Source organism: Pantoea sp. Fr-CA_6 (genome assembly GCF_024520895.1).
GTDB classification, from domain to species: Bacteria; Pseudomonadota; Gammaproteobacteria; order Enterobacterales; family Enterobacteriaceae; genus Pantoea; species Pantoea agglomerans.
The window spans coordinates 230,685-458,468 of the sequence record NZ_JALNPO010000004.1 but is presented as its reverse complement, the minus strand read 5'-3'; the positions used below and the strand labels follow the sequence as shown (position 1 = coordinate 458,468).

The window sequence follows — 227,784 nt, the reverse complement described above, 5'->3', positions numbered from 1 at the left end:
GGTTCGTCGGCACGACGTCAAAGCCGAAGGTACCGCGTGAGCGGCGCGAGGACGGCCCGGCAGCAGCAGAGGTGCGCAGGCACGCGCTGCGGCTTGCTCGCCCGGAAAAAAAGCTGCCACGTCTGACCGTGACAGCCTTTATAAATCTAATCTTAACTGACCAGCATTATGCCACTGGCAGCCTTTTTTCTGTTCCGATTGATAGCGCGGCACTCAGCCGTTGCGATCGGGGCGATCAATGATGTGATCTTCCCAGTCCCGCACTTCACTCTCACGCACCGCAATATACCGCACCGAAATACGCTGCGCATGCATCGCTGTTTTCGAACCGGCCCGCAGCGGATGCCATACGGGTAAATCTTTGCCCTCACCCAGCAGCCGGTAGGCGCAGGTGCGCGGCAGCCAGTTGAAGGTCGTCAGATTTTCGCGCGTTAACTTGATGCAATCCTCTTCAAGCTCGAAGCGGCGCTCATAGTTGCGGCACTGGCAGGTTTTAATATTGAGCTGATCACAGGCGACATTGGTGAAGTAGATCTCATCGGTGTCGGCGTCCTGCAATTTGTTCAGGCAACACTGTCCACAACCATCACACAAGGATTCCCATTCCTCATCGCTCATTTGTGCCAGGCGTTTTTGTTGCCAGAAAGGGGTGTCAGTCATGATGATTTGTCCGGATTGTGCCTAAACCGCACCTTATAAAGCCTATGCGGCGGTGATGCAAGTTTTTAGAGTACGCGCGTGCTGATGCCGTGACCCGCCAGTGAAACTTCCAGCTGGTCACCCGAGCGCATCGGGCCTACCCCTTCTGGCGTACCGGTCAGAATCACATCGCCTGCACGCAGGGTAAAGTAGTGGCTCATATGGGCAATCAGCGGCAGGATTTTATGAATCATGTCTTCGGTGTTGCCGTGCTGACGCACTTCACCGTTCACCAGCAATTTAAGCTCGACGTTCTGCGGATCGCCACTGAATTCCGTCACCGGGATAAAACCAGAGACAGGACAGGCGTTATCAAAGCCTTTGGATTTTTCCCACGGCTGGCCCGCTTTTTTCAGCCCGGCCTGCAGGTCACGCAGTGTCAGATCCAGCGCCACGCCATAACCTGCAATCGCCTTAGCCACATGCGCATCAGTCGCCTGCTTCAGTGTCGCGCCGATCAGCACCGCCAGTTCAACTTCATGATGGACCTCGCCGAACGCGTCGGGAATAGAGAGCGGCTGACGTAAATCACACAGCGCCGTTTCCGGCTTGATAAAGATCACCGGCTCGGTAGGGGTTGCGCTGCCCATCTCTTTAATGTGCTTTGCATAATTACTCCCGACGCAAACCACTTTGCTGACCGGAAAATCTAACAGAGCGCCTTGCCAGTTACGATGCTGATACATGCTCATCCCCTGTTCAGGTTAGGTGTGATGCCAGCGCTGCTGGCGGGTTGATGTTTGCTCATGCGTTGATCGAAATGCCAACCTCATAGCGTGATAATAAGATCCTTTTAACGGTCCGGGGTGCGTAATTTGTCAGAAAGCGTAAATGCAGGCGTTGAAGTGCTGAATAATCGTACAAATCAGGAGAAAAAATTGAGCAGGGAATTTAAAAAGGGGTGAAACAGATAAGCTGCACCGTTAATTTTGCGCAGCTTCAGGGCAATATTATCCTGCCAGGATCGCACCGACAGGATTTATATTTACAGAAGAATCCGAGTTAAAGTTTTTTATCGGCCTGTAAATGAATGTTGAGGAGACTTTCAATCGGCGGAGGGAGCTGTAAATAATAGCCCTGCTCGCTCAATCCCTGCTTAACTTTATTGATATCCGCATTAGCCAGCCTGTCCCGCCCCGCCAGCTTAAGCACCATCGCCAGCTGCGGCTTGCCAAAGCCTTTCAGCAATTCTTCCGGAACGCGCGAGAAATCGTCCTTTTTTTCAACATAGAGATAAGTCTGGTCACGTAACGGGCTTCTGTAGATCACACAAAACATATTTTTTACTCGAATTAACCGGCGTTGAGGCTTGTCTGAATATAGCTGTAACTATAACATGCTTGCAGAACTTCGAATATTCACCGTTAGCGCTTCAACGATGATTTTATCATCGCCAGGCTTTCGGTAGTGAAAACAGGACTGAGTCGGGACAGATGTCGCAAACGCCAATCGAATTCAAAGGTAGCAGTTTCACCCTGTCTGTCGTCCATTTGCATCACCATGACCCTGCGGTGATTCGCAAGGCACTCCAGGACAAGATTGACCAGGCTCCAGATTTCCTGAAAAACGCGCCGGTGGTACTTAACGTCTCGACATTAAGTGCCGATGTTAACTGGAAACTGTTGCAACAGGCGGTTCTCGCCACCGGTTTACGCATTGTCGGCGTAAGCGGCTGCAAAGACGAAGCGCTGAAACGTATGATCGCCCGTGCCGGCCTGCCCGTGCTGGCAGAAGGTAAAGAGGCCAGACCGCAAGCCGCCGCGCCGCAGCCAATACCAGAACCACTGCCGGCTGTAACCGAAACGGTAGCAACGAAAACCCGCATCGTGAACACCCCGGTGCGCTCGGGCCAGCAGATTTATGCGCGTGACGCCGATTTGATCATCACCAGCAGCGTCAGCGCCGGCGCCGAACTGGTCGCCGATGGCAATATTCACATTTACGGCATGATGCGCGGTCGCGCCCTGGCGGGTGCCAGCGGTGACCGCAACTGCCAGATTTTTTGTACCAACCTGGCTGCCGAGCTGGTCTCGATTGCCGGAGAGTACTGGATCATGGATCAGATCCCGCAAGAATTTTTTGGTAAAGCTGCGCGCCTGTGCCTGCAGGATGGCGCGCTGACTATCCAGACACTTAATTAGGCCCCTTTTCTTTTGTTAAGGAAATCAACATTTATGGCACGCATTATTGTAGTTACATCCGGTAAAGGGGGCGTTGGTAAGACCACGTCAAGCGCGGCCATCGCCACCGGTTTAGCGCAGAAAGGCAAAAAGACAGTTGTGATCGATTTTGATATCGGTCTGCGTAACCTGGATTTGATCATGGGCTGTGAGCGCCGTGTGGTCTACGACTTCGTTAATGTAATCCAGGGCGATGCCACACTGAACCAGGCGCTGATTCGCGACAAACGCACGGAGCAGCTCTACATTCTGCCTGCGTCGCAGACCCGTGATAAAGATGCGCTGACCCGTGAGGGTGTTGAAAAAGTTCTGAACGATTTGGCTAAGATGGAGTTCGATTTCATCGTCTGTGACTCACCGGCAGGGATTGAAACGGGCGCACTGATGGCGCTCTACTTTGCCGATGAAGCCATTATTACCACCAACCCGGAAGTCTCTTCTGTCCGCGACTCCGACCGCATTCTCGGCATCATCTCATCGAAATCCCGTCGCGCTGAAAACAGTCAGGACCCGGTGAAGGAGCATTTGCTGCTGACCCGCTATAACCCTGGCCGGGTGAACCGTGGCGATATGCTGAGCATGGAAGATGTGCTGGAGATCCTGCGCATTCCTCTGGTCGGCGTGATCCCTGAAGATCAATCGGTGTTACGTGCCTCTAACCAGGGCGAACCGGTGATTCTTGACGGCGAATCTGATGCTGGCAAAGCCTATGCCGATACCGTTGAACGGTTGCTCGGTGAAGTACGCCCCTTCCGCTTTATCGAAGAAGAGAAGAAGGGTTTCCTGAAACGCCTGTTCGGGGGATAAACCATGGCATTACTTGATTTCTTTTTATCCCGGAAGAAGAACACTGCCAACATAGCCAAGGAAAGGCTGCAGATTATCGTGGCAGAACGGAGAAGGGGCGACAGTGAGCCCCACTATCTTCCGCAACTTAAGCGCGACATTCTGGAAGTGATTTGCAGATATGTGAAGATCGATCCAGAAATGGTAACGGTGCAGCTCGACCAGAAAGGTGATGATATCTCGATTCTGGAGCTGAACGTGACGCTGCCGGAAACGGATGAAGTGACTAAATGACGCTGACCGTTTGCTGAATTTCCCCTGCGCTCTGGCAGGGGAAATTTAACCGGTTAACAACCCGCCAGAATCTCCTCAATGCCGGGTTTCAGCAGTTCGCCCCGCCATCCGGTGAGTAACTCCGGCTGACGCCCCTGTGGCTTCAGGCCCCAGTGCTGACTTAATACCTGATTAATCTGACGTCGTGACGCCAGCAGCTCCTGACTGAATCCACTCTGCTCACTCACCTGCTGCACCAGCGCTTTCATCGCTTTAAACACTGCCTTGTAGTGCGGATGGTCAATCAGATTGCCCAGCGGAGCCGGCAGTTCGCTCTCATCCAGCGCCTCAGCTTCTGCCACCAGCGCCACCAGCGCTTTGCCGTGGAAACGAATTTCGTGGCCTGACAGCCCCAGATGATCCAGCTCGCCCAGCGAGCCGGGCATAAAGCGCGCCACTTTCCACAGGTGCTCTTCGCGTACCACAAAGTTAACGGCCATATCTTTTTCACGCGCCAGCTTCAGACGCCAGGCCGCCAGTCGCTGTAACGCCGCCAGCTGACGCGGGCGCAACTGCCAGGCATTGGTAATATCCCGCCAGGCTTCATCCGGCGACAGGCTATCCAGACGACGCTGACACAGGTTATCGCACTCACTGAGTGCCGCCGACATATTGCCGGCCTCTTCCGTATTGATCATCAGCTGACGCGCAATTGGCAACAGATAGTGAACGTCCGCCGCCGCATACTCGCACTGACGCTGGGTCAGAGGGCGCGCCAGCCAGTCCGTGCGTGATTCACTTTTATCGAGTTCGACCTGAGTGAAATGTGCCACCATTGATGCAAAACCCCAGGAGAGCGGCTGGCCAGAAAAGGCCGCCAGAATCTGGGTATCGATCATGGGCGTCGGCAGCACGCCGAAACGGTGCAGGAAGACTTCCAGATCTTCACCCCCGGCATGCAGGAATTTGGTGACGCTGGTGTCGGTCAGCAAGGCAATAAAGGGTGACCAGTCACGGATATTCAGCGGGTCAATCAGCACCAGTTGCTGATCGTCGAACAGCTGGATCAGGCCAAGCTGAGGGTAGTAAGTGCGGGTGCGGACAAATTCGGTATCCAGGGCCACCGCCGCGTGCTGGCGCGCTTTCTGACACACGTCTGCCAGTTGATCATCCTGGTCGATAAGGGAATAGTTCACGTCTGATTTCCACCGCAGCCAACAACGCGCGGCGCTCCATGTTAAAAACAATAAAAACGCCGGACATGCCGGCGTTCAACCTCAATTTCTGCCCGGATTCAGCTCGCGCCGGGTTTCGCCTCGTCGCGCAGCTCACGCCGCAGAATCTTGCCGACGTTGGTTTTAGGCAACTCATCACGAAACTCAATGATTTTCGGCACCTTGTAACCGGTCAGCTGACGGCGACAGTGATCGAGCACCTCTTCTTTGGTGAGCGATGCATCTTTTTTCACGATGCAGACTTTTACCGCTTCGCCAGAAAGATCGCTGGGCACACCGATAGCCGCGGCTTCACGCACTTTAGGATGCTGCATCAGCACGTCTTCGATTTCATTCGGATAGACATTAAAACCTGATACCAGAATCATATCTTTTTTGCGGTCAACGATGCGAATAAAGCCTTCCTGGTCAACGGTAACAATATCACCGCTGTGGAGCCAGCCATTTTTCAGCACTTCCGCTGTCGCTTCCGGATGCTGCCAGTAGCCCAGCATCACCTGCGGGCCGCTGATGCAAAGTTCGCCCGGTTCACCCGGAGGAACTTCATTGCCGTCGTCATCCAGAATCAGCACATCGGTCGAGGGCACCGGCAGACCGATACTGCCGGTATGACAGCTGATGTCATAGGGATTGACCGACACCAGCGGAGAACACTCTGTCAGGCCATAGCCTTCCAGCAGATAGTGTCCGGTCAGTTTTTCCCAGCGCTCGGCCACCACTTTCTGCACCGCCATTCCGCCACCGGCGGAAAGACGCAGCGTTGAAAAATCGAGTTTATTAAACTGCTCATCGTTGAGTAGCGCGTTAAACAGCGTATTCACGCCAGTAATGGCGGTAAACGGAAATTTCCCCAGCTCTTTAACAAAGCCGGGAATATCGCGCGGATTGGTGATCAACAGATTCTGACCGCCCAGCTCCAGGAACAGCAGGCCATTCACCGTTAAGGCGAAGATGTGATAAAGCGGCAGCGCGGTGACGACACACTCTTTACCGTCACGCAGCACCTTGCCGTAGGTCGCGCGGGTCTGCTCAAGATTCGCCTGCATGTTGCGATGGGTCAGCATCGCCCCTTTGGCCACGCCAGTGGTGCCACCGGTGTATTGCAGGAAGGCGAGATCGTCATTGGAGACCGTCGGGCGTTGATAATTGAGCGTTTCGCCGACTTCCAGTACGTGGCGAAATGAGATTGCCCCCGGCAGATGGTATTTGGGCACCAGCTTCTTCACATACTTAACGACAAAGTTAACCAGCGTCGCTTTTATTGGCGCCAGCTGATCGCCCATCCGGGTCAGGATGACGTGCCGCACAGCGGTTTTCGCCACCACTTTTTCCAGCGTGTGCGCAAAATTCGAGACAATGACAATCGCACTGGCCCCACTGTCATTGAGCTGATGCTGCAGTTCGCGCGGCGTATAGAGCGGATTCACATTGACCACCACCATACCCGCACGCAGCACACCAAACAGGGCCACCGGATACTGCAGTAAATTCGGCATCATCAGCGCCACACGGTCACCCGCTTTCAGGCCCAGCTGTTGCTGAAGATAGGCGGCAAAAGCGCGGCTCTTCTCTTCCAGCTGACGATAACTCATCTTCTGACCCATGTTCAGGAACGCGGGTTGATCGGCGTAGCGTTTTGCGGCCTGCTCAAACAGATCCACCAGCGAGGTGTAACGATCTGCACTTATTTCGGCAGGCACATCTGCCGGGTAGCGTTTCAGCCAAACCTTATTCAAGGATCCACCCCGATAATTATGTTGTATTTCCATCGCTGCCTCAGCCAATCTGGTTTGTTAACAATATTTTAACTGATTGTACCAGTTTGCCTGTTTTGGCATGTTGAGGTTGCGAAGTGCATCACTAAATTTCGTGCTGATAAAACAGGCAAATAAAAAGCCCGGCAGCGAGCACCGCGACCGGGCTGATACTTAAATGTTTTTTGCACTTACTCAGTCAGAATGGTCTGCACCTCTGCCGGCCCACTGTTCATCATTCCCCAGTAGGGATTCGGGCCCCAGTATCCACCGCGATGGCGGGTCGGACCATACCAGATCCAGGGATCCATCGGCTGAGGTGGAGCTGTCACCTGCTGGGTAAGTCGCCAGCGCTGATAACCGCGCACATCGATGACCGCAAATTTGTAATCTGCCTCGCCAATTTTGCCCTGCTCTGTCCCCTTAAGGGTACCCAGCACCGTCACATACTGGTTTCTTACATCCACCGGATCAACAAAACCGCGGATATCGGCATAAATCCGACCGACCGAGGCCGCACCCAGACGCGGTCTGGCGCTATCATCCAGCGGCTGCGCAGCAATCTCAAGCCGGGTTTTGCCGTTCAGGTTAGTGACATTCACTACCTTGCCGCCAAAGCGCGATTCCTGCCCGACAAAGAGCGAAGGATTGCTCATGACCCGCAACAGATCCTGCTGCGGCTGAGGTGAGCTGCCCTGCAGCGTGTCAGGAATTGAGACACAACCGGTTAACGCCAGTACACAGGTCAGCAGCAGACCTGAAAGCCCTTTACCACACATTGACGACATAGACGTTCTCCCGTTAGGTAAAGAGTTAGACTGGACGCATAACAATAAGTTGCGTGCATTTTACCGGCCAGGTAATTTTTTCCAGGCGACTTCATTACGCAGATAAGTGGGCTCCGCTATTTCCGGCAGCAGCGTCTTCCCCTGCGCCAGCGCAAGGGTCGCCAGCGGCAGCATATCTTCTGCAGCGGGCAGCGTAACGTCACTGGCGTTCAGGGTAAGTTCGTGTCCCTGCTGCAGGGCAGGATAAGCCTGCCATCCGGTGCCTGCGGTCATCCATTCGCCAGAGAGCGCCTGCATCCGGGCCAGTGCCGCTTCGGGCGACAGCACGCTTTCGCTGGCCTCACCCTGCCAGGCACCCTGTTCATCACGCTGATATTCGGCCCAGTAGACCTCGCCCATCCGCGCATCAATAGCGGTTAATACCCGGGTAGCACCGTGCAGACGCCATGTGCCTTCCGCCAGCGTTGCCAGCGTGGAAACCGCGATCATTGGCAGAGAAGCGCCCAGTGCCAGTCCCTGCGCAATACCAATGCCAATCCGCACGCCGGTAAAACTGCCAGGGCCGCGACCAAAGGCGAGCGCGTCCAGGTCGGTCAGTTCCAGCTGCTGTGCCAGCAGTAGCTCTTCGATCAGCGGTAAAATACGCTGGGTGTGATCGCGCGGGGCAATTTCGAATCGGGCATCAATCTGTTGCTGATTCAGCAAGGCGGCTGAACAGGCTTCTGTCGCCGTATCCAGCGCTAAAATTCGGGCTGACATGACTACCTCAGAAGAAAGAAAACGGCGCGCATCTTAGCATAAAATTACGCGTCTGGTTCGGGTTGCTGGCGGATAAAGGCGATGGCGCGGGCAATGTCCCGGGTGCGCGGCGTCGGTGGCAGGCTATTGAGAAACAGCGCGCCATAAGGACGAGAAACCAGACGCTGATCGCAAATCACCAGTACGCCACGATCGTCGGTATCGCGGATTAAACGTCCCACGCCCTGCTTCAGGGTGATCACCGCATCCGGCAGCTGCACATCCGTAAAGGGATCGCCGCCACGAATCCGGCAATCTTCCATTCTGGCTTTCAACAGCGGATCTTCCGGTGAGGTGAACGGCAGTTTATCGATGATCACCAGCGACAGCGCATCACCCCGCACATCCACGCCTTCCCAGAAACTGCTGGTCGCCACCAGCAGGGCATTGCCCTTATCGATGAACTGTTTCAGCAACTGACCCTTGCTGGTTTCACCCTGCACCAGCACGGGCAGCGTCATTGAGGCGCGAAATTCTGCGGCCAGCTCACGCATCATCAGGTGCGACGTGCAGAGAAAGAAACAGCGGCCTTTATTGGCATCAATCAGCGGCTTCATCATTGCGGCCAGCTGGCGTGCACCACCCGGACGGTTAGGCTCCGGCAGATTGCGCGGAACGCAGAGCAGCGCCTGCTTCGCAAAATCGAACGGGCTGTTCAGAATCAGGCTTTTTGCTGCATTCACACCCAGCCGTTCGGCGAAGTGTGCCATTTTCTCATCCACCGCCAGGGTGGCTGAGGTGAAGATCCAGGCAGCCTTACGATTATCCATTACTTCACGGAAGCGTTCTGCCACCGAGAGCGGCGTCAGCGCCAGGATAAAGTGACGTGAGGTACATTCATACCAGTAGCTGTAGCCCGGCTCGTTAATCGCCCGCAGCCGTTTTAACCGGCCACGGTAGAGCGCGGCTCGCTCGAAGGCGGCATCCAGCAGGGCTGAACGGCCCAGTGAGAGTTTGATAACGTCGTAACAGAGCTCAAGCGCATCATCCAGCAGCGTAAACATCCGCAGGATGTTGTTATCGCTCAGCAGTTCACGCAGGTTACCGCGATAGCCGGGATCGCCTAATGACAGGCGAAAATCCTGCGCGCACTGCGCCAGGCGGTCAGCGGATTTCTGCAGCTGCTGAGCATCACGCACCTCGGTGCGGTAGGCGGTAATAATATCTTTGGCGAGATCGAGTAACTGGCGGCTGGAGAGCTGCTGACCAAAATACTGACTGGCGATATCGGGCAGCTGATGGGCTTCATCGAAGATCATCACATCAGCTTCGGGAATAAGTTCGCCAAAGCCGCCCTCTTTCACCACCAGATCGGCAAGAAAGAGATGGTGGTTCACGACCACCACATCGGCGTCCATCGCGCGCTTACGCGCTTTGACCACAAAGCACTCTTTATAGCGCGGGCAGTCAGTGCCGAGGCAGTTATCGTTGGTGCTGGTGACCAGCGGCCAGACCGGGCTGTCTTCGGTCACGCCCGCACAGCTGCTGATGTCGCCATCTTCCGTCTGCGATGACCAGCTGCGCAGCGTCACCAGATCGGTCAGCCCCTGCGCGGTGAGATCGCCGCCCGCCATCGATTGCTGTTCCATGCGTTCCAGGCAAAGGTAGTTGGAGCGTCCTTTCAGCAAAGCCGTTTTACCTTTGAAATCCAGCGCCTTGATCATCGTAGGCAGATCGCGGCCATAGAGCTGATCCTGCAGCGCCTTGGATCCGGTGGAGACAATTACTTTTTTACCGGCCCGCAGAGCGGGAGCCAGGTAGGCATAGGTTTTTCCGGTGCCGGTACCGGCCTCGACCACCAGTTCACCCTGCTGTTTTACGGCTTCAGATACCGCCTGCGCCATCTCACGCTGTGCTTCACGCGGCTTAAAGCCTGCGATCGCCAGCGCCAGCGCGCCATCCACTGCAAAATCGTCTGCCACATACCCTCACTAAGAACGGCAAAAACACTGTAATTATGTCAGTATTGGATCAACAAAGCAAAATTGATAATTATCAATAGCTTATCTATTTCCAACCGTTGGGGGCGTGGCAGCTAAAGACTCTGGATCGCGTCTGAAAGATGGGGAAAAAGGCGGCAGGTGGCCGCCTGAAGAGAAGCGCTCGCAGCACCGGGATGCCTGATGGAAAAGTTGCACCGCGAAAGGCAGCAGAAATCGCTGTGACTACTCTACAATCATGCGCCCATTGAGATGCTGCAACGGACGATTATTGGTGGTTTTCAGCGCCTGTTTAAAGGCGTCGAGCTGCGCCTGAGAGAGCGAAACCGGCTGTTTCAGCACCAGCCAGCGAATCCCTTCGCTGCAGGGCGGCGTCGTCAGGGAGCCACTGAAACGATAATAGTGCAGATCTTCCGGGAAGAGATCGCGTAAGTTTACCTGGCGATTAATGGTTACCTGCTGGTTTTCCTGTTTCGGCATAGCGTCGATCAACGGTGCCAGCGCCGAATTCTCTTTACCGACCTTAAACATCACCGCGACCACGGCCAGATCGCCATCCTCTTTGCTGTGTACAAAGTGGGCTTCAAGGGGAAAGGTGTGCCCATTGATCTGGTTCTCACTCGGCGTATGGAAGTGATACTGACGCAGTGTGAACTTTTCCCGATCCAGTACAAAATCATCTTCTTCATCAACGGTCACCTGAATCGTGTGGCCATTGTTGATCACCTTCTCAGCCGACGTATGGTAGGCCAGATCGAGTGCCTGTAAATGTCCCTCAATCGGATCTTTAATATTGATAGGCGACTGGGACTTACCTTCGTGGCAGATGTGGAAGTCGCTGGTCAGTTCGCTCCAGTGTTCCGGGCCAGCTTTGCCTTCGTACGTCCAGTGCGGTTCCGCCGCACCGGCTACGTTGAGGGTAGAAAGCGCCACAACCAGACTTAACATTTTTGGTAATTTCATTTTTATCCCTGCTTTATAAACTTATTTGCGGCAGGGATACTATTCCGCTCACTGCGGAGTCAGCAAGGTGACAAAATGCGTTAAATCAAAATCAGAACGAATAGAGAGTTTATAATTACAATCAATGTTAATTTAATTAACAAATATCACGATGTGACGTTTTTAAGCACTTCAGGAAAGGGTTGATATCAATCTCTCTGAATAAAAGAGTTTCATTTTCCTGTATTTATCATTTTGATAGTCGAAACGAGCCGGGAGGGAAATTTTGCACTAAATTCAGGCGACGTAAGAAACCGCAAAACTGCACGCAGGCGGTTTTGCGGTGCAACGCGATAACGCGTCATAAAAGATTATGCAGGTGACGCTAGACATCCTTTTCTAATGGCTCCTCTTCTTCATCTTCTTCCTCATCTTCAGGATAAATCTCAGCGTCATCGGGCAGCGGTTCATCGTAATCAGGGCGTTCAGACATAATTTCCTCCGGTGTCAGATAGCAATTTTGCTATGCCCTTTGAGTGTAGCTTACTCCTGCCATCTGTTTTGCAAGGCTCGCAAAAGATATCAGAAATGCGGGCGCTGCCGCAGACTCTGCTTCGCCACTGCGTGATACAGCCTTGCGTCACAGCCGGTGCTGATAACGTACCGGTTAATCGGATGCCCATTCGCCTCCCCCAGCCGCGTTATCATTGACGTCAGTCTGATAGCGGGTTTAATAATTCGCCGCTGAAAAATCTGTGATTTCAAAAAACCTCTTACTTGTTTAATGAATAAAAGGCGGAACTTAACTGCCTATAATATAGGGACACGAAAAATTAATGATGCGATTCAAAGCACAATTATGCACAAAGAAAGGTAACATTAAATAAAAACTCAACAGGAATAGCATTAAACATCGCTCTGTTGTTATAAGAGAAAAACCCTGATATAAAAGAGACAGAATTTAAACGTAATCTGTGAGCATTAGCGGATTGAATATTTCCTCTGATGCAGCCACGCTGACTTAACAGATGGTAGCGAGGTAATTAAAATTCAGGAATTCTGTTATCTCTCACAGGCAATAAAAACTTGTCGCCGGATGAGTCACATCACAATAGAAACCATGCCTCACGGCATCCGTCCTCTTTAAAAGGCCGTTTAAGACTATCTCGCTAAAGATATCCGTTAATGTAAATGAAGTGGGGTTTTATATTATAAGTTAAGTGGGATGTAATCTGGCTGTTGCTGCCCTGTTGCATCTATCCGTCAAAATGGACACCATTATCTCAACAAGGAGAAATATCATTGTTCCCAAAATTACCCCGGTATAGCTTAGTGATTCTGACGCTGAGCGGTTGCGTTACCAACGATGAGGTCAAACTCAACCCAGTTGGTCAACATAGTGAACCTGTCATGCCGCATATAAACCAGGGGATCAGCCCTGCACAGCGGCGCGCGATTATGTCCGGCGAACAACCAGACTGGTCTGACGTTTATCCTCAGCGAATCAATAAAAACTCGTCAGCAGTCAGGAAATGATCTGCACGTCGTAGCAGTTAACGTCGTTACTCCACCACTCACATAGCGTAAAAAACACTGTGGAAAATAATCAACACGTCGATGATGTCTCCCTATGGGATTGGATTGTCACATTAATTTTAACCGGCATACCCGTATTAAATCTTTTCATGCTGCTTTACTGGTCCTTAAACCGAAGGACTAAACGTTCAAAGAAAAACTACGCCAGAGCGAGTTTATTATTGATATTCATCGTACTTATCTTCTATATCATCACCCTGGAAGTTACAACGGGCTATTTTCTTTTTAAACATTACTGATCCTTAAACTGACAGCGTTACACCCTTAAATGGAGTTTTTATGGTGCGTTATTTCACTTTTCTATTATTGGGCGTCACTTCCGCTTGCTGCATAGCAAAAACGTCAGTGGTGATAAATAACACCCTGAAAGCGCAAGAGATAAAATCGGCAAAAATCGTTTACATTGGCGAGGTTAATGGCACTAAAGTGGCAGAATTGATGGCAGGCATCGATGATATTAATGCAAGTTACCCCGCTGTAAAAGAAATATCGCTTTATATAAACAGCTTTGGCGGTGATATGGAAGCTGGCTATATGGGCGGCCAGGCCGTCAGGGGGTCAAGGATTCCGATAAAAACCATCAATGTCGCAATGACAGGTTCGGCGGCTACCCTGATTTATTGCTCAGGGGCGCAAAGGGAAACATTACCCAGCGCAACGTTTTTAATCCACCCTGCAGCGAGTCAAAACATTCAGAGCAACTATCTGAAAAAAAATGAAGTCATTTTACTCAGCAGAGATATCGACAATGTCAGTAAAATATTCAGGGACACCTATGCATCCTGTTTCAAAGATGACGGGAAAGAGATAGATAAGGCCTTATTCAGTGAAGACAACCGTATTTACCTGCGTTTTCCAGAATCTGTAAAACAGGGTATTGCACAAAAACGTATTGAAGGAATCGCCCCCGCTGATGTCGCTTATTACATTTTCACTTCAGAGGCCAGCGGCTAGCAAAAATAACGTTATTTATGCCTGCAGGACGAATACTTTTTATCAGATATGCGCCGCCTGGACAGATGGGCGTGCTGGCGGGGAGACATATCGAGCCGTTAGCGGGTAATCCAGAGAAGAACATAACGCAGACGACGTTCAGATGGGGCGTCGCAGGATCTCACCATCAATATCACTGTGAATTTTCGCAGTAAGCGCTACCCTTGTATGGTGAGTTTTTTGAGCAGCTATAGCAGGGTTGATTCAACACTGGCCAGATAAAAAGCGGCAAATAAAGCAGGCCGCTCAGCCAGATACGGCTTATTCTGGTACAGGGCGTTTATCTGTTTCTGGCTGGTGACCTGATATCACGATTATTGGCGACGCTGCTCTTGCGACCTGCTTATAAGCGGACGTACAACGCGCCCGCCAGCATAACGATGAACAGAATAGCGAAGGTAATAAAGCCCTGCTTAGTGCCACGGGACAATCCAACAAACGCCGAAACCACAATAAACAGCAGCGTCAGTGCGCCGACCATCACCCAAAAAAGATACTGCGTATTCGCCATGCCTGAATCCTCATCCGTAGCGCGATTTATCTGCTGTTTTATAACATTTTTATGCCGCGCGTGCCCTCACTTCTCCCGCTCTTTCGACGCTTTATGCTGCTTTAGTGCAGCAGGGCTGCAACAGTGACAACGTCCGCGGCTCATGATCATGATGCAGACAGTGTGATGCAGTTAGCAAATGCAGAGGAACGCAGCGAGTAAACAAACGCGCGGATTATAATGATTAAATCAGCTTACCGTTGGGATGTGGCACCCGTAGGCTGACGTGCTGAGACTGGTTTAACATTGCCGTTCAGGCGGTGTAAAACAGATGGCCTTAACCCGACTGCCTGACTCAGGCGGAGGAATGTATGAACTGTTTCCGCATCGGCTCTCTGGCTGGCGTGCTGCTGCTCTGCGGCTGCCAGGCACCCACGCCTGATCAGGCTCGTCTGCAGCAGCCTGTTTTTCAGGGTCAAAGCACCCGCACCGTCCCTCAGCTCAGCGACTGTATTTATCGCGGCTGGTCCACCACCAGCGTCATTGCCAGAGATAACACCACTCACACCCAGCCCAACGGCAGCGAGATCAGCGTTTTTACCTGGGAAGATTCGATTTTTGCGGATGTGTCGCCCCGCCGAAAAGGGGCTGAGGTGAAATATTTCACGACTTTCCGGATGGCGCCTCAGGTGATGGCGGACAGACAGGCGATTGTTGAGCGCTGCCTGTAAGGCGTAAGGGGTGACAGCGATGTCGGGAGTGTGCCAGGCTAATGCGCAATTAACCAGGGAGAAACCGATGAGTATTACCCGCATTGACCCGGAACACCGTATGTCCGAAGCCGTGATCCACAACGACACGATCTATTACACCAGTGTGCCTGAGAATCTGGATGCCGACGCAGAAGCGCAGACAGCCAATGCGCTGGCAGTGATTGATGCGATTCTGACACGGCTCGGTAGCGATAAAAGCAAAATCCTTGATGCGACGCTGTTTCTGGTGGATAAGGCCGATTTCCCTGCGATGAACCGCGCATGGGACGCATGGGTCTCTCCAGGTAATGCGCCGGTGCGCTGCACGGTACAGGCCGGGCTGTTGAATCCGAAGTACAAAATCGAAATTAAAATTATCGCTGCACGTTAAAACGCCGGGCGTTATTCCTCTTCGTTTTCTTCATCTTCGTCTTCGAATAGCGCCCGAATCCGTTCGCCCTTGAAATTTTGTCGGATCTCCTGCGCCACCTGGGTGATCGCTTCGCCGCTCGACAAACCTCCCGCCATCAATTCCTGAATACGTTCGACGGCCTGCTGCTGCTGCTCATGAGAGAGAGCCGGTATTCCTATAAACATGTTTCACTCCTGCGTTGGGGCAGACAGTATCCCACGCGGAACTAACAGGTGCCAGTCAGGAAAAAATATGGCAGTCTGACCGCCTCTTTGCTCTCTGATTTCTCTGCCCGATGATTGTTGAAACCCTCAGTCTTGATTATACCCCGGATGCGCTGACTCAGCGTTTTGCCCCGATTGCCCATCTGCCCTGGGCGATGCTGCTCTCCTCCGCGCAGGCGAACCACAGTGACAACCGCTTTGATATTCTGACCGCCGATCCCCGCGCCACCCTGGTGACCCGCGGTGCGATGACTACGCTCAGCGACCCGACCGGCACGACCGAATCAACCGCCGATCCCCTGCTGCTGGTGCAGCAGCAGTGTGATGCGCTGGGCGTGACGCCGGCTGCCAGCGATGCCCTGCCGTTTCAGGGCGGTGCGCTGGGCCTGTTTGGTTATGATCTGGGCCGCCGGTTTGAGTCCCTGCCTCAGCAGGCCGCAGCCGATCTCACCACGCCTGACATGGCGGTGGGTATCTATGACTGGGCATTGATTGCCGATCATCATCAGCAGATCCTGACGCTGGTGGCGTTAAAGAACGCGGAAGAACGCGCCGCCTGGCTGGCGCAATGGCCGGCGCGCGAGGCCGTGCCCTTTTCACTGACCAGCCGCTGGCGCTCCAACCTGAGCTATGCAGATTACGCTGCGCGTTTTGCGGCGGTTCAGGCCTATATTCAGGCGGGTGACTGTTATCAGGTTAATCTGGCGCAGCGCTTTCAGGCCGGTTATCAGGGTGATGAGTGGCAGGCGTTCAGTATACTCAATGCGGCTAACCGCGCGCCGTTCAGCGCTTTTCTGCGTCTGCCGGAGAGCGCGATCCTCAGCCTGTCGCCGGAGCGCTTTCTGTCGCTGAATAATAAGCAGATCGAAACACGACCGATCAAAGGTACCCGGCCACGCTGTGACGATCCGATTGCTGATGCGCAACAGGCTGAGTCGCTGCGCCATGCGGAAAAAGATCGGGCCGAAAACCTGATGATTGTCGATTTGCTGCGCAACGATATTGGCCGCGTGGCGCTACCCGGTTCGGTCACGGTGCCTGAACTGTTTGTGGTTGAACCCTTCCCCGCCGTACACCACCTGGTGAGCACGGTGCGGGCGCAACTGCCTGATACCCTGCAGGCCACCGATCTGCTGCGCGCCTGTTTTCCGGGCGGCTCGATTACCGGTGCGCCCAAGATTCGGGCGATGGAGATTATTGATGAACTGGAGCCGCAGCGGCGCAATGCCTGGTGCGGCAGCATTGGTTATCTCAGCCTGTGTGGCCGGATGGATACCAGCATCACCATTCGCACGCTGATCGCTGAAGGTCAGCAGCTCTACTGTGCGGCGGGCGGCGGGCTTGTTGCAGACAGCGATCCCGAAGCGGAGTATCAGGAAACACTCGACAAAGTCAGCCGGATCTTACCGGCACTGGAACAAACCGGAGGTTCAGTTGGCCCTGACGCTTGATGATTTCCGCAGCCGTTTTCTGTTGCAGCAGCCAGCCCGCAGCACACAATTGCTATCCGGGCGCCATGCGGCGGTGCTGGTGCCGATTGTGGCACGTCCTGAACCCGGTCTGTTGCTGACGCAGCGCTCACACGCCCTGCGCAAACATGCCGGACAGGTCGCCTTTCCCGGCGGGATGCAGGATGACACTGACGCATCGCTCATCGCCACAGCACTGCGTGAAGCACAGGAAGAGGTTGGCATTGAGCCGCATCAGGTCGAGGTATTAGGCGCACTGCCCGCCGTGACCAGCAGCACCGGCTTTCAGGTGACGCCGGTACTGGGGATCATTCCGGCCGATCTGCGGTTAACGATTAATCCGGATGAGGTGAGCAGCGCCTTTGAGATGCCGCTGGCCGAGGCTTTGCAGCTCAGCCGCTACAGCGCGCTGGAAGTGCATCGGGCTGGTGTTCGCCACCCGGTCTGGCTGTCGCGCTATCAGGATTATCTGGTGTGGGGCATGACCGCGGGTATTATCCGCTCACTGAGTACTCAGATCGCATTCTGAAACCTTTCTCGTTTTTCTCTCTCCGGCCCGTCAGGTTACTGGCGCGCTGCACTATAATTTTTTCTATGAGTTTTGATAAGTTTATTTCATGCGAAAAGCTGCTCTTTCCTGGTGCATGACCATTACTATGGGCGCCATAAACTGCCCCGGCAGACTGAGAATAATTGTGAGGAGTGTCACCTGTGATTAGTGTTTTTGACATGTTCAAAGTGGGCATCGGCCCCTCAAGTTCGCATACTGTCGGCCCGATGAAAGCAGGTAAACAGTTTGTGGATTTGCTGTGCGAACAGGAAAAGCTGCAGGAGGTCACCCGGATCGCCGTGGATGTTTACGGTTCTCTCTCTCTGACCGGCAAAGGCCATCACACTGATATCGCCATCATTATGGGTCTGGCGGGTGAATCGCCGGATACGGTGGATATTGATGCGATCCCCGCCTTTATTAAAGATGTTGAGCAGCGTGAGCGACTGCTGCTGGCGAAAGGCGCACATGAAGTGGATTTCCCGCGTGAAGGCGGCATGGTATTTCGCAGTGAAAACCTCTCCCTGCATGAAAATGGCCTGCGCCTGCTCGCGTTTGCGGGCGACCTGCTGATCCTGTCAAAAACCTATTACTCCGTTGGCGGCGGTTTCATTGTTGATGAAGAGCACTTCGGGCAGTCGGCACTGGATGAAGTCTCTGTGCCCTGGCCGTTCCACTCCGCCAAAGATCTGCTGGCTCACTGTCGTGAAACCGGCCTGTCACTCTCAGGTCTGGTGATGAAAAATGAGCTGGCGCTGCACAGCCGCGATGAGATCCATGCCTATTTCACAAACATCTGGCAGACGATGCAGGCCTGTATCGATCGCGGTCTGAATACCGAAGGCGTGTTGCCAGGGCCACTGCGCGTGCCGCGTCGCGCCGCCTCCCTGCGTCGTCTGCTGACCTCCTCTGACAAGCACTCCAGCGATCCGATGATTGTTATCGACTGGATCAATATGTATGCGCTGGCCGTTAACGAAGAGAACGCCGCGGGAGGCCGCGTGGTGACCGCGCCAACTAACGGTGCCTGCGGTATCGTGCCTGCGGTGCTGGCTTACTACGATCACTTCATTGAACCAGTGACACCTGACATTTTCCTGCGCTATTTCCTCGCCTCTGGCGCCATCGGCGTGCTGTACAAAATGAACGCCTCTATTTCAGGCGCGGAAGTGGGCTGTCAGGGTGAAGTGGGTGTCGCCTGTTCTATGGCGGCGGCCGGTCTGGCTGAACTGCTGGGCGGCAGTCCGGAGCAGGTCTGCGTGGCGGCTGAAATCGGCATGGAACATAACCTTGGTCTGACCTGTGACCCGGTAGCCGGTCAGGTTCAGGTGCCCTGCATTGAGCGTAATGCTATCGCCTCGGTTAAAGCGATTAATGCGGCGCGCATGGCACTTAGGCGCACCAGCGAACCCCGCGTCTCGCTGGATAAGGTTATCGAGACAATGTATGAAACCGGCAAAGATATGAACGCCAAATACCGTGAAACTTCGCGTGGCGGTCTGGCGATTAAAGTTCAGTGTGATTAAGCGAAACGATTAACTGACTAAAAAACGTGCAAACGTAATAAAATCCGCATCCTGCGCTATCTCAGCGCAGGTTTAACCGGTAGAGTGATTTCCGCGCAGCCGTCCGGCTTACGCAACTTTCCAGACCTGCTTTTCTGCATTCCGGCCTCAATGTTGATCTGACCGTGCCGATACTCACCCCGTTGTGTTTTGCTTTTTACTGGCTTTTTGGGAAGGTGAATACAGATGTTTATGGCCCAGCAATCTGTTGGACAATTCAGACGCAAGCGTGTGCTGATAGCGCTGTCGATCGCCACCGTGGTGCTGATATTAACCCTGGCCTTTCGCTATATCGAAGAGAAGTCACGTATCGAGCAGCAGGCGATGGATTTCGCCGATAAAGCGATTATGCGGTTTGACCGGATGTTTTCACCGCTGGAGGTTTCAGCCAATAATACGCTGGGTCTGGTCGGCGTTCCCTGTCAGGATGTTCGCTTTCCACTCATCGAAAAAATCTCTTCCCTGCAGACGGTCCGGGCGATTCTGCTGGTGGATAACGACGTGCTCTACTGCTCCAGTATCTACGGGCCGCGCACCATTCCCTTTAGTCAGACCTACCCTGACTTAGCCTTTAACAGTCAGCGTATGACGCTGGCAACCGATGAGTATCTGCTGAAAGGCTCGCCCATTTTACTGCTGTGGACGCCAAAGAGTCTGGATAACCGCTCCGGGATTTTGCAGGTGATCAACATCGAAATGATGAGCAATTATCTGCTGGAGCCGCAGTTGCCCTGGGTGGAACGCGCTGTCTTTAACGTCAATGGAGAGAGCCTGGAGTATGGCAATCCGCTGATCGAGCCCACGGTGCCGTCAGAAGACGAAGTGAGCTATGAGCAGGGCTCGCTGCGCTATCCGTTTACGCTTACTCTCTATGGCCCCTCTCCGACCCGCCTGGCGCTGGCGACGCTTCCCTCACAGCTCCCGCTGGCGCTGCTGCTGAGCCTGCTTATGGGTTACATCGTCTGGCTGGCGACCGCAAATCGTATGAGCCTGAGCTGGCAAATCAGTTATGGCATTACGGCCCGTGAGTTTATGGTTTATTGCCAGCCGCTGATCAACACCAAAAGTGGTGAGTGCGACGGTATTGAGTTACTGCTGCGCTGGCATAATCCCCGTCAGGGCTGGATTGCACCGGATGTCTTTATTCCCCTGGCCGAGCGACAGAACCTGATCAAACCGCTGACGCGCTTTGTACTGAATGAGGTGGTGAGACAGTTACCGCAGTTGCCCGACGATCCCGCGTTCCATATCGCCATTAACGTTGCCGCCAGCCACTTCCGCGACCACGCCATTCTGGAAGATCTGCACAACCTGTGGTGGCCTGCCAATCCGGTGCCGAAACTGGTGGTGGAGCTCACCGAGCGCGATGCCCTGCCGGTCGTGGACCAGTCGGTGATTGCGCAACTGCACGACATCGGTGTCCGGCTGGCGATTGATGATTTTGGTACCGGTCACAGCTCACTCTCCTACCTGAAAGATCTGCAGCCAGATGTGCTGAAAATCGACAAGATTTTCACCGCAGCCATCGGCACTGACGCGATTAATGCCACGGTGACGGATATGGTGATTTCGCTGGCCCAGCGCCTGAATATCAGTCTGGTGGCCGAAGGCGTGGAAACAGCTGAGCAGGCGGCCTATCTGCGCGAACGCGGCGTGGATCATCTGCAGGGCTACTATTTTGCCCGCCCGATGCCGCTGCAGGACTTCCCGGCGTGGCTGGCGCAGCATCAGGCTGATGCCCGCAGGTGACAATCGCCTGAGCCCCGTTTCGCCCTGCCTGATGACCTTACGCCACAGACAAAAAAACAGCCGCGGCAATGAGCCAGCGGCTGTCGGAGAATTCAGCGCGGCCGGTAAGCCCGGCAGCGCCTCTGCATCAACGAGAACGATTAGCCCTCTTCATCCTCATCATGCGGTTTATCTTTAGTGACACGCACCAGATCGATACGGTAGTCGGTCGCTTCGATAATCTGGAAGTGCAGCGGAGTGATATCAATCACATCGCCAGGAAGCGGTAACTGCCCTTTCTGCTCAATCAGCAGGCCCGCCAGCGAGGCGTGGTCTTCTGTCGGGTCGACCAGCTCATGGAAGTCGAGCAACTGCTGCAGCGAGTGCAGATCGGTCCCCCCTTTCACTAACCAGCCATCACCATCCGCAATAATATCGGGCGTTTCATCTTCATCCGGGAATTCACCCGCAATTGCTTCCAGCACGTCCAGCGGCGTAATCAGACCCTGAACCACACCAAACTCATTGGTGACAATCACGAAGCTGCCCTTGGCACGACGCAGCACGCCAAGCAGGTTGATCGGATCCAGCGTCTCCGGCACCACGATAGTCGGTGTATTGGCCGCAAAGGTCGCCACATCCACACCGTGCTCCAGCGCCACCAGCAGCTCTTTGGCTCGCACTACGCCGACAATTTCATCCAGTTCACCCCGACAGACCGGGAACAGGCTGTGAGGCGTATCAAGCAGCTGACCGCGAATCTCATCTACCGGCCGATTCGCATCGACCCAGGAGATTTCACCGCGCGGCGTCATGATGCTACGAATCGAGCGGGAAGCCAGCGTCAGCACGCCATTAATCATATAGCGCTCTTCATCTTTAAACGCTTCCTGCGGCATCGCTTCCGCCAGCGCAGCCTCTTCGCTGCTGCTGGTGTTGCCATTGCTGGCGGTCTGGGCACGGTTGCGGCCCCCCATCAGGCGTAAAATCGCTTCGGCGGTGCGTTCACGCATCGGGCGATTTGACTGATGGCGGATAAAGTTACGACGTGCAACCTGGTTGAACAGCTCAATCAGAATCGAGAAGCCAATCGCCGCATAGAGGTAGCCTTTAGGAATATGGAAACCAAAGCCTTCTGCCACCAGCGACAGACCGATCATCAGCAGGAAGCTCAGACAGAGCACCACTACAGTCGGATGCGCGTTAACAAAGTTGGTTAACGGCTTAGATGCCAGCAGCATCACACCCATCGCAATCACCACGGCGGTCATCATCACCGGCAGGTGGTTCACCATACCCACGGCGGTAATCACAGCATCCAGCGAGAAGACGGCGTCCAGTACCACAATCTGCGTCACGACAGCCCAGAAACTGGCATATCCCCGATTACCGGATCCGTCGAGCTGCCGGTTCTCCAGCCGCTCGTGCAGCTCCATGGTCGCCTTAAACAACAGGAACAGACCACCCGCCAGCAGAATTAAATCACGACCGGCAAAGCTGAAACCGCCTACGCTAAAGAGAGGCGTCGTCAGCGTCACCATCCAGGAGATCAGCGACAGCAGACCCAGACGCATGACCAGCGCCAGTGACAGGCCAATCAGGCGTGCTTTATCACGCTGCTTCGGCGGCAGTTTGTCGGCCAGGATGGCAATAAACACCAGGTTATCAATGCCGAGTACGATTTCCAGCACCACGAGCGTCAGTAAACCCGCCCAGATTGAGGGGTCGAATAAAAATTCCATTATTTATGACTCCAGAACAGGGAACAGATCGCGGTGCTGCTTATCAGCGCAGCAATGCGTGACATGCAGGTAGTCGGGAAAGCGGTGAAAACGCCGTGAGGCGAAGGGTGACGCGCCAGCAGGCGCAAAGAACAGATTAAGCGACGTCGGTGACGATCCATAAAGGTGGGCTGAAGCCCGTTACTCCTGAGTAGTAAACAGAACGTTAATGTATCAGGTCGGCGAATTGCGTCAAAAAATTTTCTTATTTTTACAATCTGCCTGACGGATGATCAGGCGCATAAAAAGGGTTACTGGCCGCTTCACACGATGAATAGCTGACAGACATCACATAATTTATTTTTTCGATCACTAAAATAAATCGCGACTTAATCGCCTTGACGTAGTTAACCCATGTTTTTTCGACGCTATAACGATAATTCGAATCATCCGGTTAAACAGATCATCAAAGCAATTCAATACAGTTCATTGACTCAGATGAGCATCTCTAGCGAACGGAGGTAGCACGTGACCATTGCGATAGTAATTGGTACACACGGCTGGGCAGCGGAACAACTGCTGAAAACAGCAGAAATGCTGTTGGGCGAGCAGGACAATGTCGGCTGGATAGATTTTGTCCCCGGTGAAAATGCAGAAACGCTGATTGAAAAATATCAGGCACGACTGGCAGAACTTGATACGACGCAGGGAGTCCTGTTTTTAGTTGATACCTGGGGTGGCAGTCCGTTTAATGCGGCCAGTCGCATCGTGGTCGACAAACCGCAGTATGAGGTCATCGCCGGGGTCAATATCCCGATGCTGGTCGAAACCCTGATGGCGCGCGATGACAATCCCGGTTTTGACGAGCTGGTCGCCGTGGCGGTGGAGACCGGCCGTGAAGGCGTCAAAGCCCTGAAAGCCAAAGAAGAAGCGCCGGCGCCAGCGGCGGTGAAACCGGCCGCTGCGGTGCAACCGGCTAAGCCGATGGCGCCTGGTGACCACATGAAAATCGGGCTGACACGCATTGATGACCGTCTGATTCATGGACAGGTAGCAACGCGCTGGACCAAAGAGACCAACGTTCAGCGCATTATCGTAGTCAGCGATGAAGTGGCCAACGATCATGTGCGCAAGACTCTGCTGACGCAGGTCGCTCCGCCCGGCGTCACGGCCCATGTGGTGGATGTTGATAAGATGGTGCGGGTGTGGAACAACCCGAAGTATGGTCAGGATCGCGTGATGCTGCTGTTTACCAACCCCACCGATGTACTGCGCGTGGTGGAACAGGGTGTCGATATTAAAACCGTCAACATCGGCGGTATGGCGTTCCGCCAGGGGAAAACCCAGGTCAATAATGCGGTCTCGGTCGATGAAAAAGATATTGCCGCGTTCCGCAAACTCAATGAACGCAATATTGAACTGGAAGTGCGTAAAGTTTCCAGTGACCAGAAACTGAAAATGATGGATCTGATCGCGAAAGTTAACGCGTAACAGAAGCACTTATGCGCCTGCGTTTCCGGGCTCCTGGTTATCCTGCTGAGGACAAGAAGTATGATGGAAATAACCTCGCTACAAATTGTTTTGATTTTTATTGTCGCCTGTATTGCCGGTATGGGGTCGATTCTGGATGAGTTCCAGTTTCACCGTCCCCTGGTGGCCTGTACCCTGATTGGTATGGTGCTGGGTGATATGAAAACCGGCATTATTATCGGCGGTACGCTGGAGATGATTGCGCTGGGCTGGATGAACATCGGTGCCGCCGTTGCGCCTGATGCCGCCCTCGCCTCCATTATCTCGACCATCCTGGTTATCGCTGGCGGTCAAAGTGTGGGTGCCGGTATTGCGCTGGCGATTCCGCTGGCCGCCGCCGGACAGGTACTGACCATTATCGTGCGTACGCTGACCGTCGCCTTCCAGCATGCGGCTGACAAAGCCGCAGAGAAAGGCAACCTTACGGCCATCTCCTGGATCCACGTCTCTGCCCTGCTGTTACAGGCGATGCGTATCGCCATCCCGGCGCTGATTGTGGCGATTTCGGTCGGCACCAGTGCGGTTCACGCCTTACTCAGCTCTATTCCGGACGTGGTGACCAACGGCCTGAATATCGCCGGTGGCATGATTGTGGTGGTCGGTTATGCGATGGTCATCAACATGATGCGCGCAGGCTACCTGATGCCGTTCTTTTACCTGGGCTTCGTCACCGCCGCCTTCACCAACTTTAACCTGGTGGCGCTGGGCGTCATTGGCGTGGTCATGGCGGTGCTCTACATTCAGCTCAGCCCGAAATACAACCGTGTGGCGGGAGCACCAACAGGTGCTGCGACCGCAAACGATCTTGATAACGAACTCGATTAAGGAACAGGTGAGCACATGGTTGATATTACGAAAGTCGAAAAGAAACTGACACCCGGTGATGTTCGCGCCGTCTTTCTGCGCTCTAATCTGTTCCAGGGTTCATGGAACTTTGAACGCATGCAGGCGCTGGGCTTCTGCTTCTCAATGGTGCCGGTGATCCGCCGTCTCTATCCTGAGAACAATGATGAGCGTAAGCAGGCGATCAAGCGTCATCTGGAGTTCTTTAATACCCATCCTTATGTGGCCGCGCCGGTTCTGGGCGTGACTATGGCGATGGAAGAGCAGCGTGCTAACGGCGCACCGATCGACGATGGCGCGATTAACGGCCTTAAAGTCGGCCTGATGGGACCGCTGGCCGGTGTTGGCGACCCGATCTTCTGGGGTACGGTGCGCCCGGTGTTTGCCGCGCTGGGAGCCGGTATCGCCATGAGTGGCAGTCTGCTGGGTCCGCTGCTCTTCTTTGTGCTGTTTAACCTGGCACGTCTGCTGACCCGCTACTACGGCGTGGCCTATGGCTATCGCAAAGGGATAGATATCGTCAGTGATATGGGCGGCGGTTTCCTGCAGAAACTCACGGAGGGCGCGTCGATACTCGGCCTGTTTGTCATGGGGGCGCTGGTCAACAAGTGGACACACGTTAACATCCCGCTGGTGGTGTCACGTATTACCGACTCGACCGGTAAAACCACCGTCACCACCGTACAGTCGATCCTCGATCAGCTGATGCCGGGCGTGGTGCCGCTGCTGCTGACCTTTGGCTGTATGTGGCTGTTACGCCGTAAAGTGAACGCGCTGTGGATTATCGTTGGCTTCTTTGCTATCGGTATCTTTGGTTACTGGATCGGCCTGCTCGGTCTGTAATTTCACCCGGCCGGGAGCCTGTGCTCCCGGCTTTTAAGCGTGGTGAGCTGAGCCACAACCGGCTGAGCTCACCCTGTTTGAGGTAGATGTGATGTCATTAACCGACGCGCTGATTGCGTGTTGTATTGCCGCCCTGATGGGGTTTGCCATTTATCATGAGGCGATTCTGCCGCGTCGCCACGGCCCGACCCGCTTACGGGTTGCGCTGCGCAGGCAGCATAAGCTGGATAGCCTGATTTTCATCGGCCTGCTGCTGATCCTGCTGTGGAACAACGTCAGCCATCACGGCCCGCAGCTCACCACCTCACTGCTGATGGTGCTGAGTTTTCTGGCGTTCTGGCTATTCTGGCTGCGAAAGCCAACGCTGCTGATGAAAAGTGAGGGGTTGTTTTACGCCGGTGTCTGGATCGATTACCGGCGAATTCAGGGTATGAATCTCTCTGAGGATGGCATTCTGGTGATTCAGCTGGAACAGCGTCGGCTGCTGATCGCGGTACAGCAACTCGACGATCTGGAGCGCATCTATAACACCCTGGTCGAGGCGCGCTAGTCGCGCTGCCACACAGTCAGGGTAAAGTCGGCGTCGCAGCTGAACTGCTCGCTCTGCTGCAGGGTCTGCCAGACCTCTTCACGCGCCCGCCAGGCGAACGGCGTCATCTGAAGCAGGGTCGTCGCGGCTGCGCCGGTTAATGCCATCGGGTAACGCAGCGCATGCTGCGCCACCTGGCGGAATCCGGGATACGCTTTCTGCTCCGGCACATGCAACTGCACTTCGCGGTAAATCAGCGCCTTGAACTGCTGCAGATGATGCGGGCCCGGAGTCACGGTCAGTACCAGGCCACCCGGCTTCAGCACGCGCGTCAGTTCCGCTTCATTGCAGGGTGCGTAGATTCGGACAACCGCATCCAGGGCGTGATCGGCAAAGGGTAAGCGCTGGCTGGAAGCGACGCAGAAGCGCACCGCCGGATAGCGCTTTGCTGCCAGCCGGATCGCCATTCTGGCGACATCCAGTCCATAGACCTGCCCGGCCTCGCCTGCTGCGTCAGCCAGTGCGGCGGTGTAGTAACCTTCGCCACAGCCGATATCCAGGATTTTGCACTCCGGCTGGCTCAGCGCGGGCGCAAGCAGGCTGACGACCCGATCACGCAGCGGCTGGTAGTAGCCTGCCTCAAGAAATTCGCGTCGTGCCTGCATCATCTCTGCACTGTCACCCGGTTCACGTGACCGTTTATGCTGAACGGGCAGCAGATTGACATACCCTTCTTTCGCCTGGTCAAACTGATGGCGATTCTCGCAGCACCAGCTGCGCGCAGTAAAGGCGAGAGGAGAGTGACAAAGAGGGCAAATCAGGGACATAGGGTGCTCCGGCATCAGATAACGCGGCGCAGTGTAACCTTAACGTTTACGCATCGGAAGCATAAAGAAAGCCCCGGCTGAGAAGCCAGGGCTTTGAGATTTCATGTCAGGGTGCAATGCACCGAGGCGGAGTTGAATCAGATAGCCGTAACGTTAACGGCTGCCGGGCCTTTCTGGCCGTCCTGAATTTCGAACTCAACGCTCTGGCCTTCAGCCAGGGTTTTGAAACCATTGCCCTGAATAGCGGAGAAGTGTACGAACACATCTTTGCTACCGTCAGCAGGGGTGATAAAACCAAAACCTTTAGACTCGTTGAACCACTTAACCTGACCTTTAATCTTTGCCATTTTGCAAATTCCTTTAGATGTTTATTTAGCCCGAAGGCTGTCGTACAGAAAAACCAGAGACATTACTGCATGAGGCACTAATTAAGGTTCGGCAAGGAAGCGGTATTCAACGTCAACGTCTTTACTCGTTCTTCTTTACAGACTTCTTTACAGAAGATGCCATGCATAAACAGAACTGTACCTCGTTTAACTCAGGATTTGTTATCACATATCCTAAAAACAATGGCAAGCCATTTTTAAGGGCCTCAGCCAGCCTGCGCACATAATTGCCAGAAGGCTCACATTGCCTGTTCTGTGGCGCTTACAAATGCCGATGCAAATTAAGCACGCTCTCCGGCCAGACCCCTCTCCGGCCTCTGTTGCCGGGTCTAACCCAATGGATACCATAAGAAATTAATATTTCACAAATATGGCAATAACAGAATGAATAAGCGAAGCGCGAAAAGTTGAAAATATCAATAATCCGGCTTCAATCCTGTACAGCGCCTTTTATTTCGTACAGATAACACTTTTTTTGCACCAAAAGCAGGAGCCAGACAGTCGTCCTGCTCCAAATAAAAGCATTGAGCCCGATTTTACTTATTAAGAATTTAACTTTTGATTTGAAAAATTGATATCAGATAATAAAAACGGGCTTTTGTTTTAACTCTGATGTTTTAGGATAATTCCTGGGTATCCTTATTCAGCCCGCGGCTTTCGCCTATTCGCCACGGTGCGAAACCGCCCTTTTGCTCGTTTGCCCGCAGCAGCGCATCCGCCAGTTCTTTGGGTGGTGCATCAAGCGACTCATCGGCCAGTTCGAACACGCCCCAGTGGATGGGCAGCGTCAGTGGCCTGCCTGCTGCCTGCCACAGCGCCACCGCCTGATCGGGATTCATATGTTGGCCCGCCATGAACCATTCAGGTGCATAAGCGCCAATCGGCAAAGCCGCCAGGCTGAACGGGCCGAGTCGGGCCGCAATCTCCGGCAGGCTATCGCTGTAGCCGCTGTCGCCCGAGAACCAGAAGCGCATGGAGGCAGAACGCACGACCCAGCCGCACCAGAGCGAACGGTTTCGATCGCGCGGCGTTCGCATACTCCAGTGACGTGCCGGCACCGCATCAAAACAGAGGTCGCCGACAGTAAACTGTTGCCACCAGTCGAGCTGATGGACCTGTTTCACGCCCCGCGCCCTGCACCATTTTTCCAGGCCCAGCGGCACAATGAAGGTCGCCTGCGGAAAACGCCGGACGATCGCTTTAACCGTCGGCCGATCAAGATGATCGTAATGGTTATGTGAAATAAGCACGACATCCAGACGCGGCAGATCAGCGATGCTAAGCGGTGCTGGCGTTTTTCGCTGCGGCCCGGCAAAAGAGAGTGGCGAGGCGCGTGACGAGAGTGCGGGATCGATCAGGATATATTGCTGGTTCAGTCGCAGCAGCACGGCGGCATGTCCCAGCCACCAGATGCGATCGTCACTGCCGCTGATATCAGCGTGCTGCCACCACTGTTCGGTGAAAGCCCTGTAGCCCTGCTGCGGTGGCAGCGGCAGCCCCTGTGATTTGCGCTCCCTGCGCCAGCGCTGCAGATCGCCCGGCTTGCGCCGTTCCGGTTCAGGATTGCAGAATCCCTCGGGCGTGTGATGCGCTTTGCTGCTGTCATACCAAGGATTTTTCCAGACCATCCCGCCTCTCTGCTGTGATTATCGTTCCGGAATCAACCGGATAAAGTCGCGTTTCTCGCGATCGTCATCGGTTTTTTTACTCTCTGCCCCTGGCTGCATTTCAATCAGACGGCGCAGCAGCTGATTCTGTTTCTTCTGCTCTTCCAGCAAAGATTCCAGTAAGCGGATTTGCTCACCGGCGCGCACGCTGGCGCGGTTGACAAAGAACCAGGCGATAAACGCCACAATCAAAATAATGACCAGCAAGCCATAGCTGACCAGTGGGCCCGAATTTGCGGCTAACTCATTCATAACTGCCTCGTAAAACTCAGTGGAAACGCCAGAACATGGCAACCGCCCATTCTACCTGTCGCCATCGCAAAAGATAATGGGGTTAACATCAATGCAGAATTTGCCGTTTCAGTTATCTCTGATCGATCCCACCAGAAAAGCGAGGCATGCTGATATCATCATAACCGGCGGCACCAGGTGGAGCGCTGAGTTATCTTTCACAAGGAGACATAATGAAACTGTTTATTCGTACGGTAGGCTTGCTGGCGGTGATCTGGCTGGCGATGCTGTTTACCGGCTATGGCGTATTAACCGGCAGTACTAAAAATGCAGCCGGCCTTGGCCTGCAGTGCAGCTATCTGACCGCTCGCGGTGTGATCAGTGCGCAGTATCTGCATACTGACAGTGGCGTGGTGGGCGTGACTGATTGTCCGTTGCTGAAGAAAAGCGGAGAAGTGATCGATAATTAACAAAACAGCGGGCCACATGGCCCGCTGTTTTCAGAACGGATAGTCGTGATAGCCCATCTCTGAGGAGAGCGTGCGCGCCGCCCGATGCAGCATGGCCACGTAATCCTGGCGGGCATCTTCTGAAAAGCGAATGGTAGGAAAAGAGATGCTCAGTCCCGCAATCACCACGCCAAAACGGTCAAATACCGGCACAGCGAGGCAGCGTAAACCCTCTTCCTGCTCTTCGTTATCTTCACCATAGCCCTGCGTTCTTACCTGATCCAGCGCCGTAATCAACGCCTCCGCGCTTAACAGCGTATTGGCCGTGCTCCGTTTGAATTCGACATCCCGCAGGATCTCCTCAACCTCGCTGCGATCGCGCCAGGCGAGCAGAACTTTCCCAATCGCGGTGGTATGCAGCGGATTACGACGGCCAATGCGCGAATACATACGCAGGTTGTAGAGGGAGTCGATTTTGTGGATGTAGACAATACTGTCCTCTTCCAGCGCCCCCAGGTGAATGGTCTCTTTGGTCAGACGCGAAAGCTCACGCATCTGCACATCCGCACTGCGGATTAAATCGACGTTCTGCAGCGCTTTTGCGCCCAGTTCAAACAGCTTCAGTGTCAGTGAGTACTTCTCGCTCTCACCTTCCTGCGTGACATAACCCAGCGACTTCATGGTCTGCAGGAAACGGTAAACGGTGCTTTTTGACATCATCACGCGCTGCGCGAGCTCAGTAATACCGTGATCGCGCTCTTCACCCAGCGCCTGCAGAATGCCGAACACTTTAAGTACCGAAGAGACGGAATCGGGCTGTTTATCATTTTCAGCAGAGGACATCGCGCACCTTGTTAAACCTGTTTCAAAAAAAATGGAACGGACTGTCAGTATAGAGTGAGGCATACGAAGGCAGCAATGCTTTAACCATTACGTCATATTTAAAGACAGTTTTTTCTCCGTCCGATCGCTGTATTTCAGCGTTAATTTCATTAGCATGATGATATTCACCCTCTTTAGTAATTAACTTATGACACTCTCTCCTCCTCAGGATGGATTACCCGCGCGTCAGCGCTATATGGCAATCGTCACCATCGCGCTGGGTCTGACCATGGCAGTGCTGGATGGCGCGATAGCCAATGTCGCCCTGCCCACTATCTCGCGCGAACTGAATGCCAGCCCGGCGCAGTCGATCTGGATAGTGAACGCCTATCAGATTGCGATTATCGTCTCGCTGCTGTCGCTCTCCTTTCTGGGCGACATGCTGGGTTATCGTCGCGTCTATCAGGCGGGCCTGGCGCTGTTTATTGCCACTTCGCTGTTCTGCGCCTTCTCCACCACCCTGACCATGCTGACTTTCGCCCGCGTGCTGCAGGGATTAGGAGGTGCAGCACTGATGAGTGTGAATACCGCGCTGATACGCATTATCTATCCGCAGCGTCATCTGGGACGCGGCATGGCGATCAACTCGCTGGTCGTGGCGGTTTCAACCGCGGCAGGCCCGACGGTCGCCGCAGCGATTCTTTCGGTGGCAAGCTGGAAGTGGCTGTTTCTGATTAACGTCCCGCTGGGTGCCATTGCGCTCTGGCTGGCGCTGCGCACGCTGCCTGATAATCCGCAGAAAGCGACGGCGCAGAAATTTGATGTTCCCAGCGCGATCATGAACGCCCTGTTCTTTGGTCTGATCATCTCTGCGCTGAGCGGGTTTGCACAGGGACAGAGTCATCTGCTGGTGCTGTCGGAGGTCATTGCTCTGCTGGTTGTGGGCTGGTTCTTTATTCGTCGTCAGTTAAACATGGCGGTGCCGCTGCTGCCGGTTGATCTGCTGCGTATCCCGATTTTCAGCCTGTCGATGGGAACGTCGGTCTGTTCGTTCTGCGCGCAGATGCTGGCGATGGTGTCGCTGCCCTTCTTTCTGCAAAACGTCCTGCAGCGTGATGAGGTGGCAACCGGTTTACTGCTGACGCCCTGGCCGCTGGCAACCATGGTGTTTGCGCCGATTGCCGGCCGGCTGATTGAACGGGTGCATGCCGGGCTGCTGGGCGGCATCGGGCTGGCCATATTCGCACTGGGGCTGTTTCTGCTCGCCTGGCTTCCGGCTAACCCGGGTGATGGCGATATAATCTGGCGCATGATGCTCTGCGGTGCCGGTTTTGGGCTGTTTCAGTCACCCAACAACCACACTATTGTCACTTCCGCTCCGCGTCATCGCAGCGGCGGCGCCAGCGGCATGCTGGGCACCGCGCGCCTGCTGGGCCAGAGTATGGGTGCCGCGCTGGTCGCGCTGATGTTTAATCTGTTTGATGAACGCGGGACGCACGCTTCGCTGCTGCTGGCGGGCAGCTTTGCCGCCGTGGCCGCGCTGGTCAGTGTGTCACGGATGACGCAGACCCGCGCCTGATGGCAGAAACAGAAAAGGCGACACAGGGTTAATGCCAGTCAGTTAAGCGACAGGTGATAACGCAGTCTGGCACCGTGCAGGGGCTGGCGGTCCTCGCGCCGCTGCGCAGTTCCTTCACGTCATTCCTCTGCCTGACGGACCGCCGGGGATGGCACATCCTGTGCCGCCCCGCCTTTCGCCCGCATCCTGCGGGCTCTCCTGGCAGACTCATTCTGTTCAGCGCTGCGGATTGCCTGCCCCTGCCCGGCCCCAGCCTGCTCTGAAACTTCAGTGTGTATTGTCAGAAAGGGCACGAAAGTGGAAGCCTGAGCGCCGCTGCTGCTAAAAGGGCTATCCGCAGCACTGAGGCGTGACGGTAGGCCAGGGAGGGCCGATTCCCGAACGGTTCGTCGGCACGACGTCTAAAGCCGAAGGTACCGCGTGAGCGGCGCGAGGACGGCCCGGCAGCAGCAGAGGTGCGCTGGCCCGCACTGAGGCTCGTTCGCCCATAAAAAAAGCTGCCACGTTTGACCGTGACAGCCTTTACAAATCTAATCTTAACTGACCAGCATTAGACCCAGGGTCGCCTTTTTTGCTCTGCTTAACGCTACTTCAGATACTGACCGCTGCGCAGTGCTTCAATACGCTTATCTAACGGCGGATGCGACATAAACAGCTCGCTAAACGATTTGCCTTTACCGTTGATACAGAACGCCATCATGCTGCTCGGCTCCTGCGGTTCGTAGCTGGTTTTCAGGCGCTGTAACGCCGCAATCATCTTCTCACGACCTACCAGCTTCGCTGAACCGGCATCGGCATGGAACTCACGGTGACGCGAGAACCACATGGTGATGATGCTGGCGAGAATACCAAACACCAGTTCCAGCACCATCGACACCGCAAAGTAGACCAGCGGGTTGCCGTTGCTGCTCTCCTCACCATCGCGGTTGCCGGACATAAAGCCCGCCGCGATCTGCGCCAGAATACGTGAAACGAAAATCACAAAGGTGTTCACCACACCCTGGATCAGCGTCATGGTGATCATGTCGCCGTTGGCGATGTGTGACACTTCGTGTGCCAGCACCGCTTCCGCTTCATCACGGCTCATGTTCTGCAGCAGACCGGTTGAGACAGCAACCAGTGAGGCGTTACGCCGTGCGCCAGTCGCAAAGGCGTTGATGTCAGGTGCGTGATAGATCGCCACCTGTGGCATCGCAATACCCGCCTGCTGTGCCTGACGGCCAATTGTATCCACCAGCCAGCGCTCGGTTTCGTTGCGTGGCTGTTCAATCACTTCACCGCCAACCGATCGCAGTGCCATCCACTTCGACATCAGCAGTGAAACAAACGCACCGCCGAAGCCAAACAGGCCTGCCATGATCATCAGGCCCTGAACACTGCTTGACTGGATCCCTGTCAGGCTGAGAATCAGCCCGAATACCAACATCACAGCCAGGTTGGTCATCAGGAAAAGAGCAATACGCATCATTTTTGTTAATCTTCCTCAGTAGTTCACGCGCCTATACGCGGATCCATATCCTATGGGCATTGGGCTGCTTTTCAAGCAACCTTAACGTTTAAGTGCCTAAAAAGACATAACTTTACATTCTGACACGCCTGATGAGGAGCCCAGCCTTCAGGCACCTTCACCAGCACTAATCATTGCTTACTGGAAACTTTTCTGAGTACAAAAAAAAGCACCGCTGAGCGGTGCTTGTTCTGGCAACAGCGGATTATTTAGCCGCTGGCGCCTCTGGCTGGGATTTCTCCAGCTGCGCAAGATCGTTAGCGATCTTCACCGTCTCATCAAGATACGGATCCGGCTCTTTATAATCTTTCGGCAACTCATCCAGGTTTTTCAGCGGTTTTTTGCCTTCGGCCTGATAGCGCGCGTTGATCCGCTCCAGACGAGACGCATCATCTTCGTGGTTCTCTTTCTCGCGCTGAGCGAGATTAAGCGACACGATGTTGCGCTTATCTTTCAGGGCATTGTAACGGGCAATGTCCTTCATGATGTACTGGAACTCGCGATCCTGAGCAATGCGGTCAGCATGCTGCTTAGTCAGCTGCACTACCAGCGGTTTCACATCACCGGTTTTGACATAGGTCGCCGCTTTGATGCTGTCCCACGGCAGTGCGTTATCTTCAAATTTCTCACCGGTTTCAGCCGCTTCAACGCCGGTTGGCATCAGCAGATCCGGCGTGACGCCTTTACGCTGAGTACTGCCGCCGTTAATGCGATAGAACTTCTGAATGGTGTAAGAAACGGAGCCTAACGCAGGCCACTCCGGACGCAGCATCTGATCGTAGATGCGGTTCAGAGAGCGATACTGCTGAACGGTGCCTTTACCAAAGGTTGGCTCGCCAACAATCACCGCGCGACCGTAATCCTGCATCGCGGCAGCAAAGATCTCAGAAGCTGAGGCGCTGAAGCGATCGACCAGCACCACCAGCGGTCCTTTGTAGTAGACAACGCCGTCGTTATCGCTGTCTTCACGAACCCGACCATTGTTGTCGCGTACCTGAACCACCGGACCACTCGGAATAAACAGACCGGAAAGCGAGACTGCTTCGGTCAGCGCGCCGCCGCCGTTAGTACGCAGATCGATTACCACACTGTCGACGTTCTGTTTCTGCAGTTTCTGCAGCTGTACTTTGACGTCGTCGGTGAGGCCGACATAGAAACCAGGAATATCGAGCACGCCCACTTTCTGCTTGCCGACATTTTTGATGGTCAATTTAACCGCGCGATCTTCCAGACGGATTTTCTCACGCGTCAGCGTCACAGTACGGGTTTTAGTACCCTTACCGGCTGGCAGAACTTCCAGGCGCACTTTGCTGCCCTTAGGTCCTTTAATTTTTGCCACGACATCATCCAGACGCCAGCCGATCACATCTTCCATCGGCTTGCCTGGCTGACCCACACCGACGATGCGATCGCCAACGGTAATGGCTTTGCTTTTCGCGGCCGGGCCGCCTGCAACCATCGAGTTAATCACCGTATAGTCGTCATCCATCTGCAGAACCGCACCGATGCCTTCCAGTGACAGGCTCATCTCGGTGTTGAACTGCTCGGTGTTACGCGGCGACAGATAGCTGGTGTGCGGATCGATTTCGCGGGCAAAAGCGTTCATCACCAGCTGGAAAACATCTTCACCGTTGCTCTGGGCCAGACGACGGATAGCGAAGTTGTAACGCTTGGTCAGAACGTCGCGGATCTCGTTATCATCTTTACCCGCCAGCTTCAGACTCAGCTGATCGTATTTGACCTTGGCATCCCACAGCGCATTCAGTTCAGACTGATCTTTCGGCCAGGGTGCTTTCGCGCGGTCAATGTCGATAGTGTCATTGCCGCTGAAATTCATCGGACGAGCCAGCACCGTCAGCGCATATTGATAGCGCTCAAAACGGCGTTTCTGCGCCAGATTATAAATATCGTAAAAGAGATCCAGCTTGCCACTGCGCAGCTCATCGCCGACGGTGGTTTTTTTGCTGGCAAACTGCGCCACATCTGACGCCAGCAGCACATTGTGGCTGTAGTCGAGCATGTTCAGATAGCGATCAAAAATTTTCGCTGAAAAGTTCTGATCCAGGTCGAACTGGCGATAGTGGGAACGGGTAAAGCGCGAGGTTACGCGCTCACTGACCGTCGGATCCTGCGGATCTTCGTGAAGCTGGGGAATCTGATCGGCACGGGTAATGTTCTCCGCGCCGAAGGTTGGGCCTGCTAATAGCAGGCCCGCAATAAGTCCAACTTTAAAAAGGGTGTTCATGCCGGGGTTAGCCTCCGTTTCAGAACTGCAAGTGTTCTGCGCGCACAATCATTGCCATGCCGGAAGCGAGCTGGACCCGAACGCCGTCTTTTGATACTTCCAGAACGGTAGCGTCCATCGCACTTTTGCCTGCTTTAACTTTAATACTCTGGCCGGGTTGCAAAGTTGAGGTATCAGTGATGGGTCGGGCTTCCTGCTCCGGACGTGGGGCTGGCTTGCGATGCTGTGAGGCGGTCGCACGCGGTGCAGTGGTCTGCGGACGCGGTTTACGCGCGGCTTCGCCTTCTGCAGGCTTACGTGCCGCGGGCTTGCGGGGACGACGCGGTGCCGCGCCCTCTTCGCTTTCGCCTGCTTCACGACGCGCGGCGCGCTGCTGGTCACGCTGCGCCTGGACGCGTGCTTTCGCTTCTTCCAGTTGCTTGCGTGCATGCTCAACGTGTTGCTCATCCAGCACGCCACAGGCGTTACCGTCGAGATCGACACGGATAGCACCGGCTTTGATGCCGTACAGATAACGCCAGCTTGACGTATAGAGACGCAGCGCGGAACGCAGCTGTGTTTTGCTCAGACCCATTTCGCCCTGAACACGCTCGACCAGATCCTGAAAGATACCGATTTTGAGCGGACGCGCTTCACCTTCAGCGCTAAAGCAGTGCGGAAAGCGCTCCGCCAGAAAAGTGATGACTTCTTTACTGCTATTCAACTTAGGTTGATTTTCCATGAAATTTCCTGATTACAACGGGTTTGCCGACCAGCGCAGGCATGAACAGGCGACATTATAATGACAACATCGCTAAATGCCATGTGATCCAGTCGATTAGCTGCGCGTCAGCTGCAGATATTTTTCTAAGTCGCTGTTCGCAAGCACTTCACAAAGCCCATCAGTCAGTGTGACCAGCCCCGATTCGTCGTCGCTGTCAAAGCGATTGTACGCCACGCTGTCGATGTCCAGCACCCCAACCACAGTGCCATTCACTTTCAGAGGAATCACAATCTCAGCATTGCTGGCAGCGTCACAGGCGATGTGGCCCGGGAAGGCATGCACATCATCTACGCGTTGCACTTTTTCTTCTGCCAGCGCCGTGCCACACACACCTTTACCGACCGGAATGCGCACACAGGCGATTTTGCCCTGGAACGGGCCCAGCACCAGCGTATCCGCTTCCGTCAGCAGGTAGAAACCAGCCCAGTTCACGCCATCGAGACGTTCGTACAGCAGCGCGCTAAAGTTTCCCATCGCGGCGAGGAACGCCGTTTCTCCCGCCAGTAAGGCGCGCATATCGCGATTCAAATCGGCGTAAAAGGCAGTTTTGTTCATTATTTAACCGTTACCAATGACATCTGAACGGGGCATTGAAGACCGTTCGTTAAAAATAAGTTTTAAATATCCAGAGCCACAAGGTGAATCATAGCGTTAGTTGCTATACCCTTAGCATTCTGTGGATCGAAGCGTGATGCCCGAGACAGGCACACAGACAATGTCTTTATGACCGATATCTGTTACTTCTGAAGAGCGAAGATTGCATCACCCTATGAAAATTCACGCTATCAGCCAGACATTGCCTCACGCACGTTATCAGCGTTGCCCGCAATGCGATACCCTTTTTTCCTTACCGGATGTGAAATCTCATCAGTCGGCACATTGCCCACGCTGTAACGCCGAAATTCTCAGTGGTCGCGACTGGCCGATGACCCGTCTTATGGCGATGGCCGCCACCATGATTGTGTTAATGCCCTTTGCTTTCTCCCTGCCGCTGGTAGATATCCGGCTGCTTGGCATGCGCATCAATGCCAGCGTACTGGAAGGCATCATCCAGATGACCCAGCAGGGTGATGTACTGACGGCCTCAATGGTGGCGTTCTGCACCATCGGCGCGCCGGTGACGCTGGTGGCGGGTATCTGTTATCTCGGTATCGGCCACCGGCTGGGCATGAACCTGCGTCCCGTGCTGCTGATGCTGGAGAAGCTGAAAGAGTGGGTGATGCTCGATATCTATCTGATCGGCATCGCCGTGGCGTCGATTAAAGTGCAGGACTATGCTTCGCTTGAGATTGGCTACGGGCTGGCGGCTTACATCGCCCTGACGGTGCTGAGCGTGCTGACACTGATCCATCTGAATATGGAGCAGCTGTGGGAGCATTTCTACCCACAGACGCCAGGCAATATGGCCCGTGACGATATGCAGGTCTGCCTGAACTGTCACAACACCAGCATACCCGATGAACGGGGCCGCTGCCCGCGCTGTCACACGCCGCTCGACTTCCGACGCCGCCACAGCCTGCAGAAATCCTGGGCCGCGCTCATCGCATCGATTGTGCTGTTGATCCCCGCAAATCTGATGCCGATCTCCGTGGTCTACCTTAATGGCTCACGGCGTGAGGACACCATCTTCTCCGGCATCCTGGGGCTGGGCGAAGGCAATATTCCGGTGGCGGCAATTGTTTTTATCGCCAGTATTCTGGTGCCGTTTATCAAGGTGCTGGTGATGCTGACGCTGCTGCTCAGCATTCATTTTCGCTGTGAACAGGGGCTGAGAACCCGCATCCGCTTGCTGCGGTTTGTCACCTGGGTTGGCCGCTGGTCAATGCTCGATCTGTTTGTCATTTCGTTAACCATGTCGCTGGTCAACCGTGATCAGCTGCTGGCTTTTACCATGGGACCGGCGGCGCTGTTTTTTGGCGCGGCCGTCATCCTGACCATTATGTCTGTTGAGTGGCTGGACAGCCGCCTGCTCTGGGATGCACATGCAACAGGAAACGCCGACTACACCGACTAACGCAACGCTGCGCAATAAGCGCAAAATTTCGCCCTTCTGGCTGCTGCCGATTATTGCGATGCTGATCGCCTGCTGGCTGCTCTGGACCAATTATCAGGAGCGCGGCACCACCATCACCATCAATTTCCAGACGGCGGATGGTATCGTGCCGGGTCGCACCCCGATCCGCTATCAGGGCGTGGAAGTGGGCACCGTGCAGGGCATTAATCTCAGTGATGATTATCGCAGCATTCAGATTAAAGCCAGCATAAAGAGCGACATGCGCGATGCGCTGCGTGAAGATACGCAGTTCTGGCTGGTGACGCCTAAAGCCTCCCTGGCGGGTGTGTCGGGGCTGGATGCGCTGGTCGGCGGTAACTACATCGGGATGATGCCGGGTAAAGGTAAACCCAGCGAGTCGTTCACCGCGCTGGATACGCAGCCCAAGTATCGGGTGAATACCGGCGAATTGATGATCCATCTGCATGCGCCCGATCTCGGCTCGCTCAACACCGGCTCGCTGGTCTATTACCGCAAAATTCCGGTTGGCCGGGTCTATGACTACAGCATTAACAGCAAATCCGATGGCGTGTCGATTGATGTGCTGATTGACCGTCGCTTTATCAATCTGGTGAAAACCAACAGCCGTTTCTGGAATGTGTCAGGCATGAATGCTGACGTCAGCCTGAGCGGGGCTAAAGTGCAGCTGGAGAGTCTGGCGGCGCTGGTCAATGGCGCGATCGCGTTTGACTCGCCACAGGGTGCGGAAACGGCCAAAGCTGAGCAGAATTACCGGCTCTACCCCGATCTGGCACATAGTCAGCGCGGCGTGCAGATCACACTGGATCTGCCTAACGGCAACAATCTCAAGGCGGGCAGCACCCCGCTGATGTATCAGGGACTGGAAGTCGGCACGCTGACCAAACTGAACCTGCAGGATGGCGGCAAGGTCACCGGCGAGCTGACGATTGATCCCTCTGTTGTCGGTCTGATGCGCAGCGGCACCCGCATTGAGATGCACAGTCCGAAAATCAGCCTGACGGATACCAGCCTCAGCGCGCTGCTGACCGGCAACACGCTGGAACTGGTGCCGGGCGAAGGCGAGCCGCAGCAGCACTACACCGTGCTGGCGTCCAATGAGACTCTGCTGCAGAAGCCCAATGTACTGACGGTAAAACTCAGCGCGCCAGAGAGCTATGGTATCGATCAGGGCCAGCCGCTGATGCTGCACGGCATGCAGATTGGTCAGGTGATGTCGCGTACGCTGGATGAAAATGGCGTGAATTTCGTGGTGGCGGTCAATCCTGAAAATCGCAATCTGGTGCATGGCGACAGCAAATTTATCGTCAACAGTCGGCTGGATGTGAAGTTCGGTCTTGATGGCATGCAGGTATTAGGTGCCAGCGCCCGTGAATGGGTGGATGGCGGTATCCGGCTGGATCCGGGCAAAAAGGGTGAGCCAAAAAGTGCCTATCCGCTGTTTGCCGATGCTGAAAAAGCGGAAGAAGGCATTACCGGCGATGGCCCTTCTACCACGCTGATGCTGACCGCCAACAGTCTGCCTGACGTGCAGGCCGGCTCTGTCGTGCTTTACCGCAAATTTCAGGTGGGTGAGATTGTCAAAGTCACGCCGCGCGCTGACGCCTTTGATATTGCGGTACATATTCAGCCGGAGTATCGCAAGCTGCTGACCAGCGAAAGCGTGTTCTGGGCTGAGGGTGGCGCACGCGTCAGCCTTAACGGCAGCGGCCTGACGGTGCAGGCATCGCCGCTTAACCGCGCGCTGAAAGGCGCGATTAGTTTCGACAATATGAGTGGTGCGCAGTCGGCCAAAGGGGCCAAACGCGTCCTCTATCCGTCTGAAACCGCCGCCCGCGCAGTGGGCAGTCAGATTACGCTGCACACCTATGACGCCAGCAAGCTCTCTGCCGGAATGCCGATTCGTTACCTGGGTATTAATGTCGGCCAGGTGGAGTCACTGTCGTTAAGCAAAGATAACAATCAGGTGGTAGCGAAAGCGGTACTCTATCCGGAGTATGTCAACGATTTCGCCCGTCTCGGCAGCCGTTTCTCGGTGGTCTCACCGGAGATTTCCGCTACCGGCGTGAATCATCTGGAAACCCTGTTGCAGCCTTACGTCAACGTGGATCCCGGTAAAGGTGGCGCCGCGCGCACGTTTGAGCTGCAGGAGAGCACCATTACCGACTCCCGCTACCTTAATGGCCTGAACATTTATGTTGATGCCACTGAGGCCGGTTCACTGTCGCTGGGTACGCCGGTGCTGTTCCGTGGTGTGGAAGTGGGTACCGTGACCGGCACTTCACTGGGTAATATGGCGGATCGTGTGCAGATCGCCCTGCGCATCAGTAAGAAGTACCAGCATCTGGTGCGTAATAACTCGGTGTTCTGGCTGGCATCCGGCTATAACCTGGACTTCGGTCTGGTGGGTGGCGTAGTGAAAACCGGGACATTCCAGCAGTTTATTCGCGGTGGCATTCAGTTTGCGACGCCGCCGACGGTGCCGCTGGCGCCGCAGGCGAATCCGGATAAACATTTCCTGCTGCAGGATGAAGCACCGAAAGATTGGCGTAACTGGGGAACGGCGATCCCGTCTCCGCGCTAAACGCTATCTCAAACGGGCAGACTGCTCTGCCCTTTTAGGCGTTTAAAGTCAGCACCGGCTCAGAGATCATACGCCTTATTCACTCCCTCAAACGGGCAGCCTGGCTGCCCGTTTCCTTTCCTCATGGTACACTGCCGCCTTTGCCTTAACTGGAATGTGCCCGTGTCAGATGCTTCTTCGCTTTTCCCCGCCGATTTTCTCTCGTTAATTCGCCAGAGCCTGCCCGATGAGGCGAGCCTCGCGCAATTTATTGCCTACAGTCAGCAACCCCTGCGCCGCAGTATTCGCGTCAATACCCTGAAAATCAGCGTGGCTGACTTTCTGAGTCAGACCGCGGGTTATGACTGGCAGCTGACGCCGGTGCCGTGGTGCGAAGAGGGATTCTGGATCAGTCGGGAAGATGAGAGCCTGCCGCTGGGCAGCGTGGCTGAGCATCTCAGTGGCCTGTTCTACATTCAGGAGGCCAGCTCCATGCTGCCGGTGACCGCGCTGTTTGATGCTCAGTCAGAGGTCAGCGCCGTGATGGATATGGCGGCGGCACCGGGTTCTAAAACGACCCAGATTGCTGCGCGGATGGGCAATCAGGGCGTTATCCTGGCTAACGAATTCTCCTCCAGCCGGGTAAAAGTATTGCACGCCAATATCAGCCGCTGCGGCGTCAGCAACAGTGCCATAACGCACTTTGACGCGCGGGTCTTCGGGCCAGCCCTGCCGGAACAGTTCGACGCCATCCTGCTCGACGCCCCCTGCTCCGGCGAAGGGGTGATTCGCAAAGATGCTGATGCGCTGAAAAACTGGTCGCTGGCAAGTACGCACGAGATCGCCGCGACCCAGCGCGATCTGCTCGACAGCGCCTTCCACGCCCTCAAACCCGGCGGCACGCTGGTTTACTCCACCTGCACCCTGAATCAGATTGAGAATCAGCAGGTCATTGTCTGGCTGCTGGAGCGCTATCCGGACGCTGTTGAGGTTGTAGCGCTCGATGGGCTGTTTGAGGGTGCCCGACAGGCCGCGACGCCCGAGGGCTATCTGCATGTCTTCCCGCAGATGTTCGACAGCGAAGGCTTTTTCGTTGCGCGGCTGCGTAAAACCGCGTCGGTCGAGCCCTTACCGCTGCCGGGCTACAAAGTGGGTAAACTGCCCTTCTCCCACCTCAGCCGCAAGCTGGAAAGTGAGATAGCCCAGGCCGCCGCCGCTATCTCTCTTAAATGGGATGCGTCGCTGGAGCTGTGGCAGCGTGATAAAGAGATCTGGCTGTTCCCGAAGGCCGTTACTCCGCTGCTGGGCAAAGTGCGGTTCTCGCGCATCGGCCTGAAGCTGGCAGAAACCTTTGCTAAAGGCTATCGCTGGCAGCATGAAGCGGTGATTGCGCTGGCAAAACCCGATGCGGCGCAGACTTTTGAGCTCACCGCAGCAGAGGCGGAAGAGTGGTATCGCGGCCGGGATATCTACCCGGAAACGGAACCTACCCGTAATGAGATGATTGTCACTTATCAGCAGCAGCCGCTGGGGCTGGCTAAAAAAGTCGGCAGCCGTATCAAGAACAGCTATCCGCGGGAGCTGGTGCGCGACGGACGCCTGTTTCGCTGAGTCACTTTATTTGCACCATCGTCAGATGATTGCCAAACACTGCGCCGGTATCGATGTAATGCAGATTGGCAATCGTCAGCGGCTGTTTCAGCGGCGTGTGTCCGAAGTAAAAGGCGTCTGCGCCACGGATGCCCTCCCGTTCGCCAGACTCCATCGCCTCCAGCCGCTGACGGCTCCAGACCACCTGCTGCCAGTCGAGTGGCTTATTCAACGCATATTCCCGGGCCGGATAATCAGCATGAGCAATCACAATAATTCGCTCTTCGAGTTGCAGATGGAGAATCAGCGGCAGCTCACGGCAACGCTGCAACGCGTGACGCGCCGCAATCAACGCTGCACCACGCAGCCGAAAGAACCAGTCGCCACCGTTCATCTGCCAGAGCGCCATTTCCTGCCCCTGTAGTGCTGAAAGCGCCATCTCCTCATGATTCCCCCGCACGCAGCGAAACCAGGGCTCCTCCAGCAGCGCCAGACAACCCAGGCTGTCGGGACCGCGATCGATGATGTCACCCACCGAAATCAGTAAGTCCTGCTGCGGGTCAAACTGATGCTGCTGCAACAGCGCATCCAGTTCGCGGCGGCAGCCATGCAGATCGCCGACCACCCAGATCCGTCGCCACGCTGCGCCATTCAGGGATTGGTAATACATCGCTGCACCCGGCCTTTGTCTGCTGAAAACATCTTCTGAGTATAGTCAGGGCTAACACTCTACTGGCATGACGCGCTGGAAAGCAGAATGCAAAGGAGGCTGGCTGAAAGGGTGCAAGGGAACAAGGGAACAAGGGAGCAATGAGGTCGGGCCAGGCGATTAAAGAGAGGTGAAAGGTGCGTCCCTCCCGGCGCTTATCTCCGGCACTCAGTAAAGGTGGTAGCTCTGTCAGGGACGAAATACATCATAATGCGATCAGGCGCGCCAGGCTATTCTGCCCCCACCATATCTGTAGTCATTTGGGATCAGCTACGCATTTTAGCCGGATATTTCTGCAGTTTCTCTGCCGGACGCACCGGGCGGCGTACCAGCTCACCGCCGCAGTTAGGGCAAAGATGAGTGAGATGCTCAGCACAGTCAGCGCAGAACGTGCATTCAAACGAGCAGATGCGTGCCGCCAGAGAAGATGGCGGAAGATCAACGTCGCAGCGTTCACAATTGGGGCGAAGTTCCAGCATGGTGTGACTCCTTAAAAAAGCGGTATGCGCCAGCTTCGCGGTTGCTGACCCCAATGTCGAGCCAGCAACCGGACAAGAGTGTGTCAGATCCGGACATCCTGCTTTAACGGTACAGCCAGCGGCGAACGGCATCCTGCTTTGCCGCTGCTATTTGTGCCGCTGATCATCAGGAAGGTCATCGGGCAAATCCTCTTCGTCAGCTGTGTCATCGAACTCAGCACTCTCCTCTTCCGGCTCCTGACCGCCCATCGACGCATGAATCACCTCCTCTTCCAGCGTCGGGATCAGCGCGGCACCCAGTGGCGAGGTCGCCAGACTGTCAGGCATCACCACATGCGGCAACGGTACTTCGGTCGTCGGAAGCGGACCCGGCGCACGCACATAACTCAATCCGCCAATCACCAGCGCACAGAGCATAAAGAAGAGATAGAGCATATTGCTGCCCAGCGGCTGCATTAGCGCACCGACCACCAGCGGGCCGATACTGGCGCCAATACCAAACGCCATCAGCAGACAGGCGGTTAACGAGACACGGCGATCGGCGGCGACCTGATCGTTGGCCAGCGCCACCTGCAACGGATAGAGCGCAAACTGCATCATGCTGGCGGCAAAGGCGATGCCAATCATCCAGTGGAAGGTCAGATGCGGCAGTACCACCAGCGGCACGCAGGCCACGGCAAAGAGCATGGCAATAATGAATAACAGCCGCTGGCGGTCGTAGCGATCAGAGAGCCAGCTTAGCGGAAACTGCGACACCAGCCCGGCAAAAATCGTGAGACTCATAAAATAACCGGTCTGGCTGGTGGTGAAGCCTTTGCTGCTGCCATAAACCGGTGCCAGGCCATAGAACGCGCCAATCGCCATGCCGGTCACCAGGGTGGTGCCGAGCAGTTTGGGAATAGTGCGGATAAAATAGCCCAGCTCCATCGGCGCCGGTGTCATGGGCCGGACGTGAGTGCGGGTGGTCAGTGCAATCGGCACCAGACAGAGCGCGAAACAGAGCGCCACAATCAGCAGCGTGCTCACCCCAAACCCCGATTGCAGGCTCAGTATCACCTGTCCGCCACTGAGTCCAAGGTAGGTGGCGACCATATAGAGGCCGAAAATCATGCCGCGCTGGGAAGATTCCGCCTGATCGTTGAGCCAGCTCTCCAGCACCATGTACTGGCACATCATGCAGAGCCCGATAATCAGACGCAGAAAGACCCACAGCGGAATAAAGTCCGTCAGCCCGTGACCTACAACCGAGGCGGTAATGATCCCGGCACAGGCCACGTAGGCACGGATATGGCCGACGCGGGCAATCAGGTTGTGCCCCACTTTGCCGCCAATCACCAGCCCGATGTAGTTGGCCGCAATAATCGCGCCGATCAGCGCACCATTAACCTGCTCACTGGCCAGCCGTAACGAGACGTAGGTAGTCAGTAAACCTGAACCCAGCAGCATCAGAAGCGTAGTGGTATAGAGCGGCAGAAACGTACTGAATATTTTTCCCATATGACTCCCTGTCTACGCTTTTCAGGCATCAGGCCAGCAAAGCCCTAAAGATAGTCGATTTCGGCAGGTGAAGCGGTGTTGTTCATGACGACGGTAGCGAAAAAAAAGCCCGCCAGCAATTGCTCACTGACGGGCCCTGATTTAAGCGCTTGGGAAGCTGATGTTGCTGCCCGGCGCTTCACGGTTGAGATGGATGAAGTTCAGGTGTCGCTCATACTGATCCAGTATGTCGATGATCACCTGCTCTTTGCTGTAATCCATTAAGTCATTACCCTGGCTGCCTTCCATCAGGAAGGTTTCCAGCCGGTAGTAGGTCGACTTACCGCTGCGGGCGCGATAGGTAAAGCCCGGAATCGAATATTGCTGCGGCCAGACCTGATAGATAAAGTCCTGCTCCTCGCCCAGATGGACGCGCAGATCCAGATAGCCAATCGGGTTGCTTTCATCCGCCTCAACGCTCTCAAGCGTGACCCGGCCATCCCGCAGCTCCAGCTCTTTCGCCACTTCCTGCATCGCCGGATAGATGGTTTTTTCCATCATTTGCTGGGTATAACGCGAGCCAGGGTAGTTCATCAGGCGCGACAGACGCTTCTTCCAGGTCAGGCGATCGGTCGCATGAGCCAGATAGGGCGCGGTGTCGCGCGTGGCGCTGGCCCGACGGTGATCTTCAATCTTCAGGGATTTAAACAGCCCCGCCATGACAAAGAAGATAACAAAGCTGAACGGCAGCCCCATGATCACCGTGGTGTTCTGCAAGGCAGTGATACCGTTGGTCATCAGCATGCTCAGGGTCAGTACCCCAATCGCCACAGACCAGAAGATACGCAGCCAGTTCGGTGCATCACTGTTGATATCTTTCAGTCGCGAGGTGAAGTTACCCAGCACCAGCGAGCCGGAATCCGCCGAGGTGACGTAGAACAGCATACCGGTGATCGTCGCAACCGAGGCGCTGAGTTTAAACGCCGGATACTGCGCCAGCAGGCTGTAGAAGCCGCGCTCCGCATGGTTCATCACTTCCTGCGCAAACTCCGTATTGCCGTGGATGATCTGATACAGCGCGGCATTACCGAACACTGACAGCCACAACAGCGTAAAAGTGAACGGAATAATCAGCGTGCCCAGCACGAACTCGCGGATGGTACGACCGCGCGAAATACGCGCCAGGAACAGGCCGACGAATGGCGACCAGGCCACCCACCACGCCCAGAAGAAGAGCGTCCAGCTGTTCATCCACTGGGTCGGACGATCAAAGGCAAAGGTATTGAGCGTCATGCCCATGAAGCGATTGATGTAATCCCCGACGTTCAGCACCAGCGCATTCAGCAGGAACTCGGTGTTGCCGAAGAACAGCACAAACAGAATCAGGCCCAGCGCCATCACCACGTTCAGCTCAGAGAGAATACGGATCCCTTTATCGACGCCCGACGTGACAGAAATGGTGGCGATCACCACGGAGAGGACAATCAGCGCGGCCTGCGCGGTCAGGCCTTCCGGGATATCAAACAGCACTTTGAGGCCATAGTTAAGCTGCACGACCCCGATGCCGAGCGTGGTGGCGATACCAAAGATGGTGCCGACCACGGCGGCGATATCTACGGTGTGGCCAATCGGGCCATAGATGCGTTTACCAAAGATAGGATAGAGCGCGGAACGGATGGTGAGCGGCAGGTTATAGCGATAGCTGAAGTAGCCCAGCGCGATGCCCATCAACGCATACATTGACCAGCCGGTCAGTCCGTAGTGGAACAGCGTCCAGACCATCGCCTGGCGGGCCGCTTCCATCGTCTGCCCTGCCCCCTCCGGCGGCTGCATATACTGCGTCACCGGCTCGGCGACCGAGAAGAACATCAGGTCGATGCCGATCCCGGCGGCGAACAGCATGGCGGACCAGCTAAGGACGCTGAACTCGGGTTTGGAGTGCTCCGGCCCGAGCTTAATCGAACCAAAGCGCGAGCAGGCCATATAGAGCACAAAAACAATATAGAGCGTGGCAGCCAGCATGTAGTACCAGCCGAAGGTGGCGGAAACCCAGTTTACCGCCTTGAGGATCCAGCTCGCGGCCAGTTCACTGTAGAGAATCGTCACGAGTGAAAACGTCAGAATCAATCCGGCAGAGGTATAAAATACAACGGGATTGAGTCTGTCTTTTTCACTGGCAGGTGGATTATTCATCGGTTACCTCTGGTTAATGTCCTGAAAATACGCAATGGATAAGTCTTGCCGTCCACGGCTTTCCGGCCGTGCGGCCCTGTTTCGTTCTGTCACTTCCTGTTAATCGCTCAGGCAAACCAGCCTATTTTAGCACTCATTGCCGTTTCGCTTTCGCTACATTTAAAGAACAGCATCCTAACAAAGTTTCTTTTTATATTGAACGTGCAATCAAAAAAAGTTTAAATAGGGGCTCGATTTGAGGGTGGAGCTGGAGCTATGCCAAAGGTAGGGATGCAGCCGATACGTCGTCGGCAACTGATTGATGCGACCCTGAGCACGATTAATGAAGTGGGGATTAATGATGCCACTATCGCCCAGATCGCCCGTCGGGCGGGGGTATCCACCGGCATCATCAGTCACTATTTCAAGGATAAGAACGGCTTACTGGAAGCCACGATGCGTGATGTGACGCGTCAACTGCGGGAGGCGGTACTGTCGCGGTTAGAACCGCTGGCCGGTGCCTCTGCAGAACAGCGGTTGTGTGCCGTCGTTGAGGGGAATTTTGATGATACCCAGGTGCACACGGCAGTGATGAAAGCCTGGCTCGACTTCTGGTCGAGCAGCATGCATCAGCCCCAGCTTAATCGCCTGGAGCGGGTCAGCAGCCGGCGGCTCTACTCAACGCTGGTGGTCGAATTCCGGCGTGAACTGCCGCTGGAGAAGGCACGTCTGGCCGCACATGGGCTGGCTGCCCTGATAGATGGTCTGTGGCTGCGTGCCGCGCTGAGCGGTAAGCCATTTAATCCGGTCATCGCCCTCACACTGACCACCCAATTCATCCGTCAGCAACTGGCTGGCGAGCACGAATAACGGAAGGAGAAAACATGTCCCGATTCACCGAGCAGAAACTCTACATCGATGGCGCTTATGTTGCCGCAACGTCTGGCGAAACGTTCCAGACGATTAACCCGGTCAACGGCGAAGTGCTGGCAGAGGTTCATGCCGCCGGCCAGGAAGATGTCAATCGCGCCGTTGCTGCCGCCAGAAAAGGCCAGAAAGTCTGGGCCGCGATGACCGCCATGGAGCGCTCGCGCATCCTGCGTCGCGCCGTCGATATTCTGCGTGAGCGTAATGATGAGCTGGCAGAGCTGGAAATGCTCGATACCGGTAAGCCTTACAGCGAAACCTCAGCGGTCGATATTGTCACCGGCGCAGACGTGCTGGAGTATTACGCCGGTCTGGTTCCGGCGCTGGAAGGTCAGCAGATCCCACTGCGCGAAACCTCCTTTGTTTACACCCGCCGCGAACCGCTGGGCGTGGTAGCCGGTATCGGTGCCTGGAACTACCCGATTCAGATCGCCCTGTGGAAATCCGCGCCCGCGCTGGCAGCGGGTAACGCGATGATTTTCAAACCGAGTGAAATGACCCCGCTCACTGCCCTGAAGCTGGCGGAAATTTACACCGAAGCGGGCCTGCCGGATGGCGTGTTCAACGTGCTGCCGGGCATCGGTTCGGTCACCGGTCAGTTGCTCACTGAGCATCCTGGCATCGACAAAGTCTCCTTTACCGGTGGCGTCGTCAGCGGCAAAAAAGTGATGGCCAATGCAGCAGGTTCAACGCTGAAAGAGGTCACCATGGAACTGGGTGGTAAATCACCGCTGATCATCTTTGATGATGCCGATCTCGACCTGGCCGCCGACATCGCCATGATGGCGAACTTCTACAGCTCCGGTCAGGTCTGCACCAACGGCACCCGCGTCTTTATTCCTGCAAAACTGCAGGCCGCATTCGAGGCGAAAATCAGCGAACGCGTTGCCCGCATTCAGGCAGGCGATCTGCGTGACCCGGCGACCAACTTTGGTCCGCTGGTCAGCTTCAGCCATCGCGATAATGTGATGCGTTATATCGAATCCGGCATCGCTGAAGGTGCACGCGTACTGTGTGGCGGCAAGCGTCTGACCGGTGGCGATTTCGACCAGGGTGCATGGGTTGCACCAACCGTATTCACCGACTGCCGTGATGAGATGAAGATTGTGCGTGAAGAGATCTTCGGACCGGTCATGTCGATCCTGAGCTACGAAAGTGAAGAAGAAGTGATCCGCCGCGCCAACGACACCGAATTTGGTCTGGCCGCCGGACTGGTGACGCAGGATCTCAATAAGGCGCACCGCGTGATTCATCAGATCGAAGCAGGTATCTGCTGGATTAATACCTGGGGCGAATCGGCCGCAGAGATGCCAGTGGGGGGTTACAAGCACTCCGGCATTGGCCGTGAGAATGGCCTGATGACGCTGCAGAGCTACACCCAGGTGAAGTCCGTGCAGGTTGAGCTGACGCGTTTTCAGTCAGTTTTTTAATCACTTAACCTGAGGAACGATGAATGGAATTTGATTACATTATTATTGGAGCCGGATCCGCAGGAAACGTTCTGGCTACCCGTCTGACCGAAGAGAGCAACGTGAGCGTCCTGTTGCTGGAAGCGGGCGGCCCGGATTACCGCTTTGATTTTCGCACCCAGATGCCTGCGGCCCTCGCCTTCCCGTTACAGGGCAAACGCTATAACTGGGCTTATGAAACCGAGCCAGAGCCTTACATGAACAATCGCCGCATGGAGTGTGGTCGCGGCAAAGGTCTGGGCGGTTCATCACTGATTAACGGCATGTGTTATATCCGCGGTAACGCGATGGATCTTGATAACTGGGCCAGCGAACCTGGGCTGGAGAACTGGAGCTATCTGGACTGCCTGCCTTACTACCGTAAAGCGGAAACCCGCGATATCGGCCCGAACGATTTCCACGGCGGCGACGGCCCGGTGTGCGTTGCAACGCCTAAAGCGGGCAATAACGTGCTGTTTGAAGCGATGATTGAGGCGGGCATACAGGCGGGTTATCCGCGCACTGACGACCTTAATGGCTATCAGCAGGAAGGTTTCGGTCCGATGGATCGTACCGTCACACCAAACGGTCGTCGCTCCAGCACCGCGCGTGGCTATCTCGATATGGCCAAAGGCCGCGCCAACCTGAAGATCATCACGCACGCTACCACCGATCGCATCATCTTCGATGGCAAGCGTGCGGTAGGCGTGGAGTATCTGCAGGGCGACAGCAACACCATTAACAAAGTGACCGCGCGCCGTGAAGTGCTGCTGTGTGCCGGCGCTATCGCCTCGCCGCAGATCCTGCAGCGTTCTGGCGTGGGTTCTCCTGAGCTGCTGAAGCAGTTCGACATCCCACTGGTTCACGACCTGCCGGGCGTGGGTGAAAACCTGCAGGACCATCTGGAGATGTATCTTCAGTATGAGTGTAAAGAACCGGTCTCAATCTATCCGGCTCTGAAGTGGTGGAATCAGCCGAAAATCGGTGCAGAGTGGATGTTTAACGGCACCGGTATTGGTGCCAGCAACCAGTTTGAAGCGGGTGGCTTTATCCGCAGCCGCGAAGAGTTCAGCTGGCCGAACATTCAGTATCACTTCCTGCCGGTGGCGATTAACTACAACGGTTCCAACGCGGTTGATGCCCACGGCTTCCAGTGTCACGTTGGCTCGATGCGTTCTCCAAGCCGCGGTCATGTACGCCTGAAGTCACGCGATCCGCGTCGTCATCCGGCCATTCTGTTTAACTACATGTCGCATGAGCAGGACTGGCATGAGTTCCGCGATGCGATTCGCATCACGCGCCAGATCATTAATCAGCCGGCGCTGGACAAGTACCGTGGCCGTGAAATCAGTCCTGGACTGGATTGCCAGACAGATGAGCAACTGGATGAATTCGTGCGTAACCACGGCGAAACCGCCTATCACCCATGCGGCACCTGTAAGATGGGTAACGACCCGATGTCCGTCGTTGATGGCGAAGGGCGTGTGCATGGACTGGAAGGCTTACGCGTAGTGGATGCGTCGATTATGCCGCTGATCATCACCGGTAACCTGAACGCCACCACTATCATGATTGGCGAGAAGATTGCCGATAAGATTCGTGGGCGCGATCCGTTGCCACGCAGCACCGCCGCTTACTATGTCGCGGGTGATGCACCCGTTCGCACGGTTCCGCAGCGCGCTGAATAATACGTGACAGCGTCACTTAATAATAGCCGGGCACTTTTGCTGTCCGGCTATTTTTTTCATTACGGTTTACCACAGATCCTTTTCCACACGTCACCCTTTTCAAATCATCAAACCTTAACAGACATCAAACAAAGCAGCATCTGCTGTTGATCTGGTGATGTGCAGAATGCTATAAATCCAGCGTCTATTTAACCGGAGGCACTATCCGTCCACTGATGAGAAGCAACAATGTGGATGTGTTGTAAATTTTATGAGCAGAATGTTCATGTCAAACCCCCTGCATTCCCCCTCTCGCCTTTCTGGCTGGAACGCCGCCGATCAGCACTGGCGTAACGCCCTGTAGTCCCCTCACCACTTCGAACTGTTCTGAGTCTGCCCGCACGTTGTGCGTTGTTGCAGGTCGTCATTTATCGCTGCTGGAGAGCACCCATGCGCGCCTGGGTTTTATTATCACTCGCTATTGTTACTGAAATTATTGGTACCCTTTTTATGAAATGGTCCAGCCTCAATGGCAGCCATTCCGGCTACCTGATGATGCTGGGCATGATTGCCTGTTCTTATATTCTGCTGAGTTTCGCCATTAAACGTATCGCCCTGGGCGTGGCTTATGCGCTGTGGGAAGGTATCGGCATCATGCTGATTACGTTATTCAGCGTGCAGCTGTTTGGTGAAACGCTGTCAGCGCTGAAAATCTGTGGGCTGGTGACGCTGATCGTCGGAATTGTGTTGATCAAAACCGGCACCCAATCATCAGCGGAGGTTAATCATGCTCATCGCTGATCTTGTTCATGCGTCCTGGCTGGCGCTGGCTATCGTGCTGGAGATTGCCGCTAACATATTCCTTAAATATTCTGATGGGTTTAAGAAACCGCTGTACGGTCTGCTTTCACTTTGCTGTGTCCTGCTCGCGTTCAGCGCACTCGCTCAGGCGGTCAAAGGTATCGATCTCTCGATCGCCTATGCGGTCTGGGGCGGTTTTGGGATTATCGCCACTGTCGCGGCCGGATGGGTGTTGTTTGGCCAGCGGCTGAACCGCAAAGGCTGGGCCGGCCTGACCCTGTTGCTGGCCGGTATGATCCTGTTAAAACTGGCCTGATCCACCATTTCAATCAGTGATATTGATTAAGGGTGTGCCACTGCACGCCCTTAACTTCCTGTGCTTTCCCACCCTGTTTGGGTTGATTTCCCCCACTTACCTGTGCTCGGAATCTTCTTACTTTTGTAAAGGCCCGTTTACATATCTGTTGCCTTGAGGCTTAGTGAGCGCCGAAGGTCGGATAAAAACGAGGAATAGTTATGTCTGCAACACGAGGTTGGTCTACGGAGCTGGAGGGATTACGCGGCATCGCTTCTCTCTGGGTATTAGTTGGCCATATCAGCTTACTGGTTCATTGCCATATCACGCTTATTTCATCCCCTGGCATCGGGGTCGATCTGTTTATTCTGTTATCGGGTTATCTGATGGCGAAAAACTACGTCGAGCGTCAGCAGAAAGAGCCGTGGCAGAGCACAGAGACCATCAAGAAGTTCTGGATCCGGCGCTTCTTCCGCATCGCCCCGCTCTACTATCTGCTGTTAATCATCGCCCTGATTTATGGCCCGTGGTTTGGCGAGATGCGTGACACCATTGCTCATTTCTATTCCGGCACCGCCACAGAGTCGTCGCGTTACAACGACCAGTCGCTGGCAAACATCCTGACCCACTTCAGTTTCCTGTTCGGCCTGCTGCCCGAATATGGTTTTAATACTGTGCTGCCTGACTGGAGCATCGGGCTGGAGATGCAGTTCTATCTGCTGTTCCCGTTCATCATGTTGGTGACGCTGCGCTTTGGTTATGCCGCCTCGCTGATTGGCATCATGGCGCTCTGCTGCGCTGGCCGGTATGTGCTGGCAGATTATTATGAGGCGTTTGAGATGCCTTCAATGATCCTGATAAAGCTGAATATGTTCCTGTCGGGCATGCTGCTGGCCGAGGCGATCCGCCGTAAATCCCTGCTCTACGTCGCTTTTGCGCTGCTCGGCCCGGTCGCCAGCGTGGCGATGGGCCTGGGCGCGATTAAGCTGCAGGTGATTATGGAGGCGCTGATGATCGTCGGTATGACGGCGATTCTGTGGCAATACCCACAGGGCAGCCTGATGGCAACGCTGATTGCTCTGCCGCGTAAGCTGCTGAACAACCGTCTCAGCACCTGGCTGGGCGACGTGTCGTTTTCGGTCTACCTGCTGCATCTGCTGATTGTAATCCCGCTGATCGCACTGCTGCTCAATCACACCGACATCGAGTTTAAGAGCGACATGATGCGTTTCCTGATTGTCTGCGTCTCTGCCATCCCGGTGACCTATGCGCTGGCCTCTTTACTCTATAAGTATGTTGAGAAGCCCGGCATTCAGATTGGTAAGCGCGTGCTGAAGCCGAAGCTGGCCGATCAGACCAGCTGAGTTTTACGCAGGCCATCCCTTTCTTAAAAGCCCCTGACGGGGCTTTTTTATTGCCGCTTCACATGGCCTCACCTGAGCGGAAGTCAGCACACCCGCTGAGGTGAACTACACTTTGCCGGTTAGCAATCTGACTCAGAGGAGAGAACATGAGCATTCAGCATCTGCTGCTATCCACCGACGGTGGCGCAGTGATCATTGAAGCAGAACAACTCGAAAGTGAGCTGGTTATCCCGCCCCACCTGCAGACCCTGACCGGCGGTGAAGCTGACAGCGATACCGGCCATCGGGTGGCGGTAACAAAGCACTACTGCAAGGGACGCTACTATGCGGTTGCCCTTGATCGCCATGCGGCCAGCAATGAAATTGATGACGTGATCGACCTGCTGCATCCGGCCCCGCTCGATTAGTCTTTGTCGAACAGAACCCGTACATGTTCCGCTGAACTGCTGGCGGAAAAGCTCAGTATTGCCGGTGCGCGGCATTTACCTATTCAGAAGAGGATAAGCATTATGCAAAAGAAGAAGTGGTTTGTTTCTTACGTGATTAAGCCCAAAGGTGAAAATCATGTCACGACTCACGCCTTTATCGAGGGCGACGATGTCGAGGAGGCGCTGGAAGCCTTTATGTTCGAAACCAAAAAAAGCCTGTCGCTGGAAACCGAAGAGCTGACTCTGCTTTCGGTGAGCCTGGTGTAGACTCTGATTAACCTCGCGATTGCGGGGTTTTTTATGTCCTGTATCAGGATCGGTTATCTATTTATATTATTTATAATTTCCCTGGTGCGGCACTCAATTACTTACTGGGATACGGCCAGGCGTGATCAACGCCAGTTGATGAAAGCAGACCGGTAACCGCCAGATACGCCAGTATCAGGACAAACAGCACAATCGCTGCAATTTCAATGGATTTGAGTAAGTGATGCTTAGCCATAAATAACCCTCCTTCAGATGTGTGTAATCAGACTTCACCCCATAAACTATAATGTTACCGGTAAAGTTCAAGTGAAAATCACATCATGAAACATAAAGCCGCGCTTATTAATGCTTTAACGGAATGTGCTCTTACGCATTCAGAGGGAGGGAACCGGCCTTACAGGCATAAAAAAGCCCGCACGGCGCGGGCTTCTGCGATTATCAGCACGGATTATTCAGCAGACTGACCGCTAAAGTCGATCACCATCCTGCCGCGGATCTTGCCCTGAATCATCTCATCGAAGATGGCATTGACCTCACCAATCTTCCTTTTGGTCACCTTCGGCACCACCTTCCCTTCTGCCGCAAACTGGAAAGCTTCCGCCAGATCGTTACGCGTCCCGACCAGCGATCCTACTACCTGAATGCCATCGAGCACCAGACGTGGAATATTCAGGCTCATCGCTTCCGGCGGCAGTCCGACAGCCACCACCCGACCACCGGCCCTGACCGCATCGACAGCAGAGTTAAACGCTGCTTTGGCAACCGCCGTTACCACAGCCGCATGCGCCCCACCGGTTTGCTCCTGAATAAAGCGAGCCGCATCTTCGCTGGCCGAGTTTACAACCAGGTCGGCACCCATCTCTTTCGCCAGTGCCAGTTGCCCATCACTCACATCAACCGCGATCACTTTGGCGTTAAAGACGTTTTTCGCATATTGCAGAGCGAGGTTTCCCAGCCCGCCAAGACCGTAAATCGCCAGCCACTGACCCGGTTTTACCTCGGACACTTTCACCGCTTTATAGGTGGTGACACCGGCGCAGGTGACACTACTGGCGGCGTAAGGATCAAGCCCGTCGGGGACTTTGACCGAATAGTCTGCAACGACGATACACTCTTCAGCCATACCGCCATCGACGGTATAACCGGCATTAACGACCTCTCTGCAGAGCGTTTCGTTACCGGAGTTGCAGTATTGGCAGTGACCGCAGCCCTTAAAGAACCATGCCACGCTGGCACGATCGCCTGGCTTGAGTGAGGTCACATCTGGCGCGACTTCCTCAACAATACCGATACCTTCATGACCCAGCGTCACGCCGGTTTTATCACCGAAATCCCCGTTCTTCACATGCAGATCGGTATGGCATACGCCACAGCATTCCATCCTGAGCCGTGCTTCGCCCGTTTTGAGAGGACGCAGCGTCTTCTCAACCACTTCAACCTTGTGTTCACTGTTAGCAATTGCCGCTTTCATAAACGATGCTCCTTTTGATTGAAGCTTTAAGGATAAGCCAAACCGCGGTGATGACAAGATGACAGGTAAGCTTTGGGTGCGAGGTTGCCAGGTTGTTTCTGCTTTTGCGAGTGGGGTGGGTTTTTGGGATGGAGGCGTAGCGCGGGCGCTTAAGTGCGGCAAATTTAAGTTATTCGTGAAGGGATTTATTGGATAAGAGTGAAGCGCTTTTAACCGGAGGTTTAATTCAGTTTCTGCTTCGTAGGTGAACTTGTTGTTTCTCGCGTTTTCCAGGAATGATAATTTCTGTGTTGGTAAATGATTAGCATGACATTATGGAGAGCAAGTTACCCGGGTTTTCACTGGTATTGCGAGGGAGGTGAGATTGATAAAGAGCAACACAACTTTTGCAGCAGCTTTTCTTCTGCCAGGTAAGGGCCAGCGCTCTGCTTCATGTACACATTTATCAGGAGGCGTGATTACGAAAATTTTCCGCACTACCCGTACTGCTTTACTGATTGCGGTCTGAGTCGGATAAACACAGATTACATCCGCGGCCTTCGACTGTCCTTTCTTATTACGTAATCAACCCGGGTTAACTTATCTATTGGTTTTCTCAGAGTGACCCACAATAAAAATACCAAAAGTATTGAAAATATAAATACATTCGGTACTTCTTTTTTAAGAACTTGAGTATTAGAATTCGGAGATGGAAAAGAAAAAAGAACTTACTCCAGAGCAGATGGCCGATGCTACTCGCCTGAAAGCTTTGTATGAGTCAAAGAAAAAGTCGCTGGGCATTACGCAGCAGCTTATAGCCGATGCTTTGGGTATAACCCAAGGCGGTGTTGGGCATTACCTGAACGGAAGAAACTCACTGAACGTGTCAGTGGCGTCTGTGTTTGCGAAGATGCTTCAATGCTCAATTGCTGATTTCAGCCCCACTCTTGCCAGAGAGGCAAGCAGTTACGCTTCAGCGGCTGATGCTAACGTATCAAACCCCAGAGACTACAACTCGACTGCACGCTACCCGGTACTAAGCAAGGTTCAGGCTGGCACATGGGCAGAAGCCTGTGAACCCTATACCATTAAGGATGTCGATATGTGGCTTGAATCTGACGCACATTTACAGGGAGATGCTTTCTGGTTACAGGTGGAAGGCGATTCGATGACAGCACCGATCGGACTAAGCATCCCGGCAGGAACGTATGTATTGTTCGATACAGGCCGCGAAGCGGTAAATGGGAGCCTGATCGTGGCAAAACTCACTGATGATAACGAAGCTACGTTTAAGAAGCTCATCATTGATGGCAGCCAGAAATATCTAAAGGGTTTAAACCCTCAGTGGCCTATGGTACCAGTGAACGGCAACTGCAGAGTATTGGGCGTGGCGATCGAGACGAAGATGAAGTTGGTGTAAAGCTCATTGGAAAGAAGAGGCTTTTGCTCAACTGGTACCCGACCCTTTCAGCCTTTACCAAAGCTTTAAAAACCGCTTACCCCGTAAGCCCGAAATTTGCGAAATACAAAAAGCCCGCCACTAAGCGGGCTTTTTTGTGTCTGTTCCCCTCTCCTGAAAAATAAATTCCCTTCTGAATCAAACAAATAATACCGTTGATATTATATTTAATACCAGGGGTATTGCCAATCACCAGTACCGCAAGTATTGTTTACACATCAGCAGGACGAACTCCTCACCAGGACGGTGATGCTCTTTAATAATATGACCTTTTGAATACACAAGCAGAGAAGAGCTTTTCAGGCTGATGCAATGAAGATGCTTGCTGATGTGGTAGCTCCCCAAAGCGAATAATCCTGAGTGGAAAGCTCCACACTTCAATACCCAGCAACCAGCGTCGCATGACAGCTGTTAACCCAGGAGAACATCAGAGGCCAGGTTTTCTGAAAGAGCGTAGTAAAGTTAATAATGGCACTAAACTAAATTAATAACTTAAAAGCTGCATATACATACAGTAAATAACTGTCCACGGCAAAAATGAGATTAAGTTGTCTGAATAAATTCAGAGCCTAACTCACTCAACTAAAAGAGGATTGACCATGTCTCATACAGACCAGGAATTTGAAGATCTGCAAGACCTTAACACCTTGTATCGCTCCGCGATTCTGGATACCACCGAAGCTCTCGGCTGGGGTATCGAAATTCTCACCAAAGTGGTAGCGGCAAGTAATGCTGGCACGCTGGGTTCGTTCTCTGCGACCGATCAATACCAGGCTAAGCAGACCCTGATGTATCTGAAAAGCCGCAAAGACGATAACGCCCAGTTCCGTAAACCCGGCGACCCGTCACCGCGTTCGTTTGCGCAGTTCGACAAAGGCTAACTCAATTAATTGAGTATTACATAGGCCGATCTCAAATCGGCCTGCTCAACCTAATTGAATTATCTGTATTAATCCTTGTTTAAAAGACTCTAAATTATGACTACTGCTACAGACCTTGCACAACAGGCAATAGAGAACATCAACGCTCTCAAAGCGCTGGCTGAAAGAACAGGTGAAGTCCCGACTGATGTTCAGGCTCAACTGGACGCTTATGCCAATCAGGTCGATAAACTAACCAGGCAGTTAGGCAGCGAGCAAGAGACCCGTGAGGGTTATCGCGTTAATATTTTGATGGATGCTGAGCAAATTGGCCTGGCTCTCGAAATCATGAATAAAATCGAGGATGGACTCGGCGATAAAAGCATTCCTCAAATGCCTGTTACTTTGCGACGTCAGCTTACTGAAACACTAATGTATGTTACGAATCGGCAGAGTGATCTCCTTGTTTATCGCAAAGAGGGTGACTCTGAACCTCGTTCGTACGAAGAGTACCGCATGGGAATTTAACTTTTAGTAAACAGCCGCCTGCGGGCGGTTTTTTTTTACCTGGCTTTGTTCGCAGCAGCAATGAGCACGAACGCAGCAAAAAATAAATTTTGAAAAGTGCTACAAAGTGCGTATGAAACCGAATAACCTTATAATTATTCTTTAATGCTCACAGTATGGATTCTGCATGCTTAGATCTGGGATTTTATTCGCTGCTTTTTATTATTTCTGGGGCCGCCATCGCAGAGCCTGGAAGTTTTACCTTTGACATTAATGACAGTCAAGAGCCGTACCAGCAGCATCATAGAATCAATCTATTATGTAGCCAGGGATAAAGTTGAGTCTGAGAATGTAATCTTCAACCTAACCAACGTGTGTGGTAAAAGGTTATATAAAGTTACGAGGCAAAATATTGGCAAGAGCCTTTCTATCTATTACAAAGGCAATCTGCTTTCAAGCACTATGATAGCCTCTGCGCTCAACAACAATTTCAGCCTATCAAGTAAAGAGATGCCTCGTGTGATCCTAATGCAGCTTCTTAATAATTACGGGCTAAGCATGGTTAGCGAAAAACCTGGCGGCGCACAGTAGAGATGAGCGCGATAGGGCTAACGTGGATTTTACCACATCAGGAGTCGCTTACAGGAATGTTGCGCTGCAGAATCCGTGTGGCACTGACCCGGCTTACCAGAAGGATGAGAAGTGACTATCGTTTTCATTCCCTCACTTATCAGCTTACTTGTTTTTAAAGCCGAGGAGAAAGGCTCTCCTTTGACTGAAGAGGAAGTATTAGATATTCGTGATAATGCTACCGCCATTAGCCTGCATACTGAAGGGGTCTTAAGCATGATTGAGAGTCGTGGATGTCAGGATATAGATTCGGAAAGTTGCTGGGACGAATGGCTGAATTACAATAAGTAGAGCTCAAGTTTTACCACGAAGAGTCGATGAAGTTTCCACGGGGATAAGACCCGATTTATCAAAAGGAGGAGAAGCTTTGAGGTGGATTTTTTTATCTGGAATGTTGCTTTCTATGACAGCAATAGCGGATGACAGGTCATTCGAAACGCCAGAGGTTAAATGCCTGAATCACCACACTATCCCGTTCATAAAGTCCGATATTCAGCCAAAAAAAATCGTTGATGAGGCTTATGTCATTTGCAAGCCTGAACTGGAGGAGTGGAAGAAAACGCAGGAACCGTTGCCTGCTGAAATGAAGCAGCGCATGCACAAAGAGCTTTATGACTTCTACATCAGGATGATTGAAAAACGACGAGATTATGAGACCAGTAAATCCGCAGAAGTCACCCACTGAGGCGGTTTTTTTAAAATGCAGCCGCTTACTGCACGGGCTATACCCTGACAGTGGCGGCATCGCTTACGGTATGGATGAACTGCATGCAGGCAGTACAGGTATTGATACTGATACTGCCGCATCGAATAGTGCATAGACGTAAAGGACTGAATTAAAATCCATTCTACGCCCGAATTTTTCAGTTAAAAACTTTTAATGACAAAATGTTTAATTCTGCCATTGAATCATTTCATCCAGCCTCTTTAGAATGTCGGGGAAATAGCTTTCATCAAGGCCAAAGCTGCCTTTAACCTGAACGCTGTCGGCATGAGGCTCCGGTCGAAGGATAAAATCAATAGTAACGCTATCAATAGTATTTTCATTTGTCAGTATCATATCAAGCTGATGAATATCGCTCTGATATTTAAACGACTTTAACTTTTGCTGAGCAATTATCGCCTGATGAAAAGCTGAAAATTCTTTTTTCAACATTTTCAACTCTCCAACAGTGAACTCAGTCTTAAACGCCACCTTCAGGCCGCTTACCGAGAATTCTATCCAGGACTGTATCCAATCCCAGTGATGGTTAACAGGATCGGCTTCGTTATCGACAACCCGTTCAAAAGGCGACACCGCAAAAACGAATTCTTCATCTCTGATATCAAACATATGTACGTTCCTGTCGGTTAATCAAAAATACCTAAAATGAGTTATCGTCCAATCTGATACCCTTACCACAACCTCAAGAGTGTACTTCTTATACTCAGTGATATTTTTCTTACGGTGTAATTTATACATTTCCGTTTCATAACGATACATACCCTCTCCGTTGCGAGGATCGGCCATGCGTCTGCCATAGCGGATAGCTCTTTCCTGAATATGTAACGGAACATAGCGACCCGGCTCATACATGTGCCTCGCCGCTGTTTCGGTCATTTTCAGGTTACACGCCGATAAACCCGTTTTTAACCTGGCACGCAGGAACATTATTGTTGCCTGGCTGAGTCTGGCACTTATAGCAGCTCGTGTACCAGCCTCCAATAATGCGCGGCCAGCGCGGAAAATTCGAAATACACCAAACGCAAGAAGCGCTATGTCTGTAGGATCAATCAGTGGCGTTTCGAGAGGTGCCTCTTCAAGTCGAACAAAATGCCCCTGCACATCGTATATCTGCCACAGACCGGGAGCCTGAGCCACAGAATAACCAATGCACATGCCGCTGGACTCATCCAGCACCGGCTGTGCGTTTCGTGGCAGCACACGTGGTCTCAATTCAAAAATACGTTGCCCGATAGTGGTGACTGAAATGTGTAATATCTGCCAGGTTCTGTGATTGCATTCCCTGCATTCATTATCGTTCCCTCATTTTCATGTGACTTAATAGAGTGCCACAGGATAGTAGAGCGGTCATTACCGAGTACTGCAACGCCGTTCACTCAGCAAACTTCTCTCGCACGGGCTGCACAGCCTATACCTGATGCTCCTGGCAGGGCTTCAACCATGAGTAAAACAGGTGGCAGATTATCGCCACGGTGTCCCTTTCATAGAGAGGTAATAAAGCAGGGTTGTAACTTATATGAATAGGAAAAATGGCAATGACATAATGGAATGGCGTCTTGCAGAAGAGTGGAGAAGAACACAACGGAAAAAGACTAAGTTATTGATTGAAAATCATTAACAGATGGGCGGCATCTGACAAAAAAAGACCGAATACGATTCCTATATTCGGTCCAGGGAAATGGCTCTCAAGGAGCCGTGCGCTAAAAGTTGGCATTTATGAAGGCGATGTCGCCTTGCCATTTAACATTAGAACAGCGCGGTGGAATTGCCAGCAAACGGGAGGCGCAGGACCATAAACCGGATCAGTTTGTGATCGCAACGGCAAAAAAGAGGGGTTGGGCGCAGCGCGGTGCTGCACCCGACAGGTTTATTTACCGCATAGCGCCTGGGTGCGCTCAACAATCGGCTGCAGACTCATCATCTGGCCCGGATGCGCTTTATCTTCAACCTGGATCACGCTGATCGGCTGCGCTTTCACCTGTTTATTTTTGAACAGTGTGTCGGCGATATCGTTCAGGGGGTATGTCATCAGCGTGCTCGGGTTGATGGCAAACATCGCACCATCTTTCTCACAGGTCAGCATCACCTCTTCACGGTTAAACGGCCACTTCTCTTTACCGATCTCAAAGCGGCTGACGGTAATGATTTGTGCCGCCAGCGCCTGGCCGCATACGGATAACAACAGGATTGCGGGGATCACTTTCTTCAGCAACATAACTACCCTTTTCTCTCTTAAACCACATTCAGGCTGGCGACAGCGTGGCAAATACGCTGACCAGCCCAACCACTCCACACGCCAGCAGCAGTTCAAGCTGCGTCATGCGAATAAATTTCTGCTGCGTCCCGCTGCCCGCCAGGCGGAATCGCGGCACCAGCCAGTATCGGTTAATCAGCGCCACCAGCACCATCAGGGCAACCAGCAACACTTTACACAGCAACAATACAATGTAGCGTGAATCGTGCCACGTCAGCGGCCAGCCCGCGATCATCACGCTGTTTATCAGACCACTCAGCAGCGTTAACGCCACCGCCAGATGACCATAGCGCGAAAAGCGCATCATGGTACGGATAGCGTCGGTGCGGCGATCGATCTGGCGCGCCTCCCGCATCAACAGCAACAGAGGCACTAATCCGCCCGTCCAGAACGCCGCGGCAATCAGATGTAGTGCATGATTGAGCTGCTGAAACAATCCCGGCCAGCCATCGCGCATCGCGGCATGACCAATCAGAGCCATGCAGGCCAGTTGCAGAACGCCCGCCAGCAGTAACACCTGCTGACGCAGCCGCCCGGTCAGTAGCAACCCGGCAACGGCCAGCAGGCTAAACAGGATTTCCCACAGCCACACGCCACCGAAGTGCGTGCCAATCACCGCCAGCCAGATATCGACATCGGCCAGATTGGCGCTGTCGCCGCTCATCAACACATTCTGGCAGGCCAGCATCGCCAGCGCACTCAGCAGCGCCAGCCAGGCGCTCCCTTTCACCAGCGGGTTTAATCGTCGCGCCAGTAGTGGTCGATAGCGTCCGGGTGCCAGCAGCGCACTGTAACAGGCGCTGCCGGTCAGCAGCATCACGGCGGCAAAATGCAGCGCGCGTAACAGGATCCAGAGGCTGGTCACCGGAGTTACTTCACGCTAAAGCGATAGCTTCCTGCGGTTTTATGTCCATCCACTGACAGCACATGCCAGTTAACCTGATAGCTGCCCGCTCGCAGCGGCTGAGACAGGCCCACAATCAGCCGGTTTTTCTGGCCAGATTCAACGCGGGCTTTAGCAGTGGCGACGGGCTTCTGTGCACTATCCAGCAGCGTAACGCCGCTGAATGCCGCTTCAATATCTTCACTGAAGTTCAGCGTCAGCGCATCGGTGGATGTCGTTACCTGCGCTTTGGCCGCCGGGATAGAAGACTGGAGATGTGCATGCGCCGCTGCCAGCGAACTGAATGTCATCAGTCCGGCTGCCGCCAGCGCAATAACCATGCGGGAAATCAGTTTTTTATGCATAAGATCATCCTTTTAACCGCCGCCAGGGCGATAAACGTGGCAAAAGGATACGCTGCTGTATTTGCACTGTCGAGGCCAGCGATGCGATCCTTTATCCTTGATTCAGACCGCCGAAAACATTACTTTTGCCCGCTATCGTCAGGAGAATATTATGAGCCATAACCTTGCCCTGCTGTCCCAGGAAGAGAAAGACAAGATTAATGTCGATTTGGCGGCAGCGGGTGTGGCGTTTAAAGAGCGCTATAACATGCCGATCGTCGCCGAAATGGTGGCGCAGGAGCAGCCCGAAGCGCTGCGTGACTGGTTTCGTCAGCGTCTGATGCACTACCGCCAGGCGTCGCTCAGCCTGTCGCGCCTTCCTTATGAACCGAAGATGAAGCAATGATATTTCGCGTTATTGATACCGAAACCTGCGGTCTGCAGGGTGGCGTGGTCGAAGTGGCGTCCGTGGATGTGGTCAACGGCCAGATTGTGAATCCGATGAGCGATCTCATCCTGCCCGACCGCCCTATCAGCCGTCAGGCGATGGCCGTGCATCGCATCACCGAAGCGATGGTCGCCGGTAAGCCGACCATTGAAGAGGCGATCCCACGCTATCACGGCAGTGCTTTTTACGTGGCGCATAACGCCAGTTTTGATCGCCGGATGCTGCCGGAAATGTACGGAGAGTGGATCTGCACCATGCAGCTGGCGCGTCAGCTCTGGCCGGGCATTAAATATGGCAACCAGGCACTGCGTCATTCGCTGAAACTGGATGTCACGCCGCCCGCCGACCTGCATGCCCACCGCGCGCTCTATGACTGCTATGTTACGGCAGCACTGCTGATTCGAATTATGGAGACCTCCGGCTGGAGTGCCTCCGAGATGATTGTGCGGTCACAACCGGCGGCTCAACGCGACGACGTTCTGCCGTTTGGCAAATACCGCGGCCAGGCGATCGCGGTGGTTGCGCGCAAGGATCCGGGCTATCTGAAGTGGATGCTGGATAACGTCAGCGATCTGCGCCCGCCATTGCGGCAGGCGCTGCGTAAGTACCTGACCGAATCTCAGTAATCCTGAGCTGGCGGTAAGGTGCCCTGCGCCAGTCCCAGCAGGAAGGTGTATTCCATCGCGATCCCTTCATAGGCTTTGTAGCGCCCCGACTTGCCGCCGTGACCCGCATCCATGTCGGTGCAGAGCAGCAGCAGGTTATTGTCGGTTTTCATCGATCTCAGCTTCGCCACCCACTTGGCTGGTTCCCAGTACTGCACCTGCGAATCATGCAGGCCGGTGGTGACCAGCAGATGAGGATAGGCTTTCGCCTCGATGTTGTCATAAGGGCTGTACTGGCGGATATAACGGTAGTACTCAGGATCATTAGGGTTGCCCCACTCGTCATACTCGCCAGTGGTCAGCGGAATCGACTCATCCAGCATCGTGGTCACCACATCCACAAACGGCACCTGGGCAACCACGCCGTGGAACCGCTGCGGTGCCAGGTTAATTACTCCGCCCATGAGCAAGCCACCCGCGCTGCCACCCATGGCATAGAGTCGTTCCGGGTGTCCGATGCCACGCGCCACCAGCGCGTTAGTGACATCGATAAAATCGGTGAAGCTGTTCATTTTGTTCAGCAGGCGACCGCCGTCATACCATTGCTGCCCCAGCTCACCGCCGCCGCGCACCTGTATCAGCGCATAGACAAAGCCGCGATCCAGCAGGCTCAGGCGGCTGACGCTGAAATCGGCATCCATACTGCTGCCGTAGGCACCGTAGCCATACACCAGCATCGGATTCTGACCGGGTTGATAATGTTTGCGGTGATAGACCAGCGATACCGGCACTTCGGTGCCATCGCTGACTTTGATCCAGTGATGTTCGCTTTTGTAATCTTCCGCGTTAAAGCCTTTCACCGCGCTCTGCTTCAGGATGCGGCGTTCGCCGGTATCCATATCCAGTTCAAACAGCGTGGTCGGCGTGGTCATCGACGAATAGCCGTAACGCAGTTTGCTGGTGCGCGGCGTCGGATTGTAGGCCAGCCAGGTCACATAGGTCGGATCGTCAAAGGCGATGCCGCTGGTTTCACCGCTGGCCCAGTTGATCTGCCGCAGGCTGGTTAAGCCGCGCTGGCGCTCCTCGACCACCAGCCAGTCCTGAAACAGCTGAAAATCTTCCATCACCACCTGTTCCCGTGCCGGGATCAGGGTTTCCCAGCGTGACTCGTCCAGATAGCGGCTGCGGTACAGCCCGAAGTTCTCGCCTTCCCGGTTGGATCGAATGAAGAACTGATGATCGTAGTGGTCGATGCTGTACTCATGATCGCGGCGGCGCGGCAGAAACACATGCGGCTGCGCGTCGGGGAAGTTCGCATCAATCAGCTGAATTTCGCTGGTGTTGGTGCTGTAGAGGGCAATCATGATGAACTGCTTGGAGGTGGTCTTATGTACGCTGAGATGATAAGTGTCATCCTGCTCTTCATAGACCAGCTGGTCGTCGAACTGCGGCGTACCCAGTTCGTGTCGCCACACCTGATAAGAAAGCAGCGTCTGCGGGTGTTTTCGCACATAGTAGAGGGTGCGCGAGTCATTACCCCACGCGAAGCTGGAAGAGGCGTTGCTCAGCACTTCAGGGTACCAGCTGCCACTCTCCAGGTTACGGAAGCGGATGCCATATTGCCGGCGAGACAGGAAATCTTCAGCCAGCGCCATGACCCGGTTATCCGGACTGATATGCAGCGCGCCCATGGTATAGAAATCACTGTGCGAGGCGCGCTGGTTGGCATCCAGCAGCAGGCTCCACTCGCCAGACTCATCGCTCGCGGCGGGCTGGCGGTAATAGGCCGGGTATTCGTTACCGCTCTGATAACGGCTCTGATAACGGTAGCCATTTTTCACATAGGGCACTGAGTGATCTTCAGGCGGCAGCCGATCGATAATCTCTTTTAATACCCGGTCCTGCAGTGGCTGCTGTGACGACATGATTTTTTTGCCGTAGTTGTTTTCGGCACGCAGGTAATCAAGGACCTCGCTGTTTTCGCGCTTGTCGTCGCGCAGCCAGTAGTAGTTGTCAACGCGCGTCTCGCCGTGCAGCGTCATCTCATGGGGTATTTTTTTTGCGATGGGTGCTTTCATCCATCCGTCTCCGTGAACGTAATGATCTGTAAGCGTAACACTTCAGCAGCGGGAAGCCAGGTATAGGTTGAGAAGCAGCCGCTGGCGGATCACATCCTGTGACCCGCCAGCGGAATATCAGAGGGATTAACTGGCGGGTAAACGGGCTTTCTCAGCCTCAAGATCCTGCTGGATACCGTCGCGAACATCCTGGGGGATTTTCAGCGCGTCGCCCAGCGCGGAGAGATAACTGCGCTCCATGAAGTGATCAACGTCGATGGCGGCACAGCTCAGGAAGTAGAGCTCCAGCGCCTCCTCCTCGTTCTTCACATCGGCGGCCAGCCACTGCGGATCCAGCGGGCGGTTCATCGCTTTCTGGATCAGCTGTTCCGCTTCCTGACCGTAGCCAGACTGATGAATATTCTGCTCAATGGCTGCCCGTTCCTGATCGTCAATGTGCCCGTCGCTTTTGGCGGCAAACACCAGCGCCGTCACCAGACGTTCGGCCCGCAGGTTAACCGGCGTCTGCGCCACGCCAAAGTCAGGTTCATTCTGGTGCGCTTCGCTGACCCGCTGCTTGTATTTGTTCCATAACACCGCGCCCGCAGCCGCACCGCCACCGATAATCAGCGCCTTGCCGCCATATTTTGTCAGCAGTTTTCGCGACGATTTACTGGCAATCAGCATACCGGCCAGGCCGCCCAGCGCACCCGGCGCCAGCATGTCGCTTAAGCCGCCGCCCGATTTGCCCTCACCGCCCTTCTTCGTCAGTACCGACTGAATTTGTTGCAACCAGTTATTCATCATCCACTCCTTTTAAGATGTCAGTCCGCTATCCTGACGAAAAGGATGTCAGGAAACGTCAGAGCGGGAAAAGTAAGGCAAAAGGTCGTGCCAGATGGACGAAAGATGAGAACGCAAACGTTTTCGTTTATACTTGCGCGCGAATTTTGACTGCTTAGGTGAAGAAATGACGACTCTCGGAACAGCGCTGCGTCCGGCAGCAACGCGTGTGATGCTATTGGGTTCAGGTGAACTGGGTAAAGAAGTGGCGCTGGAGTGTCAGCGTCTGGGTGTGGAAGTGATCGCGGTTGATCGTTACGCCGATGCCCCGGCGATGCACGTCGCCCATCGCAGCCATGTGATTAACATGCTGGATGGCGCGGCGCTGGCTGCGCTAATCGCTGAAGAGAAGCCTGATTTTGTCGTACCGGAAATCGAAGCCATCGCCACGGAGACCCTGGTTGAACTGGAGCAGCAAGGCCAGCGCGTGGTGCCGACTGCCCGTGCCGCGCGGCTGACCATGAACCGCGAAGGCATTCGTCGGCTGGCGGCTGAAGAGCTCTCTCTGCCGACCTCCCGCTATCGCTTTGCCGATAGCAAGGCGCGCTTTGATGAAGCGGCTACCGAAATCGGCTTTCCCTGCATTGCGAAGCCGGTGATGAGTTCATCCGGCAAAGGTCAGAGCTTTATCCGCGACGCCAGCCAGCTCGATAACGCCTGGGACTATGCGCAACAGGGTGGCCGCGCGGGTGCCGGACGCGTCATCGTCGAAGGGGTTGTCGACTTCGATTTCGAGATCACCCTGCTCACCATCAGCGCAGTCGATGGCATTCATTTCTGTGCGCCGATTGGTCACCGTCAGGAGGATGGCGATTACCGTGAATCCTGGCAGCCGCAGCAGATGAGTGATGTGGCGCTGCAGCGGGCACAGGATGTTGCCGCGCAGGTGGTTAAGGCGCTGGGTGGCTATGGCTTGTTTGGCGTTGAGCTGTTTGTCTGCGGTGATGAGGTGGTATTCAGCGAAGTTTCGCCGCGTCCTCACGACACCGGCATGGTGACGCTGATTTCGCAGGATCTGTCAGAGTTTGCGCTGCACGTGCGGGCGTTTCTCGGTCTGCCGATTGGCGCGATTCGCCAGTATGGTCCGTCAGCGTCCGCCGTTATTCTGCCGCAACTCACCAGCCAGAATGTGCAATTTGTGAATGTCGAAGCGGCGTTGGGTGCCGGTCTGCAACTGCGCCTGTTCGGCAAGCCGGAAATCAGCGGTCAGCGTCGTCTGGGCGTGGCGCTCGCCAGCGGTGACAGCACCGATCAGGCGATTGCGCGTGCCGTTGCCAGCGCAGCAGCGGTCACGGTTCAGGGGTAAAGGTGTGCGGTGAGCAGACGCTCACCGCATAACTTACTTCGCGCCTTCGACAGCTTCGCGTGCCAGGCGGGTGATGCGATCCCAGTCGCCCGCTTCCAGCGCGTCGTTGGGCACCAGCCACGAACCGCCGATGCACAGCACGCTTTTCAGCGCCAGATAGTCACGGTAGTTCGCCGGAGAGATGCCGCCGGTCGGGCAGAATCGCACCTGCGGGAAGGGTCCGCCAATCGCCTGCAGCGCTTTAACGCCGCCGTTCGCTTCTGCCGGGAAAAACTTGAACTCGCGCAGACCGTAGTCCATACCGGTCATTAACTCAGAAACGGTGCTGATGCCGGGAATCAACGGTACCGGCCCTTCAACCGCCGCTTTCAGCAGCGACTCGGTGACGCCTGGACTGATCACAAACTGCGCACCGGCATCGGTCACTTCCTGTAACTGCTGCGGGTTAATCACCGTTCCCGCACCGACGATCGCATCCGGTACTTCTTTAATCATCGCACGTAAGGCATCCATCGCCACTGGCGTGCGCAGCGTCACTTCCAGCACTCTGACACCACCTGCCACCAGCGCTTTTGCCATCGGCACGGCGTGTTCCAGTTTGTTCACAACGATGACCGGCACCACAGGTCCGGTGGTCAGAATCTGTTCTGCACTCGTTTTCCAGTTTTTCATCAGTTCCCCTTGCTTGATAACACCGGGATTGCGACCCGGTCATGGAGCATCGGCTCCTGCCCTGTAAATTGCGCCACTACCATACATGATCAGCTTCCTGAGCGTCTATCATCATGCGACCATTTTGAAACGGCAGTTCAATTTTATTCGTGTTGACTGGCCCGGATTAAGGGCGAAAAAAAAGCCCGCGTTGCGGGCTTCATCATCACTTCCGTTATTCGAACTCGTTCCACGAGCGGCCATCGCGGGTAATCATCGCCACTGAAGCCACCGGGCCCCAGGTGCCCGCCTGATACGGCTTGGAAGAGTCGCCGTCCGCAGCCCAGGCGTCGATAATGGAATCGACATAGGTCCACGCGGCTTCCACTTCATCGCGGCGCACAAACAGCGCCTGGATACCGCGCATGCTCTCCAGCAGCAGACGCTCGTAAGCATCGGCAAGGTGCGACTGGTTAAAGGTCTCGGAGTAGCTCAGATCCAGCTTGGTGGTCTGCAGTTTGTGCTTGTGATCGAGGCCCGGCACTTTATTCAGGATCTCGATATCCACCCCTTCGTCCGGCTGCAGACGAATCGTCAGTTTGTTCTGTGGCAACTCTGAGTAGGAGTCTTTAAACAGGTTCATTTCCGGGTTTTTGAAGTAGACCACGACTTCTGAACACTTGGTCGGCAAACGCTTACCGGTGCGCAGGTAGAACGGCACGCCCGCCCAGCGCCAGTTGTCGATATCGACACGTATTGCCACGAAGGTCTCTGTGGCGCTCGACTTATTGGCACCCTCTTCTTCCAGGTAGCCCGGCACTTTTTTGCCCTGCACAAAGCCAGCGGTGTACTGGCCGCGAACGGTTTTCTCACGCACGTTGGTCTGATCGATGCGGCGCAGCGAGCGCAGCACTTTAACTTTTTCGTCACGGATGCTGTCGGCGCTGAGGTCGGACGGCGGTGACATGGCGATCATGGTCAGAATCTGCAGCAGGTGGTTCTGGATCATGTCGCGCATCTGGCCCGCTTTATCGAAGTAACCCCAGCGGCCTTCGATACCCACTTCTTCGGCCACGGTAATCTGGACGTGGTCGATGGTGCGGTTATCCCAGTTATTCACGAAGATAGAGTTAGCAAAGCGCAGCGCCAGCAGGTTAAGCACGGTCTCTTTGCCGAGATAGTGGTCAATACGGAACACCTGGCTCTCATCAAAGTACTCACCAACGCTGTCGTTGATCTCCTGCGAGGTTTCCAGTGAGGTACCCAGCGGCTTCTCCATCACTACGCGCGCCGGTTTAGCATTCAGCTTCGCGGTGCCCAGACCCTGACAGATGGCGCCAAAGGTGCTGGGTGGCATGGCGAAGTAGTTGATGGTGGTGCGATTTTTCTGGTCCAGCATCTTGCCCAGTTTCGGAAAGTGCGTGGTGTCGTTGACATCGAGGTTGCAGAAGTCGAGACGATTGCTGAGTTTGTCCCACAGCGCTTCGTCAATCTTCTCCTTCATGAAGGTTTCCAGCGCTTCACGTACCACTTTGGTGTATTCCGCTTTATCCCACTCGGCACGGCCGACACCAATAATGCGGGTTTCCTCGTGGATCTGCCCCGCTTTCTCTAACTGGTACAGTGAAGGCAACAGTTTACGGCGTGCAAGATCGCCTTTGGCACCGAAAATCACCAGATCGCATGCCTGGGCTGTTTGTGTTACCGCCATTTTCCTCTCCTCGTTGCAGGATAGTCCGGTGGTGATGCATCCTCTGCCACCGGGTCCAGGTTATTATTTTCTTTGAGCACAATGTACTTTTTTCCCCGCGCCAGGTAAACCGACTCGCCGGGTCAACCGCATTAACTCTGTACCGGATGTGCTAAGCGCGTGTGATGACACGTGCGGATTGCCGGTTTTTTCTGTGTCTGTTGGTGTCAGGAAAATCAGGCACCGGTCAAAGTATCCCAAAAAAAAGGGCAATCGACTTGTCCGCCGTTGCGCCTGGCAGGTGATGACACGATATAGTCTCTGTTAATCGACCCTGACGACAGGGATAATTGAAATTGCTAAAAGTGATTATGGTCATCGGCTTATGAATATGCTGGAAAAAATTGAGGCGCAGTTCGCCGCGCTCAGCAATGCGGAACAGAAAGTCGCCCGGCAGATTCTGGCTGCGCCGCAGGCGGCGATGCACTCCAGCATCGCCACCCTGGCGCGTGAAGCCTGCGTCAGTGAACCCACGGTGAATCGCTTCTGTCATCGACTGGGCGCGCGCGGCTTTCCCGACTTTAAGCTGCAACTGGCGCAGAGCCTGGTGAAAAGCAGCAACTGGGTCAGCCGGGGCGTGGAGGACGATGACAGTGTGGAGAACTACAGCCACAAAATCTTTGACTCGGCGCTGGCAGGGCTGCAGCGGGTGCGGGATCAACTGGATAGCACCCAACTGCAGCAGGCCGTCACCCTGCTCACTCAGGCTGACAAACTCGCCTTTTTCGGGCTGGGTGCTTCCGCTGTGGTGGCGCATGACGCCTTTACCAAATTTCTGCGCTTTAATCTGCCGGTCATCTGGTCAGACGATATTGTGATCCAGCGCATGAGTTGCATAAATAGTCGAGCCGGTGACGTTTTTGTTCTCATTTCGCATACTGGACGCACAAAAAATATGGTAGAACTGGCTCGCCTGGCCCGTGTAAACGGTTCCACCGTTATAGCCATCACCTCTGCCGATTCTCCCCTTGCCCATGAAGCAGCGATAGCTTTAGTGCTTGATGTACCGGAAGATACGGATATCTATTTGCCGATGGTATCGCGCCTGGCGCAGTTGACCGTGATCGATGTGTTGGCGACCGGTTTCACCCTGGAACGGGGTGCGCCCTTCCGGGAAAACCTGAAACGCGTGAAAGAGGCGTTGAAAGCGTCGCGTTACGAAAAGCACACCATTCGGGAAAAGGATGATCAGCAAAAAAATTAACATCACATTTACAATGTGAGTCGTATCACAACCCGTCGATCATATAGAATAGATAACCATGCTGTGTCCACAGACCAGGGCACGCTTAAATGTTTACGGAGTCCTCGATGTCAAGACGTCTCAGAAGAACCAAAATCGTTACAACCCTCGGCCCGGCCACCGATCGTGATAATAATTTAGAAAAAATCATCGCTGCCGGCGCGAACGTTGTACGACTCAACTTCTCTCACGGCACGCCAGAAGATCACCAGATCCGCGCCGATAAAGTGCGTGAGATTGCCGCAAAACTGGGTCGCCACGTGGCCATCCTCGGTGACCTCCAGGGTCCAAAAATTCGTGTTTCAACCTTCAAAGAAGGCAAAGTTTTCCTGAATATCGGCGACCGTTTCCTGCTGGATGCCAATCTGGGTAAAGGCGAAGGCGATAAAGAGCGCGTCGGTATCGACTACAAAGGCCTGCCTGCAGATGTGGTGCCGGGCGATATCCTGCTGCTGGATGATGGCCGCGTGCAGCTGAAAGTGCTGGAAGTTCAGGACATGAAAGTGTTTACCGAAGTCACCGTGGGTGGCCCGCTGTCGAACAACAAAGGCATTAACAAGCTGGGCGGCGGACTCTCAGCTGAAGCGCTGACCGAAAAAGATAAAGCGGATATCATCACTGCCGCCAAAATCCGCGTCGACTATCTGGCCGTCTCTTTCCCACGCTGTGGTGAAGATATGAATCTGGCACGGCGTCTGGCGCGCGAAGCAGGTTGTGACGCCAAACTGGTCGCAAAAGTGGAACGTGCTGAAGCCGTCGCCAGCCAGGAAGCGATGGATGACATCATTCTGGCCTCTGATGTGGTGATGGTGGCGCGTGGCGATCTGGGCGTTGAGATTGGCGATCCGGAACTGGTCGGCATTCAGAAAGCATTGATTCGTCGTGCCCGCCAGCTTAACCGCACCATCATTACCGCGACCCAGATGATGGAGTCGATGATCACTAACCCGATGCCGACCCGCGCAGAAGTGATGGACGTGGCGAACGCAGTACTGGATGGCACCGATGCCGTGATGCTCTCTGCGGAAACCGCAGCGGGTCAGTATCCGGCTGAAACTGTCTCAGCGATGGCGAAGGTCTGCCTGGGCGCAGAGAAGATCCCGAGCGTCAACGTCTCCAAGCATCGTCTGGACGTGCAGTTCGACAATGTCGAAGAAGCGATTGCTATGTCATCCATGTACGCCGCGAACCACCTGCAGGGCGTCACCGCGATCATCACCATGACCGAGTCGGGCCGTACCCCGCTGATGACCTCACGTATCACCTCAGGCCTGCCGATTTTTGCCATGTCACGCCATGAACGCACACTGAATCTCACCGCGCTCTATCGCGGCGTGACGCCAGTGTTCTTCGACAGCAATAACGATGGTGTGGCTGCTGCACACGATGCGGTTAACCTGCTGCGCGACAAAGGCTTCCTGGTCTCTGGCGATCTGGTCATTGTGACGCAGGGCGATGTGATGGGCGCAACCGGCACCACCAATACCACACGTGTGCTGCGCGTGGATTAATTGAGTCCGGGTTTACAATGTCGGTGTAGAATAAACGACGCGACTGCCTGGCAGTCGCGTTTTCTTTTCTGACAAGGAGGCCAGATGGCCCGTTTCCACCCCATCAGCCAGCTTACCGGCCGAATTTTACTCTTTCCTCTGGCGTTAGTGCTGTTCGAGTTTGCCACCTATATTGCTCATGACATGATCCAGCCTGGCATGCTGATCGTCACCAGCGAATTTTCCGTCGGCCCTGAATGGGTCTCCACCTCCCTGACCGCCTACCTGATTGGCGGCGTGGTGCTGCAATGGCTGCTGGGTCCTCTCTCTGATAAGTTTGGCCGGCGACCGGTGATGCTCTTCGGCATCCTGTTTTTTGCCGTCGCCTGCATGCTGATGCACTGGGTCAGCTCGATTGAGGAATTTGTCAGCCTGCGCTTTATTCAGGGCATCAGCCTCTGCTTTATCGGCGCGGTCGGTTATGCCGCAATTCAGGAAGCCTTCGATGAGGCGCTGGCGGTGCGCATGATGGCGCTGATGGCCAACGTGGCGCTGCTGGCTCCGCTGGCGGGTCCGCTTGCTGGTGCAGCCTGGCTCACCATTGGCAGCTGGCGCAGCATGTTCTGGCTGTTTGCCGCCTGCAGCCTGGTCGCCTTTGTGGTGCTGTGGCGTGTGATGCCCGAAACCGCAGGTGACCGCAGTCATTCCATCGCCCTGCCCAATCTTGCACGCAACTATGGCCGGCTGATGAAAGACCGGCTGGTGATGTTTGGTTCCTTCGCTATCGGGCTGGTGTTTATCCCGATCCTCACCTGGGTTGCTCTTTCGCCGGTGATCCTGATGCACGACGAAGGTCTGTCACGCATGCAGTACGCCCTGTTGCAGCTGCCGGTATTTCTGGCGATGATCGCCGGTAACCTGACGCTGAGTAAGCTGGCGGGACGCGTGCCGATTGAGCAGCCGGTGAAGTTCGCCGCCTGGCCGATTCTGATTGGTCTGAGCCTGGCGCTGGTGGCGAGCCTGATGAACAGCCACGGCTATCTGCTGATAACCGCTGGCCTGAGTCTCTACGCCTTTGGCGCGGGCATGGTCAATGCCGGACTGTATCGCCTGACGCTCTACGCCAGCAACGAAGGCAAAGGCAGTGTGGCTGCGATGCTGGGAATGATCAGTATTATGACGCTGGCGGTGGGAATTGAGCTGGCGAAAAGCGGCTACTTCAGCGGCGGCACGCTGTGGTTCTGCCTGGTCAATTTTATCAGCGGCATGCTCTGGTTTGGTCTGGTGATCCTGTTTATGCGCGAGCGTAAACGTCGCAGCAGGCTGGAGGCGTTATAAAAAGGCAGCCCAGCCACAGGTGTGTCCTGAGCAGGCAGCTCAGAAGCTCAAAGCAAGGGAGCACACACCTGTAGCCAGTGATTAGGAGATAAGAAAAGGCCGCTTTCGCGGCCTTTTTGCTATTTGCGCGGATAGAGATCTTTGCGCGAATAGGGCTCGATGTCACCCTCTTTGCGGGTCTTCAGCAGCTTGAGGATCCAGGTGTACTGCTCGGGATGCGGGCGGACAAACACTTCCACTTCTTCATTCATCCGGCGAGCCAACTGGTGATCGTCAGCTTCCAGCAGATCGTCCATCGGCGGACGCACATAAATCTCAAGCTTGTGCGTTTCGCTGTTATAAACCGGAAACAGCGGCACCACGCGCGCGCGGCACACTTTCATCAGTCGCCCTACCGCAGGCAGCGTCGCTTTATAGGTGGCAAAGAAATCGACGAACTCGCTGTGCTCCGGGCCATGATCCTGATCGGGCAGGTAGTAGCCCCAGTAGCCCTGACGGATCGAACTGATAAAGGGTTTAATGCCGTCGTTGCGGGCATGAAGCCGTCCGCCATAACCGCGGCGTGCGGTGTTCCACGCATAGTCCATCAGCGGATCGCTCTGGTTATGGAACATTGCCGCCATCTTTTGCCCTTCTGACGCCAGCAGCATGGCAGGAATATCCACCGCCCAGCCGTGTGGCACCAGGAAAATCACATTTTGCTGGTCCGCTTTCATCTGGTCGATAATGTCACGACCATGCCACTCTACACGTTCACGGATACGTGCCGGATCGCGCAGCACCAGCTCGGTCATCATTGCCATCGCCTGCGGTGCCGTCGCAAACATCTCATCGACCAGCGTTGCACGCTGCGCCTCGCTGAGTTCCGGCAGACAGTAATAGAGGTTAATCAGCGCACGGCGACGTGCGCCCTTTGCCAGCTTACCGGCGAATTTGCCTAACCGACCCAGCAGCGGATCGCGCACTTTCGGCGGTAAATACGCCAGACCCGCCAACGCACCAATTGCCAGCCAGCTGCCCCAGTATTTAGGTTTGAGAAAAGAACGTTCAAAAACGGGAATAAATTCAGTGTTATTTTTTTTACGGGTTTCCATGCACTCGCCTCAAGCAATGACCGGCTAATGATAGTGACGACCTGAAAATTTGCAATCATCCTGCGCCATATAGCAAAAAACCGACGGGAAACCCGTCGGTTTTTGCGCGATTTGACGAAATTCGCTTACTTCAGACCCAGCTGAGGCAGCCAGGATTTAACCTGTGCCATGTAATCGCTGCGATCTTTACCGGTCAGGCCTTCCATGCGCGGCAGTTTCGCCGTTAATGGGTTGACCGCCTGATTATTGATCCAGATTTCAAAATGCAGATGCGGCCCGGTGGAACGTCCGGTGTTGCCTGACAGTCCAATACGGTCGCCACGCTTCACTTTCTGACCTGGCTTCACCAGCACTTTCTTCATGTGCATATAGCGCGTCATATACTGACGGCCATGACGAATGGCGACATAGTTACCCGCGGCACCGCCGTTCTTCGCCACCACTATTTCACCATCACCCACTGCCAGCACCGGCGTACCGATCGGCAGCGCAAAGTCGACGCCTTTATGAGGCGCTATGCGGCCGGTAACCGGGTTGAGACGACGCGGATTAAAGTTAGAGGAGACACGATACTGCTTAACCGTCGGGAAGCGCATAAAGCCGCGCGCCAGACCGGAGCCGCTGCGATCGTAGAACTTGCCATCTTCGGCGCGGAAAGCGTAATAGTCTTTACCCCCGCTGCGCAGGCGCACACCCAGCAACTGGCTTTGCGCACTCTTGCCATCCAGCATTTCGCGTGACATCAGTACGCTGAACTGGTCACCCGCACGCAGTTTACGGAAGTCCATCTGCCACTGCAGCGCTTTGATCACGGCGCTGGCTTCGGCACTGCTCAGTCCGGCACGCTGGGCGCTGGCGGCAAAACTGCCGCGCACTTCGCCCTGCATCACGCTGTTGCGCCATTCACCCTTCTGCATCTCCGCATCCATCTTAAAGCCACCTTTAGGGGTGCGCTCATAGGTGCGGGTTTCACGGCGGGAAATTTCCCAGCTCAGGGTTTTCAGGCCACCATCATCATCCAGCGTCCAGCTCAGCTGCTGACCAACCTGCAGATTACGCAGATCGCGGTCGCTCATCACCAGCGCATTAATGTCACTGATGTCGATGCCATACTGATTCAGGGCACTGCTCAGAGTATCGCCGGATGAAACGGTGTAGTCGTGAACACCGGCCGTTTCGGGCACGTCGGTGTCCACATCGTCCGCAGGCAATTCTTCTTCCGGTTCCGGTGTGCTCTGATCGATAGGCTCACTGGCTTCCGGCAACAGCGTGCGGAACGTGTTCTTATCCAGTTCGATGTTTTTGACGATGGGCGTCACATCATCCGAAGGATGATAAACGTAAGGCCGCCAGACAGCGACGGCCAGAGTGACTACAGTTAAAGAACCCAGCATTACGCGGTGGGGGCGCGGCAAATTATTAAATGCGAGGGCGACAGAGCGGGCTATCTGCTGCACTTTTACCTATTCCTCATGCTCCATTCAGGCAGCTTTCATACTGGCTCGACAGTTGTGAGAGGAATTTCACATAGCTGTCTTTGGCTAAGCTGATGTCTGTTCCCAGGGGATCGAGCGTGCCTTTACGCACCTGCGTTCCGCGGGCGACAGCATCGATGACTGCTGGCCTGAATTGTGGCTCAGCAAAGACGCAGACCGCCTTTTGCTCAACCAACTGTGTTCGTATCTGATGTAAACGCTGAGCGCCCGGTTGAATTTCAGGATTGACGGTAAAGTGCCCGGTGGGCGAGAGACCGTATTGTTTTTCAAAGTACGTGTAAGCGTCGTGAAAAACGAAATATCCTTTATTTCTGACCGGAGCGAGTTGTGCGCTAACGCGTTTGTCCGTGTCCGCCAAAGCTACCTCAAACTGCTGGAGGTTGGCGTCAAGTTTGGCTTTATCTTGCGGCATAAGTTCCAATAATTTTCCATGGATTGCAACCGCGGTCTTGCGCGCAATCTCTGGCGACAACCACAGGTGCATATTAAACTCGCCGTGATGATGGTGATGGGCATCGGCCTCCTGTTCTTCGGATTTTTCCGCTGTGTGTTCATCTTCATCTTCACCACCGCTAATCAATAACGGTTTTACCCCGTCGATGTTCACCATCGCGAGGTTTTTTTGGGCCGGAAGTTCAGCCGCAGACTTCGCCATAAAGGCTTCCATTTCAGGCCCGACCCATACAACTAAGTCCGCGTTTTTTAAGCGTTTTGCATCTGAGGGCCGCAGGGAATAGTCGTGTTCAGAGGCACCGTCCGGTAGCAGAACATCAACCGGTGTGACACCATCGGCAATGGCCGCAGCGATAAACCCTACCGGTTTGAGTGAAGCCACGACATTCGCCTGAGCTGGAAGGGTTAACGAAGCTGTAACGGAGAAAGCAGTTAAGGCGAAAATTGCGCCCTTTTTATTATGTAACATATTGCGTCATTCCATCGTGACCATGAGGTGGAATGTGATATTATAACATTCGAAATTCTGTGCAACCTGTAAATACTATGACCTCACTTGTCACACTCGATAATGTTTCGATAAAGTTTAACCAGCGCAATGTGTTATCCGGTGTCAGCCTGGCACTGCAGCCTGGCCGCATCCTCACCCTGCTGGGTCCTAACGGCGCCGGAAAATCAACGCTGGTGCGTGTGGTGCTGGGACTGCTCGCTCCCACCACCGGTTCCGTTCAGCGTGATCCCGGTCTGCGAATTGGCTATGTGCCACAGAAGCTGCACATCGACCCGACCCTGCCGGTGACCGTTGAACGCTTTATGCGTCTGACCCGTGGCAGCAAAAACGCCGAGATCCTGCCGGCACTGAAACGCGTGCAGGCGGGTCACCTGCTCAACGCCCCGCTGCAAAAGCTTTCCGGTGGTGAAACCCAGCGTGTGCTGCTGGCGCGCGCTCTGCTGAATCAGCCTCAATTGCTGGTACTCGATGAGCCTACTCAGGGTGTGGATGTGAATGGTCAGGTGTCACTCTATGACCTTATCAATCAGTTACGTGTTGAACTGAACTGCGGCGTACTCATGGTCTCCCACGATCTGCATCTGGTGATGGCCAAAACCGACGAAGTGCTGTGCCTTAACCATCACATCTGTTGTTCCGGCACCCCGGAAGCGGTATCGCAGCATCCGGAATTTATCGCCATGTTTGGTCCGCGCGGCGCGGAGGAGCTGGCGATTTATCGTCATCATCATAATCACCGTCACGACCTTCAGGGACGTATCGTTTTACGCAAAGGACAGGGTCCATCATGATTGAGTTGTTATTACCGGGCTGGATAGGCGGTGTGATGTTAGCGCTGGCTGCCGGTCCGCTGGGATCGTTTGTTGTCTGGCGCAAGATGTCCTATTTCGGCGATACTCTGGCACATGCCTCTCTGCTGGGCGTGGCATTTGGCCTGCTGTTTAACGTGAATCCTTACTACGCGGTGATTCTGGTTACGGTCTGCCTGGCGCTGGGACTGGTCTGGCTGGAGCGTCGTCCACATCTGGCTATCGATACCCTGCTGGGGATTATGGCGCACAGCGCGCTGTCGCTGGGCCTGGTGGTGGTCAGCCTGATGAAGAACGTTCGCGTCGATCTGATGGCTTATCTGTTTGGCGACCTGCTGGCGGTGACGCCAGACGATCTCTGGATGATGGGTGGCGGCGTGGTGATCGTGCTGCTGGTGATGGCGTGGCAGTGGCGGTCGCTGCTGTCGATGACCATCAGCCCGGAACTGGCACAGGTGGACGGCGTCAATATCCAGCGTACCCGTCTGATCCTGATGCTGGTCACGGCACTGACTATCGGAGTGGCAATGAAGTTCGTGGGTGCGCTGATCATCACCTCACTGCTGATTATCCCCGCTGCGACCGCTCGTCGCTTTGTGCGTTCACCGGAAGGCATGGCGGCCGTCGCCGTAGTCATCGGGGTGATTGCCGTCACCGGCGGCCTGACCTTCTCCGCCTTCTACGACACGCCTGCCGGGCCGTCAGTGGTGCTCTGCGCCGCCATCCTGTTTATTTTCAGTATGGTCCGGAAACCAGCAGTCTAGTTACTCTTCGCGCGTGATGCCGAAGTGACGATAAGCGTGCTGCGTGGCCATCCGGCCACGCGGTGTGCGCTGAATGAAGCCCTGCTGAATCAGGAAGGGTTCAATCACATCTTCGATGGTTTCCCGCTCTTCACCAATGGCCGCAGCCAGGTTATCCAGTCCCACCGGCCCACCCATAAATTTGTCGATGATCGCCAGCAGCAGTTTACGGTCCATATAATCGAACCCTTCGCTGTCTACGTTAAGCATATCCAGCGCGCTGCAGGATACTTCACCGCTCAGGTCACCATTTGCCCGCACTTCGGCGAAGTCACGAACGCGGCGCAGCAGGCGATTGGCAATACGCGGCGTGCCGCGGGCGCGACGGGCGATCTCTAACGCCCCTTCGTCACTCAGCGCCAGACCCAGACAGGCGGCGCTGCGGCCTACGATGTGCTGCAAATCTTTAACCTGATAGAACTCAAGCCGCTGCACAATGCCGAAACGATCGCGCAGCGGCGAGGTCAGCGAGCCAGCACGCGTGGTGGCACCAATCAGGGTAAACGGCGGCAGATCGAGCTTGATTGAGCGCGCAGCCGGGCCTTCGCCAATCATGATATCCAGCTGATAATCTTCCATCGCCGGGTAGAGTATCTCTTCCACCACCGGTGAGAGACGATGGATTTCATCGATAAACAGGACGTCATGCGGTTCAAGGTTGGTCAGCATCGCCGCCAGGTCGCCCGCCTTTTCCAGCACCGGACCTGAAGTAGTGCGAAGATTGACACCCATCTCGTTGGCCACGATGTTCGCCAGGGTGGTTTTACCCAGTCCCGGCGGACCGAAGATCAGCAGATGATCGAGCGCATCGCCGCGCAGTTGCGCTGCCTTGATGAAAATCTCCATCTGCTCACGCACCTGCGGCTGACCGACATACTCGGTCAGCATCTTCGGGCGAATAGCGCGGTCAATAACCTCTTCTTCGCTGATACTGGCAGCGGAGATCAGGCGGTCGGCTTCTATCATGACTTACCTCAAATGGCGGCGCGTAGCGCTTCGCGGATCAGGGTTTCGCAATCCGCATCCGGTCGACCGACTTTACTGATCATACGGCTCGCTTCCTGCGGTTTATAACCCAGTGATACCAGCGCGGCAACCGCTTCGGCTTCCGCATCATTGGTTTCCGGCTCGGCGCTCGGCGTGGTCAGCGTAAAGGCAGAATCGCCGCCAAACAGGTCGCCGTGCATTCCTTTGAAGCGGTCCTTCATTTCGACCACCAGACGCTCAGCCGTCTTTTTGCCCACGCCTGGCAGTTTCACCAGTGACGCGATCTCCTCTTTCTCAACAGCGGTCACAAACTGCTGCGCCGACATGCCGGAGAGGATCGCCAGCGCCAGCTTGGGTCCGACGCCATTCACTTTAATCAGTTCGCGAAACAGCGCGCGCTCCTGCTTGCTGTTAAAACCAAACAGCAGCTGCGCATCTTCACGCACCACAAAGTGGGTAAAAATCACCGCTTCGTGCTGAAGTTCAGGCAACTCATAAAAACAGGTCATGGGCATATAAATTTCATAGCCGACGCCGTGTGCCTCAAGCAGTACCAGTGGCGGCTGCTTTTCCAGAATATTGCCCCGTAAACGACCTATCACCTGAACGCTTCCTTAACTAACGAATGTGGCGGATTTTATAACATAAAAAAGGCTGGATGAATATCCAGCCTGTGAGTGCGACCTGAGCGATGACGGCTAACCTGAGCGTAACCGTCCGCGCGTCAGCACCAGCTTGCTGTCACTCATGCGAGCCGCATTCTGAGCCACATGACAGTGCGTAATGGCAATCGCCAGCGCATCGGCGGCATCCGCCTGCGGGTTCGCCGGTAGCTTCAGCAGGGTTCGCACCATGTGCTGCACCTGACTTTTCTCGGCGCTGCCGATGCCAACCACGGTCTGTTTTACCTGACGGGCGGCATACTCAAACACCGGCAGATCGTGGTTTACCGCGGCAACAATCGCGGCACCACGCGCCTGGCCGAGCTTCAGTGCGGAGTCTGCATTCTTCGCCATAAACACCTGTTCAATGGCGAAGAAGTCGGGTGAAAACTGCGTAATGATTTCACAGACGCCCGCATAAATCAGCTTCAGACGGGCGGGCAACTCGGTGGTATTAGTGCGGATACAGCCGCTGCCCAGATAAGTGAGCTGGCGGCCAGTCTGACGAATAACACCATAACCGGTGATGCGTGAGCCGGGATCGATACCCAGGATAATCGACATTACGCCTCTTTGGTTAAAGTGATTACGGTAGACGCCATTACAGCGTTTCCGCTACCTCGTCGGAGATTTCACCGTTGTGATAGACCTCCTGCACATCGTCGCAATCTTCCAGCATGTCGATCAGACGCAGCAGTTTAGGTGCGGTTTCCGCATCCATCTCTGCTTTGGTGGTCGGGATCATTGCCACTTCTGCAGTGTCCGCTTTCAGGCCGAGCGCTTCCAGTGCATCACGCACCGTGCCCATCTCTTCCCATGCGGTGAAGACATCAATCGCGCCGTCGTCATAGCTGACCACATCTTCTGCGCCCGCTTCCAGAGCCGCTTCCATCACCGCATCTTCATCCTGACCCGGCGCATAGGAGATCACGCCTTTTTTGTTGAACAGGTAAGCCACGGAGCCGTCGGTGCCCAGATTCCCGCCGGTTTTGGTGAAGGCGTGACGCACTTCGCCCACGGTACGGTTACGGTTGTCACTCAGGCATTCAATCATGATGGCCGAGCCGCCAGGACCGTAGCCTTCATAGATGATGGTTTCCATGTTGGCATTGTCATCGCCGCCTACACCGCGCGCAATAGCGCGATCCATGGTGTCACGCGTCATATTGTTCGCCAGCGCTTTATCCATCGCTGCACGCAGGCGCGGGTTTGAGCCCGGATCGCCGCCGCCCAGCTTGGCCGCTGTCACCAGTTCACGAATGATTTTGGTGAAGATTTTGCCGCGCTTGGCATCCTGCGCCGCCTTACGGTGTTTGGTATTTGCCCACTTACTGTGTCCTGCCATTTTAAATTTTCTCCGATCTTTTACAGGGTGCAGGCTATCCTGCTTGCGAGCCTGTTTACCGTCCGTACGCATACAGGTGACTGACAACCTGAATGCCCCGAGGGCGAGCGTCGCGAAGCATCCTCACGTACAAGCGTACGCTGACGACGTCGCGCGGGCGGTGAACAACCTCACGGTGCCGATTACGCCTGACTGTTCAATATGTTGGTGAAGTCCTGTTAAAACTCACCAGATTCATAAAATTTAATCTATCCGCCGCCGGAATACCGGGCGATGGCGAGCATTCAGATAAATTCTTCAATTGCCTGGCGGTTACTCCATGATCGGGTTAATGCTGCAGCGTCAGCGGGTGCCATCCAGCGAAACGCCAGATGCTCGGTGAGCATCACATCGCGCTCCGTCGGCAGTTGCAGGCGAAACCAGTGCTCGTGATTATGGGTGACATCAGGGGCGTAGCGATGGCGGAAATGGGGAAAGATTTCAAAGTCGATCTGACGCTGACAATCCTCCACCTCCAGCCGCTCGGCCAGCACGTCGATGCCGATTTCCTCATTCACTTCACGACACGCGGTCGCCAGCGGTGACTCTCCCGCCTCCAGGCTGCCGGTGACCGACTGCCAGAACGTGGGATCGTCACGCCGCTGCAGCATCAACACCCGGCCAGTATCGCGCGCCGAAATGACGACCAGCACTGAAACCGGGTGTTTATAGCCCATTATTTATTCTCAGGCTTTTCTTTTTTAACGACCTGAATGCCGAGCTCCAGCAGGGAAGCCGGATTGGCTGCGCTTGGCGCTTCGGTCATCATGCAGGCGGCCGCCGTGGTTTTCGGGAACGCAATGACGTCACGAATGTTATCGGTGCCGGTCAGCAGCATGGTCAGGCGATCCAGACCAAAGGCCAGGCCCGCATGCGGTGGCGTACCGAACTTCAGCGCATCCAGCAGGAAGCCAAACTTCTCACGCTGCTCATGCTCTTCGATACCCAGAATGCTGAACACCGTCTGCTGCATTTTGCCGTTGTGGATACGCACTGAACCGCCGCCCACTTCATAACCGTTGATCACCATGTCGTAGGCATTCGCCACGGCACGGGTTGGATCGGCGGCCAGCTCTTCTGCGCTCATCTCTTTTGGCGCCGTGAACGGATGGTGCATCGCAGCCAGACCGCCCTCCTCGTCCTCTTCGAACATCGGGAAGTCGATTACCCACAGCGGTGCCCAGGCTTTCTCATCAGTGATGTTCAGCTCGCGGCCCACTTTCAGACGCAGCGCACCCAGTGCATCCGCGACCACTTTGGCGCGATCGGCACCAAAGAAGATAATGTCGCCATCCTGAGCGCCGGTGCGGCTCAGAATGCCTTCTACAATCTCCGCATTCAGGAATTTGGCAACCGGGCTCTGCACGCCTTCCAGGCCGTCAGCACGGACGTTAACCTTCATCCACGCCAGACCTTTGGCGCCGTAAATCTCCACGAACTTGCCATATTCATCAATCTGCTTACGGCTCAGCTGTGCGCCGGTCGGTACGCGCAGCGCGGCAACACGGCCCTTTTCATCGTTAGCCGGGCCAGAGAAGACCTGGAACTCCACGTTTTTCAGCAGGTTGCCGACGTCCACCAGCTCCATCGGGTTACGCAGATCCGGTTTATCTGAACCGTAGCGATGCATTGCTTCCGCAAAGGTCATTTGCGGGAACTCACCGAGATCAACGCCCTGCACGTCCTGCCACAGATTGCGGATTAAACGCTCCATGATTTCACGCACCTGTGGCGCGGTCATAAAGGAGGTTTCCACGTCGATCTGGGTAAATTCTGGCTGACGATCGGCGCGTAAATCTTCGTCGCGGAAGCATTTAACGATCTGATAGTAGCGGTCAAAACCGGACATCATCAGCAGCTGTTTAAACAGCTGAGGTGACTGCGGCAGCGCATAGAATTTGCCTTTATGTACCCGGCTTGGCACCAGATAGTCACGCGCGCCTTCCGGCGTCGCTTTGGTCAGCATCGGGGTTTCGATATCCAGGAAACCTGCGTCATCCATAAAGCGACGAACGAAGCTGGTGATTTTTGCGCGGGTTTTCAGACGCGTCACCATCTCAGGGCGGCGCAGATCCAGATAGCGGTACTTCAGGCGCGCTTCTTCGCTGTTGGTCTGATTCGAGTCCAGCGGCAGTGGCTCAGAGCGGTTAATAATAGTCAGTGCCTGGGCAAACACTTCCACTTCACCGGTCGCCATGTCGCTGTTTTTGTTCTTCTCATCACGCGCACGCACGGTACCGGTGATCTGGATACAGAATTCGTTACGCAGTTCAGAAGCCAGCTTAAATGCGTCCTGGCGATCGGGATCAAAAAACACCTGCACGATGCCTTCACGGTCGCGCATATCAATAAAAATCAAACTGCCCAGATCGCGACGGCGGTTTACCCAGCCGCAAAGCGTGACTTGCTGACCCACATGAGACAGATTGAGCTGTCCGCAATATTCTGTACGCATAACACTATCCTTTTAACTTCGCCGCTGCATCTGACAGCATCCGGCCGCGTTACCTGTTGCGATGCTGTCGCAAAAATGGCGGTCATTATAATGGAAAAAGCCAGACAGGATAAGCAGATCCGCGCCAAAGCGCCGATTTCCTCTGTGCATTTGCCCCCCAGCCTGACCATAGCGGATAATGGGGTATCTTAATCTGCAGCCAGGAGCGCGCGTGACACTTCGTATTGGCCTGCCCCAGTGGCAGCATTCACACTGGAAACGCTGGGGCATCGAAAGCCTGGCGGACTATGCCCGCTATTTCCATTGTGTAGAGGGAAATACCACGCTCTATGCGCTGCCGAATCCGGAAACGGTGATGCGCTGGCGCGATATGACGCACGATGCGTTTCGCTTCTGCTTTAAGTTTCCCAATACCATCAGCCATCAGGCGGCGCTGCAGCACAGCGACGACCTGCTGACCGATTTCCTGCGCCTGATGGAGCCGCTGGCCGATCGCATCGGTCAGTACTGGCTGCAACTGCCTGCCAGCTTCTCTCCGACGCAGCTCGACGACCTGTGGCGCTTTCTCGACAGCCTGCCGCGCCGTTTTCACTATGGCGTCGAAGTCCGCCATCCTGCTTTCTTCGCTAAAGGGGATGCTGAACGGGCGCTGAATCGCGGCCTGCTGGCGCGCGGCATCAATCGCGTGATGCTCGACAGCCGTCCGGTTCACGCCTCTACCTCGCAAAGTCCGGCCGCGCTGGTGGCCCGCGCGCAAAAACCCCGGGTGCCGCCTCATGCATTGCGAACCGGCTCGCAGCCGATGGTGCGGTTTATCGGCAGCGACAGTGTGGAAGAGAGCGTGCCGCTGTTTCAGATCTGGCGTGACAAACTGACAGATTGGCAGCAACAGGGCGACGCCATGCTGTTTCTGCACACGCCCGATATGGGTCAGGTCTTTCCGCTGGTGCAGGCGCTCTGGCCGCAGCTACAACAGATCGATCCCGGCATAGGTAGCGGACCGGACTGGCCGCAGCAGACGTCACTGTTTTGATTCCTGCCCAGGACAGCGGGCTGCACGCCCGTTAGAATAGAAGCATTATGGACAGTCGCAGGGGTGGCAATGGTTAGCGCGTTATATGTGGTGATGGGTGCATTACTGGTGATGAAATTCACGCTGGACGTGGTCCGCTATCGCCGATTCTACCGTGTGGCGTATGGCGATGGCGGCTACCATGACCTGAAAATGGCGATTCGCATTCACGGCAACGCCATCGAAACCATTCCGCTGGCGCTGTTTCTGCTGGTAATGATGGAGATGAACGGTGCCGATATCTGGATGGTGCATCTCACGGGTCTGCTGTTCTTTATCAGTCGCCTGCTGCACGCCTGGGGTTTGCGCAGCAGCGCAATGGCAGGCCGCAAATATGGCATGCTGCTGACGCTGTTTTCCCTGTGCGGCATGGTGATTTTTAACCTGATCTATATGCCATGGGAACTGGTGCTGACGCTGCATTAAGCTGGCCTGGGTTAAGGGGTGCAGCCCGCCCCACTTTCTGCGAGAATAGCGCCCTTTCCGTCGTCTCTTCGGATTTTCGATATGTCTGACCGCGATCAACTCTTCTCAGCGCCCATTGCAAAACTGGGCGACTGGACTTTTGACGAGCGTGTAGCTGAAGTCTTTCCTGACATGATTCAGCGCTCGGTGCCGGGCTACTCCAACATCATTTCGATGATTGGCATGCTGGCAGAACGTTTTGTTACCCCGGACAGCAAGGTTTATGACCTGGGCTGCTCGCTGGGCGCGGCCACCCTGTCGGTGCGCCGCAATATTCAGGTGCCGGGTTGCCAGATCATCGCAGTGGATAACTCCCCGGCGATGGTGGAGCGCTGTCGTCGCCATCTTGATGCGTTTCGCGCGGACACACCGGTAACGGTGCTGGAAGCGGATATCCGCGACATTGAGATTGAGAACGCCTCTCTGGTGGTACTCAACTTTACACTGCAGTTTCTGGAACCGCCTGCGCGTCTGGCGCTGCTGGAAAAGATCTGGCAGGGACTGAAACCGGGCGGCGCGCTGGTGCTATCAGAAAAATTCAGTTTTGAAGATGCCGAAGTCGGTGAGCTGCTGTTTAACATGCATCACGACTTCAAGCGCGCCAACGGCTACAGCGAACTGGAAATCAGCCAGAAACGCAGCATGCTGGAAAATGTGATGCTGACTGACAGCGTTGAAGCTCATAAAGCCCGTCTGAAACAGGCCGGCTTCTCGCACGCCGAACTCTGGTTCCAGTGCTTTAATTTTGGATCTCTGGTGGCGTTGAAATGATCGACTTTGGCCGTTTTTATCAGCAAATTGCGGTGGGACCGCTGGCGAAGTGGCTGGAAGTGTTACCGGCGCAAATCAGCGAGTGGCAGCGTGAAAACCTGCATGGGCACTTCCGCGACTGGTACAAGTCGCTGGAGTATCTGCCGCTGCTGGAGCCTCAAAAACTTGACCTGTTGCACAGCGTTACTGCCGACCGCGATGACATCAGCGATCGCCATCGTCAGGGTATTGAGAAATTACTGCGCAACCTGATGCCGTGGCGCAAGGGGCCCTATTTCCTTTATGGCACCCACATCAACACCGAATGGCGTTCGGACTGGAAGTGGGAGCGCGTGCTACCGCACATCTCTCCACTGGCCGGCCGCACAGTGCTCGATGTGGGCTGCGGCAGTGGCTATCACATGTGGCGGATGATTGGCGCGGGTGCCCATCTGGTGGTTGGCATCGATCCAATGCAGCTGTTCCTGGTGCAGTTCGAAGCGGTGCGTAAGCTGCTTAACGACGATCGCCGGGCGCATATGCTGCCGCTGGGCATTGAGCAGTTACCGGTGTTGCAGGCGTTCGATACCGTGTTCTCGATGGGCGTGCTCTATCACCGCCGTTCGCCGCTCGATCACCTGTTACAGCTTAAGAATCAGCTGGTCAGCGGTGGCGAACTGGTGCTGGAGACGCTGGTGATTGAGGGCGATGTGAATCAGGTGCTGGTGCCCGGTGAGCGATATGCGCAGATGCGCAATGTCTTCTTTATTCCGTCAGCTGAAGCGCTGAAAAGCTGGCTGGAAAAAAGCGGCTTTGTGGATGTCCGGATTGTCGATTTCGCCCTCACTACCACTGAAGAGCAACGCCGTACTGACTGGATGACCAGCGAGTCTCTGGCTGAATTCCTCGATCCCGATGACCCCAGCAAAACGGTCGAGGGCTATCCGGCGCCTCTGCGCGCCGTGCTGGTCGCCACCAAACCGTAATGCCCTAGCGGCGAGACAATGCCAGTTTCGCCGCAAATCCTATAAACACGCAGCCAGTCAGACGATCCATCACCTTCAGCACCCGCGGTTTGCGCAAATGACCGGCGAAATAGTGGCTGCCGCCAATCAGTACCGCATTCCAGATCAGCCCCAGCAGCATGTGTGCCAGCGCCATCAGACTACACCAGAGCGCCACCGACGCCCCCGCCGGGATAAACTGTGGCAAAAAACTCACATAGAAGATGCCCACTTTGGGGTTTAGCAGATTGCCAAGCAGCCCGCGGCTGAAACAGGCAAGATAGCCCTGTTGCAGCGCCGGTTGTTGCGAGTCGATTGCTGCCTGGCGGGGTTTCAGCAACAATTTCAGCCCCAGATAAAGTAACCAGGCGGCACCCAGCCACTTAAGCAGGTTATAGGCCATTTCGGAGGCCAGCAGCAGCGCGCCTAATCCGAATCCCACCGCGACACCCCAGACCAGACAGCCGAGCGTGATACCCAGTGCCGTCACGCTGGCGCGCTTTGCGCCCTGAGCGACTGCTGAGCGCAGTACCAGCGCGGTATCAAAGCCCGGCGTCAGCGTCAGTATGGTGATGGCAAACAGAAATGAAAACAGCGTGGTGGTCATGGCGTTCTCCCTGGAGGTAACAGCCGGTCAGCAGCGTATGGGTGTCCTGCCAGCGTAACAGGCCCGTCGAATTATCTCACCCTGGACACTCTCCCTGTTCGTCAGCGTGTGCCAGGCTAAGGGCGGTTTAACTTCATATTAAGGAGCTGTGATTATGAGTAAATTTATCTTCTCTTCACCCCGTAAATATGTGCAGGGCGCGGGCGTGCTGGATGAGCTGGGCCCCTACGTGGCCGAACTGGGTGATAACGCTTTCCTGGTTGCGGATGATGTCGTCTGGAAATTGATCGGCGAACGCGCCCAACAGGCGCTGCAAAAGGCGGACGTTACCTTCAACTGGCACCCGTTCAACGGCGAGGCGTCGAGCAATGAGATCACCCGCCTGAGCCAGCTGGCAAAAAGTCAGGGCTGTAATGTGGTTGTCGGGCTGGGCGGCGGCAAAACGCTGGACACCGTTAAAGCGGTGGCGGATGAGCTGAAGCAGCCGGTAGCCATCGTGCCTACGATCGCCTCCACCGATGCCCCCTGTAGCGCCCTGTCGGTCATCTATTCTGATAGCGGCGTATTTGAGAGCTATCGCTTCTACAGCAAAAATCCTGATTTGGTGCTGGTGGACACCGCAGTCTGCGCCAGTGCGCCAGCACGACTCTTTGCCTCCGGCATTGCTGATGGACTGGCGACCTGGGTTGAAGCGCAGGCGGTGGCGCGTTCGCATTCAAAATCAATGGTTAATGGTGATCCGACAATTGCCGGGCTGGCGATTGCCCGTGCCTGTGAAGAAACGCTGCTTACCTGGGGTTACAGCGCCTATGTTGCCGTCACCCAAAAACGAGTGACGCCCGCCGTGGAAGCGGTGGTTGAGGCGAATACGCTGCTATCAGGGTTGGGCTTTGAAAACGGAGGGCTGGCAGCTGCGCACGCTGTTCATAATGGTTTCACCGCGATTGATGGTGATATCCACCATCTGACTCATGGCGAGAAAGTCGCCTACGGCACACTGACGCAGATGGTGCTTGAGAAGCGTCCGGATGAGGACATTGCGCGCTATATCCGCTTCTATCGCTCGATCAACATGCCGACCACGCTCCGGGAGCTGCATCTGGAAAATGAGAGCTGGGAGAATCTGGTCAAAGTGGGTGCACTGGCGAACAGTGAGGGCGACACGCTGAAAAACCTTAATCCAAACCTTTCACCAGAAGATATTGCAAACGCACTGCTGGCGCTGGATGCCTTTAGTCAGACGGTTAAATAACCACCCGACAGGCGATCATCCGATCGCCTTTTACTCCGCCGCCGCTGGCTGGTCCCAGTACTCATATTTGTAGGCGGAACTGAGATGGCGCTCAATAGTGCCGCGCGTGAAGATTTCGGTCTCATGCAGATAGCTCAGGGTACAGTTACCCACCTGATCCCAGGACTGACACTCATCTACTGACCGGATGGTGCTCAGCGGTGTGGTCGCCGTGCCGTTGAGCCGCACTTCACGCCATTGGGGATCGTAGGTATAACTGTCGGTGCTGCGGGCCGATGTGGTGCGGGTCACCAGACCCTGCGGATTCCAGTGGTAATGATTTTCACCGTTGGTCAGGGGATCGCTGCCGCGTGCCACGCTCTTCTCCAGCCGGAACTGCCGATCATAGCGATAGGTGGTGTCGGTAAAGCCGCTTTTACCCATACTGGTAAACCTGTCGGAGGCGCTGGTAATGTTGCCATGCTGACCTTTCTGCCAGTTAATCGTCCCCTGTCGGTTATCGACCACCACCTCTTTGCCCTCTTTCAGCACTTTTACCAGATACGCATATTCCGCCACCCAGCCGCCCTGCACACGGGCAATGTGTTGCTCCATGCTGAGAATCACGTTGCGCTCACTTTTGTCATAGCTGACGTCGGCAACCGTCAGATCGCCACAGGCGTCGAACTGCCCCAGTACGCGCTTTTGCGAATTCACATCTTTACCAAACTCACCCGCAACCACCTGCTTTACCGCACCTTTCGCATTCCCGCCCAGCAAAATCAGGTTATTGCTGTTAGCCACAGCAGCGTTGTTCGGGCTGCATGCAGTGGCTGCAGCGCTGCCACTGCAGAGAGCAGTCAGGATCAGAGTCAGGACAGCAATCGGATTGGGTTTCATAGGATACTTTTCCAGGCGACGTTGCTTTCAGTGTAAACGCTGCGGTGATGAACAGCGGCAATCTGTGAAGATTTCAGCCTGCATCGCCTTTTAAGGTTTTAAGGACCGGAGAGGCAACACGGCATCAGCATAACGAATAAAGCGGGTGATTACGTTGCTGCCGGGCCTGAAAGTCCTGGATGACATGTAATGATTAATAAGGGGCAGGTGATTTTTATCGAGCCAGGCGAAAGAGTGATAATTTCGCTGCAGCCAGATTTAGATCCCTCTGACATCAATAACATGCCAGAGAAGCGCAAAACAATTTAACCGGGATGGAGTGTGTTTTACACAAAAAGAACCCCAGCAAGGATACTGGGGTTTGGTACTTGCAAACACCACGTCAATGATCGGCGTGCTGCGCGGCAAAATCTGTTGTGGTTCAGGCGACCCGAACGGTGCTCATCTGCATCACGCTTTTCATCGCCTCAACCACATCTCCGTCTACACAGTAGCGGCTGAACTCGTCAGTCTCGGCTTCTGAACACATGGAGACCCCCGCTTTGCGGTAGCGCATCGGCGACGCCACCAGGCGGCTGGCCGAGCTGTGAACTTCATCAATCCCCATGTCGAGAAACTTTTGCAGGTTGCTGAGACGTACCCCGGCACCCGCCATAATAATAGGACCGGTGCTGGCCTCATTTAGTTCCCTGAGTAATGCAATTCCGTTTTCAGCGCTCTGCTGCTGACCGGATGTCAGAATACGCGCCACTCCCAAATCCGTTAGTTCTTCCAGCGCACGCTTAGGGCTGTGACAGAGATCGAAGGCGCGATGAAAGGTTACGGCCAGGCCGTCACACAGCGCCATAATCTGCCGCATCTGACCATGATGAATGTGAGCATCTTCATCCAGCATCCCAATCACCAGACCAGGAAAACCAAGTTCACGGATTAACGCCACATCCGATTTCATCGCTTCAAATTCGCGTGCGGTGTAACAAAAATCGCCACCACGTGGCCGGACAATAGGATGAACCGGAATCGAAACTTCTTGCCTGGCGGCATTCAGCATCCCCGCTGATGGGGTCAGGCCGCCTTCACGCGGTGCGGCACAGAGTTCAACCCGATCGGCGCCCGCCTGTTGTGCGGTCACAGCGCAATCCACGCCATAGCAGCAAATTTCCAGTGTGGTCATTCTCTTCTCCTTTACATGACTCTGGTTCAAGGCAGATTCATCAGTTAGTCTGGCTGCTGGAATGAGTTTACCGGGAAAGTTAACTATGGCATTCAATTTCGACCAACGGATAGACCGTCGTCACAGCGATAGCCTTAAATGGAACAAATATGCGGACCAGGACATTCTGCCGTTGTGGGTGGCAGACACCGATTTCCGATCGCCTGACTGCGTCATCGATGCGATTAAAACCCGTGCCGAACATGGGATTTTTGGCTATGGCGACACGCCAGTTGAATTTATCGATAGTGCGATAGCCTGGCTCGCCTCGCGCTATCAGTGGCACGTTAATCCGGAATGGATTGTGGTTTTGCCGGGTGTCGTAAGCGGTCTGAATCTGGCAGTGCGCGCTTTCACCGCGCCTGATGAGCTGACGATTGCGCCAACACCCATCTATCCGCCGTTTCGCGGTGCAGCAAAACTGGCAGAGCGCGGTCAGATCACGCTGCCACTGACGCTGCAAGAGGGACGCTGGCTACTGGATCTGGCTGCGCCGCAAGGTCAGCTGGACGATAAAGCGCGGCTGTTAATGCTGTGCAACCCGCAGAATCCGGGCGGCACCGTCTATCGCCGCGAGGAACTGCAGGCGCAGCTGGAATTTGCGCAGAAGCACGATTTGATTGTCTGTTCCGACGAGATCCACAGCGATCTGCTGCTGGAACCCGGCGTTAAGCACCTACCCTTTGCTTCACTGAGCGAAGATGCAGCCCAGCGTAGCGTGACGCTGATGTCACCCTCAAAGTCCTTTAATATTGCCGGTCTGGGGGCTTCCATCGCCATCATCCCCAACGCCGGGCTGCGCGCGCGCTTTAACCGGGTACGACGCGGCATTGTGCCGGATGTTGATATTCTGGCACTCACGGCAGCAGCAGCGGCATGGCGCGAGGGTGAGCCCTGGCTGAATGCGCAGAATGCCTATCTGCGCAGTAACCGTGACTGGCTGGTGTCGCAGGTCAATAAGATGACCGGCCTGTCACTCGCCTCGCCGGAAGCGACCTACCTGGCCTGGATCGACGCCAGCGCGCTGGGTGTGGCCAGCCCGGCGCTCTATTTTGAAAAGCACGGGCTGGGCTTAACCGCCGGACGTGAGTTTGGCAATGACCAGTTTGTCCGGCTCAATTTCGGCTGTACCCGCGCGCTGCTCGACGAAGCTGTTGCGCGCCTGAAGCGTGCGTTAGCCGCCCGCCTTTAGTTCTGTTCGCTGGCGACAATCTCCTCCAGTCGCCACGGATGGAACTTGATTGTCGTCTGCCCATCCGTAACCGCCAGGGTCGGATTGGGCAGGCGCTCATTCTCGCCCTGCGGTGAACTGGTTTTAAATGAAATACCCGGCTGCGTCAGCGCCTCATCTGACAGCAAGGCCATCGCGCGCACGCCCAGCGTCTGATGATCGCCCCGTAACACCACCTCAATATGCTCCCAGCCTTCATGGCGATAACGCTTTTCACCCGGCCATGGCAGTTCAACCACATCAATCTGCCTGCCTGCGACAATCAGCGGGTCATGGAGTTTAAACAGGCAAATCTGTCTGCCGTTGATCATCGCCGCCGAAAACTGCGTGCCAATCTGCTGCAAACCTTGCTGCCAGCGCATCGCCGTCGTGTCCTGATGGCAACGCACCGCGATATGGTCCACTTCCAGATCGGTAAGACGCAAACCGAGCCGCTGCGCAAAACTTTGCAACGATTCTTCAAAACGTCCTAAATCTGTCTTTAAATCATCCAATTCTGCCGGAAAAGATCTCTTCACTACCCCAGTTCCTCTCAATTTGTTTAGCATTTATAACCCGCCTGGCTTTTGGCGCGCCGCGTGCTGAGCATCACATAATGATAAGATTCATCTTATTTGGCCCGAAATTTAACGCTAATCCTTATAATAACATCTTTCATTTCGGATTTATCTCCTGTTTAGGACCATGAGTTCCTTGATGAAATCATGTTAACTATATGATTATTATCAACTTCTTTAATACAATAAGATAACTCTCATTTACCTGGCAAACAATTGCAGCCCACCCCGCCTTCCTATAAATTTGACCTAACACAACCAAAAGGAATGGCTCTATGTCTATGCTCATCGTTGTCGCTGTCCTGATCGCACTGATGGGATTTGCAATCTCCCGCCATTGGAAGGTGCGTGAAGATAAAAGCGTAAAGAACCCACGCCGTCATCTGCGACGTCGTTAATGCCTCAGGGAAACATCTTATTCAGCTCTGTTTCCCCGCTTCATCCAACTGCTGACGCCCACTGACATTTCACGTATACTTTTCCCCTCATTTTTTTCCGTTTTGTCTGCCCCATCCGTTTCTGCCTCTCCGTGACGCGATGCGCTCAGGCAAGATGATGACAGCCCGGCTTTCTGGTCCGGGCGTTGCTCAGCACATGAAGGTAACTCGGTGAATATTCAGGCACTTCTTTCCGCAAAAGTCAGTCAGGCAATGGTTTTAGCCGGCGCACCCGCCGATTGCGAACCCCAGGTTCGTCAATCCGCCCGGGTTCAGTTTGGAGACTATCAGGCCAACGGCATTATGGCCGTGGCGAAAAAGCTGGGACAGGCACCGCGACAATTAGCGGAAACGGTGATTCAGCACCTCGACCTGACCGGCATCGCCAGCAAAGTCGAAATTGCCGGGCCGGGCTTCATCAATATCTTCCTTGACCACAACTGGCTGGCCAGCCATGCCCGGGAAGCGCTGCGTCTGCCGCGCCTTGGCGTGCAGCTGGCCGAACCCCAGACTATCGTCGTCGACTACTCCGCGCCTAACGTTGCGAAAGAGATGCATGTGGGCCACGTCCGCTCCACCATCATTGGTGATGCGGCGGTGCGCACGCTGGAGTTTCTCGGCCATCAAGTGATCCGAGCGAACCACGTTGGCGACTGGGGAACGCAGTTCGGTATGCTGATCGCGTTCCTGGAAAAGCAGCAGAATGAAGATCATGCAGAGATGGCGCTGGCCGATCTCGAAGGCTTCTACCGTGAAGCCAAGCGCACTTATGATGAAGATCCTGAGTTTGCCGAGCGCTCGCGCAGTTATGTGGTGAAATTACAGGGCGGCGATGACTATTGCCGCCAGATGTGGAAGAAGCTGGTCGACATCACCATGAGTCAGAACCAGAAAATCTATGACCGCATGAACGTCACGCTGACGCGCAACGATGTTATGGGTGAAAGTCTCTATAACGATATGCTGCCTGGCATCGTCTCCGATCTGAAACAGAAAGGCTTAGCGGTAGAGAGTGAAGGTGCGACCGTGGTGTTCCTGGATGAATTCCAGAACAAAGAGGGTGAACCGATGGGCGTCATCATCCAGAAAAAGGATGGCGGCTACCTCTACACCACCACCGATATCGCCTGTGCGAAATATCGTTACGAAACGCTGAAAGCCGATCGTGTGCTCTATTACATCGACTCACGTCAGCATCAGCATCTGGTTCAGGCCTGGACTATCGTCCGCAAAGCGGGTTATGTGCCGGAATCTGTTCCGCTGGAGCACCATGCGTTCGGCATGATGCTGGGCAAAGATGGCCGTCCGTTCAAAACCCGCAGCGGCGGCACCATCAAGCTCTCCGATCTGCTGGATGAAGCCTATCAGCGTGCCTACACGCTGGTGCGTGAGAAGAACCCGGAGATGAGCGAAGCGGAAGTGAAAACGCTGGCGGAAGTGGTTGGCATCAGCGCGGTGAAATACGCCGATCTGTCAAAAAGCCGTACTACCGATTACATTTTCGACTGGGACAACATGCTGGCGTTCGAAGGCAACACCGCGCCTTACATGCAGTATGCCTATACCCGCGTACTCTCCGTGTTCCGCAAGGCGGGCATTGATGCCGATTCGCTGGATGCGGAGATTGTGATCAGCGAAGAGCGTGAAGCGCAGCTGGCCACCCGTCTGCTGCAGTTCGAAGAGGTCATTACTCAGGTCGCTCGTGACGGCACGCCACACGTGATGTGTGCCTATCTCTACGATCTGGCCGGTCTGTTCTCCGGATTCTACGAGCACTGCCCGATTCTCAACGCAGAATCAGACACAACCCGTCTGAGCCGACTGCAGCTGGCCGCGCTGACCGCGAAGACGCTGAAGCAGGGTCTGGATACGCTGGGCATCGACACCGTCGAGCGCATGTAACCTCTTAAACGGAGAGGGGTTTCCCTCTCCGTTGCTGAATTCGTATATCCGCTCTGATCCCCCAAATCTTCGCAGCAGGATGGTGTTATGTCTGTAGCCGCGCACCTCATCAGCAGCCACCTTCCCACCATAAAACAGTTACAGTGCTTTCTGGCTGTTGCGCACGAGCTGAATTTTCGCCGGGCCGCAGAACATCTCAGCATGACGCAACCGCCGCTTACCCGTCAGATTCAGAGTCTGGAAGATCTGCTGGGCCACTCGCTATTCAGCCGCACGACCCATGAGGTAACGCTCACCGATTCTGGCCGTGCGCTGGTCGCGAAAGCGGAAGCGATCCTGACTGCGCTGAATGCCCTGAAGCAGGATGCGCAGCCCGCCGCGGCACGGCTACGCATCGGGCTGACCCGCACGCTGAACTTTGAACTGATTTCGCCACTTAACCGGCAGCTCGCCGCTTTTCATGCCAGCGAAGAGATGGAGATGCCCCGCCTGACCTCCCCTCAGCTTTTGCAAAGCCTGGCCAAAAACAGTCTGGATTTAATACTCACCGGAGAAAAGGGGTCGGATACGGAAGAGACCGTTCAGTACGCCTGGGTTTACCGTGAGCCGCTGCTGATTGCCATACCGTCGGCGCATCCTGCCAGTGTAGCGGAACGGGTCTCGCTTGAAGCGCTGGCCGATCTGCCGCTGTTCTGGTTTGCGCGCAGCGCCAATCCGCTGTTTTACGATAAATGCGAGCGCTACTTCGCCACGCTCAGCGTCACGCTGAAACGGGTGAGAGAGCCGGACGATTCCCTGCTGATGCTGTCGCATATCGCCAGAGGAAAAGGATTCGCCCTGATGCCGCAGTCAAAATGCACTTTTAATCAGGCAGGTCTCTGTTACCGCCCGCTGACAGAAGATGCGGCACAGCAGCTGGCGATTGATGTTTACACGGTGATTCGCGCCGATGAAAAAAATGAGGCCGTTCTCAATGCGTTGAGAGAACTCTCTCATCCCGGGGATGCGATAAAGTCCGCATGATGCCGCGCCGCTGAAACAGAGCGAAGCATCCCCCTCTTCTTACTTGTTAATCCCCGCTCAGCCTGTTGCTGCGAGCTTAGTGTATCGGCATGCCGGATATATCTCTGAAGCCCTTTCATCCGCCTGATACCTTTTTTGCATGACGGAAAGAGCAATTCATTGCTTTCACGCGGAGTGAAACAATCGCGTCTCACATACGAGGAGCGACAATGAAAAAGCGAACGTTAACTCAGGGTCTGGACGTCAGCGCAATCGGCTATGGCGCGATGGGGCTCAGCGAATTTTATGGTCAGACCGATGACTGTCATTCCCTGCAACTGCTCAATAAGCTGCGCGATCTGGATATCACCTTTATCGATACCGCCGATCTTTACGGTCGCGGTCACAACGAGCAGTTGATAGGTCAGTTTCTTGCCGGGCTCAATCGGGCCGAACGGCTGAAGTTCACCGTGGCCACCAAATGTGGCATTGAACGTCCTGCTGACGAGGCCTATGCCCGCACCATCAACAACCAGCCGGACTACATTACCCGCTGCTGCCATGCATCACTGAAACGGCTGGGCCTTGAGCGTATCGATCTCTTTTATCTGCACCGGATCAGTCCGGCGACACCGATTGAGGAGAGCATGCAGTGTCTCAGCCGTCTGGTGCAGGAGGGAAAGATTGCCCGGATCGGGCTGTGTGAAGCGTCGGCTTCAACGTTGAATCGGGCGCAGGCGATCCATCCGCTGGCCGCGCTGCAAACGGAGTATTCACTCTGGACGCGTGACATCGAAGAGGAGATTCTCCCTATGGTGAAAAAGCTCGGTATCGGACTGGTGCCCTATTCGCCGCTGGGCAGAGGATTCCTGACGGGTAAATACCGTAAAAACAGCGATTTTGCCGAGGGTGATTTCCGCAAAAATAATGACCGTTTCCGGCAGGAAAATATCGATCACAATCTCCAGCTTCTTAACGCGGTGACGCCACTGGCTGAGAAATATCACGCCACCACCGGGCAGATTGCGCTGGCCTGGCTACTGGCCCAGTATGACAAAATTGTGCCGATACCGGGCACCAAACAGATCGCTTACCTTACTGAAAACGCGCAGGCCGCAGATATCGAGCTGGAAGAGGAAGATGTCCGGTTGCTGGATGCTGTTCATCAGCAGATTGAGGTTAAAGGCGGTCGCTACTCTGAGGAGGGAATGAAGGGGGTGAACGCCTGAATACAAACTACGCACTTGCGCACTGTGCCTCGGTGCGTTAAATTGTTTTCAGTGTTATACAGGGAGGTAATGAGGTGGCGACGTTAAGGAATATTGAAAGTTTCAGGGATGACTGGCTTAAGGATTATTTTTTATATGGCAAATTTTCCAAAAGAATACCGTCAAGCCTCTCATCAGCGCTGGCGCGAAAGCTCGACATCATTAATGCGGCGATTAACTATAAGGATTTAAGGTCGCCGCCTGGCAATCGTTATGAGGAGCTAAACCCGCCTCTCGAGGGATATGCTTCAATCAGGGTCAATGAGCAATATCGGCTGATCTTTAAATGGATAGAAGGTAAGGCCGTTGACCTTTATCTGGATGCTCATAGCTATAAAATGCACAAGCGATGAAAACTGAGCCTGGCTGCATCAGGCGCAGTAAGACAGCATGTAACACATCAACCTCTGTCAGTAATAAAGAGAGCAAGACTATGAACCAGGCGACCCGCAAACCGACCACTGTCGGTGACGTATTACTTTACGAATATCTGGAGCCAACCGGCCTGAAGATTCTCGACTTAGCGGAGATGCTAAAAGTGCACCGCAACACGGTCAGCGCCCTGGTCAACAATAACCGGAAGCTGACGCCGGATATGGCTTTCAGGCTGGCTGCAGCCTTCGAAACCAGCGTTGAGTTCTGGCTTAATCTGCAAAACAGTGTCGATATCTGGGAAGTGATGCATGATGCCAGGGCACAGGAGGAGATCAGTCGCGTAACACCGTTGAAGGATTTTCTGGTGCAGAAAGAGAATCAGCTGGCGTGAAAAGCTTTATAACGCACTGGTCATGACGGGATTTGAAACGGGCCAATTATCTGTCAGCCGCTGGGTCAGGGTTAGCATCGGTTTACAGCCAGGGTCATCACGTAACAAGGGAGCCAGGAGGCGATCTCTGGCTCGCCTTCAGTCAATTCAGCAACGATATCCTTACTCGTAATTGACCATTACTTCACTGCTCACCACCCGTAATCCGGGTGGCAGCGCCCCGCTTCCGGCAAAACCAAACACCATGTGCAGGGTCTCACCGGCGCTCAGATGTGCCAGCCCGCGCGTGGTGCCGCTGGCCCCCTCCAGGGAAGTGCAGCGCTGTTCGCCGCACAAGCGCACCTGCAGGCCGGACGGGGCCGGTCTGCTCAGCTGATAACGCCAGTTAATAACGCTGACCTCCCCGCCAATGTCGGCGGGCGGCGTCAGCGGCTGCGCCCGTTGCCAGCTGCCGCGGTTCGCCAGCAGCGGCCCATTGGCCGTGGCGCTCCAGGCACCACCGGCCGCCTGCGCCATCAGTGGCAGCATCACGAATGCCATCACCAGCCAGCGCATTATTTGCCTCCGATGGTGGCAGTCATACGGATCTGGCGGTTGTCGCTCAGCTCCAGATTAGAGAGCACCACCAGCTGTGGCAGATTGCGGCGCAGGAAGCGCGCCAGCAGCGCACGCAGCGGATGATTGACCAGCAGCACCGGTGGCGCACCCAGCATCTCCTGACGCTGCAATGCCGCCTGTGCCTGACTTAACAGCCGATCGGCCAGACCCGGCTCCAGTCCGCCACCGCCCTGCAACGCCTGTAACAGCAGGCGCTCCAGCGTGGAATCGAGCCCGATAACCTGCACTTCATCATTACCCGGGAACCACTGCTGAGTAATCGCACGGCCCAGCGCCACACGCACCACGCTGGTCAGCTCCTGCGGATCGCTCTGCACCGGCGCGTGTTCCGCCAGCGTTTCGATAATGGTGCGCATATCGCGAATCGACACCCGCTCCACCAGCAGGTTCTGCAGCACCTTGTGCAGGGTGGTCAGCGAGATCACACCCGGCACCAGATCTTCGGTCAGCTTCGGCATCTCCTGAGTCACACGATCCAGCAACTGCTGCGCTTCCTGACGGCCAAACAGCTCGCTGGCGAACTGGCCAATCAGATGGTTGAGGTGGGTTGCCACCACGGTACTGGCTTCAACCACGGTAAAGCCCTGAATCTGTGCCTGCTCTTTCAGCGCGCTATCAATCCAGACCGCCGCCAGTCCAAAGGCGGGATCAACGGTCGCTTCGCCTGGCAGACTTCCGGCAGCCGTGCCCGGGTTAATCGCCATCCAGCGGCCAGGATAGGCATCACCGCTGCCAATCTCCACCCCTTTCATCAGGATGCGATAGCGTGCCGGTGGCAGCTCCATGTTGTCGCGGATATGCACTACCGGCGGCAGGAAACCGACATCCTGAGCGACTTTCTTACGGATACTGCGGATACGTCCCAGCAGCTCACCGTTTTGCTGATGATCGACCATCGGAATCAGGCGATAGCCCACTTCCATGCCCAGCGTATCTTCCAGCTGCACATCGGTCCACGACGCTTCGGTGGCGGCTGGCGTATCCGCCGTTTTGGCGATGCCGCCCGTGACTTCCACTTTCTTCTTCGGCTGCATTTCGCGGCCGCGCAGCCACCAGGCCAGACCCAGTAAGGCGGCGGTGAACAGCAGGAAGACGAAGTTCGGCATGCCCGGCACCAGACCGAGCAGACCAATCACGCCGGCGCTCAGCATCAGCACGCGCGGATCTTTGAACAGCTGGGTGACCATCTGTTCGCCGACATCCTGATCGGTGGCAACGCGCGTCACGATAACACCGGCTGCGGTAGAGATAACCAGCGCCGGGATCTGCGCGACCAGACCATCACCGATGGTCAGCAGCGTATAGGTCTCTGCGGCATGACCCACATCCATACCGTGCTGCACCACGCCCACCAGCAGGCCGCCGATGACGTTGATCACCATGATCATGATACCGGCGACGGCATCACCACGAACGAACTTACTGGCACCGTCCATCGAACCGTAGAAGTCCGCTTCCTGGGTCACTTCGGCACGGCGGCGTTTGGCGTCATCTTCACCGATCAGACCGGCGTTGAGGTCGGCATCGATCGCCATCTGCTTACCGGGCATCCCGTCCAGCACAAAGCGCGCGCCCACTTCGGCGATACGGCCGGCACCTTTGGTGATAACCATAAAGTTGATGATGACGAGGATGATAAACACCACGATACCGATGGCGAAGTTACCGCCCACCAGGAAGTGACCGAACGCTTCAACCACCTGTCCTGCCGCGGCGGCACCCGTATGCCCTTCCATCAGGATGATACGGGTTGAGGCCACGTTCAGCGCCAGACGCAGCAAGGTAGAGAACAGCAGAATGGTCGGGAACGCCGCAAACTCCAGGGTTCGCTGGGTGAACATTGCCACCAGCAGGACCATGATTGACAGCGCAATGTTAAAGGTGAACAGCAGATCAAGGATGAACGGCGGTAATGGCAGAACCATCATCGACAGGATCATCAGGATCAGTACCGGCCCGGCCAGCACCTGCCACTGCATATCTTTAAAGTTGCCCGGTAAACGTAGTTTTGCGGCCAGGTTATTAGCCATCGTTTTTGCTCTCTCCTGCAAAGTCCATCTCTGCCGGAACCGGCAGGTTTTTTGGTTTGGTTGGGACCAGGCCGCCTTCGCGCTTCCAGCGACGCGACTGCCAGACCCACGCCAGCACCTCGGCCACGGCGGCATAGAGCGCGCCGGGAATGTGCTGACCAATTTCAGTATGTCGGTATAACGCACGCGCCAGCGGCGGTGCTTCCAGAACCGGGATGCGGTGTTCGGCAGCCAGTTCACGAATTCTAAGGGCGATCTCACCTGCGCCTTTCGCCACCACTTTCGGCGCACTCATCTTCTTCTCGTTGTACTGCAGTGCCACCGAGTAGTGCGTCGGGTTGGTGACGATGACATCGGCTTTCGGCACATCCGCCATCATTCGGCGTCGCGCTGCGGCGCGCATCTGCTGCCGGATGCGCCCTTTAACGTGCGGGTCACCTTCCTGCTGCTTATGCTCGTCGCGGATCTCCTGCATCGACATCTTCAGCTTTTTAAAGTGGCTGTGCAGCTGCCAGAAGACGTCATATCCGACCATCGGGATCAGCCCCAGCATCACCAGCGAACAGCAGACCGCGATCATCTCCATGCCGTGAATCAGCGCGGTGACGGGCGCTTCGCTAATCAGCCGCAGCATCTCGGGCCAGTGGCTCCAGATGTACCACCAGCCCACCGAGCCAACCAGAATAGTCTTGAGGATGCCTTTAAACAGTTCGGTCCAGGCCTGCGCCGCAAACATTCGCTTGAACCCAGCCATCGGGCTCATCTTCTTCAGGTCGAACTTGATCGATTTACCGCTGAAAACGATACCGCCCAGCAGCATGGGCGCGGCGATTGCCACCAGCACCAGACCGCCCATCAATGGCAGCAGCGCCATCAGTGCCTGCGTGATCAGGCTGCCGATGTGGCTGACGATAATTTTGTCATCTCTGACCATGCCGTGATCAAAACGGAGTCCGGTGGCGACCATCGCCGCCAGCCGGTGCGCCATCATGTTGCCGCCCATCCACAGGATCATGATGCCGGCCAGCAGCATCAGTACGGATGTGAGTTCGCGCGAACGCGGAATCTGGCCCTCTTCACGCGCTTTCTCAAGTCGGTGGGCCGTGGGCGATTCTGTTTTGTCTTCGTCGCTATCTTCAGCCACGACAAACCTCGGTTGGCAGGAATTCTGAGCATAGGATGCCAAATCTGGCTTAAGTTAAAGCGGAGATAAGATGGAGAAAACAGGCGTTCTTTCGGGGATGGGTCTGACAATGCGGAACGGGGCCACCCGAAGGTGACCCTGTTTATTATAACCTGCAGCTGTTTCGCCCGCCCGCAGGCGGACGAAACCTAGAACCCTAAGCTGTCCAGCAGGTCATCAACCTGATCCTGGTTCGCCACCACGCCCGGTGCATCGGCGTGAATCTGGGGCCCGTTCAGCAGGCTGGTGCCTTCCTGACGCTTCTCAGCGCTGACTTCTGGCATATTCTCCAGCAGCACCATTAACAGCTGGCGCTCAATTTCCTGGATCACATCCATCATGCGCTTGATCACCTGACCGGTCAGGTCCTGGAAATCCTGCGCCATCATGATTTCAAGCAGCTGCTTGTTGGTAAAGGCGGTATGCTCTGGCACGGCGGTGAGGAATGCGCGCGTATCCGTCACCAACTCCCGCGCATCACCCAGTTCAATCGGGTTCTCAAACCACTCATCCCAACGCCCTTTCAGCTGGGTTGCCCCGGCTTCCATCTTATCCTGATGGGGTTGTGCTGCTTCAACACAGTTCAACGCACGGTCAGCGGCCTGCGCCGTCATCTGCACAACATAATCCAGACGGTCGCGGGCATCAGGAATGGCTTCAGCCGCATCGGCTATGGCTTTATCCAGCCCCAGCTCGCGCAGGCTGTCGCGCAGCATGCGCGTCAGAGAGCCAATACGTGAAATGATGTCGTGTGCCGCGGCATCCTCAGTTGGTTTCGGAAAGTCGCTCATCACATCCCCTTACATGCCCAGTTTTTCGAAAATTTTACCCAGCTTTTCTTCCAGGGTTGCCGCAGTGAATGGCTTCACGACATATCCGCTGGCACCGGCCTGGGCGGCGGCGATAATGTTCTCTTTCTTCGCTTCCGCGGTCACCATCAACACCGGCAGCGAACTCATTGCCGCGTCGGCACGAATGGTCTGCAGCAGCTGCAGGCCATCCATGTTTGGCATGTTCCAATCGGAAATCACGAAGTCGAAACCACCCGCTTTCAGTTTGCCGAGGGCGTCCACACCATCTTCCGCTTCTTCTACGTTATTGAAGCCCAGCTCTTTCAGCAGGTTACGCACAATACGACGCATCGTATTGAAGTCGTCTACTACCAAAAAGCGCATGTTTTTATCAGCCATATCTACTCCTGAGTTGTCTCGCCCGGCGGGACGGGCCTGTTAAATACGCAATGCCTGTCCGGCGCTAATTTTCGCCAGCATGTGCTGGCTGATGTTGCTTAAATCCACGACTTCGCTCACGCCGCCTGTGGCAATGGCCTCACGCGGCATGCCAAATACCACACAGCTGGCTTCGTTCTGGGCAATAGTCCAGGCGCCTGCCCGATGCATTTCCAGCATCCCGGCGGCACCGTCGTTGCCCATGCCGGTGAGGATGACCCCCACCGCATTTCGTCCGGCGTAAGTTGCCACCGATTTAAACAGCACATCCACAGAGGGTTTGTGCCGGTTAACCGGTGGTCCTTCATTCAGTTTCACCACATAGTTGGCGCCACTTCGGGCCAGCTCCATGTGCATTGCGCCTGGCGCGATGTAGGCATGGCCTGGCAGAATACGCTCACCATCTTCAGCTTCTTTTACCGTGATCTGACACAACTTGTTCAGACGCTCGGCGAAAGAGCGGGTAAAGCCTGGCGGCATATGCTGGGTAATCAGCAGTGCCGGGCTGGTCGCCGGTAACGGCTGCAGCACATGGCGAATCGCCTCGGTACCCCCGGTGGAGGAGCCAATCGCAATCAGCTTCTCACTACTCAGCAGCGGGCCCGCTTTCAGCGTCGCCGGCACCGGCATCGCTGCACGGTTGTGCAGTCGGGCACGGGAGGCTGCACGAATTTTGTCGCCAATCATCTGACTGTAAGACAGCATCCCTTCGCGGATACCGAGCTGTGGCTTGGTGACGAAATCCACCGCTCCCAGCTCCAGCGCGCGCAGGGTAATTTCAGAGCCTTTCCCGGTCAGCGATGAAACCATCACCACCGGCATTGGCCGTAACCGCATCAGTTTTTCCAGGAAATCGAGGCCATCCATGCGCGGCATTTCCACATCCAGCGTCAGCACCTGCGGATTGAACTGCTTAATCAAATCGCGGGCGACCAGCGGATCGGGCGCCGTAGCGACCATCTCCATATCCGGATGGCTGTTGATGATTTCAGTCATCAACTGCCGCATCAGCGCAGAGTCATCTACGCACATCACGGTGATTTTGCTCATCATCTTTCCTTCGTCAGTCCATAGACGGTTTGCCCGCGCAGCCAGAACTCTTTACTGATCTGACTGAAGTTTTCTGAGTGCCCGGCGAACAGAATGCCACCCGGCTTCAGGAGCGGGACAAACCGACGCAGAATCTTCTCCTGCGTCTCTTTATCGAAATAGATCATCACGTTGCGACAGAAAATAGCGTCGAACTGACCCGGCAGCGCCCAGTCATTGGCCAGCAGGTTAAGCTGCGCGTAAGTGACCATATTGGTCAGCTCGGGACGCGCACGCACCATACCGGCATGAGGACCGGTGCCGCGCAGGAAGTAGCGCTGCATTTGCGCGGGTGACAGCGTGCGCAGCTCCTCCTGGCGATAAACACCCGCCACCGCTTTTTCCAGCACCTGGGTGTCGATATCGCTGGCATGAACCTGGAACTTGCCCGGTCCGGTGCCCAGCGCTTCCGCCAGCGTCATGGCGATGGAGTAAGGCTCTTCGCCGGTTGACGCTGCGGTACTCCAGACGCTGAAGTTGCCCTGTCGCTTACGTGCATGCTCCGCCAGAATCGGGAAGTGATGCGCTTCGCGGAAGAACGCGGTCAGGTTAGTGGTCAGGGCATTGATAAACGCCTGCCACTCGGCACTGTTCGGATCGGACTCCAGCAGCGCCAGGTAGCGACCGAAATCATCGATATTCAGCGTACGCAGGCGACGAACCAGACGGTTGTAAACCATCTCACGCTTGTGATCGGCCAGTACGATACCGGCACGCTGATAGATCAGCTGGCTGATACGACGAAAATGCGTATCGGAGAGCGGTAAACGCTGCACCATTTGCGACAGCAGCGTTGTCGTCTCATTTTGATCTAAAATTGTCGATTTTTTCATCTCTGCACCTGGCCCGAACTCAATACATTATTTGTCTGCTGCGATGCCCGGCGGCTCAATGGCGGCCGGGCCACGGGCGTTTAAAAGGTTTCCCAGTTGTCGTCGCTGCGGGTAGCAGGCGAACGACCAACGGCTAACGGTGCATCTGACTGGAGAGTTTTCATCGCCGTTGTCTTGTTAACGGCCTGAGCGACAAATTCTTTACCAATATTGAACACTGATACCGCTTGTTTTAAGTGACTTGCCTGATCTTCGAGCGCTGCAGCCGCTGCCGCTGACTCTTCGACCAGTGAGGCGTTCTGCTGGGTGACGCGATCCATCTCGGTCACGGCAAGGCCCACCTGGTCAATGCCACGGCTCTGTTCGTCTGACGCTGAGGCGATCTCACCCATGATGTCGGTGACGCGGGTGACCGCGCTGACGATGTTGCTCATGGTGTCACCGGCGCTCTCTACCAGCACCGAGCCGGTATTAACGCGGCTAACCGAATCTTCAATCAGACCTTTAATCTCTTTGGCGGCCTGGGCGCTGCGCTGCGCCAGGCTGCGCACTTCACCGGCAACGACCGCAAAGCCGCGACCCTGTTCACCGGCACGCGCCGCTTCAACGGCCGCATTCAGCGCCAGGATGTTGGTCTGGAAGGCGATGCCATCAATCACACTGGTGATATCGGCAATCTTCTTGGAACTGCCCGCAATTTCTTTCATGGTGGTGACCACGCCATCCACCACTTTGCCGCCCTGCTGCGCGGTTTCAGAGGCGGTCAGCGCCAGCTTGGACGCCTGACGGGCGTTTTCGGCATTCTGCTTCACGGTCGCGGTGAGCTGCTCCATGCTGGCAGCGGTCTGCTCCAGCGAAGCGGCCTGCTGTTCGGTACGCGAAGAGAGATCGTTATTGCCGATGGAGATTTCGCTCGCACCGGTATAGATGGCATCAGAGCCGTCTCGAACGGTTCGCACGGTACGGACCAGCTCCTGCTGCATGTGCTGCAGCGAAGTCAGTAACTCCCCGATTTCGTTACGCACGCTAATCTCAACCGGCTGGGTCAAGTCGCCCCGTGCGATGTGCTGGATATGCTCAATACTCTGACGCAGCGGACGGATCAGCACCGAGCGCATCACGTTCCACACCAGGATAATCATCAGCAAGGTCACTGCCAGTGTGGCGATGACAATAGTGATGGAGCGGGTATACGCGTGCTGGTTGGCTTCCACACCCTGCTGAGACAGCGCTTTATTGTGCTCAAGCCACTCGCTGTAATCTTTCTGGAACTTGTCCTGGTAGCTCTGGGTCGGCTGATCCACAAAACCTTTGAAATTGCCGGCGGTGAAGAAGACCATCAGCTCCGCCAGCGCATCGTGATAGGCCTTGTAGTTCGCCTGTAACGCCCGGACGTTTTCGGCCGTTTTGCCTTCTTCTGACAGGTTATCGTTGAATATCTGATAGCTGACTTCAGCCTGCTTCAGCTCCTCGCCCGCCAGGGCGACCAGCTCTTTCACGCTGGCACCCGAGCCCGACATCTGTGCATCCTGCAGAAAACGGATACCGGCGCGGTTAAGGGTGTTGCGCGCCTGAACCAGCGAAACCCATGAGGTGCCCATCGCCTGTTGCAGAGTATTCAGGCGTTGGTTGTAGGCAAAATTCTCTTTATCTGAACTGACAGTTTTGAAAAACATTCCGCCGGAAAACAGCTGCAGCAGCGCAAACAGCGCCAGCACACACAGCAGGCCGGAGACGACTCGTACTCGACTAAACATAAACACCTCATTGGTTGGCGATTCGTGTGTATTTATCGGCGGAGACGGGGGGAACTTTATGCATGGCGACGGCTTTACGCCGCCGCCATGTTGAAAGAGGAAAAAATCAGGCGCGGGAAATTTTGAAAACGGAGACGGCCTGGGTCAGGACGCTGGCCTGCTGCTCCAGTGCGGCCGCAGCGGCGGCAGACTCCTCAACCAGCGAGGCGTTCTGCTGGGTCACGCGATCCATTTCGGTAACGGCCAGACCGACCTGCTCGATACCGCGGCTCTGCTCATCGGAAGCCGAGGCGATCTCACCCATGATGTCGGTAACGCGGGTCACGGCACCCACAATCTCATTCATGGTGCTGCCGGCGCTTTCAACCTGCAGTGAACCGCTGTTGACGCGTGACACCGAGTCTTCAATCAGGCCTTTAATCTCTTTGGCGGCCTGGGCGCTGCGCTGGGCCAGACTGCGCACTTCACCGGCCACCACCGCAAAACCGCGACCCTGTTCACCGGCACGTGCCGCTTCAACCGCCGCATTCAGCGCCAGGATATTAGTCTGGAAGGCGATGCCGTCGATCACGCTGATAATGTCCGCGATCTTCTTCGAGCTGCCGGCGATCTCTTTCATGGTTGTGACCACGCCATTCACCACTTTACCGCCCTGCTGCGCGGTTTCGGAGGCGGTCAGCGCCAGCTGGGATGCCTGACGGGCGTTGTCAGCATTCTGCTTCACCGTGGCAGTGAGCTGCTCCATGCTGGCAGCGGTCTGCTCCAGCGAAGCGGCCTGCTCTTCGGTGCGGGCCGACAGGTCGTTGTTACCGGCGGCGATTTCGCTGGCACCGGTAAAGATGGCATCAGAGCCGTCACGCACATTCCCCACCGTCATCACCAGCGACTGCTGCATCTCATGAATGCCTGCTGCCAGCTGGCTCATCTCATTACGCCCCTCAACCACAATCGGCTGGGTCAAATCGCCGGAGGCAATAGCGCGAATCTGTGCCAGCAGCTGTTGCAGCGGCTGAATCAACACCTGACGCAGGCCAAACCAGCAGGTAATAATCACCGCAAGCACCGCAACACCAATCGCGGCCAGCAGCCACATCATCTGTTTAAAGGCTTTCTGGTTCTGCGCCATTCCCTGATCGGAAAGCTCAGTCTGACGCGCACGCCATTTGTTGTAGCTCTCCTGCATCGCGACCTGTTTCTGCTCAATGTTCTGTTTAAACATCCCTTCCAGGTCACGCGCCTGCAGACTTTTTACCATCGCCTTCAGGCCGTTTTCGTAGTTAGCGTAATCCGCTTCAAGCGTGTCGCCCATGGTTTCGTCAAGACCTGACGTGGTTGGCAGATGGTAATAGATTTTAAAGTGGCGATCGGCTTCCGCTAACTGGGTATTGGCTTTGTTGATCAGCTCATCAAGCTGACCGCCGTTCATCTGCGAGGCCATGCTGGTCTGTAAGCGCAGCATGCCGCGGTTCAGCGTGGTACGGCTATTGTTCAGTGAAATATAGGCGTCAGTCATCTCGGTGACATTGCGATTAGAGATCTGCGACAGCGCAAAGGACTCTTTGTCTTTATTGAGGGCTGACCAGAAAAGGCTGCCAGCGACTAGCTGGAGCGCGCCAAAGATGACCAGGACTGCGATTAAACTGGTCACCACTTTTATTTTTTTTAACATCTTGTTCCCCTGCAGGTTAATTTAGGTGCAGCGGCTATATCGGCGATGTAACAGGATTAATTAATGCTATTCAGCGCTTTCAGGAGAGAAGTGGCTTTTGTAATTATTTTTATCAGCATGAGCTGCTGAGTTTGGCTTTACGCAGAGGAATCGCGAGGGGTTGCTGCGCATCCCGCAGGATGCGCAGCGTGACATCAGAAGGTTTCCCAGTGAGTATCACTGACCGGTGCCGTCAGGGCTTTGCGTGGTGCCAGCGCCGCCGTAGCGGGTGCGGCAATCGGCAGATGCTTTGTCAGCGTCTGCTGCAAGGCGCCGCGTTTAATTTTGAAGACCGACACTGACTGACTTAACCGGCTGGCCTGATCTTCCAGCGAGGCGGCTGCGGCTGCGGACTCTTCCACCAGCGAGGCGTTCTGCTGGGTAACGCGATCCATCTCAGTGACCGCCTGCCCGACCTGATCGATTCCGCGACTCTGCTCGTCCGACGCCGAGGCGATTTCACCCATGATGTCGGTGACGCGCGTAACCGCACTGACGATATCGCTCATGGTTTCCCCGGCGGTGCCGACCAGTTGCGAACCGACATTGACCCGGTTCACTGAGTCGTCGATCAACCCTTTGATCTCTTTGGCCGCCTGGGCGCTGCGCTGTGCCAGATTACGCACCTCGCCCGCCACCACGGCAAAACCGCGACCCTGCTCTCCGGCTCGCGCCGCTTCAACGGCGGCGTTAAGCGCCAGAATATTAGTCTGGAAAGCAATGCCATCAATCACGCTGGTGATATCGGCAATCTTCTTCGAGCTGCCGGCGATTTCGCTCATGGTTTTCACGACACCCGCCACCACGTTGCCGCCTTTTTCTGCGGTTTCTGAGGCGCTGAGTGCCAGCTGTGACGCCTGGCGGGCGTTTTCGGCGTTCTGTTTCACCGTGGCTGTGAGCTGCTCCATGCTGGCCGCCGTCTGCTCCAGTGACGCAGCCTGCTGTTCTGTGCGGGCAGAAAGATCATTGTTTCCGGCAGAGATCTCGCTGGCACCGGTGAAAATCGCATCCGAGCCGTCACGCACATTGGTCACCGTGCGCACCAGTGACTGCTGCATGTCATGCAGACTGGCCGCGAGCTGAGTCATCTCATTGCGCCCTTCCACCACAATCGGCTGGGTTAAATCGCCCTGGGCGATATGCTGGATGTGATTAATGCTGCTGTTGAGGGGTGTCATCACGATTTTGCGCAGTCCAAACCAGCAGAGCACGATCACGGCGACCACGACGGCCATGATGGTGGAGAGGATCCACATCATACGGCTGTAAGCAGAACTGTTCTCTTCAACACCAAGCGTAGTCAGGCGATTCTGATCGGCTCGCCATTCACGGTAAACCGTCAGAAACGCACTCTGGCTTGGCGCCACCGGGGCTTTACCGGCCGCAATCAGATCGTTTGCCTGTAGCGCCGTCTGCAACTGATCCAGCGCAGCGCCATAGTCGCTGTAGCGCTGCTCCAGCTGGTTGTTTAACTCACTATTCTGTCCCGGCGTATCGGGTGTCTCTTTAAAGACTTTGAAAAAACCGGCGGCCGCCTGCTGAAAGTTTTTGCTGTCGTCAAACAGCGTGGCGACATCGGCCGTTTTGCCTTCCAGCTTACTGGTGGCGAAACGCAGCTGAATACGGGTCAGCAGCACCCGGCTCTGGTTAAGACTCATATAGGCGTCGTTGAGCGACTGCGTATTTTGCATCGCCAGCTGCGACACGGCGAAGCTTTGCTTGTCGTGGCTTAATGCGGAGTAGAAAACAGAACCGGAGAAGGCCTGTAACAGCCCAAACACCAGCAACACCAGTAACAGGCTGGTGACAACACGGATTTTCGTTAACATGAGTAACCCTGAAGAAAGTAGGTAATTAAAGTGACTGAGGGATTATCGGCAGGTGACAGCGGGAAATTAGAGTGCAATGCGGCTTTATTCTATGAATAGAAAGGAATTATCGCTCAGTGAAACTATCACGGGCCAGCCATAACCGGCCCGTGATGATTCAATTACGCGCTACGCAGGTTATCCACCAGCGCCATCTCGTCGCTGCTCAGCAGCTTCTCAATGTCGACCAGAATCAGCATGCGATCGCCCAGCGCACCCAGACCGGTCAGGTACTCGGTGGACATGGTCACAGCGAACTCTGGTGAAGGACGGATCTGATCCTGGGTCAGCGACAGCACATCAGAGACGCCGTCAACCACGATACCGACCACGCGATTTTCCAGATTCAGCACGATAACCACGGTGTTTTCATTGTACTCAACATCGGGCTGCGCAAACTTCACGCGCAGATCGATAATCGGCACGATTACGCCGCGCAGGTTAGTGACGCCGCGGATAAATTCAGGGGTATTTGCGATACGCGTTACCTGATCGTAACCGCGAATTTCCTGAACTTTGAGGATATCGATGCCGTACTCTTCGTCGCCCAGCGTGAAGACCAGAAACTCCTGACCCACAGTTTCGCCAGCGATTTTTGTCACGGTTGCCATTCCATTCATGTTATTTACCCTTTCGTTATCAATCAGGCGGCAGCGCCAGCCACACGTTTTTCACGGTTAAGTGATTGCAGTGCTGAAACATCAACAATCAGCGCCACGCTACCATCGCCAAGAATGGTGGCGGCAGAGATGCCCGGCACTTTGCGATAGTTACTTTCCAGGTTCTTCACCACCACCTGATGCTGGCCAATCAGCTGATCGACCAGTAGCGCGTAACGTTTGCCCGCGCTTTGCAGGATTACCACGATGCCCTGAGTGGCCTCGGTTTTGGCATCCTGCACATCAAAGACGTTCCACAGCTCGACCAGTGGCAGATATTCGCCACGCACTTCCAGCACGCACTCGCCACCGGCCAGCGGTTTCAGCTCTTCGGCGCGCGGTTGCAGCGACTCCATCACCGCATTCAGCGGCAGAATAAAGACTTCATCGGCCACACGAACGGACATCCCATCAAGGATGGCCAGGGTCAGCGGCAGCAGGATACGAATGGTGGTGCCTTTGCCCTGCTTCGAGGCGATTTCGACGTGACCGCCCATCTCCTGAATATTTCGTTTCACCACGTCCATACCGACGCCGCGTCCTGAAACATCCGTCACCTGCTCTGCGGTGGAGAAGCCCGGTGCGAAGATCAGCATGCCGACCTCTTCGTCGCTCATGTTCTCGTGAACCGGCAGGCCCGATGAGAGGGCTTTAGCCAGAATACGTTCACGGTTCAGACCGGCACCATCATCAGACACTTCAATGCAGATGTTGCCGCCCTGATGTTCCGCTGAAAGCGTCAGGTTACCGGTTGCCACTTTACCGGCCACCAGACGTTTCTCTGGCGTTTCGATACCGTGGTCAAGACTGTTACGCACCAGGTGCGTTAATGGATCGATGATGCGTTCAATCAGGCTCTTATCGAGTTCGGTTGAGCTGCCCAGCAGCGTCAGTTCGACCTCTTTGCCGAGTTTGCTGGCCAGGTCACGCACCAGACGCGGGAAGCGGCTGAAGACATATTCCATTGGCATCATACGAATCGACATCACCGATTCCTGCAGATCGCGGGCGTTACGCTCCAGCTGACCCATGCTGTTCAGCAGGTCGCCGTGCGCGACCGGATCGAGTTCGCCGGAACGCTGAGCGAGCATTGACTGGGTAATGACCAGTTCGCCCACCAGGTTGATCAGCTGATCGACTTTCTCCACCGCAACACGGATGCTGGTGGATTCGCTCGATTTGGCAGGTGCCGCGACGCGCTTACTTTCACGCTTCACTGCGGCCACCGGCAGTTCGGTGACGGTGGCGGTGTGAACGTCTTCCACCACCGGTTCGGCCTCGGCTGCAACAGCAGCTGGCGCGGCAACGGCTTCGTCTGCTGCCGGGAAGCGGATCTGTGCTTCGTCGATGACGAAGCAGAGCACCGCCACGATGTCATCTTTACCGACGCCATCAATGCAGACATCCAGCGTGGTGCTGCCTTTCTGTACGTTGGTCAGGGTGCCGAGATTACTCATCTCTTCCAGCATCAGATCGACCTCTTTCTCTTTGAGATCGATCAGCTGTACACGCAGGCCGCTGGTGCTGGCCGGTTCTGCGCTGGCAGTGGCAACACTGGCCGGAACATCAACCGGCAGACCTTTGGCCTCTAGCGCCAGCTGGCGCAGCGCTTCACAGATATATTTGAAGCTCTCCGCGTTAGGCTCCTGCGCGGTTTTATAAGCATCGAGCTGTTCCTGCATAATATCTTTGGTTTCCAAAAACAGGTTGATGATGTCGGTGCTGAGCTGCATCTCGCCGCGACGAGCACCATCCAGAATGTTTTCCAGGATATGAGTCGTTTCCTGTAATACCGTAAAACCAAAGGTTCCGGCCCCACCCTTAATGGAGTGAGCGGCACGGAAGATGGCGTTAAGCTGTTCCGAATCTGGCTCCTGCGGGTCTAAGCCCAACAGGTGTTGTTCCATATCCGCTAATAGCTCATCGGCTTCATCAAAAAACGTCTGGTAAAAATCGCTGATGTCCATACTCACGGGAATCACCTCGGCTGTGAGGGGGCTGCTGTATTCACCGCGCCGCCTGGTGTTGCAGGTGCGGTAATCTGTTCAATGGCCGCCGGATCGCTGATCTGGACGGCATCACTTTCTGCGTTCTCTTTTTCTATTGCCGCTTCGGTGTCGTGGTTCAACACCAGCAGGCTGATGCGGCGGTTAACGGCGTCATTACCGCCACGATTTTTCAGGCGCATGGTGTCGGCCATACCCAACACCCGTAAAATTTTTCCACTGTCTAAGCCGCCCATCACCAGTTCACGGCGTGAGGCGTTAGCACGGTCTGTCGACAGTTCCCAGTTGCTGTAGCCTTTGTCACCGCTGGCATACTGAAAATCATCGGTATGTCCGGCCAGGCTGATGCGGTTCGGAATGTCGTTAAGGACTGGCGCTATCGCACGCAGAATATCGCGCATATAGGGCTCAACCTCGGCCCGACCGGTCTTAAACATCGGGCGATTCTGGCTGTCGATAATCTGAATACGCAGCCCCTCTTCCACCATGTTGATGATCAGATGCGGGCGCAGCGCTTTCAGACGCGGATCCGCTTCAATCAGCTGGTCGAGCTTTTCACGCAGCCGGTTAAGGCGAATCTCATCCAGCTTGCGTTTCTGGGCGTCCATATCGACGACTTTGTTCACTTCGCCAATCTTTTTGGTCGGATCATCACCGCCGCCGGGGATCGGGCTCTCGCTGTCGCTGCTGCGCGCCCCGCCGGTAATCGCTACCTTCAGCGGTGTTTTGAAGTAGTCTGCTATCTGCACCAGCTCCTGCGGGTTGGCGATTGAGAGCAGCCACATCACCATAAAAAAGGCCATCATCGCCGTCATAAAGTCGGCGTAGGCAATCTTCCACGATCCGTGGCTGCCTTCATGGCCTTTATGTTTGCGCTTTTTGATCAGCACAATTGGGCGATTGCCGTGTTTCATGAAGCCTCGTCTGAAGTCTGTTTAGCCGGGTTCTTGGCGTTACGTACGTGCTCTTCCAGTTCGCTGAACGACGGACGCTCGGCGGAATAGAGCGTCTTACGACCAAATTCCACCGCAATCTGCGGCGCGTAACCATTCAGGCTCGACAGCAATGTCACCTTAATGCACTGCATCATCTTGGTGGTTTCCGCACACTTCTGACGCAGCACTGACGAGAGTGGAGAGACAAACCCGTAGGCCAGCAGGATGCCCAGGAAGGTGCCCACCATCGCATGCGCGACCAGCGCACCGAGTTCAGCGGCTGGACGATCGGCCGAAGCCAGTGCATGGACCACGCCCATTACCGCGGCGACGATACCGAATGCCGGAAGACCATCACCCACTGCAGCAATACTTTGCGCTGGTACGTCACACTCGTGTTCGTAGGTCTCAATCTCTTCATCCATCAACGCTTCGATTTCAAAAGCGTTCATGTTGCCGCTCACCATCAGGCGTAAATAGTCAGTAATAAAATCCACTAACTGTTTATCGGCAAGAATGCGGGGATAATTAGCAAAAATTTCACTCTGGCTGGGATCTTCAATATCGCGTTCCAGCGATAACATGCCCTGCTGACGCGACTTCGCCATCAGGCGATAAAGCAGCGCCATCAAATCCATGTAAACCGCTTTGTTGTACTTGGAGCCGCGAAATAACTTAGGCAGCGCCTTCAGCGTTTTTTTAATCGACTTACCGTTGTTGCCGACTAAAAAAGCACCGGCACCGGCACCGCCGATCATTAATAATTCGGCTGGCTGATAAAGCGCGCCCAGATGGCCACCTACCAGCGCATATCCGCCCAACACGGAGCCTAAAACAATCAGGTAACCTATAATTATCAGCACAAAAAAATCCTTACGTCCGTAACGTGTTGGTGGAAGTTAAGCCAGAGAGCCGCAGATGTTATTACTGAACCGCAAGCAAAAAAAAAGCAGCGGTATTAACCGCTGCTGGATGGCTTCCACAGTGCGAACAAACTTAAACGGCGTGTTTAACCTGTTCATCCAGCAGTTGTGGAAACATATCGGCAGGTTCTGCAGAAAGTTTACGTCTTTTTACTGCCCGTGATGGTGGCTGGCACAGGCTGCAGGTAAAGCTGCCAACCGGCTGATGCGCATGATTAATAAAGCTGCCGTTGCAGCTTTTACAATCTGCCAGTTCCAGCATACCGCTATCAACGAATCGGACCAGGGTCCAGGCACGAGTCAGCGCCAACAGCGGGCCCTCGTCCGATTGAGGACACTGTTCAAGATACAGGCGGTAAGCTTTAATCACGGCATCGACGCCGCTGCACAACCCGGTTTTCAGCAAAAACTTCCAGGCGTTACAGAACATAGAAGCATGAATGTTCTGCTCCCACGTCATAAACCAGTCCGTAGAGAACGGCAGCATACCTTTCGGTGGCGGACTGCCACGTAATTCTTTATAGAGCTTGATGAGACGACCGCGGCTCAGCTGGGTTTCGCTCTCAAGCATCTGTAAGCGGGCACCTAATGTAATGAGCTCCATCGCGAGATGAATATCACGTGCTTCCTGAACAATACTTTTCTCACTCATGACATTGCTCTCTTTTTAGCAGGTGCATCATCTTTAGACGCATTACGCAGTAAACGGCTCGATAATAAAATGCCGGTGTGGATTTGTTGTAAATCATCCACGCGTGATTCCTGCGTCAGGCGATTAATGGTGCTGCTATCGGTAAAACGAAACTGGCAAACCAGTTGATTGGTTTCCGCCATTTTTACCATCTCAGGCAATGTTAATTCAGATAATGCATTCGCCATTTTCTCGTCAATTCCGAGGCGAAACATTGCAGAAGCTTTATCCTGGTTAATTAAACGCTGCGCAAGCAGTAAATAAGACAAGTTGAGATCGTAAATATGTTTCAGTACTTCAGAGGTGCCCATTATTTTTCCATCCTGAGAGATGCGACGTAACTGTATCGCAGAATAAATCTGCGGTTCGAGCTGCTGTTTGTTAAATCAAAAGATGGCAAAAAAAACTTCACGTAACGTTAATGTCACCGTTTTCGCCTTCCATTTTTGTGTGGGTTTCAGACCCACCGAAGGTCGAAAATCCATGCCATTTTATTTTCGAGTTCTGGACATCTTCCGTGACGTCTTCTTACATTTTTTAGGACTATTCCGAAAACAACGCAAATCTATATCGTCTGATTTCGACATACAACGACAGTGATGTGAAATTTTAGATAAAGTGTGACGCAGATCACACTTTTAACGCAAATTTCTTCAGCAACCCTTTACCATTACTTACCGACTGGTCATTTTTTGAGCAAAAATGCCCGATTTTAAGTCCAATTGGTCCTGAGAAAGGTTTAATAGGGGGTAAAAGCATCGCTATTCGACGCTTTGCGCAGTCCGGAATGAATATCGGGTGTTAATCGTTTTAACACCCTATTTAGAACCACCCAAAGAAAGGTTATCAGCATATTATGCTGCTGCGACCTTCAGGTATTTGCTTTTAAATTAGTTACTTAAGGGGAGTATCGCAGAGGGTGAGTAATGAAATCGTTAAGGTTTATACGGCAGCAGGTCAGATTTCTGGCAACCTGGCGTTAACAGTGGTGACCGGGTGTACAGACTCTGATTCCCACTGTAACAAGGGGTTATATAAGAAAGTCGAATGAATTAACGAAGGGTTATGCGTTGGCACTATCACTATCGGCAGCCTGAAGAGAAACTTGAGTAAAGAAGGTAAAGAAAGCGGCAGGGGCTGACAGGACGGGGATTTCCGGGCTTACCTGCATTTATCGGGCCACTCCGGGCAGCCACTGACGTTATCAGCGTAGAATCGTAGCAAACGGTCATTAACAGATAGCAGGCGAGTTTTCTGTGACCTGGGCCGAAAAAAAAGCAGCGACGCCGTAGAGGCGCCGCTGCTTTCATAACCCTGAGTCAGAACAGATATCAGGCGAGTTTTGGGAAGGTCGCGACTTTATTAACCGTGTTGTGGTCAACGCTGCGCGGTTCAATGCGTTCCAGGTCTTTCAGGAAGCCTTCACGCCAGGCGGTAATATCATTTTTACGCAATACCGCCATCATGTCGTTGTAGCGTGAAATCCTTTCGGTACGCGGCATAGTAATCGCCTTATCCAGCGCGGCGGCCACTTCATCACGGTCATACGGATTCACAATCAGCGCGGAGGTGAGCTCGTTAGCCGCACCCGCAAAGCGCGACAGCACCAGTACACCCGGATCATCCGGGTCCTGCGCAGCCACGTACTCTTTCGCCACCAGGTTCATACCGTCACGCAGCGGCGTAACCAGACCGACATCGGTCAGACGGAAGATTTTCATCAGCAGTCGACGGTCAAAATGCTGGTTAAGGTAGTAGAGCGGGGTCCAGCCCAGCGTACCGTATTTACCGTTGATGCGCCCTGCTTCGGTCTCCAGCTGATGACGGATATCCTGATACGCCTGCACATCGCCGCGCGAGGTCGGTGCAATCTGCGAGTAGCGAATTTTGCCGCGATGCTGCGGGAAGTTCTCCAGCAGCGCTTCATAGGCAAGAAAACGCTCAGGCAGACCTTTGGAATAGTCGAGACGTTCGCAGGCAATAATATTGCGTGCATCGCCCAGCTCTTTCTTCATGGCGGCCATTTTTGGTGGCAGCGGCCCTTCGGCCATCTCTTTAATACTGTCTGGCTCAATCCCGATGGGATAAACCTCAGTCATAAAGGTGTTGCCAAAGGCGCGATGTTTTTTGTCGCCCTTATTCTGCAGCTGTGTAAGCTGGCTGACGCTGTCGAGGAAGGCCACCCGATCCGATTCGGTCTGGAACCCCAGCAGGTCATATTCGCACAGCATTTCCAGCAACTCTTTGTGCGGCGGCAGCGCATTGAATATTTCAGGCGTCGGGAACGGAATATGCAGGAAGAAGCCGATGCGGTTATTAATGCCCGCCCGACGCAACGCGGCTGCAAACGGTAAAAAGTGATAATCGTGGATCCAGACAATATCATCCGGCTTGATCAGCGGTTTTAAACGCTGTGCCACCGCATCGTTAACGTCGCAATACCCTTCCCAGGCTTCCCGCTGGAACTGAACCAGGTCAAGGCGATAATGGAATGCGGGCCAGATGACAGTGTTTGAGAACTGGCAATAGTAGAGATCGTAATCGTTCTGGCTCAGCGGGAACGAGGCATACTCAATACCTTCATGTTCCTGAACCGTGACTTCTTCTACCTCTTCGCCTGTGTACTCGCTGATTTCACCGTTCCAGCCAAACCACAGTCCACCGGTGCTTTTCAGTGCATCGAGAATACCGACGGCCAAACCGCCAGCGCTGGTTTTTGACCCATCGGGCATGGCGACACGGTTAGATACAACCACTAAACGACTCATAACCTAAACTCCTTACCGACGTTGTCTTGATCTGATAGTAATAATGTTCTTTCCAGCCAGCCGTAAACCGCATCGACATCATGAAGCCGATAATGGGCCTGGGTGGAACCTTCTCCGACTTTGATCGAGACGCCCTGCCGTGCGTTCACGGCCAGAAAGCCCTTTTCATCCGTCAGATCGTCGCCAATAAAGACCGGCGTACGTCCGGCAAAAGGGGGCTGCTGCATAAAGTCGCTGATTGCGGCGCCTTTATCGATACCTGCCGGTTTAATCTCAACCACACATTTCCCCGGCTGAAGCGCCAGTCCGGGAAAACGTTTTACTGACTGTTCAGCCAGTCGCATCACATCCTGCTCATGCTGCATCGCCTGACGGTAGTGAAGTGCGAAAGCCATGCCTTTTACCTCCAGCTGGGTGCCAGGCCAGGATGCCATGGCATCCTGCAACTCCGTCCTGAGCGATTGCTCCACCTCGACCGGCAGGCTGATGCGTTGCAGATTACCCTCTGCATCACGGCGCTCAGCACCATGTACGCCCGCAGCCGGGCCGTACCAGGGAGCGGCCAGCGCATCGAGTTGTTCTATGGGTCTGCCGGAGACCAGCGCCAGCGCGCCCTGCGAGAGTGCAGAGAGCTGCTGCAGTTGCGCGATGACCTGCTCAGGAATAAATACCGCTTCGGGACGGGACTGAATCGCTGCCAGCGTGCCGTCGACATCAAAAAAGAAGGCGTACTGCCCGCCGCTTAATGTCGGGTACCTGGCATGGGTGTCTGCCGCTTGGGTCACGTTACTTCTCCTGAAAATCGAATTTTAATAAAACATTGAGTTAAAACAAGAATGTCCTGACGCAGTCAGGTCAGCAAGCGGGAAATTCTGATAAAGCGGTGATTGAGGGATAAAACGCGGTAACGGGATAGGTCACTCTCCTCAAACTTGCAAGCGCATTGCTGACAATACTGGCTAACTGAGAACATCTTCACAGTAAGTGTAGTCATTAACAGGGGTTATGCCAGAAAGATGCAGGTTTCATGCCAGCCGCTGCGGTTAAGTCAGCATAAAAGCGCCATTCAATTCTGCTTCGCTTCCGATGATCAGGCCAGACACGATCCGCTGCTGACTGGAGTCACGCACGTATCGCACCCGGCAGAGTCGGCACTCCTCAAACCTTAAGCTTCTTAAGGTATTCCTAATATTGAAAGCGCATTCTCGTGACACTTTTATTACTCTGGTTCCTGCTCACATGGCGTTTACCCTGAAGAGGCCGCTGATTAGCCGCCTTACGTTGCTGATTCTGGCTGCGGTTTACATCGCGGTTTTCCTTAACGTTGCCTATTACCGTCAGGTGCTGGCGGTGATGCCGCTGAACGACCTGCATACCACGCTGGTCTTTTTATCGATGCCGCTGGTCGCCTTTAGCGTGATCAATATCGTGATTACGCTGGCCTCATTTATCTGGCTGGATCGGCTGCTGGCCGCTCTGTTTATTCTGCTCTCCGCCTCGGCACAGTTCTTTATTCACACCTATAACATCGTGGTCGATCGCTCGATGATCACCAACATGATGGATACCACCGCCTCGGAATCTTTTGCGCTGATTACGCCACAGCTGCTTGTAACCCTGCTCACCTCGGGCGTGCTGATGACGTTGCTGCTGTTCTGGCCGCGAATCAAAAAACAGCAGTGGCGTGGCGTGCTGTCGCGACTGCTCAGCGTATTGCTGTCAGCGGCGCTGATTGTGCTGATCGCCCTGCTCTTCTATAAAGATTACGCTTCGCTGTTCCGTAACAACCGCGAACTGGTAAAAGCGCTGAGCCCCTCTAACAGCATCGCGGCGACGCTCTCCTGGTATAAGCATGAGCAGTTGCAGAACGCGCCGCTGATGCGTATCGGTGAAGATGCGCACCTGCAGCCCAGCCGCAGCAGTGGCAAACCGAATCTGACGATTCTGGTGCTGGGTGAGACCTCGCGTGCGCAAAATTTCTCGCTGGGCGGTTACGGTCGTCTGACCAACCCCTTACTGGCCAAAGATAATGTGATCTATTTCCCGCACACCACCTCATGCGGAACGGCGACGGCAGTTTCCGTGCCCTGCATGTTCTCCAATATGCCGCGCGCCCACTATGATGATGTGCTGGCCGCCCATCAGGAGGGATTGCTGGATATTATTCAGCGCGCCGGGATTAGCGTGTTGTGGAATGAGAACGATGGGGGCTGTAAAGGAGCCTGTGACCGCGTTCCGCATCAGGACATGACCAGCCTGAACCTGCCCGGCATGTGTATTGATGGTGAGTGCTACGACGACGTGCTGTTCCACGGTCTGGATGAGTACATCAGCCAGTTAAAAGGCAACGCGGTGATTGTGCTGCACACCATTGGCAGTCATGGCCCGACTTACAGCCATCGCTATCCGCCACAGTTTCGTCAGTTTGAACCGACCTGCGACACCAACCAGATTCAGGACTGTTCGCAACAACAGTTGATCAACACCTATGACAACACGCTGGTCAATGTGGATCACATCGTCGATAAAGCCATTAACGTACTGCGTGCGCATCAGGACCGCTTCACCACCAGCCTGGTCTATCTGTCTGACCACGGTGAATCCCTGGGTGAAAATGGTGCTTACCTGCATGGCCTGCCCTATGCTATCGCGCCGGACACCCAGAAACATGTGCCGTTGCTGATCTGGCTCTCCGATGATTATCAGAAACGTTATGCGGTTAATCGCGGCTGTCTGAATAAACTGGCGGCGACAGACGATTTTTCACAGGATAATCTGTTTTCAACCATGCTGGGATTAACCGGCACCGCGACCCACGAATATGTGCCTGCGGATGATATTTTGACGTCGTGTCGGAGCCAACCTTAATGAAGATACTGATTGTTGAAGATGATGCCCTGTTGCTGCAGGGTCTGATGCTGGCGCTGGAAGGCGAAGGCTACGTCTGTGATGGCGTTACGCGGGTGCGGGATGCTGAAGCGCATTTCGCCAGCGGCCTGTATAGCCTGGTGGTGCTGGATCTTGGCCTGCCGGATGAAGATGGACTGCATTTTCTGATACGACTGCGGCGGCAGAAGAAGATGACGCCGGTGCTGATCCTGACCGCACGCGACACCATCAGCGAACGCATTGCCGGACTCGACGCAGGCGCGGACGACTATCTGATCAAACCGTTCTCGCTGGATGAGTTGCTGGCGCGGATCCGTGCCCTGATCCGCCGCCACGTCAATCAGGGCGACAGTCATGTCAGAGTGGGTGCGCTGGCGCTGGATATGACCCATCGCCAGATTACGCTCAGCGACGTACTGCTGGATCTGACACCCAAAGAGTTTGCGATTCTGTCACGGCTGATGCTCAAGGCCGGGAATCCGGTTCACCGTGAAATTCTCTACCAGGATATCTATAACTGGGAGACCGAGCCTTCTACTAATACCCTGGAAGTGCATATCCATAATCTGCGCGACAAAATCGGCAAAAGCGCTATCCGCACCGTGCGCGGTTTTGGCTATGCGCTGGTGACGCAGGATGGCGTTCGTGAGGCAACATGATAAGACGTTTCGATCATCGCAGTATGCGCTTTCGTCTCATCCTGACCATCGGTCTGATCCTGCTGGTTTTCCAGGTGATCAGCGTGGTCTGGCTTTGGCATGAGAGCAAAGAGCAGATTCAGTTTCTGGTGGAAGCGCAGCTGCAGAAGCGCAACATGGACAGTCACGTTAAGCGTGAAGTGCATGAAGCGGTAGCCAGCCTGGCGGTGCCAAGTCTGGTGATGATTACCCTGACGCTGCTGCTCTGCTATCAGGCGGTGAAATGGATCACCCGGCCGCTTTATCAGCTGCAGCGTGAACTGGAGAGTCGCAGCGAAGAGAATCTTGATCCCGTCGCCTGCCACAGTCAGGTTCAGGAGATCGATGCGGTGACGCAGGCGATAAACCAGCTGGTCGCACGTCTGAACAGCAGTCTGGAGCGCGAACGGTTATTCACTGCCGACGTGGCACATGAGCTGCGCACGCCGCTGGCGGGATTGCGGCTGCATCTGGAGTTAATCGAACGTAACAGCGATGTCAAAGTTCAGCCGCTGGTGCAGCGCCTGGATCAGATGACGCACAGTGTGTCGCAGCTGCTGAATCTGGCGCGCGCCGGACAGTCCTTTACCTCTGGCACCTATCAGAACGTGGGGCTGATTGAAGATGTGATCCTGCCAATGGAGGCAGAGCTGAGTATTATGCTGGAGGCGCATCAACAGACGCTGGTGCTCGATCTGCCGCAGGAGCAGTTTGTGCGTGGTGATGCCACGCTGCTGAAGATGTTGCTGCGTAACCTGGTCGAGAACGCCCATCGCTACAGCCCGGATAACAGCACCATCAGTGTGCAGCTGGTGTTAGCTCCTCAGCCGATGCTGGTGGTGGAAGATCAGGGCCCGGGAATTGATGAGAGTAAAAGTGGCGAGCTGAGTAAAGCGTTTATCCGGATGGACAGCCGCTACGGCGGTATCGGACTCGGGCTGAGCATCGTCAGCCGCATCGTCCAGTTACACCGGTTTCAGTTTTTCTTAGAGAACCGCCGCGACCGAAGCGGTTGTCGTGCCGTGGTGAAGTTTTAAGCGCTGAACCAGGCGGAGAGGAACAGAACGACCGTGGCTGCGGCAATCAGCAGTGCAGCATATTCACTCATCGGACGCGGAGCAGTCACAGACAGGGCAACAGGAGCAGTTTTCATAGCATCATCCTCAGTTAAAGCAGGCAGTATCGCGATTGCATATTAAGGAAACCTTAAGCTCGCGACGCTGCCGCTAAAAATGTCTGCGCTGCCAGACGCCGCCATCAACCTCGCATTTCTGCCCGCTGACACGCCTGCTGCATCCGCCCGGTGCTCTACACTTAATGGCTACGTTCCGTTTCAGGAGTTACGCCATGAGCCAACGCATGCACAAATATGCTTTTCCGGTCAGCAAAGCCCGCAAATACCTTGAGCCCGGACCGGTGCTGCTGCTCAGTTCGCAGTACAAAGATCAACATGACATCATGACGCTCGGCTGGCACACGGTGCTGGAGTTTTCTCCGTCACTGGTCGGCTGCATGATTGCCGGTATGAACCATAGCCATGAGCTGATCCGCAACAGCGGTCAGTGCGTGCTGAACATTCCTTCTGCCTCGCTGATTGATGAAGTTGTGGCAATCGGCAACAGCCACGGCGACAGCATTGATAAGTTTGAGGCCTTTGGCCTGACGCCGGAACCCGCTCAGGTGGTTGGCGCGCCGATGATTGCCGAATGTTTTGCCAGCTTTGAGTGTCAGCTTTATGACGATTCGATGGTCGCTAACTACAACCTGTTTATTTTTGAGATTGTTAAAGCGCACGTTGCCGAGCAGCCGGAATACCCCACTACCCTGCACTACACTGGCGAAGGCCGGTTCAGCGTGATGAGCGACAAAATACTGGATAAGAGCGGCGATTTTAAACCGGAGATGCTGATCTAGTTGAAAGCGCTCTGCCGCGCCCCCATTCACCTCTTTCGACCTGACAGGAGTAAATTATTATGGCAATCGAATACGCAGTTATCGCTGGCGGCTGTTTCTGGTGTACCGAAGCGGTATTTAAGGATGTGATCGGCGTAGAGTCGGTGGAAAGCGGTTATACCGGTGGTGCCCGTCCTAATCCGACTTATGAGCAGGTCTGCAGCGGTGCGACCGGTCATGCAGAAGCGATCCGCATTGGCTTCGACCCGGAGAAAGTCAGCTTTGGCGATCTGCTGGATATCAGCTTTGTGACGCATGATCCGACCCAGCTTAACCGTCAGGGTAATGATATTGGCACCCAGTATCGTTCCGCCATTTTCCCGGCCAATGCAGGGCAGGAAGCGGAGGCACGCGCCGCCATTGCCCGCGCTCAGGCTGACCATGATGTGCCGGTGGTGACCACTATTGAGCCGCTGAAAGAGTGGTATCCCGCTGAAGCTTATCATCAGGATTACTGGGAAGGCGCGGGCCAGCGCAACGGCTACTGCATGGCGGTCATTCCACCGAAACTGCAGAAGCTGCGGAAAAGTTTCGCTAACAGAGTAAAGAGCTGATTCCGGCATCAGTCGGGGCGGCGTCTGACCAGTAACGAGGGTGAGAACGCCGCCCCGGTTTATTTGCTGCCATAAAACTCACCTGACCGGGCTCATCAGGATGGCGGGATGTGGCCGGTAAAACGGCGGGTTTTATGCCGCAGTAAATCGATTCGTTCAGAGCTTAAGCGAATAGATCAAAAGAGAAAAATAGTGCTTGACCGTTTTCAGTCGACTCCCTATAGTACCGCCCCGTTGACCCATCGCGGTCAGCGAAGTAAATCTGGTGAGGTGTCCGAGTGGCTGAAGGAGCACGCCTGGAAAGTGTGTATACGGCAACGTATCGAGGGTTCGAACCCCTCTCTCACCGCCATCTTCAAAAAAGAGCCTGAACTTTTGTTCAGGCTCTTTTTTTTGCATATTTCACTCTGAGAGAGCGTAATAACTCCCGCCGGGGAACGACCACGGGCGCAGCCCTGTCCCACAATAAGAAAACCCGGCCGGAGCCGGGTTTGGGCGCTACACTTCTACTCAATCAAACGCTAGCTATACGCGTGCAGGGTGCGCTGACACAGCGCAGAACGCACACAATCTTCTTTGCCGAAGCGTACAATGCCAACCATCTCGTCCTCTTCGAAACGCGCCAGCGCGTCTGCGAGACCGGAAGGCACCCCAGCGGGCAAGTCGCACTGGGTAATATCGCCGTTAACAATGACCGTGACATTTTCGCCCAGTCGGGTCAGGAACATTTTCATCTGCGCGGCGGTGACGTTCTGCGCCTCGTCCAGAATTACCACAGCATTTTCGAAGGTGCGACCACGCATATAGGCGAACGGTGCAATCTCTACCTTGGCAATTTCCGGACGCAGACAATATTGCATAAAGGATGCGCCAAGACGTTTAACCAGAATGTCATAAACCGGGCGGAAATAAGGCGCGAATTTCTCAGAAATATCGCCGGGAAGGAATCCCAGATCCTCATCTGCCTGCAGTACCGGGCGCGTAACGATAATCCTGTCGATATCCTTATTAATCAGGGCCTCAGCCGCTTTTGCGGCACTGATCCAGGTTTTACCGCACCCGGCTTCACCGGTTGCGAAGATCAGCTGTTTTCTCTCTATGGCGTTAAGATAGTGCGCCTGAGCTTCATTACGGGCTTCAATCGGCAACCGGTCACGCGTATCGCGCGCCATGCCAATGGCATCCAGTCCACTCATATGCACCAGCGAAGTGACCGACTCTTCTTCACGCTGACGATGACTTCTTGAGTCACTACGAAGCACTCTTCTTGCTTCACGACGCGCTTTGATCACTGCTTTCTGTCTTCCCATAGTGGCACCTTTCAGTTGGTTTCATTTCCTGCGTCAGGCCGGTGGCCCGTTGCGATAACGTGAACGCTTTAGAGGTTTCAGTTGGCTTCCTTTTGAGCCATGACAGGACAGGATAGTGGGTATGCAGCAGCGCAATAGCGTAGCTGAACACCGGATAAAACAGGATGCGATAAAACAAAAGAGATGGTTGAAGGAAGGAAGAAATAACGAGGCAGAATTGCCCTCGCGGTCAGGCGCAATCTATTTACTGACAGTGACTTTCCATTAAAGACTCGACCCATGCGCGAACTCCAGTGTGATACATCAACACATCCGATTACGCCTGTTTAATAAAGTGCACCATTTTGTTGGGCCTTTGCAATAGTAATTTTACCTGCTGGCAAAAGAATTGCTAATCACGTGTATGTATTTCTTTTAAGGCAAAATGTAAAATCTTTTAATTACAGTGTATTAGCTTATTTTATATATGCCAGACAACCGCTAAAACTCAGTTTAACCTCAGCCAGCAAAGCACGAAAACCGTAAAACGTGGGCGACCAGAACAGGGACGCCCACAGTGGTTGAATTTTAATCAGGCTTCCAGCAACGACTGCGCTAAATAATGGCTGGCGTCTGGTACACCGGGCAAAACAAAAAAGTAACCGCCGCCAAAAGGCCGGATATATTCTTCCAGCGCTTCGCCGTTCAGGCGCCGCTGCACCGTGAGAAAGCCGCGTTCCAGATCGTGCTGATAGCAGACGAATAGTAACCCCATCTCCAGCTGTCCCGATGCAGAGATACCCGCGGAGTAACTGTAGCCGCGCCGCAGCATCAGGCTGCTTGCCGTCTCTGGCGTGCGGGGGTTGGCAAGACGGATGTGCGCATCCAGCGCAATTACCTCACCGTCCGGATCACGGGCGTAATCCGGAACGTCGCGCTCATGCTGCATCCCCAGCGGCGCGCCACTTAATTTCTCGCGACCAAAGATAGTCTGTTGCTCGCCCAGCGGCGTGCGATCCCACATTTCGACGTGAAAGCGGATTAACCGTACAGCCTGATAGCTGCCATTGCGCGCCCAGACCGGTTCGTCCTGATCGTCGGTCACCCACAGCAGCTGATTCATCAGAGCAGGATTGTGGGTATCGGGATTGGCGGTGCCATCTTTGAAACCCAGCAGGTTGATCGGGGTCTCCTGCCCCTGACTGCGCGCGGCGTGATCGGAGATAAAGCCTTCGCGCCGCCAGCGTACGCCAAGCAGGTCAGGCGTATGCTTGATGATATCCCGCAGGGCATGAATCACCGTATCCTGGGTGTTGGCACAGAGCTGCAACAGCAGATCGCCATGACACTGACTGGCATCCAGCGAATCATTGGGAAAGCGAGTCATCGGCTGCAATTTTTTCGGTTTGTGCGGCGCCAGACCAAAGCGTTCATCAAACAGTGAATTGCCGACCGACACGGTAATCGTCAGATTATCAGGCGCGATAGTCGCCCCAAGAATGCCGGAATCCATTGGCGGCAACCGCGGATTGGTGACTACCGGTGCCGGACCGCCCGTGGTCAGGAAAGCGATACGCTGGGTCAGCAACCGGAACAGACGCACCAGCTCCGTTTTATCGCTGCTGAGCAGATCAAACGCCACCAGCATCATCGATGCCTGCTGTGGCGTCGTGATACCTGCCTGATGCTGACCATAAAACGGCTGCATCTGCTGTCGGGCCTGCGGCGTAACCGTCCCCGGCGAAAAGCTGTCGGCGGCGGCTGCATGGAACGGACAGCCGCCGCCCAGCGCTGCCGCGCTGCCCAGCAGCCCCAGCCCTTTTAGTAACCGACGACGCGCAGGCTGCGCGTCATCTTCCTTGCGACTCATGATTAATCCAGACCCAGGGTGCCACGAAGTAATGAAAGATCTTCCGCCAGTGCGGTGATCGGTCCTTTCAGCGCGTTACGGTCGGCGCTGGTCAGTTTCTCATAGGATTCAAAACCGGTTTGGGTGCGGTACTTACTCAGGATCGCATCCACTTTTTTGAAGTTGGCGTCAACCTTGGCCAGCAACTGCGGATTGGCTTTGCTTACCATGGGTCGCAGCAGCTCAACGATTTTCTGCGCGCCATCAATGTTCGCCTGGAAGTCCCACAGGTCAGTCCGGCTGTAGCGATCTTCTTCACCGGAGATTTTGCTGGAAGCGACCTCTTCAATCAGGCCGGCTGCGCCGCCGACCACTTTGGCTGGCGGGAAGGCCAGTTCGCTGATGCGCACCTGCAAATCTTTCACATCTTTATTCAGCTGCTCAGCGTAGTCCGCCATGCCTTTCGTGCTGTTATCAGCAAACAGCGCTTTCTCCAGACGGTGGAAACCGGTGAACTTAGGATCGGCCGCTTTTTTCTCATAGTCATCTTCACGGGCGTCAATGCTGCCGTCGAGATCGGAGAAGAGCTCAGCAATCGGCTCAATGCGCTCATAATACTGACGGGTCGGAGCAAACAGCGCTTTGGCTTTTTCAACGTCACCCGCTTTAACGGCGTCAGTAAAGGCCTGGGTGTTGCTCACCAGCTGTTTCACCTGATCGGTCACATAGGCTTTGTATTCGGTGATCGGGCCTTCCAGCTGCATACGTGCTGAGGTGGCACTTTTTGCCGCACCCTCACCGGCTTGCACGATCAGCTTGCCTTTTGGATTGCTCAGCAGCCCACAGGTCATCTCATATTCGCCCGCCTCCAGATTGGCGGTCAGTTTCTGACTGAAGCCCGGCGCGATATTCTCACGCTCTTCAACCACCATCACGCCTTTGAGGATCTCCCACTCCAGCGCTTTCTGGCTGTTGTTTTTAATCAGGAACTGGGTCTTACCGGCCTTGACCGTTAAGCTCATCGGCTCGCACTGCTTGTCGGTGACGCTTACGGTAACCTGAGGAACCGCCGCGGCCGCCGTTGCGGAGATCGCCAGCAGAGGAAGCAGCAGTGCCTTGCGGCGGAAACGCATTGTCATCTCTCTTTCCCTATCATGTTGCAGGCGTAAAATGCGCCCGTTAAATGTCAAATTACACAGTGGCCGACGCAGCAGAACGCGCAGGCATAAAGAACAGAATCAGAGCCGGGATCAGGTAGGCGAAGTAAACGGTCACTTCACTGACGCTTGGGGACTCCTGATAACCCAGCACCCCTTCCAGCAGGGTGCCGAACAGCGAATGGGTCGATAAGGTATTGCTGAGATCGAAGGCGACATCCTGAAAGCGATTCCATAAACCCGCTTCGTGGAAGGCGCGGATGGCGCCCGCTGCCAGACCTGCGGCGACAAACAGGATGAATACGCTGGTCCAGCGGAAGAAATGGGCCATGTTAAGACGGATACCGCCCCAGTAGAGCAGCATGCCCAGCACGACCGCGGTTGCCAGACCCAGCACCGCGCCAATCGGCGGCGCATAACCGACATCCTGGGTAAACGCCGCCAGCAGGAAGAACACCGACTCCAGCCCTTCGCGCGCCACGGCAAGAAACACCATCAGCACCAGTGCCAGACCGCCACGACCTGAGCGTTGCAGCGCCTGATCGACCGCCTGTTCAAGCTCGACCCTGATGTTGCGGGCGACTTTGCGCATCCAGAAAACCATTGAGGTGAGGATCACCACTGCAATCAGCGCCACGATGCCCTCAAACAGCTCCTGCTCTTTCTGCGGGAACTCACCGGTGGTGGCATTGATGAACAGACCCAGGCCCAGACAGAGCCCGGCGGCAATAAACACGCCAGCCCACATCGCGGGAAACCATTGGGTGCGCTGGGTGCGTTTGAGATAGCTGGCTATCAGGCTGACTATCAGCGCGGCTTCAAGCCCTTCGCGCAGCATGATGAGAAAAGGAACAAACATCGCCAACCTCTTGAATGTTAAGCAGCGTCAATAAACAGTAAAATAAGGTAAAGTGTAAACGATACCGATTATCATTATCGCTGAGAAAAAAACAAGTTGCCGGTGGAGATAATTTCATCTTTGAGTGGTTTATCTTTGTAACAAAAAAGCCCGCCCCTTTCGGGCCGGGCTTCAGCGATTAACGCCTCGCTTATTTTGTCTGGAACTCCGCCTCTGCGGCGGCAAAGCGCTGCTGCGCTTCTGCTGATGGCTCACGGCCCATCAGCGTGAACACTACAATGGCGATGCTGGCGAAAATGAAGCCCGGGATGATTTCATACAGTCCCAGCCAGCCATACTGTTTCCACACCAGCACGGTCAGCGCACCGACGATCATGCCCGCCAGCGCACCGTTGCGGTTCATCCGCTTCCAGCAGACACCAAACAGTACTACCGGACCAAACGCCGCACCGAAGCCCGCCCAGGCGTAGCTCACCAGGCCCAGCACGCGGTTTTCCGGGTTAGCCGCCAGCGCGATCGCAATCAGCGCCACCAGCAGCACCATCAGACGCCCTACCCATACCAGCTCTTTCTGGCTGGCATTTTTACGCAGTAAGCCTTTGTAGAGATCTTCGGTCAGGGCGCTGGAGCAGACCAGCAGCTGACAGCTCAGCGTTGACATCACGGCTGCCAGGATCGCTGACAGCAGAATACCGGCAATCCACGGGTTGAACAGGATACGCGCCAGCTCGATAAAGACCCGCTCCGCATTGGCGTTAACGCCAACCGCCAGCGTAGGGTTGTTCTGGAAGTAGGCAATACCGAAGAAGCCCACCGCCACGGCACCGGCCAGACAGAGCACCATCCAGGTCATACCGATACGGCGAGCGGTACGGATTGAACGATGCGAATCCGCCGCCATAAAGCGCGCCAGAATATGGGGCTGCCCGAAGTAGCCCAGGCCCCAGCCGAGCAGGGAGATCACCGCGACGAAGTTCAGTCCCTTCAGCATGTCGAGGTTTTCCAGGCTCTTCGCTTCAATCACCGCCAGCGAATCAGACCAGCCGCCGACCGCGATAATCACAAACACCGGCGTCAGGATCAGCGCAAAAATCATCAGGCTCGCCTGAACGGTATCGGTCCAGCTCACCGCCAGGAAACCGCCCACCAGCGTATAGAGAATGGTCGCCGCTGCACCCGCCCACAGAGCGGTCTGGTAACTCATACCAAAGGTGCTTTCAAACAGACGCGCACCGGCTACCACGCCTGAGGCGCAATAGATGGTGAAGAATACCAGGATCACAATGGCGGAGATCACGCGCAGGATTTTACTGTGGTCCTCAAAGCGGCTGGTAAAGAAGTCCGGCAGCGTCAGGGCGTTGTTGTGTTGTTCAGTCTGAACCCGCAGGCGACCGGCCACGATTTTCCAGTTCAGCCAGGCACCGATCGTCAGGCCAATCGCAATCCAGCTTTCAGAGATACCGGAGATGAAGATCGCACCCGGTAAGCCCATCAGCAGCCAGCCGCTCATATCGGATGCACCGGCAGAGAGTGCCGTAACCACGCTACCCAGACTGCGGCCACCGAGGATGTAATCATCAAAGTTTTTGGTTGAGCGATAAGCCACAAACCCGATTAATACCATCCCAAGAATATAAACCAAAAAGGTCACCAGCAAAGGTGTACTTACACTCATCTGTCTCTCCACTTATTATTTGATATCCCAGAGAAATCGCCAGCTACCCGCCTGCCGGAACGGGGCAAAGCGGGCCGATTTTCTTCGTCAGGGCGTCACTCATTTCCCAGCGGCGCGGTATCCTGCCGGAAAGGCGTTGTGCGCACAATGGATTTAACACAGGCGTTACAGTGATTTCACTAACCGTTTGTGAAAACGTGCTCATAGGTTGCACTCGCTCACAGTTATCCGGTTGCACCATCGTATTACCTGCCTGAAACCCGCTTTTCATCGGGTCTGCCAGACTGGCGAGGATCTTGCAGCAATATCCGTGCCGCATTGCGGGATTTAACAATCGTCGACGTTAAAAGGGTGTTAACTGGCTCACATTTAACACGGTTGCACAAAGTTGCAACTTAAGTGATAGTGCAGCCAACGCCGTATCGAACCACTATCAAGGAGCTCTGGAGTCATGGCTACAACTACCATGGGTGTAAAACTGGATGACGCGACACGCGAGCGCATCAAACTGGCTGCGCAGCGCATCGATCGCACGCCACACTGGCTGATTAAACAGGCGATCTTTAACTACCTGGGCCAGCTGGAAACCGGCGATACCGTGCCTGAGATCCCGCTTTCTGCCCAGGCGGCCGCGGAGTCCGACGACACCCAGCCAGAGGAGACGCACCAGCCGTTCCTTGATTTCGCAGAGCAGATTTTACCTCAGTCAGTGACCCGTTCAGCGGTGACCGCCGCATGGCGTCGTCCGGAGACTGATGCGGTGCCAATGATGCTGGAACAGGCACGTTTACCGGCGGCGCTGGCAGAGAAAACCCATCAGCTGGCTTACCAGCTCGCCGACAAGCTGCGGCACCAGAAAGGGGCAACCGGACGCGCTGGCATGGTGCAGAGCCTGCTGCAGGAGTTCTCACTCTCCTCCCATGAAGGTGTGGCGCTAATGTGTCTGGCTGAAGCGCTACTGCGTATTCCCGACAAGCCAACGCGTGATGCGCTAATCCGCGACAAGATCAGCAACGGCAACTGGCAGTCACATCTGGGACGCAGCCCGTCACTGTTTGTCAACGCGGCGACCTGGGGCCTGCTGTTCACCGGCCGTCTGGTCTCGACCCACAACGAGTCGAATCTCTCAAGCTCGCTTAACCGCATTATCGGTAAGGGTGGCGAACCGCTGATCCGCAAAGGCGTGGATATGGCGATGCGTCTGATGGGCGAGCAGTTCGTTACCGGTGAAACCATTGCCGAAGCGCTGGCTAACGCCCGCAAGCTGGAAGAGAAAGGCTTCCGCTACTCCTATGACATGCTGGGCGAAGCGGCCCTGACGGCAGGCGATGCCAAAGCCTATCTGCTCTCTTATCAGCAGGCGATCCATGCCATTGGTAAAGCGTCGAATGGTCGTGGCATCTATGAAGGTCCCGGCATCTCTATCAAGCTCTCAGCACTGCATCCCCGCTACAGCCGCGCGCAGTATGAGCGCGTGATGGAAGAGCTCTACCCTATTCTGAAATCGCTGACGCTGCTGGCCCGCTCCTATGACATCGGCATCAACATCGATGCAGAAGAGGCGGACCGGCTGGAACTGTCGCTGGATATGCTGGAGAAACTCTGTTTCGAGCCAGAGCTGGAAGGCTGGAACGGCATCGGTTTTGTGATTCAGGCCTACATGAAACGCTGTCCGTTTGTGATTGATGAGCTGATCGATCTGGCGCAGCGCAGCCGCCGTCGCCTGATGATTCGTCTGGTGAAAGGCGCGTACTGGGACAGCGAAATCAAGCGCGCCCAGATGGAAGGCCTGGAAGGCTATCCTGTCTACACCCGCAAGGTTTACACCGATATCTCTTATCTGGCCTGTGCCCGCAAACTGCTGGCCGTGCCAAGCCTGATCTATCCGCAATTCGCTACCCATAATGCCCACACCCTGGCGGCGATTTATCAGCTGGCGGGCAACAACTACTATCCCGGTCAGTATGAGTTCCAGTGCCTGCACGGCATGGGCGAACCGCTGTATGAGCAGGTGGTCGGCAAAGTGGCGGACGGCAAACTTAACCGCCCCTGCCGTATCTATGCGCCGGTCGGTACCCATGAAACCCTGCTGGCCTATCTGGTGCGCCGCCTGTTAGAAAACGGGGCCAACACCTCCTTTGTTAACCGCATTGCTGACACCTCGCTGCCGATTGATGAACTGGTGGCCGATCCGGTGAGCGCGGTGGAGAAGCTGGGTGCCAGCGAAGGTGCCATTGGTCTGCCGCATCCGAAAATCCCCCTGCCGCGCGATCTGTATGGCGATAACCGCGTCAACTCTGCGGGTCTGGATATGGCCAACGAACACCGTCTTGCCTCACTCTCCAGCGCCCTGCTGAGCAGCGCCGCACAGCCCTGCCTGGCCGAGCCGATGATCGACGGTGAAGCGGGTGCCGGCGAGTTGCGCGACATTCTGAACCCGGCAGCGCCTGGCGACCGTGTAGGTCAGGTCCGTGAAGCCACAGAGCAGGAAGTTTCTGTGGCGCTGGATGCCGCGGTGAACAGCGGGCCAATCTGGTTTGCCACACCACCGCAGGAGCGTGCCGCCATTCTGGAACGCGCCGCACAGATCATGGAAGGCCAGATGCAGCAGCTGCTTGGCATCCTGGTGCGTGAAGCGGGCAAAACCTACAACAACGCCATCGCGGAAGTGCGCGAAGCGGTTGATTTCCTCTATTACTACGCCGGAATGGTGCGTGACGATTTCGACAACGAAACCCATCGTCCGCTGGGCCCGGTGGTCTGCATCAGTCCATGGAACTTCCCGCTGGCGATCTTTACCGGTCAGATTGCGGCTGCACTGGCAGCGGGCAACAGCGTGCTGGCCAAACCGGCCGAGCAGACACCGCTGATTGCCGCACAGGCGGTTCAGATCCTGCTGGATGCGGGTGTGCCGCCAGGCGTGCTGCAACTGCTGCCTGGCCAGGGTGAAACCGTTGGTGCACAGCTGACCGGTGACGTTCGGGTGCGTGGCGTGATGTTTACCGGTTCAACTGCGGTGGCGACACTGCTGCAGCGTAATCTGGCGGGTCGCCTTGACCAGCACGGTCGTCCTGTGCCGTTGATTGCTGAGACCGGCGGGATGAATGCGATGATCGTCGACTCTTCCGCGCTGACTGAGCAGGTGGTGATCGATATCGTCGCCTCTGCCTTCGACAGTGCCGGACAGCGCTGTTCTGCCCTGCGTCTGCTCTGCATTCAGGAAGATGTCGCCGACCATACCCTGAAGATGCTGCGCGGCGCGATGGCCGAGTGCCGCATGGGCAATCCGGAACGCTTTTCGACCGACATCGGCCCGGTCATTGATGCCGAAGCGAAAGCCAATATCGATCGCCATATTCAGGCGATGCGTAATAAAGGCTTCACGGTCTATCAGGCGGTGCAGGATAACCCGCAGGACAGTAAAGAGTGGAATAGCGGTACCTTTGTTAAACCGACACTGATTGAGCTGGGTCAGGTCAGCGATCTCGATAAAGAGATTTTTGGCCCGGTGCTGCACGTGGTGCGTTTCACCCGTAATAACCTGCCGCAGCTGGTTGAGCAGATCAATGCATCCGGCTATGGCCTGACGCTGGGCGTACATACCCGCATCGACGAAACGATTGCACAGGTCACGGCGAACGCCCGAGTGGGCAATCTCTACGTCAACCGCAATATGGTGGGCGCGGTGGTCGGCGTACAGCCGTTTGGTGGCGAGGGCTTATCCGGTACCGGTCCGAAAGCGGGCGGTCCGCTCTATCTTTACCGCTTGCTGGCGCATCGTCCGGATAGTGCGCTGCGTCTGACTTTTGATCGTCAGGATGCAGAACGCCCGGCGGACAGCACGCTGCGTCAGTCACTGCTGGCACCGCATCTGGCACTCAGCAACTGGGCTAAGAATAAGCCTGAACTGGCTGAACTCTGCCAGCACTATGGCGATCTGGCCCAGGCGGGCGTGGTCCGTCTGCTGCCTGGCCCGACAGGCGAGCGCAATACCTTCTCACTGTTGCCGCGTGATCAGGTGCTCTGTCTGGCTGATAACGAGCAGGATGCGTTAATCCAGCTGGCCGCGGTGACCAGCGTCGGCAGTAAAGCACTGTGGCAGGATGATGAGCTGCATCGCGCCCTGCTGGCCTCGCTGCCGGATGCAGTGAAAGCACGCATCACGCTGGCGCGTGACCCGTTAGCGGCAGAGTTTGATGCAGTGATCTATCACGGTGATGCCGATCAGTTGCGTACCCTGTGTGAACAGATTGCCGCACGTGAAGGTGCGATTGTGTCGGTGCAGGGCTTTGCCCGCGGCGAGACCAATCTGCTGCTGGAGCGTCTGCTGATTGAGCGTTCGCTGAGTGTGAATACCGCTGCGGCAGGCGGTAATGCGAGCCTGATGACCATAGGGTAAGGGGCGTTCGCGAGATTGTTCGCTGCGCGAACGGGCTGAGGTGCGGTGCTGAAGCTGGGATGGTTCGCTGCGCGAACGGGCTATGAGAAGGTTTCGTTCGCCTGGTAAGCCAGGCAGTTTCAGATTCGCCTCTGCAGGCGACCGACAAGGGGGCGCCAGTCGCCGCGCCCCCTTGACCCCGGGCTCCGGCCTGCTTCACCGCCGCTTCGCGGTTCCTTCGCTACTTCAGGATTTCTCACGGACCAGCGGGACGCGCCATCCCTGGCGCGAGCCCGCCTCTTCGCGACATCCCGGTCGCTCGTCCTGAAATCCCTCATCCGCTCAGCGGTTCTGACGGCCTCCCCACCCCCTCGCTGTTATCTTTTCTTTTTATGTTGGGTTCGCTGTCGCTGTGAGTTTGGGATTGCCTCTGACTTTCGGCTCAGCAGACCGAATGTTATTCAACCCGCCCGCTGTTATCTCTTCTTGTTATGTCGGGAACTTTATCGCTGTGGTTTTTTGGGATTGCCTCTGAATTTTTGCTCAGCAGACCGAATGTTATTCAACCCACCCGCTGTTATCTCTTCTTGTTATGTCGGGTACTTTATCGCTGTGTTTTTTTGGGATTGCCTCTGACTTTTGGCTCAGCAGACCGAATGTTATTCAACCTACCCGCTGTTATCTCTTCTTGTTATGTCGGGTACTTTATCGCTGTGGGTTTTTGGGATTGTCTTTGCTATCGGGTCGGCAGACAGAGTGGCATTCGATCCTAACCGCTGTTATCTCGTTTTCAGGTAATTAAGATTGTTGCGGTGAGATTCCGGAATTGAGACTGGCTTTCGGGGCACCAGACAACGCTGCACTAAAGAAAACACAAAGAAATCACCGGCAGGGGTTTACCAGAGGCGTCCGAAGCGCTAAGGAACAACCGGAGGCCAGGATGAGCCGACAGGACGTCGGCGAAAGGACGGCACGAGCCAGGGATGGCGAGTCCGGACGGTCCGTCGGCCGCAGGGCGTGACGAAGGCACCCCGCACAGCGGGGCGCGCAGGCAGCCGGACGCCGGGATTGTTAAGGGGCGGGCGTCCGCCCCTTGACGCGTCCGCCTGCACAGGGAACCTGAAACTCCTCATCGCCTGGCGGGCGAAACTTACTCAGAGCATACCCGCTGCTAAGGGATCTCAACCCCCCCTCGGCTGGCGGGCGTAACCCGCTGAATGTCAGCCCGCTGCCAAGCGAAACCTACTCATTGCCAGCCCGCTGCTAACGCTGCTAAGCGTAACTTACCCACCGCTCGCGCCGCCAGGCGCCCTTTTCATTAACGTCGGGAACACAAACAGCGACTGCCCGACTCCGCGATTGGTCAGCGACCAGATGGCAACTGAACAGAGCGAGCAAAGCCCCACAATGGCCACCGGATAGAAACAGGCCCAGAGAAACGAAAACCACGCCTGCTCGAACAGATGATGCCGCTGCGCGAACAGAATCGCAGACATACCAAAAAACTCGATAAAAATACGGTGGATGACGTAAATCTGCAGCGTATTGCGGCCAACCCAGTTGAGATAGCGCATGCTGAAGTGCTGATTCAGCCAGCGACAGGCCGCGATACTGAATAACACCGCCAGTACACACAGGAACAGACTCTTATCCAGACCGAATAGCACATGAATCCCGGCGGCTGCCGCCAGTAGCGCCCAGGGCATCAGATTCTCACGCCGCCATTCACTCAGGCGCAGCATCGTCTGGCTCCAGAATGCCCCTAACAGGAAGAACACAAAATATTGGGCCAGGCTCTGGGGTCCCCAGAACGGGATCACTTTTTCTGCCGCCAGATAATTCAGCAGGATCGCCACCGCCACCAGGGCCAGCTTATATTGACGGAAAACTTTGGCACAGAGGAAATAGAGTCCCAGCCCATACAGATACCACGAGGTACTCATGGCCATAAAGGTCAGCTTGAGAAACTCGAATAGCGAACCCGCATAGGCGGCATTAAGGTTCTGCGAAATACGCTGGCCGGTAATTTCAGTAGAGATACCGATAATTGACCACCACTGAATAAACCCCCACAGAATATAGAGATAAAAAAGATTGGTGATGCGACTGGTAAATACCTGCTTCCAGGGCCGGTTCAGAATGCCATTGGTCGCCAGTAATCCCGAGACAAAGAAGAAGGCGGGCATGCGCAGCGGCGACAGTACCGTATTAAACTGTATCCATATTTCGGCGGGGATCCATCCGGCAGAGAGATATTTCATCGTCCCTTCAAAGCCGGGTAAAACCGTGTGGTACAGGACCACCAATAATATGCAGGCGCCCTTCAGGGTATCTACCCACAATATCTGATCTGACTTAGTCTGGTTCATTCAATGACTCCTGCTGTGTAGGTCAGAATGCTGGAAAGTAAAAGCGAGGAAATCAGTATTGCTTTTATGATTATCCGGCAATTATTCGCCATTGAACCGGTGATGAATGTAGCGAAACTCTTAAAAGCCGCTGGGTGGCCCTGTTGCCACAGTTATTTACTTAGCAGAACGTTTCCTTACACTTACTAATATCGACGCACTGCGCTAATTAGCAGTGCCGCAGCCAGCTTAAAGGATAATATTGCTTCATAATCCAGAAAATATAATTAAGAGAAAGTGGCAACGGGAAAAGCCAATATATCCCCGATGAAAAGAAAAGATTTGTCAGATGTGCCAAAAGGTTTAACAGCGGCAGAGTTATTTATGATATTGCGCCTGCTAATAGCGTGACCATAGCCAGTGGCAGCTTAAAAAATGAGGGTTTTAAACGGGTTAAAACTGCCTTCCGGGGAAGGCAGTGTGGATTACTGATTCAGAAATTTATCAAGAAACTGACGGGTGCGCGGCTGCTGAGGGTTACTGAACAACGCTTTCGCTTCGCCCTGCTCCACAATGCGCCCCTGATCCATAAAAATGGCGCGGTCAGCCACATCGCGGGCAAAGCTCATCTCATGCGTGACGATGACCATGGTGCGTTTCTCTTCGGCCAGCGCGCGAATGGTGCTGAGCACCTCGCCCACCAGCTCCGGATCCAGTGCCGAGGTCGGTTCATCAAACAGGATCACTTCCGGCCGCATCGCCAGCGCACGCGCAATCGCCACGCGCTGTTGCTGCCCGCCCGACAGACGGCGCGGATAGCTCTCTTCTTTGCCGTGCAGCCCGACCTTCTCCAGCAGCGTGCGGGCGCGGGCTACCGCATCCGCTTTCGCTTCGCCTTTGACGATAACCGGCCCTTCAATAATGTTCTCCATCACTGAACGATGCGGAAACAGATTGAAGTTCTGGAAGACAAACCCGACCTGCTGGCGCAGACGACGCACCTGCTCTTTCTGCTTACTCTGTGCCAGCGCCGCATCAACGGTAATCTCTCCGACCCGGATGGTGCCGCTATCCGGCACTTCCAGCAGATTGATACTGCGCAGCAGCGTGGTTTTACCTGATCCGCTGGGGCCGATAATGGCCACCACTTCACCGGCGGCCACATCAAGGTCGATGTCGTGCAGCACCGTCTGGCCGTTAAAAGACTTCACCAGCTTTCTGACTTCGATGGCGCTCATTTCGACTCCGAATCCTGACGATTAACATGCTGTTCAAGCCGGTTCTGCAACGCAGATAACACCGTTGCCATCACCCAGTAGATCAGCGAGGCTGCCAGATACATGGTAAAGACTTCCAGCGTGCGTGAGGTGATCAACTGCGCCTGACGGAACAGCTCCGGCACCTGAATGGTCGCCGCCAGCGAGGTATCTTTCACCAGGCTGATAAAGCTGTTGCCCAGCGGGGGCAGCGCGGTGCGGGCTGCCTGTGGCAGGATCACCCGGCGCAGGGTTTGCCAGCGCGTCATGCCGATACTTGCCGCCGCTTCCCACTGCCCGCGCTCAATCGATGAAATCGCGCCACGCAGTGACTCTGAGGCATAGGCTGCGGTATTCAGGGAAAGACCAATCATCGCGGAGGGGATCGGATCCAGTTCAATGCCAAACTGCGGCAGGCCGTAATAGATCATAAACAGCTGGGCGATCAGCGGCGTGCCACGAAAGATCGAGACATAGATTCGTGCCAGCCAGCGAACCGGCCAGAAGCGCGACAGACGCATCAGCGCCAGAATAAAGCCCAGCAGCAGGCCAAAGAACATGCCGCCGATGCTGAGCTGCAGCGTAAACAGTGCGCCTTTTAATAAAAAAGGTGCTGAATCCAGCACCAGTTGAAGACTTTCCTGCATTATTTCGTCACGTCCGCGCCAAACCATTTCTGAGACAGCTTGCTCAGCGAGCCATCTTTCTGCATGTCAGCAATGGCCTGGTCGATCGCTTTCAGCAGGTCGTCGTTGCCTTTACGTACCGCCACGCCCGATTCCTGACGAGAGAACGCATCGCCCGCGACCGCCATGGTATCGCCCGTTTTCTTCACCAGATCCAGCGCAGCCAGACGGTCAACCAGAATGGCATTCAGACGGCCAGAGCGCAGATCCTGATATTTCGTCGGGTCATCATCATAGGTGCGGATGTCCACACCCTTCACATTCTCACGCAGCCACTGCTCGTAGTTGGTGCCCAGACCGACGCCCACTTTTTTACCGGCCAGGTCCGCAGGTTTGGTGATGGTGTTCGCATTGGCTTTCATGGTCAGCGCCTGAATGCCGGAGACCGTGTATGGCGTGGAGAAGTCATATTTCTTCTTACGCTCATCAGAGATGGTGACCTGGTTGATGACCACATCGATGCGCTTCGCGTCGAGAGAGGCCAGCATGCCGTCCCACTTGGTCGGTTTCAGGCTCGCCTTGACGCCCATGTGCTGTGCCAGCTGTTCCGCGAATTCCACTTCAAAGCCGGTCAGCTTGCCCTTTTCATCCTGGAAGCTGAATGGCGGATAGGTGCCTTCCAGACCCACCAGCAGCGTGCCGCGCTCTTTAATTTTGTTCAGCAGATTTTCCGCTGCAAAGGTTTTAACGTTGACGCCAGCAATCAACGCCACGGCCATGACGCCCATCACCATCTGACGACCTGCACGAGAAAAGGACATATTCACCCCATTATTGACAGTATTGTGTGTGTGTTCTTATAAGGGCAGCACGGCTTGTCGCTGCCAGTCCAGTAGGATAACCCACGGAGTATAAACTGTTTTATTCGCTTGTCTCAGACCGAAGGATGATAAGCAAATAACGCCGGTGCGCCACCCGTATGAATAAACAGCAACGGACCTTCACGGCGGAAACGATTCTGGCTGACGCCGTCCAGCAGTCCGGCCATCGCCTTGCCGGTGTAGACCGGGTCCAGCAGGATCCCTTCCAGCCGCGCCAGCAGTTTCACCGCAGCCATGCCTTCATCATTGGGTTCGCCGTAGCGTGGCGCAAAGTAGTCATCCCACAGGGTAATCGGTGCCTTAGCCTGCACTTCCAGCGTCTCTGCCAGCGACTGACGCAGCCGCTCCACCAGCGGCATCTGCGCCTCAACCTGGCGTGAAACGGTGACGCCCACCAGCTCGGTCTCCGGCAGCAGATGCTCCAGACCCACCGCCAGTCCGGCATGGGTACCAGCACTGCCCGAGGCCACGACCACGGCGGCGAAATCGACCACACCCTCGCTCTGATGAGCAATCTCCTGCGCGCACTCTACATAGCCTAGTGCACCCAGCGCATTTGAGCCGCCGACCGGCACGATGTAAGGACGATAACCCTGGGCTTCCAGACGCGTGGCCTGTTCAGCCAGCTGTTCCGCCGGGTTATTCAGCGCATCCACCATGATCACTTCAGCGTCCATCAGATCCAGTAACAGTCGGTTGCCGTTGCTCAGGTAGTTTTCTGCGTGGGTGCCAATCGGGTTTTCCAGCAATGCCACGCACTTCAGGCCAAGCCGGGCCGCGACTGCCGCCGTCTGACGCACATGATTGGACTGGATTGCGCCCGCGGTCAGCAGCACATCGGCGCCTTCACGCAGCGCGTCCGCCGCCAGAAATTCCAGCTTGCGCAGCTTATTGCCGCCCATCGCCACCGGCGTGAAATCATCGCGTTTAATAAAAATATCGCGACCCAGGTAGTCAGAGAGCCGTGGCAGATGTTCTAACGGCGTGGGTGCGCCCAGCAGTTCAAGACGTGGGAATTGGTGTAACAGATGTAAAGACAATGCTGCCTCCGTTCGGGCATTCAATTTATCCTTACAGTGTTGCAGAAGATGCGAAAAGGATCACCCTGATTCAGGTGTCAGCAGATGCGGTGAGACAGATGCATAATGGAAGATGCAGGAGAAAGAAGCGCCGTGCTCCCCCTTCCCTTTTACCCGGCTGGCGGGCAAAAGGGGAACGTGCCGCAGGCACGCGGAGGAGCAATCGGTGCAGATCAGGGTTAACCCTGCTGCCAGCCTAAGAACTGATCGTACTTGCGCAGCGCGATGCGGTAATTGTTATTACCGGCATCGGGCAGATCGCTTTCCAGACACTGATGCCAGCTATTTCCCTGAAGCCTGTCGGCCGGGAAATTTCTGGCTTTCAGCATCTCATCCAGACGACGCAGCCGCACCACATATTCACGAATTGTGCTGGGGCTCATCTCTGTCTGTTCAAACAGATACTGTTTAAACGCCATTATGTCGAAGTAATTAGGATGGGTATTACAAAAAATATCACTGCAAAAACGACAAAGCGCGGTCAGTTCGGGCTGAAGTTTCAGCCACAGCTGCTCATCAATCATCTGGTCCATCCGAGCGATGGCCTCTTTATTGATGATCTGGCCACGAAAAACGAGCGCCATTCGATCTAATACCTTGCCACAGTGTGAACAGTTGCTCTGGCTGTGTTTATAGTCTTTAAGATAACGACTTAACGGTCTGGCCTTGGTCTTGGCTCCCATTACTGAGTCCCCGGTTTTTTATAATTTTGAATCGCCAGGAACTGATACTGCTAGCGCGCTCCCGCAAGTCGGGCACGCAGGCGTTTAATCGCCTGACTGTGCAGCTGGCTGACACGGGATTCACCCACATCAAGCACCGCCCCAATCTCTTTCAGGTTCAGTTCTTCCTGGTAGTACAGTGTCAGCACCATCTTTTCACGATCGGGTAATGCTTCGATCGCTTCAATGACGCGCTCACGCAGACTCCCTTCAAGCAACTGATGAAGCGGATTAGCCTCTTCATGGCCTTCCGTCACCAGCTCCGCGCTGTCGCCGTGCTCTTCCCGATACTCGTCGTAGGAGAAAAGTTGACTGTTGTTGGTGTCCAGCAGGATCTGCCGGTACTCCTCCATGGAAACATTCAGCTGCTGCGCCACTTCCTGCTCAGAGGCAGAACGCCCCAGCGACTGTTCCACTCTGTGCATTGCTCCGGCCACCTCGCGTGCATTACGACGCACACTGCGCGGTGCCCAGTCCCGACTACGAAGCTCGTCGAGCATGGCGCCACGAATACGCTGCACGGCATAGGTGGTAAAGGCTGTACCCTGGAGCGCGTCATAACGCTCTACGGCATTTAACAGCCCTATCCCACCCGCCTGCAGCAAGTCGTCAAGCTCAACACTGGCCGGCAGGCGAACCTGCAGACGCAACGCTTCATGGCGCACCAGCGGCACGTAGCGCTGCCAGAGCGAATGCTTGTCCATCACGCCTTCGGCGGTATAGAAATCGTTCACGTTGACTACCCTGCGTTAATGAAGTTATCGGCATGATTATCCAATTCTGTAGCGTTTTCGATTGGCTGAATAGGCGGGGTAAAACGAGGCTATTTCATTTTTGTTACGTCAGAGTGCAGATCCTTCTGCACTCTTCAGCAGGGATTAACGACGGGCGCGCAGCCGTTGCCGGGTGGCGGGCGGCACTGCCGCCCACAGGCTGCAGACGCGACCCTCCAGTTCCTGATACCAGGGCGCCAGATGCTGCTGCGCCTCCTCGCCAGGATGCACCAGAATCTCGCCCGATTCACCATCAATGCTAATCAGTCGGTTAATAAACAGCCGCTGCAAATCACTGCGTAAAAACAGGCCGTTATCGATGCTGTTATCTGCCAGGACACCGTCATCCCCTTCCTGTGTGTCGATATGGCAGGCTTCCACCCAGGGCCAGTTATGCCGTTCAGTCAGCTCGGTGCCGGTCATCACACAGGCGCCGTAGCGGGCTTTGACACCGGCGCTGAATTCCGCCTGGCTGGCGCGCTGCAGCACCCGGGCTTTGACACGACGCCCGACCTCAGTTCCCGGCATCACTGCCGCCGGGACTTTATGCTGCGGCGTACTCAGTACCACGATGAACTGAATGCGCTGCGACTGCGGAAAACAGGGATCCGCCTGTGGATTGAAAAGCTGCCAGTAAGCGTCTTCATCATCCTGATGCATCAGGACCAGTTTATAGCCGCGACTGTTAAGCAGATTCTGTGCCGTGGCGGATTGCGGATCGATCATCGCGAAGACCTGGCTGCTGCCCATCACTTTCCACAGGTTGTCGCGCTTCTCGCTATCGCTGCGACGGAAATAGAGGAAGGAGAGATTCTGCTTAAGGTAGTGCTCAAAGCGACGCAGGTAATTTTTACGTTCGTTGTCATGGGAGATGAACAGCAGATCCTCCAGCGGACTGTTGCTCTCTTCCTGCGCAAACACTGCGCGGATTTTCAGCGTGCGCAAGCCGGTTGACGGACTCAGCAAGGCGCGCGCCGTCAACTCTTTATCATCAGGGTATTGCAGAGCATAACGCCGGGCGATCTCTTCAAAGGTCAGCCGCTCACCCGGTAACAGGTCATAATTGAAGCGCATAGACACTCCACAAAGTTAAAATCAAAAATGATGTTGTTCTGTGAGGAGTTATCGGCAGTCTGGGGGGGAACTGTAACGGGCTGGGGGGATTGCCTGGGATTGAGAGACAGGCAGCCTGCAAGGTTGTGGTCAGGAAACCGGTTTGAAGGAAGCGGGTGTTAAATTGCGTTGCATTGCCTGGAGCTGCTGGCATAAAAATAAGCCAGCACACCAGCCGCAATTCTTTCAGCGATTAGCTAATGCCCGCACCTGTCTATCAGGGAAAAACAGGCGATGCCGATGATGCGAAACTGCATCGCCTCAGATCATTTAAGCAGATAAATCAGCGACAAATCGTCATTGACCTTGACCTTATCAATCTCGGCCAGAAACGCCATCACCGATTGTGGCGTATGTTTTGTTATTGAGTGGTAGCTGTAGATGATATTAATAATATCCTCTTCACTGACGGTTCCGACCAACTCAACATTGGCCGCAATCAGTGATTTAAGCAGGAACCATTCTGCCGTCAGAAGATATAAGCTCAGTAACGGGCTGCGATTTTCGTTATTAGGGAAGAAATCATCATAAATGCGGTACTGAATATAGTTATTCATTATCCACGGCCGTTCAGCAAGCCAGGGCATAACCTGCTTCTGCCAGACGTTGTCCAGCCGGATCATTGGCTGACTGACGTCATCGGTTTTGGCCCCTTCGGCCTGAATGTAAATCAGCTTATTAACGTAGTGATTCAGGGTAGGAAAGGCGCGCTTATCGGCCATGGTGCTGAACCAGCTTTGCAATCTCAACAGTAAAGACCATTGCAGGTTATAGTCAGGTTTAACCTCATCAAGCTGCCGCCTGATTTCACCCTGTGTCAGGTTGTTGAGGACATCAGAAAAATGATGCTCCATCTGGACCAGCCAATCTTCTTCAGGGCTTACTCTTTCCGCGCCCAGCAGAAAGCTGGCAAGCGCGTAAAACCCTTCATCAAGATAAATGCCGCTGAATTTAATGATGTTAAGACACATCAGATTCAGCAGTTTCTTTTGCTGATCGAGATCTTTAGCTTTATTGCCATAAGGTTGTTGCCTGATGCTCTCCCCGAACAGCATCGCGTCAGGTGAGGCTAATAATTGCCGGGTCGCCTCCGGACAGGAGAGCGCCAACGTTTTTTGCTGTTCATATTTAAAGGTGTTCGCCGCTCGGGGATAGGTCGCACAGGTGTTGCTCAGTGCGGCAGCACCCAGCCGGGAATGCACTTTGCACAGGCGATTTTCATCCATAAATGCACAGTTGCCAGAAGCATTAAGCTTCATAGTTCCCCAACTGGCAAAGCTTTTGCGGGTGGTTGTGATGTTTTCAACTGCCAGCGTTTTGATTTCAATCAGCGAGGATTTTAAATAGCGATTGACCGTGGGCTTATCCAGGTGGATATCCCAGCCCTTACAGCAGTGATCGCGACACTCACTGCCAATACATTTGAAGGCGCTGACAAAGAGCGGTTCCACGACAGTAATATTTTTCATTATTTACCTGCTCAACAAAGGCATTTAAAAAAAGAGTCTTAACGTGAGGATAAAGTAACGCGGGGAGATTGATTGGCAGAGAAACAGGGCAAAAACAGGCTAATCGCAGGCATAAAAAAACCCCGCCGAAGCGGGGTTTGTCTTTTATACGTTGGGTGATTAGCCCTGCAGCAGAGACAGAACCTGCTGTGGAACCTGGTTAGCTTTAGCCAACACTGAGTTACCAGCCTGCTGTACGATCTGCGCTTTAGACATGTTTGAAACTTCAGTTGCGTAGTCAGCATCCTGAATACGAGACTGTGCTGCAGACAGGTTAGTGGTGGTGTTGTTCAGGTTAGTCACGGCTGAGTTCAGACGGTTCTGAATCGCACCCAGTGAAGAACGGAACTTATCAACGCTGGCAATCGCTTCGTCCAGCTTTTTCAGTGGATCAGAAGTTGAACCCGAGGTCACGTTAGACAGGCTCATGTTAGCCGTATCCAGTGTGAACGCAGCGGTATCGCCACCAGCAGTCGTTACTGCAGCCTTCGCATCAACTGCAACGTAGAAGTCCTGGTTTGCACCGTTAGCAATGTCAAAACCGTTCGCTTTCAGGCTGTTGGTTTCTGCATCGCTGGCTGATTTCACGTTAACTTTAGCGAACAGGTTACCGTTGTCATCTTTATACACTTTGTCTGCAGTAACAGTGACGTTTGCGTTAGCAACACCCAGACGAGTCGCCAGGCTGTTAGCAGTACCTTCTGCAACGGTTGCTTTAGATACGTTACTGGTAGAACCGTAGACGCTCTGGAAGTCAGCAGCCGCTGCAACGGTAGGTGTACCCTGTGGACCATTCACGTTGAAAGTGTTCAGTTTCAGCGTAGAAGAGTCAATTTTCTTCAGGTCGATGGTGATAGTTTCGCCATCGTTAGCGCCAACCTGAATTTTCATTGAGCCATCTTTAGCCAGCACGTTCACGCCGTTGAACTGAGTCTGACCAGATACGCGGTCGATTTCGCTCAGACGGGATTTGATTTCGTCCTGGATTGAAGATTTGTCAGAAGCTGAGTTGGTACCGCTGCTAGCCTGTACAGTCAGTTCACGAACACGCTGTAAGTTGTTGTTGATTTCTGACAGCGCGCCTTCAGTAGTCTGCGCAGCAGAGATACCGTCGTTGGCGTTACGAGCAGCCTGAGTCAGGCCCTTGATGTTAGAGGTGAAACGGTTGGCAATTGCCTGACCAGCAGCGTCATCTTTCGCGCTGTTGATACGTAAACCAGAAGACAGACGCTCCATTGAAGTAGACAGAGCTGACTGGTTCTTGTTGATGTTGTTCTGAGTGATCAGCGAGAGGCTGTTGGTATTAATGACTTGGGCCATGATGAATTTTCCTGTTAATCAAGTCTTTCGGTTAAGGTGTGGGCTTCAACCCGCCGGCTTCAGCGCCGTCAAAGTTGTTATCGTCTGCCGTTTAACAACCTTTAGAATTTTTTTAGTACCAGGCGAATTTTTCTGCTTCAACCTGTCACGTTTTAAGTTATCGCCACCCGCCCGAACTTCTTTAGGCTTAATTCATTAATTTTCTAGCCGCTGAATTACCCTTCTCTATAGTGCTTATTTACCTCATTACCCTAAGGCAAATAACCTTAAACTTTCCTTATTCAAGGCCGATAACCCAGGTATCAATTTTCTGTCGACCTTATAAAGGAATTAATATGGCTAGTATAAGCAACCTCGGTGTGGGTTCCGGCCTGCCACTCAGTACCATGCTTGACAGTTTGACCACCGCTGAAAAAGCTTCACTCAAACCTATTTCTACTCAGCAAACAGCTTATACGGCCAAGCTCAGTGCTTACGCCACCCTGAAAAGTTCACTGACAACTTTCCAGGCTGCTAATACCAAGCTGAACAGTGCTGACCTGTTTACCGCTACGACTGCGGCCAGTAGCTCCACAGCGTTCAGCGCGACCACTTCTGGCAGCACCGTAGCCGGTAAATATGCCATTAACGTCTCGCAGCTGGCACAGGCGCAGGTTCTGACCTCAGGCGTACAGAGTAGTAACACCGCCGCGCTGGGCGACAGCTCCGTGGCCAGCCGCAGCATCGCGATTACCTTAAAAGATGGCACCAGCAAAAGCATCACGCTCTCCAGCGATCAGACCTCGCTGACCGGCATGCGTGACGCCATCAACGGCGCCAATGCCGGCGTCACCGCCAGTATTATTAAGGTGTCAGACGGCAGTTTCCGACTCTCTATGAGCGCCAATAAAACCGGCAGTGATAATGCCGTGGCGACCATTGCCGTCACCGGTGACAGCACGCTGCAGGGGATTGTGGGCTTTGACGCATCCGCCAGCAGCAACGTGATGACCCAGAGCGTCGCTGCGCAGAATGCCAAACTGACGGTCAACAATGTTGCGATTGAAAACAGCAGCAATCAGATTAGCGATGCGCTGGAAGGGATTACTTTAAATCTGACCGCGAAGACAGTTGGCGATGAGACGCTGACGATTACCAAAGACACCTCAAAAGCCTCCAGCGCCATCAGTGCCTGGGTGGATGCCTACAATACGTTGCTGGATCAGTTTAATACCCTGACCAAATACACCAAAGTCGATACCAACAGCGATGCACAGGACTCCAGTAATGGTGCCCTGCTGGGTGACAGTACGTTACGGACGATTGAGACGCAGCTGAAAAGCATGCTCACTAATTCGCAGAGCACATCTACCTTTAAATCACTGAGTCAGATTGGTGTCACCACCGATCCCACCACCGGTTCATTAAAACTGGATTCGACAAAGCTGAACAGCGCACTGGATAAAGATGCTGCAGGTGTGAAAGCGATGATCGTAGGTGACGGTAAAACCGGTATCGCCGCTAAAATCGACAGCAAGCTGACTGACTGGCTGGCTACTAAAGGGATTATTCAGTCCGCCACCGATGGCGTGAGTAAAACACTGAATAGGTTAACCACCCTCTATAACACCACCAGCGATCGCATTGATGCGGATATCGCACGCTATAAAACGCAATTTACTCAGCTGGATATGGCCATCAGTAAACTCAACTCGACCAGCACCTATCTGACGCAGCAGTTCGACACGTCCGATTCGTCTAAAAAATAACAGGAGTGACCATGTACAGCGCTACAGGCACCAAAGCCTATGCAAAAATTGGCGTCGAAAGCGCCGTGATGAGCGCCAGCCAGCAGCAGCTGGTTGTGATGCTGTTCGACGGTGCCCTGAGCGCGTTAATCCGCGCCCGCTTGTTTATGCAGGATGGCAATATTGAAGGCAAAGGCAACTCGATCTCCAAAGCGATCAATATTATCGAAGCCGGCCTGAAAGAGGGCCTGACTGAAAACCGTGGTGATGAGCTGGCCGATAATCTGCTGGATCTTTACAACTACATGACGCGTCGCCTGTTGCATGCCAACCTGCACAATGATGTTGCAGCAGTCGAGGAGGTCGAAGGCCTGCTGCGCAACATTGCTGACGCGTGGAAAGAAGTGGTTCAACCTAACCTGATTCAGGACGCCGTTTAATGACTACTGCACCGCATCTGATTACCGTTTACCAACAGTTACTCGATCTCAGCCAGGGAATGCTGCGTCATGCAGCACAAGGCGAATGGGATGAATTGATCAGCAGGGAGATGGAGTATGTCAGTGCGGTGCAGAACTTAGCCCAATCGACAGAAGCCGTGTCGCCGTCGGCACAGACTCAGGAGCAGTTACGTCCGGTGCTGCGCCGTATTCTCGATAACGAATGTGAAGTGAAACGTCTGCTGCAGGCGCGGATGGATGAGCTGGCCTCACTGGTGGGTCAGAATAGTCGCCAGAAATCGGTGATGTCCGCTTATAGCAATCAAGGCGGCGTTGTTATGGTGCCGCACGAAACCCTCTCCTGATCCCCTGCTCTGTCACGCCGCCAGATTTATTTTTCTGCGCGGCGTCTCTTTTTTGCCGCTTACTCCATACTTGATTTTCATCATCCCCTGGAGTGCGGTACATGCAAAACCCAACGTTATTACAGTTTTTCCATTGGTATTACCCGGATGGCAGCAAACTGTGGCCGGAAGTCGCCGATCGTGCGGCCTGGCTCAGCGAAATAGGTATCACCATGGCGTGGTTGCCACCGTGCTACAAAGGGGATTCGGGGGGCTATTCTGTCGGTTACGACAGCTACGATCTGTTTGACCTGGGTGAATTTGATCAGAAAGGCAGCGTTGCCACCAAATATGGCGACAAACAGCAGTTACTGGCGGCAACAGAAGCCCTGCGTAGTCACAACGTTGGGGTGCTGCTGGATGTGGTGCTGAACCACAAAATGGGTGCCGACGAAAAAGAGGCGATCAGCGTTAACCAGGTCAATCCCGATAACCGCGATGAAATCTACGACGAAGTGGTCGGGTGCGAGGCCTGGACGAAATTTACGTTTCCGGCACGCGCCGGGGAATTTTCGAAATTTGTCTGGGACCACAAATGCTTTAGCGGCGTAGACCACATCGAAAATCCGGACGAAAACGGCGTATTCAAAATCATCAATGACTACACCGCCGAAGGCTGGAACGACCAGGTTGATAACGAGCTGGGTAATTTCGACTATCTGATGGGCGCCAACATCGATTTCCGCAACAACGCGGTCAGGGAAGAGCTGAAATACTGGGCGCGCTGGGTGATGGAACAGGTGCCCTGCACCGGCTTTCGTCTGGATGCGGTAAAACATATCCCGGCCTGGTTCTACAAAGAGTGGATTGACCATATTCAGGAGGTTGCTGAGGAGCCGATGTTTATCGTCGCGGAATACTGGTCGTTTGAAACGGAGAAGCTGCAGGAGTATGTGCATCAGGTGGAAGGCAAAACCATGCTGTTTGATGCGCCACTGCACATGAACTTCCACCAGGCCTCAACCGCGGGCAGCGCCTACGACATGAGCCAGATTTTTGCTAACTCGCTGGTGGTTGCTGATCCGTGGCATGCCGTGACGATCGTGGCTAACCACGACACCCAGCCGCTGCAGTCGCTGGAAGCACCGGTAGAAGCCTGGTTTAAACCGCTGGCCTATGCGCTGATCCTGTTGCGTGAGCAGGGTGTGCCCACCATCTTCTATCCCGATCTGTTCGGGGCGACCTATGAAGATGAAGGCGGCGACGGCGAGAAGCACAAAATTGAGATGCCGGTGATCCCTGAACTGGAAGGATTGATCCGGGCGCGCCAGCAGTATGGCTGGGGTGTGCAGACCGACTATTTTGATCACCCAAACTGCGTGGCCTTCAGCCGCAGCGGCACCGAAACACAGCCAGGCTGTGTGGTGATCATGTCGAACGGCGATGCCGGTGAGAAAAGCGTGCCGATGGGAGAAGGTTTTGCTGGCAAGGTCTGGCGCGATCATCTGGGTAACCGTGAAGAGACCATTACTGCCGACGAGCACGGCACGGCGGTCTTTGTATGTAACGGTGGCAGTGTCAGCGTCTGGGTGGTTGCAGAATAAGCTCGTTGCCGAAGAAATGACTCAAAACTCAAACCGCCCCGGCAGGCAGAAGCGTAAAGTGCGCTCTGCCCGTCGGGGCGGTTTTATTATGGGTCGGCCGTTACGACTTCGCGTTATTTTCTGTAATCGGTGTGCGCAGCAGTTGCGGTTCGATGTTCTGAATCACCGCGGCTTTCGGCTGCTTCGCCACCTCGTCAAGTGCCTGCTGACACTCAACGGTCGGACGCGCCACTTTACGCAGGGTCATCCTGTCATAGCTCAGCTCGCCATTCTCCACGACCAGCGGCATCACCCGCACCTGACGCGTTACATTGACATAATCGCCGCTTAACCGGGTCAGTTTGCCCGGCTTCGCAATCACTCGCATCCACTGACGGCAGTCCAGCGTGCTGCCATCCGCATTGATGATCACACTGGCTATCGCCTTATCGCTGATCAGGCTGCTCTGTGGGCCGACGGTTTGCCAGGTTCCCTGCAGTTCAGCGGGCGCCGGTGTTTGCACCGCATTCTCATAATCGTTGATTTGTGCACAGCCACTCAGTGCCAGCGCGGCAATCAGCATCCACTTTTTCATGTTTAATCCCTAAGATCCCATCAATGGCGGCTACGTTATAATTTTTCCACCGCGTTGCGCAAGGTATCTGGGTGTTCAAACACCACGCAGACCCTGATTGCGCCAGAATTTATCCCGCAGTGAGCTCCACGGTCAGGTTTTTGACCGGAAGTTCAGAGGCTGAACTGATGCAAACTCCGTCCTTTGTCACGCCTGACAAGCGGAAGACAACCCGCTACACTGACGCGCTGCAACAGACTTTCAGGAATATGAATATGAAAACGCCAGAAGCCTACTATGCCCAGGCGCGCGAGATGTTTTTTACCGCGCATCCCGACTTTCAGTCTGCACTTGATGAATTAACGGAGAGCGACGCCCGTGCAGCTAACCTGTCACTGCGACAGCTGCGCGAATGGCATGCCGAACGCATCTATGCGGCCTTTTTGCGGCAGAAGAATCTGGATGGAATGATCTTTTCTATTCAGCTCGCTGAGCCGGATAAAGCGGTGGCGGCTGAAGCTATCGAGACTTATCTCAAATCTCATGCTGAGTCGCTGGGGATGAGCTGGGAAGAGTTTTGCATCAAAAACGAGCTTTAATCAGGGCCGCGCTGAAGTTGTATATTGCAAACACCTCCAACCAGTTCCGGCACTGCAGATAAAATTGTACTAACCGGGGGAAAGTGTATAACTTCGGCGTGCGACTCAGGTCGTGATTGTCCTTTAACGAATAGTGCTGATGCACTGCCTCTGCAGGTGTTGTCTCAATTCCACCTCCAGAGGCGAATTTTTTTATCCGCCCCTACCCTTCACCTTCCGTCGCTTTACCCTTTACTTCAACATAACTCGCTACCGCCAGCAGACGATTAATATGCGTCAGCAGCAGATCCACATCAGACTGCAGAAACTCGGTCGAAGATTGCGAAGCGGTAACAATGGCATCCTGCACCGTTTCTGAAATAGTCAGCGAGTTGTCCTGTTTCGCCTGCACCAGCAGCGCCGCAACCAGCAGGGACTGCGCTTCAAGCTGCGCCGTCAACTCTTTTGCATCGACGTCCATCTTTGCCAGTTTTAGCAGAATATCAATTACCAGTTGTCGCATCGCGGACCTCCTAAAAGTAAGCCGCCATTATGTCGCGATGCGTGCGCATTTTGCTAGTCGAAGATTGAGGTTTATGCGAGATAAAAATTTACGTGAAATCGGGCACGCCGCCTTGCCACTGTTTTTATTTACAGTATTATATGTCAGCGATTTTGCCCTGAATGGATTGCCATCATGTTTGTTGAGTTGATTTATGACAAGCGCAACGTTGCCGGTTTACCGGGTGCCCGCGAGATGATTCGTGAGGAGCTGGAAAAGCGGGTGCATCGGGTGTTTCCTGACATTGAAGTTAAGGTCAAGCCGATGGAACGTAATGCGATTGATACTGATTTGAGTAAGAACGATAAAGCGACGGTTGCGCGGATTGTTGAAGAGATGTTCGACGAAGCGGAAATGTGGCTGGTGGCCGATTAATCCCTTAACGGCCACCACATCAGTTAGCGGGAGATGACTTAGCTCTCCTGCTCGCTGTGATTAACTTCAATCTCGATGTCCTGAATCGCGGCATCCAGATCTTCCAGCAGTTTACCCTGCTTATTAAGCAACGCATCGATTCGGTCGGCGTTGGTCTTGTCTTTGTACTCACCCGCATCAAACGCTAACCATTGGCTGGAAAGGGTTTCGGTGTTGGTCTGAGCATAGTGACGCATCTCTTTTAGCTGAGAAGTCACGTCACGCAGATATTCAGTTTTGGTCTTGGTTTCTGTTGAATCGCTCATGCTAAATTTCCTTCTGGTCATCTATCCAAAGTGAGTAGGCTTAGCGGTTCATCAACCGGCCAATCAGCGGGCCTGCATTCAGGTACAAAATGTTGCCCGGATATTTAAAACTAGTCGATAATAGCGAAGCCGCATTAAGAATAATCGGAAGTTATGGTTTATGACCGGATTTCACGGCTGGCACCTCACTCTCAGTGACGACCTCTTTGACTTTTATGACCGTTTTGTCGGCTATGCGATCCGGTATTGCATCCAGCTTATGCTGTATTGCTGCAACCTGATCGGTCAGCAGCTCCACTCTGTCATCACGCCGCGCCGCAATTAAGCGGTAATCCGCCCGAATCTCCTCGACCCGCTTGTTTGCGGTGTTACTGACGTAGAGAAAAATGATCGTCATCAGGATGCAAATCATCGAACAGCTCAGCAATACGCAGCCGAGGATAACTTTGCGCCGGTAAGACATAGGTGCCTTAGTGCTATTAATCGTGGCCATCACTGCGATCCTCCAGAGTTGAGATAAGCCGATCAATCTCATTACGAAATTTATCGTTCTGATCGGTTTCGGTCATTGCCAGTAAAATCCCTACCGCATTCTTGATTAACCGAAGATCGGTTTCGAGTGTCGAGATACGCCGCAGATTCCTGTCGTGCCGTTCGCGTAATTCATCGTTCTCCTCCCGTATCAGCAGGTTGCTCTCTTTCAGCAACACCACCTGCTCTTTGTAGCTGGTAATAATTTCGCCGCCGGCTCGATTACTGGTTACGATTGACGCAATTCCCGCCAATAACGGTTTCCAGAACAGTGCTGCTGCCCCCCCACCCAGAACTAACGCACCCATACTGGTAATCAGACTACTTTCCATGCCACACCCCTTTGTACGGTAAGGTCTCTGGAACTTACTGCGTGCTGCTTAGCCACGTCCCCCGCATGAAATTTAAGATTGCTTAAATACCAGGCTTAAGTATACTTAAGTCACTCTCAACCAAAAAGTCAAGCTTATGAAAAACGAAACGCTGGGTGACCGCATCCGACTCCGACGTAAATCGCTGCAGTTAACGCAGAAGCAATTGGCGCAACAGGTAAAAGTGTCCCATGTGGCGATTTCGCAATGGGAAAAAGAGGAGACGCTGCCGCGCGGTGAGAACCTGCTGCGGCTCGCCGAAGCGCTGGGCTGCGCACCGGCTTTTCTGATAGATGGGGATGGTCCTGTTTTCAGCGAAAGCGCCTGGAGTGGTCTGCACCAGATCCCACTGCTTGCACAGCGCGACGTGCCGCGATGGCTGAGCGAGGCCGGTTCCGTCCGGCATGAACTGCTAATGCATAACGACATGGCGCTTTCACAGCAGAGCTTTGCCTTCCGGGTAGAAGAACAGGCGATGACGCCCGCGATTCTGCGGAATGATGTGGTGATCATCGATCCCACGCAGTCACCTCAGCCCGGCGACTGCGTGCTGGCATTGCAGCAGCAGGTCGTGCTGCTACGCACCTGGCGTCAGCGCGGCAGTGAAAATGGCGTCATGCAGTTTGAACTGGCACCGGTCAATATCAACTTCCCTGAGCTGCAATCCAGCCGGGACAGCCTGAAGCTGATTGGTACGCTGGTGGAACTGCGACGCTACCGCCAGCCATAAAAAAACCCGCCGGGCGCGGGTTCACTTTTCATCGTACAACAGTGGCTGAGATTATAGCCGGGCAACTACAGGGCATCGGTCAGTTGATCTACTACCACTTTGCCCTGCAGATCGGTCTGCATAATGCGATAATTGACGGGCCATGAGCGGCGGGTACTGAGTTTATCGAACAGGGTTACGCCGCCTTTTTTAACTCCCTGGCTATTTACAATAATCCATTCGGTGACCTCTTCCTGACCACGATTTTTTAGGCTCAGCGAGCGTTGTTCGATTAACTGATCTTCAGCTTCAATCTTTAAATAGTCTCTTAACATAATTTCTATCTCCTGGTAACGCAGGCCACTATATGCCTTTTGCTAATCCGTTCAATCGAATTTATTTATCGATCTGTTTATCGACGGGAATGTGACCTGCCGCAAGCGACATGACAGGTTTGTCCATTACTGCATCAGGGATTCCCGGTTAGCATGAACCTGCTGTACACACCCAAACATCGAAAAATGACGTGTTCAGTATGAGAGAAACTCCGATTAGCCCGCCGCTGGCGGGCTTTTTTTTCTTCTTTAATCCGCTGCGCATGCGGGATGTCAGTGCTGGTCTAAACTTAAGAGACTGGAATAAAAGGAGAGAGTTATGTTTAAGCACAATACGAATGAAGAACGTAAGAAAGAAGGTGATGTCAGCAAAAGCCTGCCGGAAGCCGCGCCAAACGCTGGTAATGCTTACGAGGAAGATGATCATCCTGCCACTGATGCGCCGAAAGATCATGGCGAAGTGCCGCGCAAAAATGATGACAGCCAGGATGACAAAAAAGATCCTTACAAGGCAAGCTGATGTGCGAGAGGCGCGCCCGCTGGGCGCGCTGGTCAGCGTTAAGATTTAATGAGATCGGCAAGCTGGTGCTGATTTTCAACCAGCCAGGCTGGAAAATGTTCGGATGTCACCGGCACTATCTCCATCCTTCGCGGACGGTTCCAGATATCAATATTGTTCTCAACGCAGCGCCGTATGTGATCCGGATTATTAAATTCGGGACAGTTACGTTCGGTATGAGAAATCGAAGACATTTTTTCACTGATGCGCTCATCGCTCATTACCCAGGAAAAATGCCACCCTGCGTTCTTAATGGTTTTCGTCCGGAAATTTAGCCACTTCCAGCGCAACCAGTTCTCGCGTATCGGTGTTCCACGACGCTTAACATTGCGAAGCAATTCCGGTTGTCCCATAAAAAAGTTTCGCAGCGTTTTACAGGTCACCATTTTTGCCAGGGTGGCACAGCGCGGTGTGCCGTCGTCATTTAAAACCCGGACATTAAATTTAAAATTGAAATATTGCTGATGCAGCGTCGTGCAAAGATGCTGATGACTGAATGCTTTTATCGCCTCGGGTCGGGGAATTTCATCGACGTCTGACACAATAACAATATCATCATCCTGCGCGCCGGCCAGCCCCTGCATAATCTGATTACGTGCAGTGGCTTCATTTTCCCAGGGATCAGTCTCACCCGCATTAACCAGAGAACTATTCGATTTAAAGGCTTCCTGATAAAATCTGGGCGCAATATCGTTAACAATATAAATAATTTTATCGCGGAAACGATCGAACTTCTCAATATCAAAATGAAGCTTTTCCCGGCGTTTTCCGGTAAAGGTATAGCGCGATTCCACAATGACAAACCGATCAACAACATGCTCAAGCGTGTTCAGACGCATCTCAAGCAAGATATCTTCATCGTAGTACAAAAAACAGTCATAAATCATAATATTCAGAGGCACTTAAGTAGTAAGGATTTTCATCAGGACACCTCAACATGCGTAACACAACAGAGGTATAACGCCTTTTGTTGAGGCCGATTTTTAATGAACCTTATGTGTGTGTAATGTACTGCGTAAAACTATCCATGTTTATAATAAACTGGCTAACAAAGGCTGCAGGCAATGATTTTCGGGCATCCACCTCAAAGCAGACTAACGATATGATGAGCAACGGGTATAGAGTGATATTTACCTGACATTCACCTGACAACGGTTAACAGCAGCAGGCAGCGTGAGTCATCTGATGCGGCTACCTTTTGTTTATGCTCGTTGCTTACATCATAATCCGTTGCGAAGAATGTTACATTTAGTCCGTAACGCTAGCAATATTAAGCGCAGATTTTTGATTAAAATGAACGATACGATCAATATCCGGATATTATTGGTCAAAAAAATAACTATGATGGTTTAGTTAATGAAGAAGATCATTATTGCCCTGAGCATAAGTCTGATGGGCGGATGCGTAGATATGGGACGGGTTGGATTACACCCGACAACAAAAACCGCTTATTTCGACGGTCATCCTTTTCAGGTTGAATCCTGCCTTAGCGTAGCAGCACAGGATCAAAGACTCTATCTGGAGCAGGATGAGCCTCTGCCGGATGGCACGAAGCGATATAACCTTGAGCAGGATAATGAAACCGTGGCCTGGGTTGAAATTGCAAAGTTCAGCCCTCATCAGACCAGTGCGACATTTTACTATGATCCAAAAGCATCAGATATCAGCACAGCAGTTTCAGGGATGATCGCGCGGTGCAAAACATCGAGTTAGAGGCATCGTCGCCATGTGCGTGATGCAGGATAGACGACCAGGAGACAGAATAAGTTGTCAGGCCAGCCCGAGCATAAGCGCTTGCCTGACAAACTTTCGCACTCTTATACTCAAAGGGTTTTATCACGCCCGCTTCCGGGCTATGCCATGTTCAGCAGTAGGCAGTCGAAGCTCAGCCTATTTAGCCGGTTCGCAATCATAGGCGCCTCGTATGCGGATCTGACTCTGGCTGGTGCGGACGATTTCAGCTCTTAACAGCCCTTTACCCTCACGGTTCGTCAGTTCCATATCCACCATCCCCGGCGCTTTGCTGTTTTTCACCAGCAGTTTGACCGTCGCGTTGTCGTAATCGCCCTTCTCTTTCGCAAAGGTGACTTTCTGCGTTTTTGCGCGTTCTCCATTCACCGAGAACCAGCCGCTCTTGTCAGGTTTAAGATAGAACGGCCCGCATTGCGTGGCAGCAAAGGCTGGAGCCGATAAGCTGATTAACGATGCGATAAGGATAAGTTTTTTTAGCATTGGGCTGGCGTCCTGCTGATGGGTGATGAGGGGTCGGGTCGCCTGCACCGAAGAGTGAGTTCCCTGCTGCACGGCTCGTAATAAAGAGCAGTATAGTCAATGACACCTGCATTATCGCCAGTACAGGGTCATAGACTCAGCAAAGTGATCGGCCTTGATGCGGGCAACCCACTACCCTAATCCAATGCCACGCAGGCGTGCCTTGTTCAGCGGAATCAGCTCACTAAACCTGCATATTCATAATTTCACTATACGCCGACACCAGCTTGTTCCTGACCTGAATACCCATCTGCATTGAGATGGACGATTTCTGCAGATCGACCATCACGTCATTAAGCGCGATACCCGGTTTCCCCATCTCAAAATCCTGCGCCTGGGTGCGGGCGGTGGTCTGCGTCTCGCTGATCTTATCCAGCGCCGCTTTCATAGTCGCACCAAAATCGATCTGATTAGGGGCTTCACTACTGCGGTTGCTGGCCTGCAGTGAGGTCGCCTGAAGCTGCTGCAGTACGCCGTCAATTGCCTGAATGGACATGAACGATACCTTATAAAGGAGGATGATATTTTTTCTGTGGGGAAAAGTTAGCACGTTGTCAATGAGACAAAGCCGCTAAATGACATCAAAAACCCTACCTTATCCAGCCATCGAATTTTGCTTATCACCTAATAATGCCTGGCATTGAAGTGGAAATTTTATCTACGCAGGTCAGGGAGTCTGTTTTGCCATCTCAACTTACCCGGTCAATTACGTCAGGCAGGAATCGGTCATGAATGCGAGTACAGCCGCCACAACAGAACAAGAAAAGAAAGGCTTCGGTGACCTGCTCGCTCGCCTGCGCGCAAATCCGCGTATTCCTTTAATCGTCGCTGCCGCCGCCGTTGTGGCGATAGTGATCGCGATGGTGCTCTGGGCGAAGCAGCCCAGCTATAGCGTCCTTTATAACAACCTTACAGATGAAGATGGCGGTGCCATCGTCACGCAGCTGACGCAGATGAACATCCCTTATCGCTTCGCCGAAAATGGCGGCGCGCTGATGGTGCCGGAAGCGAACGTGCATGAGCTGCGTCTGCGTCTGGCTCAGCAGGGTCTGCCGAAAGGCGGCTCGGTGGGTTTTGAGCTGCTCGATAAAGAGAAGTTCGGTATCAGCCAGTTCAGCGAGCAGGTTAACTACCAGCGCGCGCTGGAAGGCGAACTGGCTCGTACCATCGAATCACTCGGCCCGGTTAAAAGCGCCCGTGTTCATCTGGCGATGCCAAAACCAACCTTATTTGTGCGTGAGCAGAAAGCGCCATCCGCCTCTGTTACCTTAACCCTGCAGCCTGGCCGTGCGCTGGATGAAGGCCAGATTCAGGCCATCGCCCACATGGTCTCAAGCAGCGTCGCCGGTTTACCGCCGGGCAACGTCACCGTGGTCGATCAGACCGGTCGCCTGCTGACCCGCTCTGACTCCGCCGGTCGCGACCTGAATGATGCACAGCTCAAGTATGCCTCTGAAGTTGAAGCACGCTACCAGCAACGTATCGAAGCGATCCTGAATCCGATTCTCGGTCAGGGCAATGTGCATGCGCAGGTTACCGCGCAGATTAACTTCGACACCGCCGAGCAAACCGACGAGAAATATCAGCCTAACGCTAACCCGTCGAACTCAGCGATTCGTTCGCGTCAGACCAGCACCAGCGACCAGTCAGGCAGCCCTTATCCGGGCGGCGTGCCGGGCGCACTCTCTAACCAGCCTGCGCCAGCTAACACTGCGCCGGTGACGACGCCGAACAACAATGCCGCCAATGGCCAGAACGCCAATGGTCAGAATGCTAACGGTCAGAACAACGCGGCGAATAACGCTAACCAGACCACCAGCACCGCAGCGGCCAGTGCCGGACCGACCAACTCGCGTCGTGACGACACGGTGAACTACGAGCTGGATCGCACCATTCGTCATACCAAGGTCAACGTTGGCGACGTACAGCGCCTGTCGGTTGCGGTCGTGGTGAACTTCCGTGCAGATGATAAAGGTAAAGCGGTTGCGCTGAACGAACAGCAGCTGAAGCAGATTGAAGATCTGACCCGCGAAGCGATGGGCTACTCCCAGAACCGTGGCGACAGCATCAACGTGGTGAACTCGCAGTTCAACACTACTGAACCAGTGACCACCGATCTGCCCTTCTGGCAACAGCAGTCGTTCTTTGATCAGCTGATGAATGCCGGTAAGTGGCTGTTGATTGCTCTGGTAGCCTTCATCCTCTACCGCAAACTGGTTCGTCCGCACCTGGTTCGCAAGCAGGCCGCAGAGAAAGCCGCCGCGGAAGCCGTTGCTGCCCGTGCGACTGAGCAACCGGAAGAAGAAGCCTTTAATGTGCAGCTCAGCAAAGATGAGCTGGATCAGGAACGTAAGTCTAACAACCGCATGAGCGCAGAAGTGATGAGTCAACGCATCCGCGACATGTCAGAAAACGATCCGCGCGTTGTAGCGCTGGTAATTCGCGAATGGATGAGTAAAGAGCTATGAGTCTGACCGGAACCGAAAAAAGCGCCATCCTGATGATGACTATTGGCGAAGAGCGCGCCGCGGAAGTTTTCAAACACCTGAACCAGCGTGAGGTCCAGCACCTGAGCGGCGCGATGGCCAACATGCGTCAGGTGTCACATAAGCAACTGACTGAAGTGCTGCGTGAGTTCGAAGCGGATGCTGAGCAGTTCGCGGCGCTGAGCCTGAACTCCAACGAATACCTGCGTTCGGTGCTGACCCGTGCGCTGGGCGAAGAGCGCGCCTCCAGCCTGCTGGAGGACATTCTCGAAACGCGCGAAACCACCAGCGGCATGGAAACGCTCAACTTTATGGAGCCGCAGGCTGCTGCCGACCTTATTCGCGACGAGCATCCACAGATCATCGCCACCATCCTGGTCCACCTCAAGCGTGCCCAGGCCGCCGATATTGTGGCGCTGTTCGACGAACGTCTGCGTCACGACGTGATGCTGCGTATCGCCACTTTCGGTGGTGTCCAGCCAGCCGCGCTGGCCGAACTGACAGAAGTACTGAACGGCCTGCTGGATGGCACCAACCTCAAGCGTGCGAAGATGGGCGGCGTGAGAACCGCAGCCGAGATCATCAACCTGATGAAAACGCAGCAGGAAGAGGCGGTTATCGAAGCCGTACGCGACTTCGATGGCGAACTGGCGCAGAAAATTATCGACGAGATGTTCCTGTTCGAAAACCTGGTGGCAGTGGACGACCGCAGCATCCAGCGTCTGTTGCAGGAAGTGGAGTCCGAGCAGTTGCTGGTTGCACTGAAAGGTGCCGAACAGCCACTGCGCGAGAAGTTCCTCAAAAACATGTCAGCCCGTGCGGCGGATATCCTGCGCGACGATCTGGCCAACCGTGGCCCGGTGCGTATGTCCGCAGTGGAAAACGAACAGAAAGCGATCCTGCTGGTGGTACGCCGCCTGGCCGAGTCAGGCGAGATGGTGATTGGTGGTGGCGAGGAAACTTATGTCTGATGCATTTTCTGCGCGCCCCTGGCAGCTGTGGCAGCCCACGGATTTAGGCCGTTTCGATGAGCCTGCTGAACCGGAGCTGCAGCCAGAAATTTACGAAGCTGAAGATGGCGTTGATGAGCAGCAACAGCAGCTCGAACGCCTGCAGCAGCAGATGCGTAAAGAGGCACAGGGTCAGGGTTACAACGAAGGCTATCAGCAGGGTGTGACCGAAGGCCAGAAAGCCGGTTACGACGCCGGTTTTCAGCAGGGTCTGGCCGATGCCCAGCAGCAGCAGGCGCCCCTTCAGGCGCGTATGCAGCAGCTGGTAACCGAGTTCCAGAACACGCTGGAGTCGCTGGACAGCGTGATTGCGGCGCGTCTGATGCAGCTGGCGCTGGAAGCGGCACGTTCGGTGATTGGTCAGGCGACCACGGTGGATGGCACCGCCCTGCTGCGCCAGATTCAGGCGTTACTGCAGCAGGAACCGATGTTCAGCGGCAAACCGCAACTGCGCGTTCACCCGGATGACTTACAACGCATTGAGCAGACCCTGGGGCCGACGCTGGATCTGCACGGCTGGCGGCTGATCGCTGACAGCACCCTGCATCCTGGCGGCTGCAAACTCAGCGCAGAAGATGGCGATCTGGATGCCAGCGTCGCGACGCGCTGGCAGGAACTCTGCCGTCTTGCCGCACCGGGAGAATTGTAATGACCACTCGTCTGAATCGCTGGCTCGGCTCGCTCGATGCCTTTGAGAAACGCATCGCCCAGGTGCAGCCGGTGCGCCGTTATGGCCGCCTGACCCGCGCCACCGGCCTGGTGCTGGAAGCAACCGGCTTACAGTTGCCGCTGGGTGCGACCTGCGTAATCGAACGCAACGATGGCAAAACCATCAGTGAAATCGAAAGCGAAGTGGTGGGATTCAACGGTCAGAAGTTGCTGATGATGCCACTGGAAGAAGTGGACGGCATTTTACCGGGTGCGCGGGTCTATGCGCGCCAGAACGGAGAGAACCCGCAGGCAGGCAAACAGATGATGCTGGGGCCGGAACTGCTGGGCCGCGTACTCGATGGCAGCGGGCGACCGCTGGACGGCCTGCCGTCTCCGGATACCGGTTATCGCGCGCCGCTGAACACCCCGCCGTTTAACCCGCTGCAGCGTACGCCGATCACCGACGTGCTGGATACCGGCGTGCGGGCGATCAACGCCCTGCTGACGGTCGGTCGCGGGCAGCGTATGGGCCTGTTCGCCGGTTCGGGTGTGGGTAAAAGCGTGCTGCTTGGCATGATGGCGCGTTACACCAAAGCGGACGTTATCGTGGTCGGTCTGATTGGCGAACGTGGCCGCGAAGTAAAAGATTTTATCGAGAACATTCTCGGCGCTGAAGGCCGCGCCCGTTCGGTAGTGATCGCCGCCCCGGCCGACGTTTCGCCGCTGCTGCGTATGCAGGGTGCCGCTTACGCCACGCGTATCGCAGAAGATTTTCGCGACCGCGGCCAGCATGTGTTGCTGATTATGGATTCCCTGACCCGCTACGCCATGGCGCAGCGTGAGATCGCGCTGGCGATTGGTGAGCCGCCGGCCACCAAAGGCTATCCGCCTTCCGTATTCGCCAAACTGCCTGCGCTGGTTGAGCGTGCCGGTAACGGCATCGACGGCGGCGGCTCAATCACCGCCTTCTATACCGTCCTGACCGAAGGCGACGATCAGCAGGACCCGATCGCCGACTCCGCGCGCGCCATTCTCGACGGCCACATTGTGCTGTCGCGTCGGCTGGGCGAAGCGGGTCACTATCCGGCCATTGATATAGAAGCCTCGATCAGCCGTGCGATGACCTCGCTGATCGATGAGAACCACTATGCGCGGGTGCGCCAGTTTAAGCAGTTGCTCTCCAGCTTCCAGCGTAACCGCGATCTGGTCAGCGTCGGTGCTTATGCCGCGGGCAGTGATCCAATGCTTGATAAAGCGATCACGCTCTATCCGCAGATGGAAGCCTTCCTGCAACAGGGCATCTTTGAGCGCAGTGATTACGACGACGCCAGCCTGCATCTGCATGCGCTGTTTGGCTAGTCACACGAATTAACGCGAGGTAACGGCAATGAAAACTGCAAATGCCATCGATACGCTGCGCGACTTAGCGGAGCAGGATCTCGAACGCGCTGCCATCTATTTAGGCGATATGCGTCGCGGCCAGCACGCCGCGAACGAGCAGCTGACGATGCTGCTCGACTATCAGGACGAATATCGCAACAAGCTCAACGATGACATGTCGTCGGGCATTGCCAGCACCCGCTGGACCAACTATCACCAGTTTATTCAGACGCTGGAAAAAGCGATTGAGCAGCACCGCAACCAGCTTAATAACTGGAATCAGCGGCTGGAACAGGCGCTGATCAACTGGCGTGACAAACAGCAACGGCTGAACGCCTATCAGACGCTGATTACGCGCGCAGCGGAAAATGCATTACGACAGGAAAACCGTCTCGATCAGAAACGGATGGACGAATTTGCCCAACGGGCCGCATCGAGGAGAGGTGAATGATTACGCTGCCAAACATTGCTATGAAAGCGACGGTAAAAACCGACGCAGAACCCTCAGTCTCAACTGACCTTGCTGCGGGTGCCGATGCCCTGCCGCAGGACTTTCTGACCGCACTGGGAAACCAGTTACTCGGCCTGGCTAAACAGCAGGGAAAAGCGGCGCAATCCGCTGACGTCAAAGCAGAAATTGCCGATGACGCCCGCCCGAAAGCCCCGCTGAATGCCCTGATGGCAGCACTGGAAAATCCTGCTGCGCTGACCGCTCTGTTTAAGCCGGAAAATATTAAAGGTGGGTCAAAATCAGCCGATGATAAAGACAAGCCGGACGTTGCACCCTTAAGCGCCAGCGATATGCAGAATATGCAGGCACTGTTCGCCATGTTACCGGGTGTAGCGGCTGTTACAGCCACCTCGTCGACCCCGGTCAGCAGTGAAGCGGGCGAGATGATCGCCCAGACCGATATCGGCCGGAAAAGCCAGAGCTCGCTAACGCAACTGCTGAACAGCGCGCAGCAGAGCCACGCACCGGGCGAAGATGAGAAGTCTGACGCCAGAAGCGACGCACAGAGCAAACCTGCCGTCACCACTGCCGCCAGCCAGAGCAACAACACCGCGCAGAGTGCGACCAGCAGCGGCCTGACGCTCGACAGCAGTTTCCAGCAGGCGCTGAGCAATATGGTTAAGCAGGATGATCAGGCTGCGATTAAAGCCAGCATCAGCGATAACGCGATCAACGCTACGCCAATCGCCACTGCCAGCAGCCTGCCTGCGCCGGTGACCGCCTCCGCGACCACCAGCACACCGTCAACGCCGATGCTGAACTCACAGCTGGGCAGCGACGAGTGGCAGCAGGCGCTGAGTCAGCAGATTGTGATGTTCAGTCGCAATGGCCAGCAGAACGCGGAGTTGCGTTTACATCCGGAAGACCTTGGCGCTATCCAGATCAGCCTGAAACTGGATAACGACCAGGCACAAATTAATCTGGTTTCCAGCCATAGCCACGTCAGAGCAGCACTGGAAGCCGCGATACCGCAGCTGCGCAGCGCGCTGGCAGAGAGCGGTATCAACCTGGGCGAGAGTCAGGTGAGCAGTGACAGTTCCGCGCAGGGCCAGCAATTCCAGCAGCAGCAGGAGGCGCGCCGCGATGGACAGCATGGCCGCTTCTCCCTCACCCAGGACAGTGACACCGACATTACGCCGATCGCCGTTCCCGCCGCCCTTCAGGCTCGCGTTAACGGCAACAGCGCCGTCGACACTTTCGCCTGACAGCGGCAAACGCTGAAGGTAAGCGTAAAACCCGCGTCTTTTCTACCCATTGGTTTGACTTAAGACGCGGATAATCTGTCTCGTGAGCCGAGAGGCTTGCCCATAATTCACAGGAAGTAACTGCACCATGTCTGATAACGCGAAAGCAAAAAAAGGCAGCAAACGTAAACTCTTAATACCAGTGCTGCTCATTTTGACGCTGGCCGCTTGCAGCGTGGCAGGCTATGCAGTCTGGCGAATGATGAATAAACATGAGGGCGATAAGCCTGAGGTGGCGAAAGTTGAACCGCCTCCCGCTCCGGTCTTTTTTGCACTTGATACATTTACGGTTAACCTGGTCAATCCCGACAACGATCCCGACCGCGTGCTTTACGTAGGCTTTACCCTGCGTCTGGCCGATGAGGATACCCGGCGTCGGATGAACGACTATCTGCCTGAGGTGCGCAGCCGTTTGCTGCTGCTGCTCTCGCGTCAGAGCGCTGCGGCGCTGGCGACAGAGCAAGGAAAGCAGGCGCTTGTTGAACAAGTCAAACAGGCGCTGACACCCCCGCTGGTAAAAGGTCAACCTCCGCAGGCTGTAAACGATGTGCTGTTTACTGCCTTCATTTTGAGGTGAATCAATGGGCGATAGCATTCTCTCCCAGGCTGAAATTGACGCCCTTTTAAACGGCGACAGCGGCAGTGCGGAAGAAGAAAAGAAACAAAACGGACCGGAAGGCGATATTCGTCCTTACGATCCGAACACCCAGCGCCGTGTGGTTCGCGAGCGTTTGCAGGCGCTGGAGATTATTAATGAGCGTTTTGCCCGTAGTTTCCGTATGGCGCTGTTTAACCTGCTGCGCCGTAGCCCGGATATCAGCGTCGGGGCGATCAAGATTCAGCCGTATCACGAGTTTGCCCGCAATCTGCCGGTGCCAACCAACCTGAACCTGATCCACCTGAAGCCGCTGCGCGGCACCGCGCTGGTGGTGTTCTCACCGAGCCTGGTGTTTATTGCTGTCGACAACCTGTTTGGTGGCGACGGACGTTTTCCGACCAAAGTCGAAGGCCGTGAGTTTACCCATACCGAGCAGCGCGTTATTCGCCGCATGCTGAAGCTGGCGCTGGATGGTTACAGCGACGCATGGAAGGCCATTTATCCACTGGACGTCGAGTATGTACGTTCAGAGATGCAGGTAAAGTTCACCAACATCACCACTTCACCGAACGACATCGTGGTTAACACGCCGTTCCAGGTGGAGATTGGTAACCTGGTGGGTGAGTTTAATATCTGTATCCCGTTTTCAATGATTGAACCGCTGCGCGAGCTGCTGGTGAACCCACCGCTCGAAAACTCACGTCAGGAAGATAACCACTGGCGCGACAACCTGGTCAAACAGGTGCAGCACTCTGAGCTGGAACTGATCGCGCACTTTGCCGAAACCTCACTGCGTCTGTCACGGATTTTGCAGTTGAAACCCGGTGATGTGCTGCCGATTGAGAAGCCGGAACGCATTATCGCCCATGTCGATAGCGTCCCGGTCTTAACCAGCCAATATGGCACGATGAATGGTCAGTACGCGCTCCGTGTCGAACACCTGATTAACCCGATTTTGAATTCGCTGAACGAGGAACAGCCCCATGACTGACAGTAATAAACCGTCTGACGATATCTCTGCGGACGATCTGTGGGCTGAAGCGATGAATGAGCAGGTCGGCAGCGGCAGTGCGCCGCAGACCGACGAAGTCTTTAAATCATTCGACAGCGGCAACGTCGCTGGATCGCTGCAGGATATCGATCTGATTATGGATATCCCGGTGAAACTCACCGTGGAACTGGGTCGCACCAAAATGACCATCAAAGAGCTGCTGCGTCTGGCGCAGGGTTCAGTGGTGGCACTGGATGGCCTGGCGGGTGAGCCGCTGGATATCCTGATCAACGGTTATCTGATTGCTCAGGGTGAAGTGGTGGTGGTGAACGACAAATATGGCGTGCGCATCACTGACATCATCACCCCATCTGAACGTATGCGTCGCCTGAGTCGCTAAAGAGTTACATTATGAATAGCCAGAATCAAACGCTGCAACCGGCTGCACCGCACGCTCAGGCGATCTCGACCGGCTCCATGCTGGCCCAGGTCAGCAGCGTGTTAGCCGTGATTATCTTATTGATTCTGGCCTGCGCCTGGCTGGCACGCCGTGTCGGCTTCGCGCCGAAAAAGGTCAGCGGCCAGGAGCTTAAACTCACAGCCAGCGTCTCAGTGGGCCAGCGCGAGCGGGTGGTGATTGTCGATACCGCTGATGCGCGTCTGGTGCTGGGCGTCACCGCACAGCAGATTACCCATCTGCATACATTGCCGCCGGGTGAACCGGTCTCTGTGACGCCGGTTAACAGTGCGCCACAGGATTTTCGTCAGCTGTTACAGAACCTGGTTAAACGTCCCGGAAAACCACAATGATGCGTCGACTGCTTCCTTTATTGCCACTGTTGTTACTGGCACCGGTTGCCCATGCCCAGCTGCCGGGTCTGGTGAGTCACTCGCTGCCGAATGGCGGTCAGAGCTGGTCACTGCCGGTACAGACGCTGGTCTTTATCACTGCGCTGACCTTTATTCCGGCCGTGCTGCTGATGATGACCAGCTTCACCCGTATCATCATTGTGTTTGGTTTGCTGCGTAACGCCCTGGGCACGCCCTCTGCGCCGCCTAACCAGGTGCTGCTCGGACTGTCGCTGTTTCTGACCTTCTTTATTATGGCGCCGACCTTCGACAAGATTTATCAGGATGCCTATCTGCCGTTCAGCCAGGACAAGATCAGCATGGAAGTGGCGATTGATAAAGGTGCCCAGCCGCTGCGCGAGTTTATGCTGCGTCAGACCCGTGAAGCGGATTTAGCCCTGTTTGCCCGTCTGGCGAATACCGCCCCGATTGCCGGTCCTGAAGCGGTGCCAATGCGTATTCTGCTGCCCGCCTATGTTACCAGCGAGCTGAAGACGGCTTTCCAGATTGGCTTTACCGTCTTTATCCCGTTCCTGATCATCGACCTGGTGGTTGCCAGCGTGCTGATGGCGCTGGGGATGATGATGGTCCCGCCAGCGTCCATCGCGCTGCCGTTTAAACTGATGCTGTTTGTTCTGGTCGATGGCTGGCAACTGCTGGTCGGTTCACTGGCGCAAAGCTTCTACTCCTGATCCCCCTTTTCTTACCGGAGCAACACATGACACCCGAATCAGTAATGGTAATGGGACAGGAAGCGATGCGCGTCGCCCTGATGCTGGCCGCCCCGCTGCTGCTGGCCGCACTGGTCAGCGGTTTGCTGATCAGCCTGATCCAGGCCGCGACCCAGGTCAACGAACAGACCTTATCCTTTATTCCTAAGATTCTGGCGGTTGCCACCACCGGAATCATTGCCGGCCCGTGGATGCTGAATCTGCTGCTGGACTATATCCGCACCGTCTTTACCAACCTGCCTTACATCATCGGCTGATGATTACTCTCGACAGCAGCCAGCTGGTTCAATGGGTCAGCCAGTTCTTCTGGCCTCTGGTGCGCATCATGGCGCTATTCGCCACCGCACCGATCCTCAATGAACGATCCGTCAGCAAACGTGTCAAAATCGGTCTGGCGGTGATGATCACCTGGCTGCTGATGCCGCTGTTACCTGCGGTCAATGTCACCCTGTTTTCCCCTGAAGGCTTCCTGCTACTGATTCAGCAGATGCTGATTGGTATTGCACTCGGCTTCACCATGCAGTTCGCTTTTGCTGCCGTGCGCCTTGCCGGGGAAGTGATTGGTTTACAGATGGGCATCTCGTTCGCCACCTTTTTCGATCCTGGCAGCCGTCTTAACATGCCGGTGCTGGCCCGTTTTCTCGACATGCTGGCGATGTTGCTGTTCCTGACCTTTAACGGACACCTGTGGCTGATCTCGCTGCTGGCGGACAGTTTTCATACGCTGCCGATTGGCGGTCAGCCGCTAAATGCCAATGCGTTTATGGCGCTGGTGAAATCTGGCGGATTAATTTTCCTTAATGGCATGATGTTAGCGCTGCCCTTAATCGTTTTGTTACTCATGGTAAATCTGGTACTGGGTTTGTTAAACCGTGTTTCACCACAGTTATCAATCTTCGCAATTGGCTTCCCGATTACCTTATCAGTCGGAATTTTAACCATCAGCTTGCTGATGCCTCTGCTAGCCCCGTTCTGTGAGCATTTGTTCGGTGAAGTATTTGATTTACTCGCCGTGTTCCTGACAGAACTATCCCGTCCCTGAACATTAAGTTTCTAACTATCTTTGCATAACGATACTTAAGTATCGCAAAACCATCCGTGCATTTTCCGAACCATGTTTTCCAGAATGCAACTAAGGAAATTCTGATAAACGTGCGGAGAGTCTGAAAATAATTCTTATTAAACCGGGCTTCGCGTATTTTAGTGGGGTGGTTCACAGGAGCGGTCAGACTGTGAATGTGCAGGCAAAATCGACAAGACACTGAATTTACAAGAAAAAAATCTTTAAGTGATTTTTCTTGTTAAAAAATGTTTTTTCCGGCATTGTCAACGCACGCTGAGACATCACACTTTCGTAAAACAAATGTTTTTGAGAATTGTCCTATCAGAAAACTCCGCGTTTTCAAGGATAGTGACCTGGCTCCCAAAAAAATGAGTCTTACTTAACCTCCGACATTTCACTGGCATTCCCCGCCATGGCCGGAGAATGTGTGACGTCATGGCAGCACAAATTTTTTGCAGAACGGGTCAGGGATGAAGACTTTTACGGGCGTTTGCCTGTTGCCAAACTGCACGAGCAGAATAAAAAAGTACCTAAGAAATCTCTCTCGTACCGCAACGCGTATTCATCGTTGATTTAAACGGATAACAAATTGGTGAGGGTCGCTATTATGCCAACTATTATTATGGATTCCTGCAACTACACACGCCTGGGATTATCAGACTACATGTCTTTAAAAGGAGTTAAGAAGAAGAATATCTCTTCTGTCTCCGATATTGAGCAACTACAGCAAAAATGTGAGCAATTAAACCCTGGTGTCGTCTTTATTAATGAAGATTGCTTCATTCATGAATCCGATTCCAGTGAACGTATCCGCAGCATTATTACGCAGCATCCTGATACGCTGTTCTTTATATTCATGGCGATTAGCAATATCCATTTTGAGGAATATCTCTACGTTCGTAAGAACCTGATTATTACATCAAAATCGATGAAGACATCGACCCTGGACTCCTTACTCAGCACCTATTTGCAGAAGAAGCTTAACCAGTCTGCGCGTATCTCTTCGGGCATGGATGTACATCCATTAACGCTGAGCCAGACTGAGTCAAACATGCTGAAGATGTGGATGTCAGGTCATGATACCATCCAGATCTCAGATAAAATGCAAATTAAGGCCAAAACGGTATCGTCACACAAAGGTAATATTAAACGCAAAATCAAAACCCATAATAAGCAGGTTATTTATCATGTGGTGCGTTTAACGGATAATGTGACTTCAGGTATTTACGTTAATATCCGCTGATCATAACATCTGAAGAACCGGCCTCTCTGGCCGGTTTTTTTTTGCCCGGAATTGCGATCCAGGTCTCACTCTTACTGCTAAGCCTTTACGCTCTTTTGCCGATGTTATGCCTTATAACAACAGCCTCAAGAGAGCAAGGATATGAACACTGCACGAGATAATAATGGACAGAAAAGCGCAGGCATCTGGCAGAATCTCCGCCTGGTGCCGCTGTTTAGCCTGATCTTCGGCGGCATTTTGCTGCTGTTCGCACTCTGTATTGGTGTCGCCAGTTACTTTCTGATTTCCGGCAATCACTCCCTCGATGATGCCACGGACGAAATTCAGGTTCGTATGGGCCTCTCTAACAGTTCAAACCACCTGCGTACTGCGCGCCTGACCATTATTCAGGCCGGTGCCGCCGCGCGTATTGGTGAAATGGACGAGTTTCGCGCCAATATTGCCGCCGCCGAAAAACGGATCCAGCAGGCAAAAGCTGGCTTCGCGATTTATCAGGCTCGTGAAGTTAAGACGCCCGCGGATATGGAACTGGATGCCACGCTGCAGGCTCGCTTCAACGATTACATTACCAAAGGCCTGATACCGATGATTGAATCCGGTAAACAGGGCAGCTTTGAGGGCATCATCGCTCAGGAGACCGATGTCACCCGCAAGCTGGATGACGACTATAACGCGGTGTTGCTGAAGGCGATCAAGATCCGAACTGATCGCGCCAATGCCATTACCGCCCAGGCCGATCAACAGTCACGCATCGGCTTTATCTCCATGGCCGTGGCATTCAGTGCCGCCCTGGTGCTGGTGCTGTTGACCTTTGTCTTCCTGCGCCGCGTGGTGATTAGTCCGCTGCGTCAGTCGGTGCTGCGTATCGAACGCATTGCGCAGGGTGATCTGACCTCCGCTCCCCTGCCCCATGGCCGCAGCGAGATTGGTACGCTCATCCATAACCTGCAACTGATGCAGCAGGCGCTGGTGACCACCGTTGGTACGGTGCGTGAAGGCGCCGTCGCGATTTACCAGGGCTCCAGCGAAATCTCAGCCGGTAACACCGATCTCTCTTCACGCACCGAGCAGCAGGCTGCGGCACTGGAGCAGACCGCAGCCAGCATGGAACAGCTTACCGCTACGGTGAAGCAGAACGCCGAGAATGCGCATCACGCCAGCCAGCTGGCCGCGGATGCCTCGGGCAAAGCGCGCAGCGGTGGCGAGCTGGTGAACAGCGTCGTGAAAACCATGACCAATATTTCCGGCAGCTCGAAAAAAATCGCTGAGATCACCAACGTCATTAACAGTATTGCGTTTCAGACCAACATCCTGGCGCTGAATGCGGCGGTAGAAGCGGCGCGTGCCGGTGAGCAGGGTCGTGGCTTTGCGGTGGTGGCCAGCGAAGTGCGTAATCTGGCCCAGCGCAGTGCACAGGCGGCGAAAGAGATTGAATCGCTGATTGCTGAGTCCGTCACGCTGATCAATGACGGTTCGCATCAGGTTGGCGCAGCCGGTAGCACCATGGGTGAGATTGTCGAAGCCGTACGTCGCGTTACCGATATTATGTCGGAGATTGCGGCGGCGTCAGACGAGCAGAGCCGCGGTATTCAGCAGGTGAGCCAGGCGGTCACCGAAATGGATAACGTCACCCAGCAGAACGCCTCGCTGGTGGAAGAAGCCTCCGCTGCAGCGGCCTCGCTGGAAGATCAGGCGGGTAAACTGACGCAGGCGGTCGCGGCATTCCGCCTGCAGGACACGCCTGCAACCACAGGTGTGGCTGCACGTGTCTCTTCACCATTAAAGACACCGGCTCTGGCCCCCCGTCCGGCGCTGGCAGGCGGCAGCGATAACTGGGAAACCTTCTGAGGTTATAGCGGTTAACCGTCAGCGGCTGATGTCAGCCGCGTAATCTCCGACAGCAAAAAGCCGCCTTTCCGGCAAACGGAAAGGCGGCTTTTTTATTGCGCGTCAGGCTCAGGCTTCGTGGTAAGGCTCGACGAAAATGCCATCCGGCTGGTGGGTCTCGTTAAAAAACCAGATGCCCAGCGGATAATCTTCCAGCGCCACCAGGAACATGGTGCCTTCATTAAACGGCTCCATAGCCAGAATGGTGCCAGCACGACGCGGGCCGCCATCGGTTTTGACGCTGACGCGGTCATTTACCTTCATTTCGGTTCTCCAGATTATTGACTGAGTACAGTCTAAACGAAGAACAGTGGTGATGCAGCGCGTTAGCGGCGAGCAATGACCCAGACGGCGTGGATGATACCGGGGATATAACCACAGAGTGTCAGCAGGATGTTCAGCCAGAAGGCGCCGCCAAAACCGACCTGCATAAATACGCCCAGTGGTGGCAGCAGAATAGCGATAATAATTCGTAAGATGTCCATAACCATTCCTTTAGGTATTGATAAAAATCAGCTTTATCGTTAACTATAGCTGAATCTGCTCTGTTTAGTCGAAAAGTCAGGTAAATCTGAGTAAGGAGAAACTTTTGCAATTCCTTAACATTTCACCGCAAGACTTCTTACGCGTCAGACCTTTAAACTCTTCTCACTGCACCACCCCATAGGTGCAGCCAACCTGAAAGTAACAAGGATTTTGCCCGCGCAGCGCGGGCTTTTTTTTTGCCTGCGATCTCTCCGCTCCCGCCTTTCTGCCCTGCGTTCTATACTGATTACTCTGTTTGCTCTCAGGAGTCAGAAAATGACAGACGAAAAACAGCACGGCGATGCTCAGCCATCCGATCTGCAGATTGATGTCGAAGGTTTACTGGCGGCAATTCAGGCCAGAACGTCGGGAGAGGTACGGGAGTATATGGAGCAGGATCAGACACCACGGCTGGAAGTAGAAGGCCGGGTTTTCCACTCCTATAGCGAACTGGCGGAGGCGTTTGAAATTGATATTTGTGATTATCGCGCCTATGAAGCGAACCGCTGAAATCGATTTCAAAAAAAACCCGGCGGGAAGGCCGGGTAAAAAATCAATTCGTTACACCAGGGAATTCTTAACACCTCTGCAGATTACCCTTTCCCGACTCCGAAACAAGCATCAGATATGCACGTTTCTGCAACCGATCGGGTGATTATGGAGCGACTGTTACCAAAAACACCGCGCCCGCCAGTGACTTAGCCCTGCACACTTCTTGCATACCCACTTTTACTGCGGTTTCGTTTTAAGAATTATCCTGGATTTCCAGCCGGCGTGGCAGGAAAAAAAGTGTGAGCCATATTCAACTATAATATTGAAAAATCGCCGCTTTAGCCGCGAATGTGATGAAAGGAGCCTGTAAATGCCCGATCTCCACCAGCCGTTAATGATAATTACCGATCTGGATGGTTCATTACTTGACCATCATACCTATCGCTGGGATGCGGCCACCGAATGGCTCACCACGCTCAGGCAGTACGCCGTTCCGCTGGTGATCTGTTCCAGTAAAACGGCAGCCGAGATTATTCCGCTGCAAAAAAGGCTTGGCATCAGCGGTTCACCGTTTATTGCTGAAAACGGTGCCGTGGTGCAAACGCACGATCAGCAGCGTATCCGCCTGCCCGATAACACACTGACCTATGACGCTATCTGCCAGCGGCTGGCTGCCTTGAAAACAGCGTACCGTTTTACCGGCTTCCATGACTTCTCTGATCCGGAAGTGGCCTCGATGACCGGCCTGAGCGAGGCGGATGCAGAACTGTCGCGTCAGCGCGATGCGTCAGAAGTGATTGTCTGGCGCGACAGTGACGAGGCGTTTGACCAGTTCCATGACGCACTGCGTGCAGAGGGCCTGGCGCTGACCCAGGGCGGGCGTTTCTGGCATGTGATGCCTGCGGGCAGCGGCAAAGGCGAAGCCCTGCGCTGGCTGCTGGCGCATTCACCCGGTGAGGCACGCGTGACCATCGGACTGGGTGACGGCCCTAACGATGCGCCGATGCTGGATGCGGTTGATTATGCGGTCGTAATTAAGGGCTACAGTAAAACACCGGTGACACTCAGCCGATCCGATCAGCAGCAGATCTATCACACAGCTCACCATGGCCCTGAGGGCTGGCGTGAAGGACTGGACTATTTTTTGACTCAACCTCAATGAGCTGCCCACGGGCATTAAAAGGATGATGCGATGAGTGACTTTTATCAGAATGGCGTAATCACCAACTTTCACAACCTCACCCACCGTAGCGTGGAGTCGCTGGAAAAAGAGATGGTACGCTTTGCCCGCAAACGCAAAATGGGGCTGATCCTGCCATCGCTGTTTTCCGAACTTGAAGGCCCGGCGCTGACGAAAATCGTCGATGAACTGGCTAAAGTGCCCTATCTGGATGAAATTGTGATTGGGCTGGATCGTGCCGACCGCGACCAGTTCCTGTTTGCCCGCGAGTTTTTCTCCCGTCTGCCTCAACGGCATCGCATTCTGTGGAACGATGGCCCACGTCTGAAGGCGATTGATGCCGAGCTGGATAAAGAGGGTTTATCACCCACTAATCCCGGCAAAGGTCGCAACGTCTGGTTCTGCACCGGCTATACGCTGGCGTCAGACCGTACCAGCTGTGTGGCACTGCATGACTGCGATATCGTCACCTATGAGCGCGGAATGCTGGCACGCCTGCTCTACCCGGTGGCGAACCCGGCGTTTCAGTATGAGTTCTGTAAGGGGTTTTATGCGCGCGTCGCGGATGGCAAGCTTAATGGCCGCGTGGGACGTCTGCTGGTGGGTCCGCTGCTGCGATCGCTGCAGAAAGTTTATGGCCATTCAGAATACCTGGAATATCTGTCGAGCTTCCGCTATCCGCTCTCCGGGGAGTTCGCCATGCGGACGCATGTGCTGAACGGGATTAAAATCCCCGGCGACTGGGGGCTGGAGATTGGCGTGCTGTCAGAGATTTACCGTAACTACACCACCCGCCAGTCGTGCCAGGTTGAGATCGCCGATAACTACGATCATAAGCATCAGCCGCTGGCTGAAGATGACGGCACCGGCGGCCTGAAGCGCATGAGCAGCGATATCGTCCAGTCACTGCTGCGCAAGCTCGCCACCATGGGTGTGCCGCTGACCAGCGACTCGTTCCGGGTGCTGAAAGCAACCTATTATCGTAATGCGCTGGATATGATGGAGACCTATAACCACGAGGCGGCGATGAACGGGCTGAAGTTTGATCAGCATGTGGAAGAGGCAGCGGTAGAGATGTTTACCCAGTCGATTCTGGAAGCGGGTCAGGCGTTTATTGAGCGTCCTAACGATAAGCCGTTTATACCAAGCTGGAGTCGCGTCCAGTCAGCCTTCCCGGATGTGCTGCAGCGGATCTATCAGGCGGTTGAAGAAGATAACGACGGTAACGTCTGAAAACAGGGCGGCACAGGGAGCGTGCCGGGCCAGAAAAAGCAGAAACCGGGCCTGGCGGGTAGCAGAACCCACAGGCCTGATGCTGTCAGCCCGCCAGTTGCTGCGCGGGATTCAGGGCGCAGAGTTCATCGCTGCGAAAGGCTTCGCTGCGCACGGCATAGCCATCATACCAGCGGCACTCCACCATGCCACTCGCGTAGCCGGTCACTACCATCGTCTGCCCCTCTTCCTTATGCTGTACTTCTTCACTGATTGCGAAAACCATGATGCGCTCCTTTTATTAACCTGAGTGTTATTAACCTGAGTGATTATTTTCTTTATAGCAGGCGAATAACGTTCCTGCCTGTTAAGGCACGCAAAAAAAGGGCAAATTCGGAATTAATCAGCTGGATATGCGGAAAATAAAAAAAGCGGATAAAAAAACTTATCCGCTTTGATGAAGTATTGACGCTGACGTCAGATTTTACAGCCTTCGCAATCGGCTTCGTCGCCGAGATCATCCGGCACTTCGCTGGCTTTTTTCTCTGCTTTCGCTTCAGCCTGCTCCAGTTGTGCGTCGATATCAAATTCAAACATGTCGTCGTTCATCGTCATTCTCCTGACCGTAAATCACAGTGCGCTTTATACCGATTTTCCGCGCACTCTGGCAATAAGGTTGACCACTAACAGCACGATCGACCCAATGATAAAGCCGAGCACCAGGTTTGCGCCGTTGCTGAGCAGCATAGCGATCCAGCCGCTGAAGCCACTGCTGACTTCCTCGATCAGATGATGCAGTGGTGCGATGCCGTGCACCACAATACCGCCGCCGACCAGGAACATGGCGATGGTACCGACCACCGAGAGGATCTTCATCAGCCAGGGCGCGGCAGTCAGCAGCACGCTACCCAAGCCCTGCGCAAGGCGTGACGGTTTTTCACGCAGCCAGAATCCGAAGTCATCAATTTTGACGATGGCCGCCACGATGCCGTAAACGCCCACCGTAACCAGAATAGCGATGCCCGCCAGGATAATTACCTGGTTGAGCAGCGGCGATTCCGACACGATGCCTAAGGTAATCGCAACAATTTCGGCTGACAGAATGAAATCGGTGCGAACCGCGCCTTTGATCTTCTTCTTCTCAAACTCTGCCGCATTCTGATTCGCCAGCGAATCGAGTCGCTGCTGACGCGCTTCCGGTGATTTGCTCTGCTTGTCATGCTGCAAACTGTGCATCACCTTCTCCACGCCTTCGTAGCAGAGATAGGCACCGCCAATCATCAGCAGCGGCGTAATCAGCCAGGGCGCAAACGCGGAGATAATCAGCGCCAGTGGCACCAGGATCAGTTTGTTAAGAAACGATCCTTTGGCAACGCCCCATACTACCGGCAGCTCACGGTTGGCTTTCACGCCGCTGACCTGCTGAGCATTCAGCGACAGATCGTCGCCCAGTACGCCAGCGGTCTTTTTCGCCGCCACTTTCCCCATGACGGAAATATCGTCCAGAAGTGTTGCAATATCATCAAGTAAAGTCAGTAAACTGGTTCCCGCCAAAATCTTATCCTTAGTCTGGTTCGTTATGTTGACAACATGGGCAGCGCTCAATTTCCGTAACGGTCATCTCGGCGATGCCCTCACAATCCCACTCTACCCGCACCGTCTCGCCTGCTGCTCCTTCAGCATGCAGATATTTGCTGACCGGGCTTTCGGTCATGCCGGTGATCTCCTCCGTGGCGACAAGCCTGTCACCGCAGTAAACCCGCGCGGTCGCTTTGGTATTCACCATCCGCTCGTCACGAATCTGGTAAAGGCGTTTTACCGTCAGTTTTATGCTGCTCATTTCAGGCTCCTGGCCACGGAGAAAGCGCAGATCTAACCAATTATGTCTGTGATTAGCAATCGGCGTTGTAATGATGAATGCCCTGATGGTCGACTTCGGCACTCTCCGGCATCGCCAGCAGCCACTCCTCCAGCCGCTCCAGCAGGTCCTGATCCGTCAGGCGCAGTTTGCCACGTAGCGCACACTCCCAGATGATCAGCACTTTCCAGCCGCTCTCCTGTAGCTGTCGCACATAACGCCGATCACGTTCAACGTTGCTGTTGATTTTGCCGGTCCAGAATTCTGTGCGTGTCGCTGGCAGTTTAAACAGATAGCAGTGATGACGATGCCAGAAGCAGCCATGAACAAAAATAATTGCCTGATGTTCTGTCAGAACGAAATCGGGCCGTCCCGGCAGGTTTTTATCCTGCACGCGAAAGCTGAATCCCCGATCTTTCAGCAGCAGCGCAATACGTTGCTCAATGGCCGTATCCTGAGCGCGAATGGCACGCATATTTTTGCTGCGTATTTCGCTGGAGTGAACATCAGCCATAACCTCTCCTTTTTTGCTGGTACTTCAACTTTAGTCTGCGCCACGAAAAGTGAAAGCCGCCGCCCGACGACTTCACACAGTGCGCCGCAAAAACAGAACATTCCGGGGGCTGACACAGGGCACATCCAGGCAATTTCCTCACAGCGTCTGGAGTGATAGCATAGGCACCTTACTGTTAAGGAAAAACGCATGCATCCCGCCGCCCTCGCTGAACCACTCTCTGCTGCACTTTCATCTGCTGATGCGTCTGAACTCTTTCAGCAGGTGCTGGCAATCTATTCGGTTCGTGATCTCACGTCCCGCCTGCAGCAGGCAGGATTTTCCTGCTGGACGCCGGCACTCCTGAACCGGATTCGTCAGGGTAAAACCGCCCTGCCACCGTTGTGTGAAGCGGAACTGTCGCTGTTACAGGGGCTGCTGCCGTCCCGTCCCGCCCATTATGATAATCCTGAATTTCGTTTTATCGATCTCTTTGCCGGTATTGGCGGCATTCGTAAGGGGTTCGAGGCGATCGGCGGCAAGTGCGTGTTTACCAGTGAATGGAATAAAGAGGCGGTCCGCACTTACAAAGCCAACCACTACAGCGATCCGCTGGAGCATCACTTCAATACCGATATCCGTCAGGTCACCCAGCCGGAAGGTCTGACTGACGATGAAGCGATATACCGCGCGATTGATGCGGCAATCCCCGATCATCAGGTGCTGCTGGCCGGTTTTCCCTGCCAGCCCTTTTCGCTGGCGGGCGTCAGCAAGAAAAATGCGCTGGGTCGTGCACATGGCTTTGAGTGTCAGGTACAGGGCACGCTGTTTTTCGATGTGGCCCGTATCCTGGCTGCCAAGAAGCCGCCGTTCTTTGTGCTGGAGAATGTGAAAAACCTCAAGAGCCATGACAAGGGCCGCACCTTCGCCATTATCATGGAAACGCTGGATGAGCTGGGGTATGACGTTGCGGATGCGGGTGCCAGCAGCCCGGATGCCAAAGTGATCGATGCGCGTCACTTCCTGCCGCAGCATCGCGAACGCATTGTGCTGGTGGGTATTCGCCGTGATCTGAAAAAGCAGGATTTTACGCTGCGCGATATCCGCCGTTTCTACCCGGCGCAGGTACCCAGCCTGCAGAGCCTGCTGGAGAGTGCGCCGGACGACAAATATATCCTGTCACCGGTGCTGTGGCGCTACCTCTATCAGTATGCGAAAAAACATAAAGCCAAAGGCAATGGCTTTGGCTTTGGCCTCAACGATCCGCGTAATCCCGACTGCTGCGTGCGTACGCTGTCAGCACGTTACTACAAAGATGGCTCAGAGATTCTGATCGATCGCGGCTGGGACAGTGCGCTGGGCGAAGCGGAGTTTCAGGATGCCGATAACATGGCGCGTCGGCCACGCCGCCTTTCCCCGCGCGAGTGCGCCCGTTTGATGGGCTTTGATGTGCCAGGACGCGAGCCGTTCCGCATTCCGGTTTCGGATACCCAGGCTTATAAGCAGTTTGGTAACTCGGTGGTAGTGCCTGTGTTTGCAGCGGTGGCTCAGCTGTTACTGCCACATATCCGTCAGCTGAAGTCGTAAGCACCGTGAAATGAAAAAACACGTCTGGCGACGGGTTTCAGGTTCCTGTAAAACCTGGCCAGATTAGCGGTGAGATCGAGCCTGCTCAGGGAACAGGGTCAGATCGGAAAGACGCAAAAACTGTCATCCATGACCGCTCGGCCCGCGCCGTCCCTGGCGCGGGACGCTTTCCTTATCTGACCCTGTTCCCTGCGCGCTGAGGTATGCTGAGGTATTGAGTTGCGGCCAGATTTAGCCGGTTTCAGCAAACCCTGAAAAGTAAAAACCCGTCTGGCGACGGGTTTCTGTTTTATTTCTTCTTCTTGCTCTGCTTCTTCAGCAGCAGCCGAATCTGCTTCAGCTCTGTTGCACTTAATGCATCGGTCTTCACGTCAGCGGCACTGGATCCCTCAGTCCCCTCTTCAGTGATATCCTGGTTATCAATCGCCGGATGTGGATGCGTTTCCAGACTGGCCTGCAAACGTTGCACAATCTCCTGGCTCATCGAAATCTGATTTTCCAGCGCCAGCTGTTTAATCGTTTCTTTCAGCTCAGGATCAATTTTAATTGTTAAATTAACAGTTTCAGTCATCGGGCAGCTCCTTTTTGTTATTGCTACAAGCTACCGGATGACCGTTTCGATTAACATACTGTCACAAAAATTTAATATTCGGTTTGTAAAGGTGTGAAGTCCCGCAGCACACCCTCATCCATACCCACCAGATTGCCCTGCAGCTCGGCATAAAGCTTCGCCATATAGCGCACCAGGAAATCTGCGTTATGCTCAGCCAGCATGCGACCGGTTTCAGTGTGCATGGTTTCCGGCAGACGTAGCAGCTTCTTCTGGAAATGATCCAGCGTCCACTTAACATCATTCAGCTCGCGATCTTTACCCAGCGGGTCCTGGCTGTCGAATAATGGCCGATTCAGCGCACCAGCGGTGTAGAAGACCCGCGCCAGCCCGATCGCGCCCAGCGACTCCAGCCGGTCAGCATCCTGTACAATTTTAGCTTCCAGCGTCTGAGGCGGTATGCCGGCGCTGAAACTGTGTGTTTTAACGGCATGCATCACGGCATCAATCTTTTCAGCCGGGAAATCGAGAAAATCCTGCTGCAGAATGCGCTGGGTTTCCGTCGCGGCATAGGTAGAGGCGAGATGACGTTCCGGATGATTCTTCGGCAGGTTCACCACATCGTGAAAATAGCAGGCGGTCAGCACCACCAGCGGATCTGCGGGCGTGCCGTTCATGATTCGCTGTGCGCTTATCCAGACACGCCGCAGATGGGCGATATCGTGCGCGCCGTCGTCGTGGATCCAGTTCGCCTGAAACCAGCTTTCATAGCGAGATTGCCAGAGTGTAAGTGACATAATCTATCTCCCTGTAGTGATCGACAGCAGTTTTTCTGTCGCGATCAGTGCGCAAACGGCAAGCCATCATAGCGACTGGCTAATGACACTTTTTTTACAGTGCAGTTGAAAAGAGCAGCGCTGCCAGCAATTCCGGGCAGAAAAATGAGACCTGGATCATCTGTATAGCATCTCTGTTACACAATAACCGCAATTTCGGCTGTTTTCAGTCTTTCCTCAGTGAATTGCTGCTAAGAAAATTAGTTTAACAGGCGTAATGTTTGGTTCGATCTTAACCAACTTCCTGCCTCATGCTCAGCGTTTTTTTGTCACGCGATTAAGTGTAAAACTGCACGTTATGACAGGTGAAAAAGTCTGAAAAGGTTCCTATTTTTACGGTTATAACGTACTGTATCCGGGCTATTCGTCGCTTTTTGCCAGTTGCGTGATAAGCTTTGGTGCGCTTTTTGCATTTTGCTGGTTTTTAACTACTAAAGTGACAATTATACAGTGACAGTCAGCCGACAAATTATTAAGCAAAATGATTTAAAGCTTTTATGATAACTCTCAGATGTGAAGCAAATGGACTTTTACAGCAGTAACCGGGTTCTACTAATAAAAAGAGGTAATCCATGAAAGAACGGCCGATTCTTTTTTCCGAACAGCGTGTTCGTGCCCTGTTGGTTGGCCAGCAAACGCAAACCCGGCGCATTATGAAAACTCAGGCTTTCGGTCCGGGACAGGATCATCACGAGGGCGTACACGCTTTCGATGTGAGTGCTAATCATCTGCATGGTTATAAAATGATGTCGATGACGGACATCAGCTATCAGTGTCCTTACGGTAAACCGGGTGACGTGCTCTGGGTGCGTGAAACCTGGCGTGGCCCGATGGTACCCGAGCAGCATCTGGCCGATTATGAACGCGACCCGACGCCCTTCCGCCAGCCAGAATATTGCCAGTATCGTGCAGACAGCAACGAGCTGGGCCAGCATGCACTGAGCACGCCGGAAGCGGAACAGTTTGGCTGGCAAACCGCCATTCATATGCCGCGCTGGGCCAGCCGCATCAATCTGGAAATTACCGGCGTGCGCGCCGAGAAAATTCAGGACATCAGTGAAGATGACATTATGGCGGAAGGTGTGCAGACCGATTCGCACTTCCTCAACAACTTCTTCACCATGAACGTCAATTCTGAATCGCCCAAAGAGGCGTACCGCAAAGCCTGGGAAAAACAGTATGGTGCGACCAGCTGGGAAGTGAATCCCTGGGTGTGGGTAATTGAGTTTCATCGTATTGAGCGCAACTGACGCCCCGGCCCCACGCTTTGCGGGCTGAATCACAGACAACGACCGTGCTAACAGGTTGAATAGACGGCCCTTAGCCCTGTCGCCAGATGAACAGTGCCAGCATGGTGTTTCGATGCTGGCATTTTTATGTCTGGCGCGTCAGGATAGCGAAATAGTCCGGTTCTGTGCGGGAGTTGCGATGTTTAAATGGCCCTGGAAAACGCATAACGACGCCACCCTGGCCGCGCTGCCATGGCAGCATGGGCTGGCGCAGCCGATATTCAGCCAGCTGGATGAGGCTGAACAGCAGGCGCTGGTTGAGCTGGCGCAGCGCTTTCTGCAGCAGAAAAAGCTGGTGCAGCTCGACGGTGTTCAGCTGGATGAACTGCGCAGTGTGCGGATCGCCCTGCTGTTCTGCCTGCCGGTGCTGAAACTGGGTCTGGAGTGGCTGGACGGTTTCCACGATGTGCTGATCTATCCCGAGCCGTTCGAGGTGGACGATCAGTGGCAGGATGACGATGGGCTGGTTCACAGCGCGCCTGCGGTTCACGCCGGACAGAGCTGGACGCAGGGGCCGGTCGTACTGAACTGGCTCGATATTCAGGACTCGTTCGATCTCTCCGGCTTTAATCTGGTGATCCACGAAGTTGCGCACAAGCTGGATGCCCGCGGCAGCGGTTACACCAGCGGTATTCCGGTCATGTCGCTGCGTGACGTCGCACTTTGGGAGAAGGATTTGCGTGCCGCGATGGCGGAGATTGAGAGTGAAGTTGAACTGGTGGGTGAACTGGCCGCCACGATTGATCCCTACGCCGCCAGCGATCCGGCTGAGTGCTTCGCCGTGCTCTCTGAATATTTCTTTACGGCTCCGGCTTTGCTGGCCGAACGCTTTCCCGCCATGTATCAGCATCTGCGCCAGTTTTACCAGCAGGATCCCCTGCCCAGAATCGCCGCTGACACTGCGCAAACTGCTTAAATCACGATCGCTTTGCGTTAAAGCTAGCCAGTTGAATGATAATGTATTTTTTGCTGTTGACACCTTAGAGCGACGCCGTTAATATTCGCCTCGTTCACACGATTCCTCTGTAGTTCAGTCGGTAGAACGGCGGACTGTTAATCCGTATGTCACTGGTTCGAGTCCAGTCAGAGGAGCCAGATTAGAAAAACCCGCTCAGGGAAACCTGAGCGGGTTTTTTGCTTTTCAGCGATCCCAGTATTCTCTTCCTGTCTGACTGTTCATCTCAGCTCGTCTGCTGCTGTTACCGAGACCACCGTTAAGTCTGAATCAACGCAGGCTGTCTGGCGCAACCCTGTCATGGTGTAATGACAAGCTGGCTTTAAATAAAAAACCAGCCGGGCAATATTTGCGCCAGCTGGCTCATACTATTGACGAATTATTAATCAGGAATGGTCAGTACCTGACCCGGTGCAATTTTATCCGGGCTGCTGAGAAGGTTTTTATTCGCCTCAAAGATTTTCATATACTGGGACGCATCATTGTAAAACTGCTTTGCGATGGCGCTGAGCGTGTCGCCTGATTTAACCGTATATGTACGATTACTCTCTGCGGCGGTTACAGACTTATCTTCAACATTTTTATCTACAGCATGTAACAACTCATCGCCTATATTTTTAATATTATCCAGAATGCTCATATTTACTCCCCTATCGTTTCTGATACGTTTAGTTTAATAAAGAAAACAGGATTGCCAGGCAAACACTACGCGGCGTACGATACACCTGCTTTTAATTCATGGGTTAAACCACTGCTAAACGTTGCTGTAATTAATATAAAAACAGAGGATATTAATGATGGGTATATTGTCATGGGTTGTATTCGGATTACTTGCCGGCATTATCGCCAGATGTATTATGCCAGGTAAAGAACATATGGGCATTTTCATGACCATTATTCTGGGTATTATCGGTGCGCTGATTGGCGGTGTAGTCAGTACCGCTCTGGGTTTTGGCAAGGTCAATGGCTTCAATATTTACAGCATTGCTATTGCCACCGTGGGTTCAATTATTGCGCTGTTTGTCATTCATAAAATCAGAGCGTGTAAACAGTCTTAATAGATTACTTCAAAGGGGATAACAGAATGAGTTTACTGGAAACAGTACTGGCCATGTGCGGCCTGAATAATCAGACCAGCCAGGAAGTGAAAGGTGTGCTGGAGTGGGTTGAGCAGCAAGGCGGTTTACATACCATCGTGAGTCACCTGCAGAGCGGCGAGTACAGTGAAATGGTTAACTCCTGGCTGGGCGATGAGCAGAACATTGCGCTGAGCAGCGACCTGGTGCAGAAGATGATTAACTCTGAGGCGATTGAGCAGCTGGCTGCGCGGATGGGCATCAACACCAGCGATGCACTGAATCTGCTGGCGAAATATCTGCCGCAGCTGGTGGATAAAGCGTCAACGGCGGGCGTCGTGGATAAAAAAGCCGATCTTACCGGACTGGTTAGTCAGTTAATGCACTAAGCGTGATGCTAGTGAAAGATAAAAGCCTGCTGCGAAAGTATTGGGCTTTTATCTTTTAGATTTTTGACCAGCATTGTAAGGAAATAATTAGCCAAATGGTTTGAGCTGTTAATGTTGAGTTGGTTAAGGATGTGTAACTAAATAATTTACAAATGAAGCATCACCATGATGGCTGCAACTTCATATTAGCAATATGCGCCAGAGATATCCGGGGTGTAATGACTTAATGACCATTTTGGCATTTATTGAGGGCTTTACCAGCCAGAAACGCTAAATATATTAGTAACTTAGCCAATTCAGCCACCCATATATTTATGGCGCAGCATTTAACCAGGATAACAAAACCTCATCAAAAAATTGAAATTCACTCGAGAATAAATTCAAATTCTTTTTCATTCCCTTTGCCCTGATACCTATCTTTAGTTTTCTCAAATAGATGAACAATAACATCAAAAGTGGATCCTAATTTTTTTCGGGAAACGGAAGATTTCTTCCAATTTATACACACACCGCAAGCCATACCGGAGCTTAACATATCCCAAAGAGCATCAGCGTTGTTACCATAATACTCACCAAAATCTAAAGCATTAGCTATTACACGATGGAAATCGCGTTCTGAATCCACTTCATCACCTTCAATTATGATATTACGATACATATAGCCCCCTTATTACTTCCATTTCCCAATTGATGTCGCCGTTTCATAATGGTCTGTAGTGATATACAGTAACCCATCTTTAGAATATAACAAGCGTGTACCTGCTTGCCTTGCTCTGGGATAACAGAGGCAATAAGAATAGCCCGATCACCGAGGCGGGAAGATGGGCTTTAAAAACTTACAAGTAGAGATCCCGTCATAAGTCGGGATCTTACATTGAGTTAATAATGTTACAAGATGGTAATAATCTTTCGATTTCACCCTGATCTTTTTCATTGAAATAAACTTCAAGTTGATGTTTTTCATCATTAACCCAATCTAGGATGCAATCTTTTAAAACTTCTAAATATATACGTAAATCAGAGTCCGGAATGCCGGGCAAAGACTCATGCACAATCATTACTTTATTTTCACTAATCCAATCCAGATCGCGTAAACAATCATAGAGGGCGTTCCAATTGAAGCCAAAATACCCGGGAAACCAAAGTAAATAATAGAGGGATCTTAGCAACTCGTCAGTGTCAGCGATGTTTGGATCGATCCTGGCTAAAAATACAGCGCCCTTTCCATAACACACTGATTTATCTTCATATTTAAACACACTCATTACATAATCACCTGATTTTTATGAACGTCTTATAATGATCATTCGTATAATAAGCCTCACCATTTTGCCCAACGATGATTCGCTGAGGTCCTGGCCTTGGTATATCCGGAGTTGGATGAACATATTCTTTATAGTATCCATTAGGTTGGTTGGGCAAGCCAGATATTCCTGTCGTGCGATCAGGATAGTTTCTGAATACTGAAAAATTATTTTTATGTGGATACTTTCCGCCACTAGTAATTCGATTAGGTGTAGTTTTAAATAAAAATCCTAAGTAAATATTCTCCATAATATATCTACTTTATTATAAATATTTATTAAAAATAGCAGACTCTTGAGTTATATTGACTGGTTGTGTCGATCCTTTACTACTGCCAGCAACAATGCCGCTTGCTCCCATCACATTCCTTTCATAATCCATAACACCAGGCTTTATTGCATTTAATGCAATGACTTTTGCCGGGCGATTGCCATGTTAATGGCTGCAACTCAACATAATCACTTCCCAGAATATTATTTCCTATTACATTATTTAATTGCTAATAAATACAATTAGCCAAGTTATATACGTCAGTCTTGATAGCCAAAGAAAAATCGAGCCAAAGGATAGGTCTGACTTTGTCAAAAAAACCTTAATGAAATAAAATGGTTTTTCATCATCAGTTAATCCTTGGTGAAAATACTTTCCATATAGTGCAAAGAGAAGAAATGAAAAACCTCCGGACAAATTAGATATTAACAATAAGTTATCGGCCTCCCTTCTATATTCAGCTATCGCTGCCGCTATATATCCAAGAATAAGAAAAACCAATGCGCAATTTGATAAAACATCTCGTTTAAAAAACATATAATTGAAATAGAGCAAGGAATCCTTACCTACCTTAGCGCCACCAAGATCCCTATAAACAAAAATAAAAAAACACCCACCCCATAAAAATAAAAAAAACAATAACATAAATGATGATGCATTTAAAATAATATCATTTGAAATCATAGTGATATATTTCCTTAGTAGAGTCACCGTTCAGATCTAATTTTTCGTCATGAGAACCAGTGGCAGAACCTGTAAAACCAATACTTGGTCCAATAGAAAAGGAAATACCAATTCCATCTTTTCCGCCAGACATTCCTACAGAACCGGGACCAAAACCTATGCTAGTTGAATAATCACGATTTAAGTCTCCAAACAATCCTGGGAAATATGGGCCAAAGTCAATACCGATCGAAGCTCCAGCCTTAATACCAAATTCTTTAGTGTATCCTGAAGAAATAGATAAGTAATCATTATTAATCTCAGATCCTCCTTTCAAAGCAAGTCCCACACCACCTGAAACCTCAACTTTTCCATTAGGTTTAACCTTATACTCAGTACCCCAGGAAGGCCCTTCGCCAACAGCAATACGATTCAGCCCTGCCTGTTTCTGCTCCGGCGTAAGACCATTAACTTCCGCATACTGGTTCCAGGATTTTACTGCCGCACCGTAGCTGTTCATACCCGTACCAAAGCTCAGCGCGTTATTCTCAACCGCATTTTTACCCGCAACCGCGCCCTGAATCCCACCGTCAACAGAACCAGAAGCCACTCCCGCGGACAGTTGCGCAGCCAGCTGGCCGAGTGCGCTGACAACCTGCTTCTCTTCCTGCGTCAGTTCGCTGGCCTGCTTGCCGGGATACATTGAGTTGAGGATAGCTCTGGCCATCAGCTCGCCACCCGCTGTTGCGTTGTTGCCCGCAAGCTGCGCCAGTACGGCACCCGCAACTGCGTGCGCCATGGTGTTAGCCAGGACGTTAGTCTGCTCCTGTCCGTCGACAACTTTGCTGGTAGCTTGCTTAATTTTATTGGCGATGTAAGGCGCCATTCCACCTGCTGCAGCTGCACCCAGGTTACCTGCGCCAAGGCCACCCAGCACGCCAGTTACCGCTGCTGCTGCCATGGAATAGCTGCCGCCTGTGCCCCACTTTTCTGCAACGGCCTTATAGCCGGGATCATTTACGATTAAAGTGTTTAATGCATCGGTTGAATAACCAGCAAGTTGCGGGTTTGCTTTCAGCAACCTTTCTCTGGTTTCATCCTCAGCAGCCTGCATTTTGTAGCTGCTGACATCGCCTGCTACGCGCTGACCCAGCTCCTGCATTCCCTGTGCAAACTCAAGCTTGCGTGCGACCTTATCCTTGTCGAATATCTTGTCGATATGGCCGTTGGCGTTGTCGGTATCTCTGCTCAGGTCGGCGACGTTCTGTGTCTGAGCCTGACCGTTACGTACCGTGATGGTACCGTCCGCCACTGCTGAACGGGTGGTGCCAGATGCACTGCCATGGGTATTAGCAGAGGTTGGTATCGCACCGCCTGACATTTTATTATCTTCGTTACCTCCACCCATGCTGATGGATGAGCTACTGGCTTTGTAAGAAGCGTGGTTGTCGATGTCAGACCAGCCCAGCGTACCGGTGGAGAGCGCATTGTTCGCGGACTGCGCCGTTGAGGCGATCACCGCGCCATTCAGCTGGGTGTGGTTGCCAACATAGATGTCATAGCCACCATTCCCTGCAAACAGGCCGCTCTGATCGCCGACGCTGGCATACTCACTGTTCACTTTGCTCTGGCTCAGGCTGAGGCCAGCGGAGCCGGTCATGCTGCCGAACGTGAAGCTGAAGCCGCCGCTAGCGGTGATGCATGTTCCGGCATCAGTCTTCTGTGTGCCATCTGGCGGCGTGACGGTCTGATTAACAAATCGCGGATCGATCCCGCACAGATAGTAGCTGTCACTTCCGGGCTACCGCTGACGGAAGCGCTCATTGCAGCCGCTATCTTCACCAGCAGGGAAATCTTTTCGTTATCATTTTCGGCGGCGATACGTGCGTAATCAGGAAGACAGACTGAAGACAGGTTAACGCGGATTTACAGCATGAAAGCCCGCCCACAACTGATATTTCAGAAGGCTACAGGACGAAGGAATAAGTGAATTTCAGACCGGGAAAAAGAATCCATTTTTCAGAGGCGAATCGCATTTTATGTCTTAGCTTTCAGCGAGTTTTCCCGGCATAAGGTGTATCTTTAAACAGGTAAAAACGGAACAGGAAGAGCCCAAGAAGAGATTTTTAGCGCGGCTGAAGCGGGGGGCAACCCGCAGCAGCCGCTGACCACAACTAACTATACGGGAGTTAATTATGGCTGATAAGCATCATAAGTCAGGAACACGCACGGTCACAACCGCTGCGCATTATTACAGAGTCGGATATCGGCCTAATAGGGGCCAGCCGAATCCCCTGCCCCAACTCACTATTAAGGGCCGCTGGCTGGAGCCGCTGGGCTTTACCACTGGCCAGCGGATCGAGGTGATCACCGAGCCGGGTCAGTTGATCATTCGCATCACGTCCGACACGGAGGGAACCGCATGAACATCACCTTTACCCCTAAGCCGATACTGGCAGGCGGCGCGTTGGCCGCATTGGGATTTACCACCGGCACTCCGATACAACAGACGCTTTAGCAGCATACTCTATGGATCTCTATCGTTACCAACAACGCCACTTAGGAAGCACTGTGCGGAACCAGCCAGGACTGACAGGATTTGGGTAGTGACTGGCTCATCGAGTCCGGCATTACCAGTGCTGAACAGTTTGAGTTGACCGCTGCTCCCAATGCGCTCCAGTTACAACGGCGAGAAGTGGATGTTTTTAAGGTATTAACGCCAAAATCCCCGGCTAACTAGCCGGGGCTCCTATCTTCACTTTGTTGTTGATAACGTTCATCTTGTTGAATTAATGGCTCTATCTCTTCTTCCCATATACGTTTTTGGTATAACTGCCCTTCACTGGTTTCCTTGCGAGCTGCTAAGTATTCTCTAATAACCTTAATAGATGTATTGAATTCAGACTTATTCAACTCATTGAAATTTATCTGGTCAAGAACCTGAACTTCCATGATTTTTTGATGTATTACAGGATAATTATCCTGTAATACTTCATCAAGTAACGCCTCCAATACATCGGATGCTTGACGATTTAGCACTACACTTAAATTTCGCTCACCATAGTTATTATTTAGGGCTCTATAACCAATACCAAAATAAGCACCCATGACTCACCTCATAATAATGATTTTATCTCGTTGTGATTTAGGCAATGTCTTTATGAAATCCATAAAGATCGCTTGGTTTTTTTGAGTCAGTACACTGAAGTCTACAGGGACTAAATCTGCTTTCTTCAGATGTTGTAAGATCTGATCCTGTCCATGAGGTATGTCTCCTAGCGATTTCGATGTTGTCATATTCTTTTCGTAAAACTTATTGATCCCATCAATTTCTTTTTGAGATAGATTTTTAGTTGTATACATTAAGTCTACTGTTTTTCCTGCGTTCGGCCCGCTTGTAATAATGAAGTCAGCATTCTTATCAGTCGAAGAGTTCGTTATCCTGTCAAGTTTACCTATAGCGGTTTCCAACCTTGCAGCCGCCGCCGCTTCTGCAGGATTATACTTCCCATTACCCAGTAAATCTGGCGTATTCAGGCGGTCATGGCCTTCCAAAGGCGTTAAATTTATTTTTACCTCATAAATTCCATCAGCATTCTTAACAAGTGAACTTGCTGCCCCTGAAGCCGAAGCTTTATTGTTGAGCGCTACATCCTTTCCAAACTGCTTCGCCAGTGCACCAGACGCGACTACAGCACTCACTCCACTCGCGATGTACATGGAACCAACATAAGCTCCTGCTCTCGCTTTGGCCTCATCCTCCGTGTACCCAAACGACATGAATGCCTGAGTATACCCTTCCAGAATATTGAATACTTCCTTCGCATTCGGATCTGTAGAGTTCAGCAAGTTCACTATCTGCTGATAACCCGCCTGAGCCTCTTTCGGATTCTGGTAAGTCTGGTTGAAGTAGGTATCTTGCGCGGCTTTCGCTTTTGCTCTTTCTGCCTGACAGCCAGCTCCTGTGCCATTACAGGCCGCATAAACCGCCATATCGCTTTCCAGATCCTTACGGTTTAACCTCTCCTTATCTTTCTGCTCTTCTGGCGTCAGGTTCTGTTTATTGTTGAGATATGTCTGGCGGCTCTTCTCTGTGCTACTCAGGTAGTTATTCTCAACCTCAGTTCTACTGGCAGATGCCCCGCTACCCACCTCAGAGTTGCCATCAACCGCACCGCCCGCTGTTGCGCTAGCATGAGTTACAATGTTCGCAACCAGCATCTTGTCATCGGCTGACAGTTCCGAAGCATCCTTGCCGTATAGCAGGTGGCTGAGCGCGTCGTTATAGCTGAGCATCACGGCAGTCGGTTCGTACCTATCTAAAAGTGATACCTAAAATAAATCAGATGAATATTTTTTTATATGCGCAATGATTTCACTTATCTCATTTTTTGGAATGGTAATATCCTCAAGGTTTGGTTGTTCTATGTCCACCCAGGTTCTTCCGTTGTCTCCGTTAACTAACTCCGTTATTTTACCCCCAACAACCCTCACTGAATTTTCATTTGCAATAGCAAAAAAATATGCCCCTGAGTCGTTAATGATTGTAGTAGACGCGCAAAAATCAAACACTTGCTCAGGATATTCATCATCATGTGTCGATTCTGGATATGTCAGTTTAAATAAGGCATTAAAAGCTTCAGTTGTAGTGGCCTTGAAGATCTCATCATTGCATGGAAAAGAAAGAAGGGCATTTCTTTCATCAATAACATCATAAATATCAACAGATAATGTAGATGTTCTGATATCTTCTGGATACATATGTCCATTTATAAAAAAATAAAAAAAACCATTTTTACAGGATTCACTCCATTGAGGAATACACTCTATCCAGATAGCAAACCGATAAGGATCACCGAAAATCATATTTATCTCCATTTCCCAGGTAACCCAAATTATTTTTTAACAGCGTTGGGAATATCGCTTTTTTTGATTGGGACTGATGCATCCCCCGTGCTCCCTGACCAATGCCACGAACCATCATTTGTATTCGTAAACGGATGTACATTGCCATTCTCGTCCAATACATACCTTTTCTTACCATTCTCTACTGAATTACTAAACAACTGAATAGAGTTTGTAGGTTCGGTTACAGCGTTTCTATTATAACCGGCTTGCCCAGGCGTATGTTTACCATTCGATTGATAAACTAGCCCATTTTCAGCTCTGGTTGGGATAGGAACAGGCATCGCGCTTCCTTTATTTTTCCCGATTCCAGCTGCTATCCCTGCCGCGCTCGTTCCAACTGCCTGAGCCAGAGAGTTTATAGCAAGTTGCTTCGCTTCTGGCGAGTCCCCCGACGTTAATGCATTGTGAATAGCAGCCAACCGATCCGCTTCCAATTGAATCGAAGCAGCCAGAAGGATTGATAGTTCGTACTGTTCAAACGTGTTTAAGTTGCCATGAAGGCGGGATTGTTCCATTAGCTCATTTACGCGATTGGCATAATCTGCCATCAGTTGGCTAACTTCATTAGCTTTGTTGACGCAATTCTTAGCGCCTGTGCATCCAATAACGCCCTGATGCTGTTCTGCATTTAACTTTCTATACTTTTTAATGACATTCTTTTCGCAGTCAGAATCACTCTGGCACTTTGTCATCTCAATTGCGCAAGACTGGTTCTGTTTAAGACTCAGCGTATTATTCTCAACAACAAAATCCCGGCTCGATGCCCGAGGTGATTGTTAAAATTCTTTATATTAACTCGTAATAAACTCGTATTGCCGTTCTGATATTTTTTGTAAAAACCCAGATGAAGCCATTTCATCTAAAGTGCTTTTTATTTCATCATCAGTATGATTCGAAAAATATTGTGACAATCGCCATACGTCAATTATTTTCGCATTGTTAACATTATCTATTATATCAACCACTACTCCTGCGCTTGAGTTATTTTTAAAAAACCTAATCCCTTTTCCATGTTTTTTAAAATCCCATGATTCATTGCCAACCAAAATAACCCCCTTGCTCGGAAAATCCAGTAACCATTTAAAATCCTTTACTAAAGGATAATGAATGAAAAATGACCTCATCAAAGTTATCTGTAACTCTATGAAATGAATGACTTCTATTTGATTAATCATATTAGTACCTCACCCTTGCTTCAGCAGCTTCTCGCAAAAGCTGCTCACCTTGCTCTTTAGTCACTTCATGTATTCTAACTGGTATATCTTTGAGCCCAGCTTTTGCAGCTGCTTGAGCTCGATGATGTCCGTCAATGATAATCATTTTCCCGTTTACTAAAGCTACATCAACAGGATTATTCGCGTCAAATCCGTTTTCTTTCATATCTTTCACAAGACGTTTTACTTGTGAACCTGACATTTCATTCTTATCTTGTCTGCTAATTAACGTCTTTGGATCAACATTCTTACTGAAAGTTTTGTCGGTATTGTTATGATTATCTGATAAATAAGCCAAATCATCTTTATTCGGCCCGTCAGAGATCGGTGTTACCGTAGTATTCCCACTTGTAACGGTGTTTCCTTCTGTGTTTCCGGTATTTGTCGCGCCCCTCTGACCGGATTGATCCGGGCTGATGAGCGTCGTTCCTTTATTCTGATCGTGTACCGGATTAACCAGCTTACCGCCCGTAAGATCCCTGTCCGGCTGCGGAAAGATAGTGATTAGACCTTTCTGATCCTGGCCTACCATATAATCGTAAGCTTCACGCTGCTCTGGCGCTAACTTCTCTATCAGATCAGCCTTGCCCGTCATGGCAACGTTAAAGACATATTCCTGCTCTGAAACAGAGAGATTGTCCAGCACGGTATTCGCTGCGCCTATGCCCAGCAACGCCCCCAGGCCTTTCTCAACCAGCGCATTCCGGCAGGCAGCAATCTTAGAACAGCCTTGTGCGGCAAGCTTACCGCCCTCAACCAAAGCACCCAGCGCATTATTCTCAACCTCAGTTCTACCGGCAGATGCCCCGCTACCCACCCCAGCGCTGCCATCAACCGCACCGCCCGCTGCTGCGCCTGCCAGCGTTACAATGTTGGCAATCAGCATCTTGTCATCGGCTGACAGTTCCGAAGCATCCTTGCCGTATAGCAGGTGGCTGAGCGCGTCGTTATAGCTGAGCATTCCTGCAGTCAGTCCACCCGCTGCGCCGCCAATGGCGCTGCCACCCTGCGCTTTAGCAATCAGCCCTGACGCCAGCGTGTGCAACAGTACGCGCATAGGCTCGTTACCCTGCGATACCTGCTTGACCATCTGCGCCAGCAATGGAGCTGCGCCTGCCGCCACCGCGCCGCTGACGTTACCGCCCGCCAGCCCGGCAAACAGCCCGCTGATAGCCTGTGCCGCAATCTGCAGGTCTGACCCGATACCGTACTTCTCTTCAACATTCTGATCGATTTTATCGAGTGCTTTTTTCTGATCCGCTTCTGAAAGCTTATTGAACGCAGCATCGTTTTTAAGCTTGTTTCTCTCCTGCTTCTTCAACGCATCAAAGGTCTGCTGAATCGCCTGCTGTCCGAGTACGGCCATTTCTCGCTGGATGGCAAGGCTGCCTTCTGCTTTTTGCACATCAAACTTATCTTTCAGCACATTCTCCGCCGCGGCGGTGTCGCGGCTGATTTGGGACACATCCTGCTTCTGCGCATCCGGATTGCGGATCTCAATCGTTCCCGGTGAGATGGCGCTGTAGGTGGTAGAACTTGCCCTGTCTTTCGTCTGCTGCAGCGTGCCCATGGGCAGCGAGTTATCGCCCGACTGCTGGGAATAACCAGATTTTGATGTGTCGTTCCCTGAACTGTCAGATGTATGAGTAGTGTTTTTTCCCATGCTGCCGCTGACAGCTGCGCTGAAGCCGCTGCCGCCCGCATTGGCGTGGTTTTCAATATCCGTCCAGCCCAGCGTCCCGGTGCTGAGGTGATTTTTGTCCGGCGTTGCAGATGAGGCGATGATCGCGCCATCAAGCTGGGTATGGTTGCCGACGTAAATTTTGTAGCCGCCATCACCCGCGCTGATCCCGCTCTGCTGCTGTACAGAATCAAAATCATTGTAAATTTTGCTGCCGCTCATGCTGGCACTGCCCTGCACCGGTACGCCCGCACAGATAGGCGGTATGCAGATACTGGCGCTGAAGCCTGATGAGCTCTGATGGCTGTCGTAGCTTGCGCGATCCTGCTGGCTGGCAATTTCCAGGTTACGGCCCGCGTTGAGGTCAACGTGATTGCCGTTGAGGTTTGCTCCGTTCAGCTTGACGTCCTGACCCGCTTTGACCGTCAGATCGCCCGCTGCGGACACTTCGCTGTTGTGATGAGTAATGCTGCTGCCATTTCCGTTTGCACTGTTCTGGCTGGCAGCCAGCTCAAGGGATAAGCCGTTCTGGCTGCCGCCAAGGCCGAAGCCAACACCGACGCCGTATTTGCTGCCACCGCTGCTTGACTGCTGGCTGCTGCTGTCCTCGGCGCTGTTCAGGGCGATATCGCGCCCCGCATTCAGCGAGACGTTATCACCGCTGATTTTTACGCCTTCGCCTGTGATGTCCTGCTTAGCCGTGACTGCTACGTCGCCGCCCGCCTTAAGCACACTGCCGCTCTGCTGCGTGCTTTTCTGTTCCACGGACTGATGGCTGCTACCCACGGTGGCGCTCACGGTGACTTTGACGGCTGCGGTGTTCTGGTTGTAAGCCGACAGCGCGGTCATGGCCGCCTGCGCGGCATAAATGGCCTGCAGGCGCGGATCATCACTCTGTTTGTGCGACTGAGCCACCTTGTCCGCCGCCTGCGCCATGCTCACGCCGTAGCCGGAGACCTGCGCGGTGATGCCATACTGCGAGGATTTACTGCTGCTGCTGCCTTCGTGCGTGTCTTTTGACGGATCGAGGTGGATGTTCTCACCGTTGACGCTCAGCGAATTGCCTGCATAAACGTCAGCCCCCTGCAGGTTAACGTCTTTGCCTGCATTAATCGAAACGTTACCCAGCGTACTGACGATACCGCTGCGTACGGTGTTCTGCTGCGTGCCCGTGCTGGCGTTTTTCCAGCTGTTATGACCCACGCCAACCGTTCCGCTGTAACCATCGCCGCCCAGATCGCCTATAGCGTGGTCAGACCCGGAGGTCGATGCCTGCTGGCGGTCTTCGCCTGCTACGACGCTGATCTTACCCTGCTCCGCGTTAAGCGAAACGCCGGAGGTGCCGGTCAGGGTTGAACCGCTGATTGCGATGTCACCTTTATGGCTGGTGACGTCAACACTACCGGCGGTTATTGCGGAAGTGTGTTGCGCGAGCATGCTGCTATCACCGCTCATCTGGTTGTTTTTCGAGCCGTAATTAGTCCCTGCCGAACCATTGTTTGGCGATCCGCCGCCGCTACGTGCCAGCGCACCAATTGAAGCTGATGTTGTTGCCGACCAGCTCTTACTGCTACTGCTGCTGGCAGCCTTCTGGCTGTCAGAGGCTGTGGTGATGTCAATATTACGGGTAGCGTCCAGTGAGGCTCTGGCACCGGCGTTCAGGCTGCTGCCCTCAACCAGAATGTTGCCGGTGTGGGTATCTGAATCGCCGCGGGCCTTCAGTAGCAGATTTCCGGTGGTATTGAGCGTGCTGCCGCTCTGATAGATGCTCTCGCTGTTCTGGCTGACTTTACTGCCTGAACGGCCATAGGTCAGTCCCGGCGCCGGAGAATCCAGCGAACTGGCGCCCAACTCATTGCCAGTCTGCTTCATCTGCTCGTACACCGAACTGGTGTTGTTCATGATGTCACGCAGATTGCGCACGGTGTCCAGTGGCGTTAAGTTCAGACTCAGACCAAACCCGCTGCTTTTCGACGCCTGCTTCGCGGTTTCGCGCACCAGGTCCTGCCCGGACACGATGGCGATGTTTTTCGCCGTCACGCTGATCTCGCCATTCTGGCCGCCCGCAATAACGTCGCTTCCCTTGATCAGCGCGTTGTTACCCGCCGTAATGCTGACCACACCGTTGCCTGCACCCACCAGGCTTCGCGCATCGCTCTGCGTGACCTGGTCGCCGTTACGTTCACTTTTAGCAGACTGCTTACCGTAGCTGAGTCCCAGACCACCACCCATCAGGCCACTTTTCTTCTTCTCTTTCAGGCTGTAGGTAGATTGAGTATTGGTGGCGGTAACAATATTCAGGTCATTGCCTGCACTCAGTGCGACGCCTTTGTCACCGGCCACAGACGAGCCCTGAACGTTCAGGTCGTTTCCGGCAATGACAGACACGGTGTTGCCGCTCAGTTGTGAAGCCTTTTCACGGGTGTCGCTGTTTTCCTGAATGGTGTGCGTAGTGGTCTTTTTCAGGAAACCTTTCTTGGTTTTGGTCTCTTCACGGTAGGCATAATCACTCTCCGTCGCAGTGGTGATATTGACGTCGTGTCCAGCCTGCAGCGCCAGATCCTTATTGGCTGTGACTGTTGCGGCCTGGCTTGTGATGTCATTGCCCGCCAGTAGCCTGGTACTCCCGCCGCTGGCAATTTCAGTGCCCTGCTGGCGTACCGACTCATTAATCTCAACCTTCTTGCCGGATTTGTAGCTATTACCAGAACTGGTTTCAGCCGCCAGCAGATTGATGTCGCGTCCTGACCGTACGGTAATATCCTGTTCCGCCGCAATCGCCGCTGCGTCACTGGTAAGGTCGCGTCCGGCGGTTAACATCAGATTGCCGCCGCTGCTAATGGCAGTACGATCTATGCCGGTTTCATGGGATTCATCCCGCCACAGATTATCGTTCTGGCTGGTGTTCACTCCTTTGAGATTGAGATCGTTGGCGGCCACGAGTGCGGCATCGCCTCCTGCACTAAGGGTGCTGGCTGTGACGGTCACATCGCGACCCGCCTTAATATTCATTGCACCAGCTGATTCTAGCCTGGAAGCGGCGGAGGTTCTGCTGATGAAACTACGCCAGCCATTATTAAAAGAAGTATCGATAACGTTAGCAACAATCGACACATCGCCAGCCGCATTAAGTAAGGCATCGCCGCCGGACTGAATCGATGCGCCACGATTCATTATATTTTTACCGGCGTTGAAGATCAGATTATCGAGTGAATTTATCTTCGCCTTTTCGCCCTGTTCATCGAATAATGAACGGCTGAATGTTGAGCTGTTATCATTTTGCGTGAGCTGAGTGATATTATTAATGTTACCACTGATGCTTTCGAGCTCAACCCGCTTACCACTGATCGCTGAGCCGATATTGTTAATATCATCGAGCGCGCTGATTTTTAAATCATCACCGGCCTTAATGAGGGCGTGGTTGAGATTATCAACACCGTTCTGACTGTTAAGCGTCATGGCATTCTGTGCCAGCAGAGTACTGGCGTTATTACTTACCTGACCTGCATCAACGGTGACGTTTTTGCCAGAGATCACACTGCCGTTATTGATAGTGGTATCATTCGCAACCAGATAAAGCTTCGGCACCAGCACGGTTTCGCCATTAATCGTCGCCGCTTCCCACCAGAGAATACTGTGATCCAATGAGGCAATCTGCTCTGCAGACAGCGTTACGCCGCTTTGTAATCCCAGCGATTGCTGCGCGGCCGCAGCGTTATCCATCAGATAGCGCATCTGCTCAAGATCGGAACCGAGACTGTTGATATAGCGATTTCCCGTTTGGCTCAGCACGGTATTGCTCACGTAGCGCGTATCGAATGCGGCATCGCCCAACAGACGATAGTCATATTCTGGTTTCAGATTAAGCCTGTTCAGTAAATATGATGAGCCCAGGAACGTGTTTTTATCTGTCAAAGCCGCTGACGTTTCTATCGGGGCTTGTGAAGGTTGTTTTCCCAGTAGCTGGTTAAGCTCGCTAAATAAGCTTGTATCGAGTTTGCCTAATCCGTTTAACTTTGGGTTAAGAACAATAAGATAATGGCTTTTTATATCATTTGAGACAATAAAATAGCCGTCGCTTCCCTGCGGCAATGGATAGGCGCTGGTATCAACAGAGGTCAGTGATGGCTTTCCTACTTGTTGTCGTAAAAGATCGTAGGGCGTCTTACCCAAGGCCCCTCTTTCCTTAATTTCAGTAGATCGAAGCGGGTCGGCAGAATAGGTATTCAGGTCCGTCTGCGGCACATTTGCGGCATCCAGGCCGGTGGCGCCATTAATCTGTTGCAAGGCGCTGGCGATTTGGTCACGCCAGTCAGGCCCTCCCACGTTAACCGAAGCAACGGCAACAGCGGCAAGCGGGGACCGTGCGCCGCTTACTGATTGTTGTACAAGCGTATTGAGTCCGGGGCGCGATAGCGTTGGGGAGATGGTACCGCGAACGTCCTGAGACTCACTATCATTGATAACGTTATTGAACTGTATGCTAAGGCTGCCGTTGGACTGAACAACGCCACGAATTGTCGCGGCCTGCTCGGTGCGATAAGTCTCGGTGGCTACATAGGTTACCCTATCTTCTAAATCTGCCGCCTGCCCCTTATAAGTATATTTACCTGCGCTGCTGGATTTTAAATCATCGATATTATCGGTCAGCATCGTGCTATTACCGTTTTTGACCGAGTTATAATTACTATAGCTGGGCGATGGCTTGAAAATTCTCCATACGGCCTGCGTGCCCGACAAATAAGACTTATTATTTAACATGTCGCCGCTGAGCGATAAATTTTGTCCGGCAAGGATATAGCTGCCCAGATTGTCCAGCGTACTGGCCCGCCCTGTCAGATTTTTTCCTGCAGTTATTCTTCCGGCCTGCCCCGTTACGCGCGTGCTTGACATCGTTCTGGCGACGAGTATTTCTTTGTTCTTATCCAGACTGGCCGGGATAGGTTTAATATTCCAGATCCAGGCAATAAAGGGCGGCGCGGGTGAAAGCGGGTGTTCCGTAAAGTAGTATTTCAGTTCGCCTCGTTCAAACAGGCTCAGAGGAAGTTCAACCGTACCCGGCGCAACTGATCCATAACTATTGGTGACATTTTCGGTGGTGGTTTCACCTGCGGTAATCGATTCCCACTGGTTTACTAAATGCCCGGTATTAATCGTAATATCGCCGTCCTGCGACTCAATGGTGCCGGAGGTATTGATTACTTCGCCATTAGCATTGCCTGCTGCATCGCGCTGCATCCACAGGCTGTTACCGGCCAGCACGTCGCCGCGCTGGTTTTTAATACTGTTGGCAAAAAGAGAGAGATTCCCCGCCGCATAGAGCAGCGCATTGTTAACGATGCTGCCAGGCGCACTGAGCACCAGGTTGCCGCGGGTACCGGTAAATCCGTCCAGGACAATATCGCTGCGGCTGGCTAAGTTGATGTTACCGCCGCCCTGCAGACTGCCATTCCCGTTCATGGCGATGCGGTTGCCGCTTAACGCACTGTCACCCGAACCGGTAGTGAGCTGACCATTATTAGTGAGATCGCCGCCTGCACTCAGCGTCAGCGCCCCACCCTGCATCGTGCCCTGGTTGTCTATCGCGCCATTACTGCTGACGGAGAGTCGCCCGCCCGCAGCCAGCACATCGCGACCGGTAAAACCATTCGCGATCTCCAGCGTGGCATCACCCAGCGCCACCACCTGACCGGTCTGATCAAAGCCATTGCTGTGAACCAGCAAATTGCCGCCACTAAACAGGCGACCGCTGCTTTGCTGATTGACCTGAGCGCCCATCACACTCAGCCGGTTGTTACCCAGCAGCGTGCCGCTGTTGTTTACCTGCTGATAATTAACCTCAAGGTTGCCGCCCTGGGCTGTGCCCTGGTTGCTGAAGCCATTGCCGGTCAGCGTGCCCTGACCGTCGGCCAGCAGCGTACCGTTATTGCTGGCATTAGTCGCATTGAGGATGAGTTGAGACGCCTGTAACCAGCCGTTGTTATTCAGCTGCGGCGTATTGAGTGTCTGCGCGCCACCCGCGAGCCATCGGCCATCGTTTTGCGTTAAACCGGTTATTGTCGCGACGCCGTTGCCATTGCCCTGAATCAGGCCATAGTTGAACAGTTCTGGCCCGGTCAGCGTCAGGGCGTTTTGCGTGATCATGGCGCCATTGCCGCCGTTGGTGATGCGTCCACCAGCATTGACCAGCAGGCTGTTGTCACCCTGTAAGCGCCCGTTGTTATCAACCGCGCCCGTGGTGATCTGCAGATCGCCGCCCTGCACGCGTCCGGCATTATTAAGCGAAGATGACTGAAGCGTCAGCCTGCCCGCACTGAGCAGCGTTTTATCCTGCTGCTGAGTCAGTGCACCGTTAAGGCCAACCGTCAGCGCGTCGACACCGGTGACGGTGCCGTTATTGTTTAACGTGTCGCCCCGTAGCGTCAGGTTTCTGGCAATCCATTCACCCTGATTGGTCAGCGTCAGTGCCTGCAGTGCCGCAGTGCCATTCGCTGAAATCTTACTGCCAGCGCCCGCATCAAGGCGATCGGCCAGAATCAGTTGCAGCGCATCCGCACTCTGGATCGCGCCATTATTGGTCAGTTGCCGGGCATTCAGCAGGATCTGCTGTCCCTGCCAGCTGCCGTTATTCACAACGTCCCCGCCGTTGATGTTCAGCGTGCCCTGCGTCAGCAGCGATCCGCCCTGATTATTGATCAGCTGACGTGATGGCGCGGCCAGCGCTCTGAGCAGCATTCGCCCGGCCACCTGTGGCGCAGCGGCAAACGTCAATGCCTGCAGACCAATCAGGCTGCCCTGATTAATGACGCTGGCGGTTGAAATGGTCAGGGTTTTGCCCTGCACCGATCCGCTGTTATTCAGCGCGGCACCGTTCAGCACCATCGCCCCTTCGCTGAGCAGTGAGCCGCTGTTGTTCAGCGTGTTCGCCGTAACCTGTGCGGTGTTCTGACTCATCAACGAGCCGGTGTTATGCAGTTCATTGCTGATGCTGGCGTTCAGATCTTTGCTGCCCAGCAGCGATCCCTGATGCAGCCAGTTATCAGCGTTAACCGTTGCCTGCTCGCCCTGCAGCGTTCCCTGGGTGTTGAGCTGACCCGCGGTCAGCGTCAGCGTTCCGCCGCTCAGCGTTTTGCCACCGGCAGATTGCGTGATGTTATCAGCCTGAGCAGTCAGCGCCGTGTTGCCCTGTAACAGACCGTCGTTGTTCAGGCTGGTGCCCTGCAACCCCAGGCGGTCCGCCATTATTTTGCCGCTGTTGCGCAGTGTGGTGGCATTCAGGTCGCTATTGCCCTGGCTGACCAGCGTGCCGCTGTTGATCAGATCGGTGGCGATATTACCGTGCAGAGCGCTGATGCCATTGATGCTGCCGCGATTGTCGAGAGAATCCAGCGTGACGTCGAGTTGCTGGCCCTGCCAGCTGCCATCATTGATCGCGCTACCGCCCTTGACGATCAGTCGATCGCCGCTCAGCAGTTGCCCATTGTTGTGGTTGAGGGTCTGAGCAAATCCGAGATCCAGTAGCGTGTCGCCCTGAAGCAGCCCGCTGTTTTCCAGCGTATTACCGCTGGCGCTGAGTTGCCGGGCCGCAATCTGGCCGCTGTTACTGAGCGTTTGGGCATGCAGGTCGGCCTGCTGGCCAGTCACGATCTGTCCCGTGCTGCTGTTATTCAGCGTATCGGCAATCTGAAGGTCGAGGTCATCGCTCAGCAGGCGTCCGCTGTTGTTGAGACGGTTGCCGTTGATTAAAAGCTTACCGTTAACCTGCAGCAGCCCGTCGTTATCCAGTTGATCTAACGTCAGCGTCAGCGGTCCTCCGGCGATTAACTGGCCGCCCTGGAGGTTGTGGAGTTGCTGATGATCCAGCGTTAAGGTGCTGTTGCCCTGCAGCAGACCGCCGTTACTGAGCACTGGCGCATGCAGGCTGAGGTTATCTGCCGCCAGTGTGCCTTTGTTATCGATCTCCCCAGCCTGTAAATTCATCTGCTGCTGGCTGATCAGGCTTCCGCTGTTATCCAGCACACCCCCGACCTGGGCTGTCAGTGCCTTTCCGGCGCGAACAGTGCCACTGTTCTGCAACGCCTTCGCGTTTAACGCCATCTGATCGGCCTGCATTGCGCCGCGGTTATTCAGTGAAGTGATGTTGCCGTTCAGGATGCCGTCACTCAGCAACTGTCCGCCCTGCTGATTATCCAGCTGGTCGCCTGCCAGGGTAATCTGCTGATTACCCTGAATCAGGCCACTGTTAATCAGGTCGCCACGCAGCGTCAGCGCCTGGGCAATCAGCCAGCCGCTGTTGTCAGTGTGGTTCGCTTTTAGCGCGATGCCCTGTTGTCCCAGAATCTTGCCGCTATTGACCAGCGTGTCGCTTTGCAGGTCGGCGTCGGCTTCACTGAGGGCATTGCCGCTGTTCTGCCAGCGGTCAGTATTCAGTTTCAGCTGTTTGCCCTGCATCAGTCCGCCGTTGTCCAGCGTCTGCTGTTGCACATTCAGCTGACCAGCGCTGAGCAGCGTGCCGCTGTTGGTTAACCCGCTGCCCTGCAACGATACTGCCTTGTCACCCTGAAGTGTTCCGCTGTTATTGACCTGGCTGACGTCGCTATTCAGCGTTGCGGCGGCGATGATGCCCTGATTAGTCAGTACATCGCCGTGCAGCTGGAGTGAGTCACTGGCCAGCAGTTTGCCACCCAGCTGATTATCCAGATGCCCGTACCGGGCGCTGAGGCTGGCAGCGTTGATTTCCCCGCTGTTGTTCAGCTGGTCGCCGCTGACTACCAGTGTTTTGCCGCTGGTGATCAATCCGCTGTTATTAAGCTGTGGCAAATCGAGCGCAAAGTCGTTGTCGGAGCTGATCGTCCCCGCAGCAAGGTTATCCAGCTGTCCGGCATGTAAAGAGAGCTGATTAGAGCCCTGAAGCAGGCCGCCGTTACTGATTTGCGCGGCGATCAGCGTCAGATTCGGTGCGGTTAACGAGCCCATGTTACGTAGTTGTGCACTGTTCAGGGTGAGTGCGTTCTGACTGCTGATGGCCCCCTGATTTTCCAGCCTGCCACGAGCGGTCAGTTGCGCGTCACCGCGTGCAGTGATGGAGCCGTTTTGTTGTAGCGTATCGCTGTTAATCACAGCATCGCCATGACTCACCATCTCGCCACTGTTATTCAGGGTCGGGACATCGATTTGCAGACGCTGACTGACCAGATTGCCGCTGTTGCTGAAGGTATCCGCAACACTGAATAGTGCGTTGCCCTGTGCGGAGAAGATTCCGTCCTGATTCAGACGATTAGCCGTGATCGTGGCATCACCCGTACTGATCAGTTTGCCGCTGTTATCAAGAGTGCCGCTTTGAATGTTCAGGCTGCTGCCACTGATTTCATCGCGGTTAGTCAGCTGTTCGCTAACAGCCAAAGTATTTTTACCCTGAGCCAGCAGCTTACCGTTCTGTTGCAGAGTGTTAGTGCGAACCTGCACGTCACCATTACTGGCCAGGCTGCCACTGTTAGTGATCTGCGCGGCCTGAATATCGAGTGTTTTTGCGGCGGCGAGCTGACCGGCATTGTCCAGCTGAGAGGTGGCAGAGAGCTGCAGCGCGTCTACCGCACTACCGCTGCTGCTGTTATCAACACTCAGGTTAGCACCGCTGAGACGCACATTCTGGCCTGCTTTAACGCTGCTGCCTTTAAGCGTGATACTGCCCTGACTGTTGAGATCCAGCGAAGCGTCGCTGCCCAGCGAGGCCCCATTTAAGGCAATATCCTGCTGCGCTGTCAGTGCGACGTTACCACCCGCTTTATGTTCGCCCTGCAGGGTGATGCTGCTGCCTTTTGCAGTCAGGGTGCCGCTGGTCAGGCTGTTGTTGACGCTTAACCGACCCTGCGCATCCAGCACCATATCGCCCTGACGGGCATTAAGATTGCCGAGATTGACGCCAACGCCGTTTTCGCTGGAGACCAGATGGATGCGGTTGGCGTACATGCCGCCCAGCGCGCCGGTATCCACGGCGACCGATGGCGCAGCACCTTCGCCCGCGATGGGTGTCACGCTGCCATCAGCACCGACCCGGTTTGCGCCCAGCGTCACATTAAGATCTTTGGCATGGATGCCTGCGTTGATTTCGGTTGCGCGCGCAATGATCGAGACAGCATCAGCCTGGCTGCCATCCAGTCCTTTACCCTCAATGCTGATTGCGCCTTTCGTCACTTCCAGCGATTGCAGATTGCCCTGCGCATCAAGCTGCGGTTTACCGGTGGTCAGCGTAACGTTGGGCGTATTGATAAAGCCGCAGCCGTTACAGGTAATGCCATAAGGGTTAGCGACCATCACGTTGGCCGCTTTGCCCGCTACTTCGGTATAGCCCTGCAGCTGTGAACGGTTGGCACCCACCACCTCATTAATAATGGCCCGGGCTTCCTGCCCTGCTTTGAGATTCGGGTTGTTCTGGACAAGTCCACCCAGCTGGGTCTGCGTCAACCGGCCGGTTGCGTTGTTCAGGATCAGCCCTTCCTGACCCACGTTGTAATTCTGATACTGGTTATGCGACAGGCCCGCCGCATTTGGCGTCGCGATATTAATGACCGGAACACCATTTCCGGCAGCATCGACGTTGGTCCCTGGTGTGACGGGCGCTATCGCCGCAGAAAAGGCGGGCAGCAGTGGCTGAAACGCGATTAGCGAGCAGATGAGATAGCTCAGCAGACGACGCGGCAGTGAAAGCTTTATTTGATCATCCATAATCGGGGCCTTTTTTTAAAAAACGAGTCCAACACGCGCGTAAACGCTGAGGCGATCGGGCGCAAGATAATTGGGGTAGCTGACAGGGATACCCAGCGACAGCTGAGTGGAGACATGCGCGTTACGGGTGCCAAGTCCCAGCGAACTTCCCCACAGCGTGCCTGCTGCGTAGCGATCCTGTTTGTCGCTCTGGAGCCACCCGCCGTCCAGCGCCAGGGTGGTGCTGACCTCGCCGATTGCAGGCAGGGTAAACAGTGAGTAATTCAGTTCGTTACGCAGATAGCCGCCAACATCGCCGGACAGGTATTGCTCCTTGTAGCCGCGAACCGAGTTTTCGCCACCAATCGTCAGGCGTTCGCTGCCATAAAGGTGATCCGGCGACCACTGAGCGTAAAAGCTGCTGAGCCACCAGATTTTCTGAGTGACTGGCCGCTGAAAGCTGCTGCTGACGCTCCATTTGCGGAATTCAGCTTTCGGAAAATCGTCGCTTTTACCCTTGTCGCTTTCCGCATCGAACCACGGCATCCCGCGGCTCAGCATCGGGTTCAGGGTGGCCACCCCACCTGCAATTTTTTGCGTATGGTTAAAACCGATCTGCAGACTGGTCAGTTTGCGGCTACTGCTTTGAAGCAGCGTCTCATTCAGCCAGTTATGGCTGACGTAATGGTTCAGCCCAACCTGAAGGCCAGTTTTGATTTGCCCGTTGCGGAACAGCACCCACGATCCGCTGAGGCGGTTAGAGATGTTGTCGCCGTTGCTATACCAGTCGAAACTATTGGCGTTAAAGCGGCTGTGATAGTTGCTCCAGCTATAGCTGTAATCCAGCAGCCCATAGCCATAAGGCACACTGACACCCGCCTGGAAATTTTGCGCATCGCGCCAGTCGCTGAAAGCGCTGCTGCGGCCGCCGCTGACAAACCAGCGATCGGCAACACCCAGCAGGTCATTACCCACCAGCGAGCCGGAAAGCTGACCGACGCCGGTGCTTCGCTGGCCACTATTGTCCATATTCAGCCCCAGCGTCAGAGGAAACTCAGGTGTGCTGGTCAGGTTAACAATGGAATAGCCCGGCTGAGTCGATGGGATGATTTCAATCTGAACCGGCGTAGTACGAAGCCGGTTTATCTGCTCCATACCCTGTTCAATGTCGCGTAAATTTAAAATACGACCTGCACGGGTCGGGAACGCCATGTTCAGCTGACGTGCACTGGCACCCTGCAAATGAATCGCCTCAAGCTTTCCTTCCAGTACGGTGATATTTAACGTTCCGTGGGAAAGGTTCTGTTCTGTCAGGAAGGCCCGGCTGGTGATATAGCCGCGCTGGACATACCACTCTGAAATGGCGCGAACCAGCTGATTAATACGGTCCAGACTCAGGCACTGATTGATATAGGGAGCGACAAGTCTCTTCTGTGTATCAGGCGTGATTAAGCTCGCCTGTTGCAGTGAAATATGGTTGATTTCAAAACAGGGGCCGCTGGCTGGCGCCGACTCGGTTTTTTGCAGCTCAACCTGATGCGCCTGTGTTAATGCGTCACGCTGCTGCTGATCCTGCTGCAACCGCTGCTGCTGCTGATTTTGAATAACGTCAAGATCACCCGGCGTGACCGGTGCAGCCATGACATTGCTGATAAACAAACTGGCTCCGAAAACCAGCCACTTCCCTGTTTCAGGCATTTTCATCGAAGGATTAACAACGCTTATTGTAAGTTTTGTGTAAGCACAGGCGTGCAGATTACCATCTTAACAATCGGAAGTTCCTTATTGACTTAAAATAATGATGTGGTTTTACAAAAAGTAAAATTAGCGGTGATAAAACGTTTTCTAAGCCAAATTTGTAATGACTTAGCCACTTTCTTTGTGCAGAGCTCATTTATGAGTGTTAAGGGAATGGATGTAACGGCGTGCACTGATGAATATAGATCCGCGCCGGATTACTCATTCATATAACGGCGCTGGGGTATTAAGTGGGATAAAAAATAATGATATTACTGCTTTTCGTGGTGAAGCCTGCTGGCTGAAATGACTCGGGCACTACAGATGCAAAAAGGCCCGCAACGTAGCGGGCCTTAACCAGACAATATACAACAACCATTATTTTTCATGGTAGCGATGCACTGCCGGATAATATTCCAGTCCATACAGCTGGCTCAGCGGCAGCAGCAGTTCCACGTTAATATCATGCACACGTTCACTCGCCACAGGGCCGCTCAGCAGCTGTTCAAACCAGGCTATCAGTTTCTGTTTCATTTCAGGCTCTCCGCATCAGTTGATGCTCTGAGTTAACCCGCTTACACGCCCAATCTGAAGCAAAAATTTCTGCGCTGCTTATGCCGGAAATGGCATAAGCAGCCCCCATCTGTTTAGCCAGTGCCAGACACTGGCTGCTCAAAACGGTTACTGCGTTATCAACGTCACCCAGTTCGCGCCTTTACCAGCCGGGGCTTCAGCAACCCGTTTGAGTTCGCCGCTGGCGGGATCGATAGCGTAACTGCCAATCACCGCGCTCTTCTCCCCGCTGACGATCAGCCATTTACCCTGCGCATCAATCGCAATACTGCGCGGCTGTTTTTCAACCGGCCAGCTGCCGATAAGTGTTAACTCACCCGACTGCTTATCGACCCGGTAGCCGCTGACGGTGCTGGAGGTGCGCTCAGTCACATAGATAAATTGTCCGTCCGGGGTGATTTTAATGTCTGCCGCCCAGATGCGCGGCGTGGGATCGCTGTAGCCCGCCGGGCGCTGCTCGCCATGCTGCAGGTTATATTTTTTCGCCACCGCATTCGGCCAGGTTTTCAGCTCCGTCAGTGACCCATCCGCCGCGCGCCGGAACTGCGTAATGGTGCCGCTCATCTCCGCGAGGTTATAGAGAAAACGATTGTCGGGCGATATCACCGAATGTCGTGCGCCGCTGTTCTTCTCGCCCTGAACAAAACCGGTTCCCAGCGGCGTTATCGCGCCGTTATCGGCAAAGGCATATTGCAGTACGCGATCTGCGCCAAGGTTGCCGACGTAGAGGGAATGATTGCTAACGTCGGTGATCACCGAGTGGGCATGCGGCCCGGTTTTCACCTCGCCTGTCACCTGGGGTGTCACAACTCCTTTGTCATCAATCCGGTTGCTGGTGACGATATCGCTGTCATAGGAGGCAGCCAGCAGATAGCGCCCACTTCTGTCGGTGGTGATCCACGGAAAGCTGGCTGCAACCGGTGTCACCGCCAGTTTCTGCAAGTCACCGTGCGAACCCGAGACGCGCCAGCTGATGATCGAATAAGGCGGACTCCGCAGCGCACCATAGAGCCGTTTACCATCCGGGCTGGCCGCCAGCGGCATAATCTTTTTACCGGCAGGCGTATCGCCACGCCATTGCAGGCTGCCATTCGCCTCGCTGAGCTGATAGCGGGAAACGGTGCCGGATTCGGCATTGGAGACATAGACAAAGGTTGTCGCCCATAACGGGGCGCTACACAGCAGCGGCAGGAGTGCCAGCGCCGTTTTCAGACGGATCATAGGGTCACCTTGATAAGTAGTGTCTGCATCATTGCGCAGCAGGCATTACGCTAACCCTGTCCGGGGAGGCTGGCTTTGTGCAACTGTCTGAAATTAGGTTCGAAAGTCTGGAGATGTGACGGAGATGTTATTTTTAATGGTGCTGAAAGAGGTAAGACGCCTTTCCCCACGGCGGGTGAAAGGCGTTAACAACGCGCTAACCGGTTTTCGCGATCATTTTTCGATAGCGGTTGAGCCACTTGCCGCTGTTAAGTCGCCACCAGAAGAAGATGCCACGCACCGTCCAGTCGAGGAACATCCCCAGCCAGACGCCGGTGACGCCCATCCCCAGCATAATGCCGAGCACGTAACCGACCACCACGCGCGCGCCCCACATGCTGAACATCGACACATACATGGTGTAACGCGCATCGCGTGCGCCCTTAAGTCCGGCAGGCAGTACCCAGGAAGCGGCCCATAACGGCATAAACAGCGCGTTAAGCCAGATCAGCTGCTTCGTCACGTTAATCACTTCCGGATCGCTGGTATAAAACCGTGCCAGCAACCCGGCCAGCGGCACCGTCAGCAGGGCCATCGCGGTCAGGCAGACCGTCGCCAGCCAGAAGACGTGCCGCACCTGGCGTTCCGCCTGGAACACCTGATTCCTGCCCAGACGGGTACCGGTGATAATCGTTGAAGCCGAACCCAGCGCATTGCCTGGCAGGTTGATCAGTGAGGCGATAGAAAAAGCGATAAAATTACCGGCAATCTCGCTGGTGCCCATTCCGGCAACAAACACCTGTGTCAGCAGTTTACCGCCGTTGAACAACACCGACTCGATACTGGCAGGCACGCCTATACCTAAAACTTCCATCAGAATGCTGCTGTTCCAGCGCCGGAAATAGCTCGACAGCGTGATTTTCAGTGACGCGTTAAAGCCGATCATCAGCACGTAAATCACCGCGATCGCCCCGATATAGCGGGTGATGGTCAATCCGAGCCCGGCACCGATAAACCCTAAACCGTCCCACGAGAAGCAGCCATAAATCAGCACGCTACTGATGATGATGTTGAGGATGTTCATGCCGCCGTTAATCAGCATCGGAATTTTGGTATTACCTGCACCGCGCAGCGCCCCGCTGCCAATCAGGGTGATGGCGGCGGCCGGATAGCTCCAGGCGGAAGTCTGCAGATAGCTCAGCGCCAGCGCTTTGACTTTTGGATCGGCGGCACCGGCAATCGCATCGACGATCAGATGGCCCCAGAACTCAATGGCGATCACCAGCACAAAGGCGAGTATCGTCATCATGGCCAGCGACTGACGCGTGGCGGCGCGGGCGCGCTTGCCGTTGCGTTTTGCCAGACTGAACGCCACCACCACCGTGGTACCAAGATCGATGGCAGCAAAGAACGAGATGATCACCATGTTGAAGCTGTCGGCCAGGCCGACGCCCGCCATCGCCTCTTTACCCAGCCAGCTGACCAGGAAGGTGCTCAGTACGCCCATCAATAGCACACAGGCGTTCTCGAAAAAGATAGGCACTGCTAATGGCGATATCTCACGCCAGTAGAGCGTGCGATACGAACGGCGTTTCGGGTACCACGCCGTGCGCTTGATCGCCTGCATCACTGCTACGCCGGGATTTTGCAAAGGATTACCAAATCAGAAGAGACTGGACAGGAGTTCTAATGATGATAGTGGCCAGAGAAATATGCAAAGTCTTTCCGGTGCAAATTAATCATGGTTACAAACTTTTTAATGCCGCCACGGCACAATCTGCCTCACTGCCCCGCCCGCTGTAGCAAACCTGATTATTTCCCTGACGTTATGATCGGTTGGCCATGCTTTGCTGCTGGCGCTTTTTCCGCCCTCTCCTCATCGGTAACGCATTCAAACGTGGCGGATCACCCCTTCTGATCGTAAAGATTTTCTTAATGGATTTCAGTGCAGCGGATCCTCATTTAAAACAGCACTGCTCAGAATTCCCGCTTCGCTGGCGCAAAAAAACGGCGATCACAGATTCTTCACCAATCTCCGCAACAAACCCGCTAAGCTTGGGGCAAATTGCGGAAAAAAAATGGAAGGAGAAACCATGCCGACACTACGGAAAAACCTGACCAGCCAGCAGGCGCTGGATGAACTTGAACGCCTGTACGATGGCGCCGTCGATGCGCTGCGCGAGGCGATTAAAGCCTTTACCGAAAACGGCACGCTGCCCGATGCCACCGCGCGGGCGCAGGGACTATTTGTTTACCCGGAGCTGCGCATCACCTGGCGCGGCGACGGTCCGCAGCAGAACCGCACGCGTGCCTGGGGACGTTTCACCCACACTGGCAGTTACAGCACCACCATCACCCGCCCGGCGTTGCTGCGCCACTATATTTCGGAACAGCTTCAGATGCTGGAGAAGGAGTATCAGCTGGAGATCGACGTGGGGCCCTCCAGCCAGGAGATCCCCTATCCTTACGTGATCGACGGTTCCGACCTGTCACTGGATCGCACCATGAGCGCCGGTATTGCGCGCCACTTCCCGACCACCGAGCTATCACAGATTGGTGATGAGACCGCCGATGGCCTGTTCCACGCCGATGCAAAATCCCCTCTGTCGCACTTCGACGCGCTGCGAACCGACTTCTCGCTGGCCCGCCTGCGCCACTACACTGGCACCAGCGTAGAGCACTTCCAGCCGTTTGTGCTGTTCACCAACTACACCCGTTATGTTGATGAGTTTGTGCGCTGGGCGATCGAGCAGGTGCGCGATCCCAGTACCCCTTACGACAGCCTGGCCTGCGCGGGCGATGTGGTGCTGACCGCCGACACCGCTGACAGTGAGTCGATGCTCTCGGATCTGGCGTGGAAGAAGCACCAGATGCCCGCCTGGCATCTCACCTCGCCGAATCGTCGCGGTATTACGCTGATTAATATTGGTGTTGGCCCGTCGAATGCCAAAACCATCTGCGATCATCTGGCGGTGATGCGTCCACATGCGTGGCTGATGATTGGTCACTGTGGCGGTCTGCGCGAGAGCCAGCGGATCGGTGATTATGTGCTGGCCCATGCCTATCTGCGCGACGATCACGTGCTGGACAGCGTGCTGCCGCCTGATATCCCGGTACCCAGCATTGCCGAAGTGCAGCGCGCGCTGTATGACGCCACCAAATCAGTGAGCGGCATGCCAGGCGAAGAGGTGAAGCAGCGGTTGCGTACCGGCACCGTGGTGACCACGGACGACCGCAACTGGGAACTGCGCTACTCCGCTTCGGCACTGCGCTTTAACCTGAGCCGTGCGGTGGCGGTCGATATGGAAAGCGCCACTATTGCCGCACAGGGTTATCGTTTCCGGGTGCCATATGGCACGCTGCTGTGCGTTTCAGACAAGCCGCTGCACGGTGAGATTAAGCTGCCCGGTCAGGCGAACCGTTTCTATGAAGGGGCGATTTCGGAGCATCTGCAGATTGGTATTCACGCTGTTGAGCTGCTGCGCGCCGAGGGCGATAAGCTGCATTCGCGTAAGTTGCGTACCTTTAATGAGCCGCCTTTCAGGTAAGCGTTTAACCGCCTGATGCGGGGAATAAGGCCGGTACTGCTGACAGGCAGTACCGGCCTCTTGCTTTGGAATTTACCCAATGCGCATGTCAGCGCCGGGATAATTTATACTTTAAAGGTCTCTACAATCAGCCTGAGAGACTGCGCTTGCTCAGAGAGAGACTGAGAAGCACTTGATGATTCTTCTACCAGAGCAGAGTTATTTTGCGTCACCCCATCCATCTGGCTGACTGCAATACTCACCTGAGAAATCCCCTGCATCTGTTCAGCCGACGACAGCGCAATAGCATCCATGGATTCAGCCAGTTCATCCACTAAATGCACGACTTTGAGAATACTCAAACCCGTATCACTGGCAACAGTGACGCCGCATTCAACCTGTCCGACAGCCTGCTCTATTAACGCTTTAATATCTTTTGCGGCAGTCGCACTACGTTGTGCAAGCGTTCTGACTTCAGACGCGACGACAGCAAAGCCCCTTCCCGTCTCTCCCGCTCGTGCCGCTTCAACGGCTGCGTTCAGGGCAAGAATATTAGTCTGGAATGCGATGCTTTCGATGACGGCGGTGATATCTCTGACTTTAGACGCGCTTTTTGAAATATCACTCATCGTATCTGACATTCGTTTGACGTCCGTTTCCCCTCGTTTTGCAATCGAGGCGGTATCTCTCGCTGAGTTGGCTGTGTCCCTGGCAGTTTTGCTGTTATTTTGTACCGTAGCGGTGAGCTGTTCCATACTCGCAGCCGTTTCCTGCAAGGCAGCGGCCTGCTGTTCAGTGCGGGATGCAAGCTCATTGTTTCCTTCAGAAATCTCATTCGCAGAAAGGGCGACTGAAGAAGAGCCTGATTTAATTTCTGAAACGATATCCCGTAACCGAACCTGCATGCTGTTTAAAGAGGCCATGAGACTGAGAGTGTCATTTTTCTTCAAGCTAACCGGTGTGGTCAGATCCCCATTAGTGATCGCATTAGCAAGTTTCCGCGCTGTACTCGGTTCATCGCCAAGCTCGCTCATGAGTTTACGAATAAGATAGATGCTGGTGCCCGTGCCGAACAAAATAGCCGCAACTAAAAGCGTCACCAGGATGATGTAGGCTCTTTCGGTATTTTTCGCGTTTTGAATAACTGAGTCATCCGACTGCTTTGCCAGGATTTCACTCATCAGGGTAAGACCTTCAAGCAGCGGAACCTGTGCGGGTCTGACTTTTTCCAACAGATACTTAACGGTGATATCACTGTTTTTAGCCAGTGCCAGCGGAACGGTGTTACTGAAGGCATCCAGAGCATTTTTCTCGCTGTCACTGATCTTCGCAAAGGCTTTATATTCTTCCGTATCGCCAGACTGGCTGATCATCGTATTCAGTTGATCCCTGCTGGCTGCAAATTTAGCCTTCAGTTTAACCAGACGATCAGACTGCTCCTGGATAAGAGCCTGATCTGAAAAGAGTGATAAATTCCTGACGGTTATCGCCATATCACGCTGTGCCAGGGTAAGTTCATTGATTAATTTTGTTTTTTTCATATCACCCTGAACAACTGACTCAAGCGTGCTTTTAGCCTGATATAAAGAGTGAATAGCGACAACGATACATATGGAGAAAAAGATGATTAACGTGCCAAATCCGGAACCGAGGCGCGTAGAGATTTTCATTAAAATTCCTTGAAGGGGGGCGGCGATATAGATCTATCGGCATCTCTTTTTTTAACTTCAATGAATATTTATCACATAAATAATATTAACCAGAATTAATGGCACCGCTGCAAAGCATCACAAAAACTCATAAATTTGTCAGGCTTTGATGCTTTCCAGTTCAACCAGAAATCGTTTTTTGTGCGTTATAAACAATCAGAACCCTTATGCTTACCGTTGTCTTAACTTATTACTGCGTTACGCTACACTGGTTTGCATGTCATAAAAATTTCATTTAACCCTTGCAGGCGCGGCTTTTAAGGCTGCTACAACCTGGATGCTTTTCGCATGCAAAAAATACCGCAATAAAAATCAGGAATACATAAATTATAATTATAAATAACGTCAGGAACTTCTGTAGATCACTTTAAACGCGGGCCGGTTCTGTGACGTCTCGCAGGATATAAATGCTTTATTAGTACGATGAATATGGCAGAACAGACCGGCATAAGGATGCTTCAGCCCGGCCGTAGCAATCCAGCCTTCAGGCAGAAAACGCGCTGAGTGCGTTGATGAGCGAGCCCGTCTGCACGATAGCCCTGGTCTGATATGCATCACGAATAAACTCTCCATCATCAGCCCTTGATACGAACGGATAGCCCGGGCAATCGCAGAGAGAAATAGATTTGCCTGACTCGCGCATCAGCTGCAGTAACAGATGAAATTAAAAGCCGTAACATAACTGAAGCATATTGCAGACGAAATATAAAAACATACACAGCAACAAAAAACATCATTATTGAGCTTGTCACTCCATAATTGCTGTGCAATATAAATAACAGCAGACTGTAGAAGCTATTTCTTAAAATTAGTGCCACATACTGGCAATGTATTCCCGCCTTTCACATAAAATAAAATAAAGGACGCATAAAGAAACTCCAAAACGGAGGAAGACTGACAAGAAGTATTTGAGGAAAATTAACATACCTTTGGCAGCGCAGATAATAAATTTAATTACTCACTTAAAGAGGATTCATTGTGAAAGTTAAAAATATGACTGTGTTAGCGAGTATGGTTTTATTCTACTCCGCTCAGGGTATGGCCAGACAATTTGATATCAGTGCAGCAAACATTGACGTCAATACCTCTAAATCTTCCTTCATTCTTACTGGTGCGGGAGGTGCCGGCGGCGCAGGTGGCGCGGGGGGTGCAGGAGGCGCGTTAGGCGGGCAAGGTGGTGCCGGAGGTGTTGGCGGCGCCGGAGGTGCTGGCGGAAGTGATGGTAATGGCGCCGCTAACGCCAGCCAGAATGGTAATAATTCCAATAATGATAACGGCAGTAAAAACGGCAACGGTTCTGATCAGGGTAATAACAGTAATAACGGCACCGGGAATGCTAACGGGAGTGGTGACGGTAACGGAAATGATGCAGGCAACGGCGGTGGTAATGGAGGAGGTGATGGTGGCGGTGATGGCGGCGGTGATGGCGGCGGTGATGGCGGTGGTGATGGCGGCGGTGATGGCGGCGGAGACTGATAGTCTGGCGTCCATTAACTAAAAAGCTCCTGTTTGTAACCGTTATAGCAGGAGCATTATCACTGTTAGCACAGGAACAGCACATGAAACTTACCAGAAGTTACCCATTATTTTTAGCCACCGTACTGACAGTGGCATGTCCGTTTTACTCCCTGGCTCAGACTGCCAGCGACATGAATACTTCATCCTCAAATACCTCCCTCCAGCCCTCAGCAGGTAAAGACGGACAACAAGGCAATGGTGAAAACGGAGGCGCGGGAGGCAAAGGAGGCGTTCCGGGAGAAGGTACTAACGGAGGAAAAGGAGGTAATGGCGGCAATGGCGGCAATGGCGGCAATAGTGGGAGTGCCGATAATCCCGATACATCAAGTAAAGGCGGTGCGGGCGGCGCAGGTGGTGCGGGCGGCGCAGGTGGTGCGGGTGGCGCAGGCGGTGCGGGTGGCGCAGGCGGTACGGGTGGCGCAGGTGGTGCGGGCGGCGCAGGTGGTAACGGAGGGACCGGTGGAGAAAGTTTTCTGAAAAGGATTTTCAAATGAAAACAATCACTTTGTTAGCTTCGCTAATCATCATTCCGTATGCGCATGCTGATTACAAAACGGATATGTTGAGTTCACACCATAATGTGATTCTCATTGATGCCGCTGCAGGTTCTGATGGCGGACCGGGTCAGAACGGCGGTGCCGGGGCCAATGGCGGTCCGGGTGAAAATGGAGGACGAGGGGGAAACGGAGGTATCGGAGGAAATGGAGGGTCAGGAGGAAACGGTGGTGCCGGAGCCAATGGCGGTGATGGCGGAAATGGCGGCCTGGGAGGAAGCGGTGGAAATGGCGGAAACGGAGGTGCTGGACAGAATGGCCAGGCCGGAGGCAATGGCGGGAATGGAGGAAGCGGCAGTATGGGGGGAGATGGCGGAAACGGTGGAAATGGAGGGAATGGCAGCAATGGTAGTGCTGATGGCGCAGGGGGGAACGGAGGAAATGGTGGCAGCACGGGAGGTGACGGCGGTGCGGGAGGTAACGGTGGTGACGGAGGAGATGGCGGCGACTAAATTCAACCACGCCTTAATATCTCTTCTCTCCTGGCAGCAGGCTTATAAAACAGGCGAGAACAGCAATTATCACGGGTTAATTCACAGCTAAAACAGGCATTTGAATAACACTGATTTAGCGTAAGAAAACTTTCCGTTAGCTCCGTCAGCTCAACATTAAAATCAGCTTACCTGAATTAACTAAAACGCTCAGAGATCCTGTCAACGCTGAGTATGTGTGAAACTCCTCTTTTTTTACCATCAGGGAAATGCAACCTGGAGTTGGCGTACAGTGGAGCCCCGGATTTTTGATAGCCATCATGTGAGAAATAATGGAATTAAATACACCGCTGAAATGGAGTAACGAGTAACAACAAACGCCACAAGTGAAATGCTTTTATAATTTAACCGCACAAACGAGAACAGCCGCGAATAACAACAGCTCCGCCATATTCGCTCTATTGCAATGTTTCGCAGTGTATCAGACACCGCCAACCCCATAGCCTGGCGAACGATACCCGCTCAGTGTTAACGTGCTGCTAAGTGATCTGAAACTCCCATACTTCTGGCGGGCGTAACCCTCTCAGCGCTAACGCGCGGCTAAGTGATCTAAAACGTTCCATCGCCTGGCAGGCGAAACCCGCTCAGTGTCAGCCTGCTACAAAGCGAAACCTTATGAATCTTTCCCCGCTTTCAGTAACTTGAGCCCCGCCCATCCGGGTGACAAACCCACCGGCAGGGGTTTGCCAGAGGCGTCCGCAGCGCTGAGGAACAACCAGAGGCAAGGATGAGCCGACAGGACGTCGGCGAAAGGACGGCACGAGCCAGGGATGGCGAGTCCGGACGGTCCGTCGGCCGCAGGGCGTGACGAAGGCACCCCGCACAGCGGGGCGCGCAGGCAGCCGGACGCCGGGATTGTTAAGGGGCGGGCGTCCGCCTCTTGACGCGTCCGCCTGCACGGGCAACCTGAAACTCCCCCTCGCCTGGCGGGCGTAACCCTCTCAGCGCTAACGCGCGGCTAAGTGATCTAAAACGCTCCATCGCCTGGCAGGCGAAACCCGCTCAGTGTCAGCCCGCAGCAAAGCGAAACCAGTCTGCTCCTTCCCCGCTTTCAGCGGCCTGAGCACAGTCAGTCCGGGTGACAAACCCACCGGCAGGGGTTCCCCAGAGGCGTCCGCAGCGCTGAGGAACAACCAGAGGCAAGGATGAGCCGACAGGACGTCGGCGAAAGGACGGCACGAGCCAGGGATGGCGAGTCCGGACGGTCCGTCGGCCGCAGGGCGTGACGAAGGCACCCCGCTACGCGGGGCGCGCAGGCAGCCGGACGCCGGGATTGTTAAGGGGCGGGCGTCCGCCCCTTAACGCGTCCGCCTGCACAGGCAACCTGAAACTCCCCATCGCCTGGCGGACGAAACCCTCTCAGCGCTAACGCGCGGATAAGTGATCTAAAACGCTCCATCGCCTGGCAGGCGAAACCTACTCAGTGTCAGCCCGCAGCCATGCGAAACCCGCTCATAGCCAGCCCGCTGCTAAGCGAAATCTACTCAGTACCAGCCCGCTGCTAAGCGACCTTCCCTGCCGCCAGGCAACAACTAAGCACTCAACCATCCCAGCTTAATCACAAACAGGATCGACAGGATCACCAGCGCCGCATTCACCTCTTTCGCACGTCCGCTCAGCAGCTTCACCAGCGTCCAGGTAATAAAACCAAACGCGATGCCGTTGGCGATCGAATAGGTCAGCGGCATGGTCAGCGCGGTCACGGTGACTGGCGCGGCGGTGGTGATATCTTTCCAGTCAATCTCTGCCAGACCCGATGCCATCAGCACCGCCACAAAGAGCAACGCAGGCGCGGTGGCATAAACCGGAACACTGGAGGCCAGCGGCGAGAAAAACAGGGCCAGCAGGAACAGCACGGCGACCACAATCGCGGTCAGGCCGGTACGGCCACCGGCACTCACGCCCGCCGCCGATTCCACATAACTGGTAGTGGTCGAGGTGCCGAGCAGCGAACCAAACAGCGCAGCCGCACTGTCAGCAATCAGCGCACGGCCCATCTTCGGCACGTTACCCTGCTCATCCGCCAGACCGGCGCGTTTGGTCACACCCAGCAGCGTGCCCGTGTTATCAAACACATCAACAAACAGGAAGGCAAAAATCACGCTGATCAGGCCGACGTTAAACGCGCCGGCAATATCCAGCTGCATAAAGGTCGGTGCAATCGACGGCGGTGCAGAGAAGACCCCGGCAAAGGGCGACAGACCAATGCCCATGGAGATAAAGGTCACCAGCAGAATACCGATCAGCACTGCGCCCGTAACCCGACGTGCTTCCAGTACCACAATAACCACAAAGCCGAGCATCGCCAGCAGCGGACCCGGTTTAGTCAGATCGCCAATGCCCACCAGCGTCGCCGGGTTATCGACCACAATGCCCGCCCCTTCCAGCGCAATCAGCGCCAGAAAAAGCCCGATACCGGCACCAATCCCGGCGCGCAGCGGCAGCGGAATACTGGCAATAATCCATTCACGAATCTTAAATAGCGACATCGCGAAGAAAATCACCGCCGAGAGAAACACCGCACCCAGCGCAATCTGCCACGTGTAGCCCATGTGCAGCACAACGGTGTAGGTGAAGAAGGCGTTCAGTCCCATACCCGGCGCCAGCGCAATCGGATAGTTGGCGATCAGCCCCATCAGCACGCAGCCAATCGCCGCCGCCAGACAGGTGGCGACAAATACCGCGCCCTTGTCCATGCCGGTTGCGCCCAGAATGCTTGGGTTCACAAACAGAATATAAGCCATCGCCAGGAAGGTGGTGATCCCGGCGATAATCTCAGTACGAACCGTCGTGTTATGCGCTTTGAGTTTGAATAGTTTTTCTAACATCATCATCTCTCGATACAGGAGACATCAGTCTCACTTGCCAAAGGGGTTTGCATGCTGATTATTCTGTTTCCGGGACACTGATGCCGGCCGCTGCATACTTGCGTGCCAGAATCGCCTGAAATCCCTGACTTACCCACTGCCCAAAGCAATTGCCATGCCATCTACCGACGCAATCGATTACCTGGCAGAGCCGGGTACGGCTAAGAGAATTCCGAACCAAAACGAGGCGCGATTATGGTGCAATGCACCGATGCCGCGCAATCGTTTTCCTGCGGCAAACGGCGAGCCCCGAAAAACTCTGCGCCAGCGCACGCTTCCGCACTCTCACAGGCGAAGCTGGTCACGTTTCAGCACGCTGCCTCAGCAAGCTTTTTTGGCCTGTGTAGACTCCTGAATTAACTCTTTCGTAACATTGAGGCCGCGCAATGAAGCCAGCAATTTTGGTGGTGGATGATGATCCTGCAGTCTGCGACGTCTTGCAGGATGCGTTAAGTGAACATCTGTTAACGGTCTACCGCTGTCATCAGGGACGCGAGGCGCTATCGATGCTAAGCGAACACCCGGAAATCTCGCTGGTGATGCTGGATATGATGCTGCCCGATACCAACGGGCTACTGGTGTTGCAGCAGCTTCAGCGTCAGCGACCCGAAGTGCTGGTGATTATGCTGACCGGTATGGGTTCTGAAGCGGAGATGGTGGTGGGCCTTGAGATGGGCGCAGATGATTACATCGCCAAACCCTTTAATCCACGCGTGGTAGTAGCGAGAACCCGGGCGGCCCTGCGTCGCAGCGGACGCATAGCGCAGGCCGACCCTGAACAGGAGGGCTGGCGTTTTGGCGGCTGGCAACTGGATGATGGCCGCTGCCAGCTGTTTAATCCGCAGCGCGAGCTGGTGCCGCTGACCCAGGGGGAATATAGCCTGTTACGCGCACTGGTTCGCCACGCCCGAAAAGTGCTGACCCGCGATCAGCTGCTGGAGCTGACCCACAGCGAAAGTCTCGACGTGTTTGATCGCACCATCGACGTGCTGATCATGCGGTTGCGCCGTAAAATCGAAATCAATCCGCACCAGCCCGACCTGATCCGCACCATTCGCGGACTGGGTTATGTCTTTTCGGCCGATGTGGTGAAACCCGATTCGACAACGCGTGCCAGTCAGATTGCCTGATTACGCCTGCCGCGCGCAGGATAGCCAGTGCGCGTAATCGTTGCACAGCAGCCAGCGCGGCGCTTCATCCTCCTCCAGTGGGTTGAAACGAGCCAGCGGCGTCAGAAACACATTGTCGTTTTCATCATCGTTTGTCATCGACACCTCGCCCACCAGCACGTCGCCGAAGCCACTTTCCCCCCAGAAACTGTGCCAGATGCCCGCCTCCAGCGTCACGCTTTCACCCGGTGAGAGCCGCAGCAGTGAACCGGCGGCGTGGGTCTGGCGCAGGCCATCCAGCGACACTGCCACCAGCGAGTCAGCCAGCCCGTCCCCATCGCGGTTATGCAGTTCGACAATCAGATTCCCGCCGCTGCGATTAATGATGTCTTCCATCTTGCGCGGATGGTAGTGCATCGGCGTCTGCTGCCCTTCCCGCACATGCATTATTTTCTCGGCGTAGGGTTTATGCCACGGCTGCCCGCCTGGTGAACCGTTGCGCAGGGTAAATAGTGTCAGCCCGGTCTGCAGAAAATCAGCTGCGCCAAAACTGGTGAGATCCCAGCCCAGTCGCAACGCCAGAATCTCCTGCGCGACCTCACGATCCTGAGCCCGCCACTGGCTCACATCGAAATCGGCCCACGGCGGCAGATGCACATCCTGCTGTCGGAAAAACTCGCGCGTATGTTGCAGGTAATAATTAACCTCTGAACGTTGCATGGTGGCCTCCTGAGGGTACTGACAAAGTCTGGCCCGGGTTAGCTGTAAGAGCGAGCCTGCGCAGAGAGCCCGGTCAGATCGGAAAGTCGCTAAGGCCAATCCCTGGCCGCTCGGCCCGCGCCGTCCCTGGCGCGGGACGCTTTCCTCCTCTGACCGGGTTCCCTGCGCGATAAGGTTATTCGTTGCTGCCAGATTCACCCTGATTTAAGTCTGTCAGAAGTCTGAAGCGGGTGCCGCACTAAAGCTTATTTCACCGTCCAGCCCTGATAGCTGCCGATATTATTACGATCGATCAGTTTCACCGGGATCAGCACCGGTTTGTCCGGTGCCGGTTTGCCCTGCAGAATGTCATAACCAATCTCGACCGCTTTGGCGGCCATGACCTGTGGATCCTGCGCAGGCGTCGCGACGAACAGTGAATTCTTGCGCTTCAGCGCCTCTTCACCGTCCGGCGAGCCATCGACGCCAACGATAAAGAACTCACTGCGCTGCGCCTGTTTCGCCGCTAAGTCTGCGCCAATCGCTGTCGGGTCGTTGATGGCAAACACCGCATCAATTTTTGGATTGGCAGAAAGCAGACCGGTCATGACTTCCAGTCCGCCTTCACGACTGCCTTTGGCGTTCTGGTTGTAAGAGAGCAGCTTGATGTCCGGATGGGTTTTCAGTTCGGTCATACAGCCTTCAACGCGGTTCTGCACCGCAGAGACAGGGGGTCCGTTGATGATCACCACGTTGCCTTTGTTCTTCAGGCGGTCAGCAATATATTTACAGGCCATCGCGCCCGCCTCGGTGTTATCGGAGGTGATGGTCGCATTCGCGCCATCGGCCGCCACGTCGACCGCCACCACGACGATACCGGCATCACGCGCCCGCTTCACCGCCGGGGCGATCCCTTTGGAGTCGGCGGCGTTGAGAATAATCATGTCGACTTTGGCCGCAATAAAGTTATCAATCTGGCCCACCTGCTGACCGAGATCGTAGCCGCTGGAGACCAGCGTCACATTCACTTTATCGCCCGCCAGCTGACGCGCCTTCATCTCTGCGCCTTTGGTGATCTGCACGAAGAAGGGGTTTGCCAGATCGCCGACCGTTACGCCGATAGATTTGAGTTCTTTTGCCTGAGCCAGGCCGGTACTGAACAGCGTCGCCGCCAGCAGCCCGGTTACAATCGGATTAAAACGCATAGACCTTCTCCTGCTGTTTTCAAGGTGCCAACCACTTAATGGCGTTTTTTAGGTGGCGGAGGTGAAATGGCACATCCGCCCTTATAAGACTCAACTCACATGATGACGGGTACGGTATTTGTCGATCAGGACTGCGATGATGATGACCGCGCCCTTGATCACCAGCTGCCAGAAATAGGAGACCCCCATCAGCGTCATGCCGTTATTCAGCGTGGCGATAATCAGTGCACCAATCAGGGTGCCGGTGATGGTACCGATGCCGCCGACAAAGCTGGTACCGCCGAGGATCACCGCCGCAATCGCATCCAGCTCATAGCCCACCCCAAGGTTGCCGTTGGCGCTGTAAAGCCGCGAGGCGCTCATCAGACCGCCCAGCCCCGACAGCAGGCCGCTCATGCCGTAGACAAACAGCAGCACCATTCCGACCTTGATACCGGTGAGACGCGCCGCCTGGATATTGCCGCCGACCGCGTAGATATGGACGCCCAGCGTGGTGCGGCGCAGGATGAACCAGCAGATGGCGATCACCGCAAAGGCAATCACAATCAGCCATGGCACCGGCCCGAGATAGCCGTTGCCGATCCACTCAAAGTTAATATCGGAGTTGATCACTGTGGTGCCATCCGCCAGCAGGTAAGCGGCTCCGCGCAGCGCGGTGTAGGTGCCAAGCGTGACGATAAAGGGCGGCAACCCGGCCCAGGCGACCAGGATGCCGTTGAATAGCCCCATCACCAGGCCGGCGCCCAGCGCCATCGGAATGGTCATGGAAGCCAGCATCGGATCCAGTGATGCCACCAGCGCCACCACCGCGGTGGTCCCCAGCATTGACCCCACCGACAGGTCGATGCCGCCGGTGAGGATCACAAAGGTCATGCCCGCCGCCAGCACGATATTAATCGACGCCTGACGGGTGATATTGAGCAGGTTTGCTTCGGTGAAGAAGTTCGGCGTGACGAAACCAAATACTGCCACGATCAGGATCAGAATCGGCAGGATACCCACCGTTTGCAGCAGATCGCCCATCAGGGCGCGTTTCAGCGTCGGTGCTTTGGTGCGGGCCAG

The 227,784-nt window shown here is 54.2% G+C and carries 219 protein-coding genes and 2 tRNA genes (1 of these 221 cut by a window edge); 99 read left to right on the top strand and 122 right to left on the bottom strand.

Translation table 11 applies throughout. From position 1 onward, the window contains the following. The coding region (locus tag NR201_RS10730) for a hypothetical protein (protein ID WP_256849752.1) at positions 1-242 on the top strand (242 nt) is incomplete at its 5' end. On the opposite strand, the gene NR201_RS10725 is transcribed toward NR201_RS10730, so the two are convergent. The 3 genes from NR201_RS10725 to NR201_RS10715 all read right to left on the bottom strand — a co-directional run bounded on the left by NR201_RS10725 (position 214) and on the right by NR201_RS10715 (position 1,977). Next, entirely contained in the window at positions 214-660 is a 447-nt protein-coding gene (locus NR201_RS10725) for a YcgN family cysteine cluster protein (RefSeq protein ID WP_010260578.1), read from the bottom strand. The two genes, NR201_RS10730 and NR201_RS10725, sit on opposite strands and share 29 nt — an antisense overlap. Before the next feature lie 65 nt (positions 661-725). After that, positions 726-1,385, bottom strand: coding sequence for a fumarylacetoacetate hydrolase family protein (locus NR201_RS10720; protein WP_010260576.1), 660 nt, complete (start codon positions 1,383-1,385; stop codon positions 726-728). Positions 1,386-1,701: 316 nt separating this feature from the next. After that, on the bottom strand, positions 1,702-1,977 hold the full coding sequence (locus NR201_RS10715) for a YcgL domain-containing protein (protein WP_010260572.1): 276 nt from the start codon (positions 1,975-1,977) through the stop codon (positions 1,702-1,704). Positions 1,978-2,132: 155 nt separating this feature from the next. Here NR201_RS10715 and minC point away from each other — a divergent pair, with 155 nt between their 5' ends. From minC to minE, 3 genes are read left to right on the top strand one after another with little or no spacing between them, the layout of a single operon-like run. Further along, positions 2,133-2,840 carry a septum site-determining protein MinC gene (minC, locus tag NR201_RS10710; protein ID WP_010260571.1) on the top strand — a complete coding sequence of 236 codons (708 nt, stop codon included), beginning with the start codon at positions 2,133-2,135 and terminating at the stop codon, positions 2,838-2,840. 33 nt (positions 2,841-2,873) lie between these two features. Continuing rightward, positions 2,874-3,686, top strand: a complete 813-nt coding sequence (minD, locus tag NR201_RS10705; RefSeq protein WP_010260569.1) for a septum site-determining protein MinD — start codon at positions 2,874-2,876, stop codon at positions 3,684-3,686. 3 nt (positions 3,687-3,689) lie between these two features. Further along, positions 3,690-3,959 (top strand): cell division topological specificity factor MinE, encoded by a 270-nt coding sequence (minE, locus tag NR201_RS10700; RefSeq protein WP_008925314.1) that lies wholly within the window; start codon positions 3,690-3,692, stop codon positions 3,957-3,959. A 53-nt stretch (positions 3,960-4,012) separates the two neighbouring features. Here the strand turns inward: minE and rnd are convergent, their stop codons facing one another. The 6 genes from rnd to NR201_RS10670 all read right to left on the bottom strand — a co-directional run bounded on the left by rnd (position 4,013) and on the right by NR201_RS10670 (position 11,416). Further along, positions 4,013-5,134, bottom strand: a complete 1,122-nt coding sequence (rnd, locus tag NR201_RS10695) for a ribonuclease D (RefSeq protein WP_256849751.1) — start codon at positions 5,132-5,134, stop codon at positions 4,013-4,015. 98 nt (positions 5,135-5,232) lie between these two features. After that, positions 5,233-6,909: a long-chain-fatty-acid--CoA ligase FadD gene (gene fadD / locus NR201_RS10690; protein WP_010260565.1), complete on the bottom strand. Its 1,677-nt coding sequence runs from the start codon at positions 6,907-6,909 to the stop codon at positions 5,233-5,235. Between the two features lie 209 nt (positions 6,910-7,118). Further along, on the bottom strand, positions 7,119-7,715 hold the full coding sequence (locus NR201_RS10685; protein ID WP_010260563.1) for a Slp family lipoprotein: 597 nt from the start codon (positions 7,713-7,715) through the stop codon (positions 7,119-7,121). 60 nt (positions 7,716-7,775) lie between these two features. After that, positions 7,776-8,474 carry a tRNA (adenosine(37)-N6)-threonylcarbamoyltransferase complex dimerization subunit type 1 TsaB gene (gene tsaB / locus NR201_RS10680; RefSeq protein WP_256849750.1) on the bottom strand — a complete coding sequence of 233 codons (699 nt, stop codon included), beginning with the start codon at positions 8,472-8,474 and terminating at the stop codon, positions 7,776-7,778. Between the two features lie 44 nt (positions 8,475-8,518). Continuing rightward, complete coding sequence (locus NR201_RS10675) at positions 8,519-10,435, bottom strand: ATP-dependent DNA helicase (RefSeq protein ID WP_010260556.1); 1,917 nt, start codon at positions 10,433-10,435, stop codon at positions 8,519-8,521. A 243-nt stretch (positions 10,436-10,678) separates the two neighbouring features. Next, positions 10,679-11,416 carry a carbonic anhydrase gene (locus NR201_RS10670; protein WP_256849749.1) on the bottom strand — a complete coding sequence of 246 codons (738 nt, stop codon included), beginning with the start codon at positions 11,414-11,416 and terminating at the stop codon, positions 10,679-10,681. 1,854 nt (positions 11,417-13,270) lie between these two features. On the opposite strand from NR201_RS10670, the gene NR201_RS10665 reads away from it, so the two are divergent. Beyond that, positions 13,271-13,945 (top strand): ATP-dependent Clp protease proteolytic subunit, encoded by a 675-nt coding sequence (locus NR201_RS10665; protein ID WP_256849748.1) that lies wholly within the window; start codon positions 13,271-13,273, stop codon positions 13,943-13,945. A 382-nt stretch (positions 13,946-14,327) separates the two neighbouring features. Here the strand turns inward: NR201_RS10665 and NR201_RS10660 are convergent, their stop codons facing one another. After that, positions 14,328-14,495: a hypothetical protein gene (locus NR201_RS10660; RefSeq protein WP_167432858.1), complete on the bottom strand. Its 168-nt coding sequence runs from the start codon at positions 14,493-14,495 to the stop codon at positions 14,328-14,330. Positions 14,496-14,845: 350 nt separating this feature from the next. Here NR201_RS10660 and NR201_RS10655 point away from each other — a divergent pair, with 350 nt between their 5' ends. Both NR201_RS10655 and NR201_RS10650 read left to right on the top strand, forming a co-directional pair. Then, on the top strand, positions 14,846-15,205 hold the full coding sequence (locus NR201_RS10655) for a hypothetical protein (protein ID WP_010260549.1): 360 nt from the start codon (positions 14,846-14,848) through the stop codon (positions 15,203-15,205). 67 nt (positions 15,206-15,272) lie between these two features. After that, positions 15,273-15,617: a RidA family protein gene (locus NR201_RS10650; protein WP_003852699.1), complete on the top strand. Its 345-nt coding sequence runs from the start codon at positions 15,273-15,275 to the stop codon at positions 15,615-15,617. 11 nt (positions 15,618-15,628) lie between these two features. Here NR201_RS10650 and NR201_RS10645 read toward each other — a convergent pair whose 3' ends face one another. Further along, positions 15,629-15,823 (bottom strand): YoaH family protein, encoded by a 195-nt coding sequence (locus NR201_RS10645; protein WP_010260545.1) that lies wholly within the window; start codon positions 15,821-15,823, stop codon positions 15,629-15,631. 110 nt (positions 15,824-15,933) lie between these two features. Between NR201_RS10645 and pabB the strand changes: the two genes are divergently transcribed. The 4 genes from pabB (at position 15,934) to NR201_RS10625 (ending at position 21,195) form a co-directional block, all read left to right on the top strand. Next, positions 15,934-17,313: an aminodeoxychorismate synthase component 1 gene (gene pabB / locus NR201_RS10640; RefSeq protein ID WP_256849747.1), complete on the top strand. Its 1,380-nt coding sequence runs from the start codon at positions 15,934-15,936 to the stop codon at positions 17,311-17,313. Continuing rightward, the gene (locus tag NR201_RS10635; protein WP_010670763.1) at positions 17,297-17,860 is read left to right on the top strand and encodes a CoA pyrophosphatase; all 564 of its coding nucleotides are present in this window, start codon (positions 17,297-17,299) and stop codon (positions 17,858-17,860) included. Before pabB ends, NR201_RS10635 begins: the two co-directional genes overlap by 17 nt. Positions 17,861-18,042: 182 nt before the next feature. Further along, positions 18,043-19,407, top strand: a complete 1,365-nt coding sequence (locus NR201_RS10630; protein WP_010260538.1) for an L-serine ammonia-lyase — start codon at positions 18,043-18,045, stop codon at positions 19,405-19,407. A 225-nt stretch (positions 19,408-19,632) separates the two neighbouring features. Next, positions 19,633-21,195, top strand: a complete 1,563-nt coding sequence (locus NR201_RS10625; protein WP_033779032.1) for an EAL domain-containing protein — start codon at positions 19,633-19,635, stop codon at positions 21,193-21,195. 140 nt (positions 21,196-21,335) lie between these two features. Here NR201_RS10625 and NR201_RS10620 read toward each other — a convergent pair whose 3' ends face one another. Next, complete coding sequence (locus tag NR201_RS10620; RefSeq protein WP_010260533.1) at positions 21,336-22,916, bottom strand: TerC family protein; 1,581 nt, start codon at positions 22,914-22,916, stop codon at positions 21,336-21,338. Between the two features lie 507 nt (positions 22,917-23,423). Between NR201_RS10620 and manX the strand changes: the two genes are divergently transcribed. From manX to NR201_RS10600, 4 genes are all read left to right on the top strand, one after another. After that, the gene (gene manX, locus NR201_RS10615; RefSeq protein ID WP_052270527.1) at positions 23,424-24,386 is read left to right on the top strand and encodes a PTS mannose transporter subunit IIAB; all 963 of its coding nucleotides are present in this window, start codon (positions 23,424-23,426) and stop codon (positions 24,384-24,386) included. A gap of 63 nt (positions 24,387-24,449) precedes the next feature. Then, on the top strand, positions 24,450-25,250 hold the full coding sequence (locus NR201_RS10610; RefSeq protein ID WP_033772844.1) for a PTS mannose/fructose/sorbose transporter subunit IIC: 801 nt from the start codon (positions 24,450-24,452) through the stop codon (positions 25,248-25,250). Between the two features lie 15 nt (positions 25,251-25,265). Continuing rightward, the gene (locus NR201_RS10605) at positions 25,266-26,111 is read left to right on the top strand and encodes a PTS mannose transporter subunit IID (RefSeq protein WP_031591381.1); all 846 of its coding nucleotides are present in this window, start codon (positions 25,266-25,268) and stop codon (positions 26,109-26,111) included. A gap of 91 nt (positions 26,112-26,202) precedes the next feature. Continuing rightward, positions 26,203-26,661, top strand: coding sequence for a DUF986 family protein (locus tag NR201_RS10600; protein ID WP_022625541.1), 459 nt, complete (start codon positions 26,203-26,205; stop codon positions 26,659-26,661). On the opposite strand, the gene rlmA is transcribed toward NR201_RS10600, so the two are convergent. The 4 genes from rlmA to NR201_RS10580 form a co-directional block, all read right to left on the bottom strand. Continuing rightward, on the bottom strand, positions 26,658-27,467 hold the full coding sequence (gene rlmA / locus NR201_RS10595; RefSeq protein ID WP_256849746.1) for a 23S rRNA (guanine(745)-N(1))-methyltransferase: 810 nt from the start codon (positions 27,465-27,467) through the stop codon (positions 26,658-26,660). The genes NR201_RS10600 and rlmA overlap by 4 nt on opposite strands. 137 nt (positions 27,468-27,604) lie before the next feature. Continuing rightward, complete coding sequence (gene cspE, locus NR201_RS10590) at positions 27,605-27,814, bottom strand: transcription antiterminator/RNA stability regulator CspE (protein WP_003852684.1); 210 nt, start codon at positions 27,812-27,814, stop codon at positions 27,605-27,607. Between the two features lie 656 nt (positions 27,815-28,470). Continuing rightward, positions 28,471-29,481: an MBL fold metallo-hydrolase gene (locus NR201_RS10585; protein ID WP_256849745.1), complete on the bottom strand. Its 1,011-nt coding sequence runs from the start codon at positions 29,479-29,481 to the stop codon at positions 28,471-28,473. An 18-nt stretch (positions 29,482-29,499) separates the two neighbouring features. Then, the gene (locus tag NR201_RS10580) at positions 29,500-29,772 is read right to left on the bottom strand and encodes a YebO family protein (RefSeq protein WP_010258793.1); all 273 of its coding nucleotides are present in this window, start codon (positions 29,770-29,772) and stop codon (positions 29,500-29,502) included. A gap of 212 nt (positions 29,773-29,984) precedes the next feature. Here NR201_RS10580 and NR201_RS10575 point away from each other — a divergent pair, with 212 nt between their 5' ends. Beyond that, on the top strand, positions 29,985-30,221 hold the full coding sequence (locus NR201_RS10575) for a YobH family protein (protein WP_010258788.1): 237 nt from the start codon (positions 29,985-29,987) through the stop codon (positions 30,219-30,221). Between the two features lie 30 nt (positions 30,222-30,251). On the opposite strand, the gene kdgR is transcribed toward NR201_RS10575, so the two are convergent. After that, the gene (gene kdgR / locus NR201_RS10570) at positions 30,252-31,043 is read right to left on the bottom strand and encodes a DNA-binding transcriptional regulator KdgR (protein WP_010670769.1); all 792 of its coding nucleotides are present in this window, start codon (positions 31,041-31,043) and stop codon (positions 30,252-30,254) included. Positions 31,044-31,230: 187 nt separating this feature from the next. On the opposite strand from kdgR, the gene NR201_RS10565 reads away from it, so the two are divergent. Then, on the top strand, positions 31,231-32,601 hold the full coding sequence (locus NR201_RS10565) for an MFS transporter (protein ID WP_061901379.1): 1,371 nt from the start codon (positions 31,231-31,233) through the stop codon (positions 32,599-32,601). 586 nt (positions 32,602-33,187) lie between these two features. Here the strand turns inward: NR201_RS10565 and htpX are convergent. The 4 genes from htpX to NR201_RS10545 form a co-directional block, all read right to left on the bottom strand. Beyond that, complete coding sequence (gene htpX, locus NR201_RS10560; RefSeq protein WP_003852678.1) at positions 33,188-34,069, bottom strand: protease HtpX; 882 nt, start codon at positions 34,067-34,069, stop codon at positions 33,188-33,190. Positions 34,070-34,313: 244 nt separating this feature from the next. Then, complete coding sequence (gene prc, locus NR201_RS10555; RefSeq protein ID WP_010670770.1) at positions 34,314-36,353, bottom strand: carboxy terminal-processing peptidase; 2,040 nt, start codon at positions 36,351-36,353, stop codon at positions 34,314-34,316. A 19-nt stretch (positions 36,354-36,372) separates the two neighbouring features. Then, positions 36,373-37,074 (bottom strand): RNA chaperone ProQ, encoded by a 702-nt coding sequence (gene proQ / locus NR201_RS10550; protein WP_010258776.1) that lies wholly within the window; start codon positions 37,072-37,074, stop codon positions 36,373-36,375. Positions 37,075-37,170: 96 nt separating this feature from the next. Then, positions 37,171-37,671, bottom strand: coding sequence for a GAF domain-containing protein (locus tag NR201_RS10545; protein ID WP_010258773.1), 501 nt, complete (start codon positions 37,669-37,671; stop codon positions 37,171-37,173). A gap of 214 nt (positions 37,672-37,885) precedes the next feature. Between NR201_RS10545 and yebS the strand changes: the two genes are divergently transcribed. The 3 genes from yebS (at position 37,886) to rsmF (ending at position 43,322) form a co-directional block, all read left to right on the top strand. After that, positions 37,886-39,130 (top strand): membrane integrity lipid transport subunit YebS, encoded by a 1,245-nt coding sequence (gene yebS, locus NR201_RS10540; protein ID WP_022625536.1) that lies wholly within the window; start codon positions 37,886-37,888, stop codon positions 39,128-39,130. Further along, positions 39,099-41,732 (top strand): PqiB family protein, encoded by a 2,634-nt coding sequence (locus tag NR201_RS10535; protein WP_010258767.1) that lies wholly within the window; start codon positions 39,099-39,101, stop codon positions 41,730-41,732. Before yebS ends, NR201_RS10535 begins: the two co-directional genes overlap by 32 nt. A gap of 162 nt (positions 41,733-41,894) precedes the next feature. Beyond that, complete coding sequence (gene rsmF / locus NR201_RS10530) at positions 41,895-43,322, top strand: 16S rRNA (cytosine(1407)-C(5))-methyltransferase RsmF (RefSeq protein WP_256849744.1); 1,428 nt, start codon at positions 41,895-41,897, stop codon at positions 43,320-43,322. 1 nt (position 43,323) lies between these two features. On the opposite strand, the gene NR201_RS10525 is transcribed toward rsmF, so the two are convergent. The 4 genes from NR201_RS10525 to NR201_RS10510 all read right to left on the bottom strand — a co-directional run bounded on the left by NR201_RS10525 (position 43,324) and on the right by NR201_RS10510 (position 48,158). Beyond that, a complete protein-coding gene (locus NR201_RS10525; protein ID WP_207253781.1) occupies positions 43,324-43,971 on the bottom strand; it encodes a metallophosphoesterase in 648 nt (215 codons plus the stop codon). 305 nt (positions 43,972-44,276) lie between these two features. Further along, a complete protein-coding gene (locus NR201_RS10520) occupies positions 44,277-44,489 on the bottom strand; it encodes a DUF1272 domain-containing protein (protein WP_010258758.1) in 213 nt (70 codons plus the stop codon). A gap of 147 nt (positions 44,490-44,636) precedes the next feature. Next, on the bottom strand, positions 44,637-45,986 hold the full coding sequence (locus tag NR201_RS10515; RefSeq protein ID WP_167423287.1) for an MFS transporter: 1,350 nt from the start codon (positions 45,984-45,986) through the stop codon (positions 44,637-44,639). Positions 45,987-46,127: 141 nt separating this feature from the next. Then, positions 46,128-48,158, bottom strand: coding sequence for a choline transporter (locus NR201_RS10510; RefSeq protein ID WP_256849743.1), 2,031 nt, complete (start codon positions 48,156-48,158; stop codon positions 46,128-46,130). 255 nt (positions 48,159-48,413) lie between these two features. Here NR201_RS10510 and betI point away from each other — a divergent pair, with 255 nt between their 5' ends. From betI to NR201_RS10470, 8 genes are all read left to right on the top strand, one after another. Next, positions 48,414-49,007 (top strand): transcriptional regulator BetI, encoded by a 594-nt coding sequence (betI, locus tag NR201_RS10505; protein ID WP_122458331.1) that lies wholly within the window; start codon positions 48,414-48,416, stop codon positions 49,005-49,007. Between the two features lie 14 nt (positions 49,008-49,021). Further along, a complete protein-coding gene (betB, locus tag NR201_RS10500; RefSeq protein WP_010258746.1) occupies positions 49,022-50,494 on the top strand; it encodes a betaine-aldehyde dehydrogenase in 1,473 nt (490 codons plus the stop codon). Positions 50,495-50,517: 23 nt separating this feature from the next. Next, positions 50,518-52,200, top strand: coding sequence for a choline dehydrogenase (betA, locus tag NR201_RS10495; RefSeq protein ID WP_256849742.1), 1,683 nt, complete (start codon positions 50,518-50,520; stop codon positions 52,198-52,200). Between the two features lie 429 nt (positions 52,201-52,629). Next, positions 52,630-52,980: a multidrug/spermidine efflux SMR transporter subunit MdtJ gene (gene mdtJ / locus NR201_RS10490; protein ID WP_010258741.1), complete on the top strand. Its 351-nt coding sequence runs from the start codon at positions 52,630-52,632 to the stop codon at positions 52,978-52,980. Continuing rightward, positions 52,967-53,296 (top strand): multidrug/spermidine efflux SMR transporter subunit MdtI, encoded by a 330-nt coding sequence (mdtI, locus tag NR201_RS10485; protein WP_010258739.1) that lies wholly within the window; start codon positions 52,967-52,969, stop codon positions 53,294-53,296. The genes mdtJ and mdtI overlap by 14 nt, the downstream gene beginning before the upstream one ends. Before the next feature lie 200 nt (positions 53,297-53,496). Continuing rightward, positions 53,497-54,639, top strand: coding sequence for an acyltransferase (locus NR201_RS10480; protein WP_010258734.1), 1,143 nt, complete (start codon positions 53,497-53,499; stop codon positions 54,637-54,639). Positions 54,640-54,785: 146 nt separating this feature from the next. Then, on the top strand, positions 54,786-55,046 hold the full coding sequence (locus tag NR201_RS10475; protein WP_010258727.1) for a hypothetical protein: 261 nt from the start codon (positions 54,786-54,788) through the stop codon (positions 55,044-55,046). Between the two features lie 102 nt (positions 55,047-55,148). Further along, complete coding sequence (locus NR201_RS10470) at positions 55,149-55,334, top strand: hypothetical protein (protein WP_010258724.1); 186 nt, start codon at positions 55,149-55,151, stop codon at positions 55,332-55,334. A 97-nt stretch (positions 55,335-55,431) separates the two neighbouring features. Here the strand turns inward: NR201_RS10470 and NR201_RS10465 are convergent, their stop codons facing one another. Then, complete coding sequence (locus tag NR201_RS10465) at positions 55,432-55,569, bottom strand: hypothetical protein (RefSeq protein WP_010258717.1); 138 nt, start codon at positions 55,567-55,569, stop codon at positions 55,432-55,434. Between the two features lie 213 nt (positions 55,570-55,782). Beyond that, positions 55,783-56,805 carry an alcohol dehydrogenase AdhP gene (gene adhP, locus NR201_RS10460; protein ID WP_010258714.1) on the bottom strand — a complete coding sequence of 341 codons (1,023 nt, stop codon included), beginning with the start codon at positions 56,803-56,805 and terminating at the stop codon, positions 55,783-55,785. Between the two features lie 688 nt (positions 56,806-57,493). Between adhP and NR201_RS10455 the strand changes: the two genes are divergently transcribed. The 6 genes from NR201_RS10455 (at position 57,494) to NR201_RS10430 (ending at position 60,925) form a co-directional block, all read left to right on the top strand. Next, positions 57,494-58,204, top strand: a complete 711-nt coding sequence (locus NR201_RS10455) for a LexA family transcriptional regulator (protein WP_256849741.1) — start codon at positions 57,494-57,496, stop codon at positions 58,202-58,204. Positions 58,205-58,842: 638 nt separating this feature from the next. Beyond that, positions 58,843-59,124, top strand: a complete 282-nt coding sequence (locus NR201_RS10450) for a hypothetical protein (RefSeq protein WP_163636910.1) — start codon at positions 58,843-58,845, stop codon at positions 59,122-59,124. A 96-nt stretch (positions 59,125-59,220) separates the two neighbouring features. Continuing rightward, positions 59,221-59,631 carry a hypothetical protein gene (locus tag NR201_RS10445; RefSeq protein WP_143990286.1) on the top strand — a complete coding sequence of 137 codons (411 nt, stop codon included), beginning with the start codon at positions 59,221-59,223 and terminating at the stop codon, positions 59,629-59,631. A gap of 252 nt (positions 59,632-59,883) precedes the next feature. Beyond that, the gene (locus NR201_RS22725; RefSeq protein WP_372340255.1) at positions 59,884-60,201 is read left to right on the top strand and encodes an Insecticidal toxin complex protein tccz; all 318 of its coding nucleotides are present in this window, start codon (positions 59,884-59,886) and stop codon (positions 60,199-60,201) included. Between the two features lie 111 nt (positions 60,202-60,312). After that, a complete protein-coding gene (locus NR201_RS10435) occupies positions 60,313-60,531 on the top strand; it encodes a hypothetical protein (protein WP_143990288.1) in 219 nt (72 codons plus the stop codon). A gap of 112 nt (positions 60,532-60,643) precedes the next feature. Further along, on the top strand, positions 60,644-60,925 hold the full coding sequence (locus NR201_RS10430) for a hypothetical protein (RefSeq protein WP_143990289.1): 282 nt from the start codon (positions 60,644-60,646) through the stop codon (positions 60,923-60,925). A 207-nt stretch (positions 60,926-61,132) separates the two neighbouring features. Here the strand turns inward: NR201_RS10430 and NR201_RS10425 are convergent, their stop codons facing one another. The 5 genes from NR201_RS10425 to copC form a co-directional block, all read right to left on the bottom strand. Further along, positions 61,133-61,573: a hypothetical protein gene (locus NR201_RS10425; RefSeq protein ID WP_191924763.1), complete on the bottom strand. Its 441-nt coding sequence runs from the start codon at positions 61,571-61,573 to the stop codon at positions 61,133-61,135. Between the two features lie 21 nt (positions 61,574-61,594). Next, positions 61,595-62,119 (bottom strand): hypothetical protein, encoded by a 525-nt coding sequence (locus NR201_RS10420; protein ID WP_256849740.1) that lies wholly within the window; start codon positions 62,117-62,119, stop codon positions 61,595-61,597. A gap of 712 nt (positions 62,120-62,831) precedes the next feature. After that, a complete protein-coding gene (locus NR201_RS10415) occupies positions 62,832-63,179 on the bottom strand; it encodes a YebY family protein (RefSeq protein WP_010258700.1) in 348 nt (115 codons plus the stop codon). Positions 63,180-63,207: 28 nt separating this feature from the next. After that, on the bottom strand, positions 63,208-64,083 hold the full coding sequence (gene copD / locus NR201_RS10410) for a copper homeostasis membrane protein CopD (RefSeq protein ID WP_256849739.1): 876 nt from the start codon (positions 64,081-64,083) through the stop codon (positions 63,208-63,210). A 5-nt stretch (positions 64,084-64,088) separates the two neighbouring features. Beyond that, positions 64,089-64,466: a copper homeostasis periplasmic binding protein CopC gene (gene copC, locus NR201_RS10405; RefSeq protein ID WP_256849738.1), complete on the bottom strand. Its 378-nt coding sequence runs from the start codon at positions 64,464-64,466 to the stop codon at positions 64,089-64,091. 151 nt (positions 64,467-64,617) lie between these two features. Between copC and NR201_RS10400 the strand changes: the two genes are divergently transcribed. Continuing rightward, a complete protein-coding gene (locus tag NR201_RS10400) occupies positions 64,618-64,851 on the top strand; it encodes a DNA polymerase III subunit theta (RefSeq protein WP_010258692.1) in 234 nt (77 codons plus the stop codon). Next, positions 64,848-65,519 (top strand): exodeoxyribonuclease X, encoded by a 672-nt coding sequence (gene exoX, locus NR201_RS10395; protein ID WP_010258689.1) that lies wholly within the window; start codon positions 64,848-64,850, stop codon positions 65,517-65,519. Before NR201_RS10400 ends, exoX begins: the two co-directional genes overlap by 4 nt. Here the strand turns inward: exoX and NR201_RS10390 are convergent. Beyond that, positions 65,513-67,576: a prolyl oligopeptidase family serine peptidase gene (locus NR201_RS10390; protein ID WP_256849737.1), complete on the bottom strand. Its 2,064-nt coding sequence runs from the start codon at positions 67,574-67,576 to the stop codon at positions 65,513-65,515. The two genes, exoX and NR201_RS10390, sit on opposite strands and share 7 nt — an antisense overlap. Positions 67,577-67,702: 126 nt before the next feature. Continuing rightward, positions 67,703-68,359: a tellurite resistance TerB family protein gene (locus tag NR201_RS10385; protein ID WP_010258682.1), complete on the bottom strand. Its 657-nt coding sequence runs from the start codon at positions 68,357-68,359 to the stop codon at positions 67,703-67,705. A 166-nt stretch (positions 68,360-68,525) separates the two neighbouring features. Here NR201_RS10385 and purT point away from each other — a divergent pair, with 166 nt between their 5' ends. Continuing rightward, complete coding sequence (gene purT / locus NR201_RS10380; protein WP_187493153.1) at positions 68,526-69,704, top strand: formate-dependent phosphoribosylglycinamide formyltransferase; 1,179 nt, start codon at positions 68,526-68,528, stop codon at positions 69,702-69,704. A 33-nt stretch (positions 69,705-69,737) separates the two neighbouring features. On the opposite strand, the gene NR201_RS10375 is transcribed toward purT, so the two are convergent. Then, on the bottom strand, positions 69,738-70,376 hold the full coding sequence (locus tag NR201_RS10375; protein WP_010258674.1) for a bifunctional 4-hydroxy-2-oxoglutarate aldolase/2-dehydro-3-deoxy-phosphogluconate aldolase: 639 nt from the start codon (positions 70,374-70,376) through the stop codon (positions 69,738-69,740). Between the two features lie 214 nt (positions 70,377-70,590). Then, positions 70,591-72,066, bottom strand: coding sequence for a glucose-6-phosphate dehydrogenase (gene zwf / locus NR201_RS10370; RefSeq protein ID WP_010258671.1), 1,476 nt, complete (start codon positions 72,064-72,066; stop codon positions 70,591-70,593). Positions 72,067-72,430: 364 nt separating this feature from the next. Here zwf and NR201_RS10365 point away from each other — a divergent pair, with 364 nt between their 5' ends. The 3 genes from NR201_RS10365 (at position 72,431) to NR201_RS10355 (ending at position 76,176) form a co-directional block, all read left to right on the top strand. Continuing rightward, complete coding sequence (locus NR201_RS10365; protein WP_256849736.1) at positions 72,431-73,309, top strand: MurR/RpiR family transcriptional regulator; 879 nt, start codon at positions 72,431-72,433, stop codon at positions 73,307-73,309. A 107-nt stretch (positions 73,310-73,416) separates the two neighbouring features. Continuing rightward, complete coding sequence (pyk, locus tag NR201_RS10360) at positions 73,417-74,859, top strand: pyruvate kinase (protein WP_033757915.1); 1,443 nt, start codon at positions 73,417-73,419, stop codon at positions 74,857-74,859. 84 nt (positions 74,860-74,943) lie between these two features. Then, a complete protein-coding gene (locus NR201_RS10355; RefSeq protein ID WP_060680386.1) occupies positions 74,944-76,176 on the top strand; it encodes an MFS transporter in 1,233 nt (410 codons plus the stop codon). 119 nt (positions 76,177-76,295) lie between these two features. On the opposite strand, the gene lpxM is transcribed toward NR201_RS10355, so the two are convergent. From lpxM to znuA, 3 genes are all read right to left on the bottom strand, one after another. Beyond that, positions 76,296-77,270 carry a lauroyl-Kdo(2)-lipid IV(A) myristoyltransferase gene (gene lpxM / locus NR201_RS10350; protein WP_010670801.1) on the bottom strand — a complete coding sequence of 325 codons (975 nt, stop codon included), beginning with the start codon at positions 77,268-77,270 and terminating at the stop codon, positions 76,296-76,298. Positions 77,271-77,395: 125 nt separating this feature from the next. After that, positions 77,396-78,727 carry a murein DD-endopeptidase MepM gene (gene mepM / locus NR201_RS10345; protein ID WP_010258653.1) on the bottom strand — a complete coding sequence of 444 codons (1,332 nt, stop codon included), beginning with the start codon at positions 78,725-78,727 and terminating at the stop codon, positions 77,396-77,398. 13 nt (positions 78,728-78,740) lie between these two features. Then, entirely contained in the window at positions 78,741-79,688 is a 948-nt protein-coding gene (znuA, locus tag NR201_RS10340; RefSeq protein ID WP_033757918.1) for a zinc ABC transporter substrate-binding protein ZnuA, read from the bottom strand. Between the two features lie 77 nt (positions 79,689-79,765). Here znuA and znuC point away from each other — a divergent pair, with 77 nt between their 5' ends. Continuing rightward, positions 79,766-80,521, top strand: coding sequence for a zinc ABC transporter ATP-binding protein ZnuC (gene znuC / locus NR201_RS10335; RefSeq protein WP_010258646.1), 756 nt, complete (start codon positions 79,766-79,768; stop codon positions 80,519-80,521). Then, positions 80,518-81,303 (top strand): zinc ABC transporter permease subunit ZnuB, encoded by a 786-nt coding sequence (znuB, locus tag NR201_RS10330; RefSeq protein ID WP_010258643.1) that lies wholly within the window; start codon positions 80,518-80,520, stop codon positions 81,301-81,303. The genes znuC and znuB overlap by 4 nt, the downstream gene beginning before the upstream one ends. On the opposite strand, the gene ruvB is transcribed toward znuB, so the two are convergent. The 6 genes from ruvB to aspS form a co-directional block, all read right to left on the bottom strand. Beyond that, positions 81,304-82,308: a Holliday junction branch migration DNA helicase RuvB gene (ruvB, locus tag NR201_RS10325; protein WP_010258640.1), complete on the bottom strand. Its 1,005-nt coding sequence runs from the start codon at positions 82,306-82,308 to the stop codon at positions 81,304-81,306. Positions 82,309-82,316: 8 nt separating this feature from the next. Then, positions 82,317-82,931, bottom strand: a complete 615-nt coding sequence (gene ruvA / locus NR201_RS10320) for a Holliday junction branch migration protein RuvA (protein WP_010670803.1) — start codon at positions 82,929-82,931, stop codon at positions 82,317-82,319. Between the two features lie 96 nt (positions 82,932-83,027). Then, positions 83,028-83,555 carry a crossover junction endodeoxyribonuclease RuvC gene (gene ruvC, locus NR201_RS10315; RefSeq protein WP_003849205.1) on the bottom strand — a complete coding sequence of 176 codons (528 nt, stop codon included), beginning with the start codon at positions 83,553-83,555 and terminating at the stop codon, positions 83,028-83,030. A gap of 37 nt (positions 83,556-83,592) precedes the next feature. After that, on the bottom strand, positions 83,593-84,336 hold the full coding sequence (locus NR201_RS10310; RefSeq protein WP_010258633.1) for a YebC/PmpR family DNA-binding transcriptional regulator: 744 nt from the start codon (positions 84,334-84,336) through the stop codon (positions 83,593-83,595). 284 nt (positions 84,337-84,620) lie between these two features. Further along, entirely contained in the window at positions 84,621-85,052 is a 432-nt protein-coding gene (gene nudB, locus NR201_RS10305; RefSeq protein WP_033769243.1) for a dihydroneopterin triphosphate diphosphatase, read from the bottom strand. Beyond that, a complete protein-coding gene (gene aspS, locus NR201_RS10300) occupies positions 85,052-86,830 on the bottom strand; it encodes an aspartate--tRNA ligase (protein ID WP_256849735.1) in 1,779 nt (592 codons plus the stop codon). Before aspS ends, nudB begins: the two co-directional genes overlap by 1 nt. Before the next feature lie 211 nt (positions 86,831-87,041). On the opposite strand from aspS, the gene NR201_RS10295 reads away from it, so the two are divergent. The 4 genes from NR201_RS10295 to cmoB all read left to right on the top strand — a co-directional run bounded on the left by NR201_RS10295 (position 87,042) and on the right by cmoB (position 90,103). Next, positions 87,042-87,863: a DUF72 domain-containing protein gene (locus NR201_RS10295; protein ID WP_061703863.1), complete on the top strand. Its 822-nt coding sequence runs from the start codon at positions 87,042-87,044 to the stop codon at positions 87,861-87,863. Positions 87,864-87,932: 69 nt separating this feature from the next. Beyond that, a complete protein-coding gene (locus tag NR201_RS10290; protein WP_010258617.1) occupies positions 87,933-88,328 on the top strand; it encodes an MAPEG family protein in 396 nt (131 codons plus the stop codon). An 81-nt stretch (positions 88,329-88,409) separates the two neighbouring features. Continuing rightward, positions 88,410-89,138 carry a carboxy-S-adenosyl-L-methionine synthase CmoA gene (cmoA, locus tag NR201_RS10285; protein ID WP_010258614.1) on the top strand — a complete coding sequence of 243 codons (729 nt, stop codon included), beginning with the start codon at positions 88,410-88,412 and terminating at the stop codon, positions 89,136-89,138. Then, positions 89,135-90,103: a tRNA 5-methoxyuridine(34)/uridine 5-oxyacetic acid(34) synthase CmoB gene (cmoB, locus tag NR201_RS10280; protein WP_010258611.1), complete on the top strand. Its 969-nt coding sequence runs from the start codon at positions 89,135-89,137 to the stop codon at positions 90,101-90,103. The genes cmoA and cmoB overlap by 4 nt, the downstream gene beginning before the upstream one ends. Positions 90,104-90,107: 4 nt before the next feature. Here cmoB and NR201_RS10275 read toward each other — a convergent pair whose 3' ends face one another. Beyond that, a complete protein-coding gene (locus NR201_RS10275) occupies positions 90,108-90,728 on the bottom strand; it encodes a LysE family translocator (protein WP_033757930.1) in 621 nt (206 codons plus the stop codon). Positions 90,729-90,882: 154 nt separating this feature from the next. On the opposite strand from NR201_RS10275, the gene NR201_RS10270 reads away from it, so the two are divergent. Further along, positions 90,883-91,980 carry a glycerol dehydrogenase gene (locus tag NR201_RS10270; RefSeq protein ID WP_256849734.1) on the top strand — a complete coding sequence of 366 codons (1,098 nt, stop codon included), beginning with the start codon at positions 90,883-90,885 and terminating at the stop codon, positions 91,978-91,980. A 30-nt stretch (positions 91,981-92,010) separates the two neighbouring features. Here NR201_RS10270 and NR201_RS10265 read toward each other — a convergent pair whose 3' ends face one another. Next, a complete protein-coding gene (locus NR201_RS10265) occupies positions 92,011-92,859 on the bottom strand; it encodes a hypothetical protein (RefSeq protein WP_256849733.1) in 849 nt (282 codons plus the stop codon). Between the two features lie 421 nt (positions 92,860-93,280). Continuing rightward, on the bottom strand, positions 93,281-94,033 hold the full coding sequence (cutC, locus tag NR201_RS10260) for a copper homeostasis protein CutC (RefSeq protein ID WP_010258601.1): 753 nt from the start codon (positions 94,031-94,033) through the stop codon (positions 93,281-93,283). Between the two features lie 85 nt (positions 94,034-94,118). Between cutC and NR201_RS10255 the strand changes: the two genes are divergently transcribed. Then, positions 94,119-95,264 carry a MalY/PatB family protein gene (locus NR201_RS10255; protein ID WP_050679615.1) on the top strand — a complete coding sequence of 382 codons (1,146 nt, stop codon included), beginning with the start codon at positions 94,119-94,121 and terminating at the stop codon, positions 95,262-95,264. Here NR201_RS10255 and NR201_RS10250 read toward each other — a convergent pair. Then, a complete protein-coding gene (locus NR201_RS10250) occupies positions 95,261-95,851 on the bottom strand; it encodes a VOC family protein (protein WP_306281319.1) in 591 nt (196 codons plus the stop codon). The genes NR201_RS10255 and NR201_RS10250 overlap by 4 nt on opposite strands. Before the next feature lie 284 nt (positions 95,852-96,135). Between NR201_RS10250 and NR201_RS10245 the strand changes: the two genes are divergently transcribed. From NR201_RS10245 to NR201_RS10220, 6 genes are all read left to right on the top strand, one after another. Beyond that, positions 96,136-96,258: a hypothetical protein gene (locus tag NR201_RS10245; RefSeq protein ID WP_009089698.1), complete on the top strand. Its 123-nt coding sequence runs from the start codon at positions 96,136-96,138 to the stop codon at positions 96,256-96,258. Between the two features lie 210 nt (positions 96,259-96,468). Continuing rightward, positions 96,469-98,199 (top strand): arginine--tRNA ligase, encoded by a 1,731-nt coding sequence (argS, locus tag NR201_RS10240; protein ID WP_256849732.1) that lies wholly within the window; start codon positions 96,469-96,471, stop codon positions 98,197-98,199. Between the two features lie 87 nt (positions 98,200-98,286). Continuing rightward, positions 98,287-99,222, top strand: coding sequence for a LysR family transcriptional regulator (locus NR201_RS10235; RefSeq protein WP_256849731.1), 936 nt, complete (start codon positions 98,287-98,289; stop codon positions 99,220-99,222). A 209-nt stretch (positions 99,223-99,431) separates the two neighbouring features. After that, positions 99,432-100,430: an aldo/keto reductase gene (locus tag NR201_RS10230; RefSeq protein ID WP_256849730.1), complete on the top strand. Its 999-nt coding sequence runs from the start codon at positions 99,432-99,434 to the stop codon at positions 100,428-100,430. A 74-nt stretch (positions 100,431-100,504) separates the two neighbouring features. Continuing rightward, positions 100,505-100,822 (top strand): type II toxin-antitoxin system RelE/ParE family toxin, encoded by a 318-nt coding sequence (locus NR201_RS10225; protein ID WP_143990299.1) that lies wholly within the window; start codon positions 100,505-100,507, stop codon positions 100,820-100,822. 80 nt (positions 100,823-100,902) lie between these two features. Next, positions 100,903-101,235: a HigA family addiction module antitoxin gene (locus NR201_RS10220; protein ID WP_010258577.1), complete on the top strand. Its 333-nt coding sequence runs from the start codon at positions 100,903-100,905 to the stop codon at positions 101,233-101,235. A gap of 162 nt (positions 101,236-101,397) precedes the next feature. Here NR201_RS10220 and NR201_RS10215 read toward each other — a convergent pair whose 3' ends face one another. The 18 genes from NR201_RS10215 to otsB all read right to left on the bottom strand — a co-directional run bounded on the left by NR201_RS10215 (position 101,398) and on the right by otsB (position 122,317). Next, positions 101,398-101,790, bottom strand: coding sequence for a flagellar protein FlhE (locus NR201_RS10215; protein ID WP_050679619.1), 393 nt, complete (start codon positions 101,788-101,790; stop codon positions 101,398-101,400). Next, the gene (gene flhA, locus NR201_RS10210) at positions 101,790-103,883 is read right to left on the bottom strand and encodes a flagellar biosynthesis protein FlhA (RefSeq protein ID WP_010670817.1); all 2,094 of its coding nucleotides are present in this window, start codon (positions 103,881-103,883) and stop codon (positions 101,790-101,792) included. Before flhA ends, NR201_RS10215 begins: the two co-directional genes overlap by 1 nt. Continuing rightward, complete coding sequence (gene flhB, locus NR201_RS10205) at positions 103,876-105,027, bottom strand: flagellar biosynthesis protein FlhB (protein ID WP_256849729.1); 1,152 nt, start codon at positions 105,025-105,027, stop codon at positions 103,876-103,878. Before flhB ends, flhA begins: the two co-directional genes overlap by 8 nt. 188 nt (positions 105,028-105,215) lie before the next feature. Continuing rightward, complete coding sequence (gene cheZ / locus NR201_RS10200) at positions 105,216-105,857, bottom strand: protein phosphatase CheZ (protein ID WP_003849160.1); 642 nt, start codon at positions 105,855-105,857, stop codon at positions 105,216-105,218. Between the two features lie 9 nt (positions 105,858-105,866). Further along, positions 105,867-106,256 (bottom strand): chemotaxis response regulator CheY, encoded by a 390-nt coding sequence (gene cheY / locus NR201_RS10195; protein WP_010258559.1) that lies wholly within the window; start codon positions 106,254-106,256, stop codon positions 105,867-105,869. A gap of 39 nt (positions 106,257-106,295) precedes the next feature. Continuing rightward, positions 106,296-107,345, bottom strand: coding sequence for a chemotaxis response regulator protein-glutamate methylesterase (locus NR201_RS10190; protein WP_010258555.1), 1,050 nt, complete (start codon positions 107,343-107,345; stop codon positions 106,296-106,298). Next, positions 107,345-108,217 carry a protein-glutamate O-methyltransferase CheR gene (gene cheR, locus NR201_RS10185; protein ID WP_010258551.1) on the bottom strand — a complete coding sequence of 291 codons (873 nt, stop codon included), beginning with the start codon at positions 108,215-108,217 and terminating at the stop codon, positions 107,345-107,347. Before cheR ends, NR201_RS10190 begins: the two co-directional genes overlap by 1 nt. A gap of 80 nt (positions 108,218-108,297) precedes the next feature. Next, on the bottom strand, positions 108,298-109,974 hold the full coding sequence (locus tag NR201_RS10180) for a methyl-accepting chemotaxis protein (protein WP_010258548.1): 1,677 nt from the start codon (positions 109,972-109,974) through the stop codon (positions 108,298-108,300). A 106-nt stretch (positions 109,975-110,080) separates the two neighbouring features. Then, positions 110,081-111,643, bottom strand: a complete 1,563-nt coding sequence (locus NR201_RS10175; RefSeq protein ID WP_187494757.1) for a methyl-accepting chemotaxis protein — start codon at positions 111,641-111,643, stop codon at positions 110,081-110,083. Positions 111,644-111,837: 194 nt separating this feature from the next. Further along, positions 111,838-113,511, bottom strand: coding sequence for a methyl-accepting chemotaxis protein (locus tag NR201_RS10170; RefSeq protein ID WP_010258543.1), 1,674 nt, complete (start codon positions 113,509-113,511; stop codon positions 111,838-111,840). Between the two features lie 161 nt (positions 113,512-113,672). Beyond that, positions 113,673-114,170, bottom strand: coding sequence for a chemotaxis protein CheW (cheW, locus tag NR201_RS10165; protein WP_010258541.1), 498 nt, complete (start codon positions 114,168-114,170; stop codon positions 113,673-113,675). A gap of 23 nt (positions 114,171-114,193) precedes the next feature. Then, positions 114,194-116,176: a chemotaxis protein CheA gene (gene cheA, locus NR201_RS10160; protein WP_022625500.1), complete on the bottom strand. Its 1,983-nt coding sequence runs from the start codon at positions 116,174-116,176 to the stop codon at positions 114,194-114,196. An 11-nt stretch (positions 116,177-116,187) separates the two neighbouring features. Continuing rightward, positions 116,188-117,129: a flagellar motor protein MotB gene (gene motB / locus NR201_RS10155; RefSeq protein ID WP_010258536.1), complete on the bottom strand. Its 942-nt coding sequence runs from the start codon at positions 117,127-117,129 to the stop codon at positions 116,188-116,190. Further along, positions 117,126-118,013 (bottom strand): flagellar motor stator protein MotA, encoded by an 888-nt coding sequence (gene motA / locus NR201_RS10150; protein WP_003849139.1) that lies wholly within the window; start codon positions 118,011-118,013, stop codon positions 117,126-117,128. Before motA ends, motB begins: the two co-directional genes overlap by 4 nt. 133 nt (positions 118,014-118,146) lie before the next feature. Next, the gene (gene flhC / locus NR201_RS10145) at positions 118,147-118,725 is read right to left on the bottom strand and encodes a flagellar transcriptional regulator FlhC (RefSeq protein WP_010258532.1); all 579 of its coding nucleotides are present in this window, start codon (positions 118,723-118,725) and stop codon (positions 118,147-118,149) included. Next, a complete protein-coding gene (gene flhD / locus NR201_RS10140; RefSeq protein ID WP_010258528.1) occupies positions 118,722-119,075 on the bottom strand; it encodes a flagellar transcriptional regulator FlhD in 354 nt (117 codons plus the stop codon). Before flhD ends, flhC begins: the two co-directional genes overlap by 4 nt. Before the next feature lie 1,020 nt (positions 119,076-120,095). After that, positions 120,096-121,532: an alpha,alpha-trehalose-phosphate synthase gene (otsA, locus tag NR201_RS10135; protein ID WP_010258527.1), complete on the bottom strand. Its 1,437-nt coding sequence runs from the start codon at positions 121,530-121,532 to the stop codon at positions 120,096-120,098. Next, positions 121,529-122,317, bottom strand: a complete 789-nt coding sequence (gene otsB, locus NR201_RS10130; protein ID WP_256849728.1) for a trehalose-phosphatase — start codon at positions 122,315-122,317, stop codon at positions 121,529-121,531. The genes otsA and otsB overlap by 4 nt, the downstream gene beginning before the upstream one ends. A gap of 454 nt (positions 122,318-122,771) precedes the next feature. On the opposite strand from otsB, the gene eptA reads away from it, so the two are divergent. From eptA to NR201_RS10100, 6 genes are all read left to right on the top strand, one after another. Then, positions 122,772-124,400 (top strand): phosphoethanolamine transferase EptA, encoded by a 1,629-nt coding sequence (eptA, locus tag NR201_RS10125; RefSeq protein ID WP_256849755.1) that lies wholly within the window; start codon positions 122,772-122,774, stop codon positions 124,398-124,400. Further along, complete coding sequence (gene pmrA / locus NR201_RS10120; protein WP_010670822.1) at positions 124,400-125,080, top strand: two-component system response regulator PmrA; 681 nt, start codon at positions 124,400-124,402, stop codon at positions 125,078-125,080. The genes eptA and pmrA overlap by 1 nt, the downstream gene beginning before the upstream one ends. Then, on the top strand, positions 125,077-126,135 hold the full coding sequence (gene pmrB / locus NR201_RS10115) for a two-component system sensor histidine kinase PmrB (protein ID WP_010258517.1): 1,059 nt from the start codon (positions 125,077-125,079) through the stop codon (positions 126,133-126,135). The genes pmrA and pmrB overlap by 4 nt, the downstream gene beginning before the upstream one ends. A gap of 310 nt (positions 126,136-126,445) precedes the next feature. Continuing rightward, a complete protein-coding gene (locus NR201_RS10110; protein WP_022625495.1) occupies positions 126,446-127,012 on the top strand; it encodes a flavin reductase family protein in 567 nt (188 codons plus the stop codon). A 59-nt stretch (positions 127,013-127,071) separates the two neighbouring features. Continuing rightward, complete coding sequence (gene msrA / locus NR201_RS10105; RefSeq protein WP_010258508.1) at positions 127,072-127,605, top strand: peptide-methionine (S)-S-oxide reductase MsrA; 534 nt, start codon at positions 127,072-127,074, stop codon at positions 127,603-127,605. Between the two features lie 264 nt (positions 127,606-127,869). After that, a tRNA-Ser gene (locus NR201_RS10100) sits at positions 127,870-127,957 on the top strand. A 169-nt stretch (positions 127,958-128,126) separates the two neighbouring features. Here NR201_RS10100 and phoH read toward each other — a convergent pair. The 5 genes from phoH to putP all read right to left on the bottom strand — a co-directional run bounded on the left by phoH (position 128,127) and on the right by putP (position 134,434). Beyond that, positions 128,127-128,915, bottom strand: coding sequence for a phosphate starvation-inducible protein PhoH (gene phoH / locus NR201_RS10095; RefSeq protein WP_010258505.1), 789 nt, complete (start codon positions 128,913-128,915; stop codon positions 128,127-128,129). Positions 128,916-129,486: 571 nt separating this feature from the next. Continuing rightward, a complete protein-coding gene (efeB, locus tag NR201_RS10090) occupies positions 129,487-130,764 on the bottom strand; it encodes an iron uptake transporter deferrochelatase/peroxidase subunit (RefSeq protein ID WP_033757967.1) in 1,278 nt (425 codons plus the stop codon). Positions 130,765-130,766: 2 nt separating this feature from the next. Further along, positions 130,767-131,882: an iron uptake system protein EfeO gene (efeO, locus tag NR201_RS10085; RefSeq protein ID WP_033757969.1), complete on the bottom strand. Its 1,116-nt coding sequence runs from the start codon at positions 131,880-131,882 to the stop codon at positions 130,767-130,769. Positions 131,883-131,934: 52 nt separating this feature from the next. Continuing rightward, complete coding sequence (efeU, locus tag NR201_RS10080) at positions 131,935-132,759, bottom strand: iron uptake transporter permease EfeU (protein ID WP_010258496.1); 825 nt, start codon at positions 132,757-132,759, stop codon at positions 131,935-131,937. 190 nt (positions 132,760-132,949) lie between these two features. Next, on the bottom strand, positions 132,950-134,434 hold the full coding sequence (gene putP, locus NR201_RS10075; RefSeq protein ID WP_256849727.1) for a sodium/proline symporter PutP: 1,485 nt from the start codon (positions 134,432-134,434) through the stop codon (positions 132,950-132,952). 451 nt (positions 134,435-134,885) lie between these two features. On the opposite strand from putP, the gene putA reads away from it, so the two are divergent. Next, positions 134,886-138,833 carry a trifunctional transcriptional regulator/proline dehydrogenase/L-glutamate gamma-semialdehyde dehydrogenase gene (gene putA, locus NR201_RS10070; protein ID WP_256849726.1) on the top strand — a complete coding sequence of 1,316 codons (3,948 nt, stop codon included), beginning with the start codon at positions 134,886-134,888 and terminating at the stop codon, positions 138,831-138,833. Between the two features lie 1,262 nt (positions 138,834-140,095). On the opposite strand, the gene NR201_RS10065 is transcribed toward putA, so the two are convergent. The 10 genes from NR201_RS10065 to NR201_RS10020 form a co-directional block, all read right to left on the bottom strand. Further along, positions 140,096-141,181: an acyltransferase family protein gene (locus tag NR201_RS10065; protein WP_010247569.1), complete on the bottom strand. Its 1,086-nt coding sequence runs from the start codon at positions 141,179-141,181 to the stop codon at positions 140,096-140,098. A 464-nt stretch (positions 141,182-141,645) separates the two neighbouring features. Further along, complete coding sequence (gene tcyN / locus NR201_RS10060) at positions 141,646-142,398, bottom strand: L-cystine ABC transporter ATP-binding protein TcyN (protein ID WP_010247571.1); 753 nt, start codon at positions 142,396-142,398, stop codon at positions 141,646-141,648. Then, on the bottom strand, positions 142,395-143,063 hold the full coding sequence (gene tcyL, locus NR201_RS10055; protein WP_003854540.1) for a cystine ABC transporter permease: 669 nt from the start codon (positions 143,061-143,063) through the stop codon (positions 142,395-142,397). Before tcyL ends, tcyN begins: the two co-directional genes overlap by 4 nt. After that, complete coding sequence (gene tcyJ, locus NR201_RS10050; RefSeq protein ID WP_031593429.1) at positions 143,063-143,863, bottom strand: cystine ABC transporter substrate-binding protein; 801 nt, start codon at positions 143,861-143,863, stop codon at positions 143,063-143,065. The genes tcyL and tcyJ overlap by 1 nt, the downstream gene beginning before the upstream one ends. A gap of 113 nt (positions 143,864-143,976) precedes the next feature. Then, positions 143,977-144,963: a D-cysteine desulfhydrase gene (locus tag NR201_RS10045; protein ID WP_256849725.1), complete on the bottom strand. Its 987-nt coding sequence runs from the start codon at positions 144,961-144,963 to the stop codon at positions 143,977-143,979. Between the two features lie 218 nt (positions 144,964-145,181). After that, on the bottom strand, positions 145,182-145,685 hold the full coding sequence (fliZ, locus tag NR201_RS10040; RefSeq protein WP_010247591.1) for a flagella biosynthesis regulatory protein FliZ: 504 nt from the start codon (positions 145,683-145,685) through the stop codon (positions 145,182-145,184). 50 nt (positions 145,686-145,735) lie between these two features. Then, positions 145,736-146,458: an RNA polymerase sigma factor FliA gene (locus NR201_RS10035; RefSeq protein ID WP_003854529.1), complete on the bottom strand. Its 723-nt coding sequence runs from the start codon at positions 146,456-146,458 to the stop codon at positions 145,736-145,738. Between the two features lie 144 nt (positions 146,459-146,602). Further along, positions 146,603-147,571: an HNH endonuclease signature motif containing protein gene (locus NR201_RS10030; RefSeq protein WP_010247595.1), complete on the bottom strand. Its 969-nt coding sequence runs from the start codon at positions 147,569-147,571 to the stop codon at positions 146,603-146,605. Positions 147,572-147,876: 305 nt separating this feature from the next. Beyond that, entirely contained in the window at positions 147,877-149,079 is a 1,203-nt protein-coding gene (gene fliB, locus NR201_RS10025; RefSeq protein WP_256849724.1) for a flagellin lysine-N-methylase, read from the bottom strand. 159 nt (positions 149,080-149,238) lie between these two features. After that, positions 149,239-150,438 (bottom strand): FliC/FljB family flagellin, encoded by a 1,200-nt coding sequence (locus tag NR201_RS10020; RefSeq protein ID WP_033758042.1) that lies wholly within the window; start codon positions 150,436-150,438, stop codon positions 149,239-149,241. Between the two features lie 335 nt (positions 150,439-150,773). On the opposite strand from NR201_RS10020, the gene fliD reads away from it, so the two are divergent. The 4 genes from fliD to amyA all read left to right on the top strand — a co-directional run bounded on the left by fliD (position 150,774) and on the right by amyA (position 154,553). Next, positions 150,774-152,186: a flagellar filament capping protein FliD gene (gene fliD, locus NR201_RS10015; RefSeq protein ID WP_158131612.1), complete on the top strand. Its 1,413-nt coding sequence runs from the start codon at positions 150,774-150,776 to the stop codon at positions 152,184-152,186. Between the two features lie 11 nt (positions 152,187-152,197). Then, the gene (fliS, locus tag NR201_RS10010) at positions 152,198-152,605 is read left to right on the top strand and encodes a flagellar export chaperone FliS (RefSeq protein WP_022625484.1); all 408 of its coding nucleotides are present in this window, start codon (positions 152,198-152,200) and stop codon (positions 152,603-152,605) included. Beyond that, complete coding sequence (fliT, locus tag NR201_RS10005) at positions 152,605-152,970, top strand: flagella biosynthesis regulatory protein FliT (protein WP_010247612.1); 366 nt, start codon at positions 152,605-152,607, stop codon at positions 152,968-152,970. Before fliS ends, fliT begins: the two co-directional genes overlap by 1 nt. A 101-nt stretch (positions 152,971-153,071) precedes the next feature. After that, a complete protein-coding gene (gene amyA, locus NR201_RS10000; protein WP_256849723.1) occupies positions 153,072-154,553 on the top strand; it encodes an alpha-amylase in 1,482 nt (493 codons plus the stop codon). Positions 154,554-154,653: 100 nt separating this feature from the next. Here the strand turns inward: amyA and yedD are convergent, their stop codons facing one another. After that, positions 154,654-155,127, bottom strand: a complete 474-nt coding sequence (gene yedD / locus NR201_RS09995; RefSeq protein ID WP_039388770.1) for a lipoprotein YedD — start codon at positions 155,125-155,127, stop codon at positions 154,654-154,656. Between the two features lie 254 nt (positions 155,128-155,381). Between yedD and NR201_RS09990 the strand changes: the two genes are divergently transcribed. Continuing rightward, positions 155,382-155,705, top strand: coding sequence for a DUF6388 family protein (locus tag NR201_RS09990; RefSeq protein WP_008926858.1), 324 nt, complete (start codon positions 155,382-155,384; stop codon positions 155,703-155,705). Positions 155,706-155,907: 202 nt separating this feature from the next. Here NR201_RS09990 and iraP read toward each other — a convergent pair whose 3' ends face one another. Continuing rightward, positions 155,908-156,207: an anti-adapter protein IraP gene (iraP, locus tag NR201_RS09985; protein ID WP_010247621.1), complete on the bottom strand. Its 300-nt coding sequence runs from the start codon at positions 156,205-156,207 to the stop codon at positions 155,908-155,910. Between the two features lie 174 nt (positions 156,208-156,381). Between iraP and NR201_RS09980 the strand changes: the two genes are divergently transcribed. Next, complete coding sequence (locus tag NR201_RS09980; RefSeq protein WP_003854508.1) at positions 156,382-156,621, top strand: DinI-like family protein; 240 nt, start codon at positions 156,382-156,384, stop codon at positions 156,619-156,621. Positions 156,622-156,659: 38 nt separating this feature from the next. Here NR201_RS09980 and NR201_RS09975 read toward each other — a convergent pair whose 3' ends face one another. From NR201_RS09975 to NR201_RS09965, 3 genes are all read right to left on the bottom strand, one after another. Then, positions 156,660-156,926, bottom strand: a complete 267-nt coding sequence (locus NR201_RS09975; protein WP_010670837.1) for a hypothetical protein — start codon at positions 156,924-156,926, stop codon at positions 156,660-156,662. Between the two features lie 151 nt (positions 156,927-157,077). Further along, a complete protein-coding gene (locus tag NR201_RS09970; RefSeq protein WP_010670838.1) occupies positions 157,078-157,419 on the bottom strand; it encodes a hypothetical protein in 342 nt (113 codons plus the stop codon). Further along, positions 157,406-157,789, bottom strand: coding sequence for a hypothetical protein (locus tag NR201_RS09965; protein ID WP_010247627.1), 384 nt, complete (start codon positions 157,787-157,789; stop codon positions 157,406-157,408). Before NR201_RS09965 ends, NR201_RS09970 begins: the two co-directional genes overlap by 14 nt. Before the next feature lie 136 nt (positions 157,790-157,925). Here NR201_RS09965 and NR201_RS09960 point away from each other — a divergent pair, with 136 nt between their 5' ends. After that, positions 157,926-158,558, top strand: a complete 633-nt coding sequence (locus NR201_RS09960) for a helix-turn-helix domain-containing protein (protein WP_022625481.1) — start codon at positions 157,926-157,928, stop codon at positions 158,556-158,558. A 65-nt stretch (positions 158,559-158,623) separates the two neighbouring features. Here the strand turns inward: NR201_RS09960 and NR201_RS09955 are convergent, their stop codons facing one another. After that, a complete protein-coding gene (locus NR201_RS09955) occupies positions 158,624-158,872 on the bottom strand; it encodes a hypothetical protein (protein ID WP_010247633.1) in 249 nt (82 codons plus the stop codon). Between the two features lie 319 nt (positions 158,873-159,191). Here NR201_RS09955 and NR201_RS09950 point away from each other — a divergent pair, with 319 nt between their 5' ends. After that, a complete protein-coding gene (locus NR201_RS09950) occupies positions 159,192-159,392 on the top strand; it encodes a hypothetical protein (RefSeq protein WP_010247636.1) in 201 nt (66 codons plus the stop codon). A 38-nt stretch (positions 159,393-159,430) separates the two neighbouring features. Here NR201_RS09950 and NR201_RS09945 read toward each other — a convergent pair whose 3' ends face one another. Next, positions 159,431-160,318, bottom strand: a complete 888-nt coding sequence (locus NR201_RS09945; RefSeq protein ID WP_122458264.1) for a benzoate transporter — start codon at positions 160,316-160,318, stop codon at positions 159,431-159,433. A gap of 469 nt (positions 160,319-160,787) precedes the next feature. Between NR201_RS09945 and NR201_RS09940 the strand changes: the two genes are divergently transcribed. Further along, on the top strand, positions 160,788-161,144 hold the full coding sequence (locus tag NR201_RS09940; RefSeq protein WP_010670841.1) for a hypothetical protein: 357 nt from the start codon (positions 160,788-160,790) through the stop codon (positions 161,142-161,144). A gap of 177 nt (positions 161,145-161,321) precedes the next feature. Here the strand turns inward: NR201_RS09940 and NR201_RS09935 are convergent, their stop codons facing one another. Beyond that, positions 161,322-161,663 (bottom strand): hypothetical protein, encoded by a 342-nt coding sequence (locus NR201_RS09935; protein WP_010670842.1) that lies wholly within the window; start codon positions 161,661-161,663, stop codon positions 161,322-161,324. 223 nt (positions 161,664-161,886) lie between these two features. After that, on the bottom strand, positions 161,887-162,198 hold the full coding sequence (gene fliE, locus NR201_RS09930) for a flagellar hook-basal body complex protein FliE (RefSeq protein ID WP_003854485.1): 312 nt from the start codon (positions 162,196-162,198) through the stop codon (positions 161,887-161,889). 232 nt (positions 162,199-162,430) lie between these two features. Here fliE and fliF point away from each other — a divergent pair, with 232 nt between their 5' ends. The 15 genes from fliF (at position 162,431) to NR201_RS09855 (ending at position 176,307) form a co-directional block, all read left to right on the top strand. Next, positions 162,431-164,170 (top strand): flagellar basal-body MS-ring/collar protein FliF, encoded by a 1,740-nt coding sequence (gene fliF / locus NR201_RS09925; RefSeq protein ID WP_010247649.1) that lies wholly within the window; start codon positions 162,431-162,433, stop codon positions 164,168-164,170. Further along, positions 164,167-165,159 (top strand): flagellar motor switch protein FliG, encoded by a 993-nt coding sequence (gene fliG / locus NR201_RS09920; protein WP_003854483.1) that lies wholly within the window; start codon positions 164,167-164,169, stop codon positions 165,157-165,159. The genes fliF and fliG overlap by 4 nt, the downstream gene beginning before the upstream one ends. Then, complete coding sequence (fliH, locus tag NR201_RS09915) at positions 165,152-165,847, top strand: flagellar assembly protein FliH (protein WP_256849722.1); 696 nt, start codon at positions 165,152-165,154, stop codon at positions 165,845-165,847. The genes fliG and fliH overlap by 8 nt, the downstream gene beginning before the upstream one ends. Further along, a complete protein-coding gene (gene fliI / locus NR201_RS09910; RefSeq protein WP_010247655.1) occupies positions 165,847-167,208 on the top strand; it encodes a flagellar protein export ATPase FliI in 1,362 nt (453 codons plus the stop codon). The genes fliH and fliI overlap by 1 nt, the downstream gene beginning before the upstream one ends. Before the next feature lie 28 nt (positions 167,209-167,236). Further along, on the top strand, positions 167,237-167,680 hold the full coding sequence (gene fliJ, locus NR201_RS09905; RefSeq protein ID WP_003854478.1) for a flagellar export protein FliJ: 444 nt from the start codon (positions 167,237-167,239) through the stop codon (positions 167,678-167,680). Then, positions 167,677-168,945 carry a flagellar hook-length control protein FliK gene (locus NR201_RS09900; RefSeq protein WP_256849721.1) on the top strand — a complete coding sequence of 423 codons (1,269 nt, stop codon included), beginning with the start codon at positions 167,677-167,679 and terminating at the stop codon, positions 168,943-168,945. Before fliJ ends, NR201_RS09900 begins: the two co-directional genes overlap by 4 nt. Before the next feature lie 127 nt (positions 168,946-169,072). Then, positions 169,073-169,561 carry a flagellar basal body-associated protein FliL gene (fliL, locus tag NR201_RS09895; RefSeq protein ID WP_033778945.1) on the top strand — a complete coding sequence of 163 codons (489 nt, stop codon included), beginning with the start codon at positions 169,073-169,075 and terminating at the stop codon, positions 169,559-169,561. Positions 169,562-169,565: 4 nt separating this feature from the next. Continuing rightward, positions 169,566-170,573 (top strand): flagellar motor switch protein FliM, encoded by a 1,008-nt coding sequence (gene fliM / locus NR201_RS09890; protein ID WP_003854473.1) that lies wholly within the window; start codon positions 169,566-169,568, stop codon positions 170,571-170,573. After that, positions 170,566-170,973: a flagellar motor switch protein FliN gene (fliN, locus tag NR201_RS09885; RefSeq protein ID WP_010247669.1), complete on the top strand. Its 408-nt coding sequence runs from the start codon at positions 170,566-170,568 to the stop codon at positions 170,971-170,973. Before fliM ends, fliN begins: the two co-directional genes overlap by 8 nt. Positions 170,974-170,984: 11 nt before the next feature. Beyond that, a complete protein-coding gene (fliO, locus tag NR201_RS09880) occupies positions 170,985-171,383 on the top strand; it encodes a flagellar biosynthetic protein FliO (protein ID WP_010247672.1) in 399 nt (132 codons plus the stop codon). Further along, positions 171,383-172,114 carry a flagellar type III secretion system pore protein FliP gene (fliP, locus tag NR201_RS09875; protein WP_010247675.1) on the top strand — a complete coding sequence of 244 codons (732 nt, stop codon included), beginning with the start codon at positions 171,383-171,385 and terminating at the stop codon, positions 172,112-172,114. The genes fliO and fliP overlap by 1 nt, the downstream gene beginning before the upstream one ends. 26 nt (positions 172,115-172,140) lie before the next feature. Next, entirely contained in the window at positions 172,141-172,410 is a 270-nt protein-coding gene (gene fliQ / locus NR201_RS09870; protein ID WP_003854466.1) for a flagellar biosynthesis protein FliQ, read from the top strand. Further along, a complete protein-coding gene (gene fliR / locus NR201_RS09865) occupies positions 172,410-173,195 on the top strand; it encodes a flagellar biosynthetic protein FliR (RefSeq protein WP_010247683.1) in 786 nt (261 codons plus the stop codon). The genes fliQ and fliR overlap by 1 nt, the downstream gene beginning before the upstream one ends. A gap of 628 nt (positions 173,196-173,823) precedes the next feature. After that, positions 173,824-174,459, top strand: a complete 636-nt coding sequence (rcsA, locus tag NR201_RS09860; RefSeq protein ID WP_010247685.1) for a transcriptional regulator RcsA — start codon at positions 173,824-173,826, stop codon at positions 174,457-174,459. A 141-nt stretch (positions 174,460-174,600) separates the two neighbouring features. Next, positions 174,601-176,307, top strand: coding sequence for a methyl-accepting chemotaxis protein (locus NR201_RS09855; RefSeq protein ID WP_033778944.1), 1,707 nt, complete (start codon positions 174,601-174,603; stop codon positions 176,305-176,307). Positions 176,308-176,415: 108 nt separating this feature from the next. Here the strand turns inward: NR201_RS09855 and dsrB are convergent, their stop codons facing one another. Together dsrB and NR201_RS09845 are read right to left on the bottom strand one after the other, a co-directional pair. Beyond that, on the bottom strand, positions 176,416-176,610 hold the full coding sequence (dsrB, locus tag NR201_RS09850; RefSeq protein WP_256849720.1) for a protein DsrB: 195 nt from the start codon (positions 176,608-176,610) through the stop codon (positions 176,416-176,418). Positions 176,611-176,672: 62 nt separating this feature from the next. After that, a complete protein-coding gene (locus tag NR201_RS09845) occupies positions 176,673-176,831 on the bottom strand; it encodes a YqaE/Pmp3 family membrane protein (RefSeq protein WP_010247691.1) in 159 nt (52 codons plus the stop codon). Between the two features lie 316 nt (positions 176,832-177,147). Here NR201_RS09845 and NR201_RS09840 point away from each other — a divergent pair, with 316 nt between their 5' ends. The 3 genes from NR201_RS09840 (at position 177,148) to NR201_RS09830 (ending at position 179,776) form a co-directional block, all read left to right on the top strand. After that, positions 177,148-177,381 carry a DUF2525 domain-containing protein gene (locus tag NR201_RS09840; protein WP_010247694.1) on the top strand — a complete coding sequence of 78 codons (234 nt, stop codon included), beginning with the start codon at positions 177,148-177,150 and terminating at the stop codon, positions 177,379-177,381. 352 nt (positions 177,382-177,733) lie between these two features. After that, the gene (locus NR201_RS09835) at positions 177,734-178,525 is read left to right on the top strand and encodes a mannosyl-3-phosphoglycerate phosphatase-related protein (protein ID WP_022625472.1); all 792 of its coding nucleotides are present in this window, start codon (positions 177,734-177,736) and stop codon (positions 178,523-178,525) included. Positions 178,526-178,555: 30 nt separating this feature from the next. Beyond that, positions 178,556-179,776: a glycosyl transferase gene (locus NR201_RS09830; protein WP_010247700.1), complete on the top strand. Its 1,221-nt coding sequence runs from the start codon at positions 178,556-178,558 to the stop codon at positions 179,774-179,776. An 85-nt stretch (positions 179,777-179,861) separates the two neighbouring features. Here the strand turns inward: NR201_RS09830 and NR201_RS09825 are convergent, their stop codons facing one another. The 5 genes from NR201_RS09825 to NR201_RS09805 form a co-directional block, all read right to left on the bottom strand. After that, positions 179,862-180,041, bottom strand: a complete 180-nt coding sequence (locus tag NR201_RS09825; protein WP_010247703.1) for a YodC family protein — start codon at positions 180,039-180,041, stop codon at positions 179,862-179,864. 191 nt (positions 180,042-180,232) lie between these two features. After that, positions 180,233-180,364 carry a hypothetical protein gene (locus NR201_RS09820; protein ID WP_003854444.1) on the bottom strand — a complete coding sequence of 44 codons (132 nt, stop codon included), beginning with the start codon at positions 180,362-180,364 and terminating at the stop codon, positions 180,233-180,235. Between the two features lie 33 nt (positions 180,365-180,397). Then, entirely contained in the window at positions 180,398-181,309 is a 912-nt protein-coding gene (locus tag NR201_RS09815) for a DUF808 domain-containing protein (RefSeq protein ID WP_033758176.1), read from the bottom strand. A gap of 10 nt (positions 181,310-181,319) precedes the next feature. Continuing rightward, positions 181,320-181,595, bottom strand: coding sequence for a hypothetical protein (locus NR201_RS09810; RefSeq protein WP_010247711.1), 276 nt, complete (start codon positions 181,593-181,595; stop codon positions 181,320-181,322). Between the two features lie 52 nt (positions 181,596-181,647). Then, positions 181,648-182,127: a very short patch repair endonuclease gene (locus NR201_RS09805; protein WP_010247714.1), complete on the bottom strand. Its 480-nt coding sequence runs from the start codon at positions 182,125-182,127 to the stop codon at positions 181,648-181,650. Positions 182,128-182,316: 189 nt separating this feature from the next. Between NR201_RS09805 and dcm the strand changes: the two genes are divergently transcribed. Further along, entirely contained in the window at positions 182,317-183,693 is a 1,377-nt protein-coding gene (dcm, locus tag NR201_RS09800; protein WP_249654635.1) for a DNA (cytosine-5-)-methyltransferase, read from the top strand. A 289-nt stretch (positions 183,694-183,982) separates the two neighbouring features. Here dcm and NR201_RS09795 read toward each other — a convergent pair whose 3' ends face one another. Next, a complete protein-coding gene (locus tag NR201_RS09795) occupies positions 183,983-184,264 on the bottom strand; it encodes an Arc family DNA-binding protein (RefSeq protein WP_010247717.1) in 282 nt (93 codons plus the stop codon). A gap of 71 nt (positions 184,265-184,335) precedes the next feature. Further along, positions 184,336-185,040, bottom strand: coding sequence for a phosphohydrolase (locus NR201_RS09790; protein WP_158131607.1), 705 nt, complete (start codon positions 185,038-185,040; stop codon positions 184,336-184,338). Between the two features lie 611 nt (positions 185,041-185,651). On the opposite strand from NR201_RS09790, the gene NR201_RS09785 reads away from it, so the two are divergent. The 3 genes from NR201_RS09785 (at position 185,652) to NR201_RS09775 (ending at position 187,463) form a co-directional block, all read left to right on the top strand. Next, on the top strand, positions 185,652-186,329 hold the full coding sequence (locus tag NR201_RS09785; RefSeq protein WP_163851859.1) for a hypothetical protein: 678 nt from the start codon (positions 185,652-185,654) through the stop codon (positions 186,327-186,329). A 178-nt stretch (positions 186,330-186,507) separates the two neighbouring features. Continuing rightward, positions 186,508-187,284 carry a DgsA anti-repressor MtfA gene (gene mtfA, locus NR201_RS09780; protein ID WP_256849719.1) on the top strand — a complete coding sequence of 259 codons (777 nt, stop codon included), beginning with the start codon at positions 186,508-186,510 and terminating at the stop codon, positions 187,282-187,284. A gap of 103 nt (positions 187,285-187,387) precedes the next feature. Then, positions 187,388-187,463, top strand: a tRNA-Asn gene (locus tag NR201_RS09775). Positions 187,464-187,705: 242 nt separating this feature from the next. On the opposite strand, the gene NR201_RS09770 is transcribed toward NR201_RS09775, so the two are convergent. Then, positions 187,706-187,963, bottom strand: coding sequence for a LysM peptidoglycan-binding domain-containing protein (locus tag NR201_RS09770; protein ID WP_010670864.1), 258 nt, complete (start codon positions 187,961-187,963; stop codon positions 187,706-187,708). A 157-nt stretch (positions 187,964-188,120) separates the two neighbouring features. On the opposite strand from NR201_RS09770, the gene NR201_RS09765 reads away from it, so the two are divergent. Continuing rightward, complete coding sequence (locus tag NR201_RS09765) at positions 188,121-188,381, top strand: GlsB/YeaQ/YmgE family stress response membrane protein (protein WP_256849754.1); 261 nt, start codon at positions 188,121-188,123, stop codon at positions 188,379-188,381. Positions 188,382-188,407: 26 nt separating this feature from the next. Continuing rightward, positions 188,408-188,788 carry a YidB family protein gene (locus NR201_RS09760; RefSeq protein ID WP_154210054.1) on the top strand — a complete coding sequence of 127 codons (381 nt, stop codon included), beginning with the start codon at positions 188,408-188,410 and terminating at the stop codon, positions 188,786-188,788. A 364-nt stretch (positions 188,789-189,152) separates the two neighbouring features. Here NR201_RS09760 and NR201_RS09755 read toward each other — a convergent pair whose 3' ends face one another. From NR201_RS09755 to NR201_RS09735, 5 genes are all read right to left on the bottom strand, one after another. Then, positions 189,153-189,446, bottom strand: a complete 294-nt coding sequence (locus tag NR201_RS09755; protein ID WP_033788418.1) for a barstar family protein — start codon at positions 189,444-189,446, stop codon at positions 189,153-189,155. A 211-nt stretch (positions 189,447-189,657) separates the two neighbouring features. Continuing rightward, a complete protein-coding gene (locus NR201_RS09750) occupies positions 189,658-190,053 on the bottom strand; it encodes a barstar family protein (RefSeq protein ID WP_033788416.1) in 396 nt (131 codons plus the stop codon). A 7-nt stretch (positions 190,054-190,060) separates the two neighbouring features. Continuing rightward, on the bottom strand, positions 190,061-190,342 hold the full coding sequence (locus NR201_RS09745) for a ribonuclease domain-containing protein (protein ID WP_256849718.1): 282 nt from the start codon (positions 190,340-190,342) through the stop codon (positions 190,061-190,063). A 243-nt stretch (positions 190,343-190,585) separates the two neighbouring features. Continuing rightward, positions 190,586-191,047 (bottom strand): hypothetical protein, encoded by a 462-nt coding sequence (locus NR201_RS09740; protein WP_033788414.1) that lies wholly within the window; start codon positions 191,045-191,047, stop codon positions 190,586-190,588. Beyond that, positions 191,034-192,686 (bottom strand): polymorphic toxin type 25 domain-containing protein, encoded by a 1,653-nt coding sequence (locus NR201_RS09735; RefSeq protein WP_256849717.1) that lies wholly within the window; start codon positions 192,684-192,686, stop codon positions 191,034-191,036. Before NR201_RS09735 ends, NR201_RS09740 begins: the two co-directional genes overlap by 14 nt. A 535-nt stretch (positions 192,687-193,221) precedes the next feature. Between NR201_RS09735 and NR201_RS09730 the strand changes: the two genes are divergently transcribed. Next, complete coding sequence (locus NR201_RS09730) at positions 193,222-193,452, top strand: SymE family type I addiction module toxin (RefSeq protein ID WP_033788413.1); 231 nt, start codon at positions 193,222-193,224, stop codon at positions 193,450-193,452. 310 nt (positions 193,453-193,762) lie between these two features. On the opposite strand, the gene NR201_RS09725 is transcribed toward NR201_RS09730, so the two are convergent. From NR201_RS09725 to NR201_RS09680, 10 genes are all read right to left on the bottom strand, one after another. After that, on the bottom strand, positions 193,763-194,134 hold the full coding sequence (locus tag NR201_RS09725; RefSeq protein ID WP_033758207.1) for a hypothetical protein: 372 nt from the start codon (positions 194,132-194,134) through the stop codon (positions 193,763-193,765). 3 nt (positions 194,135-194,137) lie between these two features. After that, a complete protein-coding gene (locus NR201_RS09720) occupies positions 194,138-195,322 on the bottom strand; it encodes a VENN motif pre-toxin domain-containing protein (RefSeq protein WP_256849716.1) in 1,185 nt (394 codons plus the stop codon). 36 nt (positions 195,323-195,358) lie between these two features. Beyond that, positions 195,359-195,892 (bottom strand): immunity 42 family protein, encoded by a 534-nt coding sequence (locus tag NR201_RS09715; RefSeq protein WP_033788412.1) that lies wholly within the window; start codon positions 195,890-195,892, stop codon positions 195,359-195,361. A 29-nt stretch (positions 195,893-195,921) separates the two neighbouring features. Continuing rightward, on the bottom strand, positions 195,922-196,626 hold the full coding sequence (locus NR201_RS09710; protein ID WP_061703825.1) for a hypothetical protein: 705 nt from the start codon (positions 196,624-196,626) through the stop codon (positions 195,922-195,924). Between the two features lie 99 nt (positions 196,627-196,725). Further along, a complete protein-coding gene (locus NR201_RS09705; protein WP_033788410.1) occupies positions 196,726-197,109 on the bottom strand; it encodes a hypothetical protein in 384 nt (127 codons plus the stop codon). Between the two features lies 1 nt (position 197,110). Then, on the bottom strand, positions 197,111-209,554 hold the full coding sequence (locus NR201_RS09700) for a hemagglutinin repeat-containing protein (RefSeq protein WP_256849715.1): 12,444 nt from the start codon (positions 209,552-209,554) through the stop codon (positions 197,111-197,113). A 15-nt stretch (positions 209,555-209,569) separates the two neighbouring features. Continuing rightward, the gene (locus tag NR201_RS09695) at positions 209,570-211,237 is read right to left on the bottom strand and encodes a ShlB/FhaC/HecB family hemolysin secretion/activation protein (RefSeq protein WP_256849714.1); all 1,668 of its coding nucleotides are present in this window, start codon (positions 211,235-211,237) and stop codon (positions 209,570-209,572) included. Between the two features lie 411 nt (positions 211,238-211,648). Further along, complete coding sequence (locus NR201_RS09690) at positions 211,649-211,804, bottom strand: hypothetical protein (protein WP_010670871.1); 156 nt, start codon at positions 211,802-211,804, stop codon at positions 211,649-211,651. A 147-nt stretch (positions 211,805-211,951) separates the two neighbouring features. Next, positions 211,952-213,064: a beta-propeller fold lactonase family protein gene (locus NR201_RS09685; protein WP_163798650.1), complete on the bottom strand. Its 1,113-nt coding sequence runs from the start codon at positions 213,062-213,064 to the stop codon at positions 211,952-211,954. Positions 213,065-213,260: 196 nt separating this feature from the next. Beyond that, entirely contained in the window at positions 213,261-214,670 is a 1,410-nt protein-coding gene (locus NR201_RS09680) for an EmmdR/YeeO family multidrug/toxin efflux MATE transporter (RefSeq protein ID WP_256849713.1), read from the bottom strand. A 466-nt stretch (positions 214,671-215,136) separates the two neighbouring features. Between NR201_RS09680 and NR201_RS09675 the strand changes: the two genes are divergently transcribed. Then, entirely contained in the window at positions 215,137-216,591 is a 1,455-nt protein-coding gene (locus NR201_RS09675; protein WP_010670874.1) for an AMP nucleosidase, read from the top strand. A 104-nt stretch (positions 216,592-216,695) separates the two neighbouring features. Here NR201_RS09675 and NR201_RS09670 read toward each other — a convergent pair whose 3' ends face one another. Both NR201_RS09670 and NR201_RS09665 read right to left on the bottom strand, forming a co-directional pair. After that, positions 216,696-218,240: a methyl-accepting chemotaxis protein gene (locus NR201_RS09670; RefSeq protein ID WP_033772080.1), complete on the bottom strand. Its 1,545-nt coding sequence runs from the start codon at positions 218,238-218,240 to the stop codon at positions 216,696-216,698. A 1,200-nt stretch (positions 218,241-219,440) separates the two neighbouring features. After that, positions 219,441-219,770 carry a hypothetical protein gene (locus NR201_RS09665; protein WP_256849712.1) on the bottom strand — a complete coding sequence of 110 codons (330 nt, stop codon included), beginning with the start codon at positions 219,768-219,770 and terminating at the stop codon, positions 219,441-219,443. A gap of 294 nt (positions 219,771-220,064) precedes the next feature. On the opposite strand from NR201_RS09665, the gene NR201_RS09660 reads away from it, so the two are divergent. Both NR201_RS09660 and NR201_RS09655 read left to right on the top strand, forming a co-directional pair. After that, on the top strand, positions 220,065-220,274 hold the full coding sequence (locus NR201_RS09660; RefSeq protein ID WP_256849711.1) for a hypothetical protein: 210 nt from the start codon (positions 220,065-220,067) through the stop codon (positions 220,272-220,274). Between the two features lie 113 nt (positions 220,275-220,387). Next, positions 220,388-220,894 carry a hypothetical protein gene (locus NR201_RS09655; protein ID WP_256849710.1) on the top strand — a complete coding sequence of 169 codons (507 nt, stop codon included), beginning with the start codon at positions 220,388-220,390 and terminating at the stop codon, positions 220,892-220,894. 1,480 nt (positions 220,895-222,374) lie between these two features. Here the strand turns inward: NR201_RS09655 and NR201_RS09650 are convergent. Further along, positions 222,375-223,673, bottom strand: a complete 1,299-nt coding sequence (locus NR201_RS09650) for an NCS2 family permease (protein WP_212685931.1) — start codon at positions 223,671-223,673, stop codon at positions 222,375-222,377. Positions 223,674-224,095: 422 nt separating this feature from the next. On the opposite strand from NR201_RS09650, the gene NR201_RS09645 reads away from it, so the two are divergent. Next, positions 224,096-224,839: a response regulator gene (locus NR201_RS09645; protein ID WP_052270614.1), complete on the top strand. Its 744-nt coding sequence runs from the start codon at positions 224,096-224,098 to the stop codon at positions 224,837-224,839. Here NR201_RS09645 and NR201_RS09640 read toward each other — a convergent pair whose 3' ends face one another. From NR201_RS09640 to NR201_RS09630, 3 genes are all read right to left on the bottom strand, one after another. Beyond that, positions 224,840-225,538, bottom strand: coding sequence for a D-lyxose/D-mannose family sugar isomerase (locus tag NR201_RS09640; protein WP_256849709.1), 699 nt, complete (start codon positions 225,536-225,538; stop codon positions 224,840-224,842). It abuts the gene before it with no gap. A gap of 245 nt (positions 225,539-225,783) precedes the next feature. Next, a complete protein-coding gene (locus NR201_RS09635) occupies positions 225,784-226,722 on the bottom strand; it encodes an ABC transporter substrate-binding protein (protein WP_010247755.1) in 939 nt (312 codons plus the stop codon). 90 nt (positions 226,723-226,812) lie between these two features. Next, positions 226,813-227,784, bottom strand: partial view of a ribose ABC transporter permease gene (locus NR201_RS09630; protein ID WP_010670880.1) — the 3' portion only. Its footprint extends 9 nt past the window's final position; the window shows 972 of its 981 coding nt (coding positions 10-981); the start codon falls outside the window, past its right edge; it ends in the stop codon at positions 226,813-226,815.

Bases quoted from the DNA above. Each gene is read 5' to 3' on its own strand.
- NR201_RS10725 (WP_010260578.1), bottom strand. From the start codon at position 660: ATGACTGACACCCCTTTCTGGCAACAAAAACGCCTGGCACAAATGAGC.
- NR201_RS10720 (WP_010260576.1), bottom strand. From the start codon at position 1,385: ATGTATCAGCATCGTAACTGGCAAGGCGCTCTGTTAGATTTTCCGGTC.
- NR201_RS10715 (WP_010260572.1), bottom strand. From the start codon at position 1,977: ATGTTTTGTGTGATCTACAGAAGCCCGTTACGTGACCAGACTTATCTC.
- minC (WP_010260571.1), top strand. From the start codon at position 2,133: ATGTCGCAAACGCCAATCGAATTCAAAGGTAGCAGTTTCACCCTGTCT.
- minD (WP_010260569.1), top strand. From the start codon at position 2,874: ATGGCACGCATTATTGTAGTTACATCCGGTAAAGGGGGCGTTGGTAAG.
- minE (WP_008925314.1), top strand. From the start codon at position 3,690: ATGGCATTACTTGATTTCTTTTTATCCCGGAAGAAGAACACTGCCAAC.
- NR201_RS10685 (WP_010260563.1), bottom strand. From the start codon at position 7,715: ATGTCGTCAATGTGTGGTAAAGGGCTTTCAGGTCTGCTGCTGACCTGT.
- tsaB (WP_256849750.1), bottom strand. From the start codon at position 8,474: ATGTCAGCCCGAATTTTAGCGCTGGATACGGCGACAGAAGCCTGTTCA.
- NR201_RS10670 (WP_256849749.1), bottom strand. From the start codon at position 11,416: ATGAAATTACCAAAAATGTTAAGTCTGGTTGTGGCGCTTTCTACCCTC.
- NR201_RS10665 (WP_256849748.1), top strand. From the start codon at position 13,271: ATGGTGCGTTATTTCACTTTTCTATTATTGGGCGTCACTTCCGCTTGC.
- NR201_RS10660 (WP_167432858.1), bottom strand. From the start codon at position 14,495: ATGGCGAATACGCAGTATCTTTTTTGGGTGATGGTCGGCGCACTGACG.
- NR201_RS10655 (WP_010260549.1), top strand. From the start codon at position 14,846: ATGAACTGTTTCCGCATCGGCTCTCTGGCTGGCGTGCTGCTGCTCTGC.
- NR201_RS10650 (WP_003852699.1), top strand. From the start codon at position 15,273: ATGAGTATTACCCGCATTGACCCGGAACACCGTATGTCCGAAGCCGTG.
- NR201_RS10645 (WP_010260545.1), bottom strand. From the start codon at position 15,823: ATGTTTATAGGAATACCGGCTCTCTCTCATGAGCAGCAGCAGCAGGCC.
- pabB (WP_256849747.1), top strand. From the start codon at position 15,934: ATGATTGTTGAAACCCTCAGTCTTGATTATACCCCGGATGCGCTGACT.
- NR201_RS10625 (WP_033779032.1), top strand. From the start codon at position 19,633: ATGTTTATGGCCCAGCAATCTGTTGGACAATTCAGACGCAAGCGTGTG.
- NR201_RS10620 (WP_010260533.1), bottom strand. From the start codon at position 22,916: ATGGAATTTTTATTCGACCCCTCAATCTGGGCGGGTTTACTGACGCTC.
- NR201_RS10610 (WP_033772844.1), top strand. From the start codon at position 24,450: ATGGAAATAACCTCGCTACAAATTGTTTTGATTTTTATTGTCGCCTGT.
- NR201_RS10605 (WP_031591381.1), top strand. From the start codon at position 25,266: ATGGTTGATATTACGAAAGTCGAAAAGAAACTGACACCCGGTGATGTT.
- NR201_RS10600 (WP_022625541.1), top strand. From the start codon at position 26,203: ATGTCATTAACCGACGCGCTGATTGCGTGTTGTATTGCCGCCCTGATG.
- rlmA (WP_256849746.1), bottom strand. From the start codon at position 27,467: ATGTCCCTGATTTGCCCTCTTTGTCACTCTCCTCTCGCCTTTACTGCG.
- cspE (WP_003852684.1), bottom strand. From the start codon at position 27,814: ATGGCAAAGATTAAAGGTCAGGTTAAGTGGTTCAACGAGTCTAAAGGT.
- NR201_RS10585 (WP_256849745.1), bottom strand. From the start codon at position 29,481: ATGGTCTGGAAAAATCCTTGGTATGACAGCAGCAAAGCGCATCACACG.
- NR201_RS10580 (WP_010258793.1), bottom strand. From the start codon at position 29,772: ATGAATGAGTTAGCCGCAAATTCGGGCCCACTGGTCAGCTATGGCTTG.
- NR201_RS10575 (WP_010258788.1), top strand. From the start codon at position 29,985: ATGAAACTGTTTATTCGTACGGTAGGCTTGCTGGCGGTGATCTGGCTG.
- kdgR (WP_010670769.1), bottom strand. From the start codon at position 31,043: ATGTCCTCTGCTGAAAATGATAAACAGCCCGATTCCGTCTCTTCGGTA.
- NR201_RS10565 (WP_061901379.1), top strand. From the start codon at position 31,231: ATGACACTCTCTCCTCCTCAGGATGGATTACCCGCGCGTCAGCGCTAT.
- htpX (WP_003852678.1), bottom strand. From the start codon at position 34,069: ATGATGCGTATTGCTCTTTTCCTGATGACCAACCTGGCTGTGATGTTG.
- prc (WP_010670770.1), bottom strand. From the start codon at position 36,353: ATGAACACCCTTTTTAAAGTTGGACTTATTGCGGGCCTGCTATTAGCA.
- proQ (WP_010258776.1), bottom strand. From the start codon at position 37,074: ATGGAAAATCAACCTAAGTTGAATAGCAGTAAAGAAGTCATCACTTTT.
- NR201_RS10545 (WP_010258773.1), bottom strand. From the start codon at position 37,671: ATGAACAAAACTGCCTTTTACGCCGATTTGAATCGCGATATGCGCGCC.
- yebS (WP_022625536.1), top strand. From the start codon at position 37,886: ATGAAAATTCACGCTATCAGCCAGACATTGCCTCACGCACGTTATCAG.
- NR201_RS10535 (WP_010258767.1), top strand. From the start codon at position 39,099: ATGCAACAGGAAACGCCGACTACACCGACTAACGCAACGCTGCGCAAT.
- NR201_RS10525 (WP_207253781.1), bottom strand. From the start codon at position 43,971: ATGTATTACCAATCCCTGAATGGCGCAGCGTGGCGACGGATCTGGGTG.
- NR201_RS10520 (WP_010258758.1), bottom strand. From the start codon at position 44,489: ATGCTGGAACTTCGCCCCAATTGTGAACGCTGCGACGTTGATCTTCCG.
- NR201_RS10515 (WP_167423287.1), bottom strand. From the start codon at position 45,986: ATGGGAAAAATATTCAGTACGTTTCTGCCGCTCTATACCACTACGCTT.
- NR201_RS10510 (WP_256849743.1), bottom strand. From the start codon at position 48,158: ATGAATAATCCACCTGCCAGTGAAAAAGACAGACTCAATCCCGTTGTA.
- betI (WP_122458331.1), top strand. From the start codon at position 48,414: ATGCCAAAGGTAGGGATGCAGCCGATACGTCGTCGGCAACTGATTGAT.
- betB (WP_010258746.1), top strand. From the start codon at position 49,022: ATGTCCCGATTCACCGAGCAGAAACTCTACATCGATGGCGCTTATGTT.
- betA (WP_256849742.1), top strand. From the start codon at position 50,518: ATGGAATTTGATTACATTATTATTGGAGCCGGATCCGCAGGAAACGTT.
- mdtJ (WP_010258741.1), top strand. From the start codon at position 52,630: ATGCGCGCCTGGGTTTTATTATCACTCGCTATTGTTACTGAAATTATT.
- mdtI (WP_010258739.1), top strand. From the start codon at position 52,967: ATGCTCATCGCTGATCTTGTTCATGCGTCCTGGCTGGCGCTGGCTATC.
- NR201_RS10480 (WP_010258734.1), top strand. From the start codon at position 53,497: ATGTCTGCAACACGAGGTTGGTCTACGGAGCTGGAGGGATTACGCGGC.
- NR201_RS10475 (WP_010258727.1), top strand. From the start codon at position 54,786: ATGAGCATTCAGCATCTGCTGCTATCCACCGACGGTGGCGCAGTGATC.
- NR201_RS10470 (WP_010258724.1), top strand. From the start codon at position 55,149: ATGCAAAAGAAGAAGTGGTTTGTTTCTTACGTGATTAAGCCCAAAGGT.
- NR201_RS10465 (WP_010258717.1), bottom strand. From the start codon at position 55,569: ATGGCTAAGCATCACTTACTCAAATCCATTGAAATTGCAGCGATTGTG.
- adhP (WP_010258714.1), bottom strand. From the start codon at position 56,805: ATGAAAGCGGCAATTGCTAACAGTGAACACAAGGTTGAAGTGGTTGAG.
- NR201_RS10455 (WP_256849741.1), top strand. From the start codon at position 57,494: ATGGAAAAGAAAAAAGAACTTACTCCAGAGCAGATGGCCGATGCTACT.
- NR201_RS10450 (WP_163636910.1), top strand. From the start codon at position 58,843: ATGTCTCATACAGACCAGGAATTTGAAGATCTGCAAGACCTTAACACC.
- NR201_RS10445 (WP_143990286.1), top strand. From the start codon at position 59,221: ATGACTACTGCTACAGACCTTGCACAACAGGCAATAGAGAACATCAAC.
- NR201_RS22725 (WP_372340255.1), top strand. From the start codon at position 59,884: ATGACAGTCAAGAGCCGTACCAGCAGCATCATAGAATCAATCTATTAT.
- NR201_RS10430 (WP_143990289.1), top strand. From the start codon at position 60,644: ATGACAGCAATAGCGGATGACAGGTCATTCGAAACGCCAGAGGTTAAA.
- NR201_RS10425 (WP_191924763.1), bottom strand. From the start codon at position 61,573: ATGTTTGATATCAGAGATGAAGAATTCGTTTTTGCGGTGTCGCCTTTT.
- NR201_RS10420 (WP_256849740.1), bottom strand. From the start codon at position 62,119: ATGTGCATTGGTTATTCTGTGGCTCAGGCTCCCGGTCTGTGGCAGATA.
- NR201_RS10415 (WP_010258700.1), bottom strand. From the start codon at position 63,179: ATGTTGCTGAAGAAAGTGATCCCCGCAATCCTGTTGTTATCCGTATGC.
- copC (WP_256849738.1), bottom strand. From the start codon at position 64,466: ATGCATAAAAAACTGATTTCCCGCATGGTTATTGCGCTGGCGGCAGCC.
- NR201_RS10400 (WP_010258692.1), top strand. From the start codon at position 64,618: ATGAGCCATAACCTTGCCCTGCTGTCCCAGGAAGAGAAAGACAAGATT.
- exoX (WP_010258689.1), top strand. From the start codon at position 64,848: ATGATATTTCGCGTTATTGATACCGAAACCTGCGGTCTGCAGGGTGGC.
- NR201_RS10390 (WP_256849737.1), bottom strand. From the start codon at position 67,576: ATGAAAGCACCCATCGCAAAAAAAATACCCCATGAGATGACGCTGCAC.
- NR201_RS10385 (WP_010258682.1), bottom strand. From the start codon at position 68,359: ATGAATAACTGGTTGCAACAAATTCAGTCGGTACTGACGAAGAAGGGC.
- purT (WP_187493153.1), top strand. From the start codon at position 68,526: ATGACGACTCTCGGAACAGCGCTGCGTCCGGCAGCAACGCGTGTGATG.
- NR201_RS10375 (WP_010258674.1), bottom strand. From the start codon at position 70,376: ATGAAAAACTGGAAAACGAGTGCAGAACAGATTCTGACCACCGGACCT.
- zwf (WP_010258671.1), bottom strand. From the start codon at position 72,066: ATGGCGGTAACACAAACAGCCCAGGCATGCGATCTGGTGATTTTCGGT.
- NR201_RS10365 (WP_256849736.1), top strand. From the start codon at position 72,431: ATGAATATGCTGGAAAAAATTGAGGCGCAGTTCGCCGCGCTCAGCAAT.
- pyk (WP_033757915.1), top strand. From the start codon at position 73,417: ATGTCAAGACGTCTCAGAAGAACCAAAATCGTTACAACCCTCGGCCCG.
- NR201_RS10355 (WP_060680386.1), top strand. From the start codon at position 74,944: ATGGCCCGTTTCCACCCCATCAGCCAGCTTACCGGCCGAATTTTACTC.
- lpxM (WP_010670801.1), bottom strand. From the start codon at position 77,270: ATGGAAACCCGTAAAAAAAATAACACTGAATTTATTCCCGTTTTTGAA.
- znuA (WP_033757918.1), bottom strand. From the start codon at position 79,688: ATGTTACATAATAAAAAGGGCGCAATTTTCGCCTTAACTGCTTTCTCC.
- znuC (WP_010258646.1), top strand. From the start codon at position 79,766: ATGACCTCACTTGTCACACTCGATAATGTTTCGATAAAGTTTAACCAG.
- znuB (WP_010258643.1), top strand. From the start codon at position 80,518: ATGATTGAGTTGTTATTACCGGGCTGGATAGGCGGTGTGATGTTAGCG.
- ruvB (WP_010258640.1), bottom strand. From the start codon at position 82,308: ATGATAGAAGCCGACCGCCTGATCTCCGCTGCCAGTATCAGCGAAGAA.
- ruvC (WP_003849205.1), bottom strand. From the start codon at position 83,555: ATGTCGATTATCCTGGGTATCGATCCCGGCTCACGCATCACCGGTTAT.
- NR201_RS10310 (WP_010258633.1), bottom strand. From the start codon at position 84,336: ATGGCAGGACACAGTAAGTGGGCAAATACCAAACACCGTAAGGCGGCG.
- nudB (WP_033769243.1), bottom strand. From the start codon at position 85,052: ATGGGCTATAAACACCCGGTTTCAGTGCTGGTCGTCATTTCGGCGCGC.
- aspS (WP_256849735.1), bottom strand. From the start codon at position 86,830: ATGCGTACAGAATATTGCGGACAGCTCAATCTGTCTCATGTGGGTCAG.
- NR201_RS10290 (WP_010258617.1), top strand. From the start codon at position 87,933: ATGGTTAGCGCGTTATATGTGGTGATGGGTGCATTACTGGTGATGAAA.
- cmoA (WP_010258614.1), top strand. From the start codon at position 88,410: ATGTCTGACCGCGATCAACTCTTCTCAGCGCCCATTGCAAAACTGGGC.
- cmoB (WP_010258611.1), top strand. From the start codon at position 89,135: ATGATCGACTTTGGCCGTTTTTATCAGCAAATTGCGGTGGGACCGCTG.
- NR201_RS10275 (WP_033757930.1), bottom strand. From the start codon at position 90,728: ATGACCACCACGCTGTTTTCATTTCTGTTTGCCATCACCATACTGACG.
- NR201_RS10270 (WP_256849734.1), top strand. From the start codon at position 90,883: ATGAGTAAATTTATCTTCTCTTCACCCCGTAAATATGTGCAGGGCGCG.
- NR201_RS10265 (WP_256849733.1), bottom strand. From the start codon at position 92,859: ATGAAACCCAATCCGATTGCTGTCCTGACTCTGATCCTGACTGCTCTC.
- cutC (WP_010258601.1), bottom strand. From the start codon at position 94,033: ATGACCACACTGGAAATTTGCTGCTATGGCGTGGATTGCGCTGTGACC.
- NR201_RS10255 (WP_050679615.1), top strand. From the start codon at position 94,119: ATGGCATTCAATTTCGACCAACGGATAGACCGTCGTCACAGCGATAGC.
- NR201_RS10250 (WP_306281319.1), bottom strand. From the start codon at position 95,851: ATGCTAAACAAATTGAGAGGAACTGGGGTAGTGAAGAGATCTTTTCCG.
- NR201_RS10245 (WP_009089698.1), top strand. From the start codon at position 96,136: ATGTCTATGCTCATCGTTGTCGCTGTCCTGATCGCACTGATGGGATTT.
- NR201_RS10235 (WP_256849731.1), top strand. From the start codon at position 98,287: ATGTCTGTAGCCGCGCACCTCATCAGCAGCCACCTTCCCACCATAAAA.
- NR201_RS10230 (WP_256849730.1), top strand. From the start codon at position 99,432: ATGAAAAAGCGAACGTTAACTCAGGGTCTGGACGTCAGCGCAATCGGC.
- NR201_RS10220 (WP_010258577.1), top strand. From the start codon at position 100,903: ATGAACCAGGCGACCCGCAAACCGACCACTGTCGGTGACGTATTACTT.
- NR201_RS10215 (WP_050679619.1), bottom strand. From the start codon at position 101,790: ATGCGCTGGCTGGTGATGGCATTCGTGATGCTGCCACTGATGGCGCAG.
- flhA (WP_010670817.1), bottom strand. From the start codon at position 103,883: ATGGCTAATAACCTGGCCGCAAAACTACGTTTACCGGGCAACTTTAAA.
- cheZ (WP_003849160.1), bottom strand. From the start codon at position 105,857: ATGAGCGACTTTCCGAAACCAACTGAGGATGCCGCGGCACACGACATC.
- cheY (WP_010258559.1), bottom strand. From the start codon at position 106,256: ATGGCTGATAAAAACATGCGCTTTTTGGTAGTAGACGACTTCAATACG.
- NR201_RS10190 (WP_010258555.1), bottom strand. From the start codon at position 107,345: ATGAGCAAAATCACCGTGATGTGCGTAGATGACTCTGCGCTGATGCGG.
- cheR (WP_010258551.1), bottom strand. From the start codon at position 108,217: ATGAAAAAATCGACAATTTTAGATCAAAATGAGACGACAACGCTGCTG.
- NR201_RS10180 (WP_010258548.1), bottom strand. From the start codon at position 109,974: ATGTTTAGTCGAGTACGAGTCGTCTCCGGCCTGCTGTGTGTGCTGGCG.
- NR201_RS10175 (WP_187494757.1), bottom strand. From the start codon at position 111,643: ATGTTAAAAAAAATAAAAGTGGTGACCAGTTTAATCGCAGTCCTGGTC.
- NR201_RS10170 (WP_010258543.1), bottom strand. From the start codon at position 113,511: ATGTTAACGAAAATCCGTGTTGTCACCAGCCTGTTACTGGTGTTGCTG.
- cheW (WP_010258541.1), bottom strand. From the start codon at position 114,170: ATGAATGGAATGGCAACCGTGACAAAAATCGCTGGCGAAACTGTGGGT.
- cheA (WP_022625500.1), bottom strand. From the start codon at position 116,176: ATGGACATCAGCGATTTTTACCAGACGTTTTTTGATGAAGCCGATGAG.
- motB (WP_010258536.1), bottom strand. From the start codon at position 117,129: ATGAAACACGGCAATCGCCCAATTGTGCTGATCAAAAAGCGCAAACAT.
- flhC (WP_010258532.1), bottom strand. From the start codon at position 118,725: ATGAGTGAGAAAAGTATTGTTCAGGAAGCACGTGATATTCATCTCGCG.
- flhD (WP_010258528.1), bottom strand. From the start codon at position 119,075: ATGGGCACCTCTGAAGTACTGAAACATATTTACGATCTCAACTTGTCT.
- otsA (WP_010258527.1), bottom strand. From the start codon at position 121,532: ATGAGTCGTTTAGTGGTTGTATCTAACCGTGTCGCCATGCCCGATGGG.
- eptA (WP_256849755.1), top strand. From the start codon at position 122,772: ATGGCGTTTACCCTGAAGAGGCCGCTGATTAGCCGCCTTACGTTGCTG.
- pmrA (WP_010670822.1), top strand. From the start codon at position 124,400: ATGAAGATACTGATTGTTGAAGATGATGCCCTGTTGCTGCAGGGTCTG.
- pmrB (WP_010258517.1), top strand. From the start codon at position 125,077: ATGATAAGACGTTTCGATCATCGCAGTATGCGCTTTCGTCTCATCCTG.
- NR201_RS10110 (WP_022625495.1), top strand. From the start codon at position 126,446: ATGAGCCAACGCATGCACAAATATGCTTTTCCGGTCAGCAAAGCCCGC.
- msrA (WP_010258508.1), top strand. From the start codon at position 127,072: ATGGCAATCGAATACGCAGTTATCGCTGGCGGCTGTTTCTGGTGTACC.
- phoH (WP_010258505.1), bottom strand. From the start codon at position 128,915: ATGGGAAGACAGAAAGCAGTGATCAAAGCGCGTCGTGAAGCAAGAAGA.
- efeB (WP_033757967.1), bottom strand. From the start codon at position 130,764: ATGAGTCGCAAGGAAGATGACGCGCAGCCTGCGCGTCGTCGGTTACTA.
- efeO (WP_033757969.1), bottom strand. From the start codon at position 131,882: ATGACAATGCGTTTCCGCCGCAAGGCACTGCTGCTTCCTCTGCTGGCG.
- efeU (WP_010258496.1), bottom strand. From the start codon at position 132,759: ATGTTTGTTCCTTTTCTCATCATGCTGCGCGAAGGGCTTGAAGCCGCG.
- putP (WP_256849727.1), bottom strand. From the start codon at position 134,434: ATGAGTGTAAGTACACCTTTGCTGGTGACCTTTTTGGTTTATATTCTT.
- putA (WP_256849726.1), top strand. From the start codon at position 134,886: ATGGCTACAACTACCATGGGTGTAAAACTGGATGACGCGACACGCGAG.
- NR201_RS10065 (WP_010247569.1), bottom strand. From the start codon at position 141,181: ATGAACCAGACTAAGTCAGATCAGATATTGTGGGTAGATACCCTGAAG.
- tcyN (WP_010247571.1), bottom strand. From the start codon at position 142,398: ATGAGCGCCATCGAAGTCAGAAAGCTGGTGAAGTCTTTTAACGGCCAG.
- tcyL (WP_003854540.1), bottom strand. From the start codon at position 143,063: ATGCAGGAAAGTCTTCAACTGGTGCTGGATTCAGCACCTTTTTTATTA.
- tcyJ (WP_031593429.1), bottom strand. From the start codon at position 143,863: ATGTCCTTTTCTCGTGCAGGTCGTCAGATGGTGATGGGCGTCATGGCC.
- fliZ (WP_010247591.1), bottom strand. From the start codon at position 145,685: ATGGGAGCCAAGACCAAGGCCAGACCGTTAAGTCGTTATCTTAAAGAC.
- NR201_RS10030 (WP_010247595.1), bottom strand. From the start codon at position 147,571: ATGCGCTTCAATTATGACCTGTTACCGGGTGAGCGGCTGACCTTTGAA.
- fliB (WP_256849724.1), bottom strand. From the start codon at position 149,079: ATGAAAAATATTACTGTCGTGGAACCGCTCTTTGTCAGCGCCTTCAAA.
- NR201_RS10020 (WP_033758042.1), bottom strand. From the start codon at position 150,438: ATGGCCCAAGTCATTAATACCAACAGCCTCTCGCTGATCACTCAGAAC.
- fliD (WP_158131612.1), top strand. From the start codon at position 150,774: ATGGCTAGTATAAGCAACCTCGGTGTGGGTTCCGGCCTGCCACTCAGT.
- fliS (WP_022625484.1), top strand. From the start codon at position 152,198: ATGTACAGCGCTACAGGCACCAAAGCCTATGCAAAAATTGGCGTCGAA.
- fliT (WP_010247612.1), top strand. From the start codon at position 152,605: ATGACTACTGCACCGCATCTGATTACCGTTTACCAACAGTTACTCGAT.
- amyA (WP_256849723.1), top strand. From the start codon at position 153,072: ATGCAAAACCCAACGTTATTACAGTTTTTCCATTGGTATTACCCGGAT.
- yedD (WP_039388770.1), bottom strand. From the start codon at position 155,127: ATGAAAAAGTGGATGCTGATTGCCGCGCTGGCACTGAGTGGCTGTGCA.
- NR201_RS09990 (WP_008926858.1), top strand. From the start codon at position 155,382: ATGAAAACGCCAGAAGCCTACTATGCCCAGGCGCGCGAGATGTTTTTT.
- iraP (WP_010247621.1), bottom strand. From the start codon at position 156,207: ATGCGACAACTGGTAATTGATATTCTGCTAAAACTGGCAAAGATGGAC.
- NR201_RS09980 (WP_003854508.1), top strand. From the start codon at position 156,382: ATGTTTGTTGAGTTGATTTATGACAAGCGCAACGTTGCCGGTTTACCG.
- NR201_RS09975 (WP_010670837.1), bottom strand. From the start codon at position 156,926: ATGAGCGATTCAACAGAAACCAAGACCAAAACTGAATATCTGCGTGAC.
- NR201_RS09970 (WP_010670838.1), bottom strand. From the start codon at position 157,419: ATGGCCACGATTAATAGCACTAAGGCACCTATGTCTTACCGGCGCAAA.
- NR201_RS09965 (WP_010247627.1), bottom strand. From the start codon at position 157,789: ATGGAAAGTAGTCTGATTACCAGTATGGGTGCGTTAGTTCTGGGTGGG.
- NR201_RS09960 (WP_022625481.1), top strand. From the start codon at position 157,926: ATGAAAAACGAAACGCTGGGTGACCGCATCCGACTCCGACGTAAATCG.
- NR201_RS09955 (WP_010247633.1), bottom strand. From the start codon at position 158,872: ATGTTAAGAGACTATTTAAAGATTGAAGCTGAAGATCAGTTAATCGAA.
- NR201_RS09950 (WP_010247636.1), top strand. From the start codon at position 159,192: ATGTTTAAGCACAATACGAATGAAGAACGTAAGAAAGAAGGTGATGTC.
- NR201_RS09945 (WP_122458264.1), bottom strand. From the start codon at position 160,318: ATGATTTATGACTGTTTTTTGTACTACGATGAAGATATCTTGCTTGAG.
- NR201_RS09940 (WP_010670841.1), top strand. From the start codon at position 160,788: ATGAAGAAGATCATTATTGCCCTGAGCATAAGTCTGATGGGCGGATGC.
- NR201_RS09935 (WP_010670842.1), bottom strand. From the start codon at position 161,663: ATGCTAAAAAAACTTATCCTTATCGCATCGTTAATCAGCTTATCGGCT.
- fliE (WP_003854485.1), bottom strand. From the start codon at position 162,198: ATGTCCATTCAGGCAATTGACGGCGTACTGCAGCAGCTTCAGGCGACC.
- fliF (WP_010247649.1), top strand. From the start codon at position 162,431: ATGAATGCGAGTACAGCCGCCACAACAGAACAAGAAAAGAAAGGCTTC.
- fliG (WP_003854483.1), top strand. From the start codon at position 164,167: ATGAGTCTGACCGGAACCGAAAAAAGCGCCATCCTGATGATGACTATT.
- fliH (WP_256849722.1), top strand. From the start codon at position 165,152: ATGTCTGATGCATTTTCTGCGCGCCCCTGGCAGCTGTGGCAGCCCACG.
- fliI (WP_010247655.1), top strand. From the start codon at position 165,847: ATGACCACTCGTCTGAATCGCTGGCTCGGCTCGCTCGATGCCTTTGAG.
- fliJ (WP_003854478.1), top strand. From the start codon at position 167,237: ATGAAAACTGCAAATGCCATCGATACGCTGCGCGACTTAGCGGAGCAG.
- NR201_RS09900 (WP_256849721.1), top strand. From the start codon at position 167,677: ATGATTACGCTGCCAAACATTGCTATGAAAGCGACGGTAAAAACCGAC.
- fliL (WP_033778945.1), top strand. From the start codon at position 169,073: ATGTCTGATAACGCGAAAGCAAAAAAAGGCAGCAAACGTAAACTCTTA.
- fliM (WP_003854473.1), top strand. From the start codon at position 169,566: ATGGGCGATAGCATTCTCTCCCAGGCTGAAATTGACGCCCTTTTAAAC.
- fliN (WP_010247669.1), top strand. From the start codon at position 170,566: ATGACTGACAGTAATAAACCGTCTGACGATATCTCTGCGGACGATCTG.
- fliO (WP_010247672.1), top strand. From the start codon at position 170,985: ATGAATAGCCAGAATCAAACGCTGCAACCGGCTGCACCGCACGCTCAG.
- fliP (WP_010247675.1), top strand. From the start codon at position 171,383: ATGCGTCGACTGCTTCCTTTATTGCCACTGTTGTTACTGGCACCGGTT.
- fliQ (WP_003854466.1), top strand. From the start codon at position 172,141: ATGACACCCGAATCAGTAATGGTAATGGGACAGGAAGCGATGCGCGTC.
- fliR (WP_010247683.1), top strand. From the start codon at position 172,410: ATGATTACTCTCGACAGCAGCCAGCTGGTTCAATGGGTCAGCCAGTTC.
- rcsA (WP_010247685.1), top strand. From the start codon at position 173,824: ATGCCAACTATTATTATGGATTCCTGCAACTACACACGCCTGGGATTA.
- NR201_RS09855 (WP_033778944.1), top strand. From the start codon at position 174,601: ATGAACACTGCACGAGATAATAATGGACAGAAAAGCGCAGGCATCTGG.
- dsrB (WP_256849720.1), bottom strand. From the start codon at position 176,610: ATGAAGGTAAATGACCGCGTCAGCGTCAAAACCGATGGCGGCCCGCGT.
- NR201_RS09845 (WP_010247691.1), bottom strand. From the start codon at position 176,831: ATGGACATCTTACGAATTATTATCGCTATTCTGCTGCCACCACTGGGC.
- NR201_RS09840 (WP_010247694.1), top strand. From the start codon at position 177,148: ATGACAGACGAAAAACAGCACGGCGATGCTCAGCCATCCGATCTGCAG.
- NR201_RS09835 (WP_022625472.1), top strand. From the start codon at position 177,734: ATGCCCGATCTCCACCAGCCGTTAATGATAATTACCGATCTGGATGGT.
- NR201_RS09830 (WP_010247700.1), top strand. From the start codon at position 178,556: ATGAGTGACTTTTATCAGAATGGCGTAATCACCAACTTTCACAACCTC.
- NR201_RS09825 (WP_010247703.1), bottom strand. From the start codon at position 180,041: ATGGTTTTCGCAATCAGTGAAGAAGTACAGCATAAGGAAGAGGGGCAG.
- NR201_RS09820 (WP_003854444.1), bottom strand. From the start codon at position 180,364: ATGAACGACGACATGTTTGAATTTGATATCGACGCACAACTGGAGCAG.
- NR201_RS09810 (WP_010247711.1), bottom strand. From the start codon at position 181,595: ATGAGCAGCATAAAACTGACGGTAAAACGCCTTTACCAGATTCGTGAC.
- NR201_RS09805 (WP_010247714.1), bottom strand. From the start codon at position 182,127: ATGGCTGATGTTCACTCCAGCGAAATACGCAGCAAAAATATGCGTGCC.
- dcm (WP_249654635.1), top strand. From the start codon at position 182,317: ATGCATCCCGCCGCCCTCGCTGAACCACTCTCTGCTGCACTTTCATCT.
- NR201_RS09795 (WP_010247717.1), bottom strand. From the start codon at position 184,264: ATGACTGAAACTGTTAATTTAACAATTAAAATTGATCCTGAGCTGAAA.
- NR201_RS09790 (WP_158131607.1), bottom strand. From the start codon at position 185,040: ATGTCACTTACACTCTGGCAATCTCGCTATGAAAGCTGGTTTCAGGCG.
- NR201_RS09785 (WP_163851859.1), top strand. From the start codon at position 185,652: ATGAAAGAACGGCCGATTCTTTTTTCCGAACAGCGTGTTCGTGCCCTG.
- mtfA (WP_256849719.1), top strand. From the start codon at position 186,508: ATGTTTAAATGGCCCTGGAAAACGCATAACGACGCCACCCTGGCCGCG.
- NR201_RS09770 (WP_010670864.1), bottom strand. From the start codon at position 187,963: ATGAGCATTCTGGATAATATTAAAAATATAGGCGATGAGTTGTTACAT.
- NR201_RS09765 (WP_256849754.1), top strand. From the start codon at position 188,121: ATGGGTATATTGTCATGGGTTGTATTCGGATTACTTGCCGGCATTATC.
- NR201_RS09760 (WP_154210054.1), top strand. From the start codon at position 188,408: ATGAGTTTACTGGAAACAGTACTGGCCATGTGCGGCCTGAATAATCAG.
- NR201_RS09755 (WP_033788418.1), bottom strand. From the start codon at position 189,446: ATGTATCGTAATATCATAATTGAAGGTGATGAAGTGGATTCAGAACGC.
- NR201_RS09750 (WP_033788416.1), bottom strand. From the start codon at position 190,053: ATGAGTGTGTTTAAATATGAAGATAAATCAGTGTGTTATGGAAAGGGC.
- NR201_RS09745 (WP_256849718.1), bottom strand. From the start codon at position 190,342: ATGGAGAATATTTACTTAGGATTTTTATTTAAAACTACACCTAATCGA.
- NR201_RS09740 (WP_033788414.1), bottom strand. From the start codon at position 191,047: ATGATTTCAAATGATATTATTTTAAATGCATCATCATTTATGTTATTG.
- NR201_RS09735 (WP_256849717.1), bottom strand. From the start codon at position 192,686: ATGACCGGCTCCGCTGGCCTCAGCCTGAGCCAGAGCAAAGTGAACAGT.
- NR201_RS09730 (WP_033788413.1), top strand. From the start codon at position 193,222: ATGGCTGATAAGCATCATAAGTCAGGAACACGCACGGTCACAACCGCT.
- NR201_RS09725 (WP_033758207.1), bottom strand. From the start codon at position 194,134: ATGGGTGCTTATTTTGGTATTGGTTATAGAGCCCTAAATAATAACTAT.
- NR201_RS09720 (WP_256849716.1), bottom strand. From the start codon at position 195,322: ATGCTCAGCTATAACGACGCGCTCAGCCACCTGCTATACGGCAAGGAT.
- NR201_RS09715 (WP_033788412.1), bottom strand. From the start codon at position 195,892: ATGATTTTCGGTGATCCTTATCGGTTTGCTATCTGGATAGAGTGTATT.
- NR201_RS09710 (WP_061703825.1), bottom strand. From the start codon at position 196,626: ATGACAAAGTGCCAGAGTGATTCTGACTGCGAAAAGAATGTCATTAAA.
- NR201_RS09705 (WP_033788410.1), bottom strand. From the start codon at position 197,109: ATGATTAATCAAATAGAAGTCATTCATTTCATAGAGTTACAGATAACT.
- NR201_RS09700 (WP_256849715.1), bottom strand. From the start codon at position 209,554: ATGGATGATCAAATAAAGCTTTCACTGCCGCGTCGTCTGCTGAGCTAT.
- NR201_RS09695 (WP_256849714.1), bottom strand. From the start codon at position 211,237: ATGAAAATGCCTGAAACAGGGAAGTGGCTGGTTTTCGGAGCCAGTTTG.
- NR201_RS09690 (WP_010670871.1), bottom strand. From the start codon at position 211,804: ATGAAACAGAAACTGATAGCCTGGTTTGAACAGCTGCTGAGCGGCCCT.
- NR201_RS09685 (WP_163798650.1), bottom strand. From the start codon at position 213,064: ATGATCCGTCTGAAAACGGCGCTGGCACTCCTGCCGCTGCTGTGTAGC.
- NR201_RS09680 (WP_256849713.1), bottom strand. From the start codon at position 214,670: ATGCAGGCGATCAAGCGCACGGCGTGGTACCCGAAACGCCGTTCGTAT.
- NR201_RS09675 (WP_010670874.1), top strand. From the start codon at position 215,137: ATGCCGACACTACGGAAAAACCTGACCAGCCAGCAGGCGCTGGATGAA.
- NR201_RS09670 (WP_033772080.1), bottom strand. From the start codon at position 218,240: ATGAAAATCTCTACGCGCCTCGGTTCCGGATTTGGCACGTTAATCATC.
- NR201_RS09665 (WP_256849712.1), bottom strand. From the start codon at position 219,770: ATGGACGCCAGACTATCAGTCTCCGCCGCCATCACCGCCGCCATCACC.
- NR201_RS09660 (WP_256849711.1), top strand. From the start codon at position 220,065: ATGGCGGCAATGGCGGCAATGGCGGCAATAGTGGGAGTGCCGATAATC.
- NR201_RS09650 (WP_212685931.1), bottom strand. From the start codon at position 223,673: ATGATGTTAGAAAAACTATTCAAACTCAAAGCGCATAACACGACGGTT.
- NR201_RS09645 (WP_052270614.1), top strand. From the start codon at position 224,096: ATGAAGCCAGCAATTTTGGTGGTGGATGATGATCCTGCAGTCTGCGAC.
- NR201_RS09640 (WP_256849709.1), bottom strand. From the start codon at position 225,538: ATGCAACGTTCAGAGGTTAATTATTACCTGCAACATACGCGCGAGTTT.
- NR201_RS09635 (WP_010247755.1), bottom strand. From the start codon at position 226,722: ATGCGTTTTAATCCGATTGTAACCGGGCTGCTGGCGGCGACGCTGTTC.